Here is a 230,686-nt window from a genome sequence, read left to right on the forward strand (position 1 = left end):
GGGTTCCAGTCGCACTTCAACTCCCAGAGCCCGGTGCCGAGTAACTACCAGACGACGCTGTCGAGCTTCGCCGCGCTCGGGGTGGACGTGCAGATCACCGAGCTCGACATCGAGGGTTCGGGCTCCTCGCAGGCGCAGAACTACCAGCGGGTCGTGCAGGCCTGCCTCAACGTCTCGCGCTGCACCGGCATCACCGTCTGGGGCGTGCGCGACACCGACTCCTGGCGCTCGGGCGGCACACCGCTGCTCTTCGACGGATCCGGCAACAAGAAGGCCGCCTACACCTCCGTGCTGGACACGCTGAACCGCGCGACGCCCAGCCCGACGCCGACGACGCCGAACCCGACGCCGACCACGCCGAACCCGACGCCCACCACGCCGAACCCGACGCCCACCACGCCGGACCCGACGCCGACCACGCCGCAGCCCACCGGCGCGTGCACGGTCACGTACGCGGCGCCGTCGCAGTGGCAGGTCGGGTTCACGGCCAACGTCAAGATCACGAACAACGGCGCGCCGGTCAACGGGTGGACCCTCACGTGGGCGTGGCCCGGCAACCAGACGATCACCCAGGCGTGGAGCACGGCCACCACGCAGAGCGGTGCGCAGGTGACCGCGCGGAACGTCGACTACAACCGCACGATCGCGACCGGCGGCACCGTCGAGTTCGGGTTCAACGGCGCCTACAGCGGGAGCAACCCGGCGCCCACGAGCTTCTCGCTCAACGGCACGCCCTGCACCACGCGCTGACACCGCGAGGCCGGTGCGGCGGGCGCGCGCAGCGTCGCCGCACCGGCTGACGGACCGGCGCGCACGCCGACGGCCCGGACGAGAGGTCCGGGCCGTCGGCGTTCCCGCGTCCTGTCGGCGGACAGCGTGCTCGTCGTCCCGCGCGCCTCCCCGTGGTCGGCGCCCTCGCGTGGTCATGATCGGCCCACCACGCGACGTGAGGGGGCCTCCATGTTGCCGACCCGGATCCGCACGACCACCGTGCGCCTCGGCCCGTTCCTCGACGACCTGGGGTCGCCGTGGACGGGCCGCGTCACGGTGCGGTCGTCGACTGCACGCGTCTGGGACGCGAGCGGGGCGACGGTCCACCCGCGACCCGCGGTGGTCGCGCTCGACGAGCACGGCGGTGCGACGCTGCGCCTGCCGACGACCGACCAGCCCGGGTTCAGCGACGGCGCCGGGCGGCCCGTGACCAGCTGGTCGTACACGGTGACGCTCGAGCTCGACGGCGAGCCGCCCGTCCGGCACACGTTCCCCCTCCCCGGTGACGAGGGCGACGACGTGCGCGTGATCATCCCGGTCACGACGGCGGAGGAGGCGACGGCCGCGGCGCCGCGGGACGAGACGGCGGCCGCCACGACGGCGGCGGCACCGGGCGCCCTGCCGGTCCCGGGCGACCCGGTGGTCGCGGCAGGGGCCGGGCGGGGGCTGACGCGGCGTGCCGCGTTCCGGGCCGGTGCGATGGTGCTCGGCACGGCTGCGGCGGTCGTCGCGGGGCAGCAGGGCGCGGCGGCGGCACCGGCGCGCGGGAGCCGGGTCGGGTCGGTGCTGCTGCCGGCGGCGCAGACGATCGACGACGACCTGGTCGTGGGGAGCGCCGCGCACCCGCACAGCCTGTTCATCCGGTCGTCCGCGGCGGGCGGAACCGAGGGCGGGCCCGGGATCTTCGACTCGACCGGGCGGCTGGTGCTCGAGACGTACCAGCCGCACTTCCAGCACTTCGGCGAGTCGATCCGCGTCGAGCTCAAGGACCCGCGCGCCAAGGGCATGCTCACGTACCGGGCGGCGTGGCCCACGCCGCACTACCCGGACGGCGACTTCACGTGGGTCGCGGGGCACCCGAACGGACCGCAGTCCGTCGCGTGGCTCGGCGCGCACTTCCTCAACAACGACGACCCGTCGAGCCTCGCGAAGAACCTGCAGCACGGGCACATCGGCTTCGAGGTCCCGGACTCGCTGGGCCAGCTGCAGACGAGGCTCGAGATCAAGTTCATCGACCCGGTGACGGGCAAGATCGGCACGGACAAGACCGCGATCCGCACCAACATGGCGGACTTCGAGGTCGGCACGAGCCAGCGCGGCGAGCAGCTGCGCGTCGTGGGCGGCGAGGAGAACCACCGGGACGTCGTGTGGGCCACGCGGGTGGGGACGGTCCGCGAGCCGCGGTGGGTCGCGCGCACCGTTGCGGGACGGTCGAACTTCGAGCTGCTGCGCTACCAGAACGGCAACGTCCTCGTGGACACCCCGTTCGGCGTCGACCGTGCCACCGGTCTCGTCACGGTCGGCGGACAGCGGGGCACGTCGGCCGGGTTGCGCGTGGTGCGGAACGGCGGCATCGCGCTGACCGTGACACCGCTCGAGGCCGGCGGGCACGGGGCCCTCGTCACGGGCGTCGACGCGACGACGCGCGCCTACCAGTCGGACGTCACGGGCGACGCGCAGCGGCGGTTCGTCACGCTCGTCGACGGCACCCAGCAGTGGGGGACCGGTGCAGCGGCGCGCGACACGCAGCTCTACCGGCGGGCGGTCAACCAGCTCGGCACCGACGGCGGGCTGTTCCTGCGCAGCAGCGCCACGCCGGCGACGGCGTCGACCGGCGGGGTCCTGTTCGTCGCCGACGGCGCGCTCAAGTTCCGCGGGTCGACGGGCACGGTGACGACGCTCGCGCCCGCCTGACAGCGGTTCCCCGCCCGGCGACGTGCGACCCCGCCTGACGGGGGTCGCCCCGGCGTGACGCGGGCGGCTCCGACGTGACGAGGGCGAGCCCGGCATGACGCCGCCCGACGTCGTGCCGGGGTGCGCGCCGGCGGCTGGGCGAGACCACCCGCGACGGGTGGGGCGGTGCGTCCGGCAGCCCGTCGACGATGGGCGGGGGCCGCGGGGGTGGCCCGGGCGGTCGGCGGTCGTGGGAGCGCCGACCCTGTCGGGGGAGGAGCACGTCGTGGGGACGCGAACATGGGTGCGGGGCGGGACGGTCGCGCTGCTGGTGGCGCTGGTCGCGGGGTGCGCGCAGGACGAGGACGAGCCGTCGGACCTCGACCGCGCGCGCGCCGACGTCACGGCGAAGGAACGCGCGCTGACGGAGGCGCAGGAGGCGTCGGCCGCGGCGACCGAGGCGTTCTGCGCGAGCGCGACGGGCTACATCCACGCGCTCGACCGCTACGGCGACCTGCTCGTCTCGACCGCACCGACGGTCGGCGACGTCGTCACCGCGGGCGACGACCTGCGCGCGCCGCGGGCGCAGGTCGTCGACGACGCGCAGGAGGCGCAGACCACGCACGAGGCGGTGACGGACGCGGAGAACGACCTGGCCCAGGCCCGGGCGGCGCTCGCGGAGCTCGAGGCGTCGGAGGCGGCGTCCGGGGCGCCGGTCGAACCCGTCGAGCCGACGACGGCCACGGCGACCCCGCTCGCGCCCGCGGAGCTCGTCGAGCGCGTGCGGCAGGCGGACGCCGAGCTCACCGCGGTGAAGGAGGGCATCGGCGACGACACGCCGCTCGCGCAGGCGTCGGAGCAGTTCGACGCGGCCGCGGTGGCGCTCGAGGCCGCGTGGCTGCGGCTCTTCGTGACCACCGGCTGCCTCGCGGACGACCAGCAGGCCGCGGCGCACGAGGCGTTCGTCGCGTACACGACGACGCTCCAGCAGTCGCTGACCGACGCCGGGTACGACACCGGGCCGGTCGACGGGGTCTACGGCCCGCAGACGGTCGCGGCGGTCGAGGCGCTGCAGGCCGCGCACGGGCTGCCGGTGACGGGCACGGTCGACAAGGCGACGGACGCCGCCCTGCGCGCGGACCTCGAGGCGAAGGGCGGGGCAGCGGCGACTGCGGCGGTCGCGTCGACGGCCGCGCTGCAGCAGACGCTGCACCTGCTCGGCTACTGGGACGGGCCCGTCGACGGCACGTGGACGGACGCGCTCACGCAGGCGGTCGTCGCGCTGCAGACCGACCTCGGCGTGCCCGCGACCGGTGTGATGGACGCGGCGACGATCGCGGCGGCGCAGGCGGCTGTGGCTGCGGCGCTCGCGGCCGGGGCCCCGGCGGACGACGCCGCGCCGGACGACGGCCCGGGAGACGACGCGTCGCAGGACGAGGCACCCGACGAGGATGCGGAGACGGACGAGGGCTGACGGTCGTCGGCGGTCGCCGACACGCGGTGAAGGACGCCGGCCCGTCGGCGCGAGGTGACGGATGCCGGCCCCTCGGCGCGCGAGACGACTGACGGCTGACGTCGACGGGCGGCTGCGCGAGGTGTCAGGTCGGGTCGACCGTGACGACGACCTTGCCGACGGAGTGGCCCGAGCCGTGGTGGCGCAGCGCGTCGGCGGTCTGCTCGAGCGGGAAGGTGCGGCCGACGACGGTGCGTACGGTGCCGGCCTGCAGCAGGTCGACGAGCGGCCCGACGTGCCGGACGCCGAGCGGCACGGCGAGCACGCGCAGCCGCTTCCGCCCCGCCAGGCCGACGAGCGGCCCGAGCACCAGGACCTGGAGCAGCGACCGGACGGCGCCGCCGACGACGAGGTAGGTGCCACCGGGGGCGACGCCGCGCGCGATCGCACCGACCGACCGGTAGCAGGCCAGGTCGAGGACCAGGTCGTAGGGACCGGGCCGGGTCCAGTCGTCGACGCGGTGGTCGAGGACGCGCACGGCCCCGAGCGACCGCAGGTGGTCGGCCTTGTGCGCGGTGTCGACGGCCGTGACCTCGGCGCCCGCGAGGACCGCGAGCTGCACCGCGTACGTGCCGGCGCCGCCGCCCGCGCCGTTGACCAGCACGCGCTGCCCGGCGCGCACGCGGCCGCGGTCGACGATGCCGCGCATCGCGATGACCCCGGCCTGCGGCACGGCCGACGCCTCGACGAACGACATCCCGTCAGGCAGGGGGGCGAAGGACCGGGCGGGTGCGCACACGTGCTCGGCGAAGCAGCCGAGGCGGTCGAGGAGGTCGGCGTACACGTCGTCGCCAGGTGCGAACGTCGTGACGTCGGCGCCGACCGCGACGACGGTCCCGGCGACGTCCGAACCGAGCACCCGCCGACGCGGCCGGCGCAGCCCGCCGAGCCGCGCGTAGGCGGGTCGCCCGGTGAGCCCCTCCCAGTCGGAGCCGTTGACCGAGACGGCCCGGACGGCGACCAGCACCTCGTCGGGGCCCGGCTCGGGCCGGTCGACGTCGACGACGCGCAGCACGTCGGGCGAGCCGTACTCCGTGTACTCCACGGCCTTCATCGGGTCCTCCGGGCCGGTGCGGCGGGCAGGCGCTGCCACCGTAGCGGCTGCGTCGCGACGGCCGGGCGGCGTGCAGACGCGGGCGACGCGTCGACGAGCGCCCGCTCGGGACCGAGCGGCTCTACGGCGACGGCCTCCCGGCGGCGCCGGGCGACGCGAAGACGTACGGCCGCGACCTGGTGACGGGCGCGCCGTGCGAGGCCGACGAGTACGCGGCGCTCGACCCCGAGGGGCGGGCGCTGCTGCGCGCGGTCCCGTACGTGCCGCCGCACGCGCTGCCGTCCGAGGACCTGCCGCTGCAGCTCGTCCCGGGCCGGACGATCTACCACGTCCACACCCGGACCACGACGCCGGGGCGTGCCCGCGCGCCCGAGCTCGCACTGCTGCCGGACCTCCGGACCGTCGACGTCCTCGCGCACGGCCTCGCGCACGGCGTCGCCTCCGACTGGGAGCTCATCGGCCAGGCGGCGCAGGGCGTGCGCGCGCGGGACCTCGTCGACCTGTCGCAGCGCTGCCGTTCGGAGACGATCCGGCAGGCGCGCTGGGCGGACGCGATGCTCAAGGAGTCGGCGACGCAGATCCTCGTGTCCTGACGGCCCGGGACGGAGGTCCGGTCCGTGACGGCGACGGCGGTGGCAGCGTCGGACCATGGGACGTGCAGCGCGCCGGTGGGTCGTGGGCCTCTCCGCGTTCACCCTCGTCGGGGTCGTCGCGGGGGTGCAGGGCTTCCTGTCGGGTGCGTTCGCGCCGCTCGTCGACGACCTCGAGCAGGTGCTGCCCCTCACCGGGCCGGTCGTGCCGGCCGTCGCGCTGGCGGTCCTCGTCGGTGTCCCGCAGACGGTCGTGCTCGTGACCGCGCTGCGACGGACGGCGGACGCGCCCGTCGTCGCGGCGGTGGGCGGCGCGGCGCTGACCGGGTGGGTCGCGGTGCAGCTGCCGCTCGTCGGCTGGACGTCGCCCGTGCAGTGGGCGTTCGCCGCCGTCGGCGTGGTCGAGTGCGTCGCCGGGCTGCGGATGCGCGCGGCGCGGGCGGGGACGGCCGCGGGACCAGCGGGGACGACGACGGGGACGGCCCGTGCGGACCGTCCCCGTCGGGGCTGACCGGCCGAGCCGGTGCAGCGGTCTACTTGAAGGCGTCCTTGACGTCGTCGACGGCGTCCTTCGCCTTGTCACCGGCCTGCTTGACGTTGGCGGACGCCTGGTCCGCCTGGCCCTCGGCCTCGAGGCGCTCGTTGCCGCTCGCGCGGCCGGCGCCCTCCTTGACCTTGCCCTTCGCCTCTTCGGCGGCGTGCTCGATCTTGTCGTCCAGACCCATGGGTCTCTCCTCTCGTGAGGGCTGTCGTGTGCGGGGGAGTCAGACGGCGCGACGCCCTCTGCCGACGAGCCAGCCGATGAGGCTGACGACGAGCAGGATGATGCCGATCCACAGCAGGACCTTCGCGGCCTCGACGGCGACGCCGAGGACGATCATCACCACGCCGGCGATGATGAGGATGAGCCACAGAGCCATCTGACTGCCTCTCTCGACCCGGTGGCCGGGGTTGGCCGCCGGACGTCCACGACCGCGGTTCTCCAGTCGCAACTCCTTCATGGTCGTGCGACCAGGGGCGCGCCGCACGTCGGGCGGGCCTGTGCGAACGGTGGTACGCGGGGTGAGAAGTCCTGCGTCAGACGCCCGCCTGCGCGGTGGGCGGGTCGACGAGGTAGGTGCCGTGCCCCTCGACCACGAGCCCGTCGACGAAGCGCAGGACCTCGTCGACCACGCCGCCCGACTGGTTGCGGTAGCCGAGGACGAGCACGTCGACGCCGGCGTGCACGCGTTCGACGGAGAACCGCAGGTCAGGGACCCGTCGGAGGCCTTCCGTCCAGTAGGCCCGCAGGGCGTCCTTGCCGCGCAGGACCCCCTGCGTCGCGGGCAGGAGCCGGGCGGCGAAGGGCGAGGTGAACACGACGTCGTCCGCGAAGTGGTCCAGGACGGTCTCGACGTCGTGCGCGTTCCAAGCGGCCACCCAGGCGGCGGCGAAGGCGTGCGGCTCGGGTGTGGACATGCCGGGCAGTGTGGCACCGCGACGTGCGCATGGTGGACATCGATGTCCAGCATGCGAGAACGACCGGCGGCGATACTTGACCTATCCAGTCGGGATTTCTAGTGTGCTCGTCACCGGGGTCACCAGACCTCGGGGTCATGAGCTCCAGCACCAAGCCCCGGCTCGCTGGACGGCAACCCTCCCGCGCGGCGGGGTGCCCCGGGTGACGACCAGGCCGTGAGCGCACCGCCCACGGCAACGGCGCGGACGCAGGCCCACGGCCTGCCGTGAGGAGAGAGCGATGAGCGGGCGAGCCCCTGGACGCGCAGCCGTCCTGACGTGTCGCTGTCGCCCCCTGCGCTCCTGTCGCACGCGCTGACACCCGCGCTCGCCGCACCGTCGGTCGGAGCCCGTCGCGCCCCGACCCCGCCGCCCGCTGACGCGGGCGTCTCGTCCCACCCCACCGCCACGTCCCGGCACGGACGCGCCCTCGGCGCGCCCGCAACCGCCGTGCACCCCAGAGACGGACCCGCACCATGACCGTGACCCCCCGCACCCACCTCGGCCTCGACCTCTCCGACGCCGGCGCGCACCCCGAGGCGTGGCGCGCGACCGGCTCCGAGCCGCACCGCCTGTTCGACCCCGAGCGCCTCGGCCAGCTCGTCGCGACCGCGCAGCGCGCCACGCTCGACTACGTCCTGTTCGACGACGCGTTCGCGCTGCACACCAGCCGCAACACGACGCTGCGCGGCCGGCTCGACGCCGCGCTCGTCTCCGCCCGGCTCGCCCCGCGCAGCTCCGGGATCGGGCTCGTCGCGACCGTCGACACCACGCACACCGAGCCGTTCCACGTCGCCAAGGCGATCCAGACGATCGACCACGTGAGCCGCGGTCGCGCCGCCTGGCAGGTCGGCTGGTCCACGACCGACGAGGTCGCCGCCGCGTTCGGCCGCAAGCCCGCGCAGGACGAGGCCGACGCGGTCGCCGAGGCCGACGAGGCCGTCGACGTCGTGCGCAAGCTCTGGGACAGCTGGGAGGACGACGCCGAGATCCGCGACGTCCCGACCGGCCGGTTCGTCGACCGCGAGAAGATCCACCGCATCGACCACGACGGCGTGCGGTTCGCCGTGCGCGGCTCGTCGATCACGCCGCGCTCGCCGCAGGGCCAGCCGCCCGTCGTCGTGCGCGTCGGGTCCTCGTCGTCGTTCGCGCTCGCCGCGCACCGCGCCGACGTCGTGCGCATCCGCCCCGCCGACCGCGGCGACGCCGCGCTCCAGCGCGCCGAGATCCGGGCCGCTGCGGCCGCCGTCGGGCGCGACCCCGACGAGCTCCGCGTGGTGGCCGACCTGTTCGTGGTCCTCGGCGGGACCGAGCACGCCGCCCGCGAGCGGCTCGCGCTGCTCGACGCGCTGACGGCCCCCGGGCGGCGCACGCACGAGGGTGCCGCGCACGTCGGGACCGCGGCGGACCTCGCCGCGACGATCGAGGACTGGACGACGACCGGCGCGGTCGACGGCTTCACGCTGCGGCCCGCCGCGCTGCACACCGACGTCGACGGCATCGCCGACGAGGTCGTGCCGCTGCTGCGCGCAGCGGGCGTGTTCCGTGAGTCCTACCCGGGCACGACGTTCCGCGACACGCTCGGCCTGGCGCGCCCCGTCAGCCGCTACGCGACCGCGATCGCCTGAGCCGCCGACCATGACGAACCGCCCCCGCAAGCAGATCCACCTCGGCGCGCACTTCCCGGGTGTCAACAGCACCACGGTGTGGACCGAGCCCGACTCCGGCAGCCAGATCGACTTCGCGTCGTTCGAGCACCTCGCCCGCAAGGCCGAGGACGCCCGCCTCGACTTCTTCTTCCTCGCCGAGGGCCTGCGCCTGCGCGAGCACAAGGGGGAGATCTTCGACCTCGACGTCGTCGGGCGCCCTGACACGCTGCCCGTGCTCGCCGCGCTCGCGGCCGTCACCGACCGGCTCGGCCTGGTCGGCACCATCAACACGACGTTCAACGAGCCGTGGGAGATCGCCCGGCAGTTCGCGACGCTCGACGTCCTGTCCGGCGGCCGTGCCGCATGGAACCTCGTGACGTCGTCGGACGCGTTCACCGGCGCGAACTTCCGCCGCGGCGGGTTCCTGCCCTACGCCGAGCGGTACGAGCGGGCCGCCGAGCTCGTCGCGGTCGCCCGCGCGCTGTGGGACTCGTGGGACGACGACGCCGTGCTCGGCGACCGGGCCGCCGGCGCGTTCCTACGCGACGGCGCCGTCCGGGACGTCGAGCACGCAGGGCCGCACTTCCGGGTGCGCGGCACGTTCCCGACGCCGCGCGGGCCCCAGGGGCACCCGGTCCTGTTCCAGGCCGGCGACTCGGCCGACGGGCGCGACTTCGCGGCGGCCACCGCCGACGTCGTCTTCTCGATGCACTCGACGTTCGAGGACGGCCAGGCGTTCTACCGCGACGTCAAGGGCCGCCTCGCCGCGCTCGGGCGCACCGAGGAGTCGCTGAAGATCCTGCCCGCGACGACCGTCGTGCTCGGCGACACCCTCGCGGACGCACAGGAGCGGGCGCGCGTCATCCGGCGCCAGCAGGTCTCCGGACCGGGCGCGATCGCGTTCCTCGAGCAGGTGTGGGGCGTCGACCTCACGTCCTACGACCCCGAGGGGCCGCTGCCGGACGTCGAGCCCGACGTCGACAACGCCGACATCACGCGCGGCCGGGTCCGGCACGTCAAGGACCCGCGTCCGGTCGTCGCGCAGTGGCGTGCCCGTGCCGAGGCCGAGGGGCTCTCGATCCGCGACCTCGTCATCGCCGTCACGACGCGCGGCGGGTTCGTCGGGACGCCCACGCAGGTCGCCGACGCGATCGACCGCGCCGTCCAGGAGGACGCGAGCGACGGCTTCATCCTCGTGCCCCATCTGACGCCGCACGGGCTCGACGACGTGCTCGACCGCGTCGTGCCCCTGCTGCAGGAGCGCGGCTCGTTCCGCACCGAGTACAGCGGCCCGACGCTGCGCGACCACCTCGGTCTCGACCGGCCCGCCCCCGGCCGCACCCGCACCGCCCATCTCGACCAGCAGCCCGTCGGCTGAAGGAGCCCCCCACGATGACCGACACCGCGATCCGCCCGGCCGACACCGGGACCGCCGCCGCCCGTGACGAGTGGGCCGCCTGGCACACCGAGCGCGAGCGCACGCTCGCGACCCCGCACGGCTGGCTCACGCCCGTCGCGCTGCTCTGGCTGCGCGCGCAGCGCCGCACGCTGCCGGGCGTGCCCGGCCTGTGGTGGGCCGACGACGAGGGCGCGCACGTCCTCGCGGTCGACGACGACGGCTTGGTCGACCCGGCCGACGCGGGCACGACCCTGCGCGGCGAGCGGTCGTGGGAGGTCGTCGAGGACGGCTCGACGGTCGTCGCGCGCTTCCTGCCGGCCGGCCGTGACCCGCTGGCCGCGCCCGACGAGGTCGAGGTCGTGGTCGAGCTGGTCAGGCGGACCGGGCGCTACGCGCTGCGGCTGCGTGACCCGCAGGCCGCGACCCGCGCCCGGTTCACCGGGGTGCCGACGTTCGCCTACGACGAGTCCTGGGTGCTCGACGCGCCCGTGCGCTGGTACGACGCCCCGCAGCGGGTCGTCGTCGGGGCCGCACAGGCCGGCCTCGTGCACGACGCGACCCTGGTCGGCGAGGTCGACGTCGAGCGCGGCGGCGTCGCACGGACGCTGCGGCTCGTCGGTGCCCCCGGCAAGGAGGGCGTCGCGCTGCTCTTCTCCGACGAGGCCGACGACGTCGCCGGGTGGCGCGTGCTGCACACCGCGCGCCCGGCCGAGGGTTCCGCGACGATCCGGCTCGACCTCAACCGCACGCTCAACCTGCCGTACGCGTTCACGGAGTTCGGCACGTGCCCGTCGCCGGTGCTCGGCAACCACCTGCCGTTCGCCGTCGAGGCGGGGGAGCGCGCGCCGCTCGGGGCACGGCCGTGACGGCGCCCGCCACGGACGCGGTGCTCGAGGTCGTCTCCGTCCCGCTGTCCGACCCGCGCGTGCAGCCGCTGCTCGACGAGCTCGCGACCGAGTACCTCACCCGGTACGCGGAGCTGTTCGGCGAGCGCGACCTGCGCGAGGAGATGGACCGGTACCCGGCGGAGCAGTTCGTGCCGCCGGCGGGCGACCTCGTGCTGCTGCTGGAGGCGGGCGAGCCCGTCGCGGGCGGTGCGTTCCGGCACCGCACCGAGCCCGAGGTCGGCCCGGTCGAGCTGCTGGAGCGGCCCGCGGCCCGCGACGCCGAGGGGCGTCCTGCGCTGCCGACGGCGGAGCTCAAGCGGATCTGGACGTCGTCGGCGCACCGCCGCCGCGGCCTCGCCCGCCGCGTGCTCGCCGAGCTCGAGCCGCGTGCCGAGGCCGCCGGGTACCGGCGGCTCTACCTGACGACCGGCCCCCGGCAGCCCGAGGCCGCCGCGCTGTACCTCGCGACCGGCTACCGGCCGCTGTTCGACCCGAGCGACCCGCCCACCACGGGACCGCTGCCCTTCGAGAAGTGGCTGTGAGGAGGACCTCGTGAGCACCATCGACCTACGTCACGACGACGTGCAGCGCCGCGTCGCCGACGTCGTCCCGGTCCCCGTCGCCGTCCCCGACGGGGCGCGCGTGCCCGCCGGGACGAGCGCGCGCGACGAGCTCGAGCGCCTGCGGGTCCGGCCCGCGCGCCACCCCGGCCGGTGGGTCGCGACCGCCGCCGTCGCCGTCCTGCTGGCGATGGTCGTCAGCTCGCTGCTGTCGAACGACAAGTGGGGCTGGGACGTCGTCGGGCAGTACCTGACCTGGCCGTCCGTGCTCGAAGGGCTGTGGGGGACGGTCCGGCTGACCGCCGTCGCGGCCGTCGTCGGGTTCGGCCTCGGGACGGTCCTCGCGCTCATGCGCCTGTCCCGCTCGCCGCTGCTGCAGTCGGTCGCCTGGGCGTACGTGTGGGTGTTCCGGTCGGTGCCGCTGATCCTGCAGCTGCTGCTCTGGTACAACCTCGCGTACCTGTACCCGACGCTGTCGCTCGGGATCCCGTTCGGGCCGTCGTTCACCGAGTTCGGCACGCTCGACGTCGTCGACAAGTTCGGCGCCGCGATCCTGGGCCTCGGGCTGTCGCAGGCCGCGTACTCGTCCGAGATCGTGCGCGCCGGCATCCTCGGCGTCGACCAGGGCCAGCACGAGGCCGCGGCCGCGCTCGGCATCCCGCGCGCCCGCCAGCAGTGGCGGATCGTCCTGCCGCAGGCCATGCGCACGATCGTGCCGACGTCGGTCAACGAGATCATCGGCCTGGTCAAGGGCACGTCGGTCGTCTACGTCCTCGCGTACGGCGAGCTCTTCTACACGGTCGGCGTGATCTACGGGCGCAACCTGCAGGTCGTGCCGCTGCTGCTCGTCGCGGGCATCTGGTACCTCGTCCTGACGACGGCCCTCACGATCGCCCAGTTCTACCTGGAGCGGTACTACGCCCGCGGCGCGCTGCGCACGCTGCCCCCCACACCGCTGCAGAAGGCGCGCTGGAACGTGCTGCTCGCCTGGTCCCGCGTCGCGGGCCGGCCCGTGCACGCGAGCGTGCCGCCGGGCTTCGGCTCGCGCGGGGGGCAGCGCGGCCTGGCCGGCGTGCGCTCGGGCGGGCAGCGACGCGACGAGGGAGGTGCGGCATGACCGCCACGACCACCAGCACACGGACGGGTACGCCGCCGGCCGCCGGAGGGCTGCTCGAGGTGCACGGCGTGCACAAGTCGTACGGCACGCTCGAGGTGCTCCAGGGCGTCGACCTCGTGGTCCGCCCCGGTGAGGTGACCGTCGTCATCGGCCCGTCCGGCTCCGGAAAGTCGACGCTGCTGCGCGTCATCAACCACCTCGAGAAGGTGGACCGCGGGTTCGTCGCGCTCGACGGCGACCTCATCGGGTACGCGCGCCGCGGGGACTCGCTGCGCGAGCTCAAGGAGAAGGACATCCTGCGGCAGCGCACGCAGATCGGCTTCGTCTTCCAGTCCTTCAACCTGTTCCCGCACCTCACGGCGCTGGAGAACGTCACGGAGGCGCCGGTCTCGGCCCAAGGCCGGCCGCGTGCCGAGGTCGAGGCCGAGGCGCGCGCGCTCCTCGACCGTGTCGGGCTCGCCGACAAGGCCGACGCCCGCCCCCGGCAGCTCTCCGGCGGCCAGCAGCAGCGCGTCGCGATCGCCCGCGCGCTCGCGACCCGGCCCAAGGTGCTGCTGTTCGACGAGCCGACGTCCGCGCTCGACCCCGAGCTCGTGGGCGAGGTCCTCGACGTCATCCAGGACCTCGCGCACGGCGGCACGACCATCGTGCTCGTGACGCACGAGATCGCGTTCGCCCGCCAGATCGCCGACACCGTCGTCTTCATGGACGGCGGCCGGATCGTCGAGCAGGGCCCGCCCGCCCGGGTGCTCGACCACCCCGCCCACGCCCGGACCCGGGCGTTCCTCGACAAGGTCCTGTGACCCCGTCGAGCGCTGCACGACCCCCGCACGACCCGACCCCACCGTCCCCGCCCCGAGGGACCACACGAGAGGCACCACCCATGACCCGCACGATCGGCGCACGCCGAGCCCCCGGACGCACGCGGCTGCTCGCCGCCGCCGTCGCCCTCCCGCTGCTCGTCACGCTCGCCGCCTGCTCGTCGAGCGCGGACGCGGAGGAGCCGGCCGGTGGCAGCGACCTCGCCGAGGCCGCGGAGAAGGCCGGGCTCGAGGTCAACACGACCGCCGACCAGGACAGGATCCGCACGACCGAGTCGGAGGAGGCGATCGCGCTCCTGCCCGACGCGTACAAGGACGTCGACACGCTCAAGGTGTCCGTGTCCGCGTACGTCGCGCCGCTCGCGTTCCTCGCCGACGACGAGAAGACGCCCATCGGGAACGAGACCGACATCGCGCAGCTCATCGGCGACGCGCTCGGCAAGAAGGTCGAGTGGGAGGTCAAGGCGTGGGCCGACTGGCCGCTCGCGCTGCAGTCCGGCGACGTCGACGCGTCGATCTCCAACATCACGGTGACCGAGGAGCGCAAGGAGCTCTACGACTTCGCGTCGTACCGCGTCGACCAGCTCGGCTGGCTGACCCGCGCGGACTCCGACCTCGAGTCGATCACGGAGCCCGCCGACATCGCGGGCCTCACCGTGGCCGTGGGCTCCGGCACCAACCAGGAGAAGATCCTGCTGGCCTGGGACGAGGAGAACAAGGCCGCCGGTCTCGAGCCCGTCAAGGTCGAGTACTTCGAGAACGACGGCGACACGATCCTCGCGCTGCAGTCCGGCCGCATCGACGTCTCGTTCGGCCCCAACGCGACCGCCGCGTACAAGGTGCGGGTCTCGCCCGACGAGTTCAAGGTCGTCGGCACGCTCAACGGCGGCTGGCCGAACACCGCGCAGATCGCCGCCGCGACCCTCAAGGGCAACGGCCTGTCGGCCGCGTTCACCGCGGCGCTCAACCACGCGATCGAGGACGGCTCCTACGCGAAGGTCCTCGAGCGCTGGGGCCTGCAGGACGAGGCGATCGAGAAGTCCGAGGAGAACCCGCCCGGGCTGCCCAAGACCGAGTGAGCGTCTGCTTCAGGACCTCCTCGACCAGACCGGTCCCTGGGGGACGGTGACCGGTCGCGGGGCCGGTCAGGTGCGACGCCCGACCGGCCCCGTCCCCCCCAGCCGTCGCAGCCCCCGTGCGACCGAAGGAGAGATCGATGAGTGCAGCCGTGGACCACGTGGTCGTCGGCGGCGGCGTCATGGGCGCGGCCGCGGCCTGGCAGCTCGCCCGGCGCGGGCGCGACGTCGTGCTGCTGGAGCGGTTCGGCCCCGGGCACGCGCACGGCGCGTCGCACGGCAGCGGCCGGATCTACCGCACGACGTACGCGCAGGCCGACTACCTCGACCTCGCGCAGGAGGCGCTGCCGCTGTGGTCCGCCGTGGCGGACGAGGCCGGGGTCGCACCGGTGCTCAAGCACACCGACGGCATCAGCCACGGCGGCCCGGCGGCCGACGAGGTCGCCGAGGCGCTGCGAGCCCGCGGCGTCCTCGCGCGCTGGGTCGAGCCCGCCGAGGCTGCCGAGCGGTGGCCGGGCCTGCGGTTCGAGACGCGCGTGCTGCACGAGAGCCGCACCGCAGGACGGCTGCACGCCGACCGCGCGGTGGCCGCGCTGCAGGAGGCGGCCCGCGCGCACGGGGCCGACGTCCGGCACGACACCGCGGTGACCGGGCTCGTCGAGGTCCCGGGCGGCGTCCTCGTCCGGACCACGACCGACGAGGTCGTCGCGCGCAGCGTCGTCGTCGCCGTCGGTGCCTGGACGCAGCGTCTGCTGACGGGCGCAGGTGCCGGTCTCGCCGACGCGGCCGCGGTCGCCGACGGGCTGCCGTCCCTCGTCGTCACGCAGGAGCAGCCCGCGCACTTCGCGCTGCGCACGGCCGCGCCGACGCCCGAGTCGTGGCCCGTGTTCACGCACCAGCCGCTCGACCCGGGCGGCTGGCCGAGCGGCACGTACGGGCTGGTCGACCCCGTCGAGGGCCTCAAGATCGGCTTCCACGGCGTCGGGCCCGTGACCGACCCCGACCGGCGGACCTACGAGCCCGAGCCCGGGCAGCTCGCGCGGCTGCGGGACTACGTCCGGACGTGGGTGCCAGGCGCCGACCCCGACTCCTTCGAGCCCGTGTCCTGCACCTACACGACGACGCCCGACCACGACTTCGTGCTCGACCGGCGCGGCCGCGTGGTCGTCGCCGCCGGGTTCTCCGGGCACGGGTTCAAGTTCGCGCCCGCCGTCGGGCGGGTGCTCGCGGACCTCGCCACCGAGGACCCCGACGGGCCGACGCGTGCCGCGGCCGCGCGGTTCGCGCTGCACCGGACCGCCCTCCCTGCCCGCACCTGACCCCCCGACCCGACCACGCGCACCCGACCACGCGCCGCGACACCGACCACACCGGAGGCACCGGACGGCGCCGCGTCCCACGGCCTCCGCAGCACCCCGACGACAGGACCACCATGAGCCCCACCACCACCGCCCGCCGCGTCCCGCTCTCGATCCTCGACCTTGCCGTCGTCGCCGACGGCGCGACCGGGCAGGACGCGATCCGCGCGAGCCTCGAGCTCGCGGTGCGGGCCGACGCGCTCGGTTACCGCCGGTTCTGGTTCGCCGAGCACCACCTCGCGCCCGGCGTCGCGTCGGCGTCGCCCGCGGTGCTCGCGGCCCTGACGGCGGAGCGGACGCAGCGCATCAAGGTCGGGTCGGGTGCGGTGCTGCTCAGCACGACGAGCCCGCTTATCGCCGCCGAGCAGTTCGGCGCGGTGGCGGCGCTGCACCCGGGGCGCGTCGACCTCGGCCTCGGCCGCGCGTTCACGCCTCCGCCGACGCCGGGCGGTGCCACCGCGTCCGCTGCCGTCGTCGCGTCCGCGGCCGTGGCCGCGGACGACTCGGTCGCCGCGGAGGACTCGATCGCCGGGGACGCGCCGGTCGCCACGGTCGCGGCGGACGCGCCGCCGCGCCGCGAGCCGCAGCCCGCGCGGGACGTCGACGGGCTGCACGTCCCCGCGACGCCGCCGCTCGACCGTGGTGACTCCGCGCTGCGCGAGCGCTTCCTGGCGCAGACCCGCGTGATCGGGGCCAGCCGTACGTCGGGCGTCTTCCGCGAGGAGCTCGAGGTCGTGCTCGGGCTGCGCGCGGGGACGTTCCGCGACGCGGACGGGCGCCCCTGCGTGAGCCCGCCCGTGCAGGGCGCCGACCTCGACCTGTGGGTGCTCGCGTCGAGCGGCGGCGAGAGCGCGCGCGTCGCGGGGGAGCTCGGCCTGCCGCTCGCGGCGAACTACCACGTCAGCCCGGCGACCGTGCTCGAGACCGTCGAGCAGTACCGCGCGGCGTTCCGGCCGGGCGTGCTCGACGCGCCCTACGTCGTGGTGTCCGCCGACGTGCTCGCCTCGGAGACCGACGAGCGCGCGACGGGGCTCGCCGACGGGTTCGCCGACTGGGTGCTGTCGATCCGCGGTGGTGGCGGCGCGGCCGTCTACCCGCGTCCCGGCACCGGCACGCCGTGGGAGGCCCGCCCCGAGCAGGAGCGGGCGCTGCTGCTCGACCGCGTGAGCACGCGCTTCGTCGGCAGCGCCGCGACCGTCGTCGAGCGGCTCGAGGCGCTCCAGCGGGCGACCGGCGCCGACGAGCTGCTGCTGACGACCGAGGTGCACGACCCGGCAGCGCGCGTGCGGTCGTTCGAGCTGATCGCACAGGCGTGGAACGCGAGCGCACCGGCCGCCCTCGACGACCGTGAGCCCGTCGCGGCGACCGTCTGACCGCCCGTCCGCCCGTCCGCCCGAGCCGCCCGCCCCCCCGGGCCCACCTCCGACCCGACCCCGACCCACCCCGCCCCTTCCGAGAGCAGGAGAGACCCGTGCCCGTCGAGTTCCTCGGCATCGCCACCACGAGCGACGCCTCCGAGACGTCCGACCGCACCACCGCCCCGTTCGACCGCCAGTACCTCGAGCGGATCGTCCGCACGCACGAGGAGTACGGCTGGACGCGCGTGCTGTTCGCGTACGGCTCGTCGGGGCCCGAGCCGTCGGCGCTGCTCGCGCACGCCGCCGCGCGCACCGAGACGATCGAGCTGCTGCTCGCGCACCGGCCCAACGTGTCCTACCCGACGTTCGCCGCGAAGTCGTTCGCGACGCTCGACCAGCTCTCCGAGGGTCGGCTGTCGGTGCACTTCATCACGGGTGGCAACGACCACGAGCAGCAGCGCGAGGGCGACACGCTCACCAAGGACGAGCGGTACGCGCGCACCCGGGAGTACATCCAGATCGTCAAGAAGGCGTGGGCCGGCCGGGAGGCGTTCGACCACTCCGGCGAGTTCTACGAGTTCCGTGACTTCGTCCTCGACGTGACGCCGTACGAGGGACGGACCCCGACGATCTCGTTCGGCGGCTCGTCGGACGCCGCGTACCGGGTCGGCGCGGCCGAGGCCGACATCTTCGCCGTCTGGGGCGAGCCGCTCGACCGCACCGCCGAGCAGATCGCGCGCATCCACCGCGAGGCCGCCGCCGCGGGTCGGACCAGCCCACCGCGCATCCACGCCGCGTTCCGGCCGATCATCGCGCCGACCGAGGAGCTCGCCTGGGAGAAGGCGCACGCGATCCTCGGGCGCATCGAGGCCCGCAAGGCCGCGCTCGGCGGCACGCTCAGCCGTCGCCACCCGATCGACGCCCCGCAGAACGCCGGGTCGCAGCGCCTGCTCGAGATCGCCGCGCAGGGCGAGCGGTTCGACACCGCGCTGTGGACCGCGACCGCGAAGGCGACCGGCGGCGCGGGCAACTCGAACGCGCTCGTCGGCACGCCCGAGACCGTCGCGCAGGCGCTGCTCGCGTACTACGACCTGGGCGTCCGTGTGATCTCCGCGCGCGGCTACGACCTGCTGCACGACGCCGCCGACTTCGGCCGCTACGTCATCCCGCTCGTCCGCGAGGGGGTCGCCGAGCGCGACGCCGCCGCGGCGAAGGCCGCCTGAGGGGACCGGCGGTGCGCTTCCAGCTGCTCGACATCGTCTTCAACCCGCCGCACCCCGTCACGGGCGAGGCCGTCCCGCCGTCCGACCGGCTCCAGCGCGTCATCGACCACGCGGTCCTCGCCGAGGAGCTCGGGTTCGACTCGTTCGCCGTGGGGGAGCGGCACGCGGGCGACGTGCTGTCGTCCGCGCCGACCGTCATCCTCGGCGCCGTCGCGGCCCGCACGTCGCGCATCCTGCTGTCGACCGGCGTCACCGTGCTGTCGCTGCTCGACCCGGTGCGCGTCGCCGAGGACCTCGCGACCGTCGACCAGCTGAGCCGCGGCCGGCTCGAGATCGTCATCGGCAAGGGCAACGAGGTGCTGCAGTACCCGCTGCTCGGCCTCGACATCGGGAAGCAGTACGAGTACCTCGAGGAGAACTACGAGCTGCTCCGGCTGCTGCTGTCCGGCGAGGACGTCTCGTGGGAGGGTCGGCACCGGCCGTCGCTGGAGCACGCCACGACGCTCCCGCGGCCGTTCGACGGGCCGTTCCGCATCTGGCACGGCTCGGCCACGTCGCGGTTCGCCGTCGAGCTCGCCGCCCGGTGGGGTGACCCGATCGTCTCCGCGAACGCGCTGCAGCCGCGCGAGAACTACCAGGTGCTCATCGACCACTACCGCGAGCAGCACGCCGCGCACGGGCACGACCCGCGGCACGCCTACGTCGGGTCGGGGTCGGGCGGGCTGTTCCTCGCCGACACGACGGAGGAGGCCGTCGAGCAGTACCGGCCGCTGTACGAGGGGCTGGTCCGGGCGCAGGACGCGCGACGGCACGACCCGGCGGCCGTCGGGAAGGTGACGAGCTTCCGCACGATCGAGGAGGCCGTCGAGCGCGGGCCCGCCCTGGTCGGCTCGCCCGAGCGCGTCGCCGAGAAGATCCTCGACTACCACCGCTCGTACCGGCACGACCTGCAGTCGGTCTCCGTCAACCACCTGCTCGAGCCGTCGCGGCAGGAGGACGTGCTGCGCCGGTTCGCCGAGGAGGTGATCCCGCTCGTGCAGGCCGAGGTCGGGACCACGCTCTGGACCGCCGCCGACGAGCGCCGCGCCGCGGGGTTCACCGCCACGTCGTCGGTGCCGCAGCCCGCCTGACACCCGGGACCGGCCGTCCCGTCGCCGTCGGGGGACCCGACGGGACGGCCTCGGGTCCTGACGTGGCCAGGGCTGACGACAGGCGGCCCGACGCGGGAGCATGCCGACATGGAGCACGCCCCAACGGACGAGGTCGGCGGCCCCGACCCGGGCGGCGACGACGCCGCTCACGAGGGACCGGACGGACGCGACGACCGCCCGCCCGTGGCCGACGCGGTCGCGGTCGAGCGGCACGCGTCCTGGCTGGAGCTCTTCTTCGATCTCGTCGCCGTCGCGGGCATCGGTGCGCTCGCGCACCTGCTCGCGCACGAGCGCACCGGCGTCGGGCTCGGCATCTACGTCGTCGCGTTCGCCGCGTTCTGGCTGGTGTGGGCGTGCTTCACGACGTACGCCGACATCGCCGCCGAGACGACGCGCACCGTCACGATGCTCGCGGGGATGGTCGCGCTCGGCGTGATGACGGCCGCCGTGCCCGGGATCGACGACGAGCACCGCCGCGCGTTCGCGATCGGCTACGTCGTCGGACGTGTCGTCGCGTCGCGGCCGTGGCGGCGGGCGACCGTCGTCGTCGACCTGCCCGTCGTGCACACCGGCGCGGGCGTGCTCCCGTGGGTCGTGTCGTGGTGGGTCGACGGACCGGCCGCGTACCTGCTGTGGGGGCTCGGCCTCGTGCTCGACCTCGCCTTCCTCCTGGCCAGCACGCGGTCCCGGCTCGTCGCGTCGGCGCAGGCGCGGCTCGACCGCGCCCTGGAGTCGCGGCGCCGACGCCGGGACGAGCGCCGCGGACCGTCCGACGCCGCGCCGGTGCGCGGGCCGGGCGGCGCCGACGGGCCGCGCGGTCGGCAGGTGCCCACGACCGTCCAGGTGCTCGGCGCCGACGTCCCGCACCTCGGCGAGCGCATGAGCCTGTTCGTGCTCATCGTGGTGGGGGAGTCGCTGATCCAGGTGATCGACGGCGCGAGCGAGGCGGAGTGGGACCGGGCGCTCGCCGTCGCGGGCGCAGGCGCGTTCACGCTGCTCGTCGGCCTGTGGGGCGTCGCGGTGCGATGGGGGTCCGCCGGCGTCGCCCTGCTGCCGCCGGGGTCGCTCGAACCGCGCCTCGCCTGGGGCGCCCACCTCGTGTCCACCTGCGCGCTGGCGACCGTCGCCGCCACGCTCGCGCCGTTCGTCGCCGACCCGACCGCACAGGTCGGCGACCGTGACCGCTGGTTCGCGGTGGGCGCCTACGCGACGTACGCGCTCGTCGCGGCGAGCATCCACGTGGCCCTCGCGGTGCGGGACGGCCGCGCGGGCGCCGACCCCGCCGGGCGACGGGAGAGCGCGCGGCGGGCGGTCGCGATCGGCGCGCCCGCGCTCGTCGTCGTCACGCTCGCCGGGGTGCACGTCGACCCGACGGCGGTCCGGCTCGTCTGGTTGCTCGCGGGCGGCGTCGTCCTCATGCCCGTGCTGCTCGGCGTCCTGCGCCGCCGGGACGAGCGGCAGGGCGACGAGCCCGGGCGCGCGGGAGCCGGTGGGCGCGACGAGCGTCGCGCCGAACGGGACGCGGCACGCGAGCGGCGCCACGCCGGGCGAGCCGGGCACCGCGAGGGGCCACCGACGGCGTCGGGGTGACGCAGGACCAATCCGTTCGGTCCACCCCTCGCCGGGCTGGCACGATGCGCGGGTGCTGCTCACCCTGACGACCCGCGACGACGCCGCGCGCGACCTCGGCTTCGTGCTGCACAAGCACCCCGACCGCGTGCAGCGGTTCGACCAGGCGTTCGGCGTGGCGCACGTGCTCTACCCGCAGGCCGACGACGACGTGGTCACGGTCGCGCTGGTGCTGGAGGTCGACCCGGTGGCCCTCGTGCGCGGCAAGGGTGCCCGCGACGCGGCGTTCAGCCTCGCGCAGTACGTCAACGACCGCCCGTACGCGGCGTCGTCGATGCTGGCCGTGGCCCTGGGTCGCGTCTTCCGCACGGCGATGGCGGGCCGGTGCGACCAGCGTCCGGAGCTCGCCGAGCGCGCGTGGCCGCTCGAGGTGCACGTGCCGTCGGTGCCGTGCCGCGGTGGCGCCGACGCCGCCGTCCGGCTGTTCGCGCCGCTCGGCTGGGACGTCGAGGTGACACCCGTCCCGCTCGACCCGACGATCCCGGAGTGGGGCGACTCCCGGTACGTCGACCTGCGGCTGCGCGGCACGCTCCGGGTCGCCGACGCGCTCCAGCACCTGTACGTCCTCCTGCCGACGCTCGACGCCGCGAAGCACTACTGGGTCGGCCTGGACGAGGTCGACAAGCTCGTCCGCGCGGGGCAGGGCTGGCTCGCCGACCACCCCGCGCGCGACGAGATCGCCCGCCGCTACCTGGCGCACCGCGGGTCGCTCGTCGCGAGCGCGGTCGCGCGGCTCGCGGAGGTCGACGACGCCGAGCCGGAGGCGCTCGACGACGCCGTGCCTGCGGACCGTGATGCCCTGCCGGGCGAGGACCCGGGGCCTGCGGTGGCAGGCGAGGACGGCGACCCGCCCGCGGCCGTGCCGCTCGCGCGGCGCCGCCTCGACGCGGTCGTCGAGCAGCTGCGGCTGGCCGGGGCGCGCAGCGTCGTCGACCTGGGCTGCGGTGAGGGCCACCTGCTCGGTGCGCTGCTCGACGACCCGCGGTTCGACCGGCTGCTCGGCGTGGACGTCTCGCCGCGTGCGCTGGAGGTCGCCGCGCGGCGCCTGCACCTCGACACGATGCCCGCGCGGCGGCGCGCCCGGATCGAGCTCGCGCAGTCGTCCGTCACGTACACCGACGCGCGCGTCGCGGGCTTCGACGCCGCGGTGCTCATGGAGGTCGTCGAGCACGTCGACCCGCCGCGCCTGGCCGCCCTGGAGCGCGCGGTGCTCGGCGTCGCCGCCCCGCCGACCGTCGTCGTCACGACGCCGAACGCCGAGCACAACGTCCGCTACCCGACACTGGCCGCGGGGACGATGCGGCACCACGACCACCGGTTCGAGTGGACCCGTGCGGAGCTCGCCGCGTGGGCGCGCGCCGCCGCCGACCGGTACGGGTACGACGTCGAGCTGCTGGGCGTCGGCGACGACGACCCCGAGGTCGGCCCGCCGACGCAGCTCGCGGTGTTCCGCCGCACGACCGAGACCACCGGGGAGGAGGCCCGATGACCACGCTGACGGTGCCCGCGCTGTCGCTCGTCGTCCTCGTCGGCGCGTCGGGCTCCGGCAAGTCGACGTTCGCCGCGCGCGCGTTCGGGCCGTTCGAGACCCTGTCGTCCGACTTCTTCCGCGGGCTCGTCGCGAACGACCCGAACGACCAGGGCGCGACCCGCGCCGCCTTCGACGCGCTGCACCACGTCGCGGCCGCGCGGCTCGACGCCGGGCTGCTCACGGTCGTCGACGCGACGAACGTGCAGGCGCAGGCCCGGCGGTCGCTCGTCGACCTGGCCCGCGCGCACGACGTGCTGCCGGTCGCGATCGTCCTCGACCTGCCGGAGGAGGTGTGCGTCGCCCGCAACGCCGCGCGCGACGACCGCGACCTCGGTGCGCACGTCGTGCGGCGGCAGCGCGACCAGCTCCGGCGCTCGCTGCGCGGGCTCGCGAAGGAGGGCTTCCGCACGGTGCACGTGCTGCGGTCGGTCGACGAGGTCGAGGCGGCGGTGATCGCGCGGCAGCCGCTGCGGAGCGACCGGCGCGACGAGCGTGGCCCGTTCGACGTGGTCGGCGACGTGCACGGCTGCCGGTCGGAGCTCGAGGCGCTGCTGGTCCGGCTGGGATACGCGCTCGTCCGGGACGACGCCGGTCGACCCGTCGACGCGGTGCACCCGGAGGGGCGGCGCGCGGTGTTCGTGGGGGACCTCGTGGACCGCGGACCGGACAGCCCGGGCGTGCTGCGCCTCGTCATGGGGATGGTCGCGGCCGGGCACGCGCTCGCCGTGCCCGGGAACCACGAGGAGAAGCTGGTCCGCGCGCTCGACGGGAAGCAGGTGCGCGTCGCGCACGGGCTCGCGGAGACGCTGGAGCAGCTCGCCGGGGAGAGCGAGGAGTTCCGCCGCGAGGTCCGGGACTGGTGCGACGGGCTCGTCGCGCACCTCGTGCTGGACGGCGGTGCGCTCGTCGTCGCGCACGCCGGGCTCAAGGAGTCGTTCCACAACCGGGCGTCGGGCCGGGTGCGGTCGTTCGCGCTGTACGGGGACACGACGGGGGAGACGGACGAGTACGGGCTGCCCGTGCGGCTGCCGTGGGCGGACGACTACCGCGGGCGCGCGACGGTGCTGTACGGGCACACGCCGACGGCCGTCCCGACGTGGGTGAACAACACGATGTGCCTCGACACGGGCTGCGTGTTCGGCGGGCACCTGACGGCCCTGCGCTACCCGGAGCGTGAGGTCGTGCAGGTCCCGGCGGAGCGGACGTGGTGCGAGCCGGCTCGGCCGCTCGACGCGGTGCCGTCCGGCACGGCGCGACGCGACCCGGACGTGCTCGACGTGTCGGACGTGCTCGGCCGCCGCTCGGTCGAGACGACGCTGCTCGGACGCGTCACGGTCGCCGAGGAGAACGCGGCGGGCGCGCTGGAGGTCATGAGCCGGTTCGCGGTCGACCCGCGCTGGCTGCTGTACCTGCCGCCGACGATGAGCCCGTGCGCGACGGCGCCCGACGGCGACCTGCTGGAGCACCCGGCGCAGGCGTTCGACGCCTACCGGTCCGACGGCGTCGGCACGGTCGTGTGCGAGGAGAAGCACATGGGGTCGCGGGCCGTCGTGCTCGTCTGCCGCGACCAGGCGGCGGCGTCGGGACGGTTCGGCATGCCCGACGGTGTCACCGGCGTGGTCCACACCCGGACGGGACGGCCGTTCTTCGACGCCGCGCGCTCCGAGGCGCTGCTCGCGGTCCTCCGCGACGCCGCCACGGCCGCCGGGCTGTGGGACACCCTGGGACCCGACGACGGGCCGACGGGCTGGCTGCTGCTCGACGCCGAGCTCATGCCCTGGTCGGTCAAGGCCGGTGATCTGCTGCGCCACCAGTACGCGGCCGTCGGCGCGGCGGCCCGGTCGGCCCTCTCGCCGGCCGTCGACGCCCTGCGCGCGGCGGCGGCCCGGGGCCTCGACGTCGCGGGGCTGCTGGACCGTACTGACGCACGGCGGCGCAACGCCGACGCGTTCGCCGACGCCTACCGCCGGTACGTGTGGCCGACCGACGGCCTCGACGGCGTGCGGCTCGCGCCGTTCCAGGTGCTCGCGGCGGACGGCCGGACCTTCGAGACGCAGGACCACCTCTGGCACCTCGACGTCGCGGACCGGCTCGTCGCCGCGGACGCCGCGGGCGTGCTGCAGGGCACCCGACGGCTGGTCGTGGACGTCGACGACGAGGCGTCCGTCGGCGCAGGCGTCGCCTGGTGGACGGACCTGACCGGGGCGGGCGGTGAGGGGATGGTCGTCAAGCCGCTCGGCAACCTCGTGCGCGGCCGCCGGGGCGGACCCGCGCAGCCGGGGATCAAGGTGCGCGGCCGCGAGTACCTGCGGATCATCTACGGCCCGGACTACACCGAGCCGGCGAACCTCGAGCGGCTGCGGTCGCGCAGCCTGGGCCGCAAGCGCGGGCTGGCGCTGCGGGAGTACGCCCTCGGGCTGGAGGGGCTCGCACGCGCGACCTCGGGCGAGCCGCTGTGGCGCGTGCACGAGGCCGTGTTCGCGGTCCTGGCGCTGGAGTCGGAGCCCGTGGATCCTCGCCTCTGACCCTTGCACCTCACGTGACGTGAGGGCCTAGCGTCGGCGGTGCGGGCGCCGGTGCCCGCGGCACGACCGACCGGGAGGCTGCGATGACCCAGCTGGTGCCCTACCTGACCGTGCACGACGCGACGACGGCGATCGACTTCTACGCGACCGCGTTCGGGGCGACGGAGACCGGCGAGCGGTACACCGAGGACGACGGGCGGATCGGCTTCGCGGCGCTCGCGATCGGCGGGCGGCCCTTCTACCTGTCCGACGAGTACCACGACTACGGCGCCTACGCCCCGGCCACGCTCGGGCACGCGACGGCAGCCGTCGTGCTGGAGGTCGACGACGTGGACGCCGTGTACGCGCGGGCGGTGGCGGCGGGCGCGACGGTGGACCGCGAGCCCGCGGACCAGGGCGACGAGCGGCGCGGTTGGCTCGTCGACCCGTTCGGTCACCGCTGGGCGATCCACTCGCCGCTCTGAGCCGCGGCACGGGCCGGTGGGTCCCGACGAGCGCGAGGCGGGCGGGGTGAGCGAGCGGGCGGACGACGACGGCGCGCCGGGCGAGGGGACCGGCGGCGCGGGCTGGCGCGTGGGCGACCTCGCCGCGCTCACAGGGCTGACCGTCCGCACGCTGCACCACTACGACGACGTGGGCCTGCTGCGGCCGGACCGGACAGCCGCCGGTCACCGCGTCTACCGGCGTGCGCACGTCGAGCGCCTGTACCGGATCAGCGTGCTGCGGCGGTTCGGGGTGTCGCTCGACGACATCGCGGCGGCGCTCGACGCGCCCGGGTGGACGCTCGACGGCGCGCTGCGCACGCACCTCGCGGAGCTCGAGGACCAGGTGCTGCGGATGGAGCGCCTGCTGCACCGGCTCAGCGCGACGCGTCCCGACGTCGCCGGCGACGGGACGGCACGGCGCGGCGACGACGCGGGCGACGTGGACGTGTGCCGACGCCTGCTGGCGGTGCTGGAGGACACCGCGGTCGCGTCGACCGAGCCGCTGCGGCGCGTCGCGGTCCTCGTGTACGCCGACCTGGAGGCCGCGCACCGGCACCTCGTCGAGGTCTTCGGGCTGGAGCCCGGGCCGGTGCACCGCGACGACGGGGGGACGGTCGTGCACGGCGAGGTCCGGACGGCCGACGGGATCGTCATGCTGCACCGCGTGGCGCCGGAGTGGCGGCTGGCGTCGCCGGCGACGCTCGGGGCCGCGACGGCGATGCTCGTCGTGACGGTCCGCGACGTCGACGCCCACCACGCGGCGGTCGTCGCGCGCGGCGGCACGGTGACGTACCCGCCGACGGACCAGCCGTACGGCGTGCGCGAGTACGGGGCGCTCGGGCCGGAGGGGGAGCCCTGGTCGTTCTGGTCACCGCTGCCGCCGCCCTGACGGGTCCAGGGTGTTGCGAACGATGTATCAACGATATATCGTTCAGGACGTTGGCATCGCGCCGCACCCCTCCCGGGTCGTCCCGGTCGAGCCGTGCCCCGCACCCCCGCCGACGCCCACGCACCTGAGGAGACCACCCATGCGACACCACCACGTCCACCACCGCCCCGCCGGTCCCGACGCCTTCGACGAGGACGCCGCCGGCAGCCCGTCCGGCCCGCCGTTCGGACCCGGGTTCGGCCCGGGCTTCGGCCCCGGCGGGCCCGGGTTCGGACCTGGCGGGCCCGGGTTCGGACCTGGCCCGCGCGGCGGCCGCGGCTTCGGCGTCCACCACGGCGGCCCGCACCCGCGTCACGGCGGTCGCCGCGGCGGCCGGGCCGGTCGCGGCGACATCCGCGCCGCGATCCTGCTGCTGCTCGCCGAGCAGCCCATGCACGGCTACCAGCTCATCCAGGAGATCGGCACGCGGTCCGAGGGCCGCTGGCGGCCCAGCCCGGGCGCCGTCTACCCGGCGCTCGCGATGCTCGAGGACGAGGGCCTCGTGACCCTGTCCGCGCAGGGCGGCCGCCGGATGGCGAGCCTCACCGAGGCGGGCGCCGCGTACGTCGAGGAGCAGCGCGACGCGCTCGGCGCGCCGTGGCTCGACGCCCAGGAGCGCCCGGTCCACCCCGGCCGCGCGCTGCGACCCGCCCTGGAGGCGCTCTCGGGCGCCGCGGTCCAGGTCGCCCGCACGGGCACCCCGGAGCAGGCGACGGCCGCGCTCGCGATCGTCGAGCGCGCGCGGCGCGACCTCTACCTCGTCCTGGCCGGCGAGCCGGTCGCGACGGATGGCCCGACGGGCGAGACGGCGACGCCCGAGGCCTGAGCGCGCGACGGCGCCGGCGCGGCGCGCCCGGGGCGCCCGCACGACGACGAGACCCCCGGTGCACCCGCACCGGGGGTCTCGCGCGTCATGACCGACGGGCGCGGACGGCCGGGGACGGGCGTGCCGCCGGTGTGACGAGCGTGACGCCGGGGCGTCGCGTCGCGTCGTCTATCCTGGGACCTGGTTCACGAGCTGCAGCGTCAAGTACCCGGCTGGCTGCACGGCAACCCTCCTGATCGAGCGGGGTGCCCCGGGGCGAGAACCGGTGGTGCGTCACGGCGGCGCCCACAAGTCGACCGGCGCCCTGGCGCCCGAGGAGGACGCATGACCCCGCAGCCCGTCGCCCGCGCGCTCGTCGCCCGGTCGATCGGTGCGCCCGCCCGCGTGACATATCCCGACAGTGCTGGTCGGAATTTGACACGTGTCCAGGACCTTCGCTTCACTGACGCCACCGCCCGGCACTCCGTCGCCGGCGCGCGAGGAAGAGGTCGATCGATGGACACCCGCGAGGCCCGCACCATGACCGCCGCCACGGCCGTCATGTGTCGCATGCCCGCGTGTCCGGCGACCCACGGCCAGCTGGTCTGACACCGGCACAGCGCCGCCACCGTCGCACCTGAGCCGCCGGCGCACCGCGCCGTGCGCCTCGACCGACGGCACCCCGCCGTCCTCGTCCCACCGCCGCACCGGCCCACGGCCACGCGGCCGGCGTCCCACGACGCCTGTCCCTGACCCGCCCGGATCCGTCGGGCACACCGCAAGGAGACCCACCCATGTCCGAGAACGTCCCCGTCCTCCCGGCGAAGAACGGCGGCAAGCGCCGGACCGGCCTCGCCGTCGGTGCGGTCGTCGCCGTCGTCGTCCTCGTCGGCGCGCTCGTCTTCGCGTTCACGCGTCCCGACGCCGACGACTCCGCCGCCGGTGACGGCGCGACCGTCGTCCGCCTCGGCACGACCGACGTCGGCCAGCCGCACTGGGAGATCCTCAAGGAGCTCGCCGCGGAGGAGGGCATCGACCTCGAGATCGTCGGCTTCTCCGAGTACACGCAGCCGAACCCGGCACTCACCGAGGACGAGATCGACCTCAACGCGTTCCAGCACATCCTGTATCTGGCCGACCACAACAACAACACCGGCGACGACCTGCAGCCCATCGGCTCCACGCTGATCGTCCCGCTGCCGCTGTACTCGCAGAAGCACACGGACGTCTCCGAGTTCACCAAGGGCGAGCAGGTCGCGATCCCCAACGACGCGACCAACCAGGCCCGCGCGCTGTTCGTGCTCGAGGAGGCCGGCCTGATCGAGTTCACCGGCGAGCCGAAGGTCCCGACGCCGGACGACGTCGACACCGACGCGTCGACCGTCGTCGTGCGCCCTGTCGAGGCGTCGCAGACCGCGGGCCTCATCGGCGACCCCGACGTCGCGGGCGTGATCGTCAACAACAATTTCGCGACCGACGCGGGCTTCGACCTCGACAGCTACGTCTTCGCGGACGACCCGAACTCGCCGGGGGCCCAGCCGTACATCAACATCATCGCGGCTCGCCCGGACGACGCGGACAACCCGACGTACCAGAAGATCGTCGAGCTCTACCACGACCCGAAGGTGCTCGAGTCGGTCGTCGAGTCGTCCGGCGGCACCGCCACGATCGTCGAGGGCTACGACGCCGCCAAGCTCCAGGACGTCCTGGCGCAGACGCAGGAGAACCTCAAGGCCGCTGGCTGAACCGGTCCGCGCGGTCCGGTCCCCACCACCCCCGGGGACCGGACCGCGCGGCCGTCGTCCGTCCCCGAAAGGTCCCCCACGTGACCCCCATCATCGAGTTCCGCGACGTCACCAAGGTGTTCGACGGCCCGAACGGGCCGATCCGCGCCGTCGACGGCGTCGACCTCGCCGTCGAGCAGGGTGAGATCTTCGGCGTCATCGGCTACTCCGGCGCCGGCAAGAGCACCCTCGTGCGGCTCATCAACGGCCTCGAGCGCGTCACGTCGGGGCAGCTGGTCGTGGACGGCGACGACGTCGCCGCGCTGTCCGAGCGCGCGCTCGAGCGCAAGCGCCGCGACATCGGCATGATCTTCCAGCAGTTCAACCTGTTCTCGTCGCGCACCGTCGCCGGGAACGTGGCGTTCCCGCTCAAGGTCGCGGGCTGGCCCAAGGCCGACCGCGACCGGCGCATCGCCGAGCTGCTCGACTTCGTCGGCCTGCTCGACCGTGCGCACTCCTACCCGGACCAGCTGTCCGGCGGGCAGAAGCAGCGCGTCGGCATCGCGCGGGCGCTCGCGGCGCAGCCGAAGATCCTGCTCGCCGACGAGTCGACCAGCGCGCTCGACCCGCAGACCACGCAGGACGTCCTGCACCTGCTGCAGAAGGTCAACCGCGAGCTCGGCGTGACGATCGTCGTCATCACGCACGAGCTCGAGGTCGTGCGGTCGATCGCCGACCGCGTCGCCGTCCTGGAGAACGGGCGCGTCGCCGAGCAGGGGAGCGTGTTCGACGTGTTCACGCGCCCGCAGGCGGACGTCACGCAGCGGTTCGTGTCGACCGTCGTGCACGACCGGCCGCGCGGCACCGTCCTCGAGCGGCTCCAGCGCACCCACACCGGGCGGATCGTCACCGTCACCATGACCGACAGCTCGCGGCTCGGGTCGGTGCTCGCGTCGGCGGGTGCCTCGGGCGTCGCGTTCGAGATCGTCTACGGCGGCATCGGCACGCTGCAGGACCAGTCGTTCGGGTCGCTCACGCTCGCGCTCGACGGTCCCGACGCGGCCGTCGACGCGCTCGTCGCGCAGCTCGGTGCCGTCGCGCCTGTCGAGGAGGCCGTCCGATGAGCGCGCTCACGTCGGCCCTCACGGCTGGGCCGCCGGCGGTCGCGTCGCCGTCCGCCGCGACGGTCCTCCGCGCTGCCGGGGACTTCGACCCCGCGTTCCACGGCCCCAAGCTGCTGCAGGCCGCCGGCGAGACGCTCTACATGGTGTCCGCGACGCTGCTCATCGGCGGGGTCCTCGGGCTCGTCCTCGGCATCGCGCTCTACACGACGCGGCGCGGCGGGCTGCTGTCGAACCGTCCCGTGTTCGGGGTGCTCAACCTCGTCGTCAACGTGTTCCGGCCGATCCCGTTCCTCATCCTGCTGATGATCATCGCGCCCGTGACCGTCGGGCTGATCGGCACCCGGCTGGGCAGCACCGCGATGATCGTGCCGTTGTCGTTCGCCGCGACGTTCGGGGTGTCCCGGATCGTCGAGCAGAACCTCGTCGCGATCGACCCCGGCGTCATCGAGGCGGCCCGCGCGACCGGCGCGTCGCGGTGGCGGATCGTCCTCACGCTGCTGGTCCCCGAGGCGCTCGGCCCGCTGATCCTCGGGTTCACGTTCGTGTTCGTCGCGCTCGTCGACATGTCCGCGCTGGCCGGGACGCTCGACGGCGGCGGGCTCGGCGCGTTCGCGCTCGACTACGGCTACAAGCGGTGGAACTTCGCGGTCGTGTGGATCACGGTGATCGTCATCATCGTGCTCGTCCAGCTGGCCCAGTCGCTCGGCAACCGCCTGTCCCGCCGCATCCTGCGCCGCTGACGCGGGACGCAGCCGGTGCCCGCCCGTTGGCCGCGCCCCGGCCGAGCACAACATCAGGGTCGTTCCGGGTGGTCGGAACGACCCTGATGTCGTCGTCGTCGTCGTCGAGCGGGCGGCGTGCGACGGCTGAGGCCGGGGTCGGCGTGTGCCGAGACCCCGGCCTCCGTGCCGCGCGACCGGGCCGGTCAGGCGGCGGCGCCCGCGCGTGCTCGACGCCCGCCCGGGACGGCGTCGGTGTCCTGCGAGACGGCGATCGACCGGCGTGCGAGGTCGTCGCGCTCGACCGCGTCGGCGAGCACGCGCCCGACCTGCCCGCGCGACACCTTCATGCCCTTGACGTCGCCGTTCGTCGTCGTGAAGGCGGGGTGGGGGATGTCGTCGTCCGACAGGTAGACGGGCTGCACCTCGACCCAGTCGAGCTCGGTCGCACGCAGCTCGGCGGACGTCCGCTCCTCGTCGGCGATCTGCGGTGCGATGAGCAGCGCGAAGAACAGCTTCGCGGAGAACGGCAGCCGGTCGCGCGTGGTGCCGACGCCGTACGACGACTGCACGACGATCCGGCGGACCCCGTGCCGGCGCATCGACGCGACGACGTTGCGGGTGCCGCGCGAGCGGACGTCGATGGGCGTGCCGGCCGGGCCGCGCAGGCGGACCCGGAGCGGGTTCTCGCTGATGCCGAGCGTGACGACGACGGCGTCCTGCTCGGCGACGAGCGCGTCGACCGTGGCGGCGTCGGTCGCGTCGCCGTCGACGCCACGGACGTGCGGGCCGGTGAGCCCGGCGGCGTGGCGGGACAGGGCGGTGACCTCGTGGCCACGGCGGACGAGCTCGGCGACCGCGGCGCGGCCGGACCCTCCGGTGGCTCCGACGACCAGGACCTTCATGGTGGGCTCCTTGGGTGGGGGAGCGGCGGGTGCTGCTCCGTGGTGCTCCCAGCACACCGCACCGGACGCTGGACGGTCTATGCTCGTGAGTCGCCGGAACATGACAGATCGTCCAGCGTCGGAGGTGCCCGATGAGCGCGCTCGCCCCCGAGGTCCCGTGGGGCTCCGTCGACCCGGTCGGCGAGGCCCTGCACCGGCTGCGCGTCACCGGCTTCTTCTACTGCCACACCGAGGCCACCGGCCCGTGGGCCGTCGACATGCCCGCGTTCGGCGAGTGCGTGAGCTTCCACGTCGTCGCCGAGGGGGAGTGCTGGGTCGAGGTCGACGGCCTCCCGCCCGTGCGGCTGAGGGCGGGAGACCTCGCGCTCGTGCCGCACGGCCGCGGGCACGTCCTGCGCAGCGCGCCGGGGGTGCCGTCGATGGGTCGCGTCGACGAGCTCCCGCAGGACTACGTGAGCGACCACTACTCGGTGCTGCGGTACGACGGGGGCGGGCAGCGCACCGACCTGGTGTGCGGCGTGCTGTCGGTCGACGGCCCGGCGTCCCGGCTGCTCCTCGAGCTGCTGCCGCCCGTCGTGCACGTGCCCGCCGACGACGGTGCCGCGCCGTGGATCGCCGGGACGCTCGGACTCATGGCGGACGAGCTCACGCGCACCCGGCCCGGCGGCGAGGCCGTCACGACGCGGCTCGCCGACATCCTCGTCATCCAGGCGATCCGGGCGTGGGTCGACGCGCAGTCCGCGACGACGGGCTGGCTCGGCGCGCTGCGCGACCCGCACGTGGGCGTCGCCGTCGCGGCCGTGCACCGCGACCCCGCGCGCCCGTGGACCGTCGAGGCCCTCGCGCGCGAGGCGACGATGTCGCGCTCCGCGTTCGCGGCGCGGTTCACCGAGGTCGTCGGCGTCCCGGCCATGCAGTACGTGACGTCGTGGCGCATGCACGTCGCGACCGACCTGCTCGCCGCGGGGGAGCCCGTCGCGCGCGCGGCGACGGCGACGGGCTACGACTCGGAGGCCGCGTTCAGCCGCGCGTACCGCCGGGAGACGGGCCGGGCACCGGGTGCCGTCCGCCGCGCGGCGGTCACCGCGACGTGACCGGCCTCAGGACGACGGTGCCGGTGCGGTCGAGCTGCGCGTGACCAGGTGGGCCGGCGGCACCGTGTAGGAGCGGACCGGGCCGGCGGCGACGACGTTGAGCACGCAGTCACCGACCTGGACGCCGAGCGCGTGCACGTCGAACGCCATCGCAGACAGCGGTGGGGCGGCGTGCCGGGCGAGCGGCGAGTCGTCCCACGCGAGCAGCGAGAGGTCCGCGGGCACGCGCAGCCCGGCCGCGCGCGCGACGTCGAGCGCGGCGACGGCCATGACGTCGTTGTCGAACACGATCGCGGTGGGCCGCGGGTCGCGGGCGAGCAGGTCGCGCGTCGCGGCGGCACCGGACGCCTCGCCGTAGTCGCCCTCGACGACCGTGCCGTCGACGCCGAGCGCGGCGCAGCGCTCGACGAACGCGTCGGTGCGCGTGCGGGTGTGCGCGAGGTCGTGCGGGCCGGTGACGCGCGCGAGGCGCCGGTGGCCGAGCGCGACGAGGTGGTCGACGGCCTCGTGCGCCTCGGCGGCGTTGTCGACGAACACGTTCGCGACGGGCAGGTCGCGCGACGGGCCGCCGACGACGACGGCGGGCACGCCCAGGGCGGCGAGCGCGTCGAGGCGCGGGTCGTCGACCGTGAGGTTGTGCAGGACGACGGCCTCGACCTGGTGCTGCTCGGCCCAGCGGCGGTAGGTCGCGAGCTCGGCGTCGAGCGACCCGACGATGTGCAGCAGCAGCGAGCGGCCCTCGGCGGAGAGGGACTCCTCGATCCCGGCGATGAGCTGCATGGAGAAGGCCTCGAGCCCCAGCAGCCTCGTCGGCTGGCGGAGCACCAGGCCGACGGCGTGGATCCCGGGCGTCACGCGGCGAGCCTAGCCGCCGCACCCGTGCGGTCCCACGGGCGGACGGCTGCTCTACAACGTTGGAAATGTGTCGTACCGTGGTGCGCAGCCCACCCCGGTCACCGCCGACGGGGTGCCGAGAGGAGCCGCCGTGATGACCGTCGACCCCGACGCCCCCACCCCCCGACGCGAGCGCCGCACCGCACGGCTCGCCGCGACGCCCCCGATGGGCTGGAACAGCTGGGACTGCTTCGGCACGACCGTCACGGAGGACGAGGTCCTCGCGAACGCGACGGTCCTGCGCGACCGGCTGCTCCCGGCGGGCTGGGACACGGTCGTCGTCGACATCGCCTGGTACGACCCGACCGCTCGCGCGCACGGCTACAACGACGGCGCCCCGCTCGTGCTCGACGACCACGGCCGCCAGCTGCCCGCCCCGAACCGCTTCCCGTCGGCCGCGGGCGGCGCGGGGTTCGCCCCGCTCGCCGGCGCCGTGCACGGCATGGGCCTGCGCTTCGGCGTGCACCTCATGCGCGGCATCCCGCGGCTGGCCGTCGAGCGCGACCTGCCGATCCTCGGGACGACGTGGAGCGCGCGTGACGTCGCCGCCCCTGACGACGCGTGCGCCTGGAACCCCGACAACGTCGGCGTGGACCACGACCACCCCGGGGCTCAGGCCTGGTACGACGCGCTGATCGGCCAGCTCGCCGGCTGGGGCGTCGACTTCCTCAAGGTCGACGACATGCTCGCGCCGTACCACGACCGCGACGTCGAGGCCGTCGCCCGGGCGATCACGCGCAGCGGCCGCGAGATCGTGCTGTCGCTGTCGCCCGGGACGCACCTGTCGACCACCCACCTCGGCCACCTGCGCGAGCACGCCCAGATGTGGCGCATCAGCGACGACCTCTGGGACCGGTGGGAGGACGTGCACGCCCAGCTCGCGCGCCTCGCCCGGTGGGCTCCGTACCAGCGGCCCGGCGGGTGGGCCGACGCGGACATGCTGCCGCTCGGGCGGATCGGGGTGCGGGCCGAGCGCGGCGAGCCGCGCGACAGCCGCCTCACGCCCGACGAGCAGCGCACGCTCCTGACCCTCTGGGTCATGGGCCGCTCACCGCTCATGGTCGGCGGCCACCTGCCTGAGACCCACGACGCGACGCTCGACCTGCTCGCCAACCCCGCGCTCGCGACCGTGCTGGCCCGCAGCACCGAGAACCGCGAGATCGTCCGTGAGCCCGTCGACGACGGCGAGCTCGTCGTGTGGACCGCCGCGGCCGGCGACGGGGACACGCGCTGGGTCGCCGTCTTCTGGACCGGGCCGACGGAGCGCCGGCTCACCGTGCCGCTCGCCTCGGTCGTGGGTGCGGTCGCGGCCCGCGGGCCGTGGAGTGCGACCGACCTGTGGAGCGACGGCGAGCCCGAGCGGCTCGACGGTGCGCTCGACGTCGTCGTCGCGTCGCACGGCGTCCGCTGGTTCGCGCTCGACCCAGCCTGACCTGCGCTCACGCCACCCGTCCGGCCCCCCACCGACCCGACCGTCCCGGCACCCGGAGCACCCGTGGATCTCCTCCCGCTGTCCGACGTCCGCCTGCTCGACGGCCCCTTCCGTGCCGCGCAGCAGACCGACCTCGCGTACCTGCTGCGCCACGACCCGCAGCGCCTGCTCGCGCCCTACCGCCGCGAGGCCGGGCTGCCGCCCGTCGCCGAGCCGTACGGGAACTGGGAGTCGAGCGGGCTCGACGGGCACATCGGCGGTCATGCGTTGTCGGCCGCCAGCCTGCTGTGGGCCGCGACGGGTGACGCGCGCGCGGCCCGGTTCGCCGCCGACCTGGTCGACGGGCTCGCCACGTGCCAGGACGCGCTCGGCACCGGGTACGTCGGGGGCGTGCCGCACGGCGTCGCGCTGTTCGAGCGGATCGCGGCGGGTGACCTGTCGGCCGACTCGTTCGGCCTCAACGATGCGTGGGTGCCCTGGTACAACCTGCACAAGACCGTCGCCGGGCTGGTCGACGCCGCCCGCTACACGCCCGAGCCGACCGCGTCGCGCGCACGCGACGTCGCGATGCGGTTCGCGGACTGGTGGCTGCCGGTCGCGGCCCGCCTCGACGACGACCAGTTCGCCGCGATGCTGCGCACCGAGTTCGGCGGCATGTGCGAGGCGTTCGCCGACCTCGCCGACCTCACCGGGCGGTCCGACCTGCGGGCCATGGCGGTCCGGTTCGCCGACCGCACGCTCCTCGACCCGCTGCTCGACGGCCGCGACGAGCTCGACGGGCTGCACGCCAACACGCAGATCGCGAAGGTCGTCGGCTGGGCCGCGCTCGCGGAGTCCGACCCCGACGGCGGCTGGGACCGTGCCGCGCGGGCGTTCGCCGACACCGTCGTGCGACGGCGGTCGCTCGTCTTCGGCGGCGACTCGGTGTCCGAGCACTTCCACCCCGTCGACGACTTCCGCGGCGCGCTCACGTCCCCCGAGGGGCCGGAGTCGTGCAACACCGCGAACATGCTCGAGCTCGTCCGACGGCTCCTGCGCACGGACCCCGACCCCGCGCTGCTCGACTTCGCCGAGCGCGCGCTCGTCAACCACGTGCTGTCCGCGCAGCACCCCGACGGCGGGTTCGTGTACTTCACGCCCGCACGGCCCGACCACTACCGCGTCTACTCGCAGCCCGAGGTGGGGTTCTGGTGCTGCGTCGGCACCGGTCTCGAGACGTACGCACGGCTCGGCGAGCTCGCGCTCGGCACACAGCCCGGCCCCGACGGCGACGACCTGCTCGTCAACGTCGCGGTCCCCGTCCGGGCCACCTGGGCCGCGCGCGGCGCCGTCGCGACGCTGACGAGCGACCTCCCCGACCTGTCGACCGGCGGGGAGGTGACGCTCCGGCTCGACCTGCCCGCGCCGCAGACCTTCACGGTGCACGTGCGCCGCCCGTCATGGGCGGTCGGCGACCCCGACCTCGCGATCGACGGCGTGCCCGTGCCCGTCGTGCCCGGACCCGGGCCCTACGTCGCGGTGCACCGGACCTGGCACGACGGCGACGTGCTCGCGTGGCGCCTCGCCGCCCGCGTCGAGTCCGAACGGCTGCCCGACGGTTCCGGCTGGGCCGCGTTCCGGTACGGACCCGTCGTCCTGGCGGCGCGCGGCGGTGCGGACGACCTGCCCGGCCTGCGCGCCGACGACTCACGCATGGGCCACGTCGCGGCCGGACCGTTGCACGCGCTCGCGGGCACGCCCGTGGTCGCGTCGCACGCCGACGGCGCCGACCAGGTGCACGGCCCGCTCGACGGCATGACGTTCCGCCTCGACACCGATCGCGGGCCCCTCACGCTCGAGCCGTTCCACGCGCTCCACGACGCCCGCTACACGCTCTACTTCCCGCTCGCCGCACCGGGGACGGCGGAGGAGCGGCGCGCCGCCCTCGCCGCGGTCGAGTCGGACGACCTGACGCTCGCCGTGCGCACCGTCGACGACGTCGCCTGCGGCCGGCAGCAGCCGGAGGTCGAGCACGCGTTCGCCGGCGACGGCACGTGGACCGGCGCGACCGACGGCGTGCGGTGGCGGGCCGCCGACGGGTGGTTCGGCTACGCGCTCGCCGACCCGGCGTCGGCGGCCGGCCTGCTGCGCGTGGCCTACCGCGGCGGCGACGTCGACGGTGCGGCGGACGTCGTGGTCGACGGCACCGTCGTCGGGACGGTGACCGCCGCGGCCGGTGCGGGGCTGCGCCACGTCGACCTCGACCTCGGCCCGACCGTGGGCGCGCTCGACGGTGCGCGGCGGACCGTGCGCGTCCGGGCCGTCGCGGGCGGGTGCACGCCGCGGGTCGTCGGGCTGCGTCTCCTGAGCCGCTGAGTCGCCGAGCCCTGAGCCGCCGAGCCCCTGAGCCGCCGAGCCCCTGAGCCGCTGAGTCCCCGGGCCGCCGAGCCGCCGGCCGGCCGGTCGGAACCCGGCGGAAGCGGCAGGAATCAGTCGTGCGGGTGACAACGTTCTCCATCCCGTCGTCCCTCAGGCGGACATCGGGACCCAGGACTGGTCACGCGAGGCCGTGACGGTGCCACGATGCCCCCATGACGACCGTGCCCGTGTCGCTCCACGCCCTGCTCACGACGCCGTTCACGCCCGCGCCGCCCGTCCGGTGGCGCCGTGCGCACTGGCAGCAGTGGGCCGACCGGATGGGCCCGGACTTCCGGCTGCCCGACGTCGACCACGAGGTCGACCGTCAGGACGCCGCCGCACTGGTGCACGATGAGCTCGAGCGCGGCAGGACGGTGCCCGCGTTCGTCGCGGCGATGGTCTGGGCGTACGGACCGGCGAACGACGGCCCGTACCGCACCGCGACCGTCCTCGGAGGCCGTCGTCGGCCGACCGCGGTGCAGCCGGAGGTCGTCGCCGCGCTCGAGGACGCCGTCGGGACGGCCCGCGACGTGACCGCGCCCACCGCGAGCGTGCAGGCCGCGACCGCGCGCACGGCGGGCGCGGCGTCCGCCGCGACGGGGTCCGCGGTGCGCTCGACGCCCGCCGGGCACGGCGGCGTGGCGGGTGACGCCGCCCGGTCGGCGCACCGGCGGATCGTGGAGCACCGGCTGCACGGGCTCGCGCCGGCGGGCCTGACGGCGTGGCTGCACTTCGCGTCGGCGCGCCGCGACCCCTACGCACCGCACGCGGTGCCCGTGCTCGACGACGACGTCCGGGGGTGGCTCGCGCGGGACGCGGACCTGCCGCTGCGCGACGGTCACCCCGACGACTACGGGCGGTACGTCGACCGGCTCGTCACGTGGGGCCGTCCGTTCGGGCGGACGCCCGTGCAGGTCGAGTCGTCGGTCCGGACGCTCGTCGCCTCGGCGGGCACCGGCTCCGACTCCTGACCGGCCGCCCGACCGCGACCCGCGGCGTCGCGCCCGCCCGACCGCGACCCGCGGCGTCGCGCCCGGCCGTCAGCGACCCGCGGCGTCCGCGATGCGCTCGAGCTCCGCGACGTAGGCCGCCCACTCGTCGGCCGTCATCCCGGGCAGGTTGCTGTTGTCGACGCGCAGCCCCGCGGCCCCGTCCGCCTGCTCGCGCAGGATGTCCGCGTGCCCGGCGTGCCTGCTCAGGTCGCTCGTCACGTGCACGACGACCTCCCGCAGCGACACCGGGTTGCGGTGCTCGGGCCACCATGCGACGCGCCCCGGGGTGTCGAGCGGTGCGTTCAGGACCAGCTCGTCGGCGAAGGCCCACACGCGGCGGTACAGGCCGACGATCTCGTCGACCGGCTCGTCGGCCGTGGCGTACATGTCGAGGTTGGGCGTCGTCTCGTCGAGGTACCAGGCCAGCTCGGCCAGGCCCGGGAAGTCGCGGTCGAACGTCTCGCCGAAGTACCCGAGCTCGACGCCCGCGGCGTGCTTGACGAGGCCGAGCAGGTTGGTGCCCGTCGGGGTGCGCGGCAGGCGCACCGCGCGCTCGTCGAGCCCGTCGAGCTTCCAGACGAGGGCGTCGCGGGCGCTCTGGAGGTACCGGTGCAGCACCGCGCGGTCGTCGTCCACGTGCCCAGGCTGGTGGGTGCCGCAGGTCACGGCAACTCGTCGCGGGTGTCGTTCGTTGGGGAGGCGGGTCGCGCCTAGGGTGCGGACCAGATCCCGCGCGCCGCCGTCCCCGGCGCGTGCCCGCACGACCCGGGAGGAAGCCCCGTGGACCGTCTGGCCAGGCTGTCGCTCGCGAACCGCGCGGTCGTCGCGCTGATGACCGTCGCCGTCGCGGTGTTCGGGGTGGTGAGCCTCGGGTCGCTGCGTCAGGAGCTCATCCCGTCGCTGCAGATCCCGACCGCCGTCGTGCTCGGCGTGTACCCGGGGTCGGCGCCGCAGATCGTCGAGGACCAGGTCACCGTGCCGGTCGAGACGGCGGCGAAGGGCGTCGACAAGGTCGAGGAGGTCACGTCGACGTCGTCGACCGGGCTGTCCGTCACGACCGTCGAGTTCACCTACGGCACCGACATGGACCTCGCGAGCCAGCAGCTCGCGAGCGCCGTCAACCGCATCCAGCGCCAGCTCCCGTCGGTCGTCGAGCCGCAGGTCGTGACCGGGTCGATCGACGACCTGCCGGTCATCCAGCTCGCGGTGTCGGGCGGGTCGTCGCAGGACGACCTCGCGGCGTTCGTGACGGACGTCCTGCAGCCGCGGCTCGAGCAGGTCGCCGACGTGCGCAGCGTCGGGGTGTCCGGCATCGCGGACCAGGAGGTGCTCGTCGACCTCGACGTCGCGGCGATGGCGGCCGCAGGACTCTCGCCGGCCCAGGTGACGACCGTGCTGCAGGACAACGGCGTGGTGATCCCCGCGGGGACGGTCGCGGACGGCGACACCGAGCTGAGCGTGCAGATCGGCTCGCCGATCACGAGCGTCGAGGACCTGGCCGCGCTCCCGCTGAGCAGCCCGACGGGCGACGTCGTCGCGCTCGGCGACGTCGCGACCGTCGAGGCCGGGCCGGCCGCGCCGACGTCGTACTCGCGCCTCGACGGTGCCGCCTCGCTGGGTGTCGCGGTCACGAAGACGCCCGCGGGCAACACGGTCGAGGTGTCGCACGCGGTGCAGGGTGTGCTCGACGACCTCGCGGAGCAGCTCGACGCCGACGGCGTGCGGGTCGCGGTCGTGTTCGACCAGGCGCCGTTCATCGAGGAGTCCATCGAGGGGCTCGCGACCGAGGGCCTGCTCGGCCTGCTGTTCGCGGTGATCGTGATCCTGCTGTTCCTCGCGTCGCTCCGCTCGACGCTCGTGTCGGCGATCTCGATCCCGCTGTCCCTGCTCGTCACGTTCGTCGTCATGAACGTCACGGGCTACACGCTCAACATCCTCACCCTCGGCGCGATGACGATCGCGATCGGACGCGTCGTCGACGACTCGATCGTCGTCATCGAGAACATCAAACGACACCTCTCCTACGGGGAGGGCAAGCGCGAGGCGATCCTCACGGCGGTGCGCGAGGTCGGCGGCGCGATCACCGCCTCCACGGTGTCGACGGTCGCGGTCTTCCTGCCGATCGCGCTGGTCGGCGGCATGGTCGGCGAGCTGTTCCGGCCGTTCGCGCTCACCGTCGCGATCGCGATGGGCGCGTCGCTGCTCGTCGCGCTGAGCATCGTCCCGGTGCTCGCGTACTGGTTCATCAAGGCCCCGACGGGGCGCGTCGCCGACGCCGCCGAGGTCCGGGCGCGCGCCGAGGAGAAGGAGCGCCGCGGCGTCTGGCAGCGCGCCTACGTCCCGACGCTCGCCGCGTCGCTGCGCCACCCGGTGATCACGCTGCTGGTCGCGGTCGCCGTCCTCGGCGGCACGCTCGCGCTGGTCCCGCGCCTGGAGACGAACTTCATCGGCGACTCCGGGCAGGACACGCTGACCGTCACGCAGTCGTTCGAGCCCGGCACGACGCTCGCCGCGCAGGACGAGGCGGCGCGCGAGGTCGAGGGCGCGCTGCTCGCGCTCGACGACGTCGAGACCGTCCAGACGACCGTCGGCACCGCGGACGCCGCGATGGCTGCGTTCTTCGGCGGGGGAGCGACCCCGCAGGCGACGTTCGCGGTGACCCTCGACGCCGACGCCGACGGCGTGGCCGCGCAGGAGTCCGTCCGCGAGGCCGTCGACGGGCTCTCGGAGGCGCCGTCGACGGGCATCACGGTCGCGGGCGGCGACTCCGGGTTCGGCAGCAGCACGGTCGACCTGGTCGTGCGGGCGACCGACACCGACGTCCTCGCCGCCGCGGCCGCGCAGGTCGAGGACGCCGTGCGTGACGTCGACGGCGTCGCCGAGGTGACCAACAACCTCGCGAGCGACCAGCGCATCGTGCAGGTCGTCGTCGACCGCGACGCCGCCGCGGCGGTGGGTCTCACCGAGACGGCCGTCTCCGGCACGGTGGCCTCGCTCATGGCGCCGAGCCCCATCGGCACGGTGAACCTGGGGGACGGCCCGGTCGGTGTCGAGGTGGCCGTCGGCGACGCACCCACGACGGTCGCGGAGGTCGAGGGGCTCGTCGTGCCGACCGCCGCCGGGCCGGTCCCGCTCACGCAGGTCGCGAGCGTGCAGGAGGTGGAGGTCCCGACGTCGGTCACGCGCGTCGACGGCGAGCGCAGCGCGACCGTCTCGGTCAAGCCGTCCGGCCAGGACGTCGGCGCCCTCACGGCGGCGCTGACCACCGAGGTCGACGGCCTGGACCTGCCGCCGGGTGCGACCGTCGAGGTCGGTGGTGTCGCCGCCGACCAGGCCGACGCGTTCGCCGACCTGGGCCTCGCGATGCTCGTCGCGATCGCGATCGTCTACCTCGTCATGGTCGCGACGTTCCGCAGCCTCGTGCAGCCGCTGATCCTGCTGGTGTCGGTGCCGTTCGCCGCGACGGGCGCGCTGATCGCGCTGCTCGTGACGTCGACGCCGCTGGGCGTGCCGGCGCTCATCGGCCTGCTCATGCTCATCGGCATCGTCGTGTCGAACGCGATCGTGCTCATCGACCTCATCAACCAGTACCGCGAGCGGGGCCGTCCGCTGGCGGACGCCGTCGCGGAGGGGGCGCGCAAGCGTCTGCGGCCCATCGTCATGACGGCCGCGGCGACGATCTTCGCGCTCACGCCCATGGCGGTCGGGATCACGGGCGGGGGCTCGTTCATCTCGCAGCCGCTCGCGCTCGTCGTCATCGGCGGCCTCGTGAGCTCGACGCTGCTCACGCTCGTGGTGGTCCCGGTGCTCTACACGCTGTTCGAGCGGCGGGGCGAGCGGCGCCGGCTGCGGCGTGAGGCCGCGGAGGCGGACGCGACCGAGTCGAGCAGCGCGCCGGCGACGGCCTGACGGGAGCGTGCGGGCGGGGCGGGGGGCGGCTCGACGGGCGCCGGCCCCGCCCGCACCGCCGACCGGCCGGACGGGGCCGGGACAGGCCGGGTTCCGTCAGGCGTCGAGGCGCATCCGCCGCTGTGCGCCCTGCGTGCGCAGCACGAACCGGAACAGCGCGTCGACGTCGTTCTCGCGGATGTCGACGAACCGGCACCCGTACTGCGTCCCGCCGGTGCTGGTCCGCTGGGTGCGCAGCACCTCGGCGTCGAGCTTCACCGCACCGCGACCGGTCGGGAACTCGAACGCGACGCGGTCGTGCACCGCGAGCGTCGACGTCGTCGACAGGCGCATGCCGTGCGCGCTGATGTCGACGACCACGAACGAGATCGGGCGGCCCGGGCCGGCGCCGTCGGGGCCGGTCGCGACGCCCGTGCACAGCTGGAGCGTCCGGACGCGCGCACCCTGCCGCTTCTGCAGCATCGAGACGAGCTCGAGGTCGACCAGGGCGACCGTCGACGCGCCCACGCGCGACACCGTGCCGACGTAGCGGACCTCGCCGCGCACCTCGTCGAGCACGAGCACCTGGACGTCGTCACCGGGCCGCACCCCGCCGGGGACGACCCCGTGCTCGGCCGCGACCGTCATGGTCTCGCCGTCGAACGCCGCGACGTACCCCTCGACCACGGTGGTGCGGTCGCGCACCGTGAGCGCGCATCGTTCGAGGTCGTGCATGGTCGGTCCGTCCCGGTGGTGCTGGTCCTGGCGCCGGCACGGTGACACGTGCCGACACCGACCCCATCGGCAGGGCCGACGACCGGCTGAGGGGTCCTCCGGGGGACCCCCCGGCCGGGTGACGTCACTCCCGGTGGCGGGCGTCCTGCACGCGTCCGGCGACCTTCTCGCCCGGTGGGGCAGGTCCGTCGTGCCGGAGGACCGGGCGTCGGCGGAGCTGCCCGGTCGTCGGTGCCCGCACCTCGGATCGTCAGGCGACGCCGGCGGCGCCGACCGGGTGCGACGTCCGCACCCCGTGCACGCGCAGCGCGCCCTTCGCCGCCATCGCAGCGAGCACCGGGATGCGCCGGTGGCGCAGCGGGTACCACGCCCGCGGCCGGCCGTGCGCGTAGCGGGAGGGGTGCGCGACGATCCGCGCGTCGGCCTCGTGCGCCCCCACCTCGACGCCCAGGGTCGACACGGCACGCCGCGCGAAGCCGACGTGGTCGACGTGGCCGTGCGTGAGCACGAGCGCCGTCACGTCGCGCGGACCCGCACCGAGCAGCCGGACGGCCTCGTCGAGCGCGAGCCACATCGCGGGGAGCCCGCGTCGACGAGCAGCACGCCGACCTTGTCGCGCACGACGTAGCACTCCGTGGCGGCCGCGTGCATCCGGACGACGCCCTCCGCGACGAGCGTGGCCCCGACACCGCTCACCACGGCAGCCTCCCCGGATCGGGTGCGGACCGTCGGGCGTGCCGGTAGGCGGGCAGGCGCAGCGCCGCAGCCCAGCGGTAGGTCGCGAGGCCGCTCGGGCAGTCGAGCACCGGGTCGAACCGCACGTCGTCGTCGGTCGCGGCGCCACCCGGGGCGTCGACCCGCAGCACACCCCACCGGGACCAGGGTCCGCGCAGGCGCGACGACAGCAGCAGGACGTCGAGGCCGCCGTCGGGGCGGGCGGCCGGCCGCGCGGCGATCACGACGGGACCGTCGGGCGAGCGGAACGGCATGAGCGTCGTGAAGGGGCCGTCGACGACGCGGCGGCGCGGCGCGAGCACGAACCGGCTCAGCGACCCCGTCCCGGTCCCCGACAGCAGCAGCGCCTCGGCGCGCCCGCGCCGCTCCCAGCGCACCGCCAGACCGTGCACGTCGGGCCACGGACGGGGCAGCCCCGCGGCGCGGGACAGCCGCACGACCGCGCCACCGCTGAACGTGTCGACCGCCCCCGGCGCGTCGGGGTCGTCGCCGATCCGCAGCGACGCCGGCAGCACGATGCCGCGCGCGTGCAGCGGCCGGCGCCCCGTACGGCGTCCGGCGGCGTCCGCGAGACCGCCCAGGGCCCCGCCGACGCCGTCCGCGACGGCGGTCACCGTCCGCGACCGTGCGCGTCGTCCCGGCTGCGGCGCGACCGCACCGCGATCACCGCGATGATCGCCAGCGTCGCCGCGATGATCCCGAGGATCGCGAACGTCTTCCCCTGCGTGAGGGGGCCGAGCTGGTCCTCGCCGGACTCCTGGTGCGGGCCCGCCCCGCCCTCGCCGTACGTCTGCGTGGGCTCCGGGCTCGGGTCGCTCGTGCTCGGCGTCTCGTCGACCGAGGGGAGCGTGCCGGGCTGCTCGACCGAGGGGTCGTCGGTCGCGGCGACCGACGCCCGCGCGGTGAGCCCCGTGAGCGCGAGCGCGCCGACGAGCCCGAGGAGCAGCGCGGCCAGCGCGGCCGCGAGCCTGCGGGCGTGCCGCGTCGGGACGCGGAGCGCGGGGGCGGTGCCGTGGGGGTGGGCGACGGGGCGCATGGCTCGACCTTCCGGTGTGCCGGGCAGCCCGCCTCCGGACGTGCCACCACCGTGCGGCGCGCTCGCGCACGCCGCAACCGGGAGCGGCCGGTACGGTCGCGGGCCGCGGTCGTGCCGGCCCGTCCCGTCGGTCGAGGCGCCGGTCGAGCCGTCGGTCGAGCCGTCAGTCGAGCAGGAGCGACGCGAGCGCCGCACCCACGACGACTCCCACGCCCGCGAGCCACACGAGCGTCGGCAGCCGCTGCCAGAACGTGCGCCTCATCGCAGCACCACCCGACCGTCCCGCACGTCGACGTCGACCTCCGGGAGCGGTCGCTGGGCGGGTCCGCGGACGACGTCGCCCGACCGGGCGTCGAACACGCTGCCGTGGCACGGGCAGCGGATCTCGCCGTCCGCGACCTCGCCGACCAGGCAGCCCTGGTGGGTGCAGACCGCGCTGAACCCCTCGACGTCGTCACCGTCCCGGACGAGCACCACCTGGCGGTCGGTGAGGACGAGGCCGCCGCCGTCGGGGACGTCGGACAACGCCGCGAGGACGACACCGTCGCTGTCCCCGCCGTCGTCGCCGTCGTCGGCCCCGTCCTCGGTGTCCGCACCGGTCCCGCCGTCGTCTGCGGCCGGACCGCCGCCCGGCGGGGCGTAGTCGCCGTCCTCGGTGGCCGGCGCGAGCGTGGACATGCCGACGAACCCGACGACGCCGGCCGCGACGGTCACGCCGACCGCCTCGAGCACCTCGCGCCGCCGGTACCCCTCGGACGCCCCCTCCGTCACGCGTGCACCTCCCGCCGTCACACCCGGGGGAGCCCGGGCTGGGTGAAGAACCACAGCGCCGACGTGAACCACACGACGACGAGCAGCGTCGCGACGGTGGCACCCAGCAGGGGCACCACGACGGACGGCAGGCGGGGGAGGCGCAGGGCCAGCATCTTCGCGGCGAACGCGCCGTAGAACAGGCACCCGGCGACGCTGTGCACCAGGACGCGCGACGGCTCGTCCTCGAAGCCCAGCGACCACACGCACTGGAACGCGACGGGCAGCGTGAGCAGGAACGCGACGACGCCGCTCCACCGGTGCAGCAGCGCGACCCAGCCGGGAGCGCCGCCCCGCACGCCGGGCAGCCGACCCCACATCGCGAGCGCGGACAGCACCTGCACGACGACCAGCACGAGCGCGGCGGAGGTGAACCACGCCTTGAGCTGCAGCATCCCGCTGAACCACAGGGTCAGCAGCGACGCGCCGTCGCCGGGGTGCGCGTCCGCGTAGGCGGCGAGCGCTGCGGCGACGCCCAGCCCCAGCGCGGCGACGCCCGCGAGCGACCACTGCCACCGCGCGGTGGCGGACGGCGGGGAGGGTGGCGCCTGCGTCACGCCCATGCGGCCAGCGTCCCGGGCCGGGGGCACCGGTGTCCAGACGTGCCCGGCCGCCGGCGTCCCGACGTGCTGGGGGCACCGCTGTCCGGACGTGGCACCGCCGCGACGCGACGACGGCCGCCCGGTGCGCCCGGACGGCCGTCGTGCGGTGTGCGTCGGTCAGCTCCGGTGACCACCGAGCGGCGGGTTCGCGTTGTGCACGAGCTCGAGCGCCATCTGCGGGAACCACTGGCCGGCCGCCGGGTCGGCGTAGCCGCGGACCGGGTCGACGCCGCCGTCGGGTGCCCAGCGCGTGCACTGGCCGTCGGACTCGCCGGGGATCTTGATCCACAGGTACGCGTCGACGTACGGGTCGCCGGTGCTGGTCGTCGGGCGCAGGCCGAGGCCGCGGTCCGGCGGGTTGCACCACACCTGCGGGTCGCCCTCGGGGTGGTCCGCCGGCGGCGTCCACGGGCCCTGGCCGTTGCGGCTGGTGTCGACGACGGCGTGCTTGAGGACCTCGGGCCCGGCCGGCGGGTTGGCGGCGTTCGTGACGTTCTCGACGTACCACTGGTCCGTCAGGCCCCACGTGCTGAAGTCGTTCGGGTCCGCGGGGTAGTACTGGCTCGCGCAGTAGTCGAAGTGCCCGAGCCGCCAGCCGCCCTCGGCGTCGTTCGTGCCGTACCAGAGGCACTGCGAGATCCAGCTCGCGAACTTCGCCTGACGCTCGCTGAGCTCGTAGTTCGAGACGTTGAGGAAGAAGCCGTCGGCCTTCTCGACGCCCGCCTTGTGCAGCCGGTCGGCGACGTCGCCGACGCCGAGCCACGCCGAGTGGGTGCCGTCGAGGTACAGGCGCACGTTCGGGAGCACCGACAGCCGGTCCACCGCGCCGTTGAGCTGCGCGAACCGGTCGGACGCGGCCGTCGCCGGGTCGGCCTCGGCGGGCTGGCACCACTCGGTCGCGCCGGTGATCGACGTGTACCAGGGGATGATCCCGAGGCCGTCGGGCTCGAGCACGACGATGGCCTCGCTCTTGCCGATGCCCTGCGCGAGCCCGTCGATCCACGCGAGGTACGACGCGGTGTCGAGCGCGCCGCCCGCGGAGTACTGCGCGCAGTCCCGGTACGGCAGGTTGTAGGCCACGATCACCGGGACCGCGCGCTGCTGCTTGGCGCTCCTGACCGTCTTCTCGACGGACTTGCGCACGTCCTTGGGCGTGCCGCTCGTGAACCACACCGCCTGCGGGGTCGCGACCATCTTCGTGACGGCCTTCGCGTCCGCGTACCGGCGGTCCTTCACGAGCTGCTTGATCTGCGCGACCGCGCCCTCGTTGGGCGGGGGCGTGTAGAGCCGGGTCGTCGACGACGGACCACCCGGGCCGGGGCGGCCGTGCGCCGTCGCAGGCGCGGCGGAGAGCAGTGAGAGCGCTACCACGGCGGCGGCCGCGGCGAGCGCTGCGAGGGGCGAACGGGTGTGACGTGCCACGGAAGGCTCCTACGTCGTTGTCGGATGACCGGTGCCGTGCGCGGCGGAAGGGGGTGGACCGCCGTCCCAGGAGCATGACAATCCGGACGGGCGAGGGCAAGGGCCTCGCGCGGGTGATCGTCGCCTCCGACCGTCGGGCGCGGCCCGACCCGGGCCGGGTGGCCGAGCGGGCGAGGAGGAGGACCATCGTGCGCATGGCCGACGACGCACCGCGCACCTGGACCGTCGACGACCACCTCCGGGACGCCGACCCCGCGCACGTCGAGCTCTGGCACCGGGTGGTGGCGCTCGTCGAGGCGTGCGGCCCCGTGACCGTCCTCGCGCACCAGACGACCGTGACGTTCGCCGGGGAGCGGCGCGGCTTCGCCGGGGCCCGCCCGACGCGGCACGGGGTCGACGGCTTCCTCGACATGCAGCGCCCGCTCGGGCCCGACCGCCGGATCCGGCGGGCCTCGCCGTACACGAAGCGTCTGTTCGTGCACCAGTTCCGGGTGACGTCCGCGGACGACCTCGACGACGCGTTCGAGGGCTGGGTCCGCGAGGCCTACGCGGTCGGAGCGGGCGCGCACCTGCGCTGACCGGTCGGACCGCACCGCGGTCGCCTGGCCCGGCCACGCGGTCGCGCCACGGCTGCGCGGCGACCGCCCGCGGGCGGCTCGACGACCCTGCGGCGGCGCCCCCGGCGAGGGTCAGCGCGGGGCGAGCGTCATCGGGACGTGCGGGATGCCGTCCTCGTCGTAGTCGTCGCCCGCACGCGCGAAGCCGAGGCGTCCGTACCAGTCCTCGAGGTGCGTCTGGGCGTGCAGGTGGATCTCGGCGTCCGGGCGGCACAGGGCGATGCCGTGCTCCAGCAGCGCGCGCGCGACACCGCGCCCGCGCGCCGCCGGCGCCGTCGCGACCCGGCCGATGGCGGGTGCGGTGCCGTGCACGCCGAGGACCCGGATCGTGCCCAGCAGGTCGCCGTCGTCGTGCGCCCAGACCAGGAGCGTGTCGTCCAGCAGGTCACGGCCGTCGAGGTCGGGGTAGGCGCAGGCCTGCTCGACCACGAACACGTCGACGCGCAGACGCAGCACCGCGTAGAGCTCCGCGGCGGAGATGTCGGCGGGGGTGCGGGTCTCGACGGTCAGGGTCACCGGGTCAGGGTAGGCGTGCGCCCGCCGTAGGGTGACGACGTGCACCTCCACCGCGACCCGTGGCTCGTCGTGGTCGTCGCCGTCGGCGGTGCGCTCGGCACGCTCGCCCGGTACGGGCTGTCCCACGCGGTGCCGGACCGGGGCGGCGTCCCCGTCGCGACGCTCGTCGAGAACGTCGTCGGCGCGTTCCTCCTCGGGCTCCTGCTCGAGGCGCTCGCGCGCTCCGGCCCCGACACCGGGCGTCGCCGGGTCGCGCGGCTCGGGCTGGGCACGGGCGTGCTCGGGGGCTTCACCACGTACTCGACGTTCGCGCTCGAGGTCGCCGACCGGCTCGCCGACGGGCGGACCGGGCTCGCCCTCGCCTACGCGCTCGCGAGCGTCGTGCTCGGCGTCGCGGCGTGCGCGGGCGGCGTGGTGGTCGGCGCGCGACGTCACCGGGAGGCCGCCGCGTGACGCTGCTGCTCGTCGCGCTGGCCGGCGGCCTCGGCGCTGCGCTGCGCTTCGGCGTCGACGGCGAGATCCGGGCCCGCGTGCCACGGCACCTGCCGGTGTCGACCATCGTGGTCAACGTGACGGGGTCGGCGCTGCTGGGCGCGCTCGTAGCGGCGCACGTACAGGGTCTGCTCCCGGCGACGGTCTACGTCGCGGCGGCCACCGGGTTCTGCGGCGGCTACACCACGTTCTCGACGTCGATGTTCGAGACGGTGCGGCTCGCGCAGGCCGGCGCCTACCGCCTCGCGGTCGGCAACGCTGCGCTCACGCTCGTGCTCGCCGTCGCGGCTGCCGCCGTCGGCTACGGGGTGGTGTCCGGCGTCGCGTGAGGCGTCCCGCTCCCGGCCGCGTGCGTCGCGGCTGCGGGCGGCCCGGCCGGCGGGGGACCGCTGGGCGCGGGACCGGCCGGCGCGGGACCGACCGGCGCGACCGCCCAGGGCGGCCCCGCGGGGCCGGCGGGGCCGGGTCGCGGACCGCGGCGTGGGCGCCCCCCCCCGGCGGCGGGGGCCCGGGCCCGGGGGCCCCCCCCCCCGCCGCGGTCCGCGACCCGGCCCCGCCGGCCCCGCGGGGCCGGCGGGGCCGGGTCGCGGACCGCGGCGGGGGGGGCCCCCCCCGCCGCGGTCCGCGACCCGGCCCCGCCGGCCCCGCGGGGCCGGCGGGGCCGGGTCGCGGACCGCGGCGTCGCCGCCGCCAGCGGGCGGCGGCGACGGTCCCGGCGGTCACCGCCCCCGCGAACGCCAGCCACGGCAGCAGGACGCCGAGCACGACGAGCAGGCCGCGCAGCGTCACCACGAACGACTGCCATCCGACGGCCAGGCCCCCGAGGAACGACGTGGGTCCCGGGGACGCGGCGGGCACGGCACCCGGCCCGACGAGCTCGACCGTGAGCGTCGACAGCGCGACCGCGTCGGCGAGGCGTGCACGCTGCGACTGGAGCTCCTCGAGCCGCGTCTGCCGCTCGGTCAGCGCGTTCTCCGCGGCGACGACGTCCTCCGTGGTCGTGGTGCGTGCGAGGAGGTCGGACATGCGCGCGACCGACAGCTCGAGCCCGCGGATGCGCGCGTCGAGGTCCTGCGCGGCGGCGGTGACGTCCTGCGCGTCGAGGTCGATCTCGTCGATCCGGCCGAGCTCCCGCAGCGCGTCGACGGTGGCCGACACCTCGTCCGCGGGCACGCGGATCGTCAGCGCCGCGGAGCCCGCCCGCTCCTGCGACGCCGCGTGCTCGGACCGGGAGTCGACCCGCCCGCCGCTGCGCTCCGCGAGGTCGACGACCGCGTCCGCGGCGGTGCGTGGGTCGTCGACCGTGAGCCGCAGGACGCCGGTCTGCACGACCTGCCGCTCGCTCTCCGCGGCGTCGGCGTCGCCCGCTGCCACGTCGCCCGGTGCCGCGACGCCCCCGTCGACGGCAGCCCCGTCACCGCCCGCGGACCCGACCTCGGACTGCGCGCCGTCGGCGGCCTGGTCGCCGGCGCCGCCGCCCGAGCACGCGGTCAGCAGCACGGCGGCGGTCGCGACCGAGGCGCCGAGGACGGCCCAGCGGCGAGGGGAGCGTCGGTCCCGGGTGGCGGTCATGGCGGCGACGCTAGGGCGCCACGACGTGCTGCGGGGGCGCGGTGTCCCGATCGTGACGCGGCGGGCCGGATGTGGCCGGATCGTGACGTGCTCGTCACCGGATCGGGGCCCTGACCTGTGCAAGGAAGGGCGCGGCTCTCACACCGACGCGTCGGTGCGGCAGGCCTCACAGGGCGTAGGCGCGCGACGTCCACAGGTGGATCGCCGCGTAGGCGCGCCAGGGGCGCCAGTGCGCGGACGCGGCCTCGACGGCAGCCGTCGAGTCGACGCCGAGCGCGCGCCGCAGCACGACGTCCCCCGCGGGCAGCGCGTCCCGGTCGGCCAGGACCCGCAGCGCGAGGTACTCGACGGTCCAGGGGCCGACCCCGGGGAGCGCGAGCAGCCGCCGACGTGCCTCGACCGGGTCGGCACCGGGGTGCAGGTCGAGCCCGTCGGCGAACGCCTCGGCGACCGCGCGCAGCGACCGCGCCCTGGCGTGCGTGATCCGGACGGTGGACTGGATCTCGGCCGGGTCGAGGTCGGCCAGGTCGTCCGGGCGCGGGAACGCGAGCAGCCCGTCGGGGCCCGGGCGCCCCCAGGCGGCGGCGAGCCGCCCGCCGAAGGTCCGGGCCGCGGCCAGCGACACCTGCTGCCCGAGCACGGTCGTCACGGTCGCCTCGAAGCCGTCGAGGTGGCCGAGGACACGCAGGTGCGGCCGTCGGCGCGCGAGCGGCCCGACCACGGCGTCCTGCGCGAGGACGTCCGCGACCGCGTCGACGTCGTCGTCCAGGCCGAACCACCGACGCGCGACGTCGTCGAGCACCGTCGTCGGGGCGGCGCCGCGCACGACCACGTGGCCGTCGTGCAGGTCGGCGGCGACCGGCACGAGCCGCGTGCCGACGGGGACGAGGCGACAGACGGTGCTCCCGTCGACGGTCTCGACGCCCGGGACGGCGTGGGCGCGCAGGGACGCGAGGAGGGGCGCGGGGTCGACCGCGGCGTGCACGGTCCACGCGTGCGGCGGCCCCAGTGGCGGCAAAGCGGTCACCGCGTGACTGTAGAAGAGAGCACCGACATGGGGTCGAGTGCTGCTGGACGTCCGTCTGAGGTGCGCGCCACGCCAAGCAGTGGTCAAATGGTCTCAGCCGATCCTCCGACGCAGCCGGGGTTCGGCCATCTGCGGATCACGACCGCGAGTCGAGGGCCCAGGCGAGAGCAGGGCCGCCCGTCAGGGTTCAGGAGTGCGCCACGCCTCGTGCCGGCGAGACGCCTCTCGAGCGCCCCGCCCCCGTACGTCGGGGGCGGGGCGCCTGCTTGTCGGCACCCCGGCACGACCTGCCCGGCGCCGTCCGCCCGGCACCGTCCGCCCGGCACCATCCGCCCGGGACCATCCGCCCGGGACGAGGCGCCTACGCCGGACCGCTCGGCCACGCGTAGACCCTCGTCCACCCGCGTCAGGACGCCGCTCGAGCCGGCGCCGCGCGCCCTGCGCAGGTGCGTCCGCGCCCGCCCTCCTACGCTGGCGGGATGCCGCCGACCCTGCCGACCGCGGCCCTGCGCCCCCGCCTGACCGTCCCCGCCCCCGAGGCCACGCCCGCTCCCGACGAGTCCGTCGTCGAGGAGGTGGGCAACGTCGTCGGTCCCGTGCTCGCCGTCGCGGCGGGCGTCGTCGCCGCGTACCTCCTCGCGATGCTCGTGGGCGTGCTCGTCCGGCGCCTCGCGCGCCGCTCGGCCGTCGCGGCCGACCTGACCCGGCGGTCGCGCCGCCCCACCCGGGCCGTGCTGCTCGTCGTCGGCGTCTGGGTCGCGCTGCGGCTCAGCACCGAGCCCGCGCCGTGGCGCGTCACCGTCGAGCACGTGCTGCTCATCCTGCTGATCGTCACGCTCGCGTGGCTGGTCGGGAGCCTCGCGTTCGTGCTCGAGGACGCCGCGCTCGCGCGGTACCGGATCGACGTCGAGGACAACCGGCGCGCCCGGCGCGTGCGCACGCAGGTGCAGCTGCTGCGCCGCATCACCGTCGCCGTGCTCGTGGTCTGCGCGATCGCGGCGATCCTGCTGACCTTCCCGTCGGCGCGGACGTTCGGCGCGAGCCTGCTCGCGTCGGCCGGGCTGCTGTCGATCGTCGCGGGCCTCGCCGCCCAGAGCTCGCTCGCCAACCTGTTCGCCGGGATGCAGCTCGCGTTCACCGACGCGATCCGCGTCGACGACGTCGTGGTGGTCGACGGCGAGTGGGGGCGGATCGAGGAGATCACCCTCACGTACGTCGTCGTGCACGTGTGGGACGACCGGCGCCTCATCCTGCCGTCGACCCACTTCACGACGACGCCGTTCGAGAACTGGACCCGACGCCAGGCCGACCTGCTGGGCACCGTCGAGCTGGACCTCGACTGGGAGGTCCCGGTCGACGCGATGCGCGCCGAGCTGACCCGGCTGCTCGAGGCGACGGACCTGTGGGACGGCCGTGTCGGCATCCTCCAGGTCACGGACGCGGTCGGCGGAGCCGTGCGCGTCCGGGTGCTGGCGAGCGCGCGCGACGCGCCCACGCTGTTCGACCTGCGGTGCTACGTGCGCGAAGGACTGGTGGGCTGGCTCCAGCGCGAGGCGCCCGAGGGGCTGCCGCGGACGCGCTGGGAGGCGCGGGGCCCGCTCGCCGAGCCGCCCGACCGACGCGGCGACGGACGGTCCGACGACGCACGGCCCGGCGACCGCGTGCGGGCCGGCGACCGCGTACGGCCCGACGACCTCCCGCGGCCGGACGAGCCCGCACCGGACGACGGCACCCCGCGCACGCGCCGCGAGCGCGCCCGGGACACCGTCGAGGACACGCTCCTCATGCCACCGGCCGCGCAGGACGCGCGCCTGTTCACGGGCAGCATCGAGGCGCTCGAACGCTCGCGTTCGTTCCAGGGACCCGGTCAGGACGTGTTCGACGAGCGCGAGCAGCACGCGGAGGAGACCGACCCGGGGACGCGCGGGTGACGCGGTCGGGCGACGGGCAGGTCGTCGTCCGGCCGGTGACGCACGAGGGTGTCGTCGCGCACGTGGTGGGGCGGGTTCCCGACGGCGGGCGACGGGTGGTCGTGGTGGACGGTGCCGCGGCGACCGCGCCCGGTGAGCTCGCCGATGCGCTCGTCGCGCCGCTGCGCGCGGCGGGCCGGGCGGCGGTCCGGGTGCGCGTCGTGGACTTCCTGCGGCCCGCGTCGCTGCGGCTCGAGCACGGGCGGCACGACCCCGACGCGTACCTCGAGGACCGCGTGGACGTCGGAGCGCTCGAGCGGGAGGTGCTGACGCCGTTCGTCGCGTCGGGCCGCTACCTGCCGACGCTGTGGGACCCGGTGACGGACCGGGCAACGCGGGCGCCGTACGCGCAGGCGCCCGACGGTGCGGTCCTCGTCCTGGACGGCGACCTGCTGCTGGGGCTCGGCCTGGCCGCCGACCTCACGGTGCACCTCGCGGTGCGGCCCGCGACGCTCGTGCGGCGCACGGCCGACGTCGACGCGTGGACCCTGCCGGCGGTCGACCGCTATGCCGACGAGGTCGCGCCGGAGGACGTCGCGGACGTCGTCGTCCGCGTGGACGACCCGGCGCACCCGGCGCTCGTCGACCGCGGTCGCTGACCGGCGTGCCGTGCCCGCCCGGCGCACGCGGATGCGGACCGGCGCGGCGACCGGTCAGCCGAGCGCGGCGGTGAGTCGACCGGTCAGGCGCAGCACGGCGTCGCGCAGGTCGGGCGGCCCGACGACGCGCAGCGGCACGCCGAACAGCGCGGACATCGCCGCGAGCCCGTCCCACGACCACGCACCCTGCACGAGCCGCGTCCGGCCGCCGCCGAGGTCCTCGACGACCGCGCCCCGGCCGGCCCAGCGGCGCACGTCGTCGGCGGGCATCTCGAGCTCGACCTCGCCGACGCACGGCCACGGCACCGCCTGCCCGAACTTGTCGGCGACGTACGCGGCGACGTCGCCGCCGGGCAGGTCGCGCGGTGCGAACCGCGGACCGGTCGGCGTGCGCGGCGTCATCCGGTCGACGCGGTAGGTGCGCCAGTCGGCGCGGTCGAGGTCCCACCCGACGAGGTACCAGCGGCCGCCCCACGTGACGAGGTGGTGCGGCTCCGCCTTGCGCGGCGGGACGAACGCGTCCGGGTGGCCGCTCTCGGACGAGCCGCCGCCCTCGGACGAGCCGCCGGCGTAGTCGAACCGCAGCACCTCCCGCGCGCGGACGGCGGTGCCGACGGCGAGCAGCACGTCGGCCGCGACCTGCGGCTGGTCGCGGCGCGGAGCGCGCGCGACGGCTGTGACCTGGAGGGCGTCGGCGGCGGCGCGCAGCCGGGCGGGCATGACCTGGCGGACGGTGGTGAGGGCGCGCAGCGCGGCCTCGTCGACGCCCGCGATCCCGGTGGACGCGGTCCGCAGCGCGACGACGAGCGCCACGACCTGCTCGTCGTCGAGCAGCAGCGGCGGCATCTGGCTCCCGGCGTCGAGCCGGTACCCGCCGTCGGGTCCCTTGGTGGCGTGCACGGGGTAGCCGAGGTCGCGCAGGCGGTCGACGTCGCGCCGCACGGTGCGCGGGCTGACGCCGAGCCGGTCGGCGAGCACGTCGCCGGGCCAGTCGCGGCGGGACTGCAGCAGCGACAGCAGGGACAGCAGGCGGGCGGACGGCGTCGACATCTGCTCAGACTGCCACGAGGTAGCGGACAGGATCTGACCGCTATCGCCGGAAGCATGGGTGACGTACCGATCCGGACGACAGGGGAGAGGCCCATGATCCGCACCCGCGGGCTCACGAAGGACTTCGTGGTCAGCCGCACCGAGACCGTGCACGCCGTGCGCGGCATCGACCTGGACGTCGCGCCCGGCGAGCTCGTCGCCGTGCTCGGCCCGAACGGCGCCGGCAAGACGACCACGATGCGCATGCTCACGACGCTGATCCGCCCGACCGCCGGCACCGCGACCGTCGCGGGCGCCGAGATCACCACGGACCCCGCCGCGGTCCGCCGCAGCATCGGCTACGTCGGGCAGGGCAACGGCGCCGGGCACGTGCAGCGCGCCGCCGACGAGATCGTCGCGCAGGGCCGCATCTACGGGCTCGACGCGCGCACCGCGCGCCGCCGTGCCGACGACCTGCTCGACGCGCTCGACCTGCGCCCGCTCGCGCGCCGCAAGGTGTCGGACCTGTCGGGCGGCCAGCGACGCCGGCTCGACGTCGCACTCGGCCTCGTGCACGCGCCGCGCCTGCTGTTCCTCGACGAGCCCAGCACCGGGCTCGACCCGCAGACGCGCGCGAACCTGTGGGACCACATCCTGCGGCTGCGGGCCGAGCGGGACATGACGATCGTCCTCACGACGCACTACCTCGACGAGGCCGACACGATGGCCGAGCGGGTCGTGGTCGTGGACCACGGGCGCGTCATCGCGGACGACACCGCGGACGGCCTCAAGCGCACCCTCGCGGGCGACCGCCTGGTGCTCGAGGTCGCGGGGGACGACGGCCGGCCCGCGGACGTCGGGTCTGCGGCCGCGCGGCTCGCGGAGCTCGTCGCCCGGGTCCCGGGCGCGCGCGACGTCACCGTCGACCGCTCCGCGGTGAGCGCGCGGGTCGCCGACGCGCCCGCGACGGTCCCCGGCGTCGTCGTCGCCGCGTCCGCCGCGGGGATCACGGTCGCGACCGCACAGGCGATCCGACCCACCCTCGACGACGTCTTCCTCGCGCTCACGGGCCGCAGCCTGCGCGACGAGGGCGCACCCCCCGACTCCACCGGCGCCGACCCGGCCGCCGACCCGACCGCCACCGACCCGCAGACCCGGAAGGACGCCGCATGAGCACCGCCACGCTCACCCCGCCCGTCACCACGTCGACCGCCACGCCGGCCGTCCGGCGCTCGTGGTTCTCCGACGTCAGGCTCGTCATGACCCGCGAGCTCCGGCCCGTCGTCCGTGAGCCGTTCTCGGTCGTCTTCGGCCTGGTCCAGCCGCTCGTCTTCCTCGGCCTGTTCGGGCCGCTGCTCGTCGGGTCGGTGGGGGAGCAGGGCCTGTCCGGCGCGGACGTGTGGCAGTGGTTCGTCCCCGCGATCCTCGTCATGACGACGCTGTTCGGCACGTCGACGACCGGCGCGAACCTGCAGCAGGAGATGCAGACGGGCGCGCACGAGCGGATGCTCGTCACCCCGCTGTCCCGCTCGTCGCAGCTCGTCGGGCGCTCGCTCAAGGAGATGGTGCCGCTCACCGCGCAGGCCGTGGTCGTCGTCCTCGTCATGCTGCCGTTCGGCTTCCGCGCGGACCCCGTCGGGGGCGTCGTCGGGATCCTCATGCTCGCCGTCCTGGGCATCGGCATCGGCTCGCTGTCCTACGCGCTGGCCATCGCCGTCCGCAAGCAGGAGTGGATGTTCTGGGTCGTGCAGCAGACGTTCCTGTTCCCGCTGCTCATCCTGTCGGGGATGCTCCTGCCGCTCGAGACCGGCCCGGCGTGGATGCGGGCCGCGTCGACCGTCAACCCGCTGCGGTGGGTCGTCGACGCCGAGCGTGCGCTGTTCGCGGGCGACCTGTCGGCGACGGCGGTCGGGTGGGGCTGGCTCGCGGCGCTGGCGACGGCGGCCGTCGGTCTGGTCGTCGGGGTGCGCACGATCGTCCGCTCGACGGACTGACCTCACGCACCGCGGCCGCCGCGCGTCTTCCCGTCAGGAGGGCGCGCGGCGGTCGCGTGCCGGGGTGTCGGAGGGAGCGGGCAGGATGAGCGGCATGGGTGTGCGGGTGGTCGAGCGGCCGGACGGGCCGACGGTGCACACGGTCGTCGAGTCCGGCATGGGGCTGGTCACGCTGATCGGCGTCGGCGAGGTGCTCACCGGGCTGCTGCTGCCGTCGACGCGCGAGCGCAACGTGACCGCGTCCGGCGAGCACGGCGACCGCGACGACACCGCGCTGACCGCCGCCCGGTCGCAGCTCACGGAGTACCTCGCGGGTGAGCGCCACGAGTTCGACCTCGACGTCGCGCTGCAGGGCTCCGCGTTCCAGGTGCGCGTCTGGGAAGGGCTGCTCCGCATCCCGTACGGCGAGACGTGGTCCTACGGCGCGCTCGCCGCCGACATCGGGTACGACCCGCGCACCTCGTCCCGTGCCGTCGGTGCCGCGAACGGCGCCAACCGCATCGCCGTCGTCGTCCCGTGCCACCGCGTCATCGGCGCGAACGGCACGCTCACCGGCTTCGCCGCCGGCGTCGAACGCAAGCGGTTCCTGCTCGACCTCGAGCGCCCGCCGGTCGCCGCCGACGCGACGCTGTTCTGACGACCCGGCCGACCGGGGCGCGCGAGGATGGCGGCATGACCGCACCCGACGACGACGTCGTCGTCAGCGCCCTCGCCATCAACGTCACGATCCCCGAGCACCTGCAGTGGACCGACGAGCGCCGCGGCGAGGAGTTCCGCCTCCAGACGCTCAACGTGCGCCTGCTCCCGGACGGCACGCTCGCCGCGAAGGCCTACGGCCGACCCGTCGCGGGCGGCCGCGGCGCCTACGTCTCCTTCCACGTCCCGGACCGCCCGGAGCTCCGCGACCTCGTCGCCGCAGCCGCCGACCGCGCCGCCGTCCTCTGGTCGCTGCATCGCGGCCTCGGCTGACGTGCGGCGCACCTCTACCCGTTCGAGCTGGGCCTGTCCACGTCGACGTCATCTCGGGCTGGGGCGCCGGGCCGGTGATGGACCGGGCCCGTCGCGAGGCCGTCCCGCTGTGAGCGGCGTCGACCGCGCGCGCTCCGACGATCGTGTCGCGCACCGGTTGGCCGACCTCGCCCGGATCGGGCGCCTCGTGGCGGCGATCGTCGCCAAGGGGCGCGACGCCTACCTCGACGACGGCGTCGACGGGCAGGTCCTGCGCGCCGCGGGTCGCGAGCAGATCGTCGAGGTCGCGACGGTCGTCGAGACGCTCCCGGCAGAGTTCAAGGCGGAGCACCCGGCCGTCGAGTGGGTCAAGGTGCAGCGCATGCGCGACCTCGTCGCGCACCACGACGACACGGTGAACGACGAGTTCGTGTGGGAGACGCTGCGGACGCGGATCCCCGCGCTGCTCGACGACCTGGGCCTCGCGGGCTGAACGCGGGCCGACCGTCAGGAGCGGCGGTGCGCGCCCTCCGGGAAGGCCGGGGACCAGCGGCGGTAGCCGTCGGCGAGGACCACGGCGTCGGCGTCGGCGGTCGCGACGTCCTCCCAGTGCACGAGGAACGTGCCGCGGTGCCGCCACCGCAGCCAGCGGGCCAGGACCGCTGGTGAGCGGACGTCGGAACGCTCGTAGCCGAGGAACGAGGATCCGGTGCGCGGGCTGACGATCAGCCCGTGCACGCGCGGCTGCACGAGGAGCCCGCCGTCGAGCGGCCCGTCGAGGACCAGGCGCATGTCGACGACGAACCCGAGCGGGTCGCCGGACGGCGAACGGACGGGCGTGTCGAGCAGGTCACTCAGGATCATGGCGGCCTCCCGGGATGCGGCCGACCACGTGGTCGCGGACCCACCGCTCGACCCACAGGACGTCGAGGTCCTCGCCCCGGACGCCGAGCCGGACCGTCGTGCCGACGTCGGTGACGTGCCGCCAGAGGATGCGGTGCAGCCGGGACGCGGGCGGTCGGCCGCCGAAGATCCGGGTCGCGAGGACCGGCCCGGACAGGAGCGCGACGACGTGGACGGGGGTGTCGCCCGTGAGCGGGCCGGACGTGCCGGCGGGCGGGGCGAGCTCGAGGTCGTCGACGGTCGCGACCTGGAGGTCGTCGACGTCGAGCGTCTGCCGGTCGAGCAGGTGCAGGCGGGCGTCGAGGACGCGTCCGGCGGGGCGCGGTCCCACCGGGAGCGGCTCGGACGGGTCGTGGGGGAGCGCCGAGCGGCGCACGCGTGGGCTCATGACCCGCCTCCGGTGGCGATGAGCAGCGGGATCGCCGCGAGGGACGCGACGAGGATGATGACGAGGTAGACGAGCGCGAGCGCGTTCGTCGCGCGCCCGTTGACGTGCTTCCCCATGTACTCGGGGTCGTTCGCGACGAGCAGGATCGGCAGGTAGGTGAGCGGCAGCGCGACGGCCGAGAAGACGACGGAGAACTCGGTCACGCGGATCGGGTCGACGCTCGTCATGAGGACGAGGACGGCGACCAGCAGCGCGATGATCATCGTGAGGTGGAACCGTGCGGCGTGCGACGGCCGGCGGTACTTGCCCCACGACCAGCCGAAGAACTGCGCGAGCGTGTACCCCGACGACAGGCCGGTCTCGAGTGCGGCGCCGAACGTCGCGGCGACGATGCCGACGAGGACGACGGCGAGCGCGAGCTTGCCGCCCGCGAGCGCGACGGGCAGCACGATCTGCGACAGCGACGACACCTCGACCGAGTGCGGCAGGAACACGACGGCCGCGCAGGCGGCGATCGCGATCGACAGGACCCCGCCGAACGGGAAGCCCACGAAGACGTTGACGCGCGACTGCGCGACGTCCTTGACGGTCCACCGCTCCTCGCGCGCGCCGGACGAGAAGAAGAACACCTCGTACGGCGTCATCGCGGCGCCGAACAGCGCGATCGCGTAGTACCAGTAGAGCGCGGGCCCCTCGTCGCCGGGCACGGTCGGCGAGAGCGCCTGGTCGGCGAGCTCGGACCAGTCCGGGCCGAGCAGGAACAGCGCGACGGCGAACACGACGAGCGTGAGCCCGAGCAGGCCGGTGACGTTCTCCAGCACCGAGAACTTGGTGCGCCAGATGACGAGCCAGACGGCGAGCGCCGCGACCGGGATCCACAGCCGCGGCTCGACGCTCGACGCGAGCTGCAGCGCGAGCGCGATGCCGCCGACCTCCGCGGTGAGCGTGAGGAGGTTGATGAGGAACGACGCGACGAGGTTCGCGCCGGCCGTGCGGGGTCCGAGGCGCTCGCGGATGATCTCGAACGTCGCGCGCTCGGACACGGCGGCGACGCGGCCCGACATCTGCGCGAACAGGCAGATCCCGATGACGCCGACCACGACGACCCACGCGAGGTTGAGCCCGAACCTCGAGCCCACGACTGCGTTGGTCACGAGGTCGCCGATGTCGAGGAAGCCGCCGATCGCGGTGAGCACGCCGAGCGCGACGCCGAGCAGACGCTTCACGACGCCTGCTCCAGCGCGGTGGTGAGGTCGTCGACGGTCGTCGCGGCGTCGTCGAGCGCGGCCGTCACCTCGTCGACCGAGCCGCCGGCGCCCGTCGCCCACGCGCGCGCCGCCGCGACCGCGGCCTCGGCGTCGTGCACGGCCGCGAGCGCCTCGGCCTGCTGGTCCCTGCCGGGACCGGGTGCGGGGACGAGCGTCGCGACGGCTCCGGCGGCGTCCTGGAGCACGGTGAGCTGGTCGAGCAGCGCCGTGTCGACGGTCGAGGCGGTGGCCCGGTCGCGGTCGAGGAGGTCGGTCGCGACGAGCGCCGTCTGGACCGCGGACGTGACGGGGGCGAGCGCGTCGGCGAGCGCGCGGGCGTCGTCGGCCGACGTCTGCGTCGACGGCACGGCGCACCCGGCGAGCGTGGCCGCGACGAGGAGCGCACCGAGGCCCGCGCGGCGTGGGACCTGCATGGACGCATCGTGACGCCCGGTCGTCGGGGGCGCACGCGGAGCGGTCGGGTGCTCGCCGGTCGGTCGGGTTCGTGCCCGTCGGGCTCGCGTCCGCTCGAGATGCGCCATGCCGCGCACGGTGTGACCGTGGCTGGATGACGACCCCCGACGACACCCCCACCACCCCCGACGGCACGCTGCCGCCCGACGACACCAGCACCCCGACGGCCCGGTCCGTCGAGGGCGAGACGCCCGACCCGGACGCCGACCCCGGCATGCTGAACCCGCGGACCGGCGCGTCCGCGTCCGGCGAGGAGGGCACCGGGTACGACGACCCCGACGCCGACCCCGCCAACCTCAACCCGCGGGAGGGCTGAGCATGCGGGCCCTCACCTGGCAGGCCCGCGAGAAGGTGTCGGTCGAGACGGTGGCCGACCCGACGATCCAGGAACCGACGGACGCGATCGTCCGCGTGACGTCGACCGCGATCTGCGGGTCCGACCTGCACCTGTACGGGTTCCTGGGGGCGTACCTCGACAAGGGCGACATCCTCGGCCACGAGGCGATGGGTGTCGTCGAGGCCGTGGGGCCGGGGGTCCAGAGCCTGCGCGTCGGCGACCGCGTCGTGGTGCCGTTCGGCATCGCGTGCGGCACGTGCTTCATGTGCCGCCGCGGGCTGCAGTCGCAGTGCGAGACGACGCAGGTGCACGAGCAGGACAAGGGCGCCGCGCTGTTCGGCTACACGTCGTTGTACGGGAGCGTCCCAGGTGGTCAGGCGCAGTACCTGCGCGTGCCGCAGGCGCACTACGGACCGGTCGTGGTGCCCGACGACGGGGAGCCCGACGAGCGCTACCTGTACCTGTCCGACGTGCTGCCCACGGCCTGGCAGGCTGTCGAGTACGCCGACGTCCCCGCGGGAGGCAGCGTCCTCGTCGTGGGGCTCGGCCCGATCGGCCAGATGGCCGCGCGGATCGCCCGGCACCGCGGCGCGGCGCGCGTGATCGGCGTCGACCTCGTCCCGGAGCGCCTGGACATGGCGCGCCGCCACGGCATCGAGGTGGTCGACGCGCGCGAGGACGTGCTCGAGGCGGTGCGCGAGCTCACCGAGGGCCGCGGTGCGGACGCGGCGATCGACGCCGTCGGCATGGAGGCGCACGGCTCGCCGGTCGCCGCGGGGGCGCAGCGCGCCGCCGTCGTCCTGCCGGACGCGGTCGCGCGGTCGTTCATGGAGAAGGCGGGAGTCGACCGGCTCGCCGCGCTGCGCACCGCGATCGAGTGCGTGCGGCGCGGCGGGACGGTGTCGGTGTCGGGCGTCTACGGCGGCGCGGTCGACCCGTTCCCGCTCATGGACATCTTCGACCGGCAGCTCACGTTCCGGTTCGGTCAGGCGAACGTGCGCCGGTGGACCGACGCGATCCTGCCGCTCGCGGCCGACCCGACCGACCCGCTCGGCGTGCTCGACCTGCGCACGCACCGCGTGCCGCTCGAGGACGCGCCGGGCGCGTACGAGATGTTCCAGAAGAAGGAGGACGGCTGCATCAAGGTCGTCCTGGACCCGGGCGCATGAGTCGAGGCGGGGGCGTGGCATGAGGGTCGTCGTGGTGGGTGCCAGCGGGAACGTCGGCACCGCGGTGCTGCGGCGGCTGCGGGACGACGGGACGGTGACGTCGGTCGTCGGGATCGCACGCCGCACGCCGCGCACCACGCCACCCCCGCCGTACGACGTCGCGTCGTGGGTGCCCGTCGACATCGGGGCGCGCGTGCCGGACGACGAGGTCGTCGCGGACCTGGCCCGCGCGTTCGCGGGTGCGGACGCCGTCGTGCACCTCGCGTGGGCGATCCAGCCGAGCCACGACCGGCGCCGGCTCGCCGACGTCAACGTCACGGGCACGCGGCGCGTGCTCGAGGCCGTGGTCCGGGCCGGGGTGCCGCACGTCGTCGCCGCGTCGTCGGTCGGCGCGTACGCGCCGGCCCCGGACGACGTCCCGCGGTCGGAGGGCTGGGCGACCGACGGCGTGCGCAGCTCGCAGTACAGCGTCGACAAGGCCGCGCAGGAGCGGCTGCTCGACGAGTACGAGGAGACGCACCCCGACCTGGCCGTCGCGCGGCTGCGGCCCGCGCTGATCTTCCAGCGCGCCGCCGGGCACGAGATCACCGGGCTGTTCCTCGGCCCGTTCGTGCCCGAGCGCCTCCTCGGCGGCAAGGTGCCCGTGCTGCCGTGGCCCGCGGGCGTCCGGCTCCAGGCCGTGCACGCCGACGACGTCGGCTCGGCGTACCGCGAGGCCGTCGTGCGCCAGGTGCGCGGCGCGTTCAACATCGCCGCGCCGCAGGTCCTGCACGCCGAGGACGTCGCACGCGTCGTCGGCGGCGAGGACACCCCCGTGCGCGAGGTGCCCGTGCCCGTCGTCCGGGCGGCCCTCGCGACCGCGTGGCACGCGCGCGTCGTGCCGGTCGGCCCGGGGTGGCTCGACATGGCGGTCAACGCGCCGATCCTCGACACGTCGCGCGCCGAGCGCGAGCTCGGCTGGCGCGCGTCGTGGTCCGGCGTCGACGCGCTGCGGGACGTCGTCGAGGGCATGGTCGACGGCGCGGGCACCGCGAGCCCGCCGTTGCTGCCGCGCCGCCTCCCGCGCCGGCGCTGACCACCACGTCGGGCCGTCGCGCCGCGACCTCGTCGGGCAGGATCGACGCATGACGCCTGACCTCGCCCCCGAGCGGCACGTCTACGGCAACCCGGACGCCCCCGTGACGATCCTCGAGTTCGGCGACCTCGAGTGCCCGTACTGCCGGGCCGCCGCGCCCGAGCTCCGGGAGGTCGTCGACACGTCCGACGGGCTCGCCCGGCTCGTGTGGCGGCACTTCCCGCTGTTCGAGGTGCACCCGTACGCGCTCACCGCCGCGCTCGCGTCGGAGGCCGCGGCGAGCGTCGGGCGGTTCTGGGACCTGCACGCGGTGCTCCTCGCGCACCAGGACCGCCTCGCCGAGCCCGACCTGCGCCGGTACGCCCGCGACCTCGGCATCGACCCCGCGCTCGTCGCGGGCGAGGCGGCGCAGGCGTTCGCGCCCGCCGTCGAGTCCGACTACCTCGCCGCGGTCGAGCAGGGTGTCCGCGGCACGCCGACCATCCTCGTCGACGGCGTGGTGCAGGCCGGCAAGCCGCAGGTCGAGACGCTGCGCGCCGCGGTCGTCGCGGCTGCGCGGCGCCGCGGCATCCCCGTCTGACCGCGGCGGCGACGGTCCCGCCGCACGCGCCCGCCCGGCCCCCGGGCGTCGTCCGGTGCGTCCCCGGCCGTCGCCCGGCGCACCCGCGCGACCTGCGGCAGCATGGCCCGGTGACCACCGACGCCGCCCTGCCCGTCCCTCGTACCGCCCTCGTGACCGGCGCCGGCCGCGGCATCGGCCGCGGCGTCGCGCTCGGCCTCGCACGGGCGGGCTGGGCCGTCGCGCTCGTCGGACGGACCCGGGCGCACCTCGACGCCGTCGCGGAGGAGGTCGCGGAGACGGGGGCGCGCGTGACGGTCGCCGCGGGGGACCTGATCGACGCGACCGCCGTCCTCGACGCCGTCGCGCGCGTCGAGACCGCGTTCGAGGACCTCGGCGGTGTCGGCCTGCTCGTCAACAACGCGGGCGTCATCGAGCGCGCCGAGGTGCCGTTCGCCGACGACGACGTCGAGGACACGTGGCGTGTCGTCGAGACCAACGTGCGCGGGCCGCTGCTGGTCACGCGTGCCGTGCTGCCGGGCATGCTCGCGCGCGGCGGGGGACGCGTGCTCAACATGAACTCGGGCGCGGGCGTCAACCCCGGCGGCGCGTACACCGGCTACTACGTCAGCAAGGGCGCGCTCGCGCGGCTCACGACGATGCTCGACGCGCAGTACCGCGACCACGGCCTGCGCGTGCTCGACCTCGCCCCCGGTGTCGTCGCGACGGACATGACGGGCGGGATGCCCGCGCACGACGGGCGCACCGCGTGGACGCCCGTCGAGGACGTCGCGGAGCTCGTGCGCGCGTTCGGCGACGGCGAGCTCGACGACCTGTCGGGCCGGTTCGTGCGCGCAGGCGCCGACACGCCCGCCTCCCTGCGGGCCGCCGCCGAGCGGCTGCTCGCGACCGACGCGCGGCGGCTGCGGCTGCCGACGTGGGGCGAGGACGACCCGCTCGCCTGACCCCCGCGCCGAGGCTCCGGCCGGGCGGCTGACGGGCGACGGTCCGGCCAGCGGCTCGTGGGCGTCACTCCGGCGCGCGCCACGGCAGCGGCGGCAGCGCGGGCGGGGGACCGTCGGTCGCGGGCGAGCACAGCGGCAGCTTCTCGCCGAGCCAGCGCAGCAGGACCGACCCCGCGACGGCGGCGACGAGCGAGCCTGCGAGGATGCCGATCTTCGCCTCCGACAGCACGTCCGGCTGGTCGCCGAACGCGAGCTGGGCGATGAACAGCGAGATGGTGAACCCGATGCCCGCGAGCACCGCGCCGCCGAGCAGGTGCCCGTACCGGACGCGCCCGGGGAGGTCGCCGAGCCCGGCGCGGATCGCGAGGGTCGAGGCTCCGGTGATGCCGACCGCGTTCCCGACGACGAGCGCGACCGCGACGCCGATCGTCACGCGCGAGCCCGCCGCGTCGGACAGCGTCTGCGCGTCGAGCACGACGCCCGCGTTCGCGAGGCCGAACAGCGGCACGACGAGGTACGCGGACCACGGGTGCAGGATCCGCTGGAGGCGGTCGCTCGTCGGGACCGCCGCGCGCGCGGCGAGCTCGGCGAGGTGCTCGCGCTCGGCGGTCGTGTCGTCGACCAGGTCACCCGCGTAGACGGGGACGGCCTCGACCTGCTCACGCTGCGGGACGGTCGCCGGGACCAGGAGCCCGACCAGCACGCCCGCCAGGGTCGCGTGCACGCCGGACGCCTGCACGGCCATCCAGAGAGCGACGCCCGCGAGCACGTACGGCGTGAGCTGCCAGACCCGCAGCCAGCGCATGACGGCCATGCCGACGACGACGAGCGCCGCGACGCCGAGCGCCGCGAGGTCGACGTCGTCGGAGTAGAAGACCGCCATGACGGTGATCGCGCCGATGTCGTCGACGATCGCGAGCGTCAGCAGGAACAGCCGCAGCCGGTCGGGGCAGCGCGGCCCGAACAGCGCGAGCACGCCGACCAGGAACGCGGTGTCGGTCGACATCACGACGCCCCAGCCGTGCGCCGCGTCCGTCCCGGCCGTGAACGCCAGGTAGATGAGCACGGGCACGAGCAGCCCGCCGAGCGCGCCGAGCGCGGGCACCGCGACGGTCCGCCGGTCGCGCAGCTCGCCGCTCGTCGCCTCGCGGGAGATCTCGAGCCCGACCACCGCGAAGAACACCGCCATCGCGGCGTCGTTGACCCAGTGGTGCAGGTCCAGCTCGAGCGACATCGACCCGATGTGGAAGCCCGCCGTCGTCTCCCAGAGCGCCTCGTACGCGTCAGCCCAGGCGCTGTTCGCCCAGACGAGCGCGAGCACGGTCGCGGCGAGGAGCGCGACGGCGCTGCCCGCCTCGGTGGACAGGAAGCGGCGCACGGACGGGTTGAGGGCGGGGACGCGGACGCGCAGCGCCGGCCCGGGCGTCGTGGGGGGAGCCGTCACCGGCCCAACGTCGCAGGTGCGGCGGCCCGACCGCAATCCGGGCCCGGTGCGCGGGCGCTGGCGCACGGGCGGTGCGCCGGGCTGCTGGTACCGCCGCGCGAGCGGGGCGCCAGGCTGCTGGTACCACGGCGCGGGGGAGTGCGGTCGGCGTCGGCCACGGCGTCGCCGTCGGGGTTGGGCCGAACCGGTGGTCCTGGCTCAGGACGGCCTCGCGCGCGAGCGCCCGACGCTAGGGTCCGTCCGTCCCGCCGCCGAGGAGCCTCCCATGACGACCCCCGCGTCCCCGCCCGCCGCCTGGTACCCCGACCCGCACGACGCGGCGCAGCTGCGGTGGTGGGACGGCGGCCGCTGGACGGAGCACGTCGAGCCGCGACCCGCGACGGCGGCCGTCGCGCCCGGGTTCCCCGCCGCCGGACCGGCCGCGCCGACCGCGGCGACGGCCGTCGTCCCGCAGGTCGCGGCGGCGCAGACGTGGGGCCCGCAGCAGACCGGCTGGTCCGCCACCCCGGCGGCGACGAGCCCTGTGTCGACCGGCCCCGCGAGCTTCGGCGGCCGGTACTCGTCGGGGGCCGCGGGTGGCTCGTACGCCCCGGCGTCGACGGTGAGCGGGTACGCGCCCGCGTCGGGCGTCGGCGGCTACGCGCCCGGTGGTGCGTCCGGCCGTGTCCCGGCGAACCCCGCACCGTGGGGCGGGGCGCCCACCGCGCCGGGTGCGCCGTGGGGCGCGCCCGTCGACACGACCAACACGTTCGCGACGTGGGCCCTGGTCGCCGGGGTCGTCGTGCTCGTGATCATGCTGTTCACGCCCTACGTCGTCGCGTCGGGGCTCGCGATCTGGGTCGGGGCGAAGGGTGTGGCGAGGGCGCGCGCGATCCGGCGGGACGGGCACCCCCACGGCGGTCGGGATGGCACGGTCGATCGTCGGGCTGTGCCTGTCGGTCGGTGCCGCGCTGCTCTACCTGCTGTCGCTCGGTCTGGAGATCTCCCTCGGGATGTGACTCAGAGGTGCTTCTCCGGGTCGCCCATGAGCTGGGCGACGTGGTCGGGCACGTACGTCGACAGCTCGCGCGGGGGGCGCTGGTAGCCGTTGGACGCGGCGGGCCGGTCGGGCAGGTGCACCTCCTCGTGCGGCACGTCCGTGTACGGGATCGTCGACAGCAGGTGCGACATCATGTTGAGCCGCGCGTGCTTCTTGACGTCCGACTCGACGATGTACCACGGGCTCGAGGGCACGTCGGTGTGCACGAGCATCTCGTCCTTGGCGCGCGAGTAGTCCTCCCACCGGCTGATGGACTCCAGGTCCATCGGGCTCAGCTTCCACTGCCGGACGGGGTCGTTCAGGCGTGACTTGAACCGCCGCAGCTGCTCCTGGTCGGACACGGAGAACCAGTACTTGCGCAGCAGGATCCCGTCCTCGACGAGCATCTGCTCGAAGATCGGCGTCTGCCGCATGAACCGCGAGTACTCCTGCGGCGTGCAGAAGCCCATGACCTTCTCGACGCCCGCGCGGTTGTACCAGGACCGGTCGAACAGCACGACCTCGCCCGCCGCCGGCAGCTGTGCGACGTAGCGCTGGTAGTACCACTGGCCCTTCTCGCGCTCGGTCGGGGTGGGCAGCGCCGCGATGCGCACGACGCGGGGGGAGAGGTACTCGCTGATCCGCTTGATGGTGCCGCCCTTGCCGGCCGCGTCGCGTCCCTCGAAGATCACGACGACCCGTGCCCCGGTGTGCCGCACCCACTGCTGGACCTTGACGAGCTCGGCCTGGAGGCGGAACAGCTCGGCTTCGTAGACGTCGTTCGAGATCTTCCCGTCGTGGCGCTTGGCGCCCTTGCCCTTCTTCGCCATGACGGGACGTTACTGCTGGTGAGCGCTGCGCGCGGCTCGACCGCCCGAGATCCGCTGCTGCGGCACAGGAGGCGTGACTGTTCCGCAGATGCGGACTATCATGGCGGGTCGTGACGCGTTTCCGGATCAGTGAGGCCGCCGAGCTGCTCGGCGTCAGCGACGACACCGTCCGACGCTGGGTCGACGCGGGCGTGCTGGTGGCCGCCCCCGACGACGCCGGGCGCGCGACCGTCGACGGTGCAGCGCTCGCGGTCGTCGCCGTCGAGCGGGCGCACGCGCCCGCCGACCCCGCGTCGCACGGCACGTCCGCGCGCAACCGGCTCCCAGGGCTCGTCACCCGTGTCGTCACCGACACCGTCATGGCGCAGGTGGAGATGCAGTGCGGCCCGTTCCGGGTCGTGTCCCTCATGTCCAGCGAGGCGGTCCGCGACCTCGGCCTCGAGGTCGGGTCGCTCGCGGTCGCGGTCGTGAAGGCGACGACGGTCGTCGTCGAGACGTCGGGAGGAAGTCGATGACACGCAGTCGAGGCACCCGCGCACTCGTCGGAGCCGTCGTCGCGCTCGTCGCGGTCGCCGGGTGCTCGGCCGCCGAGCCCGAGTCCCCGGCGACCGGGGCGAGCGGGTCGGCCGACGCCCTCAGCGGCACGCTCACCGTGTTCGCGGCCGCGTCGCTGAAGGGCGCGTTCGACGAGCTCACCGCCGACTTCGCGGACGCGCACCCCGGCGTCGACGTCCAGCCCACCACCTACGACGGGTCGTCCACGCTCGCGACGCAGCTCGTCGAGGGCGCTCGCGCCGACGTGTTCGCGTCCGCCGACGAGACGACCATGGGCACGGTCGACGACGCGGGCCTCGTCGAGGGGGCGCCGACGCTGTTCGCGACGAACACGCTCCAGATCGTCGTGCCCGCCGGCAACCCGCACGGGATCGCGTCGCTCGCCGACCTCGCCGCGCTCGCGTCGTCGGGCGGTCGCGTCGTGCTGTGCGCCGCGCAGGTGCCGTGCGGCGCCGCGGCGCGGAAGGTCCTCGACGCCGCCGGCGTGGCCCTGACGCCCGCGAGCGAGGAGCAGAACGTCACCGCCGTGCTCACCAAGGTCGTCGCGGGGGAGGCCGACGCCGGGCTCGTCTACCGCACCGACGTGCTCGCCGCCGGTGACGACGTCGAGGGGATCGACGTCGACGAGGCCGCGGACGTCGTGAACCGGTACCCGATCGCGGTGCTCGGCACGGGCTCCCGCTCCGCGCAGGACGCCGAGGTCGCCCAGGCGTTCGTCGACCTCGTGCTCTCGGACGCCGGTCAGCAGGTGCTCGCCGACCGGGGGTTCGCCGCGCCGTGACAGCCGCGTGGGCCGAGCGGGTGCCGGCGTCCCGGACGGCCGACCACCGCGCGGCGAGCGTCACCCCGCTGCTGCTGAGGCTGCCGGCGGCGCTCGCGCTGGGTCTGCTCGTGCTCCCCGTCGTCGCGCTCGTCGTGCGCGCCGACTGGGGGTCGCTGCCCGCCGACGTCACGTCGCCCGAGGCGCTGTCCGCGCTCGGGCTGTCGCTCGTGACGTCGACCGCGTCGACCGTCGCCTGCCTGCTGCTGGGTGTGCCGCTCGCCGTGGTGCTGGCCCGGTCCCGCGGGTGGACGGCCGACGTGCTGCGCGCGCTCGTCACGCTCCCGCTGGTCCTGCCGCCGACCGTCGGGGGCATCGCGCTGCTGTTCCTCCTGGGCCGTCGCGGGCTGCTCGGGCAGGCGCTCGACACGTGGTTCGGCGTGACCATCCCGTTCACGACGCTCGCCGTCGTCATCGCGCAGACGTTCGTCGCGATGCCGTTCCTCGTCCTGGGCGTCGAGGGCGCGCTGCGGACGGTCGGCACGCGCTACGAGACGGTCGCCGCGACCCTGGGCGCGGGCCGGTGGACCGTGCTGCGCCGCGTGACGCTGCCGCTCGTCGCGCCGGGCCTGGTCAGCGGCACGGTGCTGTGCTTCGCGCGGGCGCTCGGTGAGTTCGGCGCGACCGCGTTGTTCGCGGGCAGCACCGCGGGCGTCACCCGGACGATGCCGCTCGCGATCTACGCCGCGTTCAACGGCGCGGGCGTCTCGCAGGGCACCGCCGTCGCCCTGTCGCTCCTCCTGGTCGCCGCCGCGGTCGCCGTGCTGCTCGCGGCGCGCGCATGGCGACCCGGGCGGGCGGCGTGAGCGGGGTACCCGGGCCGGCCGGCGCGCGCGGGTTGCCGGGTCCGTCCGGGACGCTCGTGGCGGACGTCCGCGTGCGGCGCGGGGCCTTCGCGCTCGACGCCGCGCTGCACGTCGAACCCGGCACGGTCGTCGCGGTGCTCGGCCCGAACGGTGCGGGCAAGTCGACGCTCCTCGACGTCCTCGCGGGCCTGCTCGTCCCGGACGACGGCACCGTCCGGTCGGGGGAGCGGGTCCTCACCGACGTCCCTCCCGGCGGCCGTGCGACGGTCGTGCGTCCCGAGCGCCGGTCCGTCGGGCTGCTCGGCCAGGACCCGCTCGTCTTCCCGCACCTCAGCGCACGCGAGAACGTCGCCTTCGCGGTGCGGGCGCGCGGCGGCGCGAGCGCACGGTCGGCACGGGCCGAGGCGGACGAGTGGCTCGGCCGCGTCGACCTGGCCGGGCTCGCCGACCGGCGGCCGACCGCGCTCTCGGGCGGGCAGCGCCAGCGCGTCGCGCTCGCGCGTGCGCTCGCCGCGCACCCCGCGGCACTGCTGCTCGACGAGCCGTTCGCGCAGCTCGACGTCCGGACCGCCGCGGCACTGCGGGACGTCGTCCGGCAGCAGGTCCGCGCCACCGGGACCGCCACGGTGCTGGTCACGCACGACGCGGTCGACGCGCTCACGCTCGCCGACGAGGTGCTGGTCCTCGTCGACGGCACGGTCGTGGAGCGCGGTCGGCCCGTCGACGTGCTCGCCGACCCCGCGCACCCGTTCACGGCCGCGCTGGGCGGCACGAACCTCCTCCTCGGCACGGTCGCCGACGACGCGTCCGGCCCGGCGGTCGTCACGGCCGACGGCCTGCGCGTCCCGTGCCCCCCTGGCCTCCGCGCCGGCACCCTCGCCCGGCTGACCTTCGCGCCGTCCGCGGTGGAGGCGCACCGGGCCGCGACGGCGCACGAGCCCGCGACGGGCGTCGTGCGCTGGGAGACCCGCGTCGTCGACCTCGAACCGGGGACGACGGGCGTGCGGGTCCGGACCAGCGGGGACGTCCTGGTCGACGTCCGCCCGGCCGACCTCGCCGTGCTCGACCTGCAGGTCGGCGCACCGCTCGTGCTGTCCGTGCCGCACACCGAGCAGCGCCTCCGCCCGCTGAGCTGACGCGGCCGCGACCTCACAGCCGCGTCCGGCACCCCGTGCGGGAACTGTTCCCGCCGCGCAACGCGGCCGGTGGGCGGGACGAAACATGCCGTTCGTAGCGTCGCCTGCGTCCGAGCCCCCATCCCTCCCGGAGGTCCCCATGGCGACACCGCTCGCGACCCCCGACGCCGAGGCGTCGACCACGACCACCACCGGCGCGACCCCCGTCGCGACCGGTGCGCCGCTCACCGTCCGCCCCGGCCGCTGGATCGACGGCTGGAACCCCGAGGACACCGCCCAGTGGCGCTCGGTCGGCAAGGCGATCGCGGCGCGCAACCTCGGCCTGTCGATCTTCGCGGAGTTCCTCGGGTTCGCCGTCTGGGCGCTGTGGAGCATCGTCGTGCCGCGGCTGCCCGCCGCGGGCTTCGACCTGACCGTCGACCAGATGTTCTGGCTGATCGCCGTGCCGAGCCTCGTCGGCGCGTCGCTGCGCATCCCCTACACGTTCGCGGTCCCGCTGTTCGGCGGGCGCAACTGGACGATCGTGTCCGCGCTCCTGCTCCTCGTCCCCACGAGCGCGCTCGCGATCGCGGTGCAGAACCCCGAGACGTCGTTCGGCGCCCTGCTCGGCATCGCGGCGCTCGCGGGCGTCGGTGGCGGCAACTTCGCGTCGTCCATGGCGAACATCTCGTTCTTCTACCCCGAGGCGGAGAAGGGCCGGGCGCTCGGGCTGAACGCCGCGGGCGGCAACATCGGCACCGCCGCGGTGCAGTTCGCGGTGCCGCTCGTCGTCGTCGGTGCGGCCGGCCTGCAGCTCGAGCGTGCGGGGCTCATGTTCATCCCGCTCGCGATCCTGGCCGCGTTCCTCGCCTGGCGGTTCATGGACAACCTGTCGAACGCCAAGGCCGACCCGCGCGCGTACGGCGTCGCGACGCGCGACAAGCACACGTGGATCATCTCGTTCATCTACATCGGGACGTTCGGCTCGTTCATCGGGTTCTCCGGGGCGTTCCCGACGCTGCTCCAGGCCCAGTTCCCCGAGGTGACGCTCTCGATCGCGTTCGCCGGGGCGCTGGTCGGCTCGGTCGCGCGGCCCGTCGGCGGCATCCTCGCGGACCGGTTCGGCGGCTCGACCGTCACGATCGCCGCCTTCGCGGTCATGGCCGCGGGGACCGTCGGCGTGATCGTCGCCCTGCGGGCGCACCACTTCCTCGGCTTCTTCCTGTCGTTCCTGCTGCTCTTCGTGGCGACGGGCGCGGGCAACGGCTCGGTCTACCGGATGATCCCCGCGGTGTTCCGGTTCGGCGCGACCGACGAGACGCGTGCGAGCCGCGCGAAGGCCGCGGCGGGCTGCATCGGCATCGCGGGCGCCGTCGGCGCGATCGGCGGGTTCCTCGTGCCCCGCGGGTTCGCCGTCTCGACGTCACTGACCGGAAACATCCAGGCGGCACTCTGGGTGATCGTCGGGACGTACGCGGTCATGGCCCTCACCACGTGGGCGGTCTACCGGCGCCGCGGCTCGGCCTTCGGCTCCACCGTCATCTGACCCTGCCCCCGGCCCCGGAGGACATCCCAGCGTGACGGCGATCGCGACCGCGCAGCACGAGCACACGGCGACGACCCAGGTCGCCACCGTGTGCTCGTACTGCGGTGTGGGCTGCGGCCTGGTGCTCGACGTCGTCGACGACGGCACGGGCCGCACGGTCCGCAGGGCGAGCGGTGACAAGACGCACCCGGCGAACCACGGGCGGCTGTGCACCAAGGGCGCGACGACGGCCGACCTGCTCGCGGCGGGCGGGCGGCTGTCGACCGCGCTCGTGCGGCCCGAGCGCGGGTCGGAGCCCGTCCCGACGGGCGTCGACGAGGCGGTCGCGACCGTCGCGCGGCGGTTGCGCGAGATCGTCGACCGGGACGGGCCCGACGCCGTCGCGCTGTACGTGTCGGGGCAGATGAGCATCGAGGCGCAGTACCTCGCGAACAAGCTCGCCAAGGGGTACCTGCGCACCAACCAGATCGAGTCGAACTCGCGGCTGTGCATGGCGAGCGCGGGCACCGGCTACAAGCTGTCGCTCGGCTCGGACGGCCCGCCCGGGTCGTACGACGACCTCGACCACGCCGACGTGTTCCTCGTCATCGGCGCGAACATGGCCGACTGCCACCCGATCCTGTTCCTGCGGCTGCTCGACCGGGTCAAGGCGGGGGCGAAGCTCATCGTGGTCGACCCGCGCCGCACGGCGACCGCGGAGAAGGCCGACCTGTTCCTGCAGGTGAGGTCCGGCACGGACATCGCGCTGCTCAACGGACTGCTGCACCTGCTCGTCGAGGCGGGCGCGGTCGACGACGAGTTCGTCGCGGCGCACACCGAGGGCTGGGACGCGATGCCGGAGCTCCTCGCCGACTACCCGCCGGACGTCGTCGCGAGCATCACGGGTGTCGCGGAGGAGGACCTGCGGGCGGCGGCGGCGCTGATCGCGGGCGCGGAGAACTGGGTGTCCTGCTGGACGATGGGGCTCAACCAGTCGACGCACGGCACCTGGAACACGAACGCGCTGGTGAACCTGCACCTGGCGACCGGCGCGATCTGCCGGCAGGGGAGCGGACCGTTCTCCCTCACAGGCCAGCCGAACGCCATGGGCGGCCGCGAGATGGGCTACATGGGCCCCGGCCTGCCCGGCCAGCGCACGGTGCTCGACCCCGCGGACCGGGCGTTCGTCGAGGACCTCTGGGACCTGCCCGCGGGCACCATCCGGTCCGACGGCGTCGGGCGCGGCACGATCGAGATGTTCGAGCAGATGGCCGCGGGTGACATCAAGGCGTGCTGGGTGATCTGCACCAACCCGGTCGCGTCCGTCGCGAACCGCCGCACGGTCATCGAGGGCCTGGAGAACGCCGAGCTCGTCGTCACGCAGGACGTGTACGCCGAGACCGAGACCAACGCGTACGCCGACGTCGTGCTCCCCGCGGCGATGTGGACCGAGGGCGACGGCGTCATGGTCAACAGCGAGCGCAGCATGACGCTCGCCCGCCGCGCGCTCGACCCGCCCGGCGAGGCGCTGCCCGACTGGGTGCTGATCGCGCGCGTCGCCACCGCGATGGGCTACCCCGGCTTCGCGTACGCGTCGTCGGAGGAGGTGTTCGAGGAGATCCGGCGGACCACGAACCCGCGCACCGGCTACGACCTGCGCGGCGTCACGTACGACCGGCTGCGCGCCGCGCCCGTGCAGTGGCCGTCCGCGTCGCCGGACGGGCCCGCCCGCAACCCCGTCCGGTACGTCAACGACGGGGTCCACCAGCCGCTGCTGGTGGACGACGACGGCACCGTCCCGCGCCTGCGGTTCGCCACCCCGTCGGGCCGGGCCGTCTTCCACGCGCGCCCGCACCTGCCGGCGAAGGAGATGCCGGACGACGACTACCCGTTCCTGCTCAACACCGGCCGCGTCCAGCACCAGTGGCACACGCTCACCAAGACGGGCCGCGTCGCGAAGCTCACCAAGCTCAACCCCGGCCCGTTCGTCGAGCTGCACCCGGACGACGCGGCACGCCTCGACGTCGTCGACGGCGCGACCGTCGAGGTCGCGTCCCGCCGCGGCCGGGCCGTCCTGCCCGTCGTCGTCACCGACCGCGTGCGGCCCGGGTCGCTGTTCGCGCCGTTCCACTGGAACGACCTGTTCGGCGAGTACCTGTCCGTCAACGCCGTCACCAACGACGCCGTCGACCCGCTGTCGTTCCAGCCCGAGCTCAAGGTGTGCGCGGTGTCCGTCACGCTGGTCGCCCCGCCGCCCGTTCCCGTGGCCGGCACGCCGGCGGCGACCGACGCGGGCGAGGTGGACCCGTCGCCCGGCGGCTCCCCCCTCGGCCCCGACGGGACGACGGGCGACGACGCCGTGACCGACGGTGCGCGGGCGATGCGCGCGCTCGCAGGCGCGCTGGGCCTCGAGGACTTCGGGCCTCCCGTGCTGGGCGACGACGAGCGCCGCTACCTCGCGGGCTTCCTCGCCGGGCTCGGCGGCGGCGACGTCACCGGCACCCCCGTCCTGCCGCCGACCGCGCCGCTCGACGGCACGTCCGCGCTCTGGGTCGACGGGCTGCTGGCCGGGATGTTCTCGCGCGCACCGCAGTCCTCGTCGCGGGGTGCCGCGACCGGCGGACCGGCTCGCGCGCCCGCGCCCGTGCGGCCGCTCGTCGTGCTGTGGGCGTCGCAGACCGGCACGTCGGAGGAGGTCGCCGAGCGTGTGGCGGCCCGGCTGGCCGACGGCGGGCGCACGCCCGAGGTCCTCGCGATGGACGACGCCGTCGGAGCGCTGCCGCGGCGGGCCGACCTCGTCGTCGTGACCAGCACGTTCGGTGACGGCGACGCCCCCGACAACGGGACGGCGTTCTGGGAGGCGCTGGCCGACCCCGAGGCGCAGCGGCTCGACGGGTCGCGGTTCGCCGTCCTCGCGCTCGGCGACTCGAGCTACGACCAGTTCTGCGGGCACGGCCGACGCGTCGACCGGCGCCTGGCGGAGCTCGGCGCGCAGCGGCTCGTCGACCGCGGCGAGTGCGAGCCGGGCGACGAGGAGACCGCCGAGCGGTGGACCGAGCGCGTCGTCGCGGTCCTCACCGGTGGACCCGCGGCGACCGCCGCGCCCGCCGACGACGCCCCGCCCACCGACGGAGCGGTGACCGGCGCCGGCGCGATCCCGGGAGCGGGTCCGGACGTCCGGCCCACGGGCGACCCGCTCGACGCGCGCGGCCTGGGTGAGCCGCTCGTTGGCGCTGCGACCGTCGTCGAGCGCCCCCTCGCCCCGACCGGGCCGGCCACGGCCGTTCCCGCACGCGCGACGCGTGCGCGTCCCGGCGTCGCGCGCCTCGTCGGGAACCGGCTGCTCAGCCTGCCGGGCTCCGCGAAGGAGGTCCGCGAGGTCTGGTTCGACACGTCGCAGTCGCCGCTGCCGATGCCGTACGCGGCCGGTGACGCGCTCGCGGTACGGCCCGTCAACGCCGCGTCGGTGGTCGAGGAGTGGCTCGCCGTGACGGGTGTCGCCGCCGACGCGCCGGTCACCGTCGAGGGCGTCGGCACCGTCCCGTTCGCGGTCGCGCTGCGCGACGAGCTCGACGCCACGCGCCCGTCGCAGGACCTCCTGCGGTTCGTGCACGAGCGGTCCGGCAGCGAGCGGCTGCGTCGGCTCCTGCGCTCCGAGAACCGCAACGACCTCGCGAAGTGGCTGTGGGGACGGCAGGCCGTCGACGTCGTCGGGGAGCTGCGCGTCGACGCGACGGCCCAGGAGTGGGCGGACGTGCTGCGCCGCCTCCAGCCGCGGCAGTACTCGATCTCGTCGTCGCCGCTCGTCGACCCGCACCGCGTCCGCCTGACGATGTCCGTCGTGCGGTACGAGGGGCCGTCGGGCGCTGCCCGGGGTGGGGTGTGCTCGACGTTCCTCGCCGACGCCGGCCCGGACCTGTCGGTGTCCGCGTACGTGCAGCCGTCGACGCACTTCCACCCGCCGGCCGACCCGGCCACGCCGATGGTGATGGTCGGCCCGGGCACGGGGGTCGCGCCGTTCCTCGGGTTCCTGCAGGAGCGGCGCGCGCTCGGGCACGCCGGCGACAACTGGCTGTTCTTCGGCGAGCAGCACGCCGCGACGGACTTCTACTACCGCGACGAGCTCGACGCGCTGCGCTCCGACGGGCTGCTCACCCGCCTCGACACGGCCTTCTCGCGCGACCAGCGGTCGAAGGTCTACGTGCAGGACCGGATGCGCGAGCATGGTCCGCAGCTGTGGGCGTGGCTCGAGCGCGGCGCGCACGTCTACGTGTGCGGCGACGCGTCGCGCATGGCGAAGGACGTCGACACCGCGCTGCGCGAGGTGGTGTCCGTGCACGGCGGCCTCGACGCCGACGACGCGGCCGCCTACGTCAAGCGCCTGTCGTCTGAGCGCCGGTACGCGCGCGACGTCTACTGACGCCCACCGCGCAGCCACCCGTCGGCGAACGCGCCCTCAGTACCGCCTGACCTCGGTCGTGCGGTGCTGAGGGCGGCGCGTTCGGCGGTCCGTCTGCGCCGTCCGGACCCGGCGTGATGTCAGCCGACCGTCACGCGGACCGAGTCGTAGCCCGTCGCACCGTCCGGGATCTCGCCCTGCTGCGCGCCCGTCTGCGGGCCGTCGGGGTCGAACGCCCGGACGAACAGCTGGTGCTCGCCCGGCTCGGCGGGCCACGTCCAGCGCCACTGCCGCCACGAGTCGACGCCGCCGTCGCCCGCGAGCTCCGCGTCCTGCCAGTCGCCGTCGTCGACCCGGACCTGCACGCGGACGATCCCGCGGTGCTGGGCCCACGCCGTGCCCGCGACGACGACGTCGCCCGCGTCGACCTGCGCGGACGGCCGCGGCACCTCGATGCGCGACTGCGTCTTGACCGGCCCGCGCTCCGACCAGCCGCGGTCCGTCCAGTACGCCGTCGCGGCGTCGAACCGCGTGACCTCGAGGTCGACGACCCACTTGGTCGCCGACACGTAGCCGTACAGCCCCGGCACGACCATCCGCACGGGGAACCCGTGCTCGGGCGGCAGCGGCTCGCCGTCCATCGCGATCGCGAGCAGCGCGTCACGGTCGTCCGTCAGCACCTCGAGCGGCGTCGACGCGGTGAACCCGTCGACGCTGCGCGAGAGCACCATGTCGGCGTCGGCCGTGGGTCGGGCGCGAGCGAGCACCTCGCGGATCGGCAGCCCGAGCCAGCGCTGGTTGCCGATCAGGTCCCCGCCGACCGGGTTGGACACGCACGCGAGCGTCACCCACGCCTCGACGAGGTCGGACGCGAGCAGCTCGGCCCACGTGAGCTCGACCTCCTGCTCGACGAGCCCGTGCACGCGCAGCACCCAGGACTCCGGGTCGACCTGGGGCACGACCAGCGCGGTGTCGATCCGGTAGAACTCGCCGGCCGGTGTCTGCCACGGCCCCACGCCCGCGACGTCGACCTGCACGTCCGCCGGCACGGGCGGTGCCGACCGTGCGGGCGCGGGCAGCCGCAGCGCGTCCCGGGCCGCCTGCACGCCGCGTCGCGTCCCGCTGAGCGCGCGCCCCAGGGCGACGGCCACGAGGCCGGCGGCGGTGGCCGCACCGGCGCCGACGAGGAACCCGCGCCGCGACGCCCCGCGCGCGGAGCCGTCCCCGTCGGGGAGCGGGACGGGCGGGAACGGCGACCCCACGGTCGGGTCCGCCGCGAGCGGTGCCGCCGGTGCGGACGCGTGGACGTCGGTCGTGCCGCGCGTCTCGTCCCCGGCCCCGGCCGGGGTCGCCGCCGGCGGGCGCGCGGCGACGACGGACGGTCCGGCGGGGATCCGGCGCAGCAGGGCGCGCAGGACGAGCAGCCCGGCGGCCGCACCCGCCACGGCCGGCAGGGGAGCGAGCACCCCGGCGTCGGGTCGGCCCATCGCGGCCAGGCCCGCGACCGCGCCGAGCGCGACGACGACGGTCGCCCCCCACGCCCAGCGCCGGTGCGCGAGCACTCCGGCGAGCGCGGCGAGCGCCGCGAGCACGAGCACCTCGCCGATCCCGAGCACGACCTTGTCGGCCGTCCCGAACGTCGACGCAGCGAAGTCCTTGAGCCACCCGGGCGTCGCGTCGACGAACGCGGCACCGACCGCGACCAGCGGGTCGGTCGACGGCCCGGTGAGCACGGCGACGAGCGAGCCGACGCCGACCGTCACGACACCGGCCGCGACGCCGGCGAGGGCGGCGGCACCGTCGCTGCGTCGCACGGTCACCTCCGGGAGGTCGGCCCGCCCGGGGGCGGGGGTCGAGGGTCAGGGGGACCGCCCGGTGCGTCCGGGCGGCGGACCCGGGGGTCAGAGCGCGGGCGACCCGAGCGCGGCGGGGACGTGCGCGCCGTGCCCGGCGTCGCGCAGCGCGGCGCGCACACGCTCGGCGGCGGCGTCGAGGTCCTCGGCGGGCACGTCGTGCCGGGCGTTGGCGAAGGTCAGCGACGACTCGTCCCACGCGGGGAGCACGTGCAGGTGCAGGTGCGGCACCTCGAACCCGGCGACCAGCAGGGCGACGCGCGGCGCCGCCCACGCGGCCTGCTGCGCCTGACCGACGACCTTCGCGACGCGCGTGAGGTGCGCGAGCAGGTCGTCGGACGCCTGCGTCAGCTCGACGACCTCGTCGCGCGGCACGACGAGCGTGTGCCCGTCGGTGATCGGCGCGATCGTGGTGAACGCGACGGCGACGTCGTCCGCCCACACGAACCGGCCGGGGATCTCGCCGTCGATGATCTTCGTGAAGAGCGTCGTCATGGGGCCACGCTAGGCGCTCGCGGGCGATCCCGGACGGCGACGCCGGCTCAGACGGCGGTCGGCGTCCCGCGCAGGGCGTCCGTGAGCTTCATCCGCCCGCCCGAGTGCAGGACGGCGTTCGCGTAGACGCGCCCGGCGAACCACACGAGGAACGGCACGAGCGCGAGCGACAGGCCGGCGGCGAGCAGGATCTCCCACGTCTCCACGGCGCCGAGCGCGACGCGCACGGGCATGATCATCGGCGCGCAGAACGGCACGAACGACAGCGCGGTCACGAGCGCGTTGTCGGGGTCCCACGGCGTCACGGAGATCGCGAGGACGTAGGGGATGCCCATGACGAACAGGACCGGCGAGATCACCGAGCCGACGTCCTCCTGCCGCGACACGAGCGCGGCGAGCGCGGCGAGCAGCAGCGCGTACATGAGGAACCCGATGACGAACCACACGAGCGCCCACGCGGCGGTGGCCCCGAGGTCGAGCGTCGTCGTGTCGAGCAGGCCGAACGCCCAGGCGGTCCCGCCGCCCGCGAGCACGACGAGCGCGACCTGCGCGAGCCCGATGATGCCGATGCCGAGCACCTTGCCCGCCATGAGGTGCCAGGGCCGGACGGTCGCGAGCAGCAGCTCGACGACGCGGCTGGTCTTCTCCTCGACGACGCCCTGCGCGACGAGCTGCCCGGCGGTCATGAGCCCGATGAACAGCAGGATCCCGGCGAGGTAGCCCGCGATGATCTGCGCGCCGTCGACCTGCGGCGGCGAGCCGAGCGTCGTGACCGACGGCGTGGCGCCCGCGACCTGGCTCGCGACCTCCGCGGGGTCGCCGCCCAGGTCGGTGACCGCGCCGGCCAGCGCGACCTGCTGCGCGAGCGACGCGAGCACGGGCTGCAGCGGCTCGGGCACGTCGTCCTGGACCACGACGGTCAGCTCGGGGTCGACCCCGGTGACGAGCACGTCGACGTCGCCCGACGTCACCAGGTCCTCGCCCTCGGCGGTGTCCGCGACGTCCCGCACCTCGACGGGGACGCCCGCGGCCTGCGCGGTCGCGACGAGCGGGTCGGCGACGTCGGACGCGTCGGCCACCACGCCGACGACCTGCGGGTCGGGCTCCCGGTTGCCGACGAGCCCCGCGACGACGCCCGCGAGCACGACCGCGGCGACCAGCGCGAGCGTGGTCCACAGGAACGGCTTGGAGCGCAGGCGCGTGCTGATCTCGCGCCCGGCGACGAGCCGGACGGCCGCACCCGCGGAGAGGTCGGTGTCGTGGGTCGTGGTCATGCGCGGGCTCCCGCCTGCTCGGGGGTCTCGGCGGTGACGACGTGCCGGTACAGCTCGGTGAGGGTCGGCCGGACGACGGCGAACTCGCGCACCGGCCCGGCGGCGAGCGCCGCGCGCAGCAGCTGCTGGTCGACGTCCGCGGGTGCGCCGGTGACGGCCTCGACGACGACGCGTCCCGCGTCCACGCCGTCGGAGAGCCGTGCCGTGGGCACCGCGGGCAGCCAGTCGGCGGCGGGCGGACCGTCGACGACCCACCGCCGGTCGCCGGTGCTGCGCAGCTCGTCGATCCCGCCGACGGCGACCATCGACCCGGCGCGGACGATCCCCACGCGGTCGGACAGGCGCTCGACGAGCTCGAGCTGGTGCGACGAGAAGATCACGGGCACCCCGCCCGCGGCCTGCTCGCGCAGCACGGTGCTCATGACGTCGACGGCGACGGGGTCGAGGCCGGAGAACGGCTCGTCGAGCACGAGGATCTCGGGGTGGTGCACGAGCGCGGCGGCGAGCTGCACGCGCTGCTGGTTGCCGAGCGACAGCTTGAGCACCTCGTCGTCGCGGCGCCCGGCGACACCCAGCACCTCGGTCCAGTGCTCCATCGACGCGCGCGCCGCGGCGGGGTCGAGGCCGTGCAGCCGCGCGAGGTAGACGAGCTGCTCGCCGACCTTCATGCGCGGGTACAGCCCGCGCTCCTCGGGCATGTACCCGATGCGCCGCCGGACGGCGTGGTCGACGGGCCGGCCGTCCCACGTCACGGTGCCGGAGTCGGCGGCGAGCACGCCGACCGCGATCCGCATCGTCGTGGACTTGCCGGCGCCGTTGGAGCCGACGAACCCGAAGATCTCGCCGGCGCGCACGTCGAACGTCATGCCCCGCAGGGCCTGGACGTCGCCGTACGCCTTGGTCAGCGCGTCGAACGCGAGGGTGGCCACCCACCGATCCAAGCAGAGCGTCCGCGGCGCTCCCTCCGTCTTCGGGTGGAGATCAGCCGTCCCGCTCGTGCGCGAGTCGCTGCAGCGCGAGGACGGTGTTCCAGTTGCGCGCGGTCCCGACGCGGCCCGCGGCGCGCGACAGGACGTCGATCGTGAGCTTCGACCGGCCCTGCCCGTGCGGGTAGTACGCGTACGTCTCGCGACCGTGCCAGACGACGACCTCGTCGCCGTACCGCGACGCGTCGAACTCGCGGACCGAGGCCACGTCGGGCACGTCGTCCCAGCACACGACGGCGAGGTGCGACGGGTCCTCGCGCGCCTGCGCGGGGAAGGGCAGCACGCCGACGAGGCGGTCCCACTCGGCCGTGGTGCGTGCGACGACGGGCACGTCGAACCCGACCTCCTGCGCGAGCGCGTGCGACAGCCCGGCCGCGACGTCGGACGCCGACTGCCCGCCGGCGGGGACCAGCACGACGTTCCCGCTGTTCACGTACGTGGCGACCTGCTCGTGGCCCAGGCCCTCGGCGACGGTCCTCAGCTGGGCGGCCTTCATGGTCCGCCCCCCGACGTTGACGGCCCGCAGCAGGGCGATGACGGCGCTCATGCCGCACAGCCTCGCACCGACGTCCGACGCCGGCCGGGCTCACACGGCTACCACGCCCCGAGTGAGAGAACCGTTCCGCCGAGGTAACGCGCGCGCACCCGTGGACGAAACACGCGGTTCCTACCGTCGGAGCACGCCCTCGTCCCTACCCGACGGAGCCCCCCATGAACTCACGTCACCTCGTCGTCGTCGGCGGCGGCATGGTCGCCCAGCGGCTCGTCGAGGCGCTGCGCGACCGCGACACCGCGGGCGCCTGGCGCATCACGGTCCTCGCGGAGGAACCGCGGCGCCCGTACGACCGCGTCGCGCTCACGAGCTACTTCTCGGGCCGCAAGCCCGAGGAGCTCGAGCTCGGCGACCCCGCGCTGTGGGACGACCCGCTCGTCACGCTGGTCCGCGACGACGCCGTGACGGCTGTCGACCGGGCGACGCGCACGGTGACGGCCGCGTCGGGGCGCACGTACGTCTACGACCACCTCGTCCTCGCGACGGGTTCGTACGCGTGGGTGCCGCCGACCGAGGGCGCGGACCTGCCGGGCGTGTTCGTCTACCGGACGGTCGACGACGTCGCGGCGCTGCGCGGGTACGTCGAGAAGCTCCAGCAGGACCTGGTCCGCCCGGTGCGCGGCGCGGTGCTGGGCGGCGGCCTGCTCGGCCTCGAGGCGGCGGGTGCGCTCCACGCGCTCGGGGCCCAGGCGACGGTGCTGCAGGTCGGCTCGCACCTCATGGACACGCAGCTCGACCTGGGCGGCGGCGAGGCGCTGCGGCGGCTCATCAACACGATCGGCGTCGGCGTCCGGGTCAACGCGATGACCGTGAAGATCCGCCCGCACCGACGCGGCGGTGTGGGACGCCTCGACCTCGCGGACGGCGGTCGGGTCGACGCCGACGTCGTGGTCGTGGCCGCGGGCGTGCGGCCGCGCGACGAGCTCGCCCGCGCGGCGGGCCTCGAGGTGGGCCCGCGCGGCGGCGTGGTCGTCGACGACACGTGCGTGTCGTCCGACCGCGACGTCTCCGCGGTCGGCGAGGTCGCGTGCATCCAGGGCGCGTGCATCGGCCTGGTCGCCCCGGGCTACGCGATGGCCGAGGTCACCGCGGACCGCCTGCTGGGCGGCGCGGCCGAGTTCCCGGGCGCGGACACCGCGACCAAGCTCAAGCTGGCGGGCGTCGACGTCGCGAGCTTCGGCGACGCGTTCGGCCGCACCGAGGGCGCGCTCGAGCTCGTCTGGGCCGACCCGGTCGCGGGCGTCTACAAGAAGCTCGTCATGTCCGACGACGCGCGCACGCTGCTCGGCGGCGTCCTCGTCGGCGACGCGTCCGCGTACGCGAGCCTGCGCCCGATGCTCGGCCGCGAGCTCCCCGGCGACCCGGCCGCGTTCCTGCTGCCCGAGGGCGGTGGCGGCGGGCTCCCCGACCTGGAGCTGCCCGACGACGCGGGCGTCTGCTCGTGCAACAACGTGTCCGCCGGGACGATCCGCGGCGCGGTCACCGAGCACGGCTGCACCGACGTCGGCGCGGTCAAGGCGTGCACCAAGGCCGGCACGTCGTGCGGCTCGTGCCTCCCGCTCGTCAAGAAGCTCGTCACGACCGAGCTGTCCAAGCAGGGCATCACGGTGAGCAACGCGCTGTGCGAGCACTTCGCGCTGTCCCGCGCGCAGCTCTACGACGCGGTGCGCATCTCCGGGGTGCGGTCGTTCACCGAGGTCGTCGAGCGGTTCGGGACGCGTGCCGAGGGCCGCGGCTGCGACATCTGCAAGCCGGCCGTCGCGTCGATCCTCGCGACGACGGCGCCCGCGCACGTCCTCGAGGGCGAGCGCGCCGCGCTGCAGGACACCAACGACCACGTCATGGCGAACCTGCAGAAGGACGGCTCGTACTCGGTCGTCCCGCGCATCCCCGGCGGCGAGGTCACGCCCGAGGGGCTCATCGCGATCGGCGAGGTCGCGAAGGACTTCGGGCTCTACACGAAGATCACCGGCGGGCAGCGCATCGACCTGTTCGGCGCCCGCATCGACCAGCTGCCCGTCATCTGGCAGCGCCTCGTCGACGCGGGGTTCGAGTCGGGTCACGCGTACGGCAAGTCGCTGCGCACCGTGAAGTCGTGCGTCGGGTCCACGTGGTGCCGGTTCGGCGTGCAGGACTCCGTGGCGCTCGCGGTCCTGCTCGAGCTGCGCTACCGCGGCCTGCGCTCGCCGCACAAGCTCAAGATGGGCGTCTCCGGGTGCGCCCGGGAGTGCGCGGAGGCCCGCGGCAAGGACGTCGGCGTCATCGCGACCGACAAGGGCTGGAACGTCTACGTCGGCGGCAACGGCGGCTTCACCCCGAAGCACGCGGTGCTGCTCGCCGAGGACCTGTCGACCGAGGACCTCATCCGCACGATCGACCGCTTCCTCCTGTACTACATCCGCACCGCCGACCGCCTGCAGCGCACCGCGCCGTGGCTCGAGGACCTCGAGGGCGGCGTCGACGCGCTCCGCGGCGTCGTCATCGACGACACCCTCGGCATCGCGGCGGACCTCGACGCGCAGATGGCGCAGCACGTCGACACCTACGAGGACGAGTGGCGCGCGACCCTCGAGGACCCCGAGAAGCTGCGCCGGTTCGCGTCGTTCGTCAACGCGCCCGCCACGCCCGACCCGTCGCTCGCGTACGTGCCCGAGCGCGGTCAGGCCCGCCCCGCCACCGCGGACGAGCGCGACGCCGCGCTCCGCGGAGAACCCGTCCTCGTCGCCGGCACGACCCTGGAGGTGCGCGCATGACCGTCTCGGAGACCCCCACGCTGCCCGAGCTCGACCAGACGGGCTGGCAGCCCGTCTGCGCGCTCCGGCACCTCGCGCCCGAGCGCGGCGCAGCGGCGCTGCTCGGCGGGCACCAGGTCGCGCTGTTCCGGCTCGTCGACGACCGCGTGCTCGCGGTCGACCAGCACGACCCGTTCTCGGACGCGTTCGTGATCTCGCGCGGCATCGTCGGGTCGCGCTGGGTCGACGACGTCGAGGTGCCGACGGTCGCGTCGCCCATGTACAAGCAGGTCTTCGACCTGACGACGGGCCGCTGCCTCGACACGGTCGGGAAGGTGCCCGTGCGCGACCTGCCCGCCGACCTGCGCAGCTTCCCGGTCCGCGTCGTCGAGGGCGTGGTCGAGGTCGACGTCCCGGTGGCCCCGTGACGACGATGCTGGGCGTCGACCTGGCCGGTCGGCGCGTCGTCGTGGTCGGCGGGGGACCGGTCGCCGCCCGCCGCGTCCAGGGGCTGCTCGCCGACGCCGCGTCGGTCGTCGTCGTCGCGCCCGCGCTGTGCGAGGTGCTCGCCGACATGCACCGCTGGGGGCTCGTCGAGTGGCGCTCGCGCGAGGTCGAGGCGCGCGACCTCGACGGCGCGTGGCTCGTGCACACCGCGACGGGTGACCGTGCGACCGACGACGCCGTCGTCGGGTGGGCGGCGGAGCGTGCGACGTTCTGCGTCGACGCGGGCACCGGCACGCGCGGCACCGCTCGGACGCCCGCGACCACCCGGCACGACGAGGTCCTGGTCGGCGTCGTGTCGACCGGCGTCCCCGACCCGCGCCGCACCGCCGCGGTCCGCGACGCCGTCGACGCGCACCTGCGCGAAGGGCGCGTGGACCTGCGCCGGCGACGCCCGGGCGCCGGACGGGTCGTGCTCGTCGGCGGCGGACCCGGGCGCGTCGACCTGCTGACGCTCGGCGCCCGCCGCGCGCTCGCGCAGGCCGACGTCGTCGTGACCGACCGGCTCGGACCCGTCGGCGTGCTCGACGAGCTCGCGCCCGACGTCGAGGTGATCGACGTCGGCAAGTCGCCCGGCCACCACCCCGTGCCGCAGCACGAGATCAACCGCATCCTCGTCGAGCAGGCGCAGCGCGGCCGGTTCGTCGTGCGGCTCAAGGGCGGCGACCCGTTCCTGTACGGGCGCGGCGGCGAGGAGGTCCTGGCCTGCCGCGAGGCCGGCGTGGACGTCGACGTCGTGCCGGGCGTCTCGAGCGCGCTCGCGGCGCCCGCGGCGGCCGGGATCCCGCTCACGCACCGGGGGACCGTCGGCGCCGTGCACGTGATGAACGGCCACGACGGCTGGTCGTCCGCCGCGCTCACCGGGCTGCGCGACGCGTCGTGCACGGTCGTGGTGCTCATGGGCGTCACCGTCCTGGCCGACCTCGCGGCGCAGGCGGTCGCGGCGGGCGTCGACCCGCTCACGCCGGTCGCGGTCGTCGAGGACGGCACGCTGCCGACCCAGCGCGTCACGCGTGCCCCGCTCGCCGACGTCGCCGCGCGTGCCGCCGAGGTCGGCGTCCGGGCGCCCGCCGTGCTCGTCGTCGGTGCCGTCGCCGCCGAAGGGCTGCTCGACGCCGCCGCGCCCGACGCGTGCGACGACGCGCCGACGGCGGACCGGCCGACGGACGCGGTCCGCGCACGCGACACAATGACCTCGTGAGCGAGCCGATCGACCAGACCCTCGCCGGCTGCGTCGTCCTGATCACCGCGGACCGGCGGTCCGCGGAGCTCGCCGCTGCCCTGGGCCGGCGCGGCGCGGCGGTCCGGCACGCCCCGGCGCTCGGGATGGTCCCGCACATCGACGACGCGGCGCTGCTGTCCGGCACCCGGTCGCTGCTCGCCGACCCGCCGGACACGGTCGTCGTGACGACCGGCATCGGCTTCCGCGGCTGGATCGAGGCCGCCGACGCGGCCGGTCTCGCGGAGCCCCTCGTCGAGATGCTGCGCGGCACCCGCATCGTCGCGCGCGGCCCCAAGGCACGCGGCGCGATCCAGGCCGCGGGCCTCACGGCCGACTGGGTCGCCGAGTCGGAGACCAGCGCCGAGATCGCCGAGGTCCTGCTCGACGAGGGCGTCGCGGGCCACGACATCGCCGTGCAGCACCACGGCGCGGGCGCCGACGGGCTCGACGAGGCGTTCGCCGCCGCGGGTGCGCGCGTGCGCAGCCTCGTCGTCTACCGCTGGGGTCCGCCGCCGGACCCGGCCGTCGTGACCGCGTCCGTGCGTGCGGTCGCCACGGGCGAGGTCGACGCGGTCGTCTTCACGTCCGCGCCCGGTGCCGAGGCGTGGTGGCAGGCCGCCGAGGCCGAGGGCGTCGCGGACGAGATCGTGCACCACTGCCGCGCGGGCACCGTCGTGATGGCCGCGGTCGGTCCGGTGACGGCCCGCCCGCTCCTCGAGCGCGGCGTCGAGCCGCTGGTCCCGGACCGCGGCCGGCTCGGTTCGCTCGTGCGGGCGGTCGTCTCGTACTACGGCGGCATGCAGGACCTCGCGACCGTCGCCGGCCCGCTGCGGGTCTACCGTGGGGCGGCGGTGCTCGACGGGCACGTCCTCCCGCTCACCCCGAGCGGCCTGGAGGTGCTCCGGCTGCTCGCCGGCGCGCGCGGGTCCGTCGTCCCGCGGGACCAGGTGCTCGCGGTCCTGCCGGGCGACTCGACCGACCCGCACGCCGCGGAGGTCGCGATCGCACGGCTGCGCGAGGCGTCGGGCAGCCGCGCCCTGATCCGCACGGTGGTCAAGCGGGGCTACCGGCTGGAGCTCGAGGAGGCACGATGACCAGCGCGCTGCACGCCGAGGGGACGCCCGCGGCGGTGACCGGCCCGGTGCTCGTCGGGTGCTCGCACGGCACCGACGACCTCGGGGGCCGGGAGGCGATCCGGTCGATCCTCGCCGACGTCGCCGCGACCCGGCCCGGGCTGCGCGTGCGCGAGGCGTTCGTCGACGTGCAGGTGCCCGAGGTCGCGGCCGTCGTGGCCGACGCGCTCGCCGAGCAGCGCGGCGGTGTCGTCGTGGTGCCGCTGCTCCTGTCGGTCGGCTTCCACGTGAAGGTCGACGTCGCCGCCGCGGTCGACCGGCCGGGTGCCGTCGCGTCCGGGCCGCTCGGCCCCGACCCCCGCCTCGTCGACGTCCTCGTCGAACGGCTGCACGACGCCGGGCTCGCCCCCGACGACGCGGTCGTGCTCGCCGCCGCCGGCTCGACGGACCCGTCGGCCGCGCTCGCCGTCGAGGCCGTCGCCGCAGGTCTGGCCGACCGCCTCACGCAGCCGGTCACGATCGGGTACGGCGCCGGTGCCGAGCCGCGCGTGCCCGTCGCCGTCGCCGCCGCACGCGCCGACCTCGTCCCGGGCGGTCGCGTCGTCGTCGCGTCCTACCTGCTGGCTCCCGGTTACTTCTACGACCGCGTGCGCGAGGCGGGCGCGGACGTCGTCAGCCCGCCGCTCGCGCCGGACCCGCGGCTCGCGGCGATCGTGCTCGACCGGTACGACGCGGTCGCCGCGGACGCCGTGCCGGACGGGGTCGCGACGGCCTGACGCGCCGACGCCGCGCCCCGGACGGGTGCGAACCAGCAGGTGGACACGGGGTTGTGCGGCGTCCGGGTGAGCCCTAGGAATGCCCGCATGCACAGTGTCGTGAAGGTCAGGGCGGGCCTGCTCGCCGTCGGTGTGGGAGCGCTCCTGCTCGCCGGGTGCACGGGCGGTGGCGACACGCCCGAGCCCGACGCCGCACCCGAGGAGACCGTCTCGGTCGGCCCGTCGCCCGCGATCCGGCCCGTCGACGTCCCCGACTGCGCACCCGAGGGCTCGGCCGCCGCCGCGACCGGCCCCGAGGACGACCCGACGGTCGTCGTGTGGACCGGTGCCGGCAGCAAGGGCGTCGTGCTCGCACCCCAGAACCAGGCCGACTACTGCCAGTGGACGAACGAGATGACCCGCCTCGCGGGCCAGGGCTACCTCGTGGCGTCGTTCTCGTGGGCCGACGACTCCGCGGCCTCGCTGCTCGGCGCCGTCGACGCGCTCCGGTCCGTCGGCGCGCAGGACGTCGCGCTCGTCGGGGCCTCGAAGGGCGGGGCGTTCTCGGCCGCGCTCGCGGACGAGGCCGACGCGGTCGCGGTCGTCGCGCTCGGGCCGCCCGCGACGTTCGACGGCATCGACGCGTCGTCCGAGGCCAGCACGTACGACGGTCCGCTGCTCGTGATCGCCTCGACCGACGACAGCCAGGTGAGCGTCGACGGGTCGCGCGAGGTCGCGCGCGCCGAAGACCCGAGCACCTTCATGGAGCTCAGCGGGGGAGCGCACGGCGTCGCGCTGCTCGAGGGCGAGCACGCGTCGCACGTCCAGGTGGCGATCGACGGCGTGCTCGCGCAGGGCTTCACGGGGTGAGCGTCCGCGGCGGCGTGCGCGGCGCGGGCGTCGTGGTGCTCGGCCTGCTGCTGCTCGGGGCGTGCACAGGCGGTGGTGAGCCGACGGGCGACGGCCGCTCCGACGCGGCCGCCGGTGCGCCGTCGCCGTCGTCCCGCGCCGCGGAGGCGCCGCCGTGCCTGCCCGACGGCACCACCGCCGCCGCCATCGGGCCGCAGGACGACCCGACGCTCGTCGCCTGGCGGGGCTCCGGGACGCGGGCCGTCGTGCTCGCGCCGCAGAACCAGGGCGGCCCGTGCCAGTGGGCCGACCAGCTGACGCGCCTGTCCGACGCCGGCTACCTCGTCGCGTCGTTCTCGTGGGGTTCCGACTCCGCGGCGTCGCTGCTCGGCGCGGTCGACGTCGTCCGGTCGGTCGGCGCGCAGCAGGTGGCGCTCGTCGGGGCCTCCAAGGGCGGCACGTACGTCGCCGCGCTCGCGGACGAGGCCGACGCCGTGGCCGTGGTGGCCCTGGGACCGCCCGCCGAGATGGACGGCGTCGACGCGCGTGCGGAGACGAGCACGTACGACGGGCCGCTCCTGGTCGTGGCGTCGACGAACGACGGCGACGTCGCGGTCGGCTCGTCGCGCTGGGTGTCGCGGCTCGACGACCCGACGACGTTCCTCGAGCTGCCGGGCGGCGCGCACGGCGTCGAGCTGTTCGCCACCGCGCACCGCGACCAGGTCCAGGCCGCGATCGACCGCGTGCTCGCGGAGGGTCTCGGCGGCTGAGCGACGACGCGCAGCGGCTCGGCCGCTGACCGACGACGCGCAGGGGTTCGGCGGCCGAGCGACGACGCGGAGAGGTTCAGCCGCTGGACGACAAGGCCCTCCCGGGTGGCCGCCGCACCCGACGTCGCCGTTGACGTCGAGCACGGCGGCCCCGGCCGGGAGGGCGCGCGGAGGACTGTCTACCAGCAAGGACGGTGTCCGCACGACCGCCAGAAGCGGACGAACCGGACATGCGACCGAACCGTTATGGGTCTGTGACCCCGATCACGCAGGCGGCGCCCGCGAGCGGCCGCGTCAGAGGTAGCGGAGCGGGTCGAACTCGTCGAGCGGGATGATCCGCAGACGCGGCAGCTGGACGTTGAACGCGGCGACGTCGGACTCGAGGTCGAACACCTGGAGGCCGCGGGCGGTGAGGCCCGCGAGCGCGGTCGACGTGAACTCGCGGAACGCGAGGAGCCCGACCCGGCGGCCCTCGTCATCGACGAGCGTCTCGACCTCGGGCGCGAAGTCGCCGTCGTGGCTCGCGAGCAGCACGTCGCCGCCGCGCGACGCGATCGCCTGCAGCGTGCGCTTGATGCCGATGTCGACGACCTTCTCGTACGACTCCCCGGACAGGGGGATGGGCTGGAACCCGATCGCGAGGAGCGCCTGGACGAACGACATCGGCAGGTTGCCGTTCGAGGCGTTGAGGAAGAACAGCCCCTTCACGGGCTGCCCCCACGTCTGCTCCGCGAACCCGAGCACCCGCTCCCAGCGCGGCCGCTGGTCGGGCGTCGGCCGCCCGCCGAGGATCGACGACCCGAGGGTCGCGTCGATGTTCTCGCCGTCGACCAGCAGGTAGGTGGTGCGGGCTGCCGCGTCGGTGCTCATCGCGTCAGCGTAGCGACGGGCGGAGCCGTGGCACGGACGCGCACCGGTGCCCGCGCGAGCGGCGGGCACCGGTGCGGTCGTGGCGTGCTGCGGCGTCAGGCCACCGAGCAGGGCGTGCCGTTGAGCGCGAACGCGTTCGGCGCGGTGTTGGTGCCGTTGTGGGCGCCGTTGAAGCCGATCTGCGTGCTGCCGCCGGGTGCGAGCGACCCGTTCCACGCGGCGTTGCGCAGCGTGACCTGGGAGCCGGACTGCGACGAGACCGACGACCAGGCCTGCGTGATGGTCTGGCCGGACGGGAACGCGAACGTCAGGGTCCAGCCGTTGAGCGCGGACGACGACGTGTTCGTGATCGTGACGTTGGCGGTGAACCCGGTGTTCCACTGGTTCACGCCGTAGGCGACCCGGCACGCGCCGACGGGCGTCGTGGGGGTGGTCGTCGGGGTCGGCGTCGGCGTCGTCGGTGTGGGGGTCGGCGTCGTCGGAGTCGGGGTGGGTGTGGTCGGGGTGGGCGTCGGGGTCGCGCCGAACGCCTCGAGGATCGCCGCGTGCGCGGGCTTCTTGGCGTAGCCGTCGTTCCACACCAGCGCGGCGCCCTGGCCCGAGAACACGTCCGGGACCCACGAGTACTTGTCGGTGATGCCCCAGATGGTCACGCCCTCGCAGCGCGTGACCTGGAGGCAGGCCTGGACGACCTTCTTGTAGTCGGCGGCCTGCGTCGCGAGCTTCGAGGAGTCGGACGGCATCGGCATGCGGATGTCGAGCTCGGTGATGCGCACGTCGACGCCCAGGTCGGCGAACCGCTGCAGGTTCTGCCGGAAGTCGCCGGGGACCTGGCCGACGATGAGGTGCGACTGGAAGCCGACGCAGTCGATCGGCACGCCGCGTGCCTTGAAGTCCTTGACGAGGTCGTACAGCGAGTTGCTCTTCGCGTTGACGCCCTCGACGTTGTAGTCGTTGATGCAGAGCTTCGCGGTCGGGTCGGCCGCGCGCGCGGCCCGGAACGCCGTCTCGATGTAGCCGTTGCCGAGCTTCTGCTGGAACGTCGAGTCCTGCCGCCGGCCGCCGCCGTCGGCGAACGCCTCGTTGACGACGTCCCACGACGCGACCTTGCCCTCGAAGTGGTCCGCGACCTTCGTCACGTGGTTGACCATCGCGCTCTCGAGGGCGCTGCCGTTGAGGTTCTTCGCCCAGTCGGGCAGCTGCGAGTGCCACACGAGCGTGTGCCCGTACAGCTCCTTGCCGGTCGCGGCGGCGTAGCTCGCGACCTGGTCGCCCGCGCCGAAGCTGAAGCTGTTCTGCGACGGCTCCGTCGCGTCCCACTTCATCGCGTTCTCGGCGACGACGAGGTTGAACTCGGTGTCGGCGATCGACTTGTACGCGGACTCGGACAGGCGGTTCGGGTCGAGCGCGAAGCCGATGTCCTTGCCGGCGGCGTCGGCGGCCTCCTTCAGGGTCGTGGCGGCGTGCGCGGGGACGGCGACGGCCGTCCCGAGGACGAGCGTGGCGGCGGCTGCCGCGAGCGTCGTGCGCAACGCCGTGCGGGAACGGCGGGTCGTAGGGCAGGGTGCGGGTGGTGTGGTGGGCATGGAGTCCTCCTCATGGTGCGGATGCCGCGTGCACACTGCTCGTGGCATGCGTTCGCCGGGGAGGTGCTGAATCATTTCGGCACGTCGTGGCCTGCAGTTTCGATAGCGTCGGCGTTGCGATCGCCGGAGGGGGAGTCGATGGTCGAGGGACCGGTCGGGCGCGCCGCGAGCACGCGTGAGGCGGCTGAGGCGTGGGAGGCGCTGTTCCGCGCGCAGGTGGCGCTCATGCGTCGCTTCCAGCGCGACGACGTGTGGGACCCGCTGACGATCCGCGAGTACGACGTGCTGTTCACGCTCTCCCGGTGCCACGACCTCACGGCGCGCCTCAAGGAGCTCGGCGAGAGCAGCCTGCTGACCCAGCCGAGCCTCTCCCGGATGGTCGAGCGGCTCGAGGCCGCGGGGCTCGTGCTGCGCGGGCCGGTGCGGGGCGACGCGCGCGGGGTCGCGGTGACCCTGACGCCCGAGGGCGAGCGCGTGCAGCGCGAGATAGGGCGCCGGCACGTGCGCTCGATCCGGCGCCTCGTCGGCGGCGCGCTCGACGCCGACGAGCTCGCCGAGCTGCGCCGCCTGACCGACAAGCTGCGCGCCGCACAACCGGGCATCCCGGACCCGTCGTGACCCTCGTCTCTCAGGACCTCGGGCCCATCCGTCCAGGCCAGCGCCGGGCGACGATGGACGAGCGGTCCGAGAGCCGGACGGCGGCAGGGAGGGAGCGGGCATGCGGATCCTGGTCACCATCGCCTCGCGGCACGGGGGCACGTGGGGAATCGGCGAGGTCGTCGCGCAGACGCTGCGCGAGCGAGGTCACGACGTGACCATGACGCCGCCCGACGACGTGACCGACCTCGAGGGTGTCGACGCCGTCGTCCTGGGCTCCGCCGTGTACGTCGCCCACTGGATGCCCGCGGCCCGCGACCTGGCCGACCGGCTCGCCGACGAGCTCGCGACGCGACCCGTCTGGCTGCTGTCGTCGGGCCTCGCGACGCAGCCCGCGGCGAGCGCGAACTCCCCGCACGAGATCCGGGCGCTCGCGGAGCGCGTCGGCGCGCGCGGGCACCGCAGCTTCCACGGTCGACTCGACCGGTCGGTCCTGTCGTTCGCCGAGCGCGCGACCATCTCCGCCGCGCGGGCCCGCGAGGGCGACCACCGTGACATGGCCGCGGTCGCGCGGTGGGCGGGCGAGATCGCGGACGCGCTCGCGCCGGCGCACGTCTGACCGGGCGGCCGCAGGCGCGCCCGCCTGACCGGCGGCCCGTCGGGGGCTCACGTCGGACCGGAGGTGCGCGCGGAGGTCAGCGCGGGTCGGGGTCGCGCAGCGCGCGCAGCTCCGCGGCGACCGCGGTCGGCGACGGCCGGTCGCCCGGCTCGGCCGCCGTCATCGCGCCGAGCAGCCGCACCCAGTCCCGTCCGAGGTCCTCGGGCACGTCGACAGGTCGCAGCAGGCGCGCGAGCGAGCTGGTCAGCGGGTCCCCGGGGTACGCGCGCTCGCCGGTGAGGCACTCGAGCAGGACGAGTCCGAGCGAGTAGACGTCGCTCGCAGGTCCGACGTCGCGCCCGAGCGCCTGCTCGGGGCTCTGGTAGCTCGCGGTCCCCGACGAGCTTCGTCGGTCCGTCTCCGGTGCGCGGACGGCGCTCACGGCGATCCCGAAGTCCGCGAGCACGACGGGGAGCGTCGGCGCGTCCTGGCGTCCGGGGGGCGCGGCGGAGTCGGAGACGAGCACGTTGGACGGCTTGACGTCGCGGTGCACGATCCCCGCGGCGTGCGCGTGGCCGAGCGCGAGCGCGAGCTGCCGTCCGACGTCGGCCGTGATCGCGCGGGGGAGCGGGCCGTCGTTCACGCACTCGCGCAGCGTGCGGCCGTCGACGAGCTCCATGACGAGGTACGCGACGGGTCCGACCCCGTCGACCTGGTCGGCGCCCACGTCGAGCAGCGCGACGAGGTTGGGGTGCGACAGACCGGCGAGGACGCGTGCCTCCGCGGCGTAGCGGCGGATCTCCTCGCCGTCGGCCGCGCCGAGGTCGAAGAGCTTGACGGCGACCTCCCGGTCCAGCCGGCGGTCGGTCGCGCGGAAGACCGCACCCGAACCGCCGTGCCCGAGCGCCGCGCCCAGCCGGTACCGTCGCCCGAGCGTGGCGCCGGCCGGGCTGCGCAGGTCGGTGAGGGGCACGGGACGGTCCTTCGGGGGTGCTCTCGACGGGTCGGCGGCGCGTCCGCCGCACCACGACGCTAGGAGCGCGCCCGGGGCACCGCACGTCGAGCGCGCCTCTTCACCCCATCGTGACCGAGCCGAGATGACAGCCGCTTGCGTGATCCTGCAAGTCACTTGCGCGGAAAGTCGCTACAGTGGGCCGCATGTCACGGCGACTCGCAGAGGTGGCACGCAAGGTCGGCGTCTCGGAGGCGACCGTCAGCCGCGTGCTCAACGGCAAGCCCGGCGTCTCCGACCAGACGCGGGAGGCCGTGCTCACCGCGCTCGACGTCCTCGGCTACGAGCGCCCCACCAAGCTGCGCGGCGAGCGCGCACGCCTCGTCGGGCTCGTCCTGCCCGAGCTGCAGAACCCGATCTTCCCCGCGTTCGCCGAGGTCGTCGGTGGGGCGCTCGCGCAGCAGGGCTTCACCCCCGTGCTGTGCACCCAGACCGCGGGGGGAGTGTCCGAGGCCGACTACGTCGAGCTGCTGCTCGGCCAGCAGGTCTCGGGCATCGTGTTCGCCGGCGGGCACTACGCGCAGCGCGACGCGACGCACGACCACTACGAGCGGCTCACCGGCCGGCACCTGCCCGTCGTGCTCATCAACGCGTCGATCGAGGACCTGCCGTTCCCGCGCGTGTCGTGCGACGACGAGGTCGCGATCGAGCAGGCGGTCGGCCACCTCGCGTCGCTCGGCCACACCCGCGTCGGCCTCGTCCTCGGGCCCGTGGACCACGTGCCGTCCGAGCGCAAGCTGCACGCCGCGCGCGCGGTCGCGCAGCGGCTCGGCCTCGAGCTGCGCGACGACCAGGTCGTGCGCTCCGCGTACTCGCTCGAGAGCGGCCAGGCGGCCGCGACGCGCCTGATCAAGGCGGGGGTCACGGGCATCGTCTGCGCGAGCGACCCGCTCGCGCTCGGCGCGATCCGGGCGGCGCGCCGGGCCGGGCTGCGCGTGCCCGACGACATCTCCGTCGTCGGGTACGACGACTCCGCCTTCATGAACTGCACCGAGCCGCCGCTCACGACCGTGCGGCAGCCCATCGAGCCCATGGGCCGCGCCGCGATCGACCTGCTGGTCAACCAGATCAACGGCGCGTCCGTGCCGCAGGAGGAGCTGCTCTTCGAGCCCGAGCTCGTCGTCCGCGGCTCCACCGCACCGGCCCCCGCGTCCCGCCCCGCCTGACGCGTCCCGCTCGCCCGCTGCGCGTCCCGCCCGCCCGACGCGTCTTGCCCGCCTGACGCGTCCCGCTCGCCCGTGGTGCGTCCCGCCTGCTGACGCGCCCGCCCTGCGCGTGGGGACCTTCCGTGCGCCCACGACCTCGACGCACGCCGTGGCGCATCGCGCACCCGGTTCACGCGCACCACGACGCGCCGACTTCGGGCAGCGATCGGTCACGCTTCGATAACGCGTCTGTCGAGTTCTTGCGTTGATGTCGTCGCGACCTTTAGTGTCCTGCCATCGCCGAGGACGCCGTAGCGCGCCCGACGCGCCGATCCACCCGACGCCGTCGTCGGGCCGAGGAGAGACGAGACGTGCAGTGACGCAGCCTCACCCGCAGACCGACCCCACCTGGTGGCGGGACGCGGTCATCTACCAGGTCTACCCGCGCAGCTTCGCCGACGGGAACGGCGACGGCACCGGTGACCTGGCGGGCCTGCGGGCGCGGCTGCCGTACCTGCACGACCTCGGCGTCGACGCGATCTGGGTGACCCCCTGGTACCAGTCGCCCCTCGCCGACGGCGGGTACGACGTCGCCGACTACCGCGCGATCGACCCGGCGTTCGGCACGCTCGGCGAGGCGGAGCAGGTCATCGCGGAGGCGCTCGCGCTCGGCATCCGCACGATCATCGACATCGTCCCCAACCACGTCTCCGAGCAGCACGCGTGGTTCCGCGCGGCGCTCGCGGCCGGTCCGGGCAGCCCGGAGCGCGCACGGTTCTGGTTCCACCCGGGCAAGGGCGAGCACGGCGACGTCATGCCGACGCACTGGGTGTCGGACTTCCAGGGCACGACGTGGACGCGCACGGCGAACCCCGACGGCACGCTCGGCGAGTGGTACCTGCACCTGTTCGCGCCGCAGCAGCCGGACCTCAACTGGTCGCACCCGGACGTGCGCGCGGAGTTCGAGGACGTGCTGCGGTTCTGGTTCGACCGCGGCGTCGCGGGCATCCGCATCGACTCGGCCGCGCTGCTCGTCAAGGACGGCGACCTGCCGGAGGTGCCCGAGCAGCCAGGCCCGGGGGAGCACCCGCACGTCGACCGCGACGAGATCCACGACGTCTACCGCGCGTGGCGCGCGGTCGCGGACTCGTACGAGGGCACGCGCGTGCTGGTCGGTGAGGTGTGGCTGCAGGACAAGGCGCGGTTCGCGCAGTACCTGCGCCCCGACGAGATGCACACGGCCTTCAACTTCGACTTCATGGCCCGCCCGTGGGACGCCAAGCAGCTGCGCGAGTCGGTCGACGTGACGCTCGCGGCGCACGGACCCGTGGGCGCCCCGGCGACGTGGGTGCTGTCCAACCACGACGTGACGCGTCCCGTCACGCGCTACGGGCGCGAGGACTCGTCGTTCGCGTTCACGGCGAAGCGGTTCGGCACCCCGACGGACCTCGCCCTCGGCCGCCGCCGGGCCCGCGCCGCCGCGCTGCTCACCGCCGCGCTGCCGGGCTCGCTGTACGTCTACCAGGGCGACGAGCTCGGCCTCCCCGAGGTCGAGGACCTGCCGCGCGAGCTGCTCCAGGACCCCATGCACTTCCGCTCGGGCGGCGTCGACCCGGGCCGCGACGGCTGCCGCGTCCCGCTGCCGTGGTCCGGCACGACTGCACCCTTCGGCTTCAGCACCCGACCGGCCGACGGCGGCGCACCCGCGCCGACGTGGCTGCCGCAGCCCGCCGACTGGGCCGGCCTGACCGTCGAGGCGCAGGAGTCGGACCCGACCTCGACGCTCCGCCTCTACCGCGACGTGCTCGCGCTGCGCCGGGCCGAGCCCGCGCTCGGCGACGGCCCGCTGACCTGGGTGGAGACGACCGGCGACGTCCTCGCGTTCGCCCGCGGCGACGTCACGTGCGTCGTCAACCTCGGCACCGACCCGGTGCCGCTGCCCGCCCACACCGACGTCCTGCTGACGAGCGACCCGCTCGACGCAGGCCTGCTGCCGCGCGACACGGCCGCGTGGCTGCGCACGTGACCCGCCCCGACACCGACTGACACCGACTGACACCGAACCCGCAGTCCCGCCCCGCGGCCGACGCCCGCCGTCGACCGCATCCCCGAAGGAGTGACGATGAGGTCCTCGCGTCCCACCGCACTGGCCCTGGCCGGTGTGCTCTCGATCGGTCTGCTCACCGCGTGCAGCACCGACGACTCCGACTCGCCCACGGGCGAGGACGGCAAGGTCAGGATCACCGTCGCGGGCCTCCTGCCGACGGCCGACGACGCCGCGAAGGAGCAGCTCGCCGAGCGCGTCGCCGCGTTCGAGGAGGAGTACCCGGACATCGACGTCGAGACCGAGGACTACGAGTGGAAGGCGTCGACGTTCACGACGCAGCTCGCCGGCGGCACGCTGCCGAACGTCTTCGAGATCCCGCTGACCGACGGCAAGACGCTCATCGAGAACGGCCAGCTCGCCGACATCGACGCGCAGGTCAAGGCGCTGCCGTACGGCGACCAGTTCAACGAGGCGCTCATCGCGAACGGCACCGGTGACGACGGCAAGATCTACGCCGTCCCCGCCAAGTCGATCTACGCGGTCGCGCTGCACTACAACCGCAACCTCTTCGAGCAGGCCGGACTGGACCCCGACCAGCCGCCGACCACGTGGGACGAGGTCCGCGAGGACGCGAAGAAGATCCACGACGCCACCGGCGTCGCGGGCTACGCGATGATGGCGCTCGACAACGCGGGCGGCTGGCAGCTCGCGGCGGGCGCGAACTCGCGGGGCGGCGTCATCGAGACGTTCGACGGCGACGCGTACACCGCGACGCTCGACGACCCGGCGGTCGCGGAGCACCTGCAGTGGCTGCACGACCTCAAGTGGGAGGACGGCTCGCTGCTCGACCGCACGGACCTCGGCTGGGGCGACATCAACACCGAGTTCGCGGCGGGCAACCTCGCGATGTACACCTCCGGCTCGGACGTCTACAACTCGCTCGTCGAGGCGAACGGCGTCACCGCGGACTGGGGCTACGGCCTGACCGCGATCCCGACGTCGGGCGACGGCGGCGCGCTGACCGGCGGCACGATGGCCGCGGTCACGAAGCAGTCGACGGACGAGCAGAAGGACGCCGCCGTCAAGTGGATCGACTGGTGGTACCTGAGCAAGCTGCAGGACCAGGACCAGGCGGTCGCCGACGCGAAGACGCGTGCCGAGGCCGACCCGGCGCAGGCCGTGGGCACGCCCGTGCTGCCGATCTTCTCGAAGGAGAACTACGAGCAGTCGCAGGAGTGGGTCGCGGACTACATCAACGTCCCGCTCGAGAACATGACGGGCTACACCGACGTCATGTTCGACCAGGAGCTCGTGCCCGAGGCGTCGGCCGCGGTGCAGGACCTGTACGCGCAGCTGTTCCCGGTCGTGCAGGCCGTCATCTCGGACGAGAACGCGGACATCGACGCGCTGCTCGCGACCGCGAACGACGCGGGCCAGTCGGCGATCGACGGCTGACACGCCCCTCGCGTGCCGCCCGGGGACGCATCCCGTCACCCGGCGGCACCGCCACGGAACCCCGGACCCGCGGGTCGTCGCCCGCGGCCCCCGGACCCCCGGACCCCCGGACCACCAGGAAGGGCCTCATGACCACGGACGACGCCGTCCTCACCGACCGCCCGCGCGGCACCGCACGCGCCGGGCGCCCCGCGCCTCGCGTGCCGGGCCGGAGCCCGCTCACGTGGGCACGCCGCGGCGGGCTGTCCGCCCTCGTCTTCGCGCTGCCGCTGCTGCTGGTCTTCGGCGTCTTCTCGTGGTGGCCGATCGTCTCGGCCGTCGTGATGAGCTTCCAGCAGACGAACCTCATCGACCCGCCGACGTTCGTGGGGCTGGAGAACTTCCAGGCGATCTTCGCGGACCCGCTGCTGCCGAAGGTCGTGCGCAACACCGCGTGGTTCGCGCTGCTCGCGCTCGTCTTCGGGTACCCGATCCCGCTGGTGGGCGCCGTGCTCATGAGCGAGCTGCGCCGGCGCAAGGGCCTGTACTCGGTGCTCGCGTACCTGCCGGTGGTCGTGCCGCCGGTCGTCGCTGTGCTGCTGTGGAAGTTCTTCTACGACCCGCGCCCGCAGGGGGTCTTCAACACGATCCTCGGCTGGGTCGGCCTGGGGCCGTACTCGTGGCTCAACGACCAGGCGATGGCGATGCCGTCGCTCGTGCTCGAGGCGACGTGGGCGGCCGCCGGCGGGACGGTGATCATCTACCTGGCCGCCCTGATCGGCGTGCCGTCGGAGCTCTACGACGCGGCCGAGGTCGACGGCGCGTCGGTGTGGCGCAAGGTGTGGCACGTGACGATGCCGCACCTGCGCGGCGTGCTGTTCATCACCCTGATCCTGCAGGTCATCGGCACCGCACAGGTGTTCCTCGAACCGTTCCTGTTCACCAACGGCGGCCCGAACCACGCGACGCTGACCGTGATGCTGTGGGTCTACCAGCTCGCGTTCACGTCGATCGGCAACAGCTTCGGCGAGGCGACGGCGCTCAGCCTGCTCCTCGCGGTCGTCCTCGCCGTGCTGTCGCTCGTCTACTTCCGCCTGACCCGCAGCTGGAGCCAGTCGTGACCACCGTGCAGACCCCGTCGTCCCCGAGCCCCGCGCAGGCCGTGGTCGCGCCGGCCCCCGTCGACGCACCCCCGCGGCGGCTCGGCCGTCGGCGGCTCGTCGTCGACTCCGGCGAGCGCGGCGCGCTGTCGACCGCGGACTGGCGCCGCCCGCTCGTCAAGCACACGTGGCGCACGATGCACCTCCTGCTGCTCGTGCTGCTCGTCGTGTGGTGCCTCGGCCCGCTGCTGCTGCTCGGCACGTTCGCGTTCACGCCGACGCAGGACATCCAGAGCACGCCGCTCGCGTTCTTCCCGAACGGCGCGACGACGCACAACGTCGAGATGGCGTGGAACAGGTACCACATCGGCCAGTTCTTCATGAACACCGTGTGGGTGGCCCTGGGCTCGTGGCTCGTGCAGGTCGTCGTCGCGACGACCGGCGGGTTCGTGCTGTCGGTGCTGCGGCCGGCGTGGGCGCGGGCCCTCAACTGGGCGGTGCTCGCGACGCTGTTCGTGCCCGCGGTCGTGCTGCTCGTGCCGCTCTACAAGATCGTCGTCGACCCGCCGATCGGGCCGAGCCTCATCAACAGCTACCTCGCGGTGTGGCTGCCCGCCGGGGCCAGCGCGTTCAACGTGGTGCTCGTCGCGCGGTTCTTCGACTCGCTGCCGCGCGAGATCTTCGAGGCCGCCCGCATGGACGGCGCCGGACCGTTCCGGCTGTTCCGCAGCATCGTCCTGCCGATGAGCAAGCCGATCATCGGCGTCGTCTCCGTGTTCGCGGTGATCGCGTCGTGGAAGGACTTCCTGTGGCCCTTCCTCGTCCTCAAGTCGGACACGGTCAAGCCGCTGTCGGTCTACCTGCAGTCGATGGCGAACGTCGACAAGGGCACGCTCATGGCCGCGCTCGCGATCTCGACGCTCATCCCGATCGCGATGTTCCTCGTCTTCCAGCGCATGTTCCTGCGGGGTGCGGGGCTCGGGGGAGCGGTCAAGGGCTGACGACGTTTTTCTGACGTGCTGTCGGATCAGGATCACGGCGGCGGCGACCCCGCCCGGGAGGGAAGGGTCGCCGCCGCGGTGCGATGATCGACGGGTGGCCCCCGACACCTCGCTGAGCACCCCCGCGCCCGCTGCCGGTCCCACCGACCGCACCGCCCCCGTCCTCGCCGACGAGAACCCCGCCGCGCCGTACGACGCGCTCCTGCTGTTCTCGTTCGGCGGCCCCAACGGCCCCGACGACGTGCTGCCGTTCCTGCGCAACGTCACGGCCGGCAAGGGCATCCCCGACGAGCGGCTCGCCGAGGTCGCCGAGCACTACCACCACTTCGGCGGCGCGAGCCCGATCAACGCCCAGAACCTCGCCCTCCAGAAGGCGCTCCAGGCGGAGCTCGCGCGCCGCGGCGTCGACCTGCCCGTCGTGTGGGGCAACCGCAACTGGGAGCCGTACACGCGCGACGCGCTCGCCGCGGCCCACGCGGACGGCGCCCGCCGCATCGTCGCGCTCGTGACCAGCGCCTACGCGTCGTACTCCGGCTGCCGGCAGTACCGCGAGAACCTGTGGGGCTCGCTCGACGAGCTCGCGGTCGACCTCGGCCTGGCCGACGGCGAGCACCCGCTGGTCGCCGACAAGGTCCGCCCCTACTTCAACCACCCCGGCTTCGTGCAGGCGAACGTCGATGCCGTTGCCGAGGCCTACGAGAAGATCGGCGACCCGGCGGCGCGTCTCGTGTTCGTCACGCACTCGATCCCCACGACGATGGAGGAGGCGTCGGCCGTGAGCGGCGCGACGTACAGCGCGCAGCACCTCGACGTCGCCGCGACCGTCGCCGCCGCCGTCGGCGAGCGCCTGGGCCGCCCGGTCGAGTGGGACCTCGCGTACTGCTCGCGCTCCGGCCCGCCCAGCCAGCCGTGGCTCGAGCCCGACGTCAACGACCACCTCGAGGCGCTGCACGGGCAGGGCGTGCGGTCCGTCGTCCTGTCGCCCGTCGGGTTCGTCTCCGACCACATGGAGGTCGCGTTCGACCTCGACACCGAGGCGCTCGAGACCGCGCAGGAGCTCGGCCTCACCGCCGTGCGCGCCGACTCCGTCGGCACCCGCGAGCCGTTCGTCCGCGGGCTCGTCGACCTCGTGCTCGAGCGTGCGGCGCTCGCGCGTGCGCTCGACGCCGGGGCGCCGGCGCCCGAGGGCACCACCGTCGGCAGCCTGCCCGCCTGGCGCGACGTGTGCCGCCCCGGCTGCTGCCGGCAGCGCGCGGGCGTCGACTCCGGCATCCCCGCCGCCTGCTCGACCGACCCCTGGTCCTGACCCCTCAGTCCTGACACCTCAGTCCTGACCCCTCAGTCCTGACCCCTCAGTCCTGACCCTCAGTCCCGGAAGGACGACCACGTGAGCCACGCCAGCCCCGACGCCGAGGCCCTCAACGCCACGGTCCGCTACACGATGTGGACCGTCTTCGCGCTCGAGGAGGTCCTGCCCGAGGACGACGCGGAGCGCGCGCAGCTCATCGCCGCCGCGCACGACGCGGTCGCCGCCGACGGCCTCGTCGTGCGCGGCTGGTACGACGTCGCGGGCCTGCGTGCCGACGCCGACCTCATGGTCTGGTGGCACGCCGAGACCGTCGAGGAGGTGCAGGGCGCCTACCAACGGCTGCGCGCGAGCGACCTCGGCCGTCACCTGCTGCCCGTGTGGTCCGTCGTCGGCCTGCACCGCCCCGCCGAGTTCAACCGGTCCCACGTCCCCGCGTTCCTCGCGGGCGAGGACGCCGGCGACTACCTGTGCGTCTACCCGTTCGTCCGGTCCTACGACTGGTACGTGCTGCCCGACGACGACCGCCGCCGCATGCTCGTCGAGCACGGGCACGCCGCGCGCGACTACGCGGACGTGCGCGCGAACACCGTCTCCGCGTTCGCGCTCGGCGACTACGAGTGGATCCTCGCGTTCGAGGCCGGCGAGCTGCACCGCATCGTCGACCTCATGCGCGACCTGCGGGCGACCGAGGCGCGGCTCCACGTCCGCGAGGAGGTGCCGTTCTACACCGGCCCCCGCACCACGCTCGAGGCCTGGGCGGACCGCCAGCCGCGCGGCTGACCCCCGCTCGCGTCCGCGTGACCGGCGCCCGTCCCTCCCCGGGAACGGGCGCCGGTGCCATGATCGGGACATGGCGACCCTCCAGGGCACGTGGCGGTTCGAGACGCTCGGCGGCGCACCGCTGCCCGACGAGGTGCGGCACGCACCGTGGCTCACGTTCGACGGCGACGGGCAGGTCTACGGGCTCGCGGGCGTCAACCGGGTCCGCGGGACGTGGCAGCTCGAGGGGTCGCGCCTGACCTTCGGACCCGTCGTCTCGACGCTCATGGCCGGTCCTGACGACGCGATGGCGTGCGAGCGTCAGGTCGTCGAGCTGCTCAACAGCGCGCTCGACGTCCAGGCCGACGGCGACCGGCTCGAGCTGCGGCTCGACGGGACGTCCGGCGCGACGCTCGTGCGCGACGACCACGCGGGCGACACGCCAGTCTGACCCGGGCGTCGGCGTCCACCTCTCGACCCCGACCGGCAGCGTGACACCGGCCCGCGGCCGCGCGCGTCCGGCAGCGCCCGTCGCCACGGCGCTCGGCCCTGCGGCCCGTCGGGCTCGTCAGGCGGCGGTGCTCCCGAGGCCCGGCCAGCGGGCCGCGAGCTCGGTGAGCGTGCGCTCGCGGTCCGCGACGTCGTAGGCCGTGCCCGTCACCATGAGCTCGTCCGCGCCGGTACGCGTGGCGAGCGCCGCGAGCTCCTCGACGGCACGGTCCGGCGTCGTCGCGACCTGCGTGCCCGGCGACTGCGCGAAGAACTCCTCGGCCGCGCGAGGGTCGAGCCCGGCCAGCATGCGGGCGGCCTCGTCCGGCGTGACGACGGGAGCGAGCGGCCGGCCGGTACGCAGGGCGAGCGTCATGACCCGGCTGGGACCGGCGAGGTGCTGCGCCTCCTCCTCGGTGTCCGCGACGAGGACCGACACGGACACCATGAGCCGCGGCTCGGCGAGCAGCGGCGACGGGCGGAACGCGTCGCGGTACGTCTGCGCGGCCTGCGCGGTGCGGCCCGTCGCGAAGTGGTGCGCGTAGCTGTACGGCAGGCCCAGCTCGCCCGCGAGCTGCGCGGAGAACAGGCTCGACCCGAGCAGCCAGGGCTCCGGGCTCGACGTCGCGGCGGGCGTCGCGGTCAGGCGGCGCGCCGCTGCGGACGGCGCGACCGAGCCGAGCGGGACGCCGAGCATCGCCAGGACGTCCACCAGCTCGGCCGGGAAGTCCTCCGCGCCCAGGCCGTCGACGGTCCGGCGCAGCGCCGCCGCCGTGGCCGGGTCGGCGCCCGGAGCGCGTCCGATGCCCAGGTCGACGCGGCCCGGGTGCAGCGCCTCGAGCATCGCGAACTGCTCCGCGACGACGAGCGCGGGGTGGTTCGGCAGCATGACGCCGCCCGACCCGACGCGGATCGACACGGTCGCGGCCGCGAGGTGCGCGAGCAGGACGCCGGGCGACGTCGAGGCCACCATCGGCATCGCGTGGTGCTCCGCGACCCAGAACCGGCGGTAGCCGAGCGCGTCGGCGGCCCGCGCGAGGCGGGTCGTCGCAGCGAGCGCGTCGGCGCTGGTCTGGCCCGCGCTGAGCGGGGCGGTGTCGAGGACGGAGAGCGGGATGGTCACGTCGAGGGCAACGCCGGACCGGGCCGTCGTCATCCCGCGCACGTGCGACCGTGACGCGACGCACGCCGCGCCTCGTCACGCCCGCCGACGCCGCCCGTCAGCCGGTGCGGGCGGCGTCGGTCGGGTTTCCGTCGGGGGTTCGGGGTTCCGTCAGGGGTACAGCCCGCGGATCTTGTGCGCCTCCGCGACCCGCCGGACCCCGATCGTCAGCGCCGCGTCGCGCAGCGACACCCCCTCGGCGTGCGCGAGCGACGCGACCGCCCGGTAGGACGCGAGCATCCGGTGCTCGAGCCGCTCCGCGATCTCGTTCTCGGTCCACCAGTACGCCTGGTTGGCCTGCACCCACTCGAAGTACGACACGACGACGCCGCCCGCGTTCGCGAGGATGTCCGGGACCACGACGACGCCGCGCTCGGCGAGGGCCGCGTCGCCCTCGGTCGTCGTCGGGCCGTTGGCGCCCTCGACCACCCAGCGCGCCTTGACCTGACGTGCGGTGTCGGCGTCGATCACGCCCTCGACGGCCGCCGGGATGAGCACGTCGACGTCGAGCGAGAGCAGCTCGGCGTTGTCGACGGGCTCGCCGCCCCCGAACTCGTGCACCGCACCGCCGTCGGCGACGTGCCGCAGCAGCGCGGGCACGTCGAGCCCGTCGGACGACCGCACGCCGCCGTGCTCGTCGCTCACGGCCACGACGCGTGCGCCCGACTCCGCGAGGATCCGCGCCGCGGGCGCGCCGACCTTGCCGAAGCCCTGCACGGCGACCGACACCTCGTCGAGCCGCACGCCCGCGTCGCCGAGCGCGGCCTCGGCCGCGTGCACCACGCCGCGCGACGTCGCCGTCGGACGCCCGAGCGACCCGCCGACCGTGAGCGGCTTGCCCGTCGTCACCGCGGGGATCGTGTACCCCAGGTTGACCGAGTACGTGTCCATGATCCAGGCCATGGTCTGCTCGTTCGTGCCGATGTCGGGCGCCATGATGTCCCGCTCGGGGCCGATGATCGGCATGATCTCGCTCGTGTAGCGCCGTGTGACGCGCTCGAGCTCCGACTGCGAGTACAGCCGTGGGTCGATCGTCACGCCGCCCTTCGCGCCGCCGTACGGCACGTCGACGACCGCGCACTTCCAGGTCATCCACATCGCGAGGGCCCGGACCTCGTCCGGGTCGACGGACGCCGAGTAGCGCAGGCCGCCCTTGCCGGGTCCGCGCGAGATGTTGTGCTGCACGCGGTAGCCCGTGAAGAGCTCGATCTCCCCGGTGTCCCGACGCAGGGGCACGGCCACGTTCATCTCGCGACGTGGCGTCGCGAGCATCCGGTGCATGCCCTCGTCGTAGCCGAGGATCTGGACGGCGTCCGCGAGCTGGGCCTGCGCGGTCGCCAGCGGGGACGAGGGACGGGGCGTCGTTGCCGAGTCGGTCACGTGCCCACCATGCCACCGCCGGCTGTGCGCGCCACCGCGGCGCACGGACGGATCACCCGCCCGGTCACCCGGGTGCCGGGCCGGGGTCAGCAGAGCTGGGCGTCCGCCATCGGCTTGAGCACCGAGCCGCCCAGGTGCCGCGAGTGCCGCGCCGGGACCAGCACGCACGTGCCGAACGAGCCGTTGCTGTAGCGGCCCTTGACGAACACGTCCGTGTCCCGGCAGTTCACCGACCGCACCGTGTACGGCGTCGGCTTGAAGACGTACACGCCGCCGAGCGCCGGCCCGCAGAACGCCTCCGCGTCCTCGATGGTCGCGAGGATGCCGACCGTGCCGTCGTCGGTCACGCCCGGCGGCGGGGTGAGCGTCGTCGACATCTCCGGGTCGTCGGTGACCGCCCCGAGCGCGGGTGCGGCCACCAGGACGCCGCCGGTCGCGACGGCCAGGCCGGCGGCGGCGCGGACGAGACGGGCGCGGACGAGACGACGGACGAGCATGCTGCCCCCTGGACGGGTCGACGACGGTGTCGGGCGTCCGACGCGGCGGACGGGCCCAGGATGGTCGGCGGCCCGACTCCAGGCAAACCTGCGCCGCGGCGCGTCGCCGCACGTCGTCGGGCCGCGCCGCGCCCTCGCCCGGACGACGGTGCAGGTCGCGCACGGCGTGGTCGCACGGCGCGGTCGCGCCCGCTGGCCCAGACTGTGAGACGTGCCGGACGCACCACCCCACGCGCCCGGCCGTGGCCACCCACCCGTGGCCGCACGCGACGAGAGCGAGGTGCGATGGCGACGCCACCGGACGACCGACCCGCACGGCACGACGCCCCCGAGCCCGGCGGGTCCCGCCCCGGTGCCGGACTCGAGCCGCCCGACCTCGTCGAGGACGCGGTGCGGCTCGCGCGGCAGTGGCTCGACCGCACGTCCGCCGACGAGACGCGTCGCGAGCGCGCCACCACGCGGCGGCTCGCCGCACTCGTGGGGTCCCCGGCCGGTCTCGAGCTCGCCGTCCGGTTCGTCGACCGCGTCGCCCGGCCGCGGGACCTCCACGTCGCCGCGCGCGAGCTCGCCGCGCTCGCGCAGACCGCGCACGCCGCCGACTTCCTCGGGCCCGTCGACCGCGCGATGCTCGCGACGGGGACGCGCGTCGCGACGGTCCTGCCCGGCGTCGTCGTGCCCGCCGCACGCGAACGGCTGCGCTCGCTCGTCGGCCACCTCGTCGTCGACGAGGCCGCGCTGGGCCGGCACCTGGCCGGCACACGCGCCGCCGGGTACCGGCTCAACCTCAACCTGCTCGGCGAGGCCGTGCTGGGCGAGCACGAGGCCGCCGCGCGGCTGGCCCGCGTCCGGGCGCTCGTCGAGCGGGACGACGTCGACTACGTGTCCGTCAAGGTGTCCGCCGTCGCGAGCCAGCTGTCCACCTGGGACACCGAGGGCAGCGCCGACCGTGTCGTCGAGCGCCTCCTGCCGCTCTACGAGGCCGCCGCGGAGCACGGCACGTTCGTCAACCTCGACATGGAGGAGTACCGCGACCTCGCGCTGACCGTGCGGGTCTTCGAGCAGCTCGCCGCGCACCCGCCGCTGCGCGGTGCGTCGTCCGGCATCGCCCTGCAGGCCTACCTGCCGGACGCCGCCGACGCGTACGACGAGATCGCCGGCATCGCCGCCCGGCGGGCCGACGCCGGGGGAGCGCGGCTCAAGGTCCGGCTCGTCAAGGGCGCGAACCTCGCGATGGAGCGCGTCGAGGCCGAGCTGCACGGCTGGGACCAGGCGCCGTACCCGTCGAAGGCGCTCGTCGACGCCGCCTACCTGCGACTCGTGGACCGCGCGCTCGACCCGTCGCGGACGCGCGCGCTGCGCGTCGGCGTCGCGAGCCACAACGTCTACCACGTCGCCGTCGCCCACCTGCTGGCCCAGGCGCGCGGCGTCTCCGAGGCGCTCGACGTCGAGATGCTGCAGGGCATGGCGCCCGCGCAGGCCCGCGCCGTGCGCGACGACGTCGGCAGCGTCCTGCTCTACACGCCCGTCGTCGCCCGCAGCGAGTTCGACGTCGCGGTCTCCTACCTCGTGCGCCGCCTCGAGGAGAACGCCGCGGGGGAGAACTTCCTGCATGCCGCGTTCGCCGGCGGCGACGACGCGATGGACGCGCAGGAGGCGGCGTTCCGCACCGCGTGGGCGGGGCGCGAGGAGCCGAGCACGGCGCCGCGCCGCATCGCCCGGGTGCCGTCCCCCGACGGACCCGGCTTCGACAACGCGGCGGACACCGACCCGGCCGCGGCCGAGGCCCGGGTCTGGGCGCGCGGCCTGGTCGCACGCGACGTCCCGCCGCCGCCCGGGGCCGTCGAGGTCGCGACGACCGACGACGTCGACGCGGTCGTCGCCCGGGCCGTCGCCGCGGCTTCCGCGTGGGCCGCGACGCCGCCGACCCGTCGCGCGGCCGCCCTGCGCACCGCCGCGATCGCTCTCGAGCAGGCACGGGGCGACCTCGTCGCGACCATGGTGCACGAGGCGTCGAAGACCGTCGGCGAGGCCGACCCCGAGGTGAGCGAGGCCGTCGACTTCGCGCGCTACTACGCCGACCGTGCCGAGGAGCTCGCCGACGGGACCGTGCCCGGTGCCGTGCACCGGCCGTCCGGCGTGACCGTCGTGACGCCGCCCTGGAACTTCCCCGTCGCGATCCCCGTCGGGTCGGTGCTCGCGTCCCTCGCCGCCGGCAGCCCCGTGCTGATCAAGCCCGCGCCGGCGACGCCCCGCTGCGCGCAGGTCGCGATGGCCGCGATCCGACGGGCCCTCGACGACGCGGGCGCGCCCACCGGGACGCTCACCGTCGTCCTCAGCCCCGAGGGTGACGTCGGCAGGCGGCTCGTCACGCACCCCGACGTCGCCCGCGTCGTCCTCACCGGCTCGATCGAGACCGCACGCCTGTTCGCCGGCTGGCGCGACGACCTCGACGTCCTCGCCGAGACCTCCGGCAAGAACGCCCTGGTCATCACGCCGTCCGCGGACGTCGACCTCGCCGTCGCCGACCTCGTGAAGTCTGCGTTCGGGCACGCCGGGCAGAAGTGCTCCGCTGCCTCGCTCGCGATCCTCGTCGGGTCCGCGGGCACCGACGACCGGCTGCGGCGGCAGCTCGCCGACGCCGTGGCGTCCCTGCGCGTCGGGCACAGCGACGACCTCGCCACGAGCGTGCCGCCCCTCGTCGAGCCCGCGTCGGGCAAGCTGCTGCGCGCGCTCACGACGCTCGACGCGGGGGAGGAGTGGCTCGTCGCGCCCCGACCGCTGGGCGTCTCCGGACGGCTCTGGACGCCCGGCGTGCGGCACGGCGTCGCGCCCGGGTCGTGGTTCCACACCACCGAGTGCTTCGGTCCGGTCCTCGGCATCATGCGGGCGCGCACGCTCGACGAGGCGATCGCGTGGCAGAACGCCGTCGCGTTCGGCCTCACGGGCGGCCTGCACTCGCTCGACGAGGACGAGGTCACGACCTGGCTCGACCGCGTCGAGGTCGGCAACGCCTACGTCAACCGCGGCACGACCGGCGCGATCGTCCGGCGGCAGCCGTTCGGCGGCTGGAAGGCGTCCGTCGTCGGACCGGGCGCCAAGGCCGGCGGGCCGCACTACGTCGCGCAGCTCGGCACCTGGTCCGACGCGCCCGACGTCCCCACCGACGACGCCGCGTGGCTCGAGTGGGCGCGGTCCGACGACCGTCGCGCGTGGGACGAGACGTTCGCCCGCGAGCACGACCCGAGCGGCCTCGCCGTCGAGCAGAACGTCCTCCGGTACCGCGCGGTGCCGGCCTTGACCGTCCGGGTGGGGGACGACGCCCGGCCGGTGGCCGTCCAGCGCGTCCTGCACGCGGCCGCGACCGCGGGCGTCCCGACGACGGTGAGCGACGTCGCCGCCGAGCCCCACGACGCGTTCGCCGAGCGTGTGGCGTCCGGCGCGGTGTCCGGTCGCGTGCGTGTGGTCGGCCGGGGACCGGGACTCCGGGCGGCCGCTGCAGCCCGGGCGGGGGAGGTGACCGTGCTCGACGCGCCGGTCCTCGCGTCCGCGGCGCGCGAGCTGCTCACCGTCGTCCGCGAGCAGGCCGTCAGCCGCACGCGCCACCGCTTCGGGCACCTCCCGCCGACGCCGCCGTCCTGACGCGGTGCCGCTGGGACGTCGGGCGGACGCGCAGACCTGCGCGGTGCCGCCGGGACGTCAGGCGGAGGCGCGGATGACGATCTCGGGCGCGAAGATCAACGGCTCGGACGGCGCAGGCACGCCCGCGAGCTGGTCGAGCAGCCGTGCGCCCGCGGCGCGCGCCATCGCGACGACGGGCTGCACGACGGTCGTGAGCGGCGGCGTCGTCGACGCGGCCACACCGAGGTTGTCGTACCCCACGACGGCGACGTCCCCGGGCACGTCCTTGCCGTGCTCGGTGAGGACGCCGAGCGCCCCGGCCGCCATGAGGTCCGACGCGATGAAGATCGCGTCGAGGTCGGGGTGCCGCGCGAGCAGCTCGCGGGCCGCGATCGCCCCCGACGCGATGGTGAAGTCGCCGTAGACGATGGCGTCCTGCGGCAGGCCCGCGGCGGACATCGCGTCACGCCAGCCGGCGAGCCGGTCGATGCCGGCGGACATGTCCTCCGGACCGGCGATCGTGCCGATGCGGCGTCGACCGAGGTCGATGAGGTGCTGTGTCGCCAGACGCCCGCCCTCGTGGTTGTCGGTGTCGACGTACTGCACGTCGCGCTCGTCCGCGGACAGCGGTCGGCCGACGAAGACGTTGGGGACGCGCGAGGCGAGCAGCGTCCGGTCGAGCTCGTCGTCGCGGTGGTGCGACACGACGATCGCGCCGTCCACGTGCCCGTTGCGCAGGTAGCGCACGGTCCGCTCGCTCTCGCCGGGGCGGGCGATGACGAGGACGACCTGGATGTCGGAGTCGGCGAGCGAGCTCGACAGGCCGTTGAGGGTGCCCGCGAAGAACGGGTCGGACAGCACGCGCTCGTCGGGCTCGGGGACGACGAGCGCGATGGAGTCGGTGCGCTTGGTGACGAGCGAGCGCGCGGCGCGGTTCGGGGTGTAGCCCAGGTCGGCGACGGCGGCCTCGACGGAGGCCAGGGCCTCGGGGGACACGCGCAGGCCACCGTTGATGGCGCGCGACGCGGTGGAGCGTGACACTCCGGCGCGCTCGGCGACCTGCTCGAGCGTCGGCGCCGGGGGACGGGCGGGCTCCGTGCGGGCGGGGATGTTGTCGACCACCGTTGGTCTTCCCTCCTGTGGCTGCCGGGGCAGCGATGACGTGCTGACGGCAGGAGGGCGGGGTGGGGGCCACCCCGCCCTCCTGTCCGTCGGTGCCCTCCCCGGTGCGGGGTCGGGCGACCGATGGAGCTTGGGCGTGCCGTCAGCCCTTGACGGCACCCTGCATGATGCCCGCCACCAGCTGACGGCCGGCGATGAAGAACATCACGATCAGCGGGATCACGGACAGCGTGACACCCGCCATGATCAGCGACATGTCCTTGAAGTAGGACGCCTGGAGCAGCTGCACGGCCACGGGGAGCGTCGGGTTCGCCGGGCCGAGGAAGATGAACGGACCGAAGAAGGACGTCCACGAGCCGACGAACGCGAACAGGCCGAGCATGAACGCCGCCGGGCGAGCCGCGGGGAGCGCGACGTGCCAGAACGTCCGGATCATCGACGCGCCGTCCACGCGGGCGGCCTCGATGAGCTCGTAGGGCAGCGCCGACTCGAGGTACTGGGTCATCCAGAACACGCCGAACGCCGTGACCAGGCCGGGCACGATGATCGAGGTCAGCTGACCCACCCAGCCGAGCTTCGACATGAGGATGAACAGCGGGACCACGCCGAGCTGCGTCGGGACGGCCGTCGTCGCGATGACGAACACGAGGAGCGGCGCGCGACCGCGGAACCGCAGCTTCGAGAACGAGAAGCCGGCCAGCGTCGAGAACAGCACGACCGACACCGACGTGATGACGGCGACGATGATCGAGTTGCCGAGCGCCGTCCAGAACTGGATGTCCGAGGACAGGACGCGGTTGACGTTGTCCCAGAAGTGCCCCTGCGGGATGAGCGAGGGGATCGGGTTCTGCGCGATGTCCTGCGCCGTCGACGACGCGAAGAGGAACGCGTAGTAGAGCGGCAGGGCCGACGCGAGGACCGCGACGGTCAGCAGGACGTAGGTGACCCAGCCCGGCCGACGGTCCGCGCCCTGGGCGACGCTGCGCCTGCGCGCGGCGGCCCGAGCGGCACCCTTGCCCGCGGTCTGCGAGATGACGGGGACGGAGGGGGCGCTCATCGCCGGACCTTCTTTCGGGACTTCGACGCGTTGTCGGAGGCGATCCGCTTCGTCAGGGAGAAGTTGACCAGGCCGACGATGACGATGATGAGGAACAGGATCCAGGCGACTGCGGCAGCGCGGCCGAAGCTCTTCTGGTTGCCCCAGCCGACCTCGTAGATGTACATCGTCGCGGTCATCCACTGGCGGCTCGGGCCACCCTGGCCGAGCTGGTCGAACAGGCGCGGCTCGTCGAAGATCTGGAGGCCACCGATGGTGGACGTGATGACGACGAAGATGATCGTCGGGCGCAGCATCGGCACGGTGATCGAGAAGAACTGGCGGACGCGCGAGGCGCCGTCGATGACCGCGGCCTCGTACAGGTCGCGCGGGATCGCCTGCATGGCCGCCAGGAGGATCAGCGTGTTGTAGCCGGTCCAGCGGAAGTTGACCATGGTCGCGATCGCGACGTGGCTCGGGAACACCTGCGAGTGCCACCCGATCGGGTTGAGCCCGATGTCCTTGAGGATCGTGTTGATGATGCCGGTCTGGTCCGCGAAGAGGCGGCCGAAGATGAGGGAGACGGCCACGGGGGCGACGACGTAGGGGAGCAGGACGCCCATGCGCCAGAACGTCTTGGCGCGCAGGTTCGCGTCGAGGAGCGCGGCCAGGACGATCGCGATCATCAGCTGCGGGATCGTCGAGATCAGGAAGATCGAGAAGGTGTTGCGGATGCCCTTCCAGAAGTTCGGCTCCTGGAGGACGTACGCGAAGTTCTCCAGGCCGACGAAGTCACCCTGGCCCGCGATGAGGTGCCAGTCGTGCATCGACACCCACGCCGTGTAGATCAGGGGGAAGAGGCCCGTGACCCCGAAGAGGATGAAGAACGGGGAGATGTAGAGGTACGGGGAGAGCTTGACGTCCCAGCGACCGAGGTTCTGGCTGAAGCCGACCCGACGGGGTGCCCTCGGAGGGGTGCTGCTGGCGGCGCGCCGGTCGAGTCTCGGCGGCGTGGTGGAGGTGGCCATCGATAGTCCTTCGGTGCTGTTGGGGCGAAGCCTACGCGGCGGAGGCCGGGCCGATGGAGGTCCATCGGCCCGGCCTCGTCAGCGTCAGCCCAGAGCCGAGACGGCCTGGATGGCCGCGTCCCACTGCTCGGCCGGGTTGCCGCCGTTGACGTCGACCTCGACCAGCGCGTTGTTGAACGCGTCGTTCACGGCGAAGAAGTTCGGGCCCTTGTAGACCGTCGTGATGCCCTTCGCGCGGTTCGCGAGGATCTCACCGGCGGGGGCGTTGTTGAAGAACTCGTTCGTCGAGGAGAGGAGCTCGTCCGACTCGAGAGCCTCGAGCTGGCTCGGGAAGGTGCCCTTGTCGGCGTAGGCCTTGAGCTGCTGCTCGGGAGCCGTCAGCCACGCGGCGAGCTCCTTCGCCTCCTCCGTGTGCGCACCCTGCTCGGGCACCGTCAGGAAGGAACCGCCCCAGTTGCCGGCACCGCCGGGGAAGACGTCGGCGATGTCCCAGCCGGTCACGCCGGCCGAGTTGTTCTCGATGACGCCGAGCATCCAGCCCGGGGCGAGCATCGTCGCGAACGCGTTGTCCGGGCTCTGGAACGCGGCGTTCCAGTCGTCGCTCCACTGCTGGAGGTGCGCCGACAGGTTGTCCGTGGCCGCAGCCTGGACGACCTGGTCGTAGATCTCCTTGATGCGCGGGTTGTCAGCCGCGGTCACCGTGTTGTCGGAGGGGTCCTCGTAGGGGGCCTCCTCCTGGTTGATCATGCCCTGCCAGATGGCGCCGGCCGAGTCGAACCACGGCTTGCCCGTCGCGTCGACGTACTGCTTGCCGACCTTGAAGTACTGGTCCCAGCCGCCGCCGTTCTCGGAGAGCAGCGCGGCGACCTCGGCGCGGTCCGTCGGCAGGCCGGCGGCGGCGAACAGGTCGGAGCGGTACGCGATGGCCTCGGGGCCGATGTCGGTGCCGTAGCCGATGAGCTTGCCGTCGGCCGTCGTGGCCTGCGCGGCCTTCCAGTCGAGCCAGCGGCCCTCGACGTCGGCGGAGTTCAGGTCCACGAACTTGTCCGGGTACTGCAGGAGCTCGGGGAGCCAGTCGACCTCGATGGCCTCGATGTCCGACAGGCCGGAGCCCGCGGCGAGACGCGTGTTGAGGTTCTCGCGGGCCTCGTTCGAGGTCGCGGCCTTCTTGTGCTCGATCGTGACGCCGGGGTGCGACGCCTCGTACTCCGCGAAGAGCTCGTCGGTGTAGCCGAACTCGTTGAACGTCGCGACGGTGAGGGTGATGTTGCCGCCCTCGGTGCCCTCGTCGTCCGAGTTGTCACCCGAGTTCGAGGAGCAGGCGGTGGCGAGGAGGGCGATGCCCGTGACCCCGGCCGCAGCCGCCCACATCTTGCGTGTGGTCTTGCGCACTATGACTCCCTTGTCAGTCGGACGGCGTCCTCGCCGTACCCCTGGGGCGTCCTCGGACCGTCTGCCGCAGGGGGCGCTGACGGGCGTCGGACGTGGGCCTGGTGGACCCCGCGCAGGACCGTCCTTCCGCAGAATGTAGGAGCGTTCCCACGCGCTGCATGAACTGTCGCCCGCTGCTGGTTGAGTGTCAAGGACGTGCGTGGTCGAAACCTGTGTGGTAGCGATCCCACACCCACGTTTGTGCAGGTCAGAGGCCTGCTGGCGTGGCTCCGTGTTACCGAATCGTTACGGCTGCTCAGCCCGTCCGTGATCTGCGATCCACCGTTCGGCGACCTGCTGCTCGACCCCCAGAGCACCACGAATCGCCCGAGCCGCCGCCTCCTCCACCGCGGACCCGAACAACGGGATCTGCGCCTGCAGGTCACCGTCGTAGACGAGGCGGCTCGCCGCCGGTCCCACGGGCTGCAGGGAGCAGCGGCCGGTGAGGCGCACGGGCGCGCCGGCGATCTCGACCACGACCGTCCCCGCGCGCCCGCCGTCGGGCTGCGGCGCCTCCCACGCCTCGACCAGCCGGACGTCGATGCGGTTCCCGACGAACCCGCGCACCTGGGCGGGGATCTGGTCCGAGGGCAGCGCGCGCCGCGTCGCGACGGTGAAGGCCTCGTCGGCGGTGCCCGTGACGTCGACCTGGTGCTCGATCGCGCCGCTCGCGACCACCTTCTGCTCGACGTAGCGCGGGTCGGCCAGCATGAGTCCCGCGGACGTCGCGTCCGTGGCCAGGTCGAGCGTGACGCTCAGGTGCAGCACCGTGGTCCTCCCCGTCCGTGATGGGCCGCCTCGGCGGCCGGCGACGGGCGTGCGGCCGCGTCGCGTCGTGTGCTGGAAGGCTAGTCGCCCTGTCGCCCGGCGGCGCGGAGGCAGCACCAGTGGGCGCTCGACGCGTCTCGGGTCGCGCGGCGGCACCTACCCTGGAGTCGTGTCCACGCTGAGCACGCTCGTCGCCCGCCACGCCACGCTCGACGTCGCCGACCTCGAGTGGCTGCACCTGCTCGTCGGGGACTGGCAGGTCGTGTCCGACCTCGCGTTCGCCGACCTCGTGCTCTGGCTGCCCACCGACGACGACGACTTCGTCGCGGTCGCGCAGTGCCGCCCGTCGACCGGCGCGACCGTGCACTACGACGACGTCGTCGGGTCGCTCGCCCCCGAGGGCCAGCGGCCGCAGCTGCGCCGGGCGCTCGAGGAGCGGGCCCCGCAGCGCTCGCGCGAGCCCCGCTGGTTCGGCTCGTACGCGGTCCGCGAGGAGGCCGTCCCCGTCGTGCGGCGCGGACGGGCGATCGCCGTCGTCGCGCGCCAGACGAACCTCGGCGGCGCCCGCACGCCCAGCCGCCTCGAGCTGAACTACGTCGAGGCCGCCGACGAGATCTTCGGCATGATCGCGCGCGGCGAGTTCCCCGCGACCGACGCACCCACGGGTCCGCGTCGAGGCGCCCCCCGCGTCGGCGACGGCCTCGTGCGCCTCAACTCCGAGGGCGAGGTCCTCTATGCGAGCCCCAACGCGCTCTCGTGCTTCCACCGGCTCGGCGCGCTCGGCGACCTCGTGGGCCGCTCGCTCGTCGAGGTGACCGCCGACCTCGTCGAGCAGAGCGCGACGGTCGACGAGTCGATGCCGCTCGTGCTCATGGGGCGGGCGCCGTGGCGTACCGACGTCGAGGCGCGCGGTGTCGCGCTCTCGCTGCGTGCCGTGCCGCTGACCGAGCACGGGCAGCGGCTCGGCGCCGTGCTCCTGTGCCGCGACGTCTCCGAGCTCCGGCGGCGCGAGCGCGAGCTCATCACCAAGGACGCGACGATCCGCGAGATCCACCACCGCGTGAAGAACAACCTGCAGACCGTCGCCGCCCTCCTGCGGCTGCAGTCCCGGCGCATGAGCTCGCCCGAGGCCAAGGAGGCGCTCGGCGAGGCGATGCGCCGCGTCGCGACGATCGCGCTCGTCCACGAGACGCTCTCGCAGACGCTCGACGAGAGCGTCCCGTTCGACGACCTCGTGGGTCGCAGCCTGCGTCTGGCGGCCGACGTGGCGACCGCGGGCGCGCACGTGCGGACCGTCGTCAAGGGCTCGTTCGGGTCGGTCCCCGCCGAGGACGCGACCGCGCTCGCCCTCGTGCTCACCGAGCTCGTCACCAACGCGGTCGAGCACGGCTTCGACGGGCGGGAGTCCGGGACGGTCGAGATCGTCGTCGACCGCGACGGTGACGACCTGCGCGTCGAGGTCGCCGACGACGGTGCCGGCCTGCCGCCCGACCGCGGCGCCGGCACGGGCCTGGGCACGCAGATCGTCTCGACCCTCGTCACGAACGAGATGGGCGGCACCATCGCGTGGGGAGCGCGTGACGGCGGTGGCACGTCCGTGGTCATCGAGGCGCGGCTGCGGCACGGCCGGGACGGCGCGGCCGTCGTCCCCTGAGCCGGGTCCCGCGGGTGCTCCGCGGGGATCGCGAGCCGCTCGCACCCTGCGGAGCGTGACCCACGCGCTGGACGGATGGCCGACGAGCGGCTCGTACCCGGCGCTCGTGACCGACGCGCGGGGCGGCGGATCGACGAGCAGTCCGGACCGCGACGTGGCGTGAGCGACGCGCGGTTGCGGACAGGCGACGAGCCGGCCGGACCGGGACGTGGCGCGAGCGACGTGCGGACAGGCGACGAGCCGGCCGGACCGCGACGTGGCGGGAGCGACGTGCGGACAGGCGACGAGCCGGCCGGACCGCGACGTGGCGGGAGCGACGTGCGGACAGGCGACGAGCCGGCCGGACCGCGACGTGGCGGGAGCGACGTGCGGACAGGCGACGAGCCGGCCGGACCGCGACGTGGCGGGAGCGACGTGCGGACAGGCGACGAGCCGGCCGGACCGCGACGTGGCGGGAGCGACGTGCGGACAGGCGACGAGCCGGCCGGACCGCGACGTGGCGCGAGCGGCACGTGACGTCCGGACAGACGACGAGACGGCCGCACCCCCCGGGGGTGCGGCCGTCTCGGTGAGCTGCGGTGCTGCCGGGTCAGCCGGCGCGGCGCTGGCGGGCGGTGCGGCGCTTGAGCGCGCGGCGCTCGTCCTCGGACAGGCCGCCCCAGACGCCCGCGTCCTGACCGGTCTCGATCGCCCACTTGAGGCACGTGTCGACGACGTCGCAACGACGGCACACGGCCTTCGCCTCGTCGATCTGCAGCAGCGCCGGACCCGTGTTGCCGATCGGGAAGAACAGCTCGGGGTCCTCGTCGAGACACGCTGCGCGGTGGCGCCAATCCATGACAGATCTCTCCTTGGGCACACGGCTGTCCGACGCCCTGGGGTTGAGGGCGCGCGACGGCCGGGTGTGATCGGGGTGGGGGGACGTGCTCCATCTAGGGTCACATCACGGTCGACGGCGCACAAGGGGTTACGAGAACGTTTCGCTTGGGTAACGACTGAGGCGTTGGTCACATCTGTGCGCGGCCTGTGAGCGACTCCGCGGTCACGATGCCGGATTGCCGAACGTTTGTCCAGGTCAGAGCGCCTGATGAGCATGCGGCAGCTGCCGTCCACGGCTCGCCCTCGGTGAGCGCCGGGACGCCTAGGCTCGGGTCCGTGACCCCCCGCCCGCGCCTCCTCGCTGTGACCTGTGTCCTAGTGCTGCTCGAATCCGTGGTAGTGGCGGGACTCGGGGTCGCCTTCGTGGTCTCGCTCGTCCGCGGCGCGACCGCCCTCGCCGCCCCGACCGCGTTCCTGGTCGCGTTCTGCGCGGGCATCGCGGCGCTCCTCGCGCTCGCCGCGCGGGGCCTCTGGGCGGGCCGCCGGTGGGCGCGGTCGCCGGTGATGACGTGGCAGGTGCTGCTCGTCGTCCTCGCCGTCGGATGGCTCGGTCAGGAGGTCACGGCGTGGGCCGTCGCCGTCCTCACCGTGGCCGTGGTCGTGGGCGTCCTGCTCCTCGTGCCGTCGGTCGTCGCCGCGACCGCTCACCGCGCGACCGACGGGTCCGACCCCGCGTCGTAGACCTGCACGGGGACGGTTCGACGGTCGACGACCAGCACGGCGCGCCCCGGCGGGCGCTCGCGCGGGTCGACCAGCCAGGGCGCCGCAGGCCCGACGAGCTCCGCGCCGGCCGGGTCGTGCGCGTCGAGCACCAGCAGCTGCCGCGCACGCACGAGCGCAGCGTGCGGTCCGCGGAACGCGCCCGCCGCCTGGGGGGTCGTCGCCGCGACGACGCGCGCCCCACGCCGTCCGCGGACGAGCCGCTCGACCGCATCGGCCCGCGCCGGGGACACGCGCTCGAGCTCGTCGAGGTCATCCACCAGGAGCACCGCGTCGTCGGGGACCGCGTCCGGCGCGACGCGCGGGACGTCGGACAGCGCCGTCGGGCCGAGCGCGTCGGGACGTCCGGGCGGGCCGTCTGCGCCCGGAGGACCGAGCGGGACGTCCGCACCGGGAGGACCGAGCGGGCCGCCTCCGCCGGGAGGTCGGAGCGGGCCGTCCGCGCCGGGAGGTCCGAGCGGGCCGGTGGCGCCTCGCCGGACCGACGTGGTCGCGTCGTCCCGCTCGTCGACGAGCCGCACGACGCGCGCACCTGCCGCACGCAGCCCCGCGGCCACGACGGCGAGCGCCGTGGTCCGACCTGACCCGGGCGGACCGACGACGAGCAAGGGCCGCGCGGTGTCCACGACCACCTCGCTCGCGTCGTCGCCGCCCACACCGATCGGGACGACGGAGCCCCCGACGTGTCGCGCGGCAGGCGGCTCCGCCGACTCGCGTCCCGTTGTCGGACGTCCTGTCGTCGGACGTCCCGTCGTCGACGGTTCAGCCGTCGCCGCCTCCGCCATCGTCGGTTCCGCCGTCGCACGGTCTGCCGATGCGTCGCGTCGCACGTGCGGCACGCGTCCGACCACGTCGCGCTGGTGGTCGGGTGACGTCCCCGCGGGAGCGGCCGCGGTGAGGGCGGCGCGCGGGGGGAGCTGGACCGTGCGGGGGAGGGGCAGCACCCGCACGACCGCAGGGTCGGGTGTCCTCGGTGCAGGTGCAGGTGCAGGTGCAGGTGCAGGTGCGGGTGCGGGTGCGGGTGCGGGCGCCGGTGCGGGTGCAGGCGCAGGCACCGGCACGGGCGCAGGCGCCGGCACGGCGACAGGTGCGTGCGCGGGCGCACGCAGGGGCAAGGGCGGACTCGTGGGCACAGCCGCTGGCGCGGTCGTGGGTGCGGTCGTCACCGGTGCGGATCCGGAGGCGGACGCGTGCGTGTGCGCGGCGATCCCCACGGTGGCGGCGGTGTCCTCCGGCGGGGTGACGACGTGGCACAGGACGGCGTGCCCGTCGCGCAGGTGGACGCCGCGCCCGGCGGGTCCGCGCGGTCCGGACAGGGCCGCGGGCACGCCCGCCAGGGCGTCGAGCGACGCGTCGCCGAGGGGCAGCACGAGCCGGTCGCGGAAGCCCGCGGCGTGATGGAGGGCTGCCGTCGTCACGTCGACCGTGGCGGCGACGGCGACGCGAGCGTCCCCCCGCCAGCACGCGGTGAGGCGGTCGGCGCCGGCGCCGCGCGCGAGGGTCGCCAGGTGGTCGAGCGCCTCGGTGAGGCCGTCGACGAGCAGCAGTCCGGGCGACCTCGCCGCCGTGAGGAGCTCGAGCAGGCGCGCGAGCCGACGGACCTCGTCGACGCCGACGACCGTGCCGAGTCGCCCGTGCGCGTCGGCGTGTCGCAGCCGTGCCACCGCGGCGGCGGGAAGGCCGACGGCGTGCACGGGCAGGCCCGCGGCCAGCGCCTGCACGCCGAGCGCCGTCAGGGTCGTCGTGCGGCCCGAGCCGGGTCCGCCGAGGACGAGGAGATGTCCGCCGCCCGGATCCCAGCGCACCGGGCAGCGGCGTTGCTCCTCGGGGAGGTCGCCGAGCGCGACCGCGAGCCCCGGTCCGTCGGGCACGCCCTGCACGTCGACGCGTGCGGGCAGCGCGGGCACCCACGGCACGTGTCCGACGCGTCGGCCGGCCGCCGCGGCGACCGCGGCCTCGACCCAGGCGTGGACGTCCAGGTCACGGACGCCGCCTCGGGGACCCGCCGCGCTGTCGCGCACCTGCGAGCTGCCGTCGCCCCGCGGACCCGGGCCGTCCGTCGTCTCGTGGGCATCCTGCGGCGCGGGGTCGCCGGCCTGCGTCGGGACGTCGGCGACCGGCCGGGGCACCCAGCCGGTGGGTGATCCGGCGAGCCCCGCGGACGCGAGCCGGGCGGGCGGCGCGCCGGTGCCCGGACGGGGGCGCGCGACCTGCACGACCTCCGTGGGCAGCGACCCGCGACGCAGCACGGCGCGGCCGGGGGTGCGCGGGTCGAGCCGGGCGGCCCCGGGGTCGTCGACGACGTCCCGTGAGTCCGCGTCGTCGGCGACCCGCAGCGCGACGCGCAGCTCGACGTTCGCCCGCAGGTCGGCGGTGACGACGCCCGCCGGCCGCTGCGTGGCGAGCACGAGGTGGATCCCGAGGGCGCGGCCCTGGGCGGCGAGCCGTGCGAGCGTCGCGACGGCGTCGGGGACGTCGTCGGCGAGCGCCCGGAGCTCGTCCACGACGACGAGGAGCCGGGGTGGTGTCGCCGCGTCGCGCGGGTCGAGGTCCGCGACGTCGTGAGCGCCGCGGGCGGCGAGCAGCCGTTCGCGGCGCCGGCTCTCGGCACGCAGCCCCGCCAGCACGCGCTGCGTCCGCGCGGCGTCGAGGTCCGTGACGTGGTCGAGCACGTGGGGGAGCCCGGCGACCGCACCGAGCCCCGTGCCGCCCTTGAAGTCGACGAGCAGCACGGCGAGCCGTTCGGGCCCGTGCGTGAGGGCGAGGGCGAGCACGAGGGTCGTGAGGAGCTCCGACTTGCCGGCGCCGGTGGTGCCGGCGACCAGCGCGTGGGGGCCGTCGGTGACGAGGTCGACCGTGACCGCCTCGCCGCCGGCGCCGCGCCCCAGCCGCGCGACGAGCCCCGTCCCCGCGGTCGACCACGCCGCGAGGACTGCGTCCGGACGAGCAGCAGGGACACCCGGGAGGTCGCCGAGCGCGACGTGCGCGGGCGGTGCGGCGACCGGGGGCCGTGCACCGGCGAGCTCGCGGAGGGTGCGGGCGCGCAGGAGCTGCGCACGGGCGCGCTCCGCGGTGACGGCGTGCCACGGGACGACCGCCGGTGCCGCGCCTCCGGCGTGCAGCCGCGCACCGTCGGGGGCGACCTCGAGCACGTGCCGGCACCAGGCGGGCACGTCGGCACGGCGACCGAGCACGAGCAGCAGGCGGTGCCGCCCCGGGGCGCCGGCGCGCCACACGGCGAGCCTCCCGAGGGTCGCCGGGTCGTCGCACACGACGACGGTGCCCGGGTCGCCGGGCGCAGGCAGCGGCTCTCGCGGCTCGACGGGGGCGGTCCACCCCCAGCCGTCCGGCCGACGGGAGACGACGACGAGGTCGGCGGCCGCGTGGCTGCCCAGCTCCGCGAGCACGACGGCCCGGGCGGTCGCTGCCGCGTCCTGCGGGTTGCCGACGACGGCGAGGCATCCGTCCGCGGACCACGGCACGCCGCCCCGGACGCGGCCGCCGCGCCCCAGCGTCGCCGCGGTCGTGACGAACGTGAGGTCCGCCGGGTCGCGCGGGACGCGCTCCGGCGCGGGCGTGGGACCGTCCGGCTCGTCGCCGTCCCCGTCCCGGTCCCCGTGCCCGCGCCCGTACCCGAGCCCGTGCCCGCGCCCGTACCCGTGCCCGTGCCCGTGCCGGTGCCCGTGCCTGTGGTCATACGCATGCGCCGAGCGGTCGGTCCCGTCCCGCCTGTGCCCCGCACCGTCCGCCGCGCCGCGCCGGCGCCGACGTCGAGCGAGGTGCACGCCCAGGCCGACGAGCGGCACGACGAGCCCGACGAGCAGCAGCGCGGGCTGCCGCAGGACGAGCGCGAGCGCGACGCTGCCCGCGAGCGGGGCGAGCCAGGTCACGACCTGCTCGGCGTCGCCGCGCCCGCGCTCGCGCTCGGGGTGACCGGTGCCGTGGGGACCGTCGTCCTCGCCCCACGGTGCCGGTCCGACGCGCAGGGCAAGCGACGCACGGCCCGTGACGAGCAGGTGGCCGGCCCGCCACCGGACCCAGCGGCCTGGCGGGAGGGTGCGCGTGCGTCGGCGCATCCGTGCGGCGGGCGAGGACGTGCGCGGCGCGACGAGCGCCGGTCCCCGCTCGCCCGGAACGACGTGCGGTGCGTCTCCCGGGTCCGGTCGCCCGGCACGTGGGCCTCGCCCTCGGGCGACGCGGCCCGGCCGTGCGCCGGCCGCTTCCGCGCGCCCCTGGCCGGGCGGCGTGGGCCGGCCCGTGACAGCCGTGCGCTGCTCGTCGGAGGTCCGCCGCGGCCCGGTGACCGGCGCGCGGCGAGAGGTCGACGACGCAGTCACCCGGACGTGGACGCGACGTCCGCGCCCGCGGACCTCGATCGCACCCGCCCGAGCGACAGCCGCCGCGGGAACACCGACGCCGGCGTCGCCCCCGCCGGGGTGACCCGTCCCGAGGCCACCCCGGCCGCGGAGGTCGCCGGGTGCGGGCCCGCCGTCGGCGCCGAGCGTCACGACACCGTCGTCGGGGACGGCGACGAGCGCACCGCCGGCGGGTCCGGCGACGACGGCCACGTGCCGCCGCGCCTGGACGGCGAGGCGCTCGGGCGGCGGCTGCCCGGGACCGGCGCGCAGCACGGCACCCGGGAGGAGCGGGTGCTGGCCGACGGGGTGCGTCTCGTCGAGCACCGCGTCGTCGACGGCCAGCCGGACGGCGCTGCCGGCCCAGCCGGACCAGCCGGTGAGCCGGGCGAGGTGCGGCCGGAGCGCGCCGATCGTGGTGCCGGGGTCGACGTCGACCTCCGTGGTGCACGGCGCAGGGCCGCGCGCCGGGTCGGGGTGGACGGTGAGGAGGCGCACCCGGGGAGGCTGCCGTGGGCGGGCGTGCCGAGACCGGCGGACCCGTGGGAGGTGTGGACGTCGCCACCACCCACAGGCCCGCCGGTCGGCTCGCCGATCATCAGTCGACGGCCAGCGCCGCCACGGGTGACGTCCGGGCCGCGGACCGGCCGGGGAGCACGGACGCGAGCAGCCCGGCGGCGAGCGCCACGGCCAGGACCATGAGCAGGTCGTCCCACGGCAGCGCGAGCTGCATCTCGCCCATCCCGGCCAGGATGATCGCGGCCCCGGCCCAGCCGTACAGCAGCCCCAGCAGCGTGCCGAGCACCGCGCCCATGCCGGCGATGAGCATCCCCTCGTAGGCGAGCATCCACCGCAGCTGGCGCCGCGACATGCCGATCGCGCGCAGCGTCGCCGACTCGCGCCGCCGCTCGATCACGGACAGGGACAGCGTGTTCGCGACCCCGACGACCGCGATGACGACCGCGACGCCCAGCAGCCCGACGACGACCGCGAGCAGGTCGTCGATGAGGTTCTCGTACTGCTGGCGCTCGGCGCCGGCGCTCTCGACGAGCACCGCGTCGGACGACACCGCGTCGTTGATCGCGAGCGCGGTCGTCGCGGCGTCGACGTCGGGATCGAGCCGCACCCACAGCGTCTGCACGGGCGCCTCGCCGACCAGCCCGCGCAGCGTCGCGGGCGTGACGACGGCGTCGACGCCGCCGAGCGACGAGTGCACGGCGCGCAGCGTGGCCGACTCGCCCGTCGGCTCGCCGTCGGTGCCGACGGCCTCGACCGTCGTGTCACCCTCGGTCACCGTGTCCTCGCGCGCGGCCGGCAGGACGACCGTCCCGTCCTCGAGCCGGTCGAGCGCGTCGGCGTCGCGCAGCACCGCGGCGGCCTCGGCCGGGTCGGGGGCCCGCAGCACGACGAAGGTCCCGTCACCCAGGACGACGGACGCGGTGGGCACCTCGACGACCTGCTCGACACCGGGGACGTCGGCGACCTCCGCGGCGACGGACGCCGGGACGGACTCGTCACCCGCGCCGCCGACCGCGCTGACCGCGACGTCGACGGGGTAGTGGTCCTCGAGCCCGGCGGTGATCGAGCGGCGTGCGCTCGCCGCGCCCGTGCTCATGAGCACGACGAGCGTGACGCCGATGAGCAGCGCGGTGCTGGTCGTCGCGGTGCGTCGCGGGTTGCGCAGCGTGTTCGCGGCGGCGAGCCGCGCGCTCGTGCCGGTCGTCGCGAGCGCGCGGCCCGCGAGAGAGACGACCCGCGGGATCCAGAAGACGGCACCCAGCAGTACGCCGACGAAGGACAGCGCCCCGCCGAGGACGCCGAGCCCGAGCAGCAGGACGGGCTCGCCGACCTGCGCGGCGCTCGCGGCGACCGCGACCAGCAGACCTGCGGCGCCGCCGAGCACGAGCAGCAGGGACAGCGCGAGCCGGACGCGCCCCCCGCGCGCCGACACCGACGGTGCGTCGACCGGGCGCAGGGCCGCGACCGGGGACACGCGCGTCGCCTCACGGGCCGGGACGAGCGACGCGACGGCGGTGACCAGCGTGCCGACGAGGAGCGGCACGAGCACGACCGTCGGCGTCACCGCGATCGTCGACGGCAGCGGCGTGCCGGTGTCCGCCCGGGCCAGGACCGCGAGCGCGACCTGCGCGAGCCCGAGGCCCAGGACGACGCCACCGATCGACGCGGCGACCCCGAGGACCGTCGCCTCGAACAGCACCGACAGGCGCAGCTGACGCTTGACGGCGCCCACGCACCGCAGCAGCGCGAGCGTGCGGGCACGCTGCGCGACGAGGACCTGGAAGGTGTTCGCGATGACGAGCGCGGCGACGAGCAGCGCGACCGCCGCGAAGCCGAGCACGACCATGACGAGCGCGTTGCCGGAGCCGGTGATCTGCTCGACCGCGGCCTCGGCGGCCTCGCGCTTGGTGAGGACGTCGGCGTCGTCGAGCGCCGTCGTGACGTCGGCCTGGACCTGGGACGAGCCGTCGGTCACGACGAGGAGCTGCGCGGGCACGCTGTCCTGCGCGGCCTCGCTCGACCACTCGAGCACGTCGGGCGTCGTCGCGAGGCCCGCGCCGCCGTAGGCCGACCAGGCACCCGCGGGGTCGTCGGCGAGGCCGACGACGGTCACGTCGCCCTCGTGCTCGGTCCACTCGCCGTCGTCGGACGGCGACGACCACCGGACCTCGAGGGTGTCGCCGACGGCCGCGTCGAGCCGGTCGAGCGTCGTCGCGGGCAGCGCGACCTCGCCCGCGGCCGCGGGGACGCGGCCGGTCTGGGCGACGACCGACGCGAGCCGCTCGTCGCCGGGCTGCGCGAGCAGCATCTGGTAGGTGGTGCGCGCGCCGTTCGACAGCTCGGCACCGCCGAGCAGGAGCGGGTCGGCCGCGACGACGCCGGGCACGTCGCGGACGGTGTCGAGGTCCTGGACCGCGGCCCCGGACGTCACGACGAGGTCCGCGTCGCCGAACTGCGCGGTCACCGAGTCGTACCCGGTGCGCTGCAGGACGTTCCCGGCGACGAGCGTCGCGGCGAGGAACGCGGTGCCGATCGCGATCGCGACGGCGGCGGCCGTGAGCCGGCCGACGCTGCGCCGCATCTGCGCGAGGGTGAGGCGCAGCATCAGGCGCTCACCGCCGAGCCGGTCGACGTCTCGAGGGTGCGCAGCGCGTCGAGCCCGGCGAGGACGGCGTCGGGCGTCGGGTCGACGATGTCGCCCGCGATGCGCCCGTCGGCCAGCAGGACCACGCGGTCGGCGTACGCGGCGGCGGTCGGGTCGTGCGTGACCATGATGACGGTGCGGCCGAGCTCGCGGACCGAGCGACGCAGGAAGCTCAGCACCTCGGCCCCGGAGCGCGAGTCGAGGTTGCCGGTGGGCTCGTCGGCGAACACGACCTCGGGCTTGGCGATGAGCGCGCGGGCGATCGCGACGCGCTGCTGCTGCCCGCCGGACAGCTCGCTCGGGCGGTGCGTGAGCCGCTGCCGCAGGCCGAGGGTGTCGACGAGCGTGTCGAGCCACGCCGGGTCGGGCTTCTGCCCCGCGAGCTCGAGCGGCAGCAGGACGTTCTGCTCCGCCGTGAACATCGGCAGCAGGTTGAACGACTGGAACACGAACCCGACGCGGTCGCGGCGCAGCCGCGTGAGCGCACCGTCGTCGAGCCCCGACAGGCGGGTCGTGCCGAGCATCGCCTCGCCCGACGTGGCCTGGTCGAGCCCCGCCAGCAGGTGCATGAGCGTCGACTTGCCCGACCCGGACGGGCCCATGATCGCGGTGAAGGCCCCCGCGGCGAAGTCGACGTCGACGCCGTCGAGCGCGCGCACCGCGGCGGCGCCCTGGCCGTACACCTTCGTCAGACCGCGCGCCCGGGACGCGACCGCGTCCTCGCGCCGGGGGTCGGGACCGGAGGCGGGTCCGGACGGTACGTACACGGTCGTGTCCACGACAAGGGCTCCTCGGGGCTGTGGCGGGCGACGTCGGTCGACGACACCTCGACGGTAGGTCGGCCGGTGCGGCACCCGCGTCGGGCCCGGGTCGCGACCGCGGGCCGGCGTCGTACGCCCTGGGGCTGACGCCCGGGACGGTGCGGTGCGACCGCCGGAGCAGCCCCGACGCCCGCCGGGGCGGACGTCACTCGCCGGGGCGGACGAGCTCCGTCTCGTAGGCGATGACGACGGCCTGCACGCGGTCGCGCGCGCCGAGCTTCGCGAGGATCCGCCCCACGTGCGTCTTGACGGTCGCCTCGGCGACGAACAGGTCCTGCCCGATCTCGGTGTTGGAGCGGCCCTTGGCCATGAGGACGAGGACCTCGCGCTCGCGGTCGGTGAGCTCGGCCACGGCCGCGCGGGCGGGGTCGCTCGGCGCGCCCGGCCGGTCCGGCGGCAGGACGGTGACGAGGTGCTCGAGCAGGCGGCGCGTGCTCGACGGCGCGATGACCGCGTCACCGCGGTGCACGGTCCGGATCGCGGCGAGCATCTCCTCGGGCGGCGCGTCCTTGAGCAGGAAGCCGCTGGCGCCCGCGCGGATCGCGGCGAGCACGTACTCGTCGAGGTCGAACGTCGTGAGCACGATGACGCGCGGCGCGGGCACCGTCTCGGACGCACCCGCCGTGAGGTGCGCGGTCGCGGTGAGCCCGTCCATGGTGGGCATCCGGACGTCCATCAGCACGACGTCGACCTGACCCGTCGCGCGCGTGAGCGCCTGCACGGCCTGTGCGCCGTCACCGGCCTCGAGGACGACCTCGAGGTCGGGCTGGGAGTCGATCACCATGCGGAAGCCCGCGCGCACGAGCTGCTGGTCGTCGACGAGCGCGACGCGCACCGGGGGCGTCGGGGTCTCGGTCATCGGTCGTCCTGTCGGGAGGAGGCGGCGGGCGGGGGAGCGTCGAGCGTGCTCGTCGTGGGGGGCGGCGCCGCGACGGCCGGGCCGGTGGGCAGCTCCGCGCGCACACGGTAACCGCCGCCGGGCCGCGGCCCGGCGGTCACGGTGCCGCCGAACAGCGCGGCACGCTCGCGCATGCCGAGCAGGCCGTGGCCGAGCCCGTCCGACCCCGCGGACGCGCCCCGCCCGTCGTCGGAGACCTCGAGCGCGAGCGCGTCGGGGCGCCACGACATCACGACCGTGACGGACGGGTCGGGGCCTGCGTGCTTGAGCACGTTCGTGAGCGCCTCCTGGGTGATGCGGAACGCCGTGAGCCCGACGCCGGGAGGGAGGTGGCGCGGGGTCCCCGTGCGCACGAGCGACACGCGCAGGCCGCTCGCGCGCACCTGCTCGACCAGGTGCGGGACGTCCTCGACGGACGGCTGCGGCGTGACGGCGGGACCAGGAGGCGTGGGACCGGCGGGTCCGCCGCCCGCGGGGGGCGCCGTGCCGAGCGCGGCTGCGGTCCCGGCGGGCGGGGCGACGACCGGGATGCTCCCGGTGGGCGTGGGTGGTCCCTCGCGCAGCACGCCCAGGAGGCGCCGCATGTCGGTGAGCGCCGCACGTCCGGTCTCGCCGATCGTGCCGAGTGCGCGCGTCGCGGCGGCCGGGTCGGCGCTCGCGGCGTACCGGCCCCCGTCGGCCTGCGCGATCATGACGGTGAGCGAGTGGGCGACGATGTCGTGCATCTCGCGCGCGATGCGCGCACGCTCGGCGGCGGTCGCGATCTGGGCCTGCTGGTCGCGCTCGCGCTCGAGCCGGGTCGCACGGTCCACGAGCGCCTCGAGCGTCTCGCGCCGCGAGCGGCGTGCGAGGCCGAACGCCCACACGGCCGCGGCGACGGACCACACGAAGATCGTCGTCGCGACCGCCGACGGCGGGTTCCACCAGGTCACGAGCGTGATCGGCAGCAGCACGCCGCCCACGATCGCGCCCACCATCGCGACGCGGTGCGCCCAGCGCGGGCCGTGCACGGTCACCGAGTAGAGCGCCACGAGCACCGCGAAGTCGGCGGGGATCATGAGCGGCGTGACGAACAGCATCTGCAGCAGCGCGACCGAGTAGACGGTCGCGGCGGACGCCGCGGGCCGGACGCGTCGCCAGGCCAGCGGCGCGATGAGGAGGAACGCCACCAGCAGGTCGGGCACCGCGCGCGCCGACGAGCCGTCGAGGAAGTTGACGTTGAGCGTGAGGCCGAACAGCAGCACGACGAGCGTGCCGAGCAGGTCGACGACGAACCGGTGGGAGTCCTCCCAGCGCAGCACCCGGTCCCACCAGCTCACGCGACGAGCCTAGGCGGGCCGCCGCCGTGCGTCGTGCACCCGCGGTCGGACCCCGGTCGGCCCACCGCACGACTGCGGGAGGACCCGGCCGCCGCCGACGTGCGCCCGGAGGTGCGCGCCGCGCCGACCTCGACCGACATCGCGTGGGCACTGGCGGACCAGACCGTCCCGTGACCTAGCATGGGGCGATGACCCAGGTGCTGCTGGCGGAGGACGATCCCGCGATTGCCGAGCCTTTGGCCCGCGCCCTCGGGCGTGAAGGTTACGACGTGCGCGTGCAAGGCACGGGTCAAGGTGCGATCGACGGTGCCTCGTCGGCCGACCTCGTCGTGCTCGACCTCGGGCTGCCCGACATGGACGGGCTCGACGTCGCACGCGCGATCCGCAACCAGGGCCTCACGACCCCCGTCCTCGTGCTCACCGCGCGCGCCGACGAGGTCGACCTCGTCGTCGGGCTCGACGCGGGTGCCGACGACTACGTCACCAAGCCCTTCCGGCTCGCGGAGCTGCTCGCCCGCGTGCGGGCACTCCTCCGTCGCAGCGTGGGCGACCCCGCGGACGAGGACGAGCTGCACGCGCAGAACGTGCGCGTCGACGTCGCGGCGCACCGCGCGTTCCAGGGCGAGCGCGAGCTGCACCTGACGGCCAAGGAGTTCGACCTGCTGCGCGTGCTCGTCGCCGCCGCGGGGACCGTCGTCGCGCGTGAGACCCTCATGCGGGAGGTGTGGGGCTCCGACCCGACGGGCTCGACCAAGACGCTCGACATGCACGTCTCGTGGCTGCGTCGCAAGCTCGGCGACGACGCGGGCGCCCCGCGCTACGTCACGACGGTGCGCGGCATGGGCTTCCGGTTCGAGACGGGCGCGGGCGAGCGGGTCTGACGCGTGCGCCGTCGCGTCCTCCAGGCGACGATCGCGGCGGTCACCGTCGCGGTCGTCCTGCTGGGCTTCCCGCTCGCGTTCCTCGGCGCGCAGCTCGTCCGTGAGAACGAGCTGCGCCGGCTCGAGGCACGGCTGGACTCGGCGGCCGAGACCGTCGACTTCCGCGCCGACTCCGGCATCGCCTACACCGACCGCATGCTCGAGCCCGCGGCGGGCCGGGTCGACGAGATCCCCGCGAACGTCGTCGTCCGCACGACCGACGGCGAGATCTACGAGGCGGGCACCCCGGTCGAGGGCCGCGCGCTCACGCTCGAGACCACGACGGACTCGCACGCCGTGGTCGTGCTGTCGGTCTCGTTCTGGGACGTCTTCTGGGTGAGCGCCCGCGTCATCGCGCTCGTCGTCGTCGCGGCGGTCGTGGCCTTCGCGGCGGGCATCGCGATGGCGATCTGGCAGGCGAACAGGCTCGCCGCACCCCTCGTCTACCTCGCGGCGTCGGCCGAGCAGCTCGGGTCGGGGCAGGTCCGGCCGCGCCTCGAACCGTCGGGCGTCGAGGAGATCGACCTCGTCGCGGCCGAGCTCGCCCGGTCCGCCGACCGCATGGCGGGGCGCCTGGCCGCCGAGCGGCAGTTCGCGTCCGACGCGTCCCACCAGCTGCGCACGCCGCTCACCGCGCTGTCCATGCGGCTCGAGGAGATCACGCTCGCGACCGACGACCCGCAGGTGCGCGAGGAGGCCCGCATCTCGCTCGAGCAGGTCGAGCGCCTCGTGCGGGTCGTCGACGACCTGCTCACGAGCTCGCGCCGCGCGCAGGGCGGCACGACCGAGGCCGTCCCGCTCATCGACGTCGTGCACCAGCAGGAGGAGGAGTGGGCCCCGACGTTCGCCGCGGCGGGCCGGCGCCTGGTCGTCGAGGTCGACCCCCAGACCCAGGTGCTCGCGACGCCCGGCGCGCTCGCGCAGGTGCTCGCGACGCTCATCGAGAACTCCCTCAAGCACGGGGCGGGGACCACGACGGTGCGGTCGCGCACGGGCGGGCCGTCGGGGGCGGTCGTGGTCGAGGTCGCCGACGAGGGCACGGGCGTGCCCGACGAGCTCGCGGGCCGGATCTTCGAGCGTGAGGTCACGTCGGGTGCGGGAACGGGGCTCGGCCTCGCGCTCGCACGCGACCTCGCCAGCGCCGACGGCGGCCGCCTCGAGCTCGCGCAGCGCCGTCCGGCGGTCTTCGCGCTCTTCCTGTCCGGGGTGCCCGCGTCCATGCGCCCGGACGTGGTCCTGCCGCTCGGCGCCGTGGTGTCGGCGCGACCCGACCGTCGCCGGCGCTGACCCGCCCGCGTCACGCCGCCTGAGCCGACCGGGCGAAAAGTCGGTTTCGCCCGCACTTGTCGCCTGGATCGGCGCCGTGGTCCCGTAACCTGCCGTGCAAGGTGCGGGCCTGACGCCACGCGCCGCCGACGTCCGCGCAGAGGAAGGGGAGCCGTGCGCCGCATCTCGCCCGCGACGCAGCACTACGCCTGGGGGTCGACGACGGCGATCCCGGACCTGCTGTGCGTCGTGCCGGACGGCCGCCCGGTGGCCGAGGCGTGGTTCGGCGCCCACCCGAGCGCCCCGGCCGTGGTGCACGAGGACGAGGATGACGTCCCGCTCGACCGGCTGGTCGCGGCGGACCCGACGGCGACGCTCGGCGAGGACGTGCGGGCGCGGTTCAACGGCGAGCTGCCGTACCTGCTCAAGGTCATCGCGGCCGAGTCGCCGCTGTCGCTGCAGGTGCACCCGAGCCGCGACCGTGCGCGTGCCGGGTACGCGGCCGAGGACGCGGCAGGCGTTCCCCTCGACGCGGCCGAGCGCAACTACCGGGACCGCAACCACAAGCCCGAGCTCGTCTACGCGCTCACGCGTTTCGACGCGATGGTCGGCTTCCGCGCGTCGCGTCGCGTCGCCGAGCTGCTCGCGGGGCTCGACGCGCCGCTCGCGGCGGACCTGCACGCGCTGCTCGTGTCCGACCCGACGCCGGGCGCGGTGCGCCGGGCGTTCCAGTGGCTGATGTCACCGGACACGCGTCCGGCCGAGGACGACGTGCGCAAGTTCGCCGACGCGTGCGCGCAGCGGCTGGCCGACGGGTCCCCGAGCCCGCGCACGGACCGCACGGTCATGCGCCTCGCCGCGGCGTACCCCGGCGACGCGGGCGCGGTCACGTCCGTGCTGCTCAACCCGGTGACGCTCCACCCGGGCGACGCGCTGTTCGTGCCTGCGGGGTCGGTGCACGCCTACCTGCACGGCGTCGGTGTCGAGATCATGGCCAACTCGGACAACGTGCTGCGCGCGGGCTTGACGGCGAAGCACATCGACCTCCCCGAGCTGCTCGCCAACCTCGACGCGGTCGCGGCGCCGCCCATCCGCATCGCCCCGGAGCGCGTGTTCACGTCGACGGAGATCTTCTACGCACCCGTCGACGACTTCGAGCTCTCCGTCACCCGGCTGACCGACGAGGGCGCGACGCGGATCCCGGGGCGGGGGCCACGCGTGCTCCTGTGCCTCGAGGGCGAGGTCGAGGTGCGCGCGCAGGACGGCGAGCCGATGGTGCTGACGCGGGGTCAGGCGGCGTTCGCGCCCGCGAGCGACGGCGTGCTGACGGCGTGGGGCGACGGCGTCCTCATCCAGGCCGACGTGCCCTGACGGCCGACGTGCCCTGACGGCCGATCAGCCCGGGCTCAGGCGGCGGTGCGGTGCCCCGTGAACACCCAGCGCTTGTACCCGACGTACCGCAGGACGGTCCCGACGGCGATGCCGACCACGGTCGCCACGTTGTCGGCCAGCGGGGTGTCGAGCTGCAGCACGTAGTGCGAGAACGCGAGCGTGAGGATCGGCACGGCCGCCCCGACCAGGTTGATCGCGCCGTACACGACGAGCTCGCGACCGTGCCGCTCGGTGCGGTGCGACGCGAAGGTCCAGTAGCGGTTGCCGAGCCAGGAGACGACGGTCGCGAGCGCCATCGAGACGATCTTCGCGGTGATCGGCTTCGCCTCGAGCAGCTCGCCGGGACCGAACCGGAGCAGGTTGAAGACGCCGATGTCCACGACGAACGCGACGCCGCCGACGGACAGGAACCGGGCGACCTCGAGACCACGCGCGCGCAGCGCCGCGAGGCGGAGCGCTGGCTGCGGCCGCGTGCCGGACGTGCGCGGCACGTCCGCGAGGCGGCGCTCGTCGGTGGCACTCACGGTGGTGGTCTCCTCGCCTGGGCTGCCGCGAGAATAGCGGGGCCACCTGGGAACCGGCAGGGTGAAGGCGCCGGCGGTCCGCGCTGAAGCGATTCGACGTGCGCGGTGGACGCCGCGCAGGGAGCGACGTCCGCTCGGTTAGGCTCGACGCCCGTGGCAGCTCCTGTGGTGGCGGTGGTCGGCGGCGGTCAGCTCGCACGGATGATGGCGCCGGCGGCGACGGCGCTCGGCGTCCACCTGCGCGTCCTCGTGGAGGACGCGTCGTCGTCCGCCGCGCAGGTCGTGGTCGACGCGCCCGTCGGGGCGGCGTCCGACGCGGCGGCGATCGAGGGCATCGTCGACGGCGCGACCGCGCTGACGTTCGAGCACGAGCACGTGCCGAACGACCTGCTCGAGCGGCTCGCCGACGCGGGTGTCGCGGTCCGGCCGGCCGCGGGCGCCCTGCGGCACGCGCAGGACAAGGCCGTCATGCGGCGCCGCCTCACCGCGCTCGGGGTGCCGTGCCCGCGCTGGGCACCGGTCGCGGACGCCGACGACCTGCGCGACTTCCTCGCCGCGAACGGCGACCAGGCGGTCGTGAAGACCACGCGCGGCGGCTACGCCGGCAAGGGCGTGCGGGTGGTCCGGTCGGCCGACGAGGCCGCCGACTGGCTCGCGGCCGCCGCCGACGGGTCGGGCGCGGCCCTCATCGCGGAGGAGAAGGTGCCGTTCACGCGCGAGCTCGCGGTCCTCGTGGCGCGGCGGCCGAGCGGCGAGGTCCGCACCTGGCCCGTGGTCGAGTCCGTGCAGCGCGACGGCGTGTGCGCCGAGGTCGTGGCGCCCGCACCCGACCTGCACCCCGCGACCCGCGACCAGGCGCTCGACGTCGCGGTGCGCGTCGCCGAAGGGCTCGACGTCGTGGGCGTCCTCGCGGTCGAGCTGTTCGAGGTCGCCGGGCACGACGGCGCGCCGACGGTGCTCGTCAACGAGCTCGCGATGCGCCCGCACAACTCGGGCCACTGGACGATCGACGGCGCGGTCACCAGCCAGTTCGAGCAGCACCTGCGCGCGGTCCTCGACCTGCCGCTGGGCGACACGTCCGCCCGCGCGCCGTGGACCGTGATGGCCAACGTGCTCGGCAGCGCGCTCGACGAGCTGACCGACGCGCTCGACGACGTCGCCGCGGCGGACCCGCAGGCGAAGGTCCACCTGTACGGCAAGCAGGTCCGCCCGGGCCGCAAGCTCGGACACGTGAACGTCAGCGGCGACGACCTCGACGAGGTGCGTCGCCGCGCCCGGGACGCGGCCGCGCGCCTGCGCGGCGAGCGGCCCTGACGCCCCCACCCCCTCGTCCCGGCGCGCGCCGCGGACCGCACGGACGGAGACACCGTGACCACGACGCAGCCCCTGGTCGGGATCGTGATGGGCTCGGACTCGGACTGGCCCGTCATGGAGGCCGCCGCGTTCGCGCTCGACGAGTTCGGCGTGCCCTACGAGGTCGACGTGGTGTCGGCCCACCGCCAGCCGGACAAGATGCTCGACTACGGGCGGACCGCCGCCGCGCGCGGGCTGCGCGTGGTCGTCGCGGGTGCCGGGGGAGCGGCCCACCTGCCGGGCATGCTCGCGTCGGTGACGACGCTGCCCGTCGTCGGGGTCCCCGTGCCGCTCGCGCATCTCGACGGTCTCGACTCGCTCCTGTCGATCGTCCAGATGCCCGCGGGCGTCCCCGTCGCGACCGTGTCCGTCGGCGGCGCGCGCAACGCGGGGCTGCTCGCGGTGCGCATCCTCGCGGCCGGCGCCGACGACGACGCGGCGCGGCTGCGTGACGCGATGGCGCGGTTCCAGGACGGCCTCCGAGCGCAGGCGGACGCCAAGGGCGAGCGCCTGCGGGCGCGCGCGACGGGTCGGCCGACCACCGGGTTCTCCGCCTGACCGGTCGCTCCCGGCCGGGTCCGGGGGCGTGGAGGTCCCGGGCCACGGTTCCGGACCTCGTGTGAAGGCCCCGTGCACGACGCGTCGCCCGGGCCGTCTCGGCGCGCGGTGCCGGCGAGGGCGTGCCTACCGTCGAGGTGATGACCTCCGCCCCCTCCGTCGACGACCGCACTGTCGCCTCTCGCGCCGTCTCCCGCGCAGCAGCGCCTGCGGCCCCCGCCGACCGGGCCGGCACCTCGACCGCGGTCACCGGTGACGCGCCCGCGAGCCCGCCGCCACCCCGGCTCATGGTGCTCGACGGGCTCCGGTTCCTCGCCGCGGCCGCGGTCGTCGCGTACCACCTCGCAGGCCGGCAGACGTCGGCCTGGGGACCGGACCAGGTCGAGCGCCTCGGCGACGTCCCTCGGTGGACGTCCTACGGGTCGCTCGGCCCGGAGCTGTTCTTCGTCATCAGCGGGTTCGTGGTGCTGCTGACCGCCTGGGGCCGCCCGACGGTCCGGCTGGTCGCCTCACGCCTCGCACGCCTGTACCCGGCGTACTGGGCGGGCGTGCTGCTCACCGGGGGGCTGCTGCTCGTGCTGTGGCCCGACGGCAAGGACGTGACCCCCGCGCAGGTGCTGGTCAACCTCACGATGGTGCAGTCCGCGCTCGGCGTCCCGCACGTCGACGGCGTCTACTGGACGCTCTGGGCGGAGCTGCGCTTCTACCTGCTCATCGGCCTCCTGTCGCTCGTCGGGCTGACCCGACGCCGGGTGCTCGCGGTCGCGCTCGTCTGGCCGTGGCTCGCGCAGCTCGCGCTGCACAGCGGGCTCACGGGCCTCGCGACCGCGCTCGTCGCGGACTACGCGTCGCTGTTCGCGGCCGGCATGGCGCTCTACGTGCTGCACCGCGACGGGCACCGGCTCGACGCGTGGCTCGTGGTCGCGGCGAACACCGTCCTCGCGGTGCTGCTCGTCGTCCCGTCGCGCGCCGCCGTCCTCGCCCGGACGACCGGCTACGAGCCGTCGCAGCTGCTGCTCGGGGTCGGCGTCGTGGTGTGCGTCGCGTTGGTCGCGTGCGCCGTCCTCACGCCGCTCGCACGGGCGCGGGCCACGTGGTGCGTGACGCTCGGTGCGCTCACGTACCCCGTCTACCTGGTGCACGACTACTGGGGCCTGTACGTCGTCCACCTCACGGCGCCGCACGTGCCGACGGCCGTCGCCCTGACGCTCGCGGTCGGTGCGGCGCTCGCGCTCGCGTGGCTCGTGCACCGGTGCGTCGAGCTGCCGTGCGGGCCCCGGGTGCGGCGCTGGTCCGAGCAGGCGCTCGCGCGGGTGCGCGGCGTGCTGCTTGACCGCGTGAACCGCGGGCCGCGTCTGGTGCGCGGCCTCGACGAGCTCCGCGTCCCCGGCTGACGCGGCCGGTCCGACCGTGCCCTGGCGCCAGCGCGCGGTGGCGCCTGACCGGTCCGACGGTCCGAGCGACAGGACCCGGTGACGTCGTCGGGCGTCAGGACCCGGGGACGCCGCCCACCGCTCCCGGCGGCAGCGAGCCGTCGCGGATCGCGGCGAAGAACGTGGGCGCCTGGTCGGGGTCGAGCAGGACCGTCGAGCCGACGTCGCCCGGGCGGTAGTCCATGTCGGCGATGGGCGGCGTGCCCGTGATGCCCTCGGGCCCGGTCGCGGCACGGAACGCGAGCGCGAGGCGCCCCATGTCGACGATGCCCGAGCCGTCGTCGACGGTGAGCGCGCCCGTCCCGGCGTCGACGAGCTTGACCTGCTGCGCGGGGTGCCACACGAGCGACGACGGCTGGACCTTCGCCATGACGGCGCTGACGAGCTGGCGCTGCCGCTCGGCGCGGCCCACGTCGCCCTTGAGGTCGGACTTGCGCATGCGCGCGAACGCGAGCGCCTCGGGTCCGCCGACGTCGTGGCACCCGGCGGTCCACACCATGCCGGAGTCGGCGTCGTTCACGTCCGCGTCGTGGCACAGGTGCACGCCGCCGACGGCGTCGACGACGTTCCCGACGCCCGCCATGCCGATCTCCGCGTAGTGGTCGACCGTCAGGCCGGTGAGCCCCTCGACCGTCCGGACCAGCAGAGGCGCCTGCCCCCACGCGAACGCGGCGTTGAGCTTGGACGCGCCGTGCTCGGGGATCTCGACGTACGTGTCGCGGGGGAGCGAGATGAGCGCCGTCGGTCCGTTCTCGGGGACGTGCAGCAGCAGGATCGTGTCGGTCCGTGCGCCCTCGGTGCCGTCGGCCGCGATGCCGCCGTCCGCGCGCGAGTCGGACCCGGTGAGCAGGTACGTGGTGCCGGGGGTGTCGGCCGCGCCCGACAGCGCGGTGGTGTGCTGCACCTTGCCGTTCGCCCACAGCACGAGCCCGATGGGCCATGCGAGCAGGGCCACGAGGACGACCGCGACCGCAGCGAGCGCGAGCCGGCCGCGTCGACGTCGGGCCCCGGCGCCGGGCGCGCCTGCGGCGGGCACGTTCCCGGGCCCGCTCGGCCCGTTCGGCCCGCCGGGTCGCGGGCGGGCGGCTGCGACGGGTGCGGGCCGTGCTGCGGCGCCCGCGCGCGACGTGGTCGAACGCGGTGCGGCACCGCCGGCCGGACGACCGCCGGCCACCGACGTCCCGCTCGCCGGGGTAGCGGCGCGGGGGGCGCCGGGAGCGCCAGGAGCGCCGGGGCGAGCGGCGCCGGGACGCGGCGGCGTGGGACGTGCGGCGCCGGAGCGCGTGCCGCCGACCGCGATCGCGGGCGCGTCACCCGCGGGGCGCGCCGCGCCGCCGGCCGGCGAGAACGACGCCGGACGCGAGGCGGAGGGGGCCCGCCCGACGGACGCGCTCCCGCGGGGCGGCGTCGACGGTGCGGAGCCGGAGGGTGCGGTGGGTCGTGCGGCCGCGGGCCGCGGGGCTGCGGCGTCGTCGCCGACGACGATCGCGTCGCCGTCCGGACCTGCCGCCGGGCGTCGGGGCGGCGCGGCCGGGGTGAACGACGGCGGCGCCGAGGGGCGCCCGTCGCGGGTCACGAGGCCGCCTCGGTCATGCCGGGCACACCGCGGTCGTGTCCTCGGCCGTGAACGCCTCGCGGCCGGCGTGCTTGGTCGGGGCCGGCGTGGGCTGCACGGGTGCCGCTCCCGCGTCCGGCGGGGTCGTCGCGCCAGCGGCCGGGGGCGCGGTCGTGGTGGGCGCCGTCGGCGTCGCGGGCGTCTCGGGCTCGCCCAGGGCGGGTCGGTCCGCGGCGACGTTCTCCCACAGCGTGTCGGCCTCCGAGGTCCACTCGACGCGGTTCGGGTCGCTCTTGGCAGGCGCCCACGGCACGGTCATGAACGTGATGTTGCCACCCCGGATGGACCGCATGTTGTAGGTGAGGCCGGTCATCGCCGTGAGCGACAGGCCCGAGTCCGTGGTCAGCGAGCTCGTCGCCGCGTCGAGGAACGACACCAGCTGGCCCAGGTCGCTCAGGACGTTCTTCGACAGGACCTCGGTCGCCATCGCCGCGACCAGGCGCTGCTGGTTGCCGATGCGGTTGGTGTCGGAACCGTCGCCGACGCCCTTGCCCTTGCGGGCGCGGGCGAACGCGAGCGCCGTGGCGCCGTCCAGACGCTGCTGACCGGCCTGGACGTTGAGGCCCGCGTCCTTCGACGTCATCGCGTTGGGGATGCAGATGTCCACGCCGCCGATGGCGTTGATCATGTTCTGGAAGCCGGCGAAGTCGACGACGACGAAGTGGTCGATCGGGACGCCCGTGTTCTCCTGCACCGTGCGGATCGTGCAGGCCGCCGCCGACGCCATGTCGCCGCCCATGTCCCAGCCCGTCGCGAACGCGGTGTTGAACATGCCGTGCGTGGCGCGCGACGTCTTGCCGTTGGACATCGTGCACGACGGGATGTCGACGAGGGAGTCGCGGGGGATCGAGATGGCCTCGACGCGCTGCCGGTCGGCGGAGATGTGCACGAGGATCGTGGTGTCGGAGCGCATGCCCGCGACGGAGCCGCCGATCTCGGCGTTGACGCCGTCGCGCTGGTCGGACCCGAGCACCAGGATGTTGACCGGCAGACCCTTGTTCGGGTCGTCCGGGTCGGGGGTGCGGGTCACCTGCGGGGTCGGGCCCACGAGCGCCGAGATGTCGACGCGGTCCATGTTGCCCTGGAGGCGGGTGAACGCCGCGGCGGCTCCCGCGACGCCGAAGGCGAGGAGCGCGACGGTCGTGAGGGCGACGCCACGCAGGACCCGGTGCGTGCGCGGGTTGCGGGCGTGCCGCGCCGCACGAGGGCGCGGGACGGCGACGTGGCGACTGGTCACCCCGTCATGCTAGGTGCGTCGCAGGCGCTCGGCGCAGAGCCGTCGCACGCGTGCCGTGGAGGATCTGTGCAGATCATCGGCCCGCGGCCGCGCCGCCACCCCCGGCTCCGGGCGGTGGCGGCGCGGACGGGCGTCAGCGGCCGAGCTGCGCGTACTTGGCCTCCGTGGCGTCCTTGCGCGGCCGCCACCAGGCCTCGTTCTCGCGGTACCACGCGACGGTCGCCTCGAGGCCCGCACGGAAGTTCTCGTACCGGGGGGTCCAGCCGAGCTCGTCGCGCAGCTTGGTCGCGTCGATCGCGTAGCGCATGTCGTGACCGGGGCGGTCGCTCACGAGGTCGTAGGCGTCGCGGGGCTGGCCCATGATCTCGAGGATGTCCTCGACGACGGTCTTGTTGTTCTCCTCGCCGTCCGCACCGATGAGGTACGTCTCGCCGATCCGGCCGCGCTCGATGATGGCCCAGACCGCGCTGTTGTGGTCGTCGACGTGGATCCAGTCGCGCACGTTCTCGCCCTTGCCGTAGAGCTTGGGGCGGACGCCGTCGATGACGTTCGTGATCTGGCGCGGGATGAACTTCTCGACGTGCTGGTACGGCCCGTAGTTGTTCGAGCAGTTCGAGATCGTGGCCTGCACGCCGAAGCTGCGCGCCCAGGCGCGCACCAGCAGGTCGGAGGACGCCTTGGTCGAGCTGTACGGCGACGACGGGTTGTACGGCGTGTCCGGCGTGAACTTCGCGGGGTCGTCGAGCTCGAGGTCGCCGTACACCTCGTCCGTCGAGATGTGGTGGAAGCGCACCCCGTGGCGGCGGACGGCCTCGAGCAGCTGGTACGTCCCGATCACGTTCGTCCGCAGGAACGGCCACGGGTCGTGCAGCGAGTTGTCGTTGTGCGACTCGGCCGCGAAGTGCACCACGAGGTCGACGTCCTTGACGAGGCTGTCGACGATGTCGGGGTCGGCGATGTCGCCCTTCGCGAGCACCACGCGGCCCTCGACGGGGTCGAGGCTGCGCTCGTCGCCCGCGTACGTCAGGGCGTCCAGCACCGTGACCTGCACGTCGGGGCGCTCCCGGACCGTCTGGTGGACGAAGTTCGAGCCGATGAAACCGGCTCCGCCGGTGACCAGCACGTGCATGGGGGCGACTCCTCGCGAGATCGGGTGCAGCGGCCACGAGACTACTGGTGACCGGTACGGGCAGGTTCCGGCCGACCCTAGCCGTCGAGCTCCGTGAGGACGTCGTCGCGCTCCACGTAGCGCTCGCCGGTCTCCGGGCACACCCACACGTCGTCCTCGGCACGCTCGAGCGGCACCCCGGCGCGACCCACCCACCGGATGCGCCGGGCAGGCACGCCGGCCACGAGCGCGAAGTCCGGGACGTCGCGCGTCACGACCGCACCCGCCGCGACCGTCGCCCACCGGCCGATCGTCACGGGAGCCACGCACACCGCCCGCGCGCCCACGGACGCGCCCGTGCGCACGGTCACGCCGACGGGCTCCCAGTCGGAGGCGGACTTGAGCGAGCCGTCGGGTGCCACGGCACGCGGGAAGTGGTCGTTGGTGAAGACGACCGCGGGACCCACGAAGCACCCGTCCTCGAGGACGGCCGGCTCGTACACGAGCGCGTGGTTCTGGACCTTGCAGCGGTCGCCCATGACGACACCGGAGCCGACGTACGCGCCGCGACCGATGATGCAGTCCGCGCCGATGCGGGCGCCCTCCCGGACCTGGGCGAGGTGCCAGACCCGTGTCCCCGGCCCCACCTCGGCGCGCTCGTCGACCTCGGCCGACGTCGCGAACCACGCGGTCGTCCCGTGACTTCCCATGAGCTCAACCTCCTCGTCGTCGTGAGCATCATGGCGGATCCGTGCCGTGCGCCGTGCCTGCGCCGGACGAGCGGTCGTGCGTGACGTGCCCGCGCGCCGCCCGGCGGGGCGGCTTGACCAGCCCCGGAGGGGCACGAAGACTGCGAGCCACGACGCAGGGAGGGGCGACGATGTCGAGTCGTGTGCAGAGGTGGGCAGCCGGAGCCGTGGCCGCCGCAGGTCTGGTGGCAGGTGCGGGGCCCGCGCAGGCGCTGCCCGTCGCCGCGGGAGGCACGTCGCCCGCCGCGCAGGCGACGCTCCGCACGGACGGTGGGAGCGCCGCCGCCGTGCGGGCCGTCACCGACGTGCCCCTCCACGAGGTCGACCTCACGGTCGCCCCGCCGTCCGGGCTGTCGGCGTTCGCGCTTCCGGCGCCCTCGACGACGGGCCCGACCCTGGACGAGACGGACCCCGACACGACCGCGTCCGACGCGACGACGCCCGACGCGGCGACCGCCGACCGGCCGCACGGGTCCGACCGGGTCCGGACCGAGCCCATCGCCACGTCGGAGCACACGACGCTCGGCGTCTCCTGGGCCGACCCGGCGGCCTCGCTCGCGGTCCAGGTCCGGACCCGCACCGACGGGACCTGGTCGCAGTGGCGCGCGCTCGACGACGAGGTCACGTCGCCCGACGCGTCGACGAGCGAGGCGCAGCGCACGCTGCGCGGTGGCACCGAGGCGGTCTGGATCGGCGACGCCGACGCGGTCGAGCTCTCCTTCCCCGCGACGACGGCCGTACCGGCGGACCTCGAGCTGACGCTCGTGGGCGACGCGGCGACCGACGGCGTCACGGGTGACGTGACGGACGGCGCCGGCACGGCGGCGGGCACGGCCACGACCGACGGCACCGGGGCGCGGACCGCGGCGGCCACGACCACCGCCGCGCTCGAGGACGGCGACGTCGGCGCCCTCGCGCAGGCGTCCTCGGTCGCGGCCCCCGCGATCGTCTCGCGGGCCGAGTGGGGCGCCGCCCCGCAGCTGTGCGCGTTCGACGTCGCGTCCACGCTGCAGTTCGCGGTCGTCCACCACACCGCGGGCTCGAACGCCTACACCAGCGTCGCGCAGGCCATGGCGCAGATCCGCAACGACCAGCGCTACCACCAGCAGTCCCGCGGCTGGTGCGACATCGGCTACAACTACCTCGTCGACAAGTGGGGCAACGTCTACGAGGGGCGCGCGGGCTCCGGCGACCGGCCCGTGATCGGCGTGCACGCGGGCGGCTTCAACACCGGCAGCGTCGGCGTCTCCATGCTGGGCGAGTACGGCGCCGTCGCGCCGCCGGCCGCGACGCAGGAGAGCGTCGCCCGCCTGATCGCGTGGCGTCTCGCGTCCTACCACCGCGACCCGGCCGGGTCGTTCTGGTACACGACGGGCGGCGGCGAGAACTCGCGGTACGCGGCAGGCACGCGTCTGCAGCTGCCGGTCGTCATCGGTCACCGCGACGTCGCGTTCACCGCGTGCCCGGGGGAGCGCGGGTACGCGATGCTCGGCGCGGTGCGCTCGCGGGCCCGTGACCTCGTCGGCTCGCAGATGGTGAATCCCTACCTGCTCTCGACGTCGCTCGCGTACGGCGCGGGCACCGCGGTCGCCTCCGACGTCGTCGGCTCCATCGGGTGGACGCTCACGGTCGTCGACCGCCGCACCGGGGTCGAGCTCGTGCGCCGCGCCGGCAGCACCGGCCCCACGTCGGGCACGACGATCGCGGGCTGGGACGGCCGGTCGGACGCGGGCGTCGCGCTCGGCGCCGGGCCGTACACGCTCACGATGACGGGCACCGACCTCGTCGACGGGTCGCCGCTCGTGCCGTGGTCGCAGAACTTCGAGATCACGGGCAGCCAGAACCCGCCCGTCGTCGCCGCCGTGCCGCTCACCGGCTCGCTGCGGTACGAGGCCGTCGACCCCGCCCGGCTCGTCGACACGCGGGCGACCGGAGGCTCGCTCGGCGCGTCGTCGCGCATGGACCTCAAGGTCGCCGGCGTCGCAGGCGTCCCGGCCGACGCGAAGGCCGTCGCCCTCAACATCACGGCCGTCAGCTCCGCGGGCGTGTCCTACGTGAGCGCCTGGCCCGCGGGGCAGGCCCGACCGGGGGCGTCGGTGCTGAACGCCGACGCCGGGCGGACCACGGCGGCCTCCACGGTGGTCGGCGTCGGCGGGCAGGGCCTGGTCAGCCTCTACAACAACGCGGGCAGCGTGCACCTCGTCGTGGACGTCACCGGCTACTTCACCGACTCCGGCGCGACCGACGGCTACGCACCCCTGACGACGGCGGCGCGCGCGCTCGACACCCGCACGAGCGGCGGCGCGATCCCGGCCGGCGGACGGCGCACCGTGCCGCTCGCGGGGACGTCGGGGATCCCCGCCGACGCGACGGCCGTGGTCGTGAACGTCGTGTCCCGCGCGGCGGGTTACGGCAACGTCGCGGTCGTGCCGAGCGGCAGCGCGCCCGGCATCACCTCCACCGTCAACCACGTCCCGGGTCGCGACGTCGCGAACCGCGCGGTCGTGCCGCTGCGCTCCGGCGCGGTGGACGTGAACGTCGCGGGGTCGGCGGCGGACGTCGTCGTCGACGTGGTCGGCTGGTTCGGGCCCGGCGGCACGCAGCGGTTCACGCCCGTCGCGCCCGCCCGCGCCTTCGACACCCGGCTGACGGGCCGGCAGCTCGGGGACGGCCAGACGCGGACCTTCCCGGTGGCGTCGGTGGGCGGCGTCCCCGCGGACGCGTCGTCCGTGGTCCTCAACCTCACGGCGACGCGCGCGAACGCCTACGCGACGTACCTCACGGCGTGGGGTCCCGGGTCGCGGCCCGCCACGTCGGACCTCAACGCCGGGGCGGGCGCCGACATCGCGAACGTGACCTTCGTCAGGCCAGGGACCAGCGGTGTCTCCGTGTACAACAACGCAGGCAGCGTCGACGTGGTGGGGGACGTCATGGGGTACTTCCGCTAGTCACGGGCGTCCGGTCCGGGGTGTCGGCCTTGTATGCTGACGCCCGCGTTCTGACAGCCGAGGTAAGCGGGTCCCTGCATGTCCCAGTACGACACCACGCTCGACCCGACGGTGTCGAACACGAGCCACAACCAGGTCATGAGCCTCGTGCCGCGAGGGTCGACGGTGCTCGACGTCGGCTGCGCCACGGGCTACCTCGCCGAGGCGCTGGTCGCCCGCGGGTGCGTGGTCAGTGGTATCGAGTACGACGCCGACGCGGCCGAGAAGGCGCGTCCCCATCTCGACCACCTCGTGGTGGGCGACCTCGTGACGATGGACCTGGCGCACGAGTTCGGCGACCGCCGCTACGACGTGATCGTGTGCGCCGACATCCTCGAGCACCTGCCCGACCCGGTCGACGCGCTGCGCCGGCTCGTCACGCTGCTGCGTCCCGGCGGCTCCGTCGTGATCTCCATCCCGAACGTCGCGCACGGGTCGCTGCGGCTCGCGCTGCTGCAGGGACGCTGGCGGTACACCGAGACGGGCCTGCTCGACCGGACGCACATCCGCTTCGTCACGCGCACCACGCTGCTCGAGCTGCTCGCCGAGGCGGGCGTCGTCGCGGTCGAGGTGCGCACCACCTGGCGCGACGTCCTCGACTCCGACGTCTACGTCGACACGGCGGACCTTCCCGCGGGCGTCGTCGACTGGGTGCGTCAGCAGCCCGACTCGGGGACGTACCAGTTCATCGTCCGGGCCGTCCCGGACGACGGCGAGGGCGCGCTGCGCCGGGCCGTCGACGAGCGCGACGCGCTGCGGGCCGAGCTCGAGCACGCGCGTCACGACGTCGAGCGCGCCGCGGCCGAGCGCGCCGAGGCGCAGGAGTCGCTCCGGCGGATCCAGGCGACCCGGTCGTGGCGCCTGCTGCGTGCACCGCGCGCGCTGTACGGGCGCGTCCTGGGTCGCGGGGGGAGCCGCTGATGTCGCTCGTCTCCGACCTGACGTCCTCGCGCGAGCTGCTCGCCAACCTCACGCGCCGCGAGGTCAAGGGCAAGTACAAGCGGACTGCGCTCGGCCAGCTGTGGTCGCTCGTCAACCCGCTCGCGCAGATGGTCATCTTCACCGCCGTCTTCTCGTTCATCCTGCGGATGCAGCCGGCGCCCGGTGACCCGAGCGGGCTCGACGTGTTCGCGCTGTGGCTCCTGTGCGCGCTGCTGCCGTGGGCGTTCTTCACGAACGTCGTCAACGGCGGCATGGGGTCGATCGTCGGCAACGAGAACCTCATCAAGAAGGTCGCGTTCCCGCGCGTCACGCTCCCGGTGTCGAACGCGCTCTCGGTCGGGTTCACGTGGTCGCTCGAGATGCTGGTGCTGCTGGTGGCCCTGGTGGTCGCGGGTGCCGCCGCCTGGATGTGGGTCCCGGCCGTGGTGGTCGCGATGGTCGTGCTGCTCGCGTTCGCCCTCGGCGTCTCGCTCATGCTGTCGATCGCGAACGTCTACTTCCGCGACACGCAGCACTTCGTCGGCATCCTGCTGCAGGCGTGGTTCTACGCGACGCCGATCGTCTACCCGGTGTCGCTCGTCGCCGAGCAGTCCGAGAAGATCGGCCCGCTCTTCGGGTCGGTGACGCTGCTCGACCTGTACCGGCTCAACCCGATGGAGCGGTTCTCCGAGGTGTTCCGCAACCTGCTGTACGACAACCGCTGGCCGAGCCTCGAGTCGAGCCTGATGTGCCTCGGCTGGGCGGTCCTGTCCCTGGGTGTCGGTGCGTACGTGTTCCGGCGCCACCAGACGAAGCTGGCGGAGGCCCTGTGAGTCCCGTGGCGGTCTCCGTCGACGACGTCACCAAGAAGTTCCGCGTCTACCACGAGCGCAACCAGACGCTGAAGGCCGCGGTCATGCGCGGCCGGCGCTCGGTCTACGAGGACTTCCACGCGCTCGACGGCGTGAGCTTCGAGATCCCCGAGGGCAGCACGTTCGGGCTCGTGGGCGACAACGGCTCGGGCAAGTCGACGCTGCTCAAGTGCATGGCGCGCATCCTCTACCCCGACTCGGGCAGCGTCGTGACGAACGGCCGGGTCGCGGCGCTCCTCGAGGTCGGGTCCGGCTTCCACCCGGAGCTGTCGGGGCGCGACAACGTCTACCTCAACGGGTCGATCCTCGGCATGACGCGTCCCGAGATCGAGCGGAAGTTCGACCAGATCGTCGACTTCTCCGGCGTCGAGCAGTTCATCGACCAGCCGGTGAAGAACTACTCGTCGGGCATGTACGTGCGGCTCGGCTTCGCGGTGGCGATCCACGTGGACCCGGAGATCCTCCTGGTGGACGAGGTGCTCGCGGTCGGCGACGCCGCGTTCCAGGAGAAGTGCACCGAGAAGTTCGTCGAGTTCCGGCGCGAGGGACGCACCGTCGTCGTCGTGAGCCACTCGATGCCGTCGCTGCGCAGCATGTGCGACCAGGTCGCGTGGCTCGAGCACGGCAAGCTCGTCGAGACGGGGGAGGCCACGCCGATCCTGCAGCGCTACCTCGACTCGACGCGGACCGACGCGGTCACGGGCGCCGACGGTCAGGTCCGGTGGGGCACCGGCGAGGCCCGGCTCGACAAGGTCGAGGTGCTGCACGACGGCCGGCCGGTGGAGGCCGTGCGCACGGGCGACGAGGTGTCGATCCGGCTGCGCTACACCGCCACCGAGCGGATCGAGAAGCCCGTCTTCGGGCTCGCGATCGAGTCGCACGACGGCGTCTACCTGTGGGCGAACAACACGCGCGACGCGAAGTACTCCGTCGACGCGATCGAGGGCACCGGGGTCGTGGAGTGCCGGATCCCGCGGCTCGCGCTGCAGCCCGGCCGGTTCCAGGTCCTCGCGTCGATCGTCGACTCGACGACCACGCACGTCTTCGACTACGTCCGTGAGGCGGCCTGGGTCGCGGTGGAGTTCGGCGACCCCGTCGAGTCCGGCGGCTACCTGGCGCTCGACGGGCGCTGGTCGTGACGGCGGAGGCCGCGGCGCCGGCGGTCACGCGTCGGCGCGTCCTCGTCGTCACGCTGGACACCATCGCCGACCGGATGGCCGGTCCCGCCATCCGCGCGTGGGAGATCGCGCGCGCGCTCAGCGACGAGCACGACGTGCGCGTCGTGACGTTCGGCCGCTGCACGCGTGACGGCGAGGGGTTCGTCACCGAGCACATCGACGTGTCCGACTTCCGGGCGCGCGTCGAGGCGAGCGACGTCGTCGTCATCCAGGGCTTCGTGTTCAACGCGTTCGCGTGGCTGCAGGAGTGCGAGCAGGTGCTCGTCGTCGACCTGTACGACCCGTTCCACATCGAGACGCTCGAGGTGGACCGCTACAAGCCGGCCGCCGAGCGGGAGCGGGCCCTCGACTTCGCGCTCGGCGAGCTGCGCGACCAGCTGCGCCGCGGCGACTTCTTCCTGTGCGCGTCGCGTCGTCAGCGCGACCTGTGGCTCGGCCAGCTCGCCGGTGCGGGGCGTCTCAACCCCGACACGTACGACGACGACCCGTCGATGCGGTCGCTGCTCGCGATCGCGCCGTTCGGGAGCCCTGCGGAGCGTCCCGTGCAGCGCCGCCACGCCATCAAGGGCGTGGTCCCGGGCATCGGGGAGGACGACAAGGTCGTCCTGTGGGGCGGGGGCGTCTACAACTGGTTCGACCCGCTCACGCTCGTGCGCGCGGTCGACGTCCTGCGTGCGCGGGTGCCGGAGGTCCGGCTCTACTTCCTCGGGATGCGGCACCCCAACCCGGACGTCCCCGAGATGGCCGTCGCGGCCCGGTGCCGCGAGCTCGCCGAGGAGCTCGGGCTGGTGGGCACGCACGTCTTCTTCAACGAGGACTGGGTGCGTTACGAGGACCGCGCGGACTACCTGCTCGACGCCGACGTCGGCGCGAGCTGCCACTTCCTGCACGTCGAGACGGAGTTCTCGTTCCGCACGCGCATCCTCGACTACCTCTGGGCCGGGCTGCCCATCGTCGCGACCGAGGGTGACGGCTTCGCCGAGCTCATCGACGCGGAGGGCATCGGCCGGACGGTTCCCGCCGAGGACGTCGACGCCCTCGCCGACGCGCTCGAGACCATGCTGGTCGACACGGCGGCCGCCGCGGACGTGCGCGCGGCCGTCGAGCGCGTGGCGCGGTCGTTCACGTGGCCCGTCGTGCTCGAGCCCCTCGTCGAGTTCTGCCGTGCGCCGCGTCGCGCGGCGGACGCCGCCCGCTGGGCCGGCACCGCCGTGGACGCGCCCGCGCCCAGGACAGCCGCGCCGTCGCGCGTGCGTCGACTCGTCGCCGACGCACGGTCCGCCTGGCGCCACCTGCGTGCCGGCGGGCCACGGCAGGTCGTGTCGAAGGTCCGCTGGCGGCTCGCGCGGCGACGCTGACCCGGCCCGGACAGGACCGCGGCGTCGCCGCCCGGCGCACGCTGGTCCGCGACGGCCGGCGAACGCCGGGCCGTGCGGCCGTCAGCGCGCGGAGCGGTGGTTGATGTGCGGGTCCACCTGTGCGAGCCGGGTCGTGCGCTCCTCGAGGTAGCGGCGCTCGAACGGTCGGACGTCCGCGACCCGTGACGTGCTCTCGTAGTGGAACAGCGTCGCGAACGGCGCGCACACCACCCCGTACCCGGCGGCGACGACCTTGTAGCAGTAGTCGACGTCGTTGAACGCCATCGGCAGCTCGGTGCTGAACCCGCCCAGCTCGAGGTACAGGCCCCGCGGCGTCAGCAGGCACGCGCCCGTCACGGCCAGGTAGTCGACGTCGACGACCTTCGCACCGAAGTGGCTGTCGTCGTCCGCGCCCAGCCGGTGGGCGTGGATCGGCAGCCACTCGTCGTCGTGGATGATCCCGACGTGCTGGATGGTGCCGTCCTCGTACAGGAGCTTGGCGCCCACCACGCCCACCGTCGGGTCGGCCGCGACTGCGACGAGCCGGTCGAGCCAGCGCGGCTCGACGACCTCGGTGTCGTCGTTCAGGAGGAGCACGAGGTCGCCGCGCGCGACGCGCACACCCTCGTTCACGGAGTGCGAGAACGAGAACTCGCCCGTGACGGGCGCGACGACGAGCCGGTCCCCGACGATCGAGCGGACCAGCTCGACCACGTCGGGCGGCGTGTTCTCGCTCGGGACGAGCACGAGCTCCCAGCGGTCGTACGTCGTGCGCTCGACGAGCGAGCGCACGCACGTCTCGACGACGAGTGTGGGGACGCCGCCGACCTCGCGGCGCCCGCCGCCCGTCGGGACGACGATCGAGACGAGCGGCGGGTCGTCGAGCGTGCGCCAGGCGCGGACGTACCCGGCTGGGCCGGTCACCTCGACCGTGGCGGGAACGCCGAGCCGTGCGTACCGGGCCGCGACCGCGCGTCGGCCGTGCTCGGCCGTCTCCGCGTCGCGTGCGGGGCCGGTCTCGCGCGTCACGCCGATGAGCGGCAGGTGCTCGACGCGGTCGGTCCGCTCCGTCACGCGCAGGTGCACGTCCCACTCGACGGCGCGGGGCGCGTCGGTCCGCAGGCCGCCGACCTCCGCGACGAGCGACCGGCGCAGCACGCACAGCCGACCGAGGTAGTCCCACCCCTCGAGGTAGTGCGGCACCCAGTGGGGCTTGGTCGCGATGCCGGTGATCCCCGGCGCGGGCCACTGCTCGTCGGTGTAGAGGACGTCGACCTCGGGGCGCTCCGTGAGGTAGTCGACCACGGCACGCAGGACACCGGCCTCGACCTCGTCACCGCCGCCGAGCAGGCCGACGTACCGGGAGGTCACGGCGTCGAACGCGGCACCGAGCTCGTCCCCGGGCGCGCCGTCGTCGGCGAGCTGGACGTGCCGCCGCCCGAGGAGGTGGCGCACCTCGCCGCGTGCGTGCTCGCTCCCGACACGGGCCGGGACGACGAGCGTCCACGGGCCGTCCCCGGCCGCGGCGACGCTGCGCGCGGTGCGGAGCAGGCCCGAGTCGTCCGTGCCGGGCAGCAGGACGAGGGCGACGAACGGCGTCACGCGCGCCGGCCGGCGAGCACGCCGCGCAAGGCCGACCGGCCCCGACGCAGCACCGAGCGGCCGCGACGGGCGACGGCGCGTGCCGCACCCGACGCGCTGCCGCGCGCCTCGTCAGGCGTCAGCCGGGCCTCGAGCAGCTGGATCCGCTCGTCACGCTCGGTGAGGGCCACGCTCTGGTCGTGCAGCAGGCCGTTGCGCAGATGGACGCCCGCACGGGCGACCTCGAGCTCGGCGACCGTGGCCTCCAGCCGCCGGCGCAGCAGGTCGACCTCCCCCCGGTCGGTGAAGTCCGCCATCCGGGCGTGGGCGGCGGCGTCCTTCTCGGCGAGGGCCGAGTGCCACGCTGCACTCGAGGGCTCATGCACTGACATGGGGTGAGGGTAAGGCATCCGGACACCGTGCCAGGGCACTCGAACGGCGGACGTTCGCGGACCTCTAGAGTGGACGGATGCGTGTCGTGCAGGTCTCCGCTCACTATCCCCCGAACCACGTGAGCGGGGGGACCCTCGTCCCGCAGCGCCTCGCCCGCGGGCTCGCCGCGCGGGGCCACGAGGTGTTCGTGTACGCCGGTCACCTCGACGAGCACCGCCGGCCGCTCGAGACCTGGACCGAGGACGACGGCTCCGGCGTGCAGGTCCGGTGGATCGTGACGACGCCGTGGACCGCGTGGGCCGACCCGCGCAACAGCGTGAACCCCCCGGTGGGCGAGGACTTCGCGCGCTGGCTGGACGAGGTCAAGCCCGACGTCGTGCACCTGCACTCGCTCCAGACGCTCGGGGGCGAGCTCGTCGAGGTCGCCCAGCGCGCCGGTGCGGCCGTCGTCGTGACGATGCACGACTTCTGGTGGACGTGCGCGCGGCAGTTCCTCGTCGCTCCTGACATGCGGCCGTGCAGCCTCGTCGTCGACTGCGGCACCTGCCCGTGCGCGGGCGGTCACACGTGGCTCGAGCGGCGCAACACGGTCCTCGCGCGCTACCTGCGCCACGCCGACGTCGTGCTCACCCCGTCGGCGAGCGCGGGCGCGGTGCTCGAGGCGAACGGCGTGGACGGTGCCCGGCTGCGCGTCGACGAGAACGGCGTGCCGCCCGAGGACCTCGTGGGCGCCCCGGTGCCGCACGCCGGCGACGACGAGCCGCACCCCGTGCGCCTCCTCTTCGCCGGCACCCCCGACCCGATGAAGGGCATCGACGTGCTCCTGCGCGCGGTCGACACCCTGCCGTCCGACGGCTCGTGGACGCTCGACGTCTACGGGGTGCCGGAGCGCGGCCGCCATCGCCCCGAGGTGCGCTTCCACCCGCGGTACGGACGCGACGAGGTCGCCGAGGTGTTCGCGACGCACGACGTCCTCGTGCTGCCGTCGGTCATGCGCGAGTCGTACTCGATCGTCACGCGCGAGGCGCTCGGGTCGGGGCTCGCGGTCGTGTGCACGGACACCCTCGGTCCCGAGGAGGTCGTCCGGGACGGCGAGAACGGCCTGGTCGTGCCCGCGGGCGACGCGGACTCGCTCGCGGCCGCGCTGCGACGACTCGCGGAGTCGCCCGCGCTCGTCCGGCGGCTGCGCGGCGGCACCCAGGCCGTGCCGATCCGGACGGTCGACGAGCAGCTCGACCACGTGGAGGAGGTCTACCGCGAGCTCGTCGACCGCGAGGACCCGGCCGAGCACCCCGAGCAGCGCACCGCCGAGGTCGATGCGGGGCTGCGCTCGCTGGTCAACCGGGTCCTGGTCGTCGTGGGCATCCGCGGTGCGGCGCTGCGGTACCGCGGCCGGCTGCCCGCCGAGGCGCTGCGGATGCGTGGCTTCACCGTCGACGTCCGCCACTACCGCGACCCCGAGATCGCCGAGCTCGCGGACCGGGCGGACGTCGTGGTCCTCTACCGCGTGCCCGCCACCGTGCAGGTCGCGGACCTCGTCGACCGGGTCCGCGCGCGCGACCGCGCCGTGCCCCTGCTGTTCGACGTCGACGACCTCATCTTCGACCCCGAGCTCGAGGGCGAGGTCCACGGCCTGCACGTCCTGTCGGCCGAGGAGCACGCGCTGTGGTGGCGCGGCGTCGCGCGCTACCGGACGACGCTCGAGATGTGCGACGCGTACGTCGGCAGCACCGAGGCGCTGTGCGCGCACGTGACCGCCGTGACCGGGATCCCCGCGCACCGGTTCGCGAACGGCGTCGGCCAGGCGCTCGCGCAGGTGAGCGACGAGGCGCTCGCGCGTCCCCGCACGCCGGGTCCGCTGCGGATCGGGTACTTCTCGGGGACGAACACGCACGACGCCGACTGGGCCGCCGTCGAGCCCGCCGTGGTCCGCGTGCTCGCGTCGCACCCCGACGTCGAGCTGTGGCTCGGCGGCCAGCTGGGTACCGGCCCGGCGCTCGAGCAGTTCGGCGACCGCGTGCGACGTCTGCCGATGCTGCCCTGGTACGAGCTGCCGCAGCGGCTGCGCGACGTCGACGTCAACCTCGCGCCGCTCGTGCTCGACAACCGGTTCAACGAGGCGAAGTCCGCGATCAAGTGGCTCGAGGCCGCGCTCGTCGAGACCCCGACCGTGGCCTCGCCCACGCAGCCGTTCCGTGAGGCCGTCGAGCACGGCGTCACCGGGATGCTCGCGACGGACGAGGAGTCGTGGGTCGAGGCGATCACCACGCTGCTCGACGACCCGCTCGCACGCCGCCGCACGGGGTCGCGCGCCCGCCGCGACGCGCTCCTGCGGTGGGGTCCGCACGCGCAGGGAGAGCGGTACGAGGAGATCCTGACGACCGTGTGGCGCGCCCGTGCCGCCGACGGCCCTCGCGCGGCGTCCGGCTGGGAGCCCGTGCTGGACGACGAGCCGCTGGACTCGACCGAGGGCTGGCTCGACCCGTACCCGGGGATCCCGGCGGGGTCGGCGGACCACCTGCGCGAGCTGCTGCTGCGCGTGCCCGGCGGGTCGAAGGTGGTGGCCGCGGGCCGCGTGCTGCGGTCCGACGGGCCGGTCGCGGTCGTGCGTCGGACGGCGTTCGTCGTGCGTCGCAAGCTCGTGGGATGACGTTCGTGCGAGTCCGCACCACGCCTCGCCCCTGACGCCTATGCTCGGACGGCTCCGTGAACGTCCGACGAGGTGAGGTGCCGTGACACTCGCAGGCCGACTGGTCGCCGCAGCGGCGACGCTGGCGATCGGGGTGACGACGCTCGTCGCCCTGTCCGGACCGGCGAACGCCGCCGAGGAGGTCTACCCGGTCCCCGCGTCGGGGGCTTGGACGGTCGACGGGCGCGCGTTCGGGCACGGCCGCGGCATGTCGCAGTGGGGCGCGCAGGCGCAGGCGCTCCAGGGTCGGTCCGCCGCGCAGATCCTCGACTTCTACTACCCGGGCACGGGCACCGCGACGCAGCCGGCGAGCACCTACGTCAAGACGTCGCTGGTGACGTACACGCCCGCGTCGAGCGTCACCGTGTGGGCACCCGAGGGACGCACGATCCGGATGGGCACCGTGGGCTCCGAGACGTTCGGGTTCACCGGCCGCTGGACGATCACGGTGTCGGGCCAGACGGTCACCGCGCAGCGCCGCGACGCGCCGAACGGGGCCGTGACGGACACCCGCCAGTTCACCGGCGTCTTCCGGATGGAGTCGCTCGACGAGTACGGGATGGTCATCGCCGCGTCGCAGGGCGACACGAGCGGCCGCTGGTACCGCGGCGACATCCGCATCGAGCCGACCTCCGGCACCGCGTTCAACGTCACGAACAGCCTCCCGATGGAGGGCTACCTGCGCAGCGTCGTCCCGCGCGAGTCGCCCGCGAGCTGGGGCGCCGCGGCGCTGCAGGCGCAGGCCGTCGCGGCCCGCACCTACGCGCAGTGGAAGGTCGACCACGGCAGCGCGCTGTGCGACACGACCACGTGCCAGGTCTACGCGGGCCGCGGCACCGCCAACGCCGCCGGCACGCTGACCGCCTCGAACGAGGACGCGCGTTCCGACGCGGCGATCGCCGCGACCGCGGGACAGGTCCGCACGTACAACGGCGCCGCGGCGTTCACCGAGTTCTCGTCGTCGAACGGCGGCTGGACGACGGCCGGCGGCTACCCGTACCAGATCGCGCAGCAGGACCCGTGGACCGGCTCGGCGCCGGGCGACACGGTCTCCCGGTGGACGGCCTCGCTGCCCGTCTCGACCGTCGCCGCGCAGTGCCCGTCGAACGGCACGCTGCGCGCGCTCGTCGTCACGAGCCGCACGGGCAACGGCGAGCTCGGCGGCCGGGTCCTGCAGGCCCGCGTCGACTGCTCGACCGGCAGCCGCACGATCGCGACGCCCGCGTTCGGCCTCCGTTCGAGCTGGTGGCGTCCGCGGCCCACGACGCCCGCCCTCGAGCAGGTGCTCGTCTCGTCGAGCGCGATCGACCACGGCGGCCAGTTCGCGATCGGCGCGACGCCCAACGTGCCCCTGTCCTGGACGCTCACGGTCGTGGACCGGAGCACGGGCCGGCTCGCGGCGACCGTGCACGGCTCCGCGCAGTCGGGGGTCCGGTTCAACGCCAACTGGTTCGGCACCTACGACTCGCCGCCCGCAGGGGCGTCGCCCTACGTCGGGCCCGGCACCTACGACCTCACGCTGTCCGCGCAGGACGACGCCGGCAACCAGGCGGCCCCGTTCCGGACGGCGCTCGAGGTCCGCCCGCCCGCCGACCCGGCGCCGCAGGCCGAGGTCGCCCTGCGCGGCGCCGGCTCCTACGTGCCGCTGACCCCGACGCGCGTCCTCGACACGCGGGACACCTTCTCCGCCCTCGGCGGGGGCCGGCGGGCCGACGTCGTCGTCGCGGGCAAGGCGGGCGTGCCCGCCGACGCGTCCGCGGTCGTGCTCAACGTCACGGCCGTCGGGACGAGCGTCGCCGGGCACCTGCGGGTGTGGCCCGCGGGCTCCGCGATGCCGAACACGTCCGTCGTCAACACCGACCCGGCCCGTGTCCAGGCGAGCCTCGTGACCGTCGCCCTGGGCGGCGGCGGGGCCGTGAGCGTCTACAACCCGGTCGGCACCACGCACTACCTGGTGGACGTCCTCGGCTACTACACGACCGGCGGCACCGGCGCCCGGTACACCGCGGTGGACCCCGTCCGCGCGTTCGACTCCCGGTACACCGGGCAGCAGCTCACGGACGGCGCACCCCGCACGATCGACGTCGCGGCCGCGCTCGACGTCCCGGCCGCCTCGCTCAGCGCCGTCACGGTGAACGTCACCACGACCCGCGCGCAGGGCAACGGCTACGTCGTCGCGTACGGCGGCGGCGGTCTGCCGACCACGTCGACGGTCAACCTGCAGCTCGGGGCGGACGTCGCGAACCGCGCGGTGGTGCCCGTCGTCAACGGCACCGTCACGCTCGCGCTCAAGGGCGCGCCCGCGGACGCGATCGTCGACATCGGCGGCTGGTACGGCGCGCCGGGCGGCACGAGCGGCGCGCTGTTCACCCCGATCACCCCCACCCGGGTGCTCGACACGCGGCTGACGACGCCCCTCGGCCCCACGGGGCAGCGCGTCGTCCCCGTCCCCACGTCGGTGGTGCCCACCGGGGCCACCGCCGTGGCCGGCACCGTCACCGCCGTCAACCAGACCGCCCCGTGGACGCACGCACGCGTGTGGCCCGCGGGTCTGCCCCTGACCCCGACGTCGGACCTCAACAGCACCGGCGCCCACACCCAGGCCAACGCCGTCGTCGTGCGGCTCGGGGCGGGCGGCGCCGTGGCCGTCTACAACGACCAGGGCACGTCCCACCTGCTGCTGGACGTCGTGGGGTACTTCGGCTGACGCCCGCGCACGGGCGGGTGCGGCGGCAGCGTTCCGTCAGACCCGCCCGTCGGCGTTCTCGGGGACGGCCACCGGCCCGCGCGTCGCCGGGCATCACGCCGACGTGACGAGGGGTGCGTCGTCGACGGCGTGGACCGGGTCGCCGCACGGCGAGGTCCACGCGCACGGACGCGTTCGGACGGACGCCGGGGTCCGGGCGGGTGGGTCGCTCGTGGCGCGTGCGGTCAGGTGCGCGCGGACGGTCGGGGTCCGGGCGGCCGGGTCGCTCGAGCGAGCGGTCAGGCGCGCTCGGTCGGGCCGGGCGCCGTGGGCCGCGGGTCGTCGACGTCCACCGGCGTCGCCGAGGCCGGCGCGACGGAGCCGTCGGTCGGGTGGTCCAGCGCGGCACGCGTCGTTGCGGCTGCCTGCGCGGCGACTGCCTGCGTGGCGGCTGCCTGCGCGTCCACCTTGGCGGACAGCAGCGCGATCTCCTCCGCGAGCGTGCGCGTCTCCTCCTCGAGCTGGGAGATCTCGACGCTGAACTGCACGCAGACGAGGAACAGCACCAGCCCGGTCACGAGGAACAGCAGGTTGACCGGCTGGATGACGCCGAGCGCGGCCGCGAGCCATTCGAGCACGGCGGGGAACGCGCCGATGACGAGGACGACGATCGCGAGCGCGATCCAGATCGCCGCGTACTTCTCGCGGATCCGGCGTGCGCGCAGCAGGTAGACGATCGAGCCCACGGTGACCACGGTGAGCACCAGGGCGGTGACGTAGCCGCTCACCGCGCGGCACCCGTGGCGACCTCGCCGCGGTCGGCGGTGCTCACCTGCGACGGGCGGCTGAGCGCGACGACGAGCGCGAGGACGGCACGCAGCAGGAAGACGGTCGCCTTGAGCGGGCCGTGCGACGGCTGGCCGCCCTGCCGCTCGCGCATCTCGACGGGCACCTGGCGCACGGTGAGCCCGGCACGCGCCGCCAGGACGAGCGCCTCGACGGTGTCGCCCAGGTACTCCGCGGGGTACTCGGTCGCGAAGAGCGGCAGCGCACGTCCCCGCGCGAGCTTGAAGCCCGACGTCGCGTCCGTGAGGCGTGTGCGCGTGACGCGCGACAGGACCCCGGCGAGCACGCGCATCGCGGCGCGGCGCGGCCCGCGGGCCTCGTAGGTGCCGGCGCCGGCGAACCTGGCGCCGATCACGAGGTCGGCGTCGTGCTCGCGCGCGGCCGCCATGAGGTCGGTGATGGCGCGCGGGTCGTGCTGACCGTCGGCGTCGAGCTGCACGACCTGCGTGTAGCCGGCGCGCACGGCGTACTTGAAGCCGGCCCGCATCGCGCCGCCGACGCCGAGGTTGATGGGGAGGTCGAGCACCGCGACGCCCGCCGCGCGGGCCAGCTCGGCCGTGCGGTCGCGGGAGCCGTCGCTGACCACGAGGACGTCGGTCGACGCGAGCTCCGGCCGCGAGGCGCACACTGCACGCACCTCCGCGAGGACCCCCGGCAACGCCGCCTCCTCGTTCCACGCCGGGATGACGATCAGCGCCCGGTCAACGCTCGATGACACCGGAGCAGCCTACCGAAGGTGGGCAGATGCCCCGCGCGCGGTCCGTCCACGTCGGCACGCTGGCCGTGGCGGTGCCACCCCGCGCGCCGTCTCGCACGCCGTTCACCGGCGCGCCGTGGCGAGTGGGCCGGTGCGGCCGCGCAGGCCGTCGGCGAGCCCGCGCACGAGCAGCCGCAGCCGCTGGGCGCGCGGCGCGACCGCGAGCACGTAGAAGACCGAGTACTTCGTGATCCACGCCGCGTAGCCCCAGCGCCACGCGGTGGGCAGGAGGTCGCCGCGCACCAGGGCCACGGTGTTGCGCGCCATGTAGTAGTTGCGCGTGGGGGAGTGCAGGTGGACGGCCCGGCGCCGGCCCGCGATCCGCCGTGTCTCGTCCCCGAGGGCGTGCGCGAGGCGGGCGCCGACGACGCCGTACAGCGCGAACCCTGCGCGTCGCGCTCGCAGGCCCCACTCGAGGTCGACGTGGTCGATGAACAGCGCCTCGTCCATGTCGCCCACGACGTCGAGCGCGGCCACGTCGACCAGGCAGCCGGACGCGATGAGGAAGGTCACGGGCACGAGGGCGCCGTCCGTCGCCGGGATGTCCGCGCGTCGGGGGCCCCAGCGGTGGTCGGAGAACAGCAGCGCCGCACCCTCGTTGCGCTCGTCGGTCGTGATCGGGCCGACGGCTGCCACGGGCCCGCGCTCCGCGGCGGTCGCGAGACCGGCGCGGAGCCGGTCGACCATGTCCGGCGCGGGCAGGGAGTCCTGGTCGGACAGCAGGACGAGGCGCGCACCGAGCTCACGCGCACGGGCGATCCCGACGTTCTGCGCGGACGCGATGCCGAGGTTGGCGCCGAGCGCCACGAGCTCGCCGCCGTACGCCGCCACCCGGTCCCGCAGCGCGGCCACGTCGTCGGCAGGACTGCCGTTGTCGACCACGACCACGCGGTCCACCTGCGGGGCGAGCGCGTCGACGAGCGCGAGCGCCTGGTCGACCGCCGGCCGGTACGTCACCATCACGGCGACGACCGGCGGACGGTCCGGGGCGGCCTCAGCCACGCAGCGACGCCAGGTACTGCGCGACGTCCTCGGCGCGCGGCAGCAGCCCCTGCGCCTCGGCCTCGCGCAGCGACGGCGCGGCGGCGTCCTTCTCGGACAGCTGCGGGGTGATCGGGCTGCCGTCACGCGCCTGCGTCGGCCAGTCGATGCCGACCGTCTCGTCGAGCGGGTGGATGCCGTGCTCACGCCCCGGGTTGTAGCCCGCGGAGCACAGGTACAGGACCGTCGAGTCGTCCTCGAGGGACATGAACGCGTGGCCGAGCCCCTCGCCGAGGTAGATCGCACGGCGGTCGACGTCGTCGAGCAGCACCGAGTCCCACGTGCCGAACGTGGGGGAGCCGACCCGGATGTCGACGACGACGTCGAGCACCGCGCCGCGCGCGCACGTCACGTACTTGGCCTGCCCGGGTGGCACGTCCGCGAAGTGGATCCCCCGCAGCACGCCCTTCGCGGACACCGAGAGGTTCGCCTGCTGCAGGTCGAACGCGTGGCCGGCCGCGTCGCCGAACGGGGCCGAGCGGAACCACTCGAGGAAGACCCCGCGCGGGTCGCCGAACTGCCGGGGCGTGATCTCCCAGGCACCGGGCACGGCAAGCTCGCGAAACTCCACTGCATCTCCTCCGACGACGTCCGCTGGTCGCCGACCAGGGTATCGGCGCGGCTACCCTGACCCGGACATCGTGGGACGACGGGGAGGACGCATCGTGCGCTGGTTGGTCGCTGGAGCGGCGGGGATGCTCGGGCAGGACCTGGTCGCGCTGCTGCGCGCCCGCGACGAGGACGTGGTCGCGGCCGACCGCGGGACGGTCGACATCACGGACGCCGACGCCACGGCGCGCGCGGTCCGCGGGACCGACGTCGTGGTGAACTGCGCCGCCTGGACGGCGGTGGACGCGGCGGAGTCGCAGGAGTCCGACGCCTTCCGCGTGAACGCCGTCGGCGCCGCGGTCCTCGCCCGCGCGGCGCACGACGCGGGGGCCCGCCTGGTGCAGGTCTCGACGGACTACGTCTTCGGCGGGCACGCCGGCACGCCGTACGAGGACGACGCGCCGATCGCCCCGCTCTCCGCGTACGGCCGGACCAAGGCTGCGGGCGAGTGGGCCGTGCGGGCCGAGGCGCCGGACCACCTGATCGTGCGGACGGCCTGGCTGTACGGCGCGAACGGCCCGTGCTTCCCGCGGACCATCGCACGGGCGGCGCGTGAGCGGGGCGCGCTCGACGTGGTGGACGACCAGCTCGGCCAGCCGACGTGGACCCGCGACCTGGCGGACCTCGTCGTCCGGCTGGTCGACGCGCAGGCGCCCGCCGGGGTCTACCACGGCACGTCCTCGGGGCAGGCGTCGTGGTTCGAGTTCGCCCGTGCCGTCGTCGGTGCGGCGGGCCTCGACCCGGCGATCGTGAGCCCGTCGACGTCGGACGCGTCGGCCCGGCCGGCCCCGCGACCGGCCTACTCCGTGCTCGGCCACGCGTCGCTGCGGGCCGCGGGCGTGGAGCCCATCGGCGCGTGGGACTCCCGCTGGGAGGAGGCGGCGTCGGAGGTGCTCGCGGCCGGCTGACCGGCCGCCGGCCCTGCCGGGGCACCGCGGGAGCGACCGGTTCCTCCCGCTACCATGGCGCGTGCTTCCCCACGTCCTGAGCCGTCATCCCTGGTTGCGTCCCGCCGTCGGCGTCGTCGCCGTCTTCGTCGCCCTCGTCACGTGGGCGCTGTCCTCGGCCGTCGGCTCGAGCCCGGACGAGGACTTCCACCTCGGCAGCGTGTGGTGCGGCCAGGGCCTGCGCGACGGCGTGTGCGAGGCGGGCACCGACCCGACGACGCGTCAGGTGCCGACCTCCATCGTCAACACGCCCTGCTACGCGTTCAAGCCCGAGGACAGCGCCGCGTGCCAGGGTGACCGGCTCACCGAGCCCGACGGCGCGATGGAGCTGACGAACCGCGGCAACTTCACCGGCGACTACCCGCCGGTCTACTACTGGACGCTCAGCCACCTCGTCGGGCCGGACGTCGAGCGCTCCGTCGTCGCGATGCGGGTGCTCGCGGCGTTCGTCGTGGTGCTCGTCTCGACCGCGGTCGCGGCGCTCGTCAGCACCGGTCAGCGTCGCGGGCTCGTGCTCGCGATGCTGGTGTGCGCCGTGCCGTACGGCACGTTCTTCGTCGGCTCGATCAACCCCAGCGGGTGGACCCTCTACGCCGCCGCGCTGCTCATGGTCGCGACCGTCGGGTTCCTGACCGCACGCGAACGGTGGCGAACCTACGCGACGGCTGCGGTCGCAGTGCCCGCGCTGCTGCTCGCGGCCGGCTCGCGGGCCGACGGCGCGCTCTACGCGGCTCTCGGTGTCGTCGTCGCCGTCGTCATCGCGGGCCGCGTGGGCCGACCCGACCTCCCGCGGCTCGCCTACGCGGCGCTGCTCGCGGCCGTCGCCGGCTGGTCGTTCCTGTCCGCCGGGCAGTCGTCCGCCGTCGAGGCGCAGTCCGGCGAGCCGTTCTCGCTGCTGCGCCTGAGCCGCGTGCTGCTGCAGGTCCCGAGCCTGTGGGTCGGGAGCTTCGGCACGTGGAACCTGGGGTGGCTCGACACCGCCATGCCCGCGGTCGTGTGGGTCGCGGCGCTCGCGTGCTTCTTCGGCTGCGTCTTCGCGGCGCTGACCGGCCTGGGACGACGGCGGGGCCTCGCGCTCGCGCTGGTCGCGCTCGCCGTCGCGGTCGTGCCCTCGTACATCCAGTACATCGCCGACGCGCCCGTGGGTGAGCAGGTCCAGTCGCGCTACGTCTTCCCGCTCGTCGTGCTGCTCGCCGCGACGGCGATGACACGGACGACGGGGGCGGCGTTCGTGCTCAGCGTGACGCAGCGCTGGCTCGTGGTCGGCGCGCTCGCCGTCGCCAACGCCGTCGCCCTGCACGTCAACCTCGCGCGCTACCTCACGGGTGACGACAACCTGAGCCTCAACCCTGACACCGCGCGCGAGTGGTGGTGGAACACGTCCGTCACACCGCTGACCGTCTGGCTCGTCGGGTCGGCCGCGTTCGCGGTCGCGCTCTGGGCGCTGACCGCGGAGCTGCGCACGCCCGCGCCCGCCGACGAGGTCCTGGGCGAGCGTCCCGCGGTCGCGGTGCCGGCGGCCGACGGCACGGCGGAGGACGGCACGACCGCGGAGGACGGCACGACGACCGCGGGCGGCACGACGCCGGCAGGCGGCAGCGCGACGGGCCGTCCGGTCGAGCCGTCCGTCAGGACGTCGCCGGCGAGCTGACGGGCGCGGGGCGCAGACGCGCACGCACCGCGGGGAGCGCGACGACGAGGCCCACGACGGGGCCCACGAGCGCGCCGGCCACGGTCGTCGGGACGAGCGGCCAGGGGCTCACGAGGAGCCAGACGCACGTCGCGCCCGTGGCCGACAGCCACGTCGCGACCATCGTGCGGTGCGCCGACAGCGCGATGAGCGCCGCCGACAGCAGCAGCAGCCACGCCAGCAGGCACGCGGACGCCACGAGCACGCCGACCGCGGCGGGCGAGACGACGTAGGACTCGTCGTACAGCAGCTGGACCAGCCACGGGCCGATCAGGGCGCCGACGACCCCGCCGAGCGCGGCGACACCCACCGCGGCGACGGTGCCGAGCACCACGACCCGGCCGGCTGGCGACGGCCGCCCCTCGTCGAGGTCGGCACGCCAGCGCGCGACGCGCGGGACCGCGACGGCCTGCACGGGCGACACGAGCAGGAGGGGGAGCCGCGAGACGGTGAGCGCGGCGAAGAGCGCGCCGCCGGCCGCTCCGGGAGCCTCGCCGGTGAGGGCCGTGACGAGCGTGGGGAAGCCGGTGATGACGGCGGCCGTCAGCGCACCGCCGCCCAGGAGCGACACCGCGCGGCCGCCCGCGGCACGCAGGTCGGTCGGCAGGGTGCGCGCGCTGCCCAGCACGGTGGCGGTGGCGCGCGGCCAGGCGAGCCACGCGAACGACCCGACCCCGACCGCGAGCGCGGCGGTCGTGAGGTCGAGCACCCCCGCGACGAGGACCAGGAGGAGCACGACGAGACGCAGCGCGGCCTCGGCGACGACGATCAGCCCGTAGGAGCGTGTGCGGGCGGTGCCGACGAGGTAACCGCGGACGGCGAACTGCGCGGCGAAGCCGACGGAGGTCAGGACGACGATCGTGCCGAACACGGTCGCGGAGCCGCCGTAGACGCGGTCCGCGACCGCGGGCACGAGGGTGAGGGCGCCGACCGCCCCGGCGAGCAGCGCCGCGACGACCGCGACGGAGCCGGTCGACGGCGTCTGCACGAGCTCGGACCGGGCGGCACGTCGGGCGACCTCCTGCTCGAGCGTCGACAGCGAGCCGCCGATGCCGAAGACCACGCCCCAGAACGCGATGAACTCCCCGTACTGCGCGGGGCCCAGCTGGCGGCCCACGACGAGCTGCAGCAGCCACCCGGCTGCGCTGGCGACGGCGATCGCGGCACCGATCGTGCCGATGCCGTCGGCGCGGGGGCGGCGGGCGCTCACGAGACGCGGCGCCGGGCGACGCGAGCGCGCGCGGCGAGCGCGAGGCCGCGCACGACGCCGCCGGTGAACACGGGGGCGAACACCGGCAGGAGCGTCGCGGTCGCGCGGGTCTCCGCGGCCGACCCCCCCGACGCGCGCACGCCCGCGGCACCCGCCGCCGCGACGGCGACGACGCCCGCGAGCCCGACCCGCGGGTGCCGCAGCAGCACGTACGCGCCCGCCCCCGCGGCGGCCACGCCGCCGAGGAGCGCCCACCGCAGAGGCCCGGGCCGGCCGACGTAGCCGTCGACGAAGGTCGTGCCGCGGAAGTACGACTGGCGCACGAACCCGCGCATCCCCGCCCGACCGTGGTAGCGGAAGGCGAACTGGGGGGCGAGCCACATCCGCTCGTGCTCGGCGACGTCGCGCAGCATGCGGGTGTCGTCGCTCGACAAGGAGTCGTCGTCGTACAGCGACGCGAAGCGCGACATCGCGTCGAGCAGGAGCTGCCGGGGGGCCACCAGGCAGCCGGTGCCCTTGGGGTAGAGGTCGAAGTCCTCCGACCCGAACGACAGCAGGCGCGGGTCGGCGGTGTACCGCCGCCAGCCGATCTTGACGAGCCCTGCCCAGAACGCGGCGTACGGGTTGCCCGCCGTCTCGACGTCCACGTGGCCGACCCAGACGCGACGCTGCGGGTCCTCGCGCGTCGCGGCCCGCACCCACGTGAGCGAGGGCTCCTCGACGATCACCCGGCTGTCGAGCAGCAGCACGCTCTCCTCGCGGGCGGCGCGGACGCCCGCGAGGCGTGCCGCGAGCCGACCCGAGTTGGGCTGCGTGACGACGCGGACCTCCCCACGCGCCTCCCGCTCGCGGAGCACCTCGGGCGTGCTGTCCGTGCTGCCGTCGTCGACGACCACGACGTCGAGCGCGATGTCGGCGGCCCGCGCTGAACGCAGCAGCGCGTCGAGGCAGCGGTCCACCCACGACTCCTCGTTGAAGACGGGGATCACGACGCTCAGGCGCGCGAGGGGGTCGACGGTGGGGGAGGTGGGGACGTTGGTCACGCGCGCAAGGCTACGGGAGGAGGTCCGGCGAGTGGGCGGCCCGGGAGCGGTACCGAGGAGGGTCCGCGGGTGGCCTGTCGGACCCGGTCGCTCCGTTATTGTGGGGCGCGCGCCGGGCCGAGGCGTGCGTCGGGTGAAGGGCAACCAGTGTTCGCGATCATCGTCGGGACGACCGCCGAGCTCATCAAGATGGCTCCCGTCTACCACGAGCTGCAGGACCGGGGGCACGCCGCGGAGATCTGGTACACCGCGCAGCACGTCGAGGAGCTGGAGCCGTCGCTCGCCGACCTCGGGCTGCCGGACATCGCGGAGTGGCTGGTGCCGCGCGAGGGCGCCGCGAACCTCTCCCGGCCCGCGGAGGTACCGGGCTGGGTGCTGCGCGTCGCCACGACGGTGCTGCGTCGGCGGGCCGCGCTGCGACGTCGGCTGTTCTCCGACCGCACCGCGCCGGTCGTGCTGGTGCACGGTGACACGTTTACCGCGGTCGTCGGCTCGCTCGTCGGGAAGGTGCTCGGCGCGCGCGTCGCCCACGTCGAGGCCGGCATGCGCAGCGGCAACATCTTCAACCCGCTGCCGGAGGAGCTGAACCGGCGTGCGGTCGCGCACCTCGCCGACGTGCACTTCGCCCCGACCGCGAACGAGGCGCGCAACCTGCGCCGCCGCAGGGGCGCGGTCGTGACAACCGGCGCGAACACGGTGCTCGACTCGATGCGGATGGCCCTCAGCAAGCCGGCCGAGGCATCGATCCCGCTGCCCGAGCGGTACGGCCTGGTGACGCTGCACCGGTTCGAGCTGGTGCGTCAGGAGGACGTGTACCGACGCTCGCTCGAGGTGCTGCGCGACGCCGCCACGGACGAGGTGCCGATCGTCTGCCTGACTGGTGCGTCCGAGCGTGAGCGCATCGACGCGTACGGTCTGCGCGACCTGTTCGACGGCACCCGGTTCCTGCTCGCGGACAAGCTGAGCTACATCCGGTTCCAGCCCGTGCTCGCGCACGCCGAGTTCGTGGTCACCGACAGCGGCGGCGTCCAGGAGGAGACCAACTTCATGGGCATCCCGTGCGCGGTGCACCGCACGCACACGGAGCGCCATGTCGGCGAGGGCACCCAGATGGTGCTGACCCGGTACGACGTGGACGTGCTGCGCGACTTCCTCGCTCACCACGAGCAGTACCGGTCGGCGTCGCGCCTCGACGAGTACCGACCGAGCGGTGTCGTCGTCGACACCCTCGAGCTGATGGTCGGCGCGCCGGCCGCCGCGGCCGACTGAGACGCAATGCCGCCGATCGACGGGCGGCGACCATGAGGGCCGGCGTCGGTCGGCCCGCAACGGAAGGACATGCAATGGGTGCCACGATTCCCGCGGCGAAGCCGCTGATCGGGGACGACGAGCGCGCCGCGGTCGACCGCGTGATGCGCAGCGGGATGATCGCGCAGGGGCCGGAGGTGGCGGCGTTCGAGCGTGAGTTCGCGGACGCGCTCGTCGACGGTCGCGACTGCGTGGCGGTGAGCTCCGGGACAGCAGGTCTGCACCTCGGTCTCCTCGCCGCCGGCATCGGTCCGGGTGACGAGGTGATCGTGCCGTCGTTCACCTTCGCGGCGACAGCGAACTCGGTGGCCCTCACCGGCGCGACGCCGGTGTTCGCGGACATCGATCCCGTGACCTACTGCCTGGACCCGCAGCACGTCGAGTCGGTCGTCACGAGCCGCACGAAAGGCATCATGCCCGTCCACCTGTACGGGCACCCGGCCGACGTGACGGCGCTCGGCGCGCTGGCGGAGCGGCATGGCGTCCAGCTCTTCGAGGACGCCGCGCAGGCGCACGGCGCGCGCTGGCAGGGGCGCCGTGTCGGCACGTTCGGCTCGTTCGCGATGTTCAGCCTCTACCCGACGAAGAACATGACGTCCGGCGAGGGCGGGATGGTCTCGTGCGCGTCGCCCGAGCTCATTCGCGCCGTCCAGCTGCTGCGCAACCAGGGCATGGAGCGCCGGTACGAGAACGAGGTCGTCGGCTTCAACGCGCGCATGACCGACCTGCACGCGGCCATCGGCCGGGTGCAGCTCGGGAAGGTCGATGCCTGGACCGAGACGCGACGCCGCAACGCACGCTTCCTGTCGGAGCACCTCGAGGGTGTGGGCGTGCCGGTCGTCGTCGACGGTGCGGAGCACGTGTGGCACCAGTACACGATCCGCGTCGAGCAGGACCGTGACGGCTTCGCCGCCGCGCTGCTCTCGGAGCACGGCGTGGGTTCGGGCGTGTACTACCCGGTCCCGAACCACGAGCTCCCGTCGTTCGGCCTGACGATCGACCTGCCCGAGACGCGCCGCGCGTCGCAGCAGGTGCTGTCGCTGCCCGTCCATCCGGCACTGTCGGACGAGGACCTCGAGCGCGTCGTCGCGGGTGTGAACGCGGTCGCGAAGGCGGGTGCCTGACGTGGCGGCGCTGCGCGCGGGCCTCATCGGCCTCGGGATGATGGGGCGCCACCACGCCCGGGTTCTGCGGTCGATCGACGGCGTCGAGCTGGTCGCGGTCGCCGACCCGGGTGGTGACCCGCACGGCGTCGCGCGTGACCTGGCGGTCGGCGACTCGGTGCAGTCGCTGGTCGACGCGCGCGTCGACTACGCGGTCGTGGCGGCGCCGACGGTGTACCACGAGGCGATCGGGCTCACGCTCGCCGACGCCGGCATCCACACGATGATCGAGAAGCCGCTCGCCACCGACGCCGACGCGGCGACGCGGCTCGCCAAGGCGTTCGCCGGGCGTGGTCTCGTGGGGGCCGTCGGGCACATCGAGCGGTACAACCCGGCGCTGCGCAGCCTGCGGGCGCGCATCGAGTCGGGCGACCTCGGCGAGGTCTACCAGATCACGACGCGACGCCAGGGCCCGTTCCCGAGCCGTATCGCGGACGTCGGTGTCGTGATGGACCTGGCGACGCACGACATCGACCTCACGGCGTGGGTCGCGCGGTCGCGCTACTCGACGGTCGCGGCGCACGTCGCCCACAAGAGCGGCCGCAGCCACGAGGACCTGGTGGCGTTCGTCGGCCTGCTCGAGAACGGGCTGGTCACGAACCACCTCGTCAACTGGCTGTCGCCTTTCAAGGAGCGGACCACGACGGTCTCGGGAGAGCGCGGCACCTTCGTGGCCGACACCGTCACCGCCGACCTGACGTTCCACGCGAACGGCACTGTCGAGACGACGTGGGACTCCCTGGTCGGCTTCCGCGGTGTGACGGAAGGCGGCTCGCAGCGGTTCGCCCTCGAGAAGCGCGAGCCTCTCCTCGTCGAGCACGAGGCGTTCCGCGACGCCGTGCTGGGCGTCGGGAACGACATCATCGCGATGGACGAGGGCCGTGACACCGTGCGCGTCGCCCAGACCGTGCTCGCATCCGCGGCGTCGGGCCGTACCCAGGAGTGCTGACCCGTTGAGGCGGGACCTCGCGCGACACGTGTGAGGTCCCGCCTGCGCGGACGCGCCCACCGTGGCACGGGCGTGACGCGACCGCACGGGTGGACGTTTCGCGACGGCCGGACGGGTCAGCCGGGAACACCCTCGTGGTCCGGGACTGCCGGCTCGACGTCTGCGCCGTCGCGTCGACGCGGACGCAGGCGGTCCGCCATGCGTTGCGCGGGTGCAGTCGTCGTGACGAACCAGACCAGGCCGCCGAGCGCGACCGCCGTGAGCAGGCCCAGCCCCGCGGCGAGCTCCGAGAAGTAGTACAGCAGGGGCATCACGAGCACGGGCGGCGCGAGCCCGATCGCGAGCGTCGGTGCGGCGATCAGCAGCACCGCGACGAGGCGAGCCCGGTGGGGACCCCGGCGCCACAGGGCGATGCCGATGCCCACGGCAGCGAACGCGATCATCGCCGCGAAGTGCCACACGACGAACGCGCCCTTCTCGAGGTAGAGCCGGACCGCCGTCGTGGGGTGCTTGCGGACGATCTCCTCGTACTCGCCGCGCATGATCTCGTCGAACTCGACGCTGCCGATGAGCACCTCCGGGTCGACGGCCCGTGCGACCTGCCAGCCGTACTCGTCGGACCAGGGGATGCCGAACGGGGACGGCTCACCGTTGACCGGCGTGGGGTACGAGAGCCCGAGGTACATGGAGTGCCAGAGCGCGTGCGCGGTCGGCAGCTCGTTCACGGGCATGCCCGTGAGCTCGGCACGGTCGGCGTCGATCGACCGCATCGCCCCGATCGGCACGAGCGCAGCGATCGCGACCGCCACCGCCGCCGCGGCAGCGGCCCGCCACCAGCGCGCACGGCCCGAGCTGTGCAGCCACCACAGGATGCCGATGCCGAGGGCGGTCCCCATCCCGGACATCGACCGCGCGAGGTTGCTCACGCCGCTGAGCAGCGCGAGCACGACGCTCACCCCGACCAGCACGCTCGTGCGCATCCGCACCGTGCTGAGCGTGAGCAGCAGCGTGAGCGACAGGAAGACGAGCGACGCACCGATGCCGTACAACGCGTAGACCGGCGTGGGCGACCCGGCGTCCGAGAGTCCGTACTCCGTGCCCACCAGCGGCGTGCCCCGGTTGAGCAGGTACACCACCCCGGGCAGCGCGATGAGCGCGAGGCCCGCGCGCGGGCGGCCCAGCACGCGCGCCACGCCCAGCGGCAGGATCAGCAGCGGCAGTGCGACGAGGCCCGCGACCGCGAGGCGCAGGCCGGGGTAGGGGGACTCCGAGCCGGTCACGTGCGACATGAGCGCGGCGACGAGGTACGCGCCGGGGTCCTCGTCCCACGTGGCGGGGCTGTACTCGCCCGCGCCGGGGATCTGCGTGTACCAGGACCCGGTCCCAGTCTCCTTCGCGAGCAGGACGCCGGTCTCCTGGTACGTCCGGTAGCTCTCCCGCAGCTCGAGGTCGCGGGCGCCGTGCCAGCCGTAGTCCGGGCCGGTCACGACCCACAGGAACGTGCCGACCGACAGCAGCAGGCCGACGCCGAGGAGCAGCAGGGTCTGTCCGCGCGACCACGGCCCGGACGTCGGTCTCGCGGGCGAGGGCGTCGCGTCGGGCTCGGCCTCGGCGGCGTGCGCTCGCTCGGGTCCGGTGGGTTCTCCCGCAGCCAAGGACGCCTCCAGACGGGCTTCGTGGCGCCACGGGTTCCTCGCACGCGGTGCGGCGCGTGCGTGCGCCGGCGTCTCCCGCGTCGCGACGCGGCGACGGACCAGGGTACCCCAGCGGGGTGCGCCGAACCCGTTCCCTTGCGGCCGCGGAGCGCCGGGGAGCGGCGACCCGGCTGGTACCTTGGTCGCCGTCTCACGGCCGCCGGGGCCGTGGCCGACAGGAGCGCAGGGTGAGTGGAAGGACCGATCTCGTGACCGATCCGGCTCGTGCGGACGGTGCACCGGCCGCGGCCCCTCATCGGTTCGGCTTCGTGCTGGCGGGGGGCACGGGGACGCGGCTCCGGCCCTACACCTCGGTGCTGCCCAAGCCGCTGATCCCCCTCGGGACCGAGTCCATCCTCGAGCGGGTGCTGCGCGGGTTCGCCGCGGCCGGCCTCGAGGACGTCGTCATCAGCGTGGGCTACCTCGGGCATCTCGTCGAGGCCGTCATCGGGGACGGTGCGTCGCGCGGGATGCGGGTCGAGTACACGCGGGAGGAGTCCCCGCTCGGCACCGCAGGCGCGCTCGCCCTCATCCCGTTCGACGTCGCCGACGACGACGTGGTCCTCGTGGTGAACGGCGACACGCTGACGTCGCTCGACATGGGAGACCTGCTCGACTGGTTCGAGAGCTCGGGTGCGGACGCCGCGATGGTCTGCGTGGAGCGGGCGGTCACGATCGACTACGGGGTCGTCGTGGCCGCCGACGACGGCACGCTGGTCGACATCCACGAGAAGCCGACGACGCGCAACCTGCTGAGCACCGGCATCAACCTGCTGCGGGGCCGCGCGCTGCGTCGCCTCCCGGCCGGCCGCGTGGACATGCCCGACTTCCTGCTCGGCCTGGTCGCCGACGGCCGGACCGTGCTGTGCCGGCGCACCGACGACCTGTGGATGGACCTGGGCCGTGTCGAGGACCTCGAGGCCGCGCACGACATGATCGAGCGCGGGGTCCTGTGACGACCGTCCTCGTCGGCGCGAGCGGTCACCTCGGCACGGTGGTCGCCGACCTACTCGGCGACGTCGTCGCGGTGCCGGCGCGCGACGTGCTCGAACGTGGCCCCGACGCGATGCGCGGCGTCGTGCGCCCCGGTGCCGTGGTCGTCAACGCGGCGGGCGCGCGACGCGGCGAGCCCGAGGCCCTGCGGCGGCTGAACGTCGAGCTCGTCGCGGCGTTGGTGACGGTCGTCGACGAGACGTCCGGCCACCTCGTCCAGCTGGGATCGGCCGCCGAGTACGGCACCGCGCAGCCGGGCGGCCTGTGCGCGGAGGACGCCGAGCCGGCCCCCGAGTCCCCCTACGGCGTGACGAAGGCCGAGGGCACGCAGTGCGCGCTCGCGTCCGGGCGGGCGACCGTCCTGCGAGTGTTCAACGTCGCGTCCGAGCCGCCGCAGGACGGCACGCCCCTCGCGGACGTCGTCGCCCGGGTCGCCCGTGCGCGCGCGGGGTCGCCGGTCGAGCTGATCTCCGCCGCGACGGTGCGCGACTGGGTCCGGCCGTCGTTCGTGGCGCGCAGCGTCGAGCGCGCGGTCCGCCTGCGCCCCGTGGGCGTCTTCAACGTGGCCTCGGGCGAGGGCGTGGCGATGGGCGACGCCGTCGCCGGCGCGCTCGACCTCCTGGGTGTGCCCGCGGGTGTCCACGACCTCGCGGCGGCCCCGGCGAGCACGGTCGTCGGTACCGCCGACCTCTGGCGCTCCACGTCCGGCCTCGCGGAGGCCGTCACCACATCCGACCTCGCTGCGCTCGTCGCGCGGCACGCGCGGGCGACCGCCGACCTCCCCGAGGAGTACTGAGTGTCAGCACCGGCCCGTGACCTGGACGCGCACGCCCGTGCCGTCACGTCGCGCGACGTCTCCGCGTTCGCCCAGGCGTGGGACGCGCGGTCGGCGCACGTCGACGACGCGGTGCGGGGCGCCCGCATCCTCGTCACCGGCGGCGCCGGGTTCATCGGCGGCCAGACGCTGCGGCTCCTGCTCGCGCGGCGCCCGGCGCTGGTCGTCGTCGCGGACACCTGGGAGAACGGTCTCGCGGAGCTCGTGCGCGACCTGCGCTCCGAGGGGGCGATCCTGCCGGGCACGCGCTTCGAGCCGCGACTGGTCGACGTCACGACGCCGCTGATCGAGCGCGTGGTCGTCGACGACGGTCCGTTCGACATGGTCCTCGCGTTCGCGGCCGCGAAGCACGTGCGCACCGAGCGCGACGCCGTCTCGGCGCTGCACATGCTCAACGTCAACGTCAACGGGACGCTGCGGACCCTGCGCGCCGTGGCGGACGCGAACGCCGACGCACGCCTCTTCATGGTCTCGACGGACAAGGCCGCCGACCCCTCGAGCCTCATGGGCGCGAGCAAGCGTGTGATGGAGGAGGCGGTCCGGGTCGAGCTGCCGCACGCCACCACGACGCGGTTCGCGAACGTCGCGTTCTCGAGCGGCTCCCTCCTCGAGAGCTGGCTCATCCGGCTGGCCCGCGGCCAGGTGCTGCCCGTCCCGGCGGAGACACGCCGGTTCTTCGTCCGTCCCATCGAGGCGGGTGAGATCTGCCTGCTCGCGGCGACGGCTGAGCCGGGATCGGTGGTCGTGCCCACCGAGGGCGTCGTGGAGTCGACGCTGCTCGAGGACGCGCTCGACCGGATGCTGGCCGCGATGCAGCTACCGTCGCGCCGTGTGACCGACGACGACGCGGTGGGGTCGAGCGACGACGAGGTCGTCCGGGTGCTCGTCACGGCGCGCGACACGGCGGGCGAGAAGGCGGCCGAGGTGTTCGCGGGCGCCGACGAGCGCACGACGCCCTGGCTGCCCGGCGTGGACCTCGTCCGGACGTCGCCCGCCCGTCCCGCGGCGCTCGACGTGGCTGCCTGGGTCGCCGCCGCACGCGACAGCGCGCACGGTCCGACGGTCGCGGAGATCGCCGCGCGCGTCGCCGAGGCGGTGCCGGAGTTCGGGCACGTCACCAGCGCCCGCCGACTCGACGATCGGATCTGACGACGATGACGGACCAGCACAAGCGCACCCTCGACGTGGTCGTGCCGCTGTACAACGAGGCGGAGGGGATCGACCAGTTCCACGCGGTGCTCGTCGACGTCCTCGAGTCGGTCGGCGACCGGTACGAGTGGTCGGTCGTCTATGTCGTCGACCCGAGCTCGGACGGGACGTCGGAGCACGTGCGGCAGTTCGTCGCGCGTGACGAGCGCGTGCGCGCCGTGCTCCTGCTGCGTCGCGCGGGCCACCAGATGTCGCTCGTCGCGGGCATGGAGCAGACGACGGCCGACGCGGTCATCACGATGGACGGCGACCTGCAGCACCCGCCGGAGCTCATCCCGCGGATGCTCGAGCTGTTCGAGTCCGGCGTCGACGTCGTGCAGACGGTCCGCGCCAAGACGCACCAGCAGGGCGTGCTGGGCCGGACGGCGTCCCGCGGCTTCTACCGCGTGATGCGCCGGCTGTCCGAGGTGTCGATCGTCGAGGGCGGTGCCGACTTCCGACTGATGTCGGCGCGCGTCGTGCGGATCCTCACGCGGGAGATCCCCGAGAGCGACCGGTTCCTGCGGGGGCTCATCCCGTGGTTGGGCGTCCCGACCGAGACGCTCGAGTTCACTGCGCCCGCTCGGGCCGCAGGGCGGAGCAAGTACTCCTTCGGGCGGAGCCTGTCGCTGGCTGCGTCGGGGCTCGTGTCGTTCAGCAAGGCGCCGCTGCACGTGGGCATCGTGCTCGGTGCCGTCGTGAGCCTGCTGGGGCTCGTCGCGGGGCTCGTCGCCCTGGTGATGAAGCTGTCGGGCGCAGGCATCCCCGAGGGGTGGGCGACCCTGGTGGTGCTGGTCGCGATCCTGTCCGGCGTCCAGCTCATGACCCTGGGGCTGATCGGGCTGTACGTCGGTGTGATCTTCGACGAGGCGAAGAAGCGACCGCAGATCCTGGTCGACGAGCTCGTCGTGGGCCGGACGCAGGGACCGGCGGGCGTCCGCTCGCAGGACCTGCCGGTGATCACCCGACCGGCACCCGGCGAGCGACGGCCTGCGGACCGCCCGACCGCCTGAGCTCGCGGCGCGTCAGTGCGTCGTGCGTGTCGGGGACGGCGACGCGCGCCGGAACACGATGCGGTTCAGCAGCAGGAAGTTCCACGTCGCGACGAGGGCCATGCAGATCGCCTTCGCGACCCACGGGACCAGACCGGCGGAGACCAGCACGCTGATGATCGCGGACGTCGCCGCGACGTTGACGAGCGCGAGTGCCACGTAGGCGCCGAGCTGCGCCGTCACGGGCGTGGTGTGCTCGCCCGCGAACGTCCACAACCGGTACCCGGCGAACGACGTCAGCAGCCCCAGGACGAAGCTCAGGACGTTTGCCGCGACGACCGGCAGACCGGCGCGCGCCAGGAGCTCGAACGTCCCGAGCTCCAGCAACGCCGCGCCGCCGCCGACCACGATGAACCGCAGGAGCGTCGCGTGCGTCGCGACCAGCCGGCGCACGCGCGCTCCCGGGGCGGTCATTGGGCGAGCAGGCCGAGCAGGTACGACCCGTAGCCCGACTTCACGAGCTTCTCGGCGCGCTCGCGCAGGTCGTCGTCGGAGAGGAACCCGCGACGCCACGCGACCTCCTCGGGCGCGCCGACCTTGAGGCCCTGCCGGTGCTCGATGGTCCGGACGTAGTCGGACGCCTCGAGGAGCGAGTCGAACGTGCCGGTGTCGAGCCAGGCGGTGCCGCGCGGCAGCACCTCGACCTGGAGGCGGCCCTGCCGCAGGTACTCGCGGTTGACGTCGGTGATCTCGTACTCGCCGCGCGCGGACGGCTTCAGGTCGCGTGCGATCGCGACGACGTCGTTGTCGTAGAAGTAGAGGCCCGGTACCGCGTACGACGACTTGGGCTGCGCGGGCTTCTCCTCGAGCGAGAGCGCACGGTTGTCCGCGTCGAACTCGACGACGCCGTAGGCCGTGGGGTCCGCGACGCGGTACGCGAACACCGCGCCGCCGTCGATGTCCTCGAAGCGCTGCAGCCGCGACCCGAGCCCGGGCCCGTAGAAGATGTTGTCGCCCAGCACGAGCGCGGCGCTGTCGTCGCCGACGAAGTCCGCACCCAGGACGAACGCCTGCGCGAGCCCGTTCGGCTCCGCCTGCACGGTGTAGCTGATCGAGATGCCGAACTGCGAGCCGTCGCCCAGCAGCCGGTGGAACTGCTCGGCGTCGTGCGGGGTCGTGATGACGAGGACATCCCGGATGCCGGCGAGGATCAGCGTCGACAGCGGGTAGTAGATCATCGGCTTGTCGTACACCGGCACCAGCTGCTTGCTGACGCCCAGGGTGATCGGGTGCAGCCGGGTGCCGGAGCCGCCGGCCAGGATGATTCCGCGCATGGGGACACAGTCTGGCGCATCACCAGCGGCAACTCCTACTCGCCGGTCACGGGCGTCTCAGGTGCCCGCCTCCCCGGTCGGGGGTCGGTCGAGGCGCGTGACGACGAGGCCGGTGCCGGACAGCACGCGGACGGCGTCCTCGACACGCTCGGCGGGGACCCACGCGTGGTTCCACGCGAGCTCGTGGAAGCGGATGCGGTCGCCGACCACGGCCTCCCACGGGCTGAGGCGCACGTCGACGTAGCCGGCCGCCGCGCGCTCGGTCTCGAGCTCGCCGAACCGCGCGCCTCCCAGGACCTCGAGCACGACCCACGGCCTGCACTCCCGCAGCACCCTGCGCGCGCCGCGCAGGGTCCGCTCCTCGGCGCCCTCGACGTCGACCTTAACCACGCCGACCCGCGGCCGGCCGGCCGACGCCCACCAGCCGTCGAGGGTGACGGCGCGGACCTGGACCCGACGCAGCTCGCCGCCCTTGAACCCGGGGTCGGTCGAGGAACTCGTCTCGACCAGGCCCACGTCCGGCGGGACGTACAGGTCGAGCTGTCCCTCGACGTCGGAGACCGCGGCCTCGACGACGTGCACCCGCCTCCCGGTGGAGTTGAGCGTGAGGTTCTCGCGCAGCATCGCGGCCACGGGCGCGTACGGCTCGAACGCGTGGACGGTCGTGCCGGGCACGCTGGCCGCGACCAACGAGTAGACGCCGGTGTTCGCGCCGACGTCGACCACGGCGCCCCGGCGTTCGCGGACCGCTGCCAGCAGGACGTCCGGCAGCGGCCGCTCGTAGCCCCACCAGCCGCCCTGGCGGAACGCCTCGACCCACTGGTCGGTGCCGTTCCGGCGCAGGGCCTTGATGCGGCGGGCGCGCCACGCGGTCGCCGCGGCGGGCACGGTGACGGCGACGATCTCCCCGGCGGACCGGCGGCGGTCGGCCCGGTCCGCGAGGGTGTGGGCCCCGAGTCGCTCGAGCGCGCCGGCGACCCTGGGGTGCGCCGCGGCGGCCCCGAGCCGACGTCGCGCGGTGCGCAGCGTCCCGGTCATCCCACGGACGGTCACCGGGTCGCCGCCGTCAGGACAGGGTGGACCGCAGGGTGTCGAGCAGGTCGGCGTCCACGCGTTCCGGCCCGACGAGGCGTGCACGGGCGTCGGCGTCGTCGCGCAGCCGGGCGGCGACCGAGGTCGACGCGAGGACGAGGGACGCGTCGGCGGCGAGCGCCGCGACCGCGTCGAGGGCCACCGTCGCGTCGCGGGCCTCGCACAGCACGCGGCGCGCGTCGGGGGCGGGGGCGCGGGACGTCGCGAGCGCGACCAGCTCGGCGTGGGTCGCCTGCCCGTCCCGTGCCGCCCAGGCCGTGGCCGACGGGTCGACCGCGGGGACCCAGCCGAGCGCGTCGCCGTAGGTGCTCACCGCGGACGCCGCGTCCAGGGCCCCGCGCGGGAGGTCGTCGACGCGGCGGGCGAGGGCCGGGAGCGCGACCGCCACGACGGGCGCGGCACCGCCGGCGTGGTCGGCAGGACGGTCGGTGACGACGAGGTCGCTCCCGGTGCCGGCCACGGCGACGGTCGCACCGCAGCGCCAGGCCGCGAGGGCCCACACGACGGTCCGCCAGTGGCCGGGGAGGTCGAGCAGGACGCGCGTCCCGGGGCCCGCGTCGAACTCCTCGACGAGGAGGTTCGTGGTCTTGTTGACCCAGTTCTCGAGGACGGCTCCCGAGAGCTCGACGCGCTCGCCGCCGTCGCCGTACCACGTGAGCCGGGGACGGCCCGGATTCCGGGCGACGAGGGCGAGAAGTTCGGCGATGGTGGCTCCTGGCACGGCCTCAGCGTAGGCGCGACACGCCGTCTTCACCCGTGTGCCACAAGTTCACCCCGACATATCCGGGCAACTACCACGGCTCGGCTTGACGCCCTCGAACGACACGCGTGTAATTCCTGAGAAGAGATTCATGCGCGAGCACCACCACGCGGCGTCCTCCGGGAGCCGCTCTGCCGAGCCTTGAACGAACCGCACGAAAGACCCGCACGGAGGCACGCCATGTGGAACCTGCTCGACGACGACGACGAGACCTTCCCGAGCGACGCCCGGAAGCCGGCGGAACCCGCGTCGAACGTGCTGTCGCTCTTCGGAGCGCCCGAGGACGACGGGCCGATGGGGTGGCAGGAGCGTGCACTCTGCGCGCAGACCGACCCCGAGGCGTTCTTCCCGGAGAAGGGCGGCTCGACCCGTGAGGCGAAGCGCGTCTGCACCGGGTGCGACGTCCGGTCGGAGTGCCTCGAGTACGCGCTCGCCAACGACGAGCGGTTCGGCATCTGGGGCGGCCTGTCCGAGCGTGAGCGCCGCAAGCTGAAGCGCCGGGTCGTCTGACGCGTGTCGGTCGAGGGGTTCGCGGACCCCGGACGGCAGGATGGCCCGAGCATGACCGAGACCCTCCCGCCCGTGGACGCACCCACGACCACCGCACCCCTCCCGGTGACGACGCCGGTGACGGCGGTCGTCGTGACCCGGGGCCGGACGCGTTACCTGGACGACGCGCTCGCGGCCCTCGCCGCGTCGACCCGTCGTCCGGCGCGGGTGCTGCTGGTCGACGTCGCCCCGGACCTCGAGGTCGGGGGCGCACTGGACGACGCCTTCGCGCGGCAGACCGGCTCGCCGCGGCCCCCGCTGCGCACCGTGCACGTCCCGGGCGCGCGGACCTTCGGGCACGCGGTGCGCGCGGCCCTCGCGGACCCGCAGGTCCGCGCCGACGGGCCGGCATCGACCTGGCTGTGGCTCCTGCACGACGACAGCGCCCCGGCCCCCGACGCGCTCGCCGAGCTCGTGCGCGCCGTCGGGCACGCGCGCTCGGTCGCGGTCGCGGGCGTCAAGCAGCGCACGTGGACCGACCCCGAGCGGCTGCTGGAGGTCGGCCTCCGCACCTCGCCGGCCGGGCGGCGGCTCACCGACGTCGCCCCGGGCGAGCTCGACCAGGGTCAGCTCGACGCGCGCGAGGACGTGCTGGGCGTGGGCCTGGTCGGCGCGCTCGTGCGGCGCGACGTGTGGGACGAGCTCGACGGCCCGGACCCCGCGCTCGGCCCGTTCGGCGACGGCGAGGACCTGTCGCGTCGCGCGCGCCTCGCGGGGCACCGCGTCGTCGTCGTGCCCGCGGCCGTCGTCCGGCACGCGCAGGCGACGTACCTCGGCCTCCGTGCCGAGGACGGTGAGCCCGTCGACCGCGACGGTGACGGCCTCGACGACGCGGGCGACCCGCACCGCTCGTACGCCGCGCGCCGCCGCGCCGCGGTGCACCGCCATCTCGCGGCCGTGCCGCTGCCCTGGCTGCCGTGCGCGGCCCTTCTGTTCCTCGCCGCGGGCCTGCTCCGCTCGCTCGTGCGGCTGGGCGCCAAGCAGCCCGGCCTGGCGGTCGACGAGCTGCGCGCCCCGGTCGCGGCGCTGCTGCGTCCCGACGCGGTCGCCCGGGCGCGCGCCCGGGCCCGGCGGACGCGTCGGCTCCCGCGGCGCACGCTGCGCCCGCTGCAGGCGCGCTGGCGGGACGTGTGGGCGCTCGACCGCGACCGCCGCCTCGCGCGTGCGGAGGCCCGCAGGGTCGTGCGTGCGCCGAGCGAGCTCGAGCTGCGCGAGCTCGCGGCCCTCGCGTCGCGTCGTCGCGTGACGCTCGTGGTGCTGGTCGTCGCGCTCGCACTGGTCACCGCCGTCGCGCTCGGGCCGCTCGTGAGCGCGGCCGCGGGCGGCGCCTCGGTCGTCGGCGGCGCGCTGCTGGCCGCCGGGGCCGACCTCGGGGACCTGTGGCGGTCCGCGACGTCGGGGTGGGTCGCGGGCGGGCTCGGCGCACCCGGTCCCGCGGACCCGCTGCTCACGCTCCTGCTCGTGCCCAGCACGGTCGCGGCGGGGCACACCGCCCCCGCGGTCGCCGCGCTGCTGCTCGGCGGCGTGCTCCTGTCGGGCCTGGGTGCCTGGGCGGCCGCGGGTGCCGCGACGCGTTCGGTCGGTGCCCGCGCCTGGGCGGCGGTGGTCTGGGCGGCCGCCCCGATGCTCCTGCTCGCCGTCGGCGACGGCCGGCTCGGGCCGGTGCTCGCGCACGCCGCGCTCCCGTGGGTCGCGCTCGGGCTCGTGCGCGCGATCGGCGTGCAGCGCGTCGACCAGGTCCTCTCGGGACTCGCGACCGCGCGCCGCGCCGACGACGAGGACGACCCCGACCCGGCGGACGTCGACACGCCCGTGCGGGGCGTCCCGGCGGTGCCGACCGTGCCGACCGTGCCGACGCAGCGCGTCGCACCGACGACGGGCGCGCCGGTCGACGCCCGCGCGGACGGTGGCTCCGACGCGCCCGGCCTGGTCGGCGCGCCCGACCCCACCGGGTCCCTGACCGCGGCGGCCGCCGCGGCGCTCGCCTTCGCCGTGGTCGTCGCGGCGTCGCCCTCGCTGCTGGTCCCGGGCACGCTCGCGGTGCTCCTCGTCGCGCTCGCCGCCCCGCGTCGCCGCGCGCGCCTGCTCCTGGTCCCCGTGCCCGCGCTGGTCGTCGCCGGCCCGCTCCTGGTCGCGGCTCTCGCGCGCGGGCTCGCGGGCTGGCGCCTCGTGCTCGCCGACCCCGGCCTCCCGCTCGCGTCGACGGCGGCCGACCCGGTCGCCCGGCTGCTCGGCGTGCCCGCCGACGCGAGCGCGCTCGTGCCCGATGCGCTCGGGGGCACGGTCGCGGACGTGTGGCCGTACCTGCCCGGAGGCGTCCTCGTGCTGCTCGCCGCGCTCGCGCTGGTGCGCGGCCGACCCGTCGCGCGCGGCGTGCGCGTCGCGTGGCTCGTCGCGGCGCTCGGCCTCGCGGGTGCGACCGTGGGCGCCGCGCTGGCCGTGGGCGTCGACGGCTCGACCGCCGTGCACGGCTGGGCCGGTCCGGGACTGTCGCTCGCGTGGGCGGGGCTGCTCGCCGCGGCGCTGCTCGGTGCCGACCGGCTGCGCGACCGCCTCGCCGCCGCGTCCTTCGGCTGGCGGCAGCCGCTCGCCGCGCTCCTGACGGCCGTCGCGGTGCTCGCGCCGCTCGCGGTGCTCGGCGGGTGGACGTGGCAGGCGCGCGAGGGCGACGCCGTCGCGCTGCGCGCGCAGGAGCGTGCGGTCGTGCCGGCCGTCGGCCAGCAGGCCCAGACGTCGCCGCTCGCGTCGCGCGTCCTCGCGGTCGAGGTCCGCGGCACCGGTGACGACGAGCCGCTCGCCACGTGGCAGCTCATGCGTGCCGACGGTCCGCAGCTGGACGACGTCGCCGCCGCCACGTCGACGCGCGCGCTCACCGGCGACCTCGACGCGCCCCGGGTGCGCGGCGCGGACCCCGCCACGCAGGAGGTCGACGCGCTCGTCGCGCGGCTCGTCACGGCGTCCGGGGGCGACGTGGCCGGCGAGCTGGCCGCCCTCGCCGTCGCGGACGTCCTGGTGCCGGCCCTGCCCGCCGCGGTGCGGTCCGACCGTGCCGAGCGCGCGCTGCGCGACGACCTCGTCTCCCGCCTGGACTCGACGCCGGGCCTCGAGCGCGTGACGCAGACCCCCGCCGGGACTCTCTGGCGCGTGCGCGCGACCGCCGACGCGGGGCAGGTCGCGCCGGTCGTGGTGCCGTCGTGGGCCCGGCTCGTCCCGGAAGGATCCGACGTGCGGGACGTCTCCGTCGACGCGCTCGCCGTGGCGTCCCACGACCGCGCGGTCGACGCGGCCGTCTCCGCCGGTGCCGCAGACCGGGTCCTCGTCCTCGCCGAGCGTGCGGACCCGCGGTGGCGCGCGTGGCTCGACGGCACGCCGCTGCGCGCGGTCGACACCGGCTGGCGCCAGGGCTTCGCGGTCCCCGCGGACGGCGGGCGTCTGGTCGTCCGGTACGACGCGCCCGACCGTGCGCCGTGGCTCGCGGCGCAGGGCGCCGTGCTGGTCGTCACGCTGCTGCTGGCGCTGCCCGTGCGACGTCGGCGGGTGACCGCATGACCGCCGCGACCGAGCCCGCCGCCGTGGACCGGGGTGCCGTCTGGCGCGGGCGGCTGGTGCGTGCGGGCTCCGGCCTCGCGGTCGCGGGCGTCGTCGCTGCGGCGGTCGTCGCGGGTGGCGTCGTCCCGGGCACCGCCGTCGACGGCCTCGGCCCGACGTCCGTCCCGGTGCCGCCCGCCGCGACGACCCTCGTGTGCGCCGGTCCGCTGCTGCTGCCCGACGACGTGGGCCGCGGCGACTCCGCGTTCGACCCGACCCCGGTCGACCCGGTGTCGAGCGTCTCGGTCGCGTCGTCGACCCCGGGCGCGGGCACCGTCACGACGCTGGACGGTACGCAGACGCTCGCACGGCTCGACGCCGGCGACGAGGCGGTGACCGTCGGGCAGGTCCCCGCGCCGCTCGTCGTGCGGGCCGAGCCCGGCGACACCGCCCCGGCGCGCGTCGGTGCCGTGAGCAGCGGTCTCGTCACCGCGGGCGACCTGCGCGGCCTGTCGGCGGCGTCGTGCCAGCACCCGACCGCCGACGCGTGGCTCGTGGGCGGCGCGACCGACCTCACGAGCACCGCGCAGCTCGTCCTCACGAACGCCGGGAGCACGCCCGCGGAGGTGGGCGTCGAGGTGTGGGGGCCGTCGGGTGCCGTCGACCTCACGGGTGAGCGCTACCTCGTGGCCCCCGGCGCGCAGCGCGTCGTCGCCGTGGGCGGGATCGCCGCCGAGCAGCGCCGCCTGGTCGTGCACGTCGCGACGACGGGCGGCCGCGTCGCCGTGCACCTGCAGGACTCCGCGCTCGACGGCTTCACGCCCGCCGGGACCGACCTCGTCGTGCCCGGCGAGGCACCCGCACGGCGTCAGGTCGTGCCCGGGGTGGCGGTCGTCGCGAGCGAGGTCGGCGACGAGGACGCGGGTGCGGTGCGACTGCTCGTGCCGGGCGGCACGACCGCCACGGCGTCGGTGTCGGTGCTCGGTCCGGACGGCCCGACCGCGCTGCCCGGCGCGGAGTCCGTCGAGCTGCGCCCCGGCGAGGTGACCGACGTCCCCCTCGGCGGCCTCGCCGCCGGCACCTACACGCTCCTGGTCGACGCGGACCAGCCGGTCGTCGTGGCCGCGGTCGTGACCCGGCCGGGCTCGCCCGGTGAGCTCGACGACGTGCCCAGCCGCGAGCGCGCGTGGGCGGCGTCCTCGTCGCCCACGGACGGTGGCGTCGCGGTGCTGCCCGCCGGGACCGCGGGCACGTTCACGCTCGCGGGTCTGCCCGCGCGCGGGAGCGCGGCGGACTCGGTCGACGGCGGGGGCGAGACGACCGCGACCGTGCGGCTCCTCGGTGGCGACGGCCGGGTCGTGGGGGAGCGGCGCGTCTCGGTGCCGGTCGGCGCGACGGGGGCGTGGTCGCTCGAGGCGCTCGTGCAGGGCGACGGGCTCGTCACGCCGAGCACCGCGCTCACGGCACCGGAGGGCCAGCCGGTCGTGCGGGCGGTCGACGTGGTCGTGGACGACGGGGACGACGTCGCGTGGGCGCTGGTCGCCGAGGTGTCGCGCCCCGACGGGGTCCTCGTCTCGGTGCTGCGTCCCGTCCCGGCGCTCGTGCGGGCGCCGGACGTCGCGGTGCAGCAGGACCCGCGGCTCGGCACGCGCTGACGCGCGCGGCGGCTCGGCACGCGCTGACGGACGCCTCGATCAAGTCGGACCTGCGCACGGCGCGCGCGGCGGCGCGTGGGGCGCTCGAGCGCGTGCAGGCTCGGCGGGCGCCGGCCCGCGGCGCCCGGGATCAGCGGGCGGCCGCCCGGAGCTCGGACCGCTCCCGCAGCCGCAGGCCGGTCCTCACCGCGACGCGCACCGGCCACTGCCAGGCGTGCGGGTACCGGCGCGACACGTAGCGCGCCGCGCTCGTGTGGTGCGCCGAGATCATCCGGGCCGGCCGCTCGCGCCAGGACGTGCCGCCGACGTGCGTGACGCGCGCGCCGGGCACGTAGAGGTTGGTCCACCCGGCGCGACCGAGCCGCTCGCCCAGGTCGACGTCCTCGAAGAACATGAAGTAGCCGTCGTCGAAGCCGCCGACGGCCTCGAACGCCGAGCGGCGCAGCAGCAGGCACGCGCCCGAGAGCCAGCCCGCGGCCCGCTGCCCGCCCGCGTCCTCGTGCTGCGCGCGGTAGGCGCGGGTCCACGGGTTGGCCGGCCAGACCCGGACCAGCAGCGCGTGACCGGCGCCCTGCGTCAGCGACGGCAGGGCGCGCGCGGACGGGTAGACGGTGCCGTCGACGTTGAGCAGCGCGGGACCGAGCGCACCGGCGTCGGGGTGGTCCTCGCCGGCCGCGACCAGCACGTCGAGCGAGCCCGGCTCCCACTCGAGGTCCGAGTTGGCGACGACGAGCCAGGGCGCCTGCGCGTCCCGGGCGCCGAGGTTCGCGCCGCCGCCGTAGCCGAGGTTCGCCCCGGACTCGACGACCCGGGCGCCGTGCCGGGCCGCGACCGCACGGGACACCGTGGGGTCGTCGCCGTTGTCGACGACGACCAGCTCGTAGGGGGCGGACGTCGCGCCGGCGAGCGTGCGCGCGAAGCGCTCGAGCTCCTCGCCGGGGTGGTAGACGACGCAGACGACTCGGACGGTGGGGGCGGGGCTGCTCATCGTGCGCCCAGGTTAGTGGGCGTCACCGTAGCCGGGGTCCACGTCCTCGGGGGCTCGTCCCAGCAGGTGCGCGACCTGCTCGACCACCACGTCGCGCACGAGGTCGGCGAGGTCGCCCGCGTCGGTCGCGCGCGACTCGACGGGACGGCGGTAGACGACGATACGCGCGGGCAGGCCGGAGTCGGCGGGGAAGTACCGGCCGAGCGGCACACCGCCGTGCTCCCACGGCGCCGGGTTGGACGGCGGCACGTCCTCGACCGCGAACTCGGTGCCGTCGAGCTGCCGCGTCCAGCGCCGCTCGAGCCGCTCGACGGCGTCGAGCACGAGGTCGTCGAAGCGCTCGGCCCGCGTGCGGTAGGCGGGCATGGTCGACGGCATCAGCGGCCCGCGCGGACCGCGTCCGCGGCGGTCGCGACGACGCACGCCCTGGACCGGGCCGTCGCCGAGGCCGGGGGTCGACCCGCGGCGCCCGAGAGGGCCGGAGCGGTGCCCGGAGGCGTGCGGGTGGCCGGAGGACGTCACGCGGGAAACCTTAGTCCGCGCGTGCACGCGAGGCCGGAGCGCGCGCGTCGCGTCGCGCCGTCCGGCGTGGGGGACGCCACGTGTCGCCGCCGGGGGGTACGGTCACCCCGTGAGATCCGTCCGGCAGTGCTCGCGCACGGCGTGCGGCCGTGCCGCCGTGGCCACGCTGACCTACGTGTACGCCGACTCGACGGCCGTCCTGGGCCCGCTGGCGCACCACGCCGAGCCGCACTCGTACGACCTGTGCGTCGAGCACGCCGAGCGCCTGACCGCCCCCCGCGGGTGGGAGGTCGTGCGCCTGACGCCCGACTTCACCCCGGCGGCCCCGAGCCGCGACGACCTGCTGGCGCTCGCCGACGCGGTGCGCGAAGCGGGTCGCGGACGGCACACCGCACCCGCCGCCGCGGCGGCGACGGTGCCCGAGCCCGTGACGGACGCGCTCGCGGACGCGCCGCGCCGCGGGCACCTGCGGGTCCTGCGCGGAGAGGGCTGAGCGGTGCCGCGACGCAGGGGGGAGCAGTCGGGGGCGCGCGGGTCGCTGCCGCCCGAGCCGCTCGGCTCGATGAGCCAGCCGACCGGCCCGCTCGCACCCGGCACGGAGGCGTGCCAGCAGTGCGGGTCGCCTGACCTCACCCGGATCCGCATGACGCTGTCGAGCGGGCGGCCGGCCGTGTTCGTGTCGTGCCCCGCGTGCGAGCGGACGGGGTGGTTCGCGCTCGACGGCGACGGTACGCCGCTGCCGCGCGACGAGGTCATGGGCCGCGACGGCGCCTGACCACGCGCGTCCCGGCAGGTGGCGGGCGTCGGGTCGGACCCCCGCGCTCGGTACGATGCCCGACGTGACGACTCCTTCGCCCGACCGTGTCGACCTGTCCGCCCTCATCAAGGCCTACGACGTCCGGGGGATCGTCCCCGAGCAGCTCGACGCCGGCGTGGCGCGGGCGATCGGTGCGGCGTTCGCCGACGTCGTCGTCCTCCCCGAGGCGACCGGCAAGCCCCGCGTCGTGGTGGGCAACGACATGCGGCCGTCAGGGCCGGAGCTGGTCGGCGCGTTCGCCGAGGGCCTGACCGCGCGCGGCGTCGACGTCGAGCTCATCGGGCTCGCCTCGACCGACGGGCTGTACTTCGCGTCCGGCTCGCTCGACGTCCCGGGCGCGATGTTCACGGCCAGCCACAACCCCGCGGAGTACAACGGCATCAAGCTGTGCCGTGCGGGCGCGCGTCCGGTGGGCCAGGACTCGGGCCTCTCGACGATCCGCGAGCTCGCCGGCGACTACCTCGCGTCGGGCGTCCCGCAGGTCGTCGACGACGCGCGCGGCAGCGTCACCGAGCGGGAGACGCTCGCGGAGTACGCGGGCTTCCTGCGCACGCTCGTCGACCTCTCGGGCATCCGTCCGCTGAAGGTCGTCGTCGACGCCGGCAACGGCATGGGCGGCTACACCGCGCCGGCGGTGCTCGGCACCGGTGCCGGCCTGCCGGAGCTGCCGCTCGACGTCGTGCCGCTGTACTTCGAGCTCGACGGCACGTTCCCCAACCACGAGGCCAACCCCCTGGAGCCCGAGAACCTGCGCGACCTGCAGCGTGCGGTCGTCGAGCACGGCGCCGACATCGGCCTCGCGTTCGACGGCGACGCGGACCGCTGCTTCGTCGTCGACGAGCGCGGCGAGCCGGTCAGCCCGTCCGCCGTGACCGCGCTGGTCGGCCTGCGCGAGGTCGCGCGCGAGCGCGCCGCAGGGCGGACGCCGACGGTCATCCACAACCTCATCACCTCGATGGTCGTGCCGGACCTCATCACCGCGGCGGGCGCGAAGACGGTCCGCACGCGCGTCGGGCACTCGTTCATCAAGGCGGAGATGGCGCAGCACGAGGCCGTCTTCGGCGGCGAGCACAGCGCGCACTACTACTTCCGCGAGTTCTTCTTCGCCGACACCGGCATGCTCGCGGCCCTGCACGTGCTCGCGGCCCTCGGCGGCCAGCCGCACCCGCTGTCGGCGCTCGCGGACCAGTACCAGCCGTACGTCGCGAGCGGCGAGATCAACTCGCGCGTCGAGGACGTCGCCGCGGCGCGCGCCCGCGTCGTCGAGGCGTACGTGACGCAGCAGGGCGCGGGCCCGGTCGAGGTCGACGAGCTCGACGGCCTCACCGTGTCGCACTGGGACGGCCATCCGCAGTGGTGGTTCAACCTGCGGGCGTCGAACACCGAGCCGCTGCTGCGGCTCAACGTCGAGGCCGCCGACGAGGACATCATGGAGAAGGTGCGCGACGACGTCCTCGCGCTCGTGCGCCAGGGAGAGGACGCCTGATGAGCACCGACGCCACCCACCCGCTCGAACCGTGGGCGCGCGACCTGCTGCGCTGCCCCGTGTCGGGCGCGACGCTCGTGGACGCGACCGGACCCGACGGCGAGCCGCTGCTCGTCTCGACGCACCCGACGGAGCCGCTCGCGTACCCGGTGCGCGACGGCATCCCGGTGCTGCTCGCCGACGAGGCGCGCCCGGCGCCCGCGCGCTGACGCGCGGCCCGTCCGCACGCGGCGCGCCGTCGTCGCGGGCCGGGACGGACCGGACGTCGTGGGGCAGGATGGGCACGGGCGACGCAGCCCGGCTCGGCCCGTCTCATCCTGCGAGGTGCGCATGGCGAGGTTCAGCGAGGTCCCCGGTCGGTACCAGGTGCGCGACCTCGCGCTCGCGGAGGCCGGCCGCCACCAGGTCCGGCTCGCCGAGCACGAGATGCCCGGCCTCATGGCGCTGCGCGCCGAGCTGGGGCCGTCGCAGCCGCTCGCGGGCGCGCGGATCAGCGGCTCGCTGCACATGACCGTGCAGACCGCGGTGCTCATCGAGACGCTCGTCGCGCTCGGCGCCCAGGTGCGGTGGGCGTCGTGCAACATCTTCTCGACGCAGGACGAGGCCGCCGCCGCGGTCGTCGTGGGCCCGGACGGGACCGTCGACGCGCCTGCCGGTCCCGCGGTGTTCGCGTGGAAGGGCGAGACGCTCGAGGAGTACTGGGCGTGCACGCAGCACGCGCTGCTGTGGCCCGACGGGCGCGGCCCGGACCTCATCCTCGACGACGGCGGCGACGCGACGCTGCTCGTGCACGAGGGCGCGCGGTACGAGGCGTCGGGCACCGTGCCCGACGTGCCTGCGCCCGGCGACCCCGAGCACTCGCTCGAGCTGGTCGTCGTGCGCGAGCTGCTGCGCCGGTCGCTGGCCGAGGACCCGCAGCGCTGGACCCGCGTGGCCGACAGGATCGTGGGCGTCTCCGAGGAGACGACGACGGGTGTGCACCGGCTCTACCAGCGTGCCGAGGCGGGCGACCTGCGGTTCCCGGCGATCAACGTCAACGACTCCGTCACGAAGTCGAAGTTCGACAACCGGTACGGCATCCGGCACTCGCTGCCCGACGGGCTCAACCGTGCGACGGACGTGCTCATCGGCGGCAAGGTCGCGTTCGTCGTCGGCTACGGCGACGTCGGCAAGGGGGCCGCCGAGGCGCTGCGCGGGCAGGGTGCGCGCGTGATCGTCTCGGAGGTCGACCCGATCTGCGCGCTCCAGGCCGCGATGGACGGCTACCAGGTCGCCCGGCTCGACGACGTCGTCGGCGAGGTGGACTTCGTCATCACCGCGACCGGCAACCGGTCGGTCGTCACCGTCGAGCACCTCGCGGCGCTCAAGGACAAGGCCGTCGTCGGCAACATCGGTCACTTCGACGACGAGATCGACATGGCCGGGCTCGCGGCGTACCCCGGGGTGCGGCGGACCGAGCTCAAGCCGCAGGTGCACGAGTGGACGTTCCCCGCCGACGACCAGACGGGCCGCGGCGAGCGGTCGGTCATCGTCCTGTCCGAGGGACGGCTGCTCAACCTCGGCAACGCGACCGGCCACCCGTCGTTCGTCATGAGCACGTCGTTCGCGAACCAGGTGATCGCGCAGGTCGAGCTCTGGACGCGGCAGGGCGTGTACGACCGGCAGGTGCACCGGCTCCCGAAGGTCCTCGACGAGAAGGTCGCGCGGCTGCACCTCGACGCGCTCGGCGTGCGGCTCACACGGCTCACGAAGGACCAGGCGGCGTACCTGGGCGTCGAGGTCGACGGCCCGTACAAGGCCGCGCACTACCGGTACTGACCACAGGACGACGCCGTCGACGAGGCAGGACGACCGCGTCGCGCGGAACGGTGGCGTCACAGGCAGGACGACCTCGATGCGGGCGGTCGCCGCGAGCCGTCAGTCGACGGGGTCGGGCACGCCGTGCGGCAGGCGGTGGAGCACGCGCGCGTCGTCGGCGTCGCGCGCGTCGTCCCGGAGCCGCGCCACGAGCTCGCGCTCGCGCCGCTCGGCGAGGACCGCCGCGAGGAACGCCTCGGGGTGCGTCCCCGGCGGGGGCCCGGGGTGCACGTAGCGAGCGACCTCGGTCGACAGCCGGGTGCCGAGCTCGACCCGCGACGCGGGGTGCAGGCCGTTCGCGCGTGCGAGGAACTGCCGCACGGCCAGCGCGAGCCCGTCGGGGAGCCGCGCGACGTCGGCGCCCTGCGCCCAGCCGGCGAGCCACGGCGGCATCTGGACCGGGGCCCGGCGCGCGCCGCCGCGCACGCGGACGGCGTACGTGCCCGCCAGGACGTCGCCCAGCCGCTTGCTGCGGGGGTGCACGAGCGAGCACAGGAACGCGACCGAGCCGAACGTCATCCAGAGCTCGATGACGCCGACGAGCGCACGGATCAGCGCCTGCCGGAACACGAGCGGCCCGCCGTCGTCGCGCACGATCCGGATGCCCAGCGCGAGCTTGCCGAGCGACCGACCGCGACTGAGCGTCTCCATCGTCGTCGGGTAGACGACCATGACCGTGACGAGCGCCAGGATCATCGTGATCCGCGCGACCTCCTCGGACATCGCGGCCGGGGCCGTCGTCGTCAGCACGATCACGATCACGATGAGCGCGGCCGCGAGCACCGCGAGGTCGACGAGCGCCGCCACGAGGCGCGTCAGGGCCGACGCCGCCCGGGTGTCGAGCAGCACGCCCTCGCCGATGAGGATCTCGTCCTCGACCATCGATGTCCCTCCTCCGCCGAGGGAACACTAACCGGAGACGGGCCCCGGAGATGGCAGGCTGTGGGCCGTGGACCTCGACGCCTTCCAGGTGGCCCGCGACGAGTCGTGGCAGCGCCTCGACGCGCTCGCGCGCAAGCGGCGCCGCACGGGTGCCGAGTCGGACGAGCTCGTCCGGCTGTACCAGTCGGCCGCGACCGACCTGTCCGTCATCCGTTCGGCCGCGCCCGACCCGGACGCCGTGAGCCGGCTCTCGCAGGTCGTCGCGCGCGCCCGCTCCGCGATCGTCGGTGCGCACGAGCCGAGCTGGCGCGACGTCGCGGTGTTCGTGGGGGAGTCGCTGCCCGCAGCGCTGTACCGGATCCGCTGGTGGACCGTGGGCGTGATGATCGGGTTCCTGGGCCTCGCGATCGCCGCCGGGTGGTGGGTCGCGACGCAGCCCGAGGCGCTCGCGGCGATGGGCACGCCCGCCGAGCGGCAGCAGTACGTCGACCACGCGTTCGCCGAGTACTACGACCCCGGCGCGGGGTTCGCCGCGATGGTGTGGACCAACAACGCGTGGATCACAGCGGTGTGCGTCGCGTCCGGCATCACGGGCGTCATCCCCGTCTGGCTGCTGATCCAGAACGCCGTGAGCGTCGGCGCGGTCGGCGGGATGATGGGCGCGCACGGCGAGCTCGCGCTGTTCCTCCAGCTCATCGCGCCGCACGGCCTGCTCGAGCTGACGGCGGTGTTCGTCGCGGGCGGTGCCGGGCTGCGGATCTTCTGGACGTTGATCGACCCGGGTCCGCGCACGCGTGGGCGCGCGCTCGCGGAGGAAGGGCGCGCGCTGTTCACGGTCGCGCTCGGCCTCGTCGGGGTGCTGGCCGTGTCCGGTGTGGTCGAGGGCTTCGTCACGGGTTCGGGCATGGCCTGGTGGCTGAAGATCGTCGTCGGCGTGGTCGTGCTCGCCGCGTTCTGGGCCTACACGCTCGTGCTCGGCGGCCGTGCGGTCCGGGCGGGTGCGACGGGCGACCTCGACCCCGACCGCGCGGGCTACGCGGTGCCGGTCGCCGGCTGATCCCGCACAACGCCGGTCAGCGCTCCACCACCGTCGCGCGGTGCCCGCACGCCGTCGACGCCGCACCCTGTCGCCGCCGCACCGTCGCGAGCGGCGTGGGTCAGCGCACCACCACGTCGTGCCCGACGGCGTCGTCGGCGAAGAACGTCACGAAGCGCTCCGCCTCCGCCACGACGTCCCGCCGGGCGCGCGCCCCGAGGTCGCCGAACGGCTCGACGACGAGCGTCGCGCGCTCCCGGCGCCGTCGCGCGCCCGCCTCGTCCACGCGCACGCGCTCGACGCGCCAGGTCGCCGCCACCACGCCGTCGACGAGCACCGTGCCGGGCACGACGCCGTTCGGGCTCTGCAGCGCGCGGCGGTGCTCGTCGGCCACGACGCGTGTGCGGTCCGCGTGGCTCAGGAGGACGTTGTCGAGGTCGGGCAGGAAGCGCACCGGGGCGGGGACGTCCGCGGGCGGGCGCGGCGCGTCGGGCAGGTCGAGCACCTCGCGCGGGCGCACCTTGCCGGGGGACGGCTCGGCGGTGAACCGGACCACGCGGTCGCCCAGGCGTGCGACGACCGCGGCCAGGCCGGCGAGCCCCGACCAGGCCTGGACGTCGGTGACGCTCGCGGGGCCGAACGCGGCGAGGTACCGCAGGACGAGGCGCTCCTGCTCGACCGCCAGGACGTCGGGGTCGGACAGGTCGGGGGCAGCCGCGACGGCGTCCGCGCCGAACCACGCGGTCGTCGTCGTCCACGTCGTCGCACCCGACCGGCCCCACACGCCGCGCGGCGGGACCTGGACGAGCGGGAGCGTGCCGCGCGCCGCGTGGGCGAGCGACCCGGGCGGGACGTGCGGCCAGCGCTCCGCGAGCAGCTTCCCGAGGGTCGTGCTCACGCGCGGCTCCGCCTCGACGAGCTCGCGGGCGAACGCCGTCACCTCCGCCAGGTCGACGGAGCGCAGCGGCGCCGCGTGCAGCGTGTTGACCTCGAGGTCGCGCGCGTACAGCGGGGCGACCAGGCCGGGCAGCAGCAGGGCGTCCGCCGCGTCGACCAGGTGGATCGTGCCGCGCATGACCGCGATCCGCGCGAGCCGCCGGTCGAGCAGCGCGTCGCCCAGGTCCGCGTGCGTGAACCCCTCGACCCGGCTCCACAGGCCGACGTACGGGGACCACGCGTTCTGCGCCTGCAGGCCGACCAGGTGCCCGACGACGTCCACGGCCGATGCGTCCGTCCGATCGAGCAGGTGCTGACGTGCGAGCAGCGCCCGGTTGAGCGCGCGACGGTCCATGAGGGGCGGCTCGGCCATGCCGGGACGCTATCGAACGGCACCCACGACGGGCGCGGTCGGCCGGCCGTCCGCGCGAGGGTGGACGGATGCCGTCGACGCGGCTCGCGGGCGGGTCAGAGCCGGCCGGCCGCCTTGAGCGCCAGGTAGGTGTCCGCGAGGCGCGGGGCGAGGTCCTCGGGCAGCGCGTCGACCACCTCGACGCCCCGCCGGCGCAGCCGGACCGCGACCGCCGAGCGCTCGAGGTCGGCACGCTCGGCCGCCGCGGCGTCGAACACCGCGCGCGCGTCGGTGCGGGCCGTGCGGATCGCGTCTGTCTCGGGGTCCGCGACGGACGCGAGCACGACCTGGTGCCGCGACGTCAGCTGCTGCGCGACACCCAGGAGCCCGCGCTCGACCGCCGACGCGTCGAGCGCCGTGAGCAGCACGACGAGAGCCCGCTGGCTGAGCCGCTCGCGCACCTGCGTCACGACGCCCGGCCAGTCCGTCTCGACGAGCTGCGAGGACGTCGTCGCGAGCGCGTCCGCGAGCGCGGGCATGAGCCGCGGGCCCGCCGTCCCGGCGACACGCGCGCGCACGCGCCGGTCGAACGCGAGCAGCTCGACCCGGTCGCCCGCGTGCGTCGCGAGCGCGCCCAGCAGCAGCGCCGCCTCGATCGACGCGTCGAGACGCGGCGCGTCCTCGACACGGACCGCCGACGTGCGACCCGTGTCGAGCACGATCAGCACCCGGCGGTCACGCTCGGGGCGCCACGTGCGCACCACGACGTCCGCGCGGCGCGCGCTCGCACGCCAGTCGATCGCCCGCACGTCGTCGCCGATCACGTACTCGCGCAGCGAGTCGAACTCCGTACCGGGTCCGCGCACCTGCACCGCGGCGCGCCCGTCCATCTCCCGCAGACGCGCGAGCCGGCTCGGCAGGTGCCGCCGCGAGGCGAACTCCGGCAGGACGCGCAGCCGCCCCGGGACGGTGAGCGACGCCTGCCGCCCCGCGAGCCCCAACGGTCCCGCCGAGCGGATCGTCACGCGGTCGGCGACTGCGTCGCCGCGACGCGTCGGGTGCAGCACCGTGCGCACACGCGCGCCGTCGCCCGCCGCGACGGCCACGGTGTGCCGGTCGCGCTCCGCGGACGCCGACGGCGGCCACGCGTCGCGCACGAGCCCGCGCAGTCGCCGGTTGCCGACGTTGGTGAGCGTGAGCGTCGACGTCGCGGGCTCGGTCAGCCGCACCGACGGGGGCAGGTCCCGCTGCACCGCGACCTGGCGCGGCGACGCCGCGAGTGACGCGTCGAGGACGCACAGCGCGACGCAGACCAGCGCCCAGACCAGCACCGTCCCGGTCGACGGCAGCAGCAGCACGAGGGGCACGCCGACGGCCGCGAGGACGACCGCGCGCCAGGTGAGCGTCATGCGGCTGTCAGCGGGGGACGGGCACGGACGCGAGCACCGTGTCGAGCACGCTCTCCGTGCTGACGCCCTCGAGCTCGGCCTCCGCACGCAGCTGCACGCGGTGGCGCAGCGTGGGGTGCGCGAGCGCCTTCACGTCGTCGGGCGTCACGTAGCTGCGGCCCGACAGCCACGCCCACGCGCGGGCCGTCGCGAGCAGCGCGGTGGCACCACGGGGCGAGACGCCGAGCGCGAGCGACGGCGACCGGCGCGTCGCCCGGCACACGTCGACCACGTAGCCCAGCACCTCACGCGCCACCTGCACGCGCGCGACCTCCGCGCGGGCCGCGGCGAGCAGCGCGGTGTCCGCGACGGGCCGGACCCCGGCGGCCGTGAGGTCGCGCGGGTCGAACCCGCCCGCGTGGCGGACCAGGACCTCGACCTCGTCCTCGCGCTCGGGCAGCGGCAGCGTCAGCTTGAGCAGGAACCGGTCGAGCTGCGCCTCGGGCAGCGGGTAGGTGCCCTCGTACTCGACGGGGTTCTGCGTCGCGATGACGAGGAACGGGTCCGGCAGCGGCCGCGGGGTGCCGTCGACCGACACCTGCCGCTCCTCCATCGCCTCGAGCAGCGACGCCTGAGTCTTCGGGGGCGTGCGGTTGATCTCGTCCGCGAGCAGCAGGTTCGTGAAGACCGGGCCCTCGCGGAACGAGAACTCGGCCGTGCGCGCGTCGTACACGAGCGAGCCCGTGACGTCGCCCGGCATGAGGTCGGGCGTGAACTGCACGCGCTTCGTCGACAGGTCGAGCGCCGCCGACAGCGAGCGGACGAGCAGCGTCTTCGCGACGCCTGGGACGCCCTCGAGCAGCACGTGGCCGCGGCACAGCAGCGCGATCACGAGGCCGCTGACCGCGGCGTCCTGCCCGACGACGGCCTTGGCGACCTCGAGCCGGACGTCGGCGAGCGCCGATCGCAGCGCGACGCTGGGGGCGGGCGGCGCGGCCGGTGCGGGGGGCGCGGGCGGCGAGGCCGGTGCCGGAGCCGGAGCGGGAGCGGGAGCCGACGACGGCGCGGGGACGGGAGCAGGCGCCGGCTCAGCCTTGGTCCAGCTCGGCGGCCCGTCCTGGGCTGCGGAGGCGGCCGGACCGGCGTGCGCGCCCGGAGCCGTGTCCGCGGCCGGCGCAGGCGGCGCGACGTGCGCGGACGGTGCGGCATGCGCGGGAGGCGCGGCGTGCGCCGCCCCGGGCGCCGGAGGCGTCCCGTACGCCGGGGGAGCCGTCGGCGCGGGAGACGGCTCGTACGCCGGCGGACCGGCGTGCGTCGGAGGCACCGGCGGGGCGGTGGGCGGCGCCGCCTGCCCGGCGGGGGGCGGCGCCGGGGCGTGCGGGGCCGCGTCGGGGCCGCCCGCGGGGGTCGGCGGGTGCGGCGGCTGCGGTGCGCCGGTCGTCTCGTCGGTCACGGTCGGTGAACCTCGCTTTCCAGGTGGTCCAGCGTCTGCGCGAGCCGCGCCAGGCCGGTGTCGTCGTGCGGTGGTGGTCCGTAGAGCAGCGCCTCGACGGTCGCCGCGGGGCGACCGGTCGCCCGGGCGACGGCGTCGACGAGCGCGTGGGGCTCGGCCGAGCGGGGCAGCCCGAGCCGGGCGGCGCACCGTGCGGCGGTCCCCGCGCGCAGCGCGGCGGCGGCGTGGCCGTACGAGCGTGACCTGCGGTAGAGGCGTCCGCGCCCGCGGGTGGTCTCCGCCGCCGGGACGACGACGGGCAGCGGCTCGGGCACGATGCGGCCGAGCCGCCGTCCGCGCCAGACCGCCGCGACGAGCACCACGACGAGCAGCTGCAGGCCGAGCACGGGGACCCACGGCGGCAGGATGTCTCCCGTGCCCGGGCCGCTCGCCTCGCCCATGGTCTCGAAGGCCGACGGCAGGTACCAGACGAGCCGCTCGTGCCGTCCGAGCGCGCGCAGGACGAGCGCGGCGTTGCCCTCCTCGGCGAGGAGCGCGTTCGTGAGGATGCGCCCGTCGGAGAGCGCGGTGACGCGCCGCTCGCCGTCGACCACGGCGTACGCGCCGACGGTCGGGTCGTCGGCTGCGGGGAAGCACACGACCGCGTCGTCGCTCAGGGCCTGGAGGCCGGGCGCCGCGGTGATCGTGCCGGCCGCGATCGCGTCGGGGTCGTCGCACGCGGCGGTCAGGTCGCCGTCGGGCCAGTAGCCGGCGTCCCCCGAGACGCCGTCGGTCGCCGACTCGAGCAGCCACGGCGAGTCGACGACCACGAGGTCGGCCTCCGTCCCGACGACCGCGTCCACCGCGGCCTGGTCGAGCAGGAGGTCACCGTTGACGACGAGCAGCGTCGAGCCCGCGCGCGCCTGCGCGACGGCGTCGCCGAGCCGCGTCACGTACCGGATCTCGACGCCCTGCCGCTGCAGGATCTGCGCGGCGGCGCGCGCCCCGCTGGGCGCGGGGTTGTCGGGCGCGAAGGGGTCCGTCGAGGTGCGGGGCGTCGGCAGCGCGGCGAGCAGCCCGACGAGCACGAGCAGGCCCACGATCGCCAGGGGGAGCCGCCAGCGGCGCCAGCGCCCGGTGGCGCGCGAACGGGCGGTCGTCCCGTCGCCCAGGACGGCGGCCGGGGCGCTCACGACGGCACCACGAGCCGGTCGCCGGCCGCGGGGGCCGCGGTCGTCGGGCGGGTGGCGCGGACGCGTCGGTCGAGCTCGCGCAGCCGGCGGTCGTCGTCCGCGTCCGCGCGCACGTCGCCGTACGCGACGTCGTCGAACAGGTCGCCGGCCGTCCGGAGGTCGGCGACCAGCCCGGGCAGGCGCTGCGCCGCGGCCGAGACGGCCTCGTGCGCGGTGCGGCCCGGCCGCTCGTCGAGGACAGTCCGCTCCTCGAGCCCGCGGACCACGGCCCGGAACCGCTCGAGGACCGCGAGGTGCCAGTCACCGGCGGCCGCGGCGGCGTCCGCGGCGGCGCGCAGCTGCTCGGCGGTCCGCCGGTCGTCGACGGAGAGCACGACGGCGCCCGTCCGGGCGCGCGTCCTCGAGCGCCGCACGGGGCCGACGAACCACAGGACGCCGAGCACGAGCGCCACGCCCGCGACGACGGCGACCGTCAGCGCGACGCCGTCGGGCAGCCCGAGCGACGGCACCGAGTCCAGCTGCTCCCGCAGCCACTCCAGGACACGCTGCAGGAGCGACGGCTGCCGGTGGTACTCGGGCCGGGCGAGCTCGTCGCGGGCCCACTCGCGGGCCGTCTCGGCGTCCGGCTGGACGGGGACGTCGCGCAGGAGCGCGGCGACGACGGACAGCGCGGTCATCCGGCCTGGGCGGCTCGTGCGAGCTCGAGGTCGAGCCCCTCGCGGCGCATGCGGACGTCGATGTAGAGCAGCGCGTAGATCGCCGCGGTGAACGCGGTCGTGAGCGTGTAGGCGATGACGTTGCCGATGCCCGTCAGGACGATCGAGACGAACGACGTGCCGGTCGGGTCCTGCGTGACGAGCGTCCCGACGAGCTCGAACGGGAACATCACGAAGTAGCTCGCGACGCTCACCATGATCTGGACGAGCACGTAGTACCCGAGCAGACGCCAGAAGCTGCCGCGCGTGAGCCGCCAGGCACGCGCGACGGTCGACCAGAAGCCCTTGCCCTCGAGCATGAGCGCCGCGGGCGCGAGCAGCGTGCGGATCGTGAACCAGATGCCGGCGACGACGAGCCCCAGCCAGCCGAGGATCCCGACGGCCACCGCGAGCCCGGTCTGGTCGGCTGCGGCGAGGCCGATCACGGCGCCGACGAGGAGCGCGGCGACCAGCAGCACCGCGGCGCCCGCCAGGAGCGTGAACCCGACGACCCACCACACGCGCCCCGAGCGCAGGACCTCGCCGATGGTGATGGTGCGCCCCAGCACGGAGCGGCTGACGGACACGATGAGCAGGCCCGTGAGGACCGTCGTGGCGAGCCAGATGATCGGCGCGGTCAGGAGCGTGCCGACGGCCCATCCCAGCATCGCGTCGAGGCCGCTGGCGCCGGACGGGTCGAGCTCGAGCAGCGCGTCGCTGATCGCACCCGCGACGAGGCCCTGCACGTACCACGTGAGGATCGTCGACAGGACGACCGCGGCACCGACGACGAGCGCGGACAGCCCGAACATGACGCGCGGGTTGGCCCGGATCGCCTTGAACGCGCCGTCGAGCACCTCGCCGAGGCCGAGCGGCCGCAGCGGCACGATGCCCGGCTGGAGGGCGGGCGGCTTCCACGCGGAGCCCGGCGGGGGCGGGGGCGGCACGGGGGCGCCCCAGCCGCCCTGGCTCGCGCCCCACTGCGCCGGTGGTGCGGGGGGTGCGGGCGGGCCGGACGGGGGGACACCGGGGCCGGGGCTCGGCTGACCGCCGCCCGGTGCGGCCCACGCCGGCGGGCGGGGCGCGTCGTCCTGCGGGCTCGTCATGCGGAGCGCTGCCTCCTCGGGCTGGTGTGCGGCTCGAGGGATGGCCCCCGGGCGACGCCCATCGTGCCACGTCGCCGTTCGCCGCCGGTGGAGGTGCGGGTGATCTGTGGGCCGTCCGGGGGGACCCGTCCTGGATCGACAGGTGGCGGTGCCACAATGTGGCGCATGAAGGGACGTGTGCTGGTGGTCGACGACGACACCGCGCTCGCCGAGATGATCGGCATCGTGCTGCGCTCCGAGGGTTTCGAGCCCGTCTTCTGCGAGGACGGGGACGAGGCGCTCGGGACGTTCCGGGCGACCCAGCCCGATCTCGTGCTGCTCGACCTCATGCTGCCCGGACGCGACGGCAACGAGGTGTGCCGCCAGATCCGCGCCGAGTCGGGCGTGCCGATCGTGATGCTCACGGCGAAGAGCGACACGGTCGACGTCGTTCTGGGCCTCGAGTCCGGCGCCGACGACTACATCTCGAAGCCGTTCAAGCCCAAGGAGCTCGTGGCGCGCGTGCGCGCGCGTCTGCGGCGCAGCGACGAGCCGGCCCCCGAGCACCTGTCGATCGGCGACGTCACGATCGACGTGCCCGGTCACCGCGTCGCGCGCGCGGGCCGCCCGATCTCGCTGACGCCGCTCGAGTTCGACCTGCTCGTCGCGCTCGCGCGCAAGCCGTGGCAGGTGTTCACGCGCGAGGTCCTGCTCGAGAAGGTGTGGGGCTACCGGCACGCGGCGGACACGCGCCTCGTGAACGTGCACGTCCAGCGGCTGCGCTCGAAGATCGAGAACGACCCGGAGCAGCCGGAGATCGTCGTGACCGTCCGCGGGGTCGGGTACAAGGCGGGCGTGACGCCCACGTGACGTCGGGCGGGGCTGCGCCGTGCCGCGCGTGAACAGCGTCTGGCGCCTGACGAGGGCCCGGACGCTGCGACGGGTGCGCGCCTGGCCCCGGGCGTGGCGCGGGTCCCTGCAGTTCCGCGTCATCGCCTCCACGCTCGTCATCGGTCTCGTCGCGCTCGCGTGCGTGGGCCTCTACGTCGGCGAGCGCATGCGCGACGGCCTGTTCGACGCGCGCCGCGACCAGGTGCTCGACGAGAGCGCCCGGAGCACCCAGCAGGCGCAGGACACGTTCGCCTCGTCCAACGCGACGCTCGGCCCGGACGTGCGGCGGCTGCTGCGCGACGTCGCGCAGTCGCAGCGGACCGGCACGTCCGGCGAGCGCGAGGTCTTCCTCCTGCGCGCGCCGGGGCAGACGTCGCCCGTGACCGGCGGTGCGGCCGCCTCCGACGGGTCCCTGATCGACGTCGTGAGCGACGACCTGCAGCTCGCCGTCGCGGAGGGTGGGCAGCACTGGCAGTCGGTCGGCGTCGAGACGGACGACGGACGCGTCGAGCCCGCGATCGTCGTCGGCCAGGAGGTCCAGGTCCCCGTCGTGGGCCGCTACCAGCTGTTCTTCCTCTACAGCCTCCAGGCGGAGCAGGACCGGCTCGACTTCCTGCAGCGCACGCTCGCGCTCGCGGGCGTGGTGCTCGTGCTGCTGCTCGGCTCGATGACGTGGCTCGTCACGCGGCAGACCGTGCACCCCGTGCGCCGGGCCGCGCTCGTCGCGGAGCGACTCGCCGACGGGCACCTGTCCGAGCGCCTGCCGGAACGCGGCGAGGACGAGATGGCGACGCTCGCGCACTCGTTCAACGAGATGGCCGAGAGCCTCCAGGACCAGATCCACCGCATGGAGGAGCTGTCCGCCGTGCAGCGGCGGTTCGTGTCCGACGTGTCGCACGAGCTCCGCACGCCGCTCACGACGATCCGCATGGCGGGCGAGGTGCTGCACGCGGCGCGTGACGACTTCGACCCCGCGACGAAGCGCTCGGCCGAGCTCCTCCAGACGCAGCTCGACCGGTTCGAGGACCTGCTGGCCGACCTGCTCGAGATCAGCCGGTTCGACGCGGGCGCCGCCGTGCTCGACGTCGAGGGCCGCGACGTGCGCGACGTCGTAGTGCGTGCGGTCGACCTGGCCGGCCCGCTCGCCGAGCGGCGCGGCTCGTGGCTGCGCGTCGTCGTCCCGGAGGACCGGTGCGTCGCCGACATCGACCCCCGCCGCGTCGAGCGGATCCTGCGCAACCTCCTGGTCAACGCGATCGAGCACGCCGAGGGCACCCAGGTCGAGGTCACGGTCGCGGGCGACGCGCACGCGGTCGCCGTGACCGTCCGCGACCACGGCGTCGGCATGACGGCCGACGAGGCCGAGCACGTCTTCGACCGGTTCTGGCGCGCCGACCCGGCACGCGCCCGCACGACGGGCGGGACGGGCCTGGGACTGGCGATCTCGCTCGAGGACGCGCACCTGCACGGCGGCTGGCTCGAGGCCTGGGGACGGCCCGCGCGCGGCGCGTCGTTCCGGCTCACGCTGCCGCGGCGCGCCGGGATCCGGCTCGCGTCGTCCCCGCTGCCGCTCGTGCCGGACGACTCCGTCGCGCCGGACCCGGTGCTCGACGCCGCCTCGCGCCCGCGCACCGACCCGGCGGCGCTGCCGGACCTCGACGGGCCGGTCGGCACCGCGACGTCGCCGACGGGCATCCGCGCGGTGTCCGTGCACGTCGCACCCGCCGACCCCGACCGCGAGGGGGCCGCGCGATGAGGGGCGCCCTGCGTCGTCGCGTGGCCGCCGCGGCCGCGGCTGCCGTGACGCTGGTCCTCGGGGCGTGCACCGCGATCCCGACGTCCGGACCCGTGCAGCAGGGTGGGGACGGGCGCGTCGACGAGCCGTCGAACATCGACGTCCTCGCGGAGGGGCCGCGACCCGACGCCGCGCCGCTCGAGATCGTCGAGAGCTTCCTGGTCGCGGGCTCGGCGGGGTTCCGGGACGACTTCGTCGTCGCGCGCCAGTACCTCGCGGGCGAGGCGCGCGCGGAGTGGCAGCCGCTCGCGGGCGTCGTCGTGTCCGGTGCGCTCGAGTTCGGCGACCTGGGCGACGGCCAGGTGCAGGTCGACGTGCCGGTCGTCGCACGCGTCGACCGGGAGGGCCGGTACGCCGAGGCGCCCGCGGGCGCGGAGTCGTCGGTGACCTTCGGGCTCGTGCAGGACGACGAGGGTCAGTGGCGCATCTCGGAGGCGCCCGACGGGCTCGTCGTGCCGACGGACGACTTCGAGGTGTTCTTCCGCCAGACGTCGATCTACTTCCTCTCGCCCGACGAGACGTTCCTCGTCCCCGAGCAGCGCTGGCTGCCGGTCAAGAGCCGCGAGACGTCGGTCGTGAGCGCGCTGCTCGCCGGTCCGTCGCCGTGGCTGCGCGACGCGGTGCACACCGCGCTGCCCGACGGCGTCCAGCTCAAGCCCGAGGCGGTGAGCGTCGACGCGGAGGGTGTCGCGCACGTGGGGCTGTTCACGACGCGGACGGCCGAGCTGCTCGACGCCGACCGGCCGCTGCTGCTCGCGCAGATCGAGCAGTCGCTCCTCGCGCTGCCCGGTGTGTCGTCCGTCGACGTGACCGCGGGGGGCGTGAGCCTCGACGGTGCGGCGTCGCTGCGCTCGGGCGAGGGGCCCGCGGTCGCACCCGAGGTGCTGCTCGACGGTGCCCTCGTGCAGGTGGGGACCGACGGTCCCGCACCGGTCGACGGCCTCGGACCGCTCACGGTGCCGGACCCGAGCGCCCCCGCGCGCGACGAGGGCGGCACCGTCCGCGTCGTGCTGTCCGACGGGCGCTCGCTCGTGACCGTACCGACCGAGGACGACCCAGGGACGACGCTCTACACCGGGAGCGCGCTGTCGGCGCCGTCGGTGGACCGTCACGGCTACGCGTGGACGACCGACGTCGGCGCCGGGATCGTCGCGGTGCTCGCGTCCCGGGCGACGGGCGAGGCCCCGGCGCAGGCCGTGCAGGTCGCGGCTCCCGCGCTCGAGGGGCGGACCGTGCGCTCGGTGCGGGTGTCGCGCGACGGGGTGCGCGTCGCGCTCGTGTCGACGGGCGACGACGGCGTCGCGGTGCACCTGGGCGCCGTCACCCGCGACCGGCACGGCGTCCCGCAGGCGATCGGCGAGGTCGTGCGCGTCGGCACGCCGCTGACCGCGGCGTCGTCGGTCGTGTGGTTCGACGAGGCGACGCTCGGGGTCCTCGCGACCGAGGGCGGCGAGAGCGTCGTGCACGTCGTGCCGCTCGCGGGGGAGACGACGACGCTGCCGCGCGCGTCCGGGCTGGTGTCGCTCGCGGGAGGTCGGACGCCGTACGCGGCGACGGCGGACGGCACGCTGCTGCGGCTCGTCGGCACGACCTGGGTGCGCGTCCCCGACGTCGCGGGCGTGCGCGACCCGTCCCTCCCGGGCTGACGCCCGTGCCGAGCCGTCCACAGCCCCCGAGCCGACGGACGTCCTCCACCGCGCGCAGACGGGGCGCCCGCCGGTCCGTCCGCGTCCGGTGTGCTGTCCCCGTGCCCGCGACACCGGTGCGCTCGACGCGTCCGCCGCCCCTCCCGTCCGCCGCCCTCCGGCCGCCGACCCGTCCCGTCGCGACTGCCCCGCGGCGACCGGGCCCGTGCGGCGCACCGGGGCCGACGGGTCGCACGCTCCGTCGCCACGCGGCCCGGGTCTCGCAGGAGCTCGCGGCGCTGGTGCTCCCCGTCGCCTGCGCCGGGTGCGGTGCGGTCGACGTCGCCTGGTGTGCCGCGTGCCGGACCGCGCTCGCGGGTCCGCCCTGGCGGTGCGAGCAGCGCGCCGGACGTCTGGACCCGCTCGACGGCCGCCCGCTGCTACCCGTCTGGACGCTCGCGGACAACGTCGGACCGGTGCGGCACGCGGTCGTGGCGTGGAAGGACGGCGGGCGCCTCGACCTCACGCGCCCGCTCGCCGCGGACGTCGCCCGGGCCGCGCGGTCCGTCGCACCCCACGTCCCTCGGTCGCGCCCCGGACCGCTCGTGGTCGCCGCGGTGCCCTCCACCGCAGGGGCGTGCCGGCGACGCGGCGGATGGCTCGTGGACGACCTCGCGCGCGCCGCGGTCAGGGGTCTGGGAGAGGCGGGCGTCGTCGCCTGCCGCGCTCCCGTGCTGCGCCGCCGGGGCGGGCAGGACCAGGCAGGGCTCGGGGCGCGGGCCCGGGCGCGCAACCTCGTGGGCCAGGTGCGCGTCGCGCGCGGCGGCGGCCGCGTGCTGGGCGGACGCGACGTGCTGCTGGTCGACGACGTGCTCACCACGGGGGCGAGCGTCGCGGCCTCGGCGGCGGCCGTGCGGGCGGCGGGCGGGTTCGTCGTCGCGTGCCTGACCGTGGCGTCCACCCCGGCACCGGGCGCGAGAGGTGCCCGCGGGTGACCGGTTCGCGCGGCTCGTCCGGTTCGTCGTCCGCCGGTCGGGCGGCGATTGGTCCCACCCCCGGGACCGGGGTTAGCGTGGGTGCCTGAGCCGACGGCGCAGCGGAGCCCCCGACCTCGAAGCAGTCGAGGTCGACCCGCAGCGCGGGAGGAGGTGACGCCGCCCGACTGTCCCCCGGGGCAGACCAGAAGCATGTCGCCGGGTGGCGCGAGCCGCCCCAGACCTCCCAGGAGGCTCACATGGAGATCGTGGTTGCAGGCCGGCACACCGAGGTGCTCCCGAAGTACCGGGCACACCTCGAGCAGAAGCTCGCGAAGGTCGAGCAGCTGGCCCCCCGCGCACAGCGGATCGACGTCCTCGTGTCGCACGAGGCCAACCCTCGTCAGTCGGGCAGCTGTGAGCGCGTCGAGCTCACCGTCGTCGACAAGGGTCCCGTCATCCGTGCCGAGGCGTGCGCAGACGACCGGTACGCGGCACTGGACCTGGCGCTCGGGAAGCTCCTCGAACGCCTGCGCCGCACACGCGACCGTCGCAAGGACCACCGCAACCACACTCCGCTGACCCCCGTCGACGTGCGTCCCCTCGAGCAGGTCCCCGAGCCCGCCGAGGCACCCGCCCCCGTCGACGGCGCCGTGGAGACGACGCTCGGCGACTCGCCGGTCGTCATCCGCGAGAAGGTCCACGAGGCGCTGCCCATGACGGTCGACGACGCGCTCTACGAGATGGAGCTCGTCGGTCACGACTTCTACCTCTTCATCGACGCCGAGACCGCGCAGCCGGCCGTCGCCTACCGTCGCCGCGGCTGGAGCTACGGCGTCATCAAGCTCGACACCGCCGTGCGCACCGACGCCCCCGCGTCCGCCGTCGTCGGCGGCTGACCCCGCGTCCCACGACGCCCGGCTCTCCCCGTGAGGGCCGGGCGTCGTCGCGTGCCGGGCGGGTCACGGGCCGCGTGGGTGGTCACCGCCATGATGGGACGGTGCCTCCCGCCGGCCTCCCCGCCCCCACCGAGTCGCTGTCGCTCTCGCAGGCGCGCCGTGTCGCGCTGCGCGCCCAGGGGCTCGACGTCCCGCGCCCGGAGCGGACCGGTCCCGCGACGATGCGGCACCTCCAGCAGGTCGTCGACCGTCTCGGCCTCCTGCAGATCGACTCGGTGAACGTGCTGGCCCGGGCCCACCTCATGCCGACGTTCTCGCGCGTCGGCCCGTACGACCCGGCGCTGCTGGACCGCGCATCGGGTCGCGCGCCGCGCCGGCTCGTCGAGGCGTGGGCCCACCAGGCGTCGTACGTCCCGCCGGAGACGTTCCGGCTGCTCGGCTGGCGCCAGCGCACGTACGCGACCGAGGCGTGGGGGTCGATCGCGCAGGTGCCGCTGCAGCACGCGCCGGCCCTCACGGAGATCCGCACGCTGCTCGCGTCGTCCGGCCCGCTCACCGCGAGCGAGGTCCAGGTGCACTTCGAGGCCGACCACCCGACGTCGCGGGACGAGTGGGGCTGGAACTGGTCGGTCGCGAAGCGCGTGCTCGAGTTCCTGTTCTTCACCGGCGAGGTCACGTCGGCGGGGCGCAACGCGGCGTTCGAGCGCCGCTACGACCTCGCGGACCGCGTCCTGCCGCCCGACGTCCTCGCACAGCCCGAGCCGGACGACGCGGCCGCGGTGCGCGCGCTCGTCGAGATCTCCGCGCGCGCGCACGGCATCGGCACGCTCGGCTGCCTGGCCGACTACTTCCGCATCTCGCAGCGCCTCGCGGCGACCGCCGCCGCCGAGCTCGTCGAGGACGGGGTCCTCGTGCCCGTGCGCGTCGCCGGGTGGGAGGCGCGCCCCGTCTTCCGCCACCGTGACGCGACCCTCCCGCGCTCGGCCCGTGGCGCGGCGCTGCTCAGCCCGTTCGACCCGCTCGTCTTCGAGCGTCGTCGCCTCGAGGAGCTGTACGGGCTGCGGTACCGCATCGAGATCTACGTGCCCGAGCCCAAGCGCGTGTGGGGCTACTACGTGCTCCCGTTCCTGATGGGCGAGCAGCTGCCCGCGCTCGTGGACCTCAAGGCGGACCGCGCCGCACGTGCGCTGCGGGTCGTCGCCGCGCACGCCAGCCCGGGCACCGAGCGGCTGCCGGCCGGCACGGTCGACGCGCTCGCGGCCGAGCTGCGCCTCGTCGCGACCTGGCTCGGCCTCGACGACGTCGTCGTCGGCGCAGCCGACGGCACCCTCCGGGGCGACCTCGCGGCGCCGCTGCGGCACGCCACGGCCGACGCCGCGTGATGCGCCGGGCCGACTTCGCGCTCGTCGCGCTCGCGGGGCTGCTGTGGGGGACGGGCGGTCTCGCCGGGGCGGCCGCGGGGGAGAGCGGCCATCTTCCGTCGGTCGCCGTCGCGGCGTACCGGCTGCTCGGCGGAGGGCTCGTGCTGCTCGTCGGGGCCGCGTTGCTGGGCGCGTTCCGCGGCGTGCGGGTCAGCCGCGCGCTCGTCGGGCACGTCGCGGCCACCGCGGTGCTCGCCGCGACGTACCAGGCGGCCTACTTCGCGGCGGTCGAGCGCGCGGGGGTCGCGACGTCGACGCTCGTGGCCCTGGGCGGGGCGCCGGTGCTCGTCGCGGTGGGCACCGCGGTCGCGACGCGTCGCCCGCCATCCCGGACCACGGTGCTCGCGACGGTCCTCGCGCTCACCGGGCTGCTCGCCCTCGTCGGCACGAGCGGCGGCACCGGACGCGCACCGCTCGCGGGCGTGCTGCTCGCGCTGGTGTCCGCCGCGTCGTTCGCCGCGATGACGGGGCTCGGCCGCCGCGTCGTCCCGCAGGCCGGACCGCTCCCGACCACCGCGCTCGCGTTCACGCTCGGCGGAATCCTGCTCGCGGCGGTCGCGCCCGTTCTCGGCGACCCCGTCGGTGCGCCCGACTCGGCGACCGGCTGGTGGCTGCTCGCGTTCCTCGCCATCGTGCCCACCGCGACCGCGTACGGCGCGTATTTCACCGGGCTGCGCACCGTGCCGGCCACCACCGCGAGCCTCCTCGCGCTGCTCGAGCCGCTGACCGCCACGGTCGGTGCGGTCCTGCTCCTCGACGAGCGGCTCGGGCTCGGCGGTGCCGTCGGTGCCGTGCTCCTGGCGAGCGCGGTCGTCGTCCTTCGGCCCCGGACCTCGACCGGGCCGACTAGCATGGTCGGGCCCGGCCACGCGGCCGGTCAGCCAGCCGCTCCGACGCCGCGCGTGCCAGGGGCGAGAACACGTCGGGAGTAGTGCGCGTGCCCACGATCGTCGACAAGGTCCTCCGGCTCGGTGAGGGCCGCGTCCTCAAGAAGCTGTCCGGCATCGCCCAGCAGGTCAACGCGCTGGAGGACAGCTTCACCTCGCTGTCCGACGCGGAGCTCCGCGAGGAGACCGACCGCTTCCGCGCCCGCCTCGCCGACGGCGAGACCCTCGACGACCTGCTCGCCGAGGCGTTCGCCGCGGTGCGCGAGGCCGCGCGCCGCACGCTCGGGCAGCGGCACTTCGACGTCCAGCTCATGGGCGGCGCCGCACTGCACCTCGGCAACATCGCCGAGATGAAGACCGGTGAGGGCAAGACGCTCGTCGCGACCGCGCCGGCCTACCTCAACGCGCTGTCCGGCAAGGGCGTGCACGTCGTCACGGTCAACGACTACCTCGCCGAGTACCAGTCCGAGCTCATGGGACGCGTCTACCGGTTCCTCGGCCTGACGACCGGCGTCATCCTGTCGCAGCAGCAGCCGGCCGAGCGTCGCGAGCAGTACGCCGCCGACATCACGTACGGCACCAACAACGAGTTCGGCTTCGACTACCTGCGCGACAACATGGCGTGGAGCGTCGACGAGCTCGTCCAGCGCGGCCACAACTTCGCGATCGTCGACGAGGTCGACTCGATCCTCATCGACGAGGCCCGCACGCCGCTCATCATCTCCGGCCCCGCGTCGGGCGACACCAACCGCTGGTACGGCGAGTTCGCCAAGGTCGTGCGTCGCCTGCAGCCGGAGCGCGACTACGAGGTCGACGAGAAGAAGCGCACCGTCGGCGTCCTCGAGCCGGGCATCGCGCGCGTCGAGGACTACCTCGGCATCGACAACCTCTACGAGTCGCTCAACACGCCGCTCATCGGCTTCCTCAACAACGCCATCAAGGCGAAGGAGCTGTTCAAGCGCGACAAGGACTACGTCGTGATGAACGGCGAGGTCCTCATCGTCGACGAGCACACCGGCCGCATCCTGCCCGGCCGCCGCTACAACGAGGGCATGCACCAGGCCATCGAGGCCAAGGAGGGCGTGACGATCAAGGCGGAGAACCAGACGCTCGCCACGATCACGCTGCAGAACTACTTCCGCCTCTACTCGAAGCTGTCGGGCATGACCGGTACGGCCGAGACCGAGGCCGCCGAGTTCCAGGGCACCTACAAGCTCGGCGTCGTGCCGATCCCGACGAACCGTCCGATGCAGCGCATCGACCAGAAGGACTTCGTCTACAAGAGCGAGGACGGCAAGTTCGACGCGGTCGTCGAGGACATCGTCGAGCGGCACGCGAAGGGGCAGCCGGTCCTCGTCGGCACCACGAGCGTCGAGAAGAGCGAGCTGCTCTCCTCGAAGCTGCGCAAGCAGGGCGTCCCGCACGAGGTCCTCAACGCCAAGCAGCACGCGCGCGAGGCGGCGATCGTCGCCCAGGCCGGCCGCAAGGGCGCCGTGACCGTCGCGACCAACATGGCCGGGCGAGGCACCGACATCATGCTCGGCGGCAACGCCGAGTTCATGGCCGTCGCCGACCTCGCGGCGCGCGGGCTCGACCCCGCCGAGAACGCGGAGGAGTACGAGGCCGCCTGGCCGGGTGCTCTCGAGAAGGCCAAGAGCGCGGTCGCCGCGGAGCACGACGAGGTCGTCGAGCTCGGGGGCCTCTACGTCCTCGGCACCGAGCGCCACGAGTCGCGCCGCATCGACAACCAGCTGCGCGGTCGTTCCGGCCGTCAGGGCGACCCGGGGGAGTCCCGGTTCTACCTGTCGATGCAGGACGACCTCATGCGCCTCTTCAACTCCGGCCTCGCCGAGTCGATGATGACGCGCGCCGGCTTCCCCGAGGACATGCCGCTCGAGTCGAAGATGGTCACGCGCGGCATCCAGTCCGCGCAGGCCCAGGTCGAGTCGCGCAACTTCGAGATCCGCAAGAACGTCCTCAAGTACGACGACGTCATGTCCCGCCAGCGCGAGGTCATCTACGACCAGCGGCGCCGGGTGCTCGAGGGCGAGGACCTGCACGAGCAGGTCAAGCACTTCCGCAACGACGTCCTGTCCGCCTACATCGGCGGCGCGACGGCCGAGGGCCGTCCGGAGGACTGGGACCTCGAGGCGCTGTGGACCGCCCTCAAGGCCGTGTACCCCGTGACCATCACGCCCGAGGAGGTCGTCGAGGAGGCCGGCGGCGCCCAGCGTCTGACGCGCGACCTCGTCGAGCGCGAGATCCTCTCCGACGCCGACCACGCCTACGCCGACCGCGAGGCGACGATCGGCTCGGACAACATGCGCCAGCTCGAGCGGCGCGTCACGCTCTCCGTCCTCGACCGCAAGTGGCGCGAGCACCTCTACGAGATGGACTACCTCAAGGAGGGCATCGGCCTGCGCGCGATGGCGCAGCGCGACCCGCTCGTCGAGTACCAGCGCGAGGGCTACCAGCTCTTCAACGCGATGACCGACGCCATCAAGGAGGAGACGGTCGGGTACCTCTTCAACCTCGAGGTGCAGGTCGCGCCGACCGAGGAAGCCCCCGTCGTCACGGCCGACTCCGCCGCGCAGACCGCTGCCGCCGCCGGGCCCGCACCGACCCCGGCTGCCGGCCCGCGGACCGTCGCCGACGGTCCGACGGCCGGGCGCCTCGTCGCGAAGGGCCTCGACGGGCCCGAGCGTCGCGTCCCGCTGCAGTACTCGGCCCCGTCCGTCGACGGCGACGCCGGCACCGTGACGAAGCGCGACGGCGGCACGCCCGCCGCGGGCCAGTCCGGTGACGCACCCGCCGCCGGAAGCAACCGCGAGGCGCGCCGCAAGGCGCAGCGCCAGCAGCGCAAGAACTGACGACGCACGACCGGACCGGCCGCCCCTGAGGGACGGCCGGTCCTGTCGTGCACGTGGCGCACCGGGTCGCCGTGCCACCGGCGCGAGGCGCTGGCGTGCAGCGTGCGTGCCGTCGCGTCAGTCCACCGGCGCCCGTCGGGCCAGCCGTCCCGTCAGCCCACCTCGAGCACCGTCGCGCGCCACGCGCCCCGGTGGGTCTCGAGCCGCAGCGCGACGGCCCGCACGATCGCACCGTCCTCGACGACGACCCCGGCCTCGAGCGTGTGCTCGTCGACCGCGGACGTGCGCACGCGGCGCACCTGCGGCGCCCGACCCGACGTCCCGCGCACGCGCAGCGTGAGCGCCGCGCGCACCTGCAGCGCGTCGAGCACGCCCGGCGTGAGCCACCGCGCGAGCTGACCGATCGGCCGGCGACCTCCGAGCACCTCGACGGTCGCGAGCGCGATCCGGCCCGCGAGCACCCCGGGGTCGTGCGCGGGGACGGCACCGCGGTCCTCGTCCGCGGCGTCGAGCACCGGCGAGCGGTCCTGCACGCGGAGCACGTCCAGCCGGTGCGCGACGGTAGGCGGGACGACGTGCCGGGGACCTGCCGCCCGCACCGGCGCGGCGGGCTCGACGGTGCGCACGAGCCGTGCCCGCGGACCTGCCGCCCGGACGGTGCGCGCGGTGTCGCGGTGGGCGGGGTCCGTCGGGCTGCTGGGGCGGCCGAGCGCGCTGGCGGCGCTCGCGGTGTCGCGGTGGTCGAGGTCCGTCGGGCTGCCGGCGCGGCCGAGCCTGTGGTTGGCGTTCGCGGTGTCATGGTGCGCGGGGTCCGGCGTGGACCCGGGGCGGGCGAGCCCGTGGTTGGCGCTCGTGGTGTCACGGTGCCCGGCGTCCGGCGTGGTCCTGGCGCGGGCGGGCGACGCGGGGGCGGCGCACAGACGCGGTGCGGGACGTGCGGCGGACGGCGGGTCGCCGTCGGCGTCGGCCCGGACGAAGACGCGCTCGACGGCGGTCGCCTCGATCGTCACGGCGCTCACGGGGCCACCGTCCCGTCGGTCGTCGGGACGGCCAGCACCTGACCGGGCAGCAGGAGGTCCGGGTCTGCGCCGACGACGTCGACGTTGGCCGCGTACCAGCGGGGCCAGGCCGCGGCGACGGCAGCGTCGTCGGCACCGGCGGGCAGGTGGCGTGCCGCGATGCTCCAGAGCGTGTCGCCCGGCTGCACGACGACGGAGCCGGCGTCGACGGTCGTGCCTGCCGGCGTCGCGGAGGAGCGCGGCGTCGCACCGCTGCCGCTCTCCAGGCCGCCCGCGGGTGCCGACGACCACGACGCGGTGCGCGAGCCGCCGGTCGGTGCGTCGGCCGCGGCGGGACCAGCGGACGGAGCGGTCGGTCCGGTGGGCCGTGCGGATCCCGTCGAGACGTGCGGGTCGCGCGACGCGTTCGCGAGGGCTGTCGCCGCCGACGAGGGTGCCGGGGCGGTGGCGGCGCCAGAGGTCGAGGCCGGTGCGTCGGGCGATGGTGCGTCGGGCGACGACTCGCCGGGCGACGACTCGCCGGGCGACGGCTCGCCGGGTGACGGCGCGTCGTGGGCCGCCGAGGCGGCGCTGGAGCCCTGCGACGTGGAGGCCGTGCGTCCGGCGGCGTCCGCGTCGACGGCCCGCTCGTGGGGCGTGTCCGGGGCGCCCGCCGACGGCGCCGCTGTCGCGGTACCACCGTGCGTCGCGCTGTGGGGCCCGGACCAAGCGTCGCCGGGCGACGTGGGCGCCCAGCCGAGGTCGGACGACATGCTGCTCACCGCCGGGGGTGCGTCCGGCGCGACGGGAGTCGCTGCGCTCGCACCGGTCGCACCGGCGAGCCCGACCCCGGCGCCGATCGCGAGCACGAGGACGCGACGCACGACGACGGGCGCGCAGCGCTGCACGAGGTGCTCGCCGGTCCGCCACGAGGCGCCGACGGCCCGGGCCACGGAGCAGACGAGAGCGACACCGGCGGAGGCGGCGAGCCACGCGGCGACCAGCGCGCCGACCGCGGTGACGCCGAGCTCGACGGCGGACTCGACGCGCCATGCCCCCGTGCCGGCGAGCTCGGCGGTGCGCACGCCGAGCAGCACCGCGGTGAGGGCGGCGGCGCCCGCCGCGACGGCGAGGCCGAGGACGGCGGCGCCGCGGGCGCCGGGGCGCCCGGGGCGGGCCGGCGTCGCCCCGCTCTGGGCCCTGCGTGCACGTTCGACCACGTCGAGCTCCTTTGATGTCGTTTGATGTCGTTTGATGACGACGAGTGCACGTAGATCTATCCGAATGTGCCGGGTTCGTCCAGGCGTGTCCGCGATCCGAGCGTCCGGCGCTGTGGTCGTGAGGCTCGGCCGTACCGTGGGCGCCGTGCGCTGGGAGGCCCTCTTCGACGACATGGAGGCGCAGCTCGCCGCGGTGCGGAGCGCCGCCGTCCGCCTCGACGTCGCGGAGCTCACGCGCGCCGAGCGCGCCACCGTCGGGTTCGTGGACCGCCTCCGCGCGGCGCGCGACTCGTCCGTGACCGTCCGGACCGCGCACGGTGAGCCCGTGGAGGGCGCGCTCGTCGACGTCACACCCGAGTGGGTGCTGCTGGCGCTCGGTCCCGTGCAGCGGGCGCTCGTGCCGACGGCCGCGGTCGTCGCGGTGGCGGGTCTCACCGTGCACGCCGCGCCGGCCGCCGCGACGGTGGAACGGCGGCTCGGCCTCGGTCATGCGCTCCGGGCGCTCGCCCGCGACCGCGCCGTCGTCCGGGTCCGGTCGCGCGACGTCGAGCTCGTCGGTCGGGTCGACCGCGTCGGGGCCGACCACCTTGACCTCACGGAGAGCGACCGGCCGACGGGCAGGGCCCGCACGTGGGCGGTCACGTTCGCGACCCTCGAGGTCGTCCGCTCAGGCTGAGCAACACGACCGCGACGCCGGGGACGCAGCATCAGGACCGCGCGCGCCCCGTTCCGCAGCGCCGGCGGTGCGCCGCGCGGTCAGCCGGCCGTCTCGGCCGTCGCCTCCGCGGCGTTGCGGGCACGCGTCTGCTCGTACATGCGCTGGATGTAGCTCTCGAGCTCGGTCGCCTCGACCCGCCACACGCCACGTCCACCGATCTGGATCGCGGGCAGCTCGCCGGACCGCACGAGCGCGTAGGCCTGCGGGGCGGAGATGTTGAGGATCTCCGTGACGTCGGCGAGCGTGAGGAACCTCGAGGCCATGCTCGCAGTCTGGCACGCGGTGGCGCGCTGACCGGTTTGTCCACAACCATGCCTCCGCGTCCCCGGCCGGCTCGGCAGGATGGGCGCCTGCCGTACCGACGACGACGGGGAGTGCCATGGAGACGAGCGTGCTGGACCTGCCTGCGCCGGTGGCGCCGCGCCTGCGTCGGCCGGGATGGCGTGATCCGCGGCTGCTCGCGGGGGTCGCGATGGTCGCCGGCTCCGTGGCGCTCGGCTCGTGGGCGGTGCGGTCCGCGCAGGCGACCGTGCCCGTGTACGTCGCGCGCACCGCGCTCGTGCCCGGTGACGTCGTCGACCCCGGCACGCTCGTGGTCCGCGACGTGCAGCTCGGGTCGGTCGACCTGGGCAGCTACCTGCGCGCGGACGAGCCGCTGCCGGACGAGGCGACCGTGCTGCGCGTCGTCGGGGCCGGCGAGCTCGTCCCGCGCGCGGCGCTCGGCGACGCGGCGGAGGGCGACGTCCGCCCGGTCGCCGTCCCGCTCGAGCACGCGCCGTCGCGGGCGCTCGTCGTGGGCGCGCTCGTCGACCTCTGGTGGGTGCCGGACGGCACCGCGCGCGGTGCGGGCGACGCGAGCGCCGGCGCGACGCCGGCTGCACCGCGTCCGCTCGCGGTCGGGCTCACGGTCGCGGAGGTCGACACGCCCGACGGCGCCTTCAGCGTGGGCGGGGCGAGCACCGTGCAGGTGCTCGTGCCGTCCGACGCCCTCGCTGACGTCCTGGGCGCGCTCGCCGGTCCGGGCTCGGTCGACGTCGTGCCCGTGCCGGGCTCGGGAGGCTGACGTGTCGGTCGGCGTGCTGTGCGCGGTCCGGGGGACCGCCGAGTCGATCATCGTCCAGGCCGTCGAGGGGACGAACGGGCGCCTCAGCGTCACGCGTCGCTGCGCCGACCTCACCGAGCTCCTCGCGGCCGCGGAGGCGGGCCTGGGGCGGATCGCGGTCGTGTCGGTCGACCTCGACCTGCTCGACCGCGAGTCGGTCGACGTCCTGCACCGTTCGGGCGTGACGGTCGTGGGCGTCGGTGACCCGAGCCGCCCGTGGCTCGCCGACCGCCTGCGCGCGTACGGGGTCGACGTCCTCGCAGATGCACCGCACGACGAGGCGGGCGCCGGCGACCTCGTGCAGGGCGCCCTCGCGGCGCTCGACAGCCCGCACGCGCCCGGCTCGCGCCCCGCGGCGGTGCCCGACGACGGCGGGCCCGGGCCCGCGTCGGTCGCGCCGCGGGACGTCGACGGAGCGGTCGTGGCCGTGTGGGGGCCGACCGGTGCTCCGGGACGCACGACCGTCGCGGTCAACCTCGCGGCCGAGCTGGCCGCGTCGAGCGGCACGACCCTGCTGGTCGACGCGGACACCTACGGGGGCAGCGTCGCGCAGGTCGTCGGGCTGCTCGACGAGGCGCCGGGCCTCGCGGCGGCGGCGCGCGCGGCCGCCCAGGGGACGCTCGACCTGCACCAGCTCGCCCGCCTTGCGCCCGTGCTCGCGCCCGACCTGCGGGTGCTGTCCGGCGTCTCGCGCGCGGACCGTTGGCCCGAGCTCCCCGCGTCGTCGCTGGACGTGGTCTGGTCCGTCGCGCGCGGACTGGCGCGGTGGACGGTCGTGGACTGCGGGTTCTGCCTCGAGTCGGACGAGGTGCTGACCTTCGACACGCGCGCCCCGCAGCGCAACGGCGCCACGATCAGCGCCCTCGAGGCCGCCGACGTCGTCGTGGTCGTGGGCGCAGCCGACCCCGTGGGCATCCAGCGCCTGGTGCGCGGGCTCGGCGAGCTCACCGACCTCGGCCTCGGCTCGACGCGCGTGGTCGTCGTCAACCGGGTGCGGGCGTCGGTCGCCGGCCCGCGACCGGGAGAGGCCGTCGCCGGGGCTCTCGCGCGCTACGCCGGCGTGACGGACGCGCACCTGGTCCCGGACGACCGCCCGGCGCTCGACGCCGCGCTCCTCGAGGCGCGGACGCTGCGCGAGGCCGTGCCCGGCTCCCCGGCCCGTCGGGCCCTCGCCGGCGTCGCCGCGCGGGTGCACGCGACCGTCCGCGCGCCCGTCGGCGTCCGGGAGGTGGTCGCGCACTGACCCGGACTGCCCGGCACGGTCCGCCGGCCCGGGCGTCGTCGGGCTCGACCGTGCCGCGGACTGCTGGTCCGACCGGGGCGTCGCCGTCGACGAGGGCCTCGTCCGTCCGACCACCCCGGCGGCCGCCGGGCGGGGCGTCGCCGGACACGGCCTGACGGGCTCGGGCAGACTGGCCCGGTGCGTGTCTACGTCCCCGCGACCCTCGACGAGATCCCCGGCCCGCTGACGGCGAGGACGGCGCACGCGGTGACACCCGCGCTGCGGTCCGCGCTGCCCGACGAGGACGACGAGACCGTCGAGTTCGTCGCCCAGCTCACGGCGGCCGACGACGCGCTCGACCTGCTCCGGGCACGGCCTGACGCACCGCGGCTGCGTGTCGTCGTGTCGGTCGACGTGCCGGACGCGTCGGTCGCGGCGGTGACCGACGACGGCGCCCCACCGAGCGCCGTCCGACTCGTCGTGGACGTCGCCGCCACGGACGTGGCCTGCGCGCACGTCGACGAGCCCGAGGCGCGGCCGGACGTGGTCGCCGCTCTGGCCGGCGACGGGGAGGCGCGCGAGAGGCTCGAGGAGCGCGACCTGCTCTGGTACGACGCGTCCGAGCTGGGGGCGATCCCGCGCTGAACGCGTGGCGTTCGTCACGAACGACGCCACGGGCAGGGGCCGGTTGGACCGGCACGCCACGCCTCGGGTAATGTTCACCGCCGGTACGACGTCCGGACGACGCCGTGGCGGCCTTCGGGTGGCCCGGTCGAACGCCGGGGGTTATACCCCATGGGGTATGGTGTAATTGGCAGCACGACTGATTCTGGTTCAGTTAGTCTAGGTTCGAGTCCTGGTACCCCAGCGCGAGCACCGCTGATCGGATGGTCCGAGTCCCTCGGAACATCGGGTAAAGTGTTCACTCGGTAAGCGGGGCCTCCGGGCCTCGTGTGCTGACAGGCCCCCGTTGTGTAGCGGCCTAGCACGCCGCCCTCTCACGGCGGTAGCGCCGGTTCGAATCCGGTCGGGGGTACGTCAAGGCCCGGTCACCTCGGTGACCGGGCCTTCGTCGTTCCCGGGACCTGGCCGCGTTCCCGGGACCTTGGCCGCGTTCCCGCGACCCGGCCACGCCGGGCGTCCGGGCCCTTCCCGTCGCGCGCTCGTCGCCGGCGTCGCCGCCGACGCGAGGACCGCGCTCGCCGCCGACGCGAGGACCGCGCTCGCCACGGCCGCGAGGACCGCGCTCGCCACGGCCGCGAGGACCGCGCTCGCCACGACCGCGAGGTCCGCGCTCGCCGCATACGCGAGGACCCCCTCGCGGCCGGCTCGCGAGGGGGTCCGTGGACGGGGGAGCGGGTGTCACTCGGCGGTGCGGCGCAGGACCTCGGTCAGGCGGTTCGCGGCGGAGACGACGGCGGCGGCGTGCAGCCGCCCGGGCTGGCGCGAGAGGCGCTCGAGCGGCCCGGAGACGGACACGGCGGCCACGACGCGGCCCGACGGCCCGCGCACGGGGGCGGACACGGACGCGACGCCGACCTCGCGCTCGGACACGGACTGCGCCCAGCCGCGGCGGCGGACGCCGGACAGGATCGTCGCGGTGAACTTGGCGCCCTGCAGGCCGCGGTGCAGCCGGTCGGGCTCCTCCCACGCGAGCAGGATCTGCGCGGCGGAGCCGGCCTGCATCGTGAGCGTCGCGCCGACCGGGATCGAGTCGCGCAGCCCGATCGGGCGCTCGGCCGCGGCGACGCAGATGCGCATGTCGCCCTGGCGGCGGTACAGCTGCGCGGACTCGCCGGTGTGGTCGCGCAGCGCGGCGAGCACGGGGCTCGCGGCGGCGAGCAGGCGGTCCTCGCCGGCGGCCGTGGCGAGCTCGGACAGGCGCGGTCCGAGCACGAAGCGGCCCTGCATGTCGCGCGCGACGAGCCGGTGGTGCTCGAGGGCGACGGCCAGTCGGTGGGCGGTGGGGCGGGCAAGATGGGTGGCGGTCACGAGCTGTGCGAGCGTCGCCGGGCCCGCCTCGAGAGCGCTGAGAACCGACGCGGCCTTGTCCAGGACGCCGACTCCGCTAGAGTTGTCCATAGGTCGATATTGGCGTCTCGGAGGCTGAGACGCAAGCAGGCAGGCAACAGGAACCGGGAACACCCCCCACCCGGACGAACAAGAAGAGGACCGAGAACATGGCCGGCACGTTGGCGGAGAAGGTCTGGGACGCGCACGTCGTGCGACGTGGCACCGAGGGCGCACCCGACCTGCTCTACATCGACCTGCACCTGGTGCACGAGGTCACCAGCCCGCAGGCGTTCGAGGGGCTGCGGCTGGCCGGACGCCAGGTCCGCCGCCCCGACCTCACGCTCGCGACGGAGGACCACAACACCCCGACGCTCGACATCGACCGGCCGATCGCCGACACGACGAGCCGCACCCAGATCGAGACGCTGCGCCGCAACGCCGCGGAGTTCGGCGTCCGCATCCACTCGCTGGGCGACGCCGACCAGGGCATCGTCCACCAGGTCGGTCCGCAGCTCGGGCTCACCCAGCCCGGCCTGACCGTCGTCTGCGGCGACTCGCACACGTCGACGCACGGCGCGTTCGGCGCGCTCGCGTTCGGCATCGGCACGAGCGAGGTCGAGCACGTGCTCGCGACCCAGACGCTCCCGCTCGCGCCGTTCAAGACCATGGCGATCACGGTGAACGGTCAGCTGCCCCCGGGCGCGACCAGCAAGGACATCATCCTCGCGATCATCGCCAAGATCGGGACCGGCGGCGGCCAGGGCTACGTGCTGGAGTACCGCGGCGAGGCGATCCGCTCGCTGTCGATGGAAGCCCGCATGACGATCTGCAACATGTCGATCGAGGCGGGCGCGCGCGCCGGCATGATCGCGCCCGACGAGACGACGTTCGAGTACCTGAAGGGTCGCCCGCACGCGCCCGAGGGGGCCGACTGGGACGCCGCCGTCGAGTACTGGCGCACGCTGCGCACCGACGACGACGCGACGTTCGACGAGGAGGTCGTCCTCGAGGCGGCGGACCTCGAGCCGTTCGTCACGTGGGGCACGAACCCGGGCCAGGGTCTGCCGCTGTCGGCGGCCGTCCCGGTGCCCGAGCAGATCGCCGACGCGAACGAGCGCGTCGCCGCCGAGCGCGCGATCGAGTACATGGGTCTCACGCCGGGTCAGCCGCTGCGCGAGATCAAGGTCGACACGGTCTTCATCGGCTCGTGCACCAACGGCCGCATCGAGGACCTGCGCTCGGTCGCCAAGGTCGTCCAGGGCAAGCACAAGGCCGACGACGTGCGCGTCCTGGTGGTCCCGGCGTCGGCGCGCGTCCGGCTCCAGGCCGAGGCCGAGGGGCTCGACAAGATCTTCCTCGACTTCGGTGCCGAGTGGCGCAACGCCGGCTGCTCGATGTGCCTCGGCATGAACCCCGACCAGCTCGCGCCGGGGGAGCGCTCGGCGTCCACGTCGAACCGCAACTTCGAGGGTCGTCAGGGCAAGGGCGGGCGCACGCACCTCGTGTCGCCGCTCGTCGCCGCCGCGACCGCCATCCGCGGCACGCTCTCGTCGATCTCGGACCTCGGCGAGGACCCGAGGGCGTTCGACGGCAGCCCGCTCACGGACCTCCAGTCGGTCTGACCCGACCCGCGATCGCAGAAGGAAGCACCGTCATGGAGAAGTTCACCCAGCACACCGGCATCGGGGTCCCGCTGCGCCGCAGCAACGTCGACACCGACCAGATCATCCCGGCCGTCTACCTCAAGCGCGTCACGCGCACCGGGTTCGAGGACGCGCTGTTCGCGGCGTGGCGCGGCGACCCGGAGTTCCTGCTCAACCAGGACGCGTACAGGAACGGCTCGGTCCTCGTGGCCGGTCCGGACTTCGGCACCGGTTCGTCCCGCGAGCACGCCGTGTGGGCGCTCAAGGACTACGGGTTCCGCGTCGTGATCTCGGCGCGGTTCGCGGACATCTTCCGCGGCAACTCGGGCAAGCAGGGCCTCCTCGCCGCGCAGGTCGCGCAGGAGGACATCGAGCTCATCTGGAAGATCCTCGAGACCCGCCCGGGCACCGAGGTGACCGTGGACCTCGAGTCTCGGACCGTCACGTGCGACGACGTCGTGGTGCCGTTCCAGGTCGACGACTACACGCGCTGGCGGCTGCTCGAGGGTCTCGACGACATCGGCCTGACGCTGCAGCACGCGGACGAGATCAGCGAGTTCGAGCAGACGCGTGAGCCGTGGCGCCCGCGCACGCTGCCCGCGAAGCACCTGCCGCCGGTCGAGATCAAGGCCGCGCGCCCCGTGCCGGTCACGATCGGCCGACCGGACTGAGGACACGCGCACCGCACGCCCCGGAGGCCGGTGGGACCGTCGACGACGTCCCGCCGGCCTCCGGCGCGTCCGGACGCCTCGCCCGGACCACCACCCGTCCGTGCAGGGCGGGCCGGGCATCCGGGGGGCGAACGGGACGAACGTCACGCATCCGCGCCCAGGGATGGCTACCGTGAGCCCCAGGCCCTCGGGAAGAAGAGGCGCACCGCCGCGGTTCTCCCCTCGGGCCGGGTCCACGAGTCGCCCGACGGACGTCGTCCGTGCGCGGTGGGCCGGTTGTGAAGGTTTGGGGCCGGGCGGCGCGACGCGCCGCGTCCGGTCAGGAGCACGCCTCGGCGTGGGAGACGATGAGGACCATGAGCGATCTGCTGTACGTCAACGGGGGCAACCCCCTGTCGGGCGAGATCACCGTCCGCGGTGCGAAGAACTTCGTCTCCAAGGCGATGGTGGCGGCTCTGCTCGGCGAGACGCCGAGCGTGCTGCGCAACGTCCCGCAGATCCGCGACGTGGCCGTGGTGACCGGGCTGCTCGAGCTGCACGGCGTGAAGGTCGACGCCGACGCGGACGCGGGCGTCCTGCACCTCGACCCGACCGACGTCGAGAGCGCGCACGTCGCCGACATCGACGCGCACGCCGGCTCGAGCCGCATCCCGATCCTGTTCTGCGGGCCGCTGCTGCACCGCCTGGGGGAGGCGTTCATCCCCGACCTGGGCGGCTGCCGCATCGGCGACCGGCCGATCAACTTCCACCTCGACATCCTGCGGCAGTTCGGCGCGGTCGTGGACAAGCAGGACAACGGGATCCACATCCGGGCGCCGCGCCGTCTGCAGGGCACCAAGATCGCGCTCCCGTACCCGAGCGTCGGCGCCACCGAGCAGCTGCTGCTGACGGCGGTCCGCGCCGAGGGGATCACCGAGCTCGCGGGCGCGGCGATCGAGCCCGAGATCATGGACCTCATCAACGTCCTGCAGAAGATGGGCGCGATCATCTCGGTCGACACCGACCGCGTGATCCGCATCGAGGGCGTCGACCGGCTCGTCGGCTTCCAGCACACCGCGCTCGCGGACCGCATCGAGGCCGCGTCGTGGGCGTCGGCCGCGCTCGCGACGGGCGGCGACGTGTACGTCCGTGGCGCGACGCAGCCCGAGATGACGACGTTCCTCAACACGTTCCGCAAGGTCGGCGGCGAGTTCCACGTCGACGACGACGGCATCCGGTTCTTCCACCCGGGCGGCGACCTGCGGTCGATCACGCTCGAGACGGACGTCCACCCCGGCTTCATGACGGACTGGCAGCAGCCGCTCGTGGTCGCGCTCACGCAGGCGAAGGGCCTGTCGATCGTGCACGAGACGGTGTACGAGAACCGGTTCGGCTTCGTCGACGCGCTCGTCGGCATGGGCGCGACGATCCAGGTCTACAAGGAGTGCCTGGGCGGCCGGCCGTGCCGGTTCGGGCAGCGCAACTTCTTCCACTCGGCGGTCATCAGCGGCCCGACGCCGCTGGCCGCGGCCGACATCGAGGTGCCCGACCTGCGCGGCGGGTTCAGCCACCTCATCGCGGCCCTCACCGCGAAGGGCACGTCGGCCGTCCGGGGCATCAGCCTCATCGACCGCGGGTACGAGCGGTTCACGCAGAAGCTCGAGGCGCTGGGCGCCGAGTTCAGCCGCGACTGAGTCCCGGTAGCATCCCCTCCCGTGCCGCCGCCGCCGAACTCGCCCCGCGCCTTCCGCGTCGTCGCCTTCATCCTGCGCCCGCCGCTGCTCGCCATGACGAAGCGCGACTGGCGCGGCGTGGAGCACATGCCGCGCGACCGTGGCTTCATCGTCGCGTCGAACCACATGACGAACATCGACCCGCTGACGTTCGCGCACTTCCTGTGGGACAACGGCTTCACGCCGAAGATCCTCGCGAAGGCGTCGCTGTTCAAGGTCCCCGTGGTCGGCAAGGTGCTGCTCGCGACCGGCCAGATCCCCGTGCACCGCAACACGGCGGCGGCCGGGGAGTCGCTGCAGTCGGCCATCGCGGCGATCGACGACGGGGCGTGTGTCGCGGTCTTCCCCGAGGGGACGCTCACGCGTGACCCGGAGCTGTGGCCCATGGTCGGCAAGACGGGTGTCGCGCGGCTCGCGCTGACGACCCGCGCACCCGTCATCCCCGTCGCGCAGTGGGGTCCGCAGAACCTGCTCGGCCGCTACAAGAAGCTGCTCAAGCCGATCCCGGCGAAGAAGGTCTCCGTCGTCGCCGGGCCGCCGGTCGACCTCGACGACCTGTACGACCGGCCGCAGGACAACGCGACGCTGCGCGAGGCGACCGAGCGCGTCATGGCCGCCATCACCACGCTGCTCGAGGACCTGCGTGCCGAGCAGGCGCCGACGGTCCGCTACGACATGCGCAAGCCGAACGCCCCGCGCGACGCGGGCGCGGGCGGGGACGCCGCACCGCGTCCGGAGGTTCCGTGACGGCCGACCTGCTGCCGCCCGACGAGCCCGCGGCCCCGCGGCTGCGCGCGACCGTCCTCGGCGCGGGGAGCTGGGGCACGACGTTCGCCGCCGTGATGGCCGACGCGGGCTGCGACGTGACGGTCTGGGGCCGCGACGAGAAGACCTGCCGCCAGATCGCCGACGAGCACCGCAACGAGGCGTACCTGCCGGGCGTCGAGCTGCCGTGGCGCATCACGGCGACGACCGACGCGCACGCCGCGGTCCGAGGCGCCGACGTCGTCGCCGTCGCCGTGCCCTCGCAGCAGGCCCGCACGGTGCTCGAGCCGCTGCGCGACGCCGTCGGGCCGCGCACGGTCGTCGTGTCGCTCATGAAGGGGGTCGAGCTCTCGACCGACCAGCGCATGAGCGAGGTCGTCGCCGAGGCCCTGGCGATCGACGCGTCCCGCGTGGCCGTCGTCTCGGGCCCGAACCTCGCGCGGGAGATCGCGCGCCGGCAGCCGACCGCGACCGTCATCGCCTCGACGAGCGACGAGACCGCCCGCCTGGTGGCGCGCGCGTGCGCGTCGGCGTACTTCCGCCCCTACACGAACCCCGACGTCGTCGGCGTCGAGCTCTGCGGCGCCGTGAAGAACGTCATCGCGCTCGCGGTCGGCATCTCGCAGGGGCGTGGCCTCGGCTACAACACGATGGCGACCGTCATCACGCGCGGGCTGGTCGAGATCACGCGCCTCGGGCTCGCGCTCGGTGCCGACGCCGAGACGTTCCCGGGCCTCGCGGGCATGGGCGACCTCATGGCGACGTGCGCGTCGCCCGACTCGCGCAACCACACGCTGGGCGGTCACATCGGCCGTGGCATGACGCTCGACGAGGCGATCGCCGCGACCGGCGGCACCGCGGAGGGCGTCAAGTCGTGCCGGTCGGTCCTCGAGCTCGCGACGTCGCTCGGCGTCGAGATGCCCATCACGCACGCCGTCGTCCGCGTCCTGCACGAAGGGCTTCCCGTCGACCAGCTCGCTCCGCTGCTGCTCGCACGTCCGCACAAGGCCGAGGGCGCCTGACCGACCGCGCGTCCGCGCCGCGGCAGGTCGCCCCTCCCGCACGCGCCCGAGGGTGTCGCCGGCCGGGGGAGCGCCCCGGCGTCGCCCTCCCGCAGGCGCCTGAGGGCGTCGTCCGCCGGGGAGCCGGCCGCGGCCTCCCGCTGCCGCCGGGCGCAGGGCGCCCACCCGGTCGCGTCAGCCGGCCGTCGCGGCGTCCAGCGCCTGCGCGAGGTCGCGCCACAGGTCCTCGACGTCCTCGATCCCGACGGACAGCCGCAGCAGGTCCTCGGGCACGGTGACCGTCTCGAGCGGGAACCGGCGCCGCCGCTCGAGGCTCGACTCGACGCCACCGAGGCTCGTCGCGGGCACCCACAGTCGCACCCCGGCGACGAGCGCGTCGGCGGCCGCGACCCCGCCGCGCGGTCGCAGGCCGATGATCGAGCCGAACCCGTCCATCTGCGCCGCGGCCCGCGCGTGCCCGGGGTCCTCGGGGAGGCTCGGGTGGCGCACCTGCGCGACGCCCGGGTGCGCGGCGAGGCGGCGGGCGATCTCGGCCGCGTTGGCCTGCGACCGCTCGACGCGGAGCGCCAGGGTCCGCAGCCCGCGCAGGGCCAGCCACGCCTCCGTGGGGCCCGCGATCGCACCGTGGACGGTGCGGTGCCGGCGCAGCGCGGCGTGCACCGCGGGGTCGTCGGCGAGCGCGGCCCCGAGCACGACGTCGGAGTGCCCGGCGAGGTACTTCGTCACCGAGTGGACGACGACGTCGGCACCGAGCCTCAGCGGACGCTGGCCCAGCGGTGTCGCGAACGTGTTGTCGACCGCGACGAGCGCGCCCACGGCGTGAGCCGCGTCGACGAGCGCGGGCAGGTCGGCGACCTCGAGCATCGGGTTGGTCGGCGACTCGACCCACAGCATCGCGGCGGGCGTCCCGTCGCCCTGGACGGCCGCGACCACCGCGTCCGTGTCGTCGATGTCGACCGGGACGACCTCGAGGCCCGAGCGCGCGGCGAGGTCCTGCGCGTGCACGAGCGTGACGTTGTACGCGTGCCGCGGCGCGACGACCCGCCCGCCGGCCGGCACGAGGGACAGCGCCGCCGCGATCGCCGCCATGCCCGACCCGAACAGCAGGGCCGGCCGCGTCGAGCGCTCGAGCGCGCCGAGCGTCTGCTCGAACGGGTGCCACGTCTCGGTGTCCGCCCGCGCGTAGAACAGCTCGCCGTCAGGCACCTCGCCCTGCGAGACGTACGTCGAGGACAGCACGATCGGCGGGTTCACCGGGGCGGCCTGCGTGCGGGCCGGGCGGCCGGAGCTGACGACGAGCGTGGCGGGGGACAGGGGCAGAGCGTCGGGCATGGCGCCACGGTACGCGTCCGTCCGACGACCGACCGGCACCGTCCGGAGCGGCGGCCTGCGCCCGGTAGGGTCGGGCGCGATGAACGACACCGCGCTCCCGTCGCCCACCCCCTCCGTCGGATCCGCGCAGGACGGCACGAGCGCGCGTGCGCGCGTCATGGTGCTGTTCGGCGGCCGCTCGGGCGAGCACGCGATCAGCTGCGCGACCGCCGGTGGCGTGCTCCGCGCGCTCGACCGCGACCGCTACGACGTCGTCGCCGTGGGCATCACGCCGACCGGTCGCTGGGTGCTCGCCGAGGACGACCCGGACCGCTGGGCGATCCGTGACGGCCGGCTCCCGCAGGTCGAGGACACGGCCGCGCACGTGCTGCTGCCGCAGGCGACCGACGACCGCGACGTCCAGGTGCTCGAGGCGGGCGCGCTGCCGCGCACGCTCGGTGCCGTCGACGTCGTCTTCCCGCTGCTCCACGGCCCCTTCGGGGAGGACGGCACCCTCCAGGGGATGCTCGAGCTCGCCGACGTGCGGTACGTCGGCGCGGGTGTGCTCGCGTCCGCCGTCGGCATGGACAAGCACATGATGAAGCTCGTCCTCGCCGGCCACGGCCTGCCCGTCGGGCCCTTCACCGTGATCCTGCCGGGCGAGCAGGACCGTGACCCCGAGGGCGTCGCGCAGCGGGTCGAGGCGCTCGGCCTGCCGCTGTTCGTCAAGCCCGCCCGCGCCGGGTCCAGCCTCGGCATCACCCGGGTCGACGACCTCGCCGACCTGCCTGCGGCACTCGCGACCGCGCGCGAGCACGACCCGAAGGTCGTCGTCGAGGCGGGCATCGTCGGGCGTGAGGTCGAGTGCGGCGTCCTCGGCGGGCGCGACGGGCAGCGGGCGCGCGCGTCCCTGCCGGGCGAGATCGTCGTCACCGACCCGCGGCACACGTTCTACGACTTCGAGGCGAAGTACCTCGACGAGGGCGGCGTGACGCTGTCGTGCCCGGCCGACCTGCCCGACGACGTCGTCGCCCGGGTGCGGGACGCCGCCGTGCGCACGTTCGAGGCCATCGGGTGCGAGGGCATCGCACGCGTGGACGTGTTCGTCACGCCCGACGGCGAGGTCGTCGTCAACGAGATCAACACCATGCCGGGCTTCACGCCGTACTCGATGTACCCGCGCATGTGGGAGGCGTCGGGCGTGACCTACCCGGAGCTGGTCGACGAGCTCGTGCAGCTCGCGCTCGCCCGGCCCACGGGCCTGCGCTGACGCGGTCGCTCCCGGCGCCGCGTCTCCGCCCGTGCAGGCGACGCCTCGGCCCCAGCGGCCGACGCCTCGGCCCGTGCGGCCGGCGCCGCCGCCCGTGCGGCCGACGCCTCGGCCCGTCGGACGCCGCGTCAGCCCGTGAGGCCGACGCAGGACCGCTCGACCGCCGCCTTCGCGACCGCCGGGCCCAGCACGTCGACGAAGGACGTGCTGCTCGTCGTCGCGGCGACCTCGGCGGGCACCCGCACCTCCACCGCGGGCACGCGGCCGTAGGTCGTGAACGTCCAGTCGGACCCCTGCTCGTCCTGCGGGTCGTCCGCGACGACGACCCAGTCGACCGACGTGCCGTCGGGCGCCTCGACCGTCACGCACCGGTCCGTCGTCGGACCCAGCGGCTCGACGCCGCACCGCAGCACGACAGCGGCGTGCGGGTCGCCCCACGCCGTCGTCGCCTGGCTCGTCGTGTCGACGCGGTCCAGGTCGTCGCCGAGCGTGTCGGGCGTCGAGAGCACGACGTCCGCGCACACGGGGTCCGTCGCGTGCGGCGCGACCGTCACCGGCACGGCCTGCGCGCAGCCGCCGAGCGCGAGGAGCGCCGCGACGGGCACGGTCGCGCGCAGACGGGATCGGGTCGAGGGCACACGTCACGGTAACCCGCCCGCGGGAGGCTCACGCACGCCGTCCGACCGCGGCCGGTCGCGACGCACGGGGTCACGCAGCGGCGCAGCCGCGACGGCCGCGTCGTCCTGGGCGTGACCTTCACCACGGCAGGTGCGGTGCGCGGGCGCGCCGCTCAGGCGTCTAGCGTGGCGGCGTGACCGACCAGCCCGGCCCGCGCGTCGCCGACCTGTCCGAGGACGGGCTGCTCGCCCGCATCTTCCCGCACCTGCCGCAAGGTCCCCGCACGCTCGTCGGGCCGGGCGACGACGGGGCCGTCGTGACCGCGCCGGACGGCCGGTTCGTCGTGACGACCGACGTGCTCGTCGAGGACCGGCACTTCCGCCGCGCGTGGTCCACGGGCGACGACGTCGGGCACCGCGCCGCGGTGCAGAACCTCGCGGACGTCGCGTCGATGGGTGCCGTGCCGACCAGCCTGGTCGTCGCGCTCGTCGTGCCCGGCGACCTTCCCGCGGACTGGGTCGAAGGGCTCGCGCGCGGGTTCGGTGACGCGTGCCGGCTCCACGGCGTGGACGTCGTCGGGGGCGACCTGTCCGGCGGTCCGCTCGTCGTCGTGTCGGTGACTGCGCACGGCGACCTCGAGGGCCGGGCACCGGTCCTGCGGTCCGGCGCGCGTCCGGGCGACGTCGTGGCCCACGCCGGCGCGTGCGGGACGTCCGCCGCGGGGTGGGCGGCGCTCGCCGCGGACCGGCCCGGCGTCGATCCCGACGCCGTCACGGCGTTCCGACGCCCGTCGTCGCCGCTGCAGGCCGGGCCGCTCGCCGCGAGTGCCGGGGCGACCGCGATGCTCGACGTGTCCGACGGGCTGCTGCGCGACGCGGGGAGGCTCGCACGCGCGAGCGGTGCGGTCGTCGACCTGGACGACCCGTCGACGGCGGGCCCGGACGGGCTGGCGCGCGACGTCGCGCGCGTGCGGCCGACGGCCGAGCGCCTGGGTGTCGACCCGCTCGCGTGGGTGCTGGGCGGCGGCGAGGACCACGGGCTGCTCGCGACGTTCCCGCCGGACGTGGAGCCGCCCGCGCCGTTCCGGCGGATCGGCGTCGTGCGCGCCGCCGGCGGCGGTGACGGGCCTCGGGTCCTGGTCGGCGGGTGCGTGCCGGACTTCGCGTCGGGCTGGGACCACTTCGCGGGCTGACGAGCGCCACGGCGTCGCGGGCTGAAGACGCCCGAGGAAGCGGCCGTCGGAGCGTCGGGGCAGCCGCGACGGTACAGCAGCGGCGCGAGGTGCTGCGCCAGGTCGTGACGGCGAGGTCAGGGGGAGGAGTGCCCCCGGACGTCAGTTGCGGCGGTACCGGACCTCGAGGAGCTCGGCACCGCCGACGTCGTCGTAGCGCTCGACGCCGTCGGCCTGGAACCCGTGCCGGCGGTAGAAGTGGCGGGCGCGCTCGTTCGCGGCCAGCACCCACAGCGAGACGCGCGTGCGGTCGCCGACCTCGGACAGGACGGTCCGCATCAGGTCGCGCGCCACCCCGTGGCCCCACGTGCCGGGGTCGAGGTAGATGGAGTAGATCTCGCGGTCGCCGCGGCTCGCGTCCTCGTCGCGGGCCGGACCGACGGAGATGAAGCCGATGATCTGCCCGCCGGCCTCGGCGACCCAGGTCCGCACCCGGTCCTCGGCACCGTGCGCGAGGTAGCCCTGCCAGTCGCGCGCGCGGGCGTCGACGTCGAGGCTCGCGAGGTAGTCGGCCGGGACGATGCCCGCGTACGCCTCCTGCCAGGACCGGACGTGGACGGCCGCGATGGCAGCGGCGTCAGCGGCTCCGGCGGCGCGGACGGTCACCTCGTCGAGCTGCTCCATCATGACGTCACCCTGCCACATGGTCCGGGCATGGCGAAGGCCCGCGAGGCGATTGCCTCACGGGCCTTGCGACCGGTGGTGCGGCGGCGTCAGACGGCGCGCTGGACCTTGCCGGCCTTGAGGCACGAGGTGCACACGTTGAGGCGCTTCGGGGTGCCCGCGACGACGGCGCGGACGCGCTGGATGTTCGGGTTCCAGCGGCGCTTCGTGCGCACGTGCGAGTGCGAGATGCTGTGCCCGAAGCTCGGGCCCTTGGCGCAGACGTCGCAGTTGGCAGCCACGATCTTCTCCTGTGTTCTTGCGGTCGGTCCCGGCCCCGACGAGTCGGGACCGATGCGGGCACGTCGCGGGGACCGCGACGAAGTCGGTTGTCGGGACGCGTCCGTCACCGGGCCTGGGGCGACCGGATCGGGGTCGACGGGCCGGTGTGGCCCGCGCGTCACCTGTGCCCGAGTCGTCGGGCAACCGGTCAAGACTAGCCCATGGCCCGCAGGCGACCCAAATGTGGGCGCGATGCGGCAGGGTGGGGGACCAGCAGCGGGACCTCGGGCCGCCCGCCGCGGGCGCCGACGTGCGCCTCGAGCCGACGCCCGGGCGGTGACCGGAGGGATGGACGTGCTCGACGCCGACGTGCTGCGCGCCTGGGCCGGCGGTGCCCGGACGGCGCTCGCGCTCGCGCGGCCCGCCGTCGACGCGGTCAACGTCTTCCCCGTCGCGGACGCCGACACCGGCACGAACGCGCTGCTGACGATCACCGGGGGAGCCGAGGCCGTCGCGGCGCTGCCCGCCGGGACCGGCGCGCTCGCCGTGGCGCGCGCGTTCGCGCGCGGCGCGCTGCTCGCCGCGCGCGGCAACTCCGGGGTCATCCTCAGCCAGTACCTCGCGGGCTTCGCCGACGGCCTGGCGGGTGCCGCGCCGACGGACCCGTCGGTGACGCTGCTCACGGCCCCGGCAGCCCTGGCGGCCCCGGCGGCCCTGGCAGCGCCGGCGGGATCGACCGCCCTGGCCGTCCCGCGCCCCGGGGAGCCGGCGCCGCCGCACGTCGCCGGGCGTGACGAGCCCGCCACCGACGTCGTCCGGGCGCTCGCGTCCGCGGCCACCGCGGCGCGGGCCGCGGTCGCCGAGCCGTCCGAGGGGACGGTCCTCACGCTGGCCGACACGGTCGCCGCGCGGGCCGCGTCCCACGACCCGCGCCTCCCCGCCGCGACGGTGCTCGGCAGCGTGCTCGACGACGCGCGCGCCGCGCTCGAGCTCATCAGCGCCGAGCACCCGGTCCTGCGGCGTGAGCACGTCCCGGACGCCGGGGCGTGCGCGCTCCTGGTGGTGCTCGACGCGCTGCACCGCGCGGTGACCGGGACGCCCGAACCGACGACGCCCGCGCCCTGGCTGCCGCCCGTCGAGCAACACGCGCACGCGGACCACGAGGGGAGCGGGGCCTTCGAGGTCATGCTGGTCGTGCGCGCGGACGCCGACGAGGACCTGGCCGGCCCGCTGCAGGCACGGCTGGCGGAGGTCGGCGACTCGGTGGCGGTCGTCGGCGGGGACGGCGTCTGGCACGTGCACGTGCACACCGACGACCCGGCGGCCGCCATCGACGCGGCGGCGCTCGGGGCGCGCGAGCAGGCCGTCGTGCGGCTCGTCGACGCCCCGCACGGGCAGACCCTCGACGACGCGGAGCCCGCGGCCCGCTGGGGGCTCGTCGCGTGCACCGCCGCTCCGGCCCTGGCCGCCTGGTACGCGGCGGCGGGCGCGGTCGTGCTCGTCGTGCCGGACACACCCGTCACCGCGACGCACGTCGCGCGGGCGGTCGCCGACACGGGAGCGTCCGACGTCGCGCTCCTGCCCGGGGGCGTCGTCGGGGCGGAGGCGCTCACGGACCGGCCCGGCCCGGTCGTCGAGGTGCTCGACGCGGACGACGAGCTGCGC

General features: G+C 75.1%; 204 protein-coding genes, 2 tRNA genes, 1 pseudogene and 2 riboswitches (1 of these 209 cut by a window edge). Of the genes and pseudogenes, 125 read left to right on the forward strand and 82 right to left on the reverse strand.

The features are described 5' to 3' along the window. The 3 genes from KOV94_RS13375 to KOV94_RS13385 form a co-directional block, all read left to right on the forward strand. Positions 1–750, forward strand: a 750-nt coding sequence (locus KOV94_RS13375; RefSeq protein WP_218052312.1) for a cellulose binding domain-containing protein, incomplete at its 5' end; no start/stop codon positions are given. A gap of 210 nt (positions 751–960) precedes the next feature. Further along, on the forward strand, positions 961–2,685 hold the full coding sequence (locus KOV94_RS13380) for a hypothetical protein (protein ID WP_218052313.1): 1,725 nt from the start codon (positions 961–963) through the stop codon (positions 2,683–2,685). Between the two features lie 265 nt (positions 2,686–2,950). After that, positions 2,951–4,138 carry a peptidoglycan-binding domain-containing protein gene (locus tag KOV94_RS13385; protein WP_308160539.1) on the forward strand — a complete coding sequence of 396 codons (1,188 nt, stop codon included), beginning with the start codon at positions 2,951–2,953 and terminating at the stop codon, positions 4,136–4,138. Between the two features lie 124 nt (positions 4,139–4,262). Here the strand turns inward: KOV94_RS13385 and KOV94_RS13390 are convergent, their stop codons facing one another. Then, positions 4,263–5,231 carry an NAD(P)-dependent alcohol dehydrogenase gene (locus KOV94_RS13390; RefSeq protein ID WP_218052315.1) on the reverse strand — a complete coding sequence of 323 codons (969 nt, stop codon included), beginning with the start codon at positions 5,229–5,231 and terminating at the stop codon, positions 4,263–4,265. A gap of 179 nt (positions 5,232–5,410) precedes the next feature. On the opposite strand from KOV94_RS13390, the gene KOV94_RS13395 reads away from it, so the two are divergent. Both KOV94_RS13395 and KOV94_RS13400 read left to right on the forward strand, forming a co-directional pair. Then, a complete protein-coding gene (locus KOV94_RS13395; RefSeq protein ID WP_218052316.1) occupies positions 5,411–5,824 on the forward strand; it encodes a hypothetical protein in 414 nt (137 codons plus the stop codon). A gap of 55 nt (positions 5,825–5,879) precedes the next feature. Then, complete coding sequence (locus KOV94_RS13400) at positions 5,880–6,332, forward strand: hypothetical protein (RefSeq protein ID WP_124341688.1); 453 nt, start codon at positions 5,880–5,882, stop codon at positions 6,330–6,332. Positions 6,333–6,354: 22 nt separating this feature from the next. Here the strand turns inward: KOV94_RS13400 and KOV94_RS13405 are convergent, their stop codons facing one another. The 3 genes from KOV94_RS13405 to KOV94_RS13415 all read right to left on the reverse strand — a co-directional run bounded on the left by KOV94_RS13405 (position 6,355) and on the right by KOV94_RS13415 (position 7,279). Beyond that, the gene (locus KOV94_RS13405; RefSeq protein ID WP_124341689.1) at positions 6,355–6,546 is read right to left on the reverse strand and encodes a CsbD family protein; all 192 of its coding nucleotides are present in this window, start codon (positions 6,544–6,546) and stop codon (positions 6,355–6,357) included. Between the two features lie 39 nt (positions 6,547–6,585). Beyond that, positions 6,586–6,741, reverse strand: coding sequence for a DUF4175 domain-containing protein (locus KOV94_RS13410; protein WP_148090454.1), 156 nt, complete (start codon positions 6,739–6,741; stop codon positions 6,586–6,588). 157 nt (positions 6,742–6,898) lie between these two features. Continuing rightward, positions 6,899–7,279, reverse strand: a complete 381-nt coding sequence (locus KOV94_RS13415; RefSeq protein ID WP_218052317.1) for a nuclear transport factor 2 family protein — start codon at positions 7,277–7,279, stop codon at positions 6,899–6,901. 133 nt (positions 7,280–7,412) lie between these two features. Further along, positions 7,413–7,526: riboswitch (SAM riboswitch) on the forward strand. Between the two features lie 268 nt (positions 7,527–7,794). On the opposite strand from KOV94_RS13415, the gene KOV94_RS13420 reads away from it, so the two are divergent. The 20 genes from KOV94_RS13420 to KOV94_RS13515 all read left to right on the forward strand — a co-directional run bounded on the left by KOV94_RS13420 (position 7,795) and on the right by KOV94_RS13515 (position 31,408). Beyond that, positions 7,795–8,946 carry an LLM class flavin-dependent oxidoreductase gene (locus tag KOV94_RS13420; protein ID WP_218052318.1) on the forward strand — a complete coding sequence of 384 codons (1,152 nt, stop codon included), beginning with the start codon at positions 7,795–7,797 and terminating at the stop codon, positions 8,944–8,946. Positions 8,947–8,956: 10 nt separating this feature from the next. Beyond that, on the forward strand, positions 8,957–10,345 hold the full coding sequence (locus KOV94_RS13425) for an NtaA/DmoA family FMN-dependent monooxygenase (protein ID WP_218052319.1): 1,389 nt from the start codon (positions 8,957–8,959) through the stop codon (positions 10,343–10,345). A 14-nt stretch (positions 10,346–10,359) separates the two neighbouring features. After that, entirely contained in the window at positions 10,360–11,232 is an 873-nt protein-coding gene (locus KOV94_RS13430) for a DUF1684 domain-containing protein (RefSeq protein ID WP_162352596.1), read from the forward strand. Beyond that, a complete protein-coding gene (locus KOV94_RS13435; protein WP_218052320.1) occupies positions 11,229–11,795 on the forward strand; it encodes a GNAT family N-acetyltransferase in 567 nt (188 codons plus the stop codon). Before KOV94_RS13430 ends, KOV94_RS13435 begins: the two co-directional genes overlap by 4 nt. A 10-nt stretch (positions 11,796–11,805) precedes the next feature. Beyond that, positions 11,806–12,930, forward strand: a complete 1,125-nt coding sequence (locus tag KOV94_RS13440; protein WP_308160540.1) for an amino acid ABC transporter permease — start codon at positions 11,806–11,808, stop codon at positions 12,928–12,930. Next, positions 12,927–13,733, forward strand: coding sequence for an amino acid ABC transporter ATP-binding protein (locus KOV94_RS13445; RefSeq protein ID WP_225916665.1), 807 nt, complete (start codon positions 12,927–12,929; stop codon positions 13,731–13,733). The genes KOV94_RS13440 and KOV94_RS13445 overlap by 4 nt, the downstream gene beginning before the upstream one ends. A gap of 80 nt (positions 13,734–13,813) precedes the next feature. After that, the gene (locus KOV94_RS13450; protein ID WP_124341696.1) at positions 13,814–14,830 is read left to right on the forward strand and encodes an ABC transporter substrate-binding protein; all 1,017 of its coding nucleotides are present in this window, start codon (positions 13,814–13,816) and stop codon (positions 14,828–14,830) included. 137 nt (positions 14,831–14,967) lie between these two features. After that, entirely contained in the window at positions 14,968–16,146 is a 1,179-nt protein-coding gene (locus tag KOV94_RS13455; protein ID WP_218052321.1) for an FAD-dependent oxidoreductase, read from the forward strand. Between the two features lie 113 nt (positions 16,147–16,259). Next, positions 16,260–17,558 (forward strand): LLM class flavin-dependent oxidoreductase, encoded by a 1,299-nt coding sequence (locus KOV94_RS13460; protein ID WP_218052322.1) that lies wholly within the window; start codon positions 16,260–16,262, stop codon positions 17,556–17,558. A gap of 98 nt (positions 17,559–17,656) precedes the next feature. After that, on the forward strand, positions 17,657–18,766 hold the full coding sequence (locus KOV94_RS13465; protein WP_218052323.1) for an LLM class flavin-dependent oxidoreductase: 1,110 nt from the start codon (positions 17,657–17,659) through the stop codon (positions 18,764–18,766). A gap of 11 nt (positions 18,767–18,777) precedes the next feature. Beyond that, positions 18,778–19,896: an LLM class flavin-dependent oxidoreductase gene (locus tag KOV94_RS13470; protein ID WP_218052324.1), complete on the forward strand. Its 1,119-nt coding sequence runs from the start codon at positions 18,778–18,780 to the stop codon at positions 19,894–19,896. A gap of 108 nt (positions 19,897–20,004) precedes the next feature. Continuing rightward, positions 20,005–21,507, forward strand: coding sequence for a low temperature requirement protein A (locus KOV94_RS13475; RefSeq protein WP_218052325.1), 1,503 nt, complete (start codon positions 20,005–20,007; stop codon positions 21,505–21,507). A gap of 52 nt (positions 21,508–21,559) precedes the next feature. Further along, positions 21,560–23,035, forward strand: coding sequence for a 3' terminal RNA ribose 2'-O-methyltransferase Hen1 (locus KOV94_RS13480; RefSeq protein ID WP_218052326.1), 1,476 nt, complete (start codon positions 21,560–21,562; stop codon positions 23,033–23,035). Next, a complete protein-coding gene (locus KOV94_RS13485; protein WP_218052327.1) occupies positions 23,032–25,602 on the forward strand; it encodes a polynucleotide kinase-phosphatase in 2,571 nt (856 codons plus the stop codon). Before KOV94_RS13480 ends, KOV94_RS13485 begins: the two co-directional genes overlap by 4 nt. A gap of 83 nt (positions 25,603–25,685) precedes the next feature. Continuing rightward, complete coding sequence (locus KOV94_RS13490; RefSeq protein ID WP_124343185.1) at positions 25,686–26,066, forward strand: VOC family protein; 381 nt, start codon at positions 25,686–25,688, stop codon at positions 26,064–26,066. A 46-nt stretch (positions 26,067–26,112) separates the two neighbouring features. Then, on the forward strand, positions 26,113–26,976 hold the full coding sequence (locus tag KOV94_RS13495; RefSeq protein WP_308160541.1) for a MerR family transcriptional regulator: 864 nt from the start codon (positions 26,113–26,115) through the stop codon (positions 26,974–26,976). 139 nt (positions 26,977–27,115) lie between these two features. Beyond that, on the forward strand, positions 27,116–27,841 hold the full coding sequence (locus KOV94_RS13500) for a PadR family transcriptional regulator (protein WP_218052328.1): 726 nt from the start codon (positions 27,116–27,118) through the stop codon (positions 27,839–27,841). Positions 27,842–28,024: 183 nt separating this feature from the next. Continuing rightward, positions 28,025–28,139: riboswitch (SAM riboswitch) on the forward strand. A 475-nt stretch (positions 28,140–28,614) separates the two neighbouring features. Next, a complete protein-coding gene (locus tag KOV94_RS13505; RefSeq protein WP_218052329.1) occupies positions 28,615–29,565 on the forward strand; it encodes a MetQ/NlpA family ABC transporter substrate-binding protein in 951 nt (316 codons plus the stop codon). Positions 29,566–29,645: 80 nt separating this feature from the next. Beyond that, a complete protein-coding gene (locus KOV94_RS13510; RefSeq protein WP_218052330.1) occupies positions 29,646–30,668 on the forward strand; it encodes a methionine ABC transporter ATP-binding protein in 1,023 nt (340 codons plus the stop codon). After that, the gene (locus tag KOV94_RS13515) at positions 30,665–31,408 is read left to right on the forward strand and encodes a methionine ABC transporter permease (protein WP_218052331.1); all 744 of its coding nucleotides are present in this window, start codon (positions 30,665–30,667) and stop codon (positions 31,406–31,408) included. The genes KOV94_RS13510 and KOV94_RS13515 overlap by 4 nt, the downstream gene beginning before the upstream one ends. Before the next feature lie 185 nt (positions 31,409–31,593). On the opposite strand, the gene KOV94_RS13520 is transcribed toward KOV94_RS13515, so the two are convergent. Next, positions 31,594–32,292 carry an NAD(P)-dependent oxidoreductase gene (locus KOV94_RS13520; RefSeq protein ID WP_218052332.1) on the reverse strand — a complete coding sequence of 233 codons (699 nt, stop codon included), beginning with the start codon at positions 32,290–32,292 and terminating at the stop codon, positions 31,594–31,596. A gap of 131 nt (positions 32,293–32,423) precedes the next feature. Between KOV94_RS13520 and KOV94_RS13525 the strand changes: the two genes are divergently transcribed. Continuing rightward, a complete protein-coding gene (locus tag KOV94_RS13525; protein ID WP_218052333.1) occupies positions 32,424–33,386 on the forward strand; it encodes an AraC family transcriptional regulator in 963 nt (320 codons plus the stop codon). A 6-nt stretch (positions 33,387–33,392) separates the two neighbouring features. Here KOV94_RS13525 and KOV94_RS13530 read toward each other — a convergent pair whose 3' ends face one another. After that, the gene (locus KOV94_RS13530) at positions 33,393–34,241 is read right to left on the reverse strand and encodes a LacI family DNA-binding transcriptional regulator (protein ID WP_218052334.1); all 849 of its coding nucleotides are present in this window, start codon (positions 34,239–34,241) and stop codon (positions 33,393–33,395) included. 133 nt (positions 34,242–34,374) lie between these two features. On the opposite strand from KOV94_RS13530, the gene KOV94_RS13535 reads away from it, so the two are divergent. The 3 genes from KOV94_RS13535 to KOV94_RS13545 all read left to right on the forward strand — a co-directional run bounded on the left by KOV94_RS13535 (position 34,375) and on the right by KOV94_RS13545 (position 39,080). Then, positions 34,375–35,712: an alpha-galactosidase gene (locus KOV94_RS13535; RefSeq protein WP_225916666.1), complete on the forward strand. Its 1,338-nt coding sequence runs from the start codon at positions 34,375–34,377 to the stop codon at positions 35,710–35,712. A 63-nt stretch (positions 35,713–35,775) separates the two neighbouring features. Then, entirely contained in the window at positions 35,776–38,067 is a 2,292-nt protein-coding gene (locus KOV94_RS13540; protein WP_218052335.1) for a beta-L-arabinofuranosidase domain-containing protein, read from the forward strand. A gap of 215 nt (positions 38,068–38,282) precedes the next feature. Further along, the gene (locus tag KOV94_RS13545) at positions 38,283–39,080 is read left to right on the forward strand and encodes an 8-oxoguanine DNA glycosylase OGG fold protein (RefSeq protein WP_218052336.1); all 798 of its coding nucleotides are present in this window, start codon (positions 38,283–38,285) and stop codon (positions 39,078–39,080) included. Between the two features lie 69 nt (positions 39,081–39,149). Here the strand turns inward: KOV94_RS13545 and KOV94_RS13550 are convergent, their stop codons facing one another. After that, complete coding sequence (locus KOV94_RS13550; RefSeq protein ID WP_124344417.1) at positions 39,150–39,737, reverse strand: DinB family protein; 588 nt, start codon at positions 39,735–39,737, stop codon at positions 39,150–39,152. 144 nt (positions 39,738–39,881) lie between these two features. On the opposite strand from KOV94_RS13550, the gene KOV94_RS13555 reads away from it, so the two are divergent. After that, complete coding sequence (locus tag KOV94_RS13555; protein ID WP_218052337.1) at positions 39,882–43,010, forward strand: efflux RND transporter permease subunit; 3,129 nt, start codon at positions 39,882–39,884, stop codon at positions 43,008–43,010. 96 nt (positions 43,011–43,106) lie between these two features. On the opposite strand, the gene KOV94_RS13560 is transcribed toward KOV94_RS13555, so the two are convergent. From KOV94_RS13560 to KOV94_RS13595, 8 genes are all read right to left on the reverse strand, one after another. Continuing rightward, positions 43,107–43,724 carry a PilZ domain-containing protein gene (locus tag KOV94_RS13560; RefSeq protein WP_124343164.1) on the reverse strand — a complete coding sequence of 206 codons (618 nt, stop codon included), beginning with the start codon at positions 43,722–43,724 and terminating at the stop codon, positions 43,107–43,109. Positions 43,725–43,974: 250 nt separating this feature from the next. After that, positions 43,975–44,298, reverse strand: coding sequence for an MBL fold metallo-hydrolase (locus tag KOV94_RS13565; protein WP_124344415.1), 324 nt, complete (start codon positions 44,296–44,298; stop codon positions 43,975–43,977). Then, positions 44,241–44,420 (reverse strand): hypothetical protein, encoded by a 180-nt coding sequence (locus KOV94_RS13570; protein WP_124344414.1) that lies wholly within the window; start codon positions 44,418–44,420, stop codon positions 44,241–44,243. Before KOV94_RS13570 ends, KOV94_RS13565 begins: the two co-directional genes overlap by 58 nt. Continuing rightward, positions 44,417–45,073 (reverse strand): hypothetical protein, encoded by a 657-nt coding sequence (locus KOV94_RS13575; RefSeq protein WP_160142939.1) that lies wholly within the window; start codon positions 45,071–45,073, stop codon positions 44,417–44,419. Before KOV94_RS13575 ends, KOV94_RS13570 begins: the two co-directional genes overlap by 4 nt. Further along, positions 45,070–45,495 carry a hypothetical protein gene (locus KOV94_RS13580; RefSeq protein ID WP_218052338.1) on the reverse strand — a complete coding sequence of 142 codons (426 nt, stop codon included), beginning with the start codon at positions 45,493–45,495 and terminating at the stop codon, positions 45,070–45,072. Before KOV94_RS13580 ends, KOV94_RS13575 begins: the two co-directional genes overlap by 4 nt. A 258-nt stretch (positions 45,496–45,753) precedes the next feature. Continuing rightward, positions 45,754–46,266, reverse strand: coding sequence for a Rieske (2Fe-2S) protein (locus KOV94_RS13585; RefSeq protein WP_308160542.1), 513 nt, complete (start codon positions 46,264–46,266; stop codon positions 45,754–45,756). 17 nt (positions 46,267–46,283) lie between these two features. Next, positions 46,284–46,868, reverse strand: coding sequence for a DUF6529 family protein (locus KOV94_RS13590; RefSeq protein WP_124344205.1), 585 nt, complete (start codon positions 46,866–46,868; stop codon positions 46,284–46,286). Positions 46,869–47,024: 156 nt separating this feature from the next. Beyond that, a complete protein-coding gene (locus KOV94_RS13595; protein ID WP_218052339.1) occupies positions 47,025–48,329 on the reverse strand; it encodes a glycoside hydrolase family 6 protein in 1,305 nt (434 codons plus the stop codon). Positions 48,330–48,523: 194 nt separating this feature from the next. On the opposite strand from KOV94_RS13595, the gene KOV94_RS13600 reads away from it, so the two are divergent. Continuing rightward, positions 48,524–48,907, forward strand: coding sequence for a DUF5655 domain-containing protein (locus KOV94_RS13600; protein WP_218052340.1), 384 nt, complete (start codon positions 48,524–48,526; stop codon positions 48,905–48,907). A 111-nt stretch (positions 48,908–49,018) separates the two neighbouring features. Here the strand turns inward: KOV94_RS13600 and KOV94_RS13605 are convergent, their stop codons facing one another. Then, complete coding sequence (locus tag KOV94_RS13605) at positions 49,019–49,462, reverse strand: GNAT family N-acetyltransferase (RefSeq protein ID WP_124344203.1); 444 nt, start codon at positions 49,460–49,462, stop codon at positions 49,019–49,021. Positions 49,463–49,501: 39 nt separating this feature from the next. Between KOV94_RS13605 and KOV94_RS13610 the strand changes: the two genes are divergently transcribed. Further along, positions 49,502–49,915, forward strand: coding sequence for a CrcB family protein (locus tag KOV94_RS13610; protein ID WP_124344202.1), 414 nt, complete (start codon positions 49,502–49,504; stop codon positions 49,913–49,915). Next, on the forward strand, positions 49,912–50,283 hold the full coding sequence (locus KOV94_RS13615; protein ID WP_218052341.1) for a fluoride efflux transporter FluC: 372 nt from the start codon (positions 49,912–49,914) through the stop codon (positions 50,281–50,283). The genes KOV94_RS13610 and KOV94_RS13615 overlap by 4 nt, the downstream gene beginning before the upstream one ends. On the opposite strand, the gene KOV94_RS13620 is transcribed toward KOV94_RS13615, so the two are convergent. Beyond that, on the reverse strand, positions 50,219–51,526 hold the full coding sequence (locus tag KOV94_RS13620) for a DUF4349 domain-containing protein (protein WP_218052342.1): 1,308 nt from the start codon (positions 51,524–51,526) through the stop codon (positions 50,219–50,221). The genes KOV94_RS13615 and KOV94_RS13620 overlap by 65 nt on opposite strands. A 166-nt stretch (positions 51,527–51,692) precedes the next feature. Next, complete coding sequence (locus KOV94_RS13625; RefSeq protein WP_308160544.1) at positions 51,693–52,553, reverse strand: DNA-3-methyladenine glycosylase family protein; 861 nt, start codon at positions 52,551–52,553, stop codon at positions 51,693–51,695. A 479-nt stretch (positions 52,554–53,032) separates the two neighbouring features. Here KOV94_RS13625 and KOV94_RS13630 point away from each other — a divergent pair, with 479 nt between their 5' ends. Both KOV94_RS13630 and KOV94_RS13635 read left to right on the forward strand, forming a co-directional pair. Further along, positions 53,033–54,484 carry a mechanosensitive ion channel family protein gene (locus tag KOV94_RS13630; RefSeq protein WP_218052343.1) on the forward strand — a complete coding sequence of 484 codons (1,452 nt, stop codon included), beginning with the start codon at positions 53,033–53,035 and terminating at the stop codon, positions 54,482–54,484. Next, entirely contained in the window at positions 54,481–55,122 is a 642-nt protein-coding gene (locus KOV94_RS13635) for a nucleoside/nucleotide kinase family protein (RefSeq protein ID WP_124341984.1), read from the forward strand. Before KOV94_RS13630 ends, KOV94_RS13635 begins: the two co-directional genes overlap by 4 nt. Before the next feature lie 54 nt (positions 55,123–55,176). Here the strand turns inward: KOV94_RS13635 and KOV94_RS13640 are convergent, their stop codons facing one another. Continuing rightward, positions 55,177–56,172: a helix-turn-helix transcriptional regulator gene (locus tag KOV94_RS13640; RefSeq protein WP_218052344.1), complete on the reverse strand. Its 996-nt coding sequence runs from the start codon at positions 56,170–56,172 to the stop codon at positions 55,177–55,179. Between the two features lie 93 nt (positions 56,173–56,265). Here KOV94_RS13640 and KOV94_RS13645 point away from each other — a divergent pair, with 93 nt between their 5' ends. The 5 genes from KOV94_RS13645 to KOV94_RS13665 all read left to right on the forward strand — a co-directional run bounded on the left by KOV94_RS13645 (position 56,266) and on the right by KOV94_RS13665 (position 59,586). Next, positions 56,266–57,324: an ATP-binding cassette domain-containing protein gene (locus KOV94_RS13645; RefSeq protein WP_124341973.1), complete on the forward strand. Its 1,059-nt coding sequence runs from the start codon at positions 56,266–56,268 to the stop codon at positions 57,322–57,324. Continuing rightward, positions 57,321–58,145 carry an ABC transporter permease gene (locus KOV94_RS13650; protein ID WP_218052345.1) on the forward strand — a complete coding sequence of 275 codons (825 nt, stop codon included), beginning with the start codon at positions 57,321–57,323 and terminating at the stop codon, positions 58,143–58,145. Before KOV94_RS13645 ends, KOV94_RS13650 begins: the two co-directional genes overlap by 4 nt. 94 nt (positions 58,146–58,239) lie before the next feature. Then, the gene (locus KOV94_RS13655) at positions 58,240–58,782 is read left to right on the forward strand and encodes a methylated-DNA--[protein]-cysteine S-methyltransferase (RefSeq protein ID WP_372449472.1); all 543 of its coding nucleotides are present in this window, start codon (positions 58,240–58,242) and stop codon (positions 58,780–58,782) included. A gap of 35 nt (positions 58,783–58,817) precedes the next feature. Continuing rightward, positions 58,818–59,114, forward strand: coding sequence for a hypothetical protein (locus KOV94_RS13660; protein ID WP_124341976.1), 297 nt, complete (start codon positions 58,818–58,820; stop codon positions 59,112–59,114). Between the two features lie 109 nt (positions 59,115–59,223). Continuing rightward, entirely contained in the window at positions 59,224–59,586 is a 363-nt protein-coding gene (locus KOV94_RS13665; protein WP_218052347.1) for a HepT-like ribonuclease domain-containing protein, read from the forward strand. A 14-nt stretch (positions 59,587–59,600) separates the two neighbouring features. Here the strand turns inward: KOV94_RS13665 and KOV94_RS13670 are convergent, their stop codons facing one another. Genes KOV94_RS13670 through KOV94_RS13685 form a run of 4 tightly spaced genes read right to left on the reverse strand, consistent with a single transcriptional unit; the run spans position 59,601 to position 62,065 of the window. Next, positions 59,601–59,957: a PRC-barrel domain-containing protein gene (locus KOV94_RS13670; RefSeq protein ID WP_218052348.1), complete on the reverse strand. Its 357-nt coding sequence runs from the start codon at positions 59,955–59,957 to the stop codon at positions 59,601–59,603. Further along, on the reverse strand, positions 59,944–60,384 hold the full coding sequence (locus KOV94_RS13675; protein WP_225916667.1) for a hypothetical protein: 441 nt from the start codon (positions 60,382–60,384) through the stop codon (positions 59,944–59,946). Before KOV94_RS13675 ends, KOV94_RS13670 begins: the two co-directional genes overlap by 14 nt. Continuing rightward, a complete protein-coding gene (locus tag KOV94_RS13680; protein WP_218052349.1) occupies positions 60,381–61,610 on the reverse strand; it encodes an Nramp family divalent metal transporter in 1,230 nt (409 codons plus the stop codon). The genes KOV94_RS13675 and KOV94_RS13680 overlap by 4 nt, the downstream gene beginning before the upstream one ends. Continuing rightward, positions 61,607–62,065, reverse strand: coding sequence for a hypothetical protein (locus tag KOV94_RS13685; RefSeq protein ID WP_160142835.1), 459 nt, complete (start codon positions 62,063–62,065; stop codon positions 61,607–61,609). The genes KOV94_RS13680 and KOV94_RS13685 overlap by 4 nt, the downstream gene beginning before the upstream one ends. Before the next feature lie 134 nt (positions 62,066–62,199). Between KOV94_RS13685 and KOV94_RS13690 the strand changes: the two genes are divergently transcribed. The 5 genes from KOV94_RS13690 (at position 62,200) to KOV94_RS13710 (ending at position 66,210) form a co-directional block, all read left to right on the forward strand. Next, a complete protein-coding gene (locus KOV94_RS13690) occupies positions 62,200–62,421 on the forward strand; it encodes a hypothetical protein (protein ID WP_218052350.1) in 222 nt (73 codons plus the stop codon). A gap of 2 nt (positions 62,422–62,423) precedes the next feature. Continuing rightward, the gene (locus tag KOV94_RS13695; protein WP_218052351.1) at positions 62,424–63,611 is read left to right on the forward strand and encodes a zinc-dependent alcohol dehydrogenase; all 1,188 of its coding nucleotides are present in this window, start codon (positions 62,424–62,426) and stop codon (positions 63,609–63,611) included. Positions 63,612–63,630: 19 nt separating this feature from the next. After that, positions 63,631–64,686 (forward strand): NAD-dependent epimerase/dehydratase family protein, encoded by a 1,056-nt coding sequence (locus tag KOV94_RS13700; protein WP_218052352.1) that lies wholly within the window; start codon positions 63,631–63,633, stop codon positions 64,684–64,686. A gap of 49 nt (positions 64,687–64,735) precedes the next feature. After that, positions 64,736–65,266 (forward strand): DsbA family protein, encoded by a 531-nt coding sequence (locus tag KOV94_RS13705; RefSeq protein WP_218052353.1) that lies wholly within the window; start codon positions 64,736–64,738, stop codon positions 65,264–65,266. Between the two features lie 110 nt (positions 65,267–65,376). Beyond that, the gene (locus KOV94_RS13710) at positions 65,377–66,210 is read left to right on the forward strand and encodes an SDR family NAD(P)-dependent oxidoreductase (protein WP_218052354.1); all 834 of its coding nucleotides are present in this window, start codon (positions 65,377–65,379) and stop codon (positions 66,208–66,210) included. A 64-nt stretch (positions 66,211–66,274) separates the two neighbouring features. Here the strand turns inward: KOV94_RS13710 and nhaA are convergent, their stop codons facing one another. Beyond that, on the reverse strand, positions 66,275–67,654 hold the full coding sequence (gene nhaA, locus KOV94_RS13715) for a Na+/H+ antiporter NhaA (RefSeq protein ID WP_218052355.1): 1,380 nt from the start codon (positions 67,652–67,654) through the stop codon (positions 66,275–66,277). Between the two features lie 265 nt (positions 67,655–67,919). On the opposite strand from nhaA, the gene KOV94_RS13720 reads away from it, so the two are divergent. After that, positions 67,920–68,738: a DUF2510 domain-containing protein gene (locus KOV94_RS13720; RefSeq protein WP_218052356.1), complete on the forward strand. Its 819-nt coding sequence runs from the start codon at positions 67,920–67,922 to the stop codon at positions 68,736–68,738. Here KOV94_RS13720 and ppk2 read toward each other — a convergent pair. Beyond that, the gene (ppk2, locus tag KOV94_RS13725) at positions 68,654–69,502 is read right to left on the reverse strand and encodes a polyphosphate kinase 2 (RefSeq protein ID WP_124342745.1); all 849 of its coding nucleotides are present in this window, start codon (positions 69,500–69,502) and stop codon (positions 68,654–68,656) included. The genes KOV94_RS13720 and ppk2 overlap by 85 nt on opposite strands. Before the next feature lie 110 nt (positions 69,503–69,612). Here ppk2 and KOV94_RS13730 point away from each other — a divergent pair, with 110 nt between their 5' ends. The 6 genes from KOV94_RS13730 (at position 69,613) to KOV94_RS13755 (ending at position 78,743) form a co-directional block, all read left to right on the forward strand. Beyond that, complete coding sequence (locus tag KOV94_RS13730) at positions 69,613–70,017, forward strand: TOBE domain-containing protein (RefSeq protein WP_124342746.1); 405 nt, start codon at positions 69,613–69,615, stop codon at positions 70,015–70,017. After that, positions 70,014–70,838, forward strand: a complete 825-nt coding sequence (gene modA, locus KOV94_RS13735) for a molybdate ABC transporter substrate-binding protein (RefSeq protein WP_218052357.1) — start codon at positions 70,014–70,016, stop codon at positions 70,836–70,838. Before KOV94_RS13730 ends, modA begins: the two co-directional genes overlap by 4 nt. Before the next feature lie 20 nt (positions 70,839–70,858). After that, positions 70,859–71,683, forward strand: coding sequence for an ABC transporter permease (locus KOV94_RS13740; RefSeq protein WP_371852354.1), 825 nt, complete (start codon positions 70,859–70,861; stop codon positions 71,681–71,683). A 71-nt stretch (positions 71,684–71,754) separates the two neighbouring features. Beyond that, the gene (locus KOV94_RS13745; RefSeq protein WP_308160546.1) at positions 71,755–72,819 is read left to right on the forward strand and encodes an ABC transporter ATP-binding protein; all 1,065 of its coding nucleotides are present in this window, start codon (positions 71,755–71,757) and stop codon (positions 72,817–72,819) included. 139 nt (positions 72,820–72,958) lie between these two features. After that, positions 72,959–74,344, forward strand: a complete 1,386-nt coding sequence (locus tag KOV94_RS13750; RefSeq protein ID WP_218052359.1) for an MFS transporter — start codon at positions 72,959–72,961, stop codon at positions 74,342–74,344. Between the two features lie 31 nt (positions 74,345–74,375). Further along, positions 74,376–78,743 (forward strand): bifunctional nitrate reductase/sulfite reductase flavoprotein subunit alpha, encoded by a 4,368-nt coding sequence (locus tag KOV94_RS13755; RefSeq protein WP_218052360.1) that lies wholly within the window; start codon positions 74,376–74,378, stop codon positions 78,741–78,743. Positions 78,744–78,862: 119 nt separating this feature from the next. Here KOV94_RS13755 and KOV94_RS13760 read toward each other — a convergent pair whose 3' ends face one another. The 5 genes from KOV94_RS13760 to KOV94_RS13780 form a co-directional block, all read right to left on the reverse strand. Next, on the reverse strand, positions 78,863–80,542 hold the full coding sequence (locus tag KOV94_RS13760; RefSeq protein ID WP_218052361.1) for a molybdopterin-dependent oxidoreductase: 1,680 nt from the start codon (positions 80,540–80,542) through the stop codon (positions 78,863–78,865). Positions 80,543–80,623: 81 nt separating this feature from the next. Continuing rightward, entirely contained in the window at positions 80,624–81,070 is a 447-nt protein-coding gene (locus KOV94_RS13765) for an HIT family protein (protein WP_124344166.1), read from the reverse strand. Between the two features lie 47 nt (positions 81,071–81,117). Further along, the gene (locus tag KOV94_RS13770) at positions 81,118–82,344 is read right to left on the reverse strand and encodes an ABC transporter permease (RefSeq protein WP_218052362.1); all 1,227 of its coding nucleotides are present in this window, start codon (positions 82,342–82,344) and stop codon (positions 81,118–81,120) included. Then, on the reverse strand, positions 82,341–83,273 hold the full coding sequence (locus tag KOV94_RS13775; protein WP_124344168.1) for an ABC transporter ATP-binding protein: 933 nt from the start codon (positions 83,271–83,273) through the stop codon (positions 82,341–82,343). The genes KOV94_RS13770 and KOV94_RS13775 overlap by 4 nt, the downstream gene beginning before the upstream one ends. A gap of 52 nt (positions 83,274–83,325) precedes the next feature. Continuing rightward, positions 83,326–83,877 carry a DUF1697 domain-containing protein gene (locus KOV94_RS13780; protein ID WP_218052363.1) on the reverse strand — a complete coding sequence of 184 codons (552 nt, stop codon included), beginning with the start codon at positions 83,875–83,877 and terminating at the stop codon, positions 83,326–83,328. Between the two features lie 164 nt (positions 83,878–84,041). Here KOV94_RS13780 and nirB point away from each other — a divergent pair, with 164 nt between their 5' ends. The 7 genes from nirB to KOV94_RS13815 all read left to right on the forward strand — a co-directional run bounded on the left by nirB (position 84,042) and on the right by KOV94_RS13815 (position 91,788). Then, positions 84,042–86,636: a nitrite reductase large subunit NirB gene (gene nirB, locus KOV94_RS13785; protein ID WP_124344170.1), complete on the forward strand. Its 2,595-nt coding sequence runs from the start codon at positions 84,042–84,044 to the stop codon at positions 86,634–86,636. Further along, complete coding sequence (gene nirD / locus KOV94_RS13790) at positions 86,633–87,043, forward strand: nitrite reductase small subunit NirD (RefSeq protein WP_124344171.1); 411 nt, start codon at positions 86,633–86,635, stop codon at positions 87,041–87,043. Before nirB ends, nirD begins: the two co-directional genes overlap by 4 nt. A 5-nt stretch (positions 87,044–87,048) precedes the next feature. Continuing rightward, positions 87,049–88,320 carry a uroporphyrinogen-III C-methyltransferase gene (gene cobA, locus KOV94_RS13795; RefSeq protein WP_124344180.1) on the forward strand — a complete coding sequence of 424 codons (1,272 nt, stop codon included), beginning with the start codon at positions 87,049–87,051 and terminating at the stop codon, positions 88,318–88,320. Continuing rightward, positions 88,317–89,435, forward strand: a complete 1,119-nt coding sequence (locus tag KOV94_RS13800; protein WP_218052364.1) for a uroporphyrinogen-III synthase — start codon at positions 88,317–88,319, stop codon at positions 89,433–89,435. The genes cobA and KOV94_RS13800 overlap by 4 nt, the downstream gene beginning before the upstream one ends. Continuing rightward, positions 89,432–90,190, forward strand: coding sequence for a sirohydrochlorin chelatase (locus tag KOV94_RS13805; RefSeq protein ID WP_124344173.1), 759 nt, complete (start codon positions 89,432–89,434; stop codon positions 90,188–90,190). The genes KOV94_RS13800 and KOV94_RS13805 overlap by 4 nt, the downstream gene beginning before the upstream one ends. Positions 90,191–90,277: 87 nt before the next feature. After that, complete coding sequence (locus tag KOV94_RS13810) at positions 90,278–91,039, forward strand: alpha/beta hydrolase family protein (RefSeq protein WP_218052365.1); 762 nt, start codon at positions 90,278–90,280, stop codon at positions 91,037–91,039. Then, positions 91,036–91,788: an alpha/beta hydrolase gene (locus KOV94_RS13815; protein ID WP_124344175.1), complete on the forward strand. Its 753-nt coding sequence runs from the start codon at positions 91,036–91,038 to the stop codon at positions 91,786–91,788. The genes KOV94_RS13810 and KOV94_RS13815 overlap by 4 nt, the downstream gene beginning before the upstream one ends. 294 nt (positions 91,789–92,082) lie before the next feature. Here KOV94_RS13815 and KOV94_RS13820 read toward each other — a convergent pair whose 3' ends face one another. Both KOV94_RS13820 and KOV94_RS13825 read right to left on the reverse strand, forming a co-directional pair. After that, positions 92,083–92,658 (reverse strand): NYN domain-containing protein, encoded by a 576-nt coding sequence (locus KOV94_RS13820; protein WP_124344176.1) that lies wholly within the window; start codon positions 92,656–92,658, stop codon positions 92,083–92,085. Between the two features lie 95 nt (positions 92,659–92,753). Beyond that, the gene (locus tag KOV94_RS13825; RefSeq protein WP_225916668.1) at positions 92,754–94,244 is read right to left on the reverse strand and encodes a glycoside hydrolase family 10 protein; all 1,491 of its coding nucleotides are present in this window, start codon (positions 94,242–94,244) and stop codon (positions 92,754–92,756) included. A gap of 138 nt (positions 94,245–94,382) precedes the next feature. On the opposite strand from KOV94_RS13825, the gene KOV94_RS13830 reads away from it, so the two are divergent. Next, entirely contained in the window at positions 94,383–94,862 is a 480-nt protein-coding gene (locus tag KOV94_RS13830; RefSeq protein ID WP_124344178.1) for a MarR family winged helix-turn-helix transcriptional regulator, read from the forward strand. 100 nt (positions 94,863–94,962) lie between these two features. Next, complete coding sequence (locus KOV94_RS13835) at positions 94,963–95,460, forward strand: flavodoxin domain-containing protein (protein ID WP_124344179.1); 498 nt, start codon at positions 94,963–94,965, stop codon at positions 95,458–95,460. 76 nt (positions 95,461–95,536) lie between these two features. Here the strand turns inward: KOV94_RS13835 and KOV94_RS13840 are convergent, their stop codons facing one another. Continuing rightward, the gene (locus tag KOV94_RS13840; RefSeq protein WP_218052366.1) at positions 95,537–96,412 is read right to left on the reverse strand and encodes a serine/threonine-protein kinase; all 876 of its coding nucleotides are present in this window, start codon (positions 96,410–96,412) and stop codon (positions 95,537–95,539) included. 185 nt (positions 96,413–96,597) lie between these two features. On the opposite strand from KOV94_RS13840, the gene KOV94_RS13845 reads away from it, so the two are divergent. The 8 genes from KOV94_RS13845 (at position 96,598) to KOV94_RS13880 (ending at position 105,697) form a co-directional block, all read left to right on the forward strand. Continuing rightward, positions 96,598–97,617 (forward strand): LacI family DNA-binding transcriptional regulator, encoded by a 1,020-nt coding sequence (locus KOV94_RS13845; protein ID WP_124341192.1) that lies wholly within the window; start codon positions 96,598–96,600, stop codon positions 97,615–97,617. A gap of 355 nt (positions 97,618–97,972) precedes the next feature. Next, positions 97,973–99,622, forward strand: a complete 1,650-nt coding sequence (locus KOV94_RS13850; protein WP_308160547.1) for a glycoside hydrolase family 13 protein — start codon at positions 97,973–97,975, stop codon at positions 99,620–99,622. 96 nt (positions 99,623–99,718) lie between these two features. Continuing rightward, the gene (locus KOV94_RS13855; RefSeq protein ID WP_218052368.1) at positions 99,719–101,098 is read left to right on the forward strand and encodes an ABC transporter substrate-binding protein; all 1,380 of its coding nucleotides are present in this window, start codon (positions 99,719–99,721) and stop codon (positions 101,096–101,098) included. 128 nt (positions 101,099–101,226) lie between these two features. Then, positions 101,227–102,198, forward strand: a complete 972-nt coding sequence (locus KOV94_RS13860; protein WP_200829861.1) for a carbohydrate ABC transporter permease — start codon at positions 101,227–101,229, stop codon at positions 102,196–102,198. Continuing rightward, positions 102,195–103,178 (forward strand): carbohydrate ABC transporter permease, encoded by a 984-nt coding sequence (locus KOV94_RS13865; protein ID WP_218052369.1) that lies wholly within the window; start codon positions 102,195–102,197, stop codon positions 103,176–103,178. The genes KOV94_RS13860 and KOV94_RS13865 overlap by 4 nt, the downstream gene beginning before the upstream one ends. A gap of 94 nt (positions 103,179–103,272) precedes the next feature. Continuing rightward, positions 103,273–104,484, forward strand: coding sequence for a ferrochelatase (locus KOV94_RS13870; protein WP_372449474.1), 1,212 nt, complete (start codon positions 103,273–103,275; stop codon positions 104,482–104,484). A gap of 81 nt (positions 104,485–104,565) precedes the next feature. After that, positions 104,566–105,267 (forward strand): hydrogen peroxide-dependent heme synthase, encoded by a 702-nt coding sequence (gene hemQ, locus KOV94_RS13875; protein WP_218052370.1) that lies wholly within the window; start codon positions 104,566–104,568, stop codon positions 105,265–105,267. Between the two features lie 70 nt (positions 105,268–105,337). Continuing rightward, complete coding sequence (locus KOV94_RS13880) at positions 105,338–105,697, forward strand: META domain-containing protein (protein ID WP_124342793.1); 360 nt, start codon at positions 105,338–105,340, stop codon at positions 105,695–105,697. Positions 105,698–105,814: 117 nt separating this feature from the next. Here the strand turns inward: KOV94_RS13880 and KOV94_RS13885 are convergent, their stop codons facing one another. The 3 genes from KOV94_RS13885 to KOV94_RS13895 form a co-directional block, all read right to left on the reverse strand. Further along, the gene (locus KOV94_RS13885) at positions 105,815–106,891 is read right to left on the reverse strand and encodes an LLM class flavin-dependent oxidoreductase (protein WP_124342794.1); all 1,077 of its coding nucleotides are present in this window, start codon (positions 106,889–106,891) and stop codon (positions 105,815–105,817) included. 117 nt (positions 106,892–107,008) lie between these two features. After that, positions 107,009–108,277: a Glu/Leu/Phe/Val family dehydrogenase gene (locus tag KOV94_RS13890; protein WP_218052371.1), complete on the reverse strand. Its 1,269-nt coding sequence runs from the start codon at positions 108,275–108,277 to the stop codon at positions 107,009–107,011. A gap of 86 nt (positions 108,278–108,363) precedes the next feature. Then, positions 108,364–108,774 carry a hypothetical protein gene (locus tag KOV94_RS13895; RefSeq protein ID WP_124342796.1) on the reverse strand — a complete coding sequence of 137 codons (411 nt, stop codon included), beginning with the start codon at positions 108,772–108,774 and terminating at the stop codon, positions 108,364–108,366. A 285-nt stretch (positions 108,775–109,059) separates the two neighbouring features. Between KOV94_RS13895 and KOV94_RS13900 the strand changes: the two genes are divergently transcribed. Next, positions 109,060–112,413 carry a proline dehydrogenase family protein gene (locus KOV94_RS13900; RefSeq protein WP_218052372.1) on the forward strand — a complete coding sequence of 1,118 codons (3,354 nt, stop codon included), beginning with the start codon at positions 109,060–109,062 and terminating at the stop codon, positions 112,411–112,413. A gap of 57 nt (positions 112,414–112,470) precedes the next feature. Here the strand turns inward: KOV94_RS13900 and KOV94_RS13905 are convergent, their stop codons facing one another. The 5 genes from KOV94_RS13905 to KOV94_RS13925 form a co-directional block, all read right to left on the reverse strand. Beyond that, positions 112,471–113,514: a LacI family DNA-binding transcriptional regulator gene (locus tag KOV94_RS13905; RefSeq protein WP_124342798.1), complete on the reverse strand. Its 1,044-nt coding sequence runs from the start codon at positions 113,512–113,514 to the stop codon at positions 112,471–112,473. 142 nt (positions 113,515–113,656) lie between these two features. Continuing rightward, positions 113,657–114,571: a carbohydrate ABC transporter permease gene (locus KOV94_RS13910; RefSeq protein WP_218052373.1), complete on the reverse strand. Its 915-nt coding sequence runs from the start codon at positions 114,569–114,571 to the stop codon at positions 113,657–113,659. Beyond that, the gene (locus KOV94_RS13915) at positions 114,568–115,578 is read right to left on the reverse strand and encodes a carbohydrate ABC transporter permease (RefSeq protein WP_124342800.1); all 1,011 of its coding nucleotides are present in this window, start codon (positions 115,576–115,578) and stop codon (positions 114,568–114,570) included. Before KOV94_RS13915 ends, KOV94_RS13910 begins: the two co-directional genes overlap by 4 nt. Positions 115,579–115,662: 84 nt before the next feature. Continuing rightward, positions 115,663–116,970 carry an ABC transporter substrate-binding protein gene (locus tag KOV94_RS13920; protein ID WP_235843425.1) on the reverse strand — a complete coding sequence of 436 codons (1,308 nt, stop codon included), beginning with the start codon at positions 116,968–116,970 and terminating at the stop codon, positions 115,663–115,665. A 285-nt stretch (positions 116,971–117,255) separates the two neighbouring features. Continuing rightward, on the reverse strand, positions 117,256–117,777 hold the full coding sequence (locus KOV94_RS13925; RefSeq protein ID WP_308160548.1) for a DUF2505 domain-containing protein: 522 nt from the start codon (positions 117,775–117,777) through the stop codon (positions 117,256–117,258). 169 nt (positions 117,778–117,946) lie between these two features. On the opposite strand from KOV94_RS13925, the gene KOV94_RS13930 reads away from it, so the two are divergent. Next, positions 117,947–119,431: a sensor histidine kinase gene (locus tag KOV94_RS13930; protein ID WP_218052374.1), complete on the forward strand. Its 1,485-nt coding sequence runs from the start codon at positions 117,947–117,949 to the stop codon at positions 119,429–119,431. A 589-nt stretch (positions 119,432–120,020) separates the two neighbouring features. On the opposite strand, the gene KOV94_RS13935 is transcribed toward KOV94_RS13930, so the two are convergent. Beyond that, positions 120,021–120,269 carry a WhiB family transcriptional regulator gene (locus KOV94_RS13935; RefSeq protein ID WP_013771685.1) on the reverse strand — a complete coding sequence of 83 codons (249 nt, stop codon included), beginning with the start codon at positions 120,267–120,269 and terminating at the stop codon, positions 120,021–120,023. A 380-nt stretch (positions 120,270–120,649) separates the two neighbouring features. Here KOV94_RS13935 and KOV94_RS13940 point away from each other — a divergent pair, with 380 nt between their 5' ends. Continuing rightward, positions 120,650–120,991 carry a hypothetical protein gene (locus tag KOV94_RS13940; protein WP_235843592.1) on the forward strand — a complete coding sequence of 114 codons (342 nt, stop codon included), beginning with the start codon at positions 120,650–120,652 and terminating at the stop codon, positions 120,989–120,991. On the opposite strand, the gene KOV94_RS13945 is transcribed toward KOV94_RS13940, so the two are convergent. The 5 genes from KOV94_RS13945 to KOV94_RS13965 form a co-directional block, all read right to left on the reverse strand. Beyond that, a complete protein-coding gene (locus tag KOV94_RS13945; RefSeq protein ID WP_218052375.1) occupies positions 120,955–125,883 on the reverse strand; it encodes an FtsK/SpoIIIE domain-containing protein in 4,929 nt (1,642 codons plus the stop codon). The genes KOV94_RS13940 and KOV94_RS13945 overlap by 37 nt on opposite strands. 100 nt (positions 125,884–125,983) lie before the next feature. Continuing rightward, on the reverse strand, positions 125,984–128,509 hold the full coding sequence (locus KOV94_RS13950) for an FtsX-like permease family protein (protein WP_218052376.1): 2,526 nt from the start codon (positions 128,507–128,509) through the stop codon (positions 125,984–125,986). Beyond that, positions 128,509–129,327, reverse strand: coding sequence for an ABC transporter ATP-binding protein (locus KOV94_RS13955; RefSeq protein ID WP_371852296.1), 819 nt, complete (start codon positions 129,325–129,327; stop codon positions 128,509–128,511). Before KOV94_RS13955 ends, KOV94_RS13950 begins: the two co-directional genes overlap by 1 nt. Before the next feature lie 187 nt (positions 129,328–129,514). Beyond that, positions 129,515–130,228: a response regulator gene (locus tag KOV94_RS13960; RefSeq protein ID WP_124341171.1), complete on the reverse strand. Its 714-nt coding sequence runs from the start codon at positions 130,226–130,228 to the stop codon at positions 129,515–129,517. Next, complete coding sequence (locus KOV94_RS13965; protein ID WP_218052377.1) at positions 130,225–131,586, reverse strand: sensor histidine kinase; 1,362 nt, start codon at positions 131,584–131,586, stop codon at positions 130,225–130,227. Before KOV94_RS13965 ends, KOV94_RS13960 begins: the two co-directional genes overlap by 4 nt. Before the next feature lie 188 nt (positions 131,587–131,774). Between KOV94_RS13965 and KOV94_RS13970 the strand changes: the two genes are divergently transcribed. The 3 genes from KOV94_RS13970 to manA all read left to right on the forward strand — a co-directional run bounded on the left by KOV94_RS13970 (position 131,775) and on the right by manA (position 135,143). Next, entirely contained in the window at positions 131,775–132,467 is a 693-nt protein-coding gene (locus KOV94_RS13970; RefSeq protein WP_124341173.1) for a response regulator transcription factor, read from the forward strand. Positions 132,468–132,470: 3 nt separating this feature from the next. Beyond that, the gene (locus KOV94_RS13975) at positions 132,471–133,793 is read left to right on the forward strand and encodes a sensor histidine kinase (protein ID WP_218052378.1); all 1,323 of its coding nucleotides are present in this window, start codon (positions 132,471–132,473) and stop codon (positions 133,791–133,793) included. Between the two features lie 153 nt (positions 133,794–133,946). Further along, the gene (gene manA, locus KOV94_RS13980; protein WP_124341175.1) at positions 133,947–135,143 is read left to right on the forward strand and encodes a mannose-6-phosphate isomerase, class I; all 1,197 of its coding nucleotides are present in this window, start codon (positions 133,947–133,949) and stop codon (positions 135,141–135,143) included. A gap of 35 nt (positions 135,144–135,178) precedes the next feature. Here the strand turns inward: manA and KOV94_RS13985 are convergent, their stop codons facing one another. Further along, positions 135,179–135,688, reverse strand: a complete 510-nt coding sequence (locus KOV94_RS13985) for a GtrA family protein (RefSeq protein ID WP_124341176.1) — start codon at positions 135,686–135,688, stop codon at positions 135,179–135,181. A gap of 153 nt (positions 135,689–135,841) precedes the next feature. Here KOV94_RS13985 and KOV94_RS13990 point away from each other — a divergent pair, with 153 nt between their 5' ends. From KOV94_RS13990 to KOV94_RS14000, 3 genes are all read left to right on the forward strand, one after another. Further along, positions 135,842–137,002: a 5-(carboxyamino)imidazole ribonucleotide synthase gene (locus KOV94_RS13990; protein WP_218052379.1), complete on the forward strand. Its 1,161-nt coding sequence runs from the start codon at positions 135,842–135,844 to the stop codon at positions 137,000–137,002. Between the two features lie 87 nt (positions 137,003–137,089). After that, on the forward strand, positions 137,090–137,599 hold the full coding sequence (gene purE, locus KOV94_RS13995; protein ID WP_218052439.1) for a 5-(carboxyamino)imidazole ribonucleotide mutase: 510 nt from the start codon (positions 137,090–137,092) through the stop codon (positions 137,597–137,599). A 140-nt stretch (positions 137,600–137,739) separates the two neighbouring features. Next, entirely contained in the window at positions 137,740–138,993 is a 1,254-nt protein-coding gene (locus tag KOV94_RS14000; RefSeq protein WP_218052380.1) for an acyltransferase family protein, read from the forward strand. 94 nt (positions 138,994–139,087) lie between these two features. Here KOV94_RS14000 and KOV94_RS14005 read toward each other — a convergent pair whose 3' ends face one another. The 4 genes from KOV94_RS14005 to KOV94_RS14020 form a co-directional block, all read right to left on the reverse strand. Continuing rightward, a complete protein-coding gene (locus KOV94_RS14005; RefSeq protein ID WP_308160552.1) occupies positions 139,088–139,987 on the reverse strand; it encodes an LCP family protein in 900 nt (299 codons plus the stop codon). 634 nt (positions 139,988–140,621) lie between these two features. Next, entirely contained in the window at positions 140,622–141,884 is a 1,263-nt protein-coding gene (locus KOV94_RS14010) for an LCP family protein (protein WP_308160553.1), read from the reverse strand. Positions 141,885–142,017: 133 nt separating this feature from the next. Then, positions 142,018–143,013: a dTDP-glucose 4,6-dehydratase gene (gene rfbB / locus KOV94_RS14015; RefSeq protein ID WP_124342871.1), complete on the reverse strand. Its 996-nt coding sequence runs from the start codon at positions 143,011–143,013 to the stop codon at positions 142,018–142,020. Positions 143,014–143,090: 77 nt separating this feature from the next. Further along, complete coding sequence (locus KOV94_RS14020) at positions 143,091–143,702, reverse strand: acyltransferase (RefSeq protein WP_124342870.1); 612 nt, start codon at positions 143,700–143,702, stop codon at positions 143,091–143,093. Between the two features lie 170 nt (positions 143,703–143,872). Between KOV94_RS14020 and KOV94_RS14025 the strand changes: the two genes are divergently transcribed. The 5 genes from KOV94_RS14025 to KOV94_RS14045 all read left to right on the forward strand — a co-directional run bounded on the left by KOV94_RS14025 (position 143,873) and on the right by KOV94_RS14045 (position 151,057). Continuing rightward, positions 143,873–146,689, forward strand: coding sequence for a peptidoglycan recognition protein family protein (locus KOV94_RS14025; protein WP_218052382.1), 2,817 nt, complete (start codon positions 143,873–143,875; stop codon positions 146,687–146,689). A 78-nt stretch (positions 146,690–146,767) separates the two neighbouring features. Beyond that, positions 146,768–147,649, forward strand: coding sequence for a class I SAM-dependent methyltransferase (locus KOV94_RS14030; RefSeq protein ID WP_124344506.1), 882 nt, complete (start codon positions 146,768–146,770; stop codon positions 147,647–147,649). Beyond that, positions 147,649–148,482 (forward strand): ABC transporter permease, encoded by an 834-nt coding sequence (locus KOV94_RS14035; RefSeq protein WP_124344507.1) that lies wholly within the window; start codon positions 147,649–147,651, stop codon positions 148,480–148,482. Before KOV94_RS14030 ends, KOV94_RS14035 begins: the two co-directional genes overlap by 1 nt. Further along, the gene (locus tag KOV94_RS14040; RefSeq protein ID WP_235843568.1) at positions 148,479–149,660 is read left to right on the forward strand and encodes an ABC transporter ATP-binding protein; all 1,182 of its coding nucleotides are present in this window, start codon (positions 148,479–148,481) and stop codon (positions 149,658–149,660) included. Before KOV94_RS14035 ends, KOV94_RS14040 begins: the two co-directional genes overlap by 4 nt. After that, positions 149,657–151,057, forward strand: coding sequence for a glycosyltransferase family 4 protein (locus tag KOV94_RS14045; RefSeq protein WP_308160555.1), 1,401 nt, complete (start codon positions 149,657–149,659; stop codon positions 151,055–151,057). Before KOV94_RS14040 ends, KOV94_RS14045 begins: the two co-directional genes overlap by 4 nt. A gap of 81 nt (positions 151,058–151,138) precedes the next feature. Here KOV94_RS14045 and KOV94_RS21310 read toward each other — a convergent pair whose 3' ends face one another. Beyond that, entirely contained in the window at positions 151,139–152,659 is a 1,521-nt protein-coding gene (locus KOV94_RS21310; protein WP_124344484.1) for a glycosyltransferase, read from the reverse strand. Next, entirely contained in the window at positions 152,656–153,030 is a 375-nt protein-coding gene (locus tag KOV94_RS14055) for a hypothetical protein (RefSeq protein WP_124344485.1), read from the reverse strand. Before KOV94_RS14055 ends, KOV94_RS21310 begins: the two co-directional genes overlap by 4 nt. Before the next feature lie 77 nt (positions 153,031–153,107). Here KOV94_RS14055 and KOV94_RS14060 point away from each other — a divergent pair, with 77 nt between their 5' ends. Next, positions 153,108–155,681 (forward strand): glycosyltransferase, encoded by a 2,574-nt coding sequence (locus KOV94_RS14060; RefSeq protein ID WP_218052383.1) that lies wholly within the window; start codon positions 153,108–153,110, stop codon positions 155,679–155,681. 82 nt (positions 155,682–155,763) lie between these two features. Then, the gene (locus tag KOV94_RS14065; protein ID WP_218052384.1) at positions 155,764–158,427 is read left to right on the forward strand and encodes a SpoIID/LytB domain-containing protein; all 2,664 of its coding nucleotides are present in this window, start codon (positions 155,764–155,766) and stop codon (positions 158,425–158,427) included. 278 nt (positions 158,428–158,705) lie between these two features. Here KOV94_RS14065 and KOV94_RS14070 read toward each other — a convergent pair whose 3' ends face one another. The 4 genes from KOV94_RS14070 to KOV94_RS14085 form a co-directional block, all read right to left on the reverse strand. Then, positions 158,706–159,194, reverse strand: coding sequence for a DUF2304 domain-containing protein (locus tag KOV94_RS14070; RefSeq protein WP_124344488.1), 489 nt, complete (start codon positions 159,192–159,194; stop codon positions 158,706–158,708). After that, on the reverse strand, positions 159,191–159,970 hold the full coding sequence (locus KOV94_RS14075; RefSeq protein WP_124344489.1) for a glycosyltransferase family 2 protein: 780 nt from the start codon (positions 159,968–159,970) through the stop codon (positions 159,191–159,193). The genes KOV94_RS14070 and KOV94_RS14075 overlap by 4 nt, the downstream gene beginning before the upstream one ends. Before the next feature lie 102 nt (positions 159,971–160,072). Continuing rightward, positions 160,073–161,011, reverse strand: coding sequence for a glycosyltransferase family 2 protein (locus KOV94_RS14080; protein ID WP_218052385.1), 939 nt, complete (start codon positions 161,009–161,011; stop codon positions 160,073–160,075). After that, positions 161,004–161,621: a dTDP-4-dehydrorhamnose 3,5-epimerase family protein gene (locus KOV94_RS14085; protein WP_218052386.1), complete on the reverse strand. Its 618-nt coding sequence runs from the start codon at positions 161,619–161,621 to the stop codon at positions 161,004–161,006. Before KOV94_RS14085 ends, KOV94_RS14080 begins: the two co-directional genes overlap by 8 nt. 94 nt (positions 161,622–161,715) lie before the next feature. Between KOV94_RS14085 and rfbD the strand changes: the two genes are divergently transcribed. Both rfbD and KOV94_RS14095 read left to right on the forward strand, forming a co-directional pair. After that, positions 161,716–162,567 carry a dTDP-4-dehydrorhamnose reductase gene (rfbD, locus tag KOV94_RS14090; protein WP_218052387.1) on the forward strand — a complete coding sequence of 284 codons (852 nt, stop codon included), beginning with the start codon at positions 161,716–161,718 and terminating at the stop codon, positions 162,565–162,567. Positions 162,568–162,628: 61 nt separating this feature from the next. Further along, positions 162,629–164,257 (forward strand): DUF2142 domain-containing protein, encoded by a 1,629-nt coding sequence (locus tag KOV94_RS14095; RefSeq protein ID WP_218052388.1) that lies wholly within the window; start codon positions 162,629–162,631, stop codon positions 164,255–164,257. On the opposite strand, the gene KOV94_RS14100 is transcribed toward KOV94_RS14095, so the two are convergent. Together KOV94_RS14100 and KOV94_RS14105 are read right to left on the reverse strand one after the other, a co-directional pair. Continuing rightward, positions 164,235–165,506, reverse strand: coding sequence for a hypothetical protein (locus KOV94_RS14100; protein WP_124344597.1), 1,272 nt, complete (start codon positions 165,504–165,506; stop codon positions 164,235–164,237). The genes KOV94_RS14095 and KOV94_RS14100 overlap by 23 nt on opposite strands. Continuing rightward, positions 165,503–166,549, reverse strand: a complete 1,047-nt coding sequence (locus KOV94_RS14105) for a glycosyltransferase family 2 protein (protein ID WP_218052389.1) — start codon at positions 166,547–166,549, stop codon at positions 165,503–165,505. Before KOV94_RS14105 ends, KOV94_RS14100 begins: the two co-directional genes overlap by 4 nt. A 147-nt stretch (positions 166,550–166,696) precedes the next feature. Here KOV94_RS14105 and KOV94_RS14110 point away from each other — a divergent pair, with 147 nt between their 5' ends. The 3 genes from KOV94_RS14110 to KOV94_RS14120 all read left to right on the forward strand — a co-directional run bounded on the left by KOV94_RS14110 (position 166,697) and on the right by KOV94_RS14120 (position 169,969). Next, positions 166,697–167,818: a UDP-N-acetylglucosamine 2-epimerase gene (locus tag KOV94_RS14110; protein WP_124343342.1), complete on the forward strand. Its 1,122-nt coding sequence runs from the start codon at positions 166,697–166,699 to the stop codon at positions 167,816–167,818. A 74-nt stretch (positions 167,819–167,892) separates the two neighbouring features. Beyond that, positions 167,893–168,981 (forward strand): DegT/DnrJ/EryC1/StrS family aminotransferase, encoded by a 1,089-nt coding sequence (locus tag KOV94_RS14115; protein ID WP_124343343.1) that lies wholly within the window; start codon positions 167,893–167,895, stop codon positions 168,979–168,981. A 1-nt stretch (position 168,982) separates the two neighbouring features. Continuing rightward, positions 168,983–169,969 carry a Gfo/Idh/MocA family protein gene (locus KOV94_RS14120; protein ID WP_124343354.1) on the forward strand — a complete coding sequence of 329 codons (987 nt, stop codon included), beginning with the start codon at positions 168,983–168,985 and terminating at the stop codon, positions 169,967–169,969. 116 nt (positions 169,970–170,085) lie between these two features. On the opposite strand, the gene KOV94_RS14125 is transcribed toward KOV94_RS14120, so the two are convergent. Next, positions 170,086–171,624, reverse strand: coding sequence for a hypothetical protein (locus tag KOV94_RS14125; protein WP_218052390.1), 1,539 nt, complete (start codon positions 171,622–171,624; stop codon positions 170,086–170,088). Between the two features lie 248 nt (positions 171,625–171,872). Here KOV94_RS14125 and KOV94_RS14130 point away from each other — a divergent pair, with 248 nt between their 5' ends. The 4 genes from KOV94_RS14130 to KOV94_RS14145 are packed head-to-tail and all read left to right on the forward strand — an operon-like array spanning position 171,873 to position 175,692. Next, positions 171,873–172,619 (forward strand): sugar phosphate nucleotidyltransferase, encoded by a 747-nt coding sequence (locus KOV94_RS14130; protein ID WP_160142900.1) that lies wholly within the window; start codon positions 171,873–171,875, stop codon positions 172,617–172,619. Beyond that, entirely contained in the window at positions 172,616–173,452 is an 837-nt protein-coding gene (locus tag KOV94_RS14135; protein WP_124343346.1) for an NAD-dependent epimerase/dehydratase family protein, read from the forward strand. Before KOV94_RS14130 ends, KOV94_RS14135 begins: the two co-directional genes overlap by 4 nt. After that, complete coding sequence (locus KOV94_RS14140; protein WP_124343347.1) at positions 173,453–174,640, forward strand: polysaccharide biosynthesis protein; 1,188 nt, start codon at positions 173,453–173,455, stop codon at positions 174,638–174,640. A 5-nt stretch (positions 174,641–174,645) separates the two neighbouring features. Then, complete coding sequence (locus KOV94_RS14145; protein ID WP_124343348.1) at positions 174,646–175,692, forward strand: glycosyltransferase family 2 protein; 1,047 nt, start codon at positions 174,646–174,648, stop codon at positions 175,690–175,692. Positions 175,693–175,704: 12 nt separating this feature from the next. Here the strand turns inward: KOV94_RS14145 and KOV94_RS14150 are convergent, their stop codons facing one another. Genes KOV94_RS14150 through KOV94_RS14165 form a run of 4 tightly spaced genes read right to left on the reverse strand, consistent with a single transcriptional unit; the run spans position 175,705 to position 178,818 of the window. Next, positions 175,705–176,145 (reverse strand): GtrA family protein, encoded by a 441-nt coding sequence (locus KOV94_RS14150; RefSeq protein WP_124343349.1) that lies wholly within the window; start codon positions 176,143–176,145, stop codon positions 175,705–175,707. Next, positions 176,142–177,005 (reverse strand): glucose-1-phosphate thymidylyltransferase RfbA, encoded by an 864-nt coding sequence (gene rfbA / locus KOV94_RS14155; protein WP_124343350.1) that lies wholly within the window; start codon positions 177,003–177,005, stop codon positions 176,142–176,144. Before rfbA ends, KOV94_RS14150 begins: the two co-directional genes overlap by 4 nt. A gap of 57 nt (positions 177,006–177,062) precedes the next feature. Further along, positions 177,063–178,043, reverse strand: coding sequence for an FkbM family methyltransferase (locus KOV94_RS14160; protein WP_218052391.1), 981 nt, complete (start codon positions 178,041–178,043; stop codon positions 177,063–177,065). Positions 178,044–178,071: 28 nt separating this feature from the next. Further along, positions 178,072–178,818 (reverse strand): TIGR03089 family protein, encoded by a 747-nt coding sequence (locus KOV94_RS14165; RefSeq protein WP_308160558.1) that lies wholly within the window; start codon positions 178,816–178,818, stop codon positions 178,072–178,074. Between the two features lie 219 nt (positions 178,819–179,037). Between KOV94_RS14165 and KOV94_RS14170 the strand changes: the two genes are divergently transcribed. The 3 genes from KOV94_RS14170 to KOV94_RS14180 are packed head-to-tail and all read left to right on the forward strand — an operon-like array spanning position 179,038 to position 184,589. Continuing rightward, positions 179,038–179,367 (forward strand): WhiB family transcriptional regulator, encoded by a 330-nt coding sequence (locus KOV94_RS14170; RefSeq protein WP_124343353.1) that lies wholly within the window; start codon positions 179,038–179,040, stop codon positions 179,365–179,367. Between the two features lie 51 nt (positions 179,368–179,418). Next, positions 179,419–182,955 (forward strand): glycosyltransferase, encoded by a 3,537-nt coding sequence (locus KOV94_RS14175; protein WP_218052393.1) that lies wholly within the window; start codon positions 179,419–179,421, stop codon positions 182,953–182,955. Beyond that, entirely contained in the window at positions 182,952–184,589 is a 1,638-nt protein-coding gene (locus KOV94_RS14180) for a DUF5719 family protein (RefSeq protein ID WP_218052394.1), read from the forward strand. Before KOV94_RS14175 ends, KOV94_RS14180 begins: the two co-directional genes overlap by 4 nt. Positions 184,590–184,719: 130 nt before the next feature. On the opposite strand, the gene KOV94_RS14185 is transcribed toward KOV94_RS14180, so the two are convergent. Beyond that, a complete protein-coding gene (locus tag KOV94_RS14185) occupies positions 184,720–185,577 on the reverse strand; it encodes a glycosyltransferase family 2 protein (protein ID WP_124343641.1) in 858 nt (285 codons plus the stop codon). A 12-nt stretch (positions 185,578–185,589) separates the two neighbouring features. Beyond that, on the reverse strand, positions 185,590–186,099 hold the full coding sequence (locus tag KOV94_RS14190) for a metallopeptidase family protein (protein ID WP_371852374.1): 510 nt from the start codon (positions 186,097–186,099) through the stop codon (positions 185,590–185,592). A gap of 109 nt (positions 186,100–186,208) precedes the next feature. On the opposite strand from KOV94_RS14190, the gene KOV94_RS14195 reads away from it, so the two are divergent. The 5 genes from KOV94_RS14195 to ahcY all read left to right on the forward strand — a co-directional run bounded on the left by KOV94_RS14195 (position 186,209) and on the right by ahcY (position 190,220). Next, on the forward strand, positions 186,209–186,592 hold the full coding sequence (locus KOV94_RS14195; protein ID WP_218052395.1) for a DUF3499 domain-containing protein: 384 nt from the start codon (positions 186,209–186,211) through the stop codon (positions 186,590–186,592). A 3-nt stretch (positions 186,593–186,595) separates the two neighbouring features. Then, positions 186,596–186,874: a hypothetical protein gene (locus tag KOV94_RS14200; RefSeq protein WP_124343639.1), complete on the forward strand. Its 279-nt coding sequence runs from the start codon at positions 186,596–186,598 to the stop codon at positions 186,872–186,874. Positions 186,875–186,929: 55 nt separating this feature from the next. Next, a complete protein-coding gene (locus tag KOV94_RS14205) occupies positions 186,930–188,402 on the forward strand; it encodes a phosphomannomutase/phosphoglucomutase (RefSeq protein WP_218052396.1) in 1,473 nt (490 codons plus the stop codon). Continuing rightward, on the forward strand, positions 188,402–188,611 hold the full coding sequence (locus KOV94_RS14210; protein WP_168677061.1) for a Trm112 family protein: 210 nt from the start codon (positions 188,402–188,404) through the stop codon (positions 188,609–188,611). Before KOV94_RS14205 ends, KOV94_RS14210 begins: the two co-directional genes overlap by 1 nt. Before the next feature lie 121 nt (positions 188,612–188,732). Beyond that, entirely contained in the window at positions 188,733–190,220 is a 1,488-nt protein-coding gene (ahcY, locus tag KOV94_RS14215; protein ID WP_218052397.1) for an adenosylhomocysteinase, read from the forward strand. Positions 190,221–190,319: 99 nt separating this feature from the next. Here the strand turns inward: ahcY and KOV94_RS14220 are convergent, their stop codons facing one another. Continuing rightward, positions 190,320–191,141, reverse strand: a complete 822-nt coding sequence (locus KOV94_RS14220; protein WP_218052398.1) for an RDD family protein — start codon at positions 191,139–191,141, stop codon at positions 190,320–190,322. 67 nt (positions 191,142–191,208) lie between these two features. Here KOV94_RS14220 and KOV94_RS14225 point away from each other — a divergent pair, with 67 nt between their 5' ends. Then, positions 191,209–192,198, forward strand: coding sequence for a stage II sporulation protein M (locus KOV94_RS14225; protein WP_124343634.1), 990 nt, complete (start codon positions 191,209–191,211; stop codon positions 192,196–192,198). Between the two features lie 100 nt (positions 192,199–192,298). Here KOV94_RS14225 and KOV94_RS14230 read toward each other — a convergent pair whose 3' ends face one another. From KOV94_RS14230 to KOV94_RS14255, 6 genes and pseudogenes are all read right to left on the reverse strand, one after another. Further along, complete coding sequence (locus KOV94_RS14230; RefSeq protein WP_218052399.1) at positions 192,299–193,486, reverse strand: winged helix DNA-binding domain-containing protein; 1,188 nt, start codon at positions 193,484–193,486, stop codon at positions 192,299–192,301. Between the two features lie 95 nt (positions 193,487–193,581). Next, a complete protein-coding gene (locus KOV94_RS14235; RefSeq protein ID WP_124343632.1) occupies positions 193,582–194,874 on the reverse strand; it encodes a DUF58 domain-containing protein in 1,293 nt (430 codons plus the stop codon). 7 nt (positions 194,875–194,881) lie between these two features. Beyond that, positions 194,882–195,892, reverse strand: a pseudogene (locus KOV94_RS14240) (AAA family ATPase); the annotation flags it as partial. 410 nt (positions 195,893–196,302) lie between these two features. Further along, positions 196,303–197,478 carry a DUF4350 domain-containing protein gene (locus tag KOV94_RS14245; protein ID WP_218052400.1) on the reverse strand — a complete coding sequence of 392 codons (1,176 nt, stop codon included), beginning with the start codon at positions 197,476–197,478 and terminating at the stop codon, positions 196,303–196,305. Then, positions 197,475–198,155, reverse strand: coding sequence for a DUF4129 domain-containing protein (locus tag KOV94_RS14250; RefSeq protein WP_124344192.1), 681 nt, complete (start codon positions 198,153–198,155; stop codon positions 197,475–197,477). The genes KOV94_RS14245 and KOV94_RS14250 overlap by 4 nt, the downstream gene beginning before the upstream one ends. After that, the gene (locus tag KOV94_RS14255) at positions 198,152–199,279 is read right to left on the reverse strand and encodes a DUF7847 domain-containing protein (protein WP_218052401.1); all 1,128 of its coding nucleotides are present in this window, start codon (positions 199,277–199,279) and stop codon (positions 198,152–198,154) included. Before KOV94_RS14255 ends, KOV94_RS14250 begins: the two co-directional genes overlap by 4 nt. A 165-nt stretch (positions 199,280–199,444) precedes the next feature. On the opposite strand from KOV94_RS14255, the gene mtrA reads away from it, so the two are divergent. The 8 genes from mtrA (at position 199,445) to secA (ending at position 210,620) form a co-directional block, all read left to right on the forward strand. Then, on the forward strand, positions 199,445–200,128 hold the full coding sequence (mtrA, locus tag KOV94_RS14260) for an MtrAB system response regulator MtrA (protein ID WP_124343279.1): 684 nt from the start codon (positions 199,445–199,447) through the stop codon (positions 200,126–200,128). 73 nt (positions 200,129–200,201) lie between these two features. Beyond that, on the forward strand, positions 200,202–201,905 hold the full coding sequence (gene mtrB, locus KOV94_RS14265) for an MtrAB system histidine kinase MtrB (protein WP_235843470.1): 1,704 nt from the start codon (positions 200,202–200,204) through the stop codon (positions 201,903–201,905). Further along, the gene (locus KOV94_RS14270; protein ID WP_218052402.1) at positions 201,902–203,590 is read left to right on the forward strand and encodes an LpqB family beta-propeller domain-containing protein; all 1,689 of its coding nucleotides are present in this window, start codon (positions 201,902–201,904) and stop codon (positions 203,588–203,590) included. Before mtrB ends, KOV94_RS14270 begins: the two co-directional genes overlap by 4 nt. A 281-nt stretch (positions 203,591–203,871) precedes the next feature. Beyond that, positions 203,872–204,564, forward strand: a complete 693-nt coding sequence (locus KOV94_RS14275; protein ID WP_308160562.1) for a ComF family protein — start codon at positions 203,872–203,874, stop codon at positions 204,562–204,564. A gap of 239 nt (positions 204,565–204,803) precedes the next feature. After that, positions 204,804–205,442: a ribosome hibernation-promoting factor, HPF/YfiA family gene (gene hpf, locus KOV94_RS14280; RefSeq protein WP_124343283.1), complete on the forward strand. Its 639-nt coding sequence runs from the start codon at positions 204,804–204,806 to the stop codon at positions 205,440–205,442. Between the two features lie 101 nt (positions 205,443–205,543). Next, positions 205,544–206,824: a winged helix-turn-helix domain-containing protein gene (locus tag KOV94_RS14285; RefSeq protein ID WP_218052403.1), complete on the forward strand. Its 1,281-nt coding sequence runs from the start codon at positions 205,544–205,546 to the stop codon at positions 206,822–206,824. Continuing rightward, entirely contained in the window at positions 206,824–207,795 is a 972-nt protein-coding gene (locus tag KOV94_RS14290) for a DMT family transporter (protein ID WP_225916729.1), read from the forward strand. Before KOV94_RS14285 ends, KOV94_RS14290 begins: the two co-directional genes overlap by 1 nt. Before the next feature lie 5 nt (positions 207,796–207,800). Continuing rightward, positions 207,801–210,620 (forward strand): preprotein translocase subunit SecA, encoded by a 2,820-nt coding sequence (secA, locus tag KOV94_RS14295; protein WP_124343286.1) that lies wholly within the window; start codon positions 207,801–207,803, stop codon positions 210,618–210,620. Positions 210,621–210,772: 152 nt separating this feature from the next. Here the strand turns inward: secA and KOV94_RS14300 are convergent, their stop codons facing one another. Then, the gene (locus tag KOV94_RS14300; RefSeq protein ID WP_218052404.1) at positions 210,773–211,639 is read right to left on the reverse strand and encodes an Rv3235 family protein; all 867 of its coding nucleotides are present in this window, start codon (positions 211,637–211,639) and stop codon (positions 210,773–210,775) included. Beyond that, entirely contained in the window at positions 211,636–212,838 is a 1,203-nt protein-coding gene (locus KOV94_RS21315; protein WP_218052405.1) for a LysM peptidoglycan-binding domain-containing protein, read from the reverse strand. The genes KOV94_RS14300 and KOV94_RS21315 overlap by 4 nt, the downstream gene beginning before the upstream one ends. A 145-nt stretch (positions 212,839–212,983) precedes the next feature. Between KOV94_RS21315 and KOV94_RS14310 the strand changes: the two genes are divergently transcribed. Then, positions 212,984–213,514, forward strand: a complete 531-nt coding sequence (locus KOV94_RS14310) for a hypothetical protein (RefSeq protein ID WP_124344702.1) — start codon at positions 212,984–212,986, stop codon at positions 213,512–213,514. 80 nt (positions 213,515–213,594) lie between these two features. On the opposite strand, the gene KOV94_RS14315 is transcribed toward KOV94_RS14310, so the two are convergent. After that, positions 213,595–213,819 (reverse strand): helix-turn-helix domain-containing protein, encoded by a 225-nt coding sequence (locus KOV94_RS14315; protein ID WP_124344703.1) that lies wholly within the window; start codon positions 213,817–213,819, stop codon positions 213,595–213,597. 116 nt (positions 213,820–213,935) lie between these two features. Between KOV94_RS14315 and KOV94_RS14320 the strand changes: the two genes are divergently transcribed. The 5 genes from KOV94_RS14320 (at position 213,936) to KOV94_RS14340 (ending at position 216,916) form a co-directional block, all read left to right on the forward strand. Further along, complete coding sequence (locus tag KOV94_RS14320; RefSeq protein WP_218052406.1) at positions 213,936–214,619, forward strand: CpaB family protein; 684 nt, start codon at positions 213,936–213,938, stop codon at positions 214,617–214,619. A gap of 1 nt (position 214,620) precedes the next feature. Continuing rightward, positions 214,621–215,901 carry a CpaE/TadZ family protein gene (locus KOV94_RS14325; RefSeq protein WP_218052407.1) on the forward strand — a complete coding sequence of 427 codons (1,281 nt, stop codon included), beginning with the start codon at positions 214,621–214,623 and terminating at the stop codon, positions 215,899–215,901. 177 nt (positions 215,902–216,078) lie between these two features. Beyond that, positions 216,079–216,525, forward strand: a complete 447-nt coding sequence (locus KOV94_RS14330; RefSeq protein WP_124342435.1) for a DUF6912 family protein — start codon at positions 216,079–216,081, stop codon at positions 216,523–216,525. 151 nt (positions 216,526–216,676) lie between these two features. Further along, positions 216,677–216,748, forward strand: a tRNA-Gln gene (locus tag KOV94_RS14335). A gap of 95 nt (positions 216,749–216,843) precedes the next feature. Beyond that, a tRNA-Glu gene (locus tag KOV94_RS14340) sits at positions 216,844–216,916 on the forward strand. Between the two features lie 326 nt (positions 216,917–217,242). On the opposite strand, the gene KOV94_RS14345 is transcribed toward KOV94_RS14340, so the two are convergent. After that, entirely contained in the window at positions 217,243–217,962 is a 720-nt protein-coding gene (locus KOV94_RS14345) for an IclR family transcriptional regulator (protein WP_124342436.1), read from the reverse strand. A gap of 98 nt (positions 217,963–218,060) precedes the next feature. Here KOV94_RS14345 and leuC point away from each other — a divergent pair, with 98 nt between their 5' ends. The 5 genes from leuC (at position 218,061) to KOV94_RS14370 (ending at position 223,706) form a co-directional block, all read left to right on the forward strand. Next, positions 218,061–219,515, forward strand: a complete 1,455-nt coding sequence (gene leuC / locus KOV94_RS14350) for a 3-isopropylmalate dehydratase large subunit (protein ID WP_124342437.1) — start codon at positions 218,061–218,063, stop codon at positions 219,513–219,515. Between the two features lie 32 nt (positions 219,516–219,547). Beyond that, a complete protein-coding gene (gene leuD / locus KOV94_RS14355) occupies positions 219,548–220,207 on the forward strand; it encodes a 3-isopropylmalate dehydratase small subunit (RefSeq protein ID WP_124342438.1) in 660 nt (219 codons plus the stop codon). Between the two features lie 356 nt (positions 220,208–220,563). Further along, a complete protein-coding gene (murA, locus tag KOV94_RS14360; RefSeq protein ID WP_124342439.1) occupies positions 220,564–221,880 on the forward strand; it encodes a UDP-N-acetylglucosamine 1-carboxyvinyltransferase in 1,317 nt (438 codons plus the stop codon). Positions 221,881–221,901: 21 nt separating this feature from the next. Next, positions 221,902–222,666: a lysophospholipid acyltransferase family protein gene (locus tag KOV94_RS14365; RefSeq protein ID WP_218052408.1), complete on the forward strand. Its 765-nt coding sequence runs from the start codon at positions 221,902–221,904 to the stop codon at positions 222,664–222,666. Next, entirely contained in the window at positions 222,663–223,706 is a 1,044-nt protein-coding gene (locus KOV94_RS14370; RefSeq protein WP_124342441.1) for an NAD(P)H-dependent glycerol-3-phosphate dehydrogenase, read from the forward strand. Before KOV94_RS14365 ends, KOV94_RS14370 begins: the two co-directional genes overlap by 4 nt. Before the next feature lie 174 nt (positions 223,707–223,880). On the opposite strand, the gene KOV94_RS14375 is transcribed toward KOV94_RS14370, so the two are convergent. Next, positions 223,881–225,038 carry a trans-sulfuration enzyme family protein gene (locus tag KOV94_RS14375; RefSeq protein ID WP_218052409.1) on the reverse strand — a complete coding sequence of 386 codons (1,158 nt, stop codon included), beginning with the start codon at positions 225,036–225,038 and terminating at the stop codon, positions 223,881–223,883. Between the two features lie 79 nt (positions 225,039–225,117). On the opposite strand from KOV94_RS14375, the gene KOV94_RS14380 reads away from it, so the two are divergent. Then, positions 225,118–226,287, forward strand: a complete 1,170-nt coding sequence (locus tag KOV94_RS14380) for a D-alanine--D-alanine ligase family protein (protein ID WP_263974770.1) — start codon at positions 225,118–225,120, stop codon at positions 226,285–226,287. A 128-nt stretch (positions 226,288–226,415) separates the two neighbouring features. Here the strand turns inward: KOV94_RS14380 and KOV94_RS14385 are convergent, their stop codons facing one another. Then, positions 226,416–226,925 carry a DUF3515 family protein gene (locus KOV94_RS14385; protein ID WP_371852348.1) on the reverse strand — a complete coding sequence of 170 codons (510 nt, stop codon included), beginning with the start codon at positions 226,923–226,925 and terminating at the stop codon, positions 226,416–226,418. A 173-nt stretch (positions 226,926–227,098) separates the two neighbouring features. Here KOV94_RS14385 and KOV94_RS14390 point away from each other — a divergent pair, with 173 nt between their 5' ends. After that, a complete protein-coding gene (locus tag KOV94_RS14390) occupies positions 227,099–228,097 on the forward strand; it encodes a thiamine-phosphate kinase (protein WP_218052410.1) in 999 nt (332 codons plus the stop codon). A 141-nt stretch (positions 228,098–228,238) separates the two neighbouring features. Here KOV94_RS14390 and KOV94_RS14395 read toward each other — a convergent pair whose 3' ends face one another. Further along, positions 228,239–228,763, reverse strand: a complete 525-nt coding sequence (locus tag KOV94_RS14395) for a GNAT family N-acetyltransferase (protein WP_218052411.1) — start codon at positions 228,761–228,763, stop codon at positions 228,239–228,241. Positions 228,764–228,849: 86 nt separating this feature from the next. Continuing rightward, positions 228,850–229,041, reverse strand: a complete 192-nt coding sequence (gene rpmB, locus KOV94_RS14400; RefSeq protein ID WP_029289091.1) for a 50S ribosomal protein L28 — start codon at positions 229,039–229,041, stop codon at positions 228,850–228,852. A 328-nt stretch (positions 229,042–229,369) separates the two neighbouring features. On the opposite strand from rpmB, the gene KOV94_RS14405 reads away from it, so the two are divergent. Beyond that, positions 229,370–230,686, forward strand: partial view of a DAK2 domain-containing protein gene (locus tag KOV94_RS14405; RefSeq protein WP_218052412.1) — the 5' portion only. Its footprint extends 309 nt past the window's final position; only the first 1,317 of its 1,626 coding nucleotides appear in the window; the start codon lies at positions 229,370–229,372; the stop codon falls past the right edge of the window.

Source organism: Cellulomonas algicola (assembly GCF_019024305.1).
GTDB classification, from domain to species: Bacteria; Actinomycetota; Actinomycetes; order Actinomycetales; family Cellulomonadaceae; genus Cellulomonas; species Cellulomonas algicola.

Excerpts from the sequence above, each read along its gene's own strand:
- KOV94_RS13670 (WP_218052348.1), bottom strand. The coding sequence starts at position 59,957 with ATGATCCTGAGTGACCTGCTCGACACGCCCGTCCGTTCGCCGTCCGGC.
- KOV94_RS13500 (WP_218052328.1), top strand. The coding sequence starts at position 27,116 with ATGCGACACCACCACGTCCACCACCGCCCCGCCGGTCCCGACGCCTTC.
- KOV94_RS13860 (WP_200829861.1), top strand. The coding sequence starts at position 101,227 with ATGACCACGGACGACGCCGTCCTCACCGACCGCCCGCGCGGCACCGCA.
- KOV94_RS13660 (WP_124341976.1), top strand. The coding sequence starts at position 58,818 with ATGACCGCACCCGACGACGACGTCGTCGTCAGCGCCCTCGCCATCAAC.
- KOV94_RS13505 (WP_218052329.1), top strand. The coding sequence starts at position 28,615 with ATGTCCGAGAACGTCCCCGTCCTCCCGGCGAAGAACGGCGGCAAGCGC.
- KOV94_RS14170 (WP_124343353.1), top strand. The coding sequence starts at position 179,038 with ATGTGGAACCTGCTCGACGACGACGACGAGACCTTCCCGAGCGACGCC.
- KOV94_RS13765 (WP_124344166.1), bottom strand. The coding sequence starts at position 81,070 with ATGACGACGCTCTTCACGAAGATCATCGACGGCGAGATCCCCGGCCGG.
- KOV94_RS13425 (WP_218052319.1), top strand. The coding sequence starts at position 8,957 with ATGACGAACCGCCCCCGCAAGCAGATCCACCTCGGCGCGCACTTCCCG.
- KOV94_RS14150 (WP_124343349.1), bottom strand. The coding sequence starts at position 176,145 with ATGACCGCCCCGGGAGCGCGCGTGCGCCGGCTGGTCGCGACGCACGCG.
- KOV94_RS14175 (WP_218052393.1), top strand. The coding sequence starts at position 179,419 with ATGACCGAGACCCTCCCGCCCGTGGACGCACCCACGACCACCGCACCC.
- KOV94_RS13640 (WP_218052344.1), bottom strand. The coding sequence starts at position 56,172 with ATGTCGACGCCGTCCGCCCGCCTGCTGTCCCTGCTGTCGCTGCTGCAG.
- KOV94_RS13655 (WP_372449472.1), top strand. The coding sequence starts at position 58,240 with ATGGGTGTGCGGGTGGTCGAGCGGCCGGACGGGCCGACGGTGCACACG.
- KOV94_RS13845 (WP_124341192.1), top strand. The coding sequence starts at position 96,598 with ATGTCACGGCGACTCGCAGAGGTGGCACGCAAGGTCGGCGTCTCGGAG.
- KOV94_RS13820 (WP_124344176.1), bottom strand. The coding sequence starts at position 92,658 with ATGAGCACCGACGCGGCAGCCCGCACCACCTACCTGCTGGTCGACGGC.
- KOV94_RS13535 (WP_225916666.1), top strand. The coding sequence starts at position 34,375 with ATGACCGTCGACCCCGACGCCCCCACCCCCCGACGCGAGCGCCGCACC.
- KOV94_RS13390 (WP_218052315.1), bottom strand. The coding sequence starts at position 5,231 with ATGAAGGCCGTGGAGTACACGGAGTACGGCTCGCCCGACGTGCTGCGC.
- hpf (WP_124343283.1), top strand. The coding sequence starts at position 204,804 with ATGGAGATCGTGGTTGCAGGCCGGCACACCGAGGTGCTCCCGAAGTAC.
- modA (WP_218052357.1), top strand. The coding sequence starts at position 70,014 with ATGACACGCAGTCGAGGCACCCGCGCACTCGTCGGAGCCGTCGTCGCG.
- KOV94_RS13580 (WP_218052338.1), bottom strand. The coding sequence starts at position 45,495 with ATGCGCCCCGTCGCCCACCCCCACGGCACCGCCCCCGCGCTCCGCGTC.
- KOV94_RS13405 (WP_124341689.1), bottom strand. The coding sequence starts at position 6,546 with ATGGGTCTGGACGACAAGATCGAGCACGCCGCCGAAGAGGCGAAGGGC.
- KOV94_RS13960 (WP_124341171.1), bottom strand. The coding sequence starts at position 130,228 with ATGACCGAGACCCCGACGCCCCCGGTGCGCGTCGCGCTCGTCGACGAC.
- KOV94_RS13415 (WP_218052317.1), bottom strand. The coding sequence starts at position 7,279 with ATGTCCACACCCGAGCCGCACGCCTTCGCCGCCGCCTGGGTGGCCGCT.
- KOV94_RS14270 (WP_218052402.1), top strand. The coding sequence starts at position 201,902 with ATGAGGGGCGCCCTGCGTCGTCGCGTGGCCGCCGCGGCCGCGGCTGCC.
- KOV94_RS13620 (WP_218052342.1), bottom strand. The coding sequence starts at position 51,526 with ATGACCGCCACCCGGGACCGACGCTCCCCTCGCCGCTGGGCCGTCCTC.
- mtrA (WP_124343279.1), top strand. The coding sequence starts at position 199,445 with ATGAAGGGACGTGTGCTGGTGGTCGACGACGACACCGCGCTCGCCGAG.
- KOV94_RS13685 (WP_160142835.1), bottom strand. The coding sequence starts at position 62,065 with ATGCAGGTCCCACGCCGCGCGGGCCTCGGTGCGCTCCTCGTCGCGGCC.
- KOV94_RS13590 (WP_124344205.1), bottom strand. The coding sequence starts at position 46,868 with ATGGGCGTGACGCAGGCGCCACCCTCCCCGCCGTCCGCCACCGCGCGG.
- KOV94_RS14035 (WP_124344507.1), top strand. The coding sequence starts at position 147,649 with ATGTCGCTCGTCTCCGACCTGACGTCCTCGCGCGAGCTGCTCGCCAAC.
- KOV94_RS13600 (WP_218052340.1), top strand. The coding sequence starts at position 48,524 with ATGGCCGACGACGCACCGCGCACCTGGACCGTCGACGACCACCTCCGG.
- KOV94_RS13780 (WP_218052363.1), bottom strand. The coding sequence starts at position 83,877 with ATGAGCGCCGTCATCGCCCTGCTGCGGGCCGTCAACGTCGGGGGGCGG.
- KOV94_RS14210 (WP_168677061.1), top strand. The coding sequence starts at position 188,402 with ATGAGCACCGACGCCACCCACCCGCTCGAACCGTGGGCGCGCGACCTG.
- KOV94_RS13750 (WP_218052359.1), top strand. The coding sequence starts at position 72,959 with ATGGCGACACCGCTCGCGACCCCCGACGCCGAGGCGTCGACCACGACC.
- nirB (WP_124344170.1), top strand. The coding sequence starts at position 84,042 with ATGAACTCACGTCACCTCGTCGTCGTCGGCGGCGGCATGGTCGCCCAG.
- KOV94_RS14020 (WP_124342870.1), bottom strand. The coding sequence starts at position 143,702 with ATGGGAAGTCACGGGACGACCGCGTGGTTCGCGACGTCGGCCGAGGTC.
- KOV94_RS14290 (WP_225916729.1), top strand. The coding sequence starts at position 206,824 with ATGCGCCGGGCCGACTTCGCGCTCGTCGCGCTCGCGGGGCTGCTGTGG.
- ppk2 (WP_124342745.1), bottom strand. The coding sequence starts at position 69,502 with ATGGCGAAGAAGGGCAAGGGCGCCAAGCGCCACGACGGGAAGATCTCG.
- KOV94_RS13455 (WP_218052321.1), top strand. The coding sequence starts at position 14,968 with ATGAGTGCAGCCGTGGACCACGTGGTCGTCGGCGGCGGCGTCATGGGC.
- KOV94_RS13490 (WP_124343185.1), top strand. The coding sequence starts at position 25,686 with ATGACCCAGCTGGTGCCCTACCTGACCGTGCACGACGCGACGACGGCG.
- cobA (WP_124344180.1), top strand. The coding sequence starts at position 87,049 with ATGCTGGGCGTCGACCTGGCCGGTCGGCGCGTCGTCGTGGTCGGCGGG.
- KOV94_RS14320 (WP_218052406.1), top strand. The coding sequence starts at position 213,936 with ATGGAGACGAGCGTGCTGGACCTGCCTGCGCCGGTGGCGCCGCGCCTG.
- KOV94_RS13515 (WP_218052331.1), top strand. The coding sequence starts at position 30,665 with ATGAGCGCGCTCACGTCGGCCCTCACGGCTGGGCCGCCGGCGGTCGCG.
- KOV94_RS14205 (WP_218052396.1), top strand. The coding sequence starts at position 186,930 with ATGCCCGACGTGACGACTCCTTCGCCCGACCGTGTCGACCTGTCCGCC.
- KOV94_RS14235 (WP_124343632.1), bottom strand. The coding sequence starts at position 194,874 with ATGACGCTCACCTGGCGCGCGGTCGTCCTCGCGGCCGTCGGCGTGCCC.
- KOV94_RS13910 (WP_218052373.1), bottom strand. The coding sequence starts at position 114,571 with ATGAGCGCCCCCTCCGTCCCCGTCATCTCGCAGACCGCGGGCAAGGGT.
- KOV94_RS13650 (WP_218052345.1), top strand. The coding sequence starts at position 57,321 with ATGAGCACCGCCACGCTCACCCCGCCCGTCACCACGTCGACCGCCACG.
- rfbB (WP_124342871.1), bottom strand. The coding sequence starts at position 143,013 with ATGCACGTGCTGGTCACCGGCGGAGCCGGTTTCATCGGCTCGAACTTC.
- KOV94_RS13485 (WP_218052327.1), top strand. The coding sequence starts at position 23,032 with ATGACCACGCTGACGGTGCCCGCGCTGTCGCTCGTCGTCCTCGTCGGC.
- KOV94_RS13560 (WP_124343164.1), bottom strand. The coding sequence starts at position 43,724 with ATGCACGACCTCGAACGATGCGCGCTCACGGTGCGCGACCGCACCACC.
- KOV94_RS14345 (WP_124342436.1), bottom strand. The coding sequence starts at position 217,962 with ATGGACAACTCTAGCGGAGTCGGCGTCCTGGACAAGGCCGCGTCGGTT.
- KOV94_RS14375 (WP_218052409.1), bottom strand. The coding sequence starts at position 225,038 with ATGCCCGACGCTCTGCCCCTGTCCCCCGCCACGCTCGTCGTCAGCTCC.
- KOV94_RS13410 (WP_148090454.1), bottom strand. The coding sequence starts at position 6,741 with ATGGCTCTGTGGCTCATCCTCATCATCGCCGGCGTGGTGATGATCGTC.
- KOV94_RS13545 (WP_218052336.1), top strand. The coding sequence starts at position 38,283 with ATGACGACCGTGCCCGTGTCGCTCCACGCCCTGCTCACGACGCCGTTC.
- ahcY (WP_218052397.1), top strand. The coding sequence starts at position 188,733 with ATGGCGAGGTTCAGCGAGGTCCCCGGTCGGTACCAGGTGCGCGACCTC.
- KOV94_RS13695 (WP_218052351.1), top strand. The coding sequence starts at position 62,424 with ATGCGGGCCCTCACCTGGCAGGCCCGCGAGAAGGTGTCGGTCGAGACG.
- rfbA (WP_124343350.1), bottom strand. The coding sequence starts at position 177,005 with ATGCGCGGAATCATCCTGGCCGGCGGCTCCGGCACCCGGCTGCACCCG.
- nirD (WP_124344171.1), top strand. The coding sequence starts at position 86,633 with ATGACCGTCTCGGAGACCCCCACGCTGCCCGAGCTCGACCAGACGGGC.
- KOV94_RS13430 (WP_162352596.1), top strand. The coding sequence starts at position 10,360 with ATGACCGACACCGCGATCCGCCCGGCCGACACCGGGACCGCCGCCGCC.
- KOV94_RS13700 (WP_218052352.1), top strand. The coding sequence starts at position 63,631 with ATGAGGGTCGTCGTGGTGGGTGCCAGCGGGAACGTCGGCACCGCGGTG.
- KOV94_RS13830 (WP_124344178.1), top strand. The coding sequence starts at position 94,383 with ATGGTCGAGGGACCGGTCGGGCGCGCCGCGAGCACGCGTGAGGCGGCT.
- KOV94_RS13705 (WP_218052353.1), top strand. The coding sequence starts at position 64,736 with ATGACGCCTGACCTCGCCCCCGAGCGGCACGTCTACGGCAACCCGGAC.
- KOV94_RS14145 (WP_124343348.1), top strand. The coding sequence starts at position 174,646 with ATGACGGACCAGCACAAGCGCACCCTCGACGTGGTCGTGCCGCTGTAC.
- leuC (WP_124342437.1), top strand. The coding sequence starts at position 218,061 with ATGGCCGGCACGTTGGCGGAGAAGGTCTGGGACGCGCACGTCGTGCGA.
- KOV94_RS13895 (WP_124342796.1), bottom strand. The coding sequence starts at position 108,774 with ATGCTCGTCCGTCGTCTCGTCCGCGCCCGTCTCGTCCGCGCCGCCGCC.
- KOV94_RS14115 (WP_124343343.1), top strand. The coding sequence starts at position 167,893 with ATGGGTGCCACGATTCCCGCGGCGAAGCCGCTGATCGGGGACGACGAG.
- KOV94_RS13645 (WP_124341973.1), top strand. The coding sequence starts at position 56,266 with ATGATCCGCACCCGCGGGCTCACGAAGGACTTCGTGGTCAGCCGCACC.
- KOV94_RS14250 (WP_124344192.1), bottom strand. The coding sequence starts at position 198,155 with ATGACCGCGCTGTCCGTCGTCGCCGCGCTCCTGCGCGACGTCCCCGTC.
- KOV94_RS14230 (WP_218052399.1), bottom strand. The coding sequence starts at position 193,486 with ATGGCCGAGCCGCCCCTCATGGACCGTCGCGCGCTCAACCGGGCGCTG.
- KOV94_RS13720 (WP_218052356.1), top strand. The coding sequence starts at position 67,920 with ATGACGACCCCCGCGTCCCCGCCCGCCGCCTGGTACCCCGACCCGCAC.
- murA (WP_124342439.1), top strand. The coding sequence starts at position 220,564 with ATGAGCGATCTGCTGTACGTCAACGGGGGCAACCCCCTGTCGGGCGAG.
- KOV94_RS13770 (WP_218052362.1), bottom strand. The coding sequence starts at position 82,344 with ATGACCACGACCCACGACACCGACCTCTCCGCGGGTGCGGCCGTCCGG.
- KOV94_RS13810 (WP_218052365.1), top strand. The coding sequence starts at position 90,278 with ATGCACAGTGTCGTGAAGGTCAGGGCGGGCCTGCTCGCCGTCGGTGTG.
- KOV94_RS13450 (WP_124341696.1), top strand. The coding sequence starts at position 13,814 with ATGACCCGCACGATCGGCGCACGCCGAGCCCCCGGACGCACGCGGCTG.
- KOV94_RS13630 (WP_218052343.1), top strand. The coding sequence starts at position 53,033 with ATGCCGCCGACCCTGCCGACCGCGGCCCTGCGCCCCCGCCTGACCGTC.
- KOV94_RS13675 (WP_225916667.1), bottom strand. The coding sequence starts at position 60,384 with ATGAGCCCACGCGTGCGCCGCTCGGCGCTCCCCCACGACCCGTCCGAG.
- KOV94_RS13690 (WP_218052350.1), top strand. The coding sequence starts at position 62,200 with ATGACGACCCCCGACGACACCCCCACCACCCCCGACGGCACGCTGCCG.
- KOV94_RS13420 (WP_218052318.1), top strand. The coding sequence starts at position 7,795 with ATGACCGTGACCCCCCGCACCCACCTCGGCCTCGACCTCTCCGACGCC.
- KOV94_RS13445 (WP_225916665.1), top strand. The coding sequence starts at position 12,927 with ATGACCGCCACGACCACCAGCACACGGACGGGTACGCCGCCGGCCGCC.
- leuD (WP_124342438.1), top strand. The coding sequence starts at position 219,548 with ATGGAGAAGTTCACCCAGCACACCGGCATCGGGGTCCCGCTGCGCCGC.
- KOV94_RS14025 (WP_218052382.1), top strand. The coding sequence starts at position 143,873 with ATGTCGAGTCGTGTGCAGAGGTGGGCAGCCGGAGCCGTGGCCGCCGCA.
- KOV94_RS13475 (WP_218052325.1), top strand. The coding sequence starts at position 20,005 with ATGGAGCACGCCCCAACGGACGAGGTCGGCGGCCCCGACCCGGGCGGC.
- KOV94_RS14160 (WP_218052391.1), bottom strand. The coding sequence starts at position 178,043 with ATGACCGGGACGCTGCGCACCGCGCGACGTCGGCTCGGGGCCGCCGCG.
- KOV94_RS13855 (WP_218052368.1), top strand. The coding sequence starts at position 99,719 with ATGAGGTCCTCGCGTCCCACCGCACTGGCCCTGGCCGGTGTGCTCTCG.
- KOV94_RS13400 (WP_124341688.1), top strand. The coding sequence starts at position 5,880 with ATGGGACGTGCAGCGCGCCGGTGGGTCGTGGGCCTCTCCGCGTTCACC.
- KOV94_RS13825 (WP_225916668.1), bottom strand. The coding sequence starts at position 94,244 with ATGCCCACCACACCACCCGCACCCTGCCCTACGACCCGCCGTTCCCGC.
- KOV94_RS13380 (WP_218052313.1), top strand. The coding sequence starts at position 961 with ATGTTGCCGACCCGGATCCGCACGACCACCGTGCGCCTCGGCCCGTTC.
- KOV94_RS14255 (WP_218052401.1), bottom strand. The coding sequence starts at position 199,279 with ATGACGAGCCCGCAGGACGACGCGCCCCGCCCGCCGGCGTGGGCCGCA.
- KOV94_RS14380 (WP_263974770.1), top strand. The coding sequence starts at position 225,118 with ATGAACGACACCGCGCTCCCGTCGCCCACCCCCTCCGTCGGATCCGCG.
- KOV94_RS13900 (WP_218052372.1), top strand. The coding sequence starts at position 109,060 with ATGGCGACGCCACCGGACGACCGACCCGCACGGCACGACGCCCCCGAG.
- purE (WP_218052439.1), top strand. The coding sequence starts at position 137,090 with ATGGGCTCGGACTCGGACTGGCCCGTCATGGAGGCCGCCGCGTTCGCG.
- KOV94_RS14185 (WP_124343641.1), bottom strand. The coding sequence starts at position 185,577 with ATGAGCAGCCCCGCCCCCACCGTCCGAGTCGTCTGCGTCGTCTACCAC.
- KOV94_RS13520 (WP_218052332.1), bottom strand. The coding sequence starts at position 32,292 with ATGAAGGTCCTGGTCGTCGGAGCCACCGGAGGGTCCGGCCGCGCCGCG.
- KOV94_RS13885 (WP_124342794.1), bottom strand. The coding sequence starts at position 106,891 with ATGACGACGGCCCGGTCCGGCGTTGCCCTCGACGTGACCATCCCGCTC.
- KOV94_RS13950 (WP_218052376.1), bottom strand. The coding sequence starts at position 128,509 with ATGCTGCGCCTCACCCTCGCGCAGATGCGGCGCAGCGTCGGCCGGCTC.
- KOV94_RS14220 (WP_218052398.1), bottom strand. The coding sequence starts at position 191,141 with ATGGTCGAGGACGAGATCCTCATCGGCGAGGGCGTGCTGCTCGACACC.
- KOV94_RS13935 (WP_013771685.1), bottom strand. The coding sequence starts at position 120,269 with ATGGATTGGCGCCACCGCGCAGCGTGTCTCGACGAGGACCCCGAGCTG.
- KOV94_RS14055 (WP_124344485.1), bottom strand. The coding sequence starts at position 153,030 with ATGTCAGTGCATGAGCCCTCGAGTGCAGCGTGGCACTCGGCCCTCGCC.
- KOV94_RS13525 (WP_218052333.1), top strand. The coding sequence starts at position 32,424 with ATGAGCGCGCTCGCCCCCGAGGTCCCGTGGGGCTCCGTCGACCCGGTC.
- KOV94_RS13970 (WP_124341173.1), top strand. The coding sequence starts at position 131,775 with ATGACCCAGGTGCTGCTGGCGGAGGACGATCCCGCGATTGCCGAGCCT.
- KOV94_RS14000 (WP_218052380.1), top strand. The coding sequence starts at position 137,740 with ATGACCTCCGCCCCCTCCGTCGACGACCGCACTGTCGCCTCTCGCGCC.
- KOV94_RS13805 (WP_124344173.1), top strand. The coding sequence starts at position 89,432 with ATGACCAGCGCGCTGCACGCCGAGGGGACGCCCGCGGCGGTGACCGGC.
- KOV94_RS14180 (WP_218052394.1), top strand. The coding sequence starts at position 182,952 with ATGACCGCCGCGACCGAGCCCGCCGCCGTGGACCGGGGTGCCGTCTGG.
- KOV94_RS14030 (WP_124344506.1), top strand. The coding sequence starts at position 146,768 with ATGTCCCAGTACGACACCACGCTCGACCCGACGGTGTCGAACACGAGC.
- KOV94_RS13835 (WP_124344179.1), top strand. The coding sequence starts at position 94,963 with ATGCGGATCCTGGTCACCATCGCCTCGCGGCACGGGGGCACGTGGGGA.
- KOV94_RS13565 (WP_124344415.1), bottom strand. The coding sequence starts at position 44,298 with ATGTGGCTCGCGCTCGACGAGGCCGTCCGGCTGCTCGGTGCGGGTCCG.
- KOV94_RS14060 (WP_218052383.1), top strand. The coding sequence starts at position 153,108 with ATGCGTGTCGTGCAGGTCTCCGCTCACTATCCCCCGAACCACGTGAGC.
- KOV94_RS14315 (WP_124344703.1), bottom strand. The coding sequence starts at position 213,819 with ATGGCCTCGAGGTTCCTCACGCTCGCCGACGTCACGGAGATCCTCAAC.
- KOV94_RS14395 (WP_218052411.1), bottom strand. The coding sequence starts at position 228,763 with ATGATGGAGCAGCTCGACGAGGTGACCGTCCGCGCCGCCGGAGCCGCT.
- KOV94_RS13915 (WP_124342800.1), bottom strand. The coding sequence starts at position 115,578 with ATGGCCACCTCCACCACGCCGCCGAGACTCGACCGGCGCGCCGCCAGC.
- KOV94_RS13460 (WP_218052322.1), top strand. The coding sequence starts at position 16,260 with ATGAGCCCCACCACCACCGCCCGCCGCGTCCCGCTCTCGATCCTCGAC.
- KOV94_RS13880 (WP_124342793.1), top strand. The coding sequence starts at position 105,338 with ATGGCGACCCTCCAGGGCACGTGGCGGTTCGAGACGCTCGGCGGCGCA.